General features: G+C 62.0%; 202 protein-coding genes, 1 tRNA gene and 7 pseudogenes (2 of these 210 only partly in view). 90 read left to right on the top strand and 120 right to left on the bottom strand.

Annotated elements, in window-relative coordinates:
* A protein-coding gene (locus C4Q26_RS07040) for a phosphatase PAP2 family protein (RefSeq protein ID WP_023378857.1) crosses the window boundary here: on the bottom strand, positions 1 to 585 show its 5' portion. The gene continues 144 nt to the left of window position 1, outside the view; only the first 585 of its 729 coding nucleotides appear in the window; the start codon lies at positions 583 to 585; its stop codon lies off the left edge, out of view.
* A 178-nt stretch (positions 586 to 763) separates the two neighbouring features.
* Here C4Q26_RS07040 and colR point away from each other — a divergent pair, with 178 nt between their 5' ends.
* From colR to C4Q26_RS07015, 5 genes are all read left to right on the top strand, one after another.
* Entirely contained in the window at positions 764 to 1,447 is a 684-nt protein-coding gene (gene colR, locus C4Q26_RS07035) for a two-component system response regulator ColR (RefSeq protein WP_003255215.1), read from the top strand.
* A complete protein-coding gene (locus C4Q26_RS07030; protein ID WP_023378858.1) occupies positions 1,437 to 2,747 on the top strand; it encodes a HAMP domain-containing sensor histidine kinase in 1,311 nt (436 codons plus the stop codon). The genes colR and C4Q26_RS07030 overlap by 11 nt, the downstream gene beginning before the upstream one ends.
* Positions 2,748 to 2,854: 107 nt before the next feature.
* Positions 2,855 to 3,535 (top strand): class I SAM-dependent methyltransferase, encoded by a 681-nt coding sequence (locus tag C4Q26_RS07025; protein ID WP_023378859.1) that lies wholly within the window; start codon positions 2,855 to 2,857, stop codon positions 3,533 to 3,535.
* Positions 3,536 to 3,541: 6 nt separating this feature from the next.
* Positions 3,542 to 4,243, top strand: coding sequence for a lipopolysaccharide kinase InaA family protein (locus tag C4Q26_RS07020; RefSeq protein ID WP_023378860.1), 702 nt, complete (start codon positions 3,542 to 3,544; stop codon positions 4,241 to 4,243).
* Positions 4,240 to 4,473 carry a hypothetical protein gene (locus C4Q26_RS07015; protein ID WP_023378861.1) on the top strand — a complete coding sequence of 78 codons (234 nt, stop codon included), beginning with the start codon at positions 4,240 to 4,242 and terminating at the stop codon, positions 4,471 to 4,473. Before C4Q26_RS07020 ends, C4Q26_RS07015 begins: the two co-directional genes overlap by 4 nt.
* Positions 4,474 to 4,553: 80 nt before the next feature.
* Here C4Q26_RS07015 and C4Q26_RS07010 read toward each other — a convergent pair whose 3' ends face one another.
* From C4Q26_RS07010 to C4Q26_RS06965, 10 genes are all read right to left on the bottom strand, one after another.
* Positions 4,554 to 5,741 carry a Bcr/CflA family efflux MFS transporter gene (locus C4Q26_RS07010; RefSeq protein WP_104882921.1) on the bottom strand — a complete coding sequence of 396 codons (1,188 nt, stop codon included), beginning with the start codon at positions 5,739 to 5,741 and terminating at the stop codon, positions 4,554 to 4,556.
* A gap of 232 nt (positions 5,742 to 5,973) precedes the next feature.
* The gene (locus C4Q26_RS07005) at positions 5,974 to 6,663 is read right to left on the bottom strand and encodes a diiron oxygenase (protein ID WP_104882920.1); all 690 of its coding nucleotides are present in this window, start codon (positions 6,661 to 6,663) and stop codon (positions 5,974 to 5,976) included.
* Between the two features lie 22 nt (positions 6,664 to 6,685).
* Positions 6,686 to 7,729 carry a SagB family peptide dehydrogenase gene (locus C4Q26_RS07000; protein ID WP_104882919.1) on the bottom strand — a complete coding sequence of 348 codons (1,044 nt, stop codon included), beginning with the start codon at positions 7,727 to 7,729 and terminating at the stop codon, positions 6,686 to 6,688.
* A 519-nt stretch (positions 7,730 to 8,248) separates the two neighbouring features.
* A complete protein-coding gene (locus tag C4Q26_RS06995) occupies positions 8,249 to 11,293 on the bottom strand; it encodes a multidrug efflux RND transporter permease subunit (RefSeq protein WP_104882918.1) in 3,045 nt (1,014 codons plus the stop codon).
* 13 nt (positions 11,294 to 11,306) lie between these two features.
* Entirely contained in the window at positions 11,307 to 12,455 is a 1,149-nt protein-coding gene (locus C4Q26_RS06990; RefSeq protein WP_104882917.1) for an efflux RND transporter periplasmic adaptor subunit, read from the bottom strand.
* Between the two features lie 187 nt (positions 12,456 to 12,642).
* On the bottom strand, positions 12,643 to 13,740 hold the full coding sequence (locus C4Q26_RS06985; RefSeq protein ID WP_023378867.1) for a DUF1513 domain-containing protein: 1,098 nt from the start codon (positions 13,738 to 13,740) through the stop codon (positions 12,643 to 12,645).
* A 2-nt stretch (positions 13,741 to 13,742) separates the two neighbouring features.
* Positions 13,743 to 14,807 carry an imelysin family protein gene (locus tag C4Q26_RS06980; RefSeq protein ID WP_023378868.1) on the bottom strand — a complete coding sequence of 355 codons (1,065 nt, stop codon included), beginning with the start codon at positions 14,805 to 14,807 and terminating at the stop codon, positions 13,743 to 13,745.
* Between the two features lie 16 nt (positions 14,808 to 14,823).
* Positions 14,824 to 16,251, bottom strand: coding sequence for a di-heme oxidoredictase family protein (locus C4Q26_RS06975; RefSeq protein WP_104882133.1), 1,428 nt, complete (start codon positions 16,249 to 16,251; stop codon positions 14,824 to 14,826).
* A 150-nt stretch (positions 16,252 to 16,401) separates the two neighbouring features.
* The gene (locus C4Q26_RS06970; protein ID WP_023378870.1) at positions 16,402 to 17,739 is read right to left on the bottom strand and encodes an imelysin family protein; all 1,338 of its coding nucleotides are present in this window, start codon (positions 17,737 to 17,739) and stop codon (positions 16,402 to 16,404) included.
* Between the two features lie 159 nt (positions 17,740 to 17,898).
* On the bottom strand, positions 17,899 to 19,950 hold the full coding sequence (locus tag C4Q26_RS06965) for a bifunctional diguanylate cyclase/phosphodiesterase (RefSeq protein ID WP_023378871.1): 2,052 nt from the start codon (positions 19,948 to 19,950) through the stop codon (positions 17,899 to 17,901).
* Positions 19,951 to 20,171: 221 nt separating this feature from the next.
* Here C4Q26_RS06965 and C4Q26_RS27840 point away from each other — a divergent pair, with 221 nt between their 5' ends.
* On the top strand, positions 20,172 to 20,384 hold the full coding sequence (locus C4Q26_RS27840) for a hypothetical protein (protein ID WP_158664653.1): 213 nt from the start codon (positions 20,172 to 20,174) through the stop codon (positions 20,382 to 20,384).
* 92 nt (positions 20,385 to 20,476) lie between these two features.
* On the opposite strand, the gene C4Q26_RS06960 is transcribed toward C4Q26_RS27840, so the two are convergent.
* Complete coding sequence (locus tag C4Q26_RS06960; protein WP_003255187.1) at positions 20,477 to 21,073, bottom strand: superoxide dismutase; 597 nt, start codon at positions 21,071 to 21,073, stop codon at positions 20,477 to 20,479.
* Between the two features lie 219 nt (positions 21,074 to 21,292).
* Complete coding sequence (locus C4Q26_RS06955) at positions 21,293 to 21,892, bottom strand: LysE/ArgO family amino acid transporter (RefSeq protein ID WP_023378872.1); 600 nt, start codon at positions 21,890 to 21,892, stop codon at positions 21,293 to 21,295.
* A gap of 127 nt (positions 21,893 to 22,019) precedes the next feature.
* On the opposite strand from C4Q26_RS06955, the gene C4Q26_RS06950 reads away from it, so the two are divergent.
* From C4Q26_RS06950 to C4Q26_RS06940, 3 genes are all read left to right on the top strand, one after another.
* Positions 22,020 to 22,910 (top strand): LysR family transcriptional regulator ArgP, encoded by an 891-nt coding sequence (locus C4Q26_RS06950; protein WP_023378873.1) that lies wholly within the window; start codon positions 22,020 to 22,022, stop codon positions 22,908 to 22,910.
* Between the two features lie 49 nt (positions 22,911 to 22,959).
* Positions 22,960 to 23,955, top strand: coding sequence for an NAD(P)-dependent oxidoreductase (locus C4Q26_RS06945; protein ID WP_023378874.1), 996 nt, complete (start codon positions 22,960 to 22,962; stop codon positions 23,953 to 23,955).
* An 87-nt stretch (positions 23,956 to 24,042) separates the two neighbouring features.
* Complete coding sequence (locus C4Q26_RS06940) at positions 24,043 to 24,867, top strand: ATPase (RefSeq protein WP_104882916.1); 825 nt, start codon at positions 24,043 to 24,045, stop codon at positions 24,865 to 24,867.
* 48 nt (positions 24,868 to 24,915) lie between these two features.
* Here the strand turns inward: C4Q26_RS06940 and C4Q26_RS06935 are convergent, their stop codons facing one another.
* Together C4Q26_RS06935 and C4Q26_RS06930 are read right to left on the bottom strand one after the other, a co-directional pair.
* On the bottom strand, positions 24,916 to 25,965 hold the full coding sequence (locus tag C4Q26_RS06935; RefSeq protein ID WP_027908094.1) for an alkene reductase: 1,050 nt from the start codon (positions 25,963 to 25,965) through the stop codon (positions 24,916 to 24,918).
* A 13-nt stretch (positions 25,966 to 25,978) separates the two neighbouring features.
* Positions 25,979 to 26,281, bottom strand: a complete 303-nt coding sequence (locus C4Q26_RS06930; RefSeq protein WP_023378877.1) for a helix-turn-helix transcriptional regulator — start codon at positions 26,279 to 26,281, stop codon at positions 25,979 to 25,981.
* Positions 26,282 to 26,431: 150 nt separating this feature from the next.
* On the opposite strand from C4Q26_RS06930, the gene C4Q26_RS06925 reads away from it, so the two are divergent.
* Positions 26,432 to 27,007, top strand: a complete 576-nt coding sequence (locus C4Q26_RS06925; protein WP_104882915.1) for an ACP phosphodiesterase — start codon at positions 26,432 to 26,434, stop codon at positions 27,005 to 27,007.
* A 23-nt stretch (positions 27,008 to 27,030) separates the two neighbouring features.
* Here C4Q26_RS06925 and C4Q26_RS06920 read toward each other — a convergent pair whose 3' ends face one another.
* Positions 27,031 to 27,819 carry a lysophospholipid acyltransferase family protein gene (locus C4Q26_RS06920; protein ID WP_023378879.1) on the bottom strand — a complete coding sequence of 263 codons (789 nt, stop codon included), beginning with the start codon at positions 27,817 to 27,819 and terminating at the stop codon, positions 27,031 to 27,033.
* Positions 27,819 to 28,574 (bottom strand): L-ornithine N(alpha)-acyltransferase, encoded by a 756-nt coding sequence (gene olsB / locus C4Q26_RS06915; RefSeq protein ID WP_023378880.1) that lies wholly within the window; start codon positions 28,572 to 28,574, stop codon positions 27,819 to 27,821. The genes C4Q26_RS06920 and olsB overlap by 1 nt, the downstream gene beginning before the upstream one ends.
* 135 nt (positions 28,575 to 28,709) lie before the next feature.
* Here olsB and C4Q26_RS06910 point away from each other — a divergent pair, with 135 nt between their 5' ends.
* The 6 genes from C4Q26_RS06910 (at position 28,710) to C4Q26_RS06885 (ending at position 33,526) form a co-directional block, all read left to right on the top strand.
* Entirely contained in the window at positions 28,710 to 29,597 is an 888-nt protein-coding gene (locus tag C4Q26_RS06910; RefSeq protein WP_023378881.1) for a hypothetical protein, read from the top strand.
* Between the two features lie 139 nt (positions 29,598 to 29,736).
* Positions 29,737 to 30,789 (top strand): serine hydrolase domain-containing protein, encoded by a 1,053-nt coding sequence (locus tag C4Q26_RS06905; protein ID WP_371919590.1) that lies wholly within the window; start codon positions 29,737 to 29,739, stop codon positions 30,787 to 30,789.
* Entirely contained in the window at positions 30,786 to 31,082 is a 297-nt protein-coding gene (locus C4Q26_RS06900; RefSeq protein WP_023378883.1) for a hypothetical protein, read from the top strand. Before C4Q26_RS06905 ends, C4Q26_RS06900 begins: the two co-directional genes overlap by 4 nt.
* A gap of 44 nt (positions 31,083 to 31,126) precedes the next feature.
* Positions 31,127 to 31,708, top strand: coding sequence for a YceI family protein (locus tag C4Q26_RS06895; RefSeq protein ID WP_023378884.1), 582 nt, complete (start codon positions 31,127 to 31,129; stop codon positions 31,706 to 31,708).
* A gap of 1 nt (position 31,709) precedes the next feature.
* Positions 31,710 to 32,867 carry a phosphatidylserine/phosphatidylglycerophosphate/cardiolipin synthase family protein gene (locus C4Q26_RS06890; RefSeq protein WP_023378885.1) on the top strand — a complete coding sequence of 386 codons (1,158 nt, stop codon included), beginning with the start codon at positions 31,710 to 31,712 and terminating at the stop codon, positions 32,865 to 32,867.
* Between the two features lie 80 nt (positions 32,868 to 32,947).
* Complete coding sequence (locus C4Q26_RS06885) at positions 32,948 to 33,526, top strand: DJ-1/PfpI family protein (protein ID WP_023378886.1); 579 nt, start codon at positions 32,948 to 32,950, stop codon at positions 33,524 to 33,526.
* A 78-nt stretch (positions 33,527 to 33,604) separates the two neighbouring features.
* On the opposite strand, the gene C4Q26_RS06880 is transcribed toward C4Q26_RS06885, so the two are convergent.
* Positions 33,605 to 34,003 (bottom strand): nuclear transport factor 2 family protein, encoded by a 399-nt coding sequence (locus C4Q26_RS06880; RefSeq protein ID WP_023378887.1) that lies wholly within the window; start codon positions 34,001 to 34,003, stop codon positions 33,605 to 33,607.
* A gap of 115 nt (positions 34,004 to 34,118) precedes the next feature.
* On the opposite strand from C4Q26_RS06880, the gene C4Q26_RS06875 reads away from it, so the two are divergent.
* Together C4Q26_RS06875 and C4Q26_RS06870 are read left to right on the top strand one after the other, a co-directional pair.
* Entirely contained in the window at positions 34,119 to 34,709 is a 591-nt protein-coding gene (locus C4Q26_RS06875) for a GNAT family N-acetyltransferase (protein WP_023378888.1), read from the top strand.
* Positions 34,706 to 35,578, top strand: coding sequence for a carbon-nitrogen hydrolase family protein (locus C4Q26_RS06870; RefSeq protein ID WP_104882126.1), 873 nt, complete (start codon positions 34,706 to 34,708; stop codon positions 35,576 to 35,578). Before C4Q26_RS06875 ends, C4Q26_RS06870 begins: the two co-directional genes overlap by 4 nt.
* A gap of 72 nt (positions 35,579 to 35,650) precedes the next feature.
* On the opposite strand, the gene C4Q26_RS06865 is transcribed toward C4Q26_RS06870, so the two are convergent.
* Positions 35,651 to 37,174 (bottom strand): fumarate hydratase, encoded by a 1,524-nt coding sequence (locus tag C4Q26_RS06865; RefSeq protein WP_023378890.1) that lies wholly within the window; start codon positions 37,172 to 37,174, stop codon positions 35,651 to 35,653.
* A gap of 249 nt (positions 37,175 to 37,423) precedes the next feature.
* Between C4Q26_RS06865 and C4Q26_RS06860 the strand changes: the two genes are divergently transcribed.
* Positions 37,424 to 38,344, top strand: coding sequence for an iron-sulfur-binding ferredoxin reductase (locus C4Q26_RS06860; protein WP_104882125.1), 921 nt, complete (start codon positions 37,424 to 37,426; stop codon positions 38,342 to 38,344).
* Between the two features lie 80 nt (positions 38,345 to 38,424).
* On the opposite strand, the gene pyk is transcribed toward C4Q26_RS06860, so the two are convergent.
* Complete coding sequence (pyk, locus tag C4Q26_RS06855) at positions 38,425 to 39,879, bottom strand: pyruvate kinase (protein WP_023378892.1); 1,455 nt, start codon at positions 39,877 to 39,879, stop codon at positions 38,425 to 38,427.
* 180 nt (positions 39,880 to 40,059) lie between these two features.
* On the opposite strand from pyk, the gene C4Q26_RS06850 reads away from it, so the two are divergent.
* The 3 genes from C4Q26_RS06850 to sbcB all read left to right on the top strand — a co-directional run bounded on the left by C4Q26_RS06850 (position 40,060) and on the right by sbcB (position 42,413).
* Positions 40,060 to 40,446, top strand: coding sequence for a hypothetical protein (locus C4Q26_RS06850; RefSeq protein ID WP_023378893.1), 387 nt, complete (start codon positions 40,060 to 40,062; stop codon positions 40,444 to 40,446).
* Positions 40,447 to 40,570: 124 nt separating this feature from the next.
* A complete protein-coding gene (locus C4Q26_RS06845) occupies positions 40,571 to 40,930 on the top strand; it encodes a PilZ domain-containing protein (protein WP_027908098.1) in 360 nt (119 codons plus the stop codon).
* A 46-nt stretch (positions 40,931 to 40,976) separates the two neighbouring features.
* On the top strand, positions 40,977 to 42,413 hold the full coding sequence (gene sbcB / locus C4Q26_RS06840) for an exodeoxyribonuclease I (RefSeq protein ID WP_104882914.1): 1,437 nt from the start codon (positions 40,977 to 40,979) through the stop codon (positions 42,411 to 42,413).
* Positions 42,414 to 42,483: 70 nt separating this feature from the next.
* On the opposite strand, the gene mvaT is transcribed toward sbcB, so the two are convergent.
* Positions 42,484 to 42,861, bottom strand: a complete 378-nt coding sequence (mvaT, locus tag C4Q26_RS06835; RefSeq protein WP_023378896.1) for a histone-like nucleoid-structuring protein MvaT — start codon at positions 42,859 to 42,861, stop codon at positions 42,484 to 42,486.
* Between the two features lie 278 nt (positions 42,862 to 43,139).
* Here mvaT and purU point away from each other — a divergent pair, with 278 nt between their 5' ends.
* Positions 43,140 to 43,991: a formyltetrahydrofolate deformylase gene (purU, locus tag C4Q26_RS06830; RefSeq protein WP_023378897.1), complete on the top strand. Its 852-nt coding sequence runs from the start codon at positions 43,140 to 43,142 to the stop codon at positions 43,989 to 43,991.
* A gap of 14 nt (positions 43,992 to 44,005) precedes the next feature.
* Positions 44,006 to 44,239, top strand: a complete 234-nt coding sequence (locus tag C4Q26_RS28285) for a hypothetical protein (protein ID WP_104882913.1) — start codon at positions 44,006 to 44,008, stop codon at positions 44,237 to 44,239.
* On the opposite strand, the gene C4Q26_RS06820 is transcribed toward C4Q26_RS28285, so the two are convergent.
* From C4Q26_RS06820 to C4Q26_RS28705, 5 genes and pseudogenes are all read right to left on the bottom strand, one after another.
* Positions 44,145 to 45,137 (bottom strand): lysylphosphatidylglycerol synthase transmembrane domain-containing protein, encoded by a 993-nt coding sequence (locus C4Q26_RS06820; protein ID WP_104882123.1) that lies wholly within the window; start codon positions 45,135 to 45,137, stop codon positions 44,145 to 44,147. The genes C4Q26_RS28285 and C4Q26_RS06820 overlap by 95 nt on opposite strands.
* Positions 45,134 to 45,898 (bottom strand): DUF2334 domain-containing protein, encoded by a 765-nt coding sequence (locus C4Q26_RS06815; RefSeq protein WP_104882912.1) that lies wholly within the window; start codon positions 45,896 to 45,898, stop codon positions 45,134 to 45,136. Before C4Q26_RS06815 ends, C4Q26_RS06820 begins: the two co-directional genes overlap by 4 nt.
* Positions 45,891 to 47,012 carry a glycosyltransferase family 1 protein gene (locus C4Q26_RS06810; RefSeq protein WP_104882911.1) on the bottom strand — a complete coding sequence of 374 codons (1,122 nt, stop codon included), beginning with the start codon at positions 47,010 to 47,012 and terminating at the stop codon, positions 45,891 to 45,893. Before C4Q26_RS06810 ends, C4Q26_RS06815 begins: the two co-directional genes overlap by 8 nt.
* Before the next feature lie 171 nt (positions 47,013 to 47,183).
* Positions 47,184 to 47,780, bottom strand: a pseudogene (locus C4Q26_RS28710) (methyl-accepting chemotaxis protein); the annotation flags it as partial.
* 309 nt (positions 47,781 to 48,089) lie between these two features.
* Positions 48,090 to 48,914 (bottom strand): annotated as a pseudogene (locus tag C4Q26_RS28705) (cache domain-containing protein); the annotation flags it as partial.
* Positions 48,915 to 49,226: 312 nt separating this feature from the next.
* On the opposite strand from C4Q26_RS28705, the gene C4Q26_RS06800 reads away from it, so the two are divergent.
* On the top strand, positions 49,227 to 50,702 hold the full coding sequence (locus C4Q26_RS06800) for a helicase HerA-like domain-containing protein (protein WP_104882910.1): 1,476 nt from the start codon (positions 49,227 to 49,229) through the stop codon (positions 50,700 to 50,702).
* A gap of 109 nt (positions 50,703 to 50,811) precedes the next feature.
* Here C4Q26_RS06800 and C4Q26_RS06795 read toward each other — a convergent pair whose 3' ends face one another.
* The gene (locus C4Q26_RS06795) at positions 50,812 to 52,284 is read right to left on the bottom strand and encodes an inorganic phosphate transporter (protein ID WP_023378904.1); all 1,473 of its coding nucleotides are present in this window, start codon (positions 52,282 to 52,284) and stop codon (positions 50,812 to 50,814) included.
* A gap of 313 nt (positions 52,285 to 52,597) precedes the next feature.
* Positions 52,598 to 52,798: a hypothetical protein gene (locus C4Q26_RS06790; RefSeq protein WP_023378905.1), complete on the bottom strand. Its 201-nt coding sequence runs from the start codon at positions 52,796 to 52,798 to the stop codon at positions 52,598 to 52,600.
* A 536-nt stretch (positions 52,799 to 53,334) separates the two neighbouring features.
* On the opposite strand from C4Q26_RS06790, the gene pcaR reads away from it, so the two are divergent.
* From pcaR to pcaC, 9 genes are all read left to right on the top strand, one after another.
* Entirely contained in the window at positions 53,335 to 54,210 is an 876-nt protein-coding gene (gene pcaR / locus C4Q26_RS06785; RefSeq protein WP_238346466.1) for a pca regulon transcriptional regulator PcaR, read from the top strand.
* A 294-nt stretch (positions 54,211 to 54,504) separates the two neighbouring features.
* Positions 54,505 to 55,848 carry an MFS transporter gene (locus tag C4Q26_RS06780; RefSeq protein WP_104882909.1) on the top strand — a complete coding sequence of 448 codons (1,344 nt, stop codon included), beginning with the start codon at positions 54,505 to 54,507 and terminating at the stop codon, positions 55,846 to 55,848.
* Between the two features lie 202 nt (positions 55,849 to 56,050).
* On the top strand, positions 56,051 to 56,911 hold the full coding sequence (locus tag C4Q26_RS06775; RefSeq protein WP_027908101.1) for a CoA transferase subunit A: 861 nt from the start codon (positions 56,051 to 56,053) through the stop codon (positions 56,909 to 56,911).
* Entirely contained in the window at positions 56,908 to 57,687 is a 780-nt protein-coding gene (locus C4Q26_RS06770) for a CoA-transferase subunit beta (RefSeq protein ID WP_023378910.1), read from the top strand. The genes C4Q26_RS06775 and C4Q26_RS06770 overlap by 4 nt, the downstream gene beginning before the upstream one ends.
* Complete coding sequence (gene pcaF / locus C4Q26_RS06765; protein ID WP_177325259.1) at positions 57,684 to 58,889, top strand: 3-oxoadipyl-CoA thiolase; 1,206 nt, start codon at positions 57,684 to 57,686, stop codon at positions 58,887 to 58,889. The genes C4Q26_RS06770 and pcaF overlap by 4 nt, the downstream gene beginning before the upstream one ends.
* A gap of 184 nt (positions 58,890 to 59,073) precedes the next feature.
* Positions 59,074 to 60,363 carry an MFS family transporter gene (locus C4Q26_RS06760; protein WP_023378912.1) on the top strand — a complete coding sequence of 430 codons (1,290 nt, stop codon included), beginning with the start codon at positions 59,074 to 59,076 and terminating at the stop codon, positions 60,361 to 60,363.
* A gap of 9 nt (positions 60,364 to 60,372) precedes the next feature.
* Positions 60,373 to 61,725: a 3-carboxy-cis,cis-muconate cycloisomerase gene (locus C4Q26_RS06755; RefSeq protein ID WP_104882908.1), complete on the top strand. Its 1,353-nt coding sequence runs from the start codon at positions 60,373 to 60,375 to the stop codon at positions 61,723 to 61,725.
* An 11-nt stretch (positions 61,726 to 61,736) separates the two neighbouring features.
* Positions 61,737 to 62,528, top strand: a complete 792-nt coding sequence (gene pcaD / locus C4Q26_RS06750) for a 3-oxoadipate enol-lactonase (protein WP_023378914.1) — start codon at positions 61,737 to 61,739, stop codon at positions 62,526 to 62,528.
* 10 nt (positions 62,529 to 62,538) lie between these two features.
* Positions 62,539 to 62,934 carry a 4-carboxymuconolactone decarboxylase gene (gene pcaC / locus C4Q26_RS06745; RefSeq protein ID WP_027908103.1) on the top strand — a complete coding sequence of 132 codons (396 nt, stop codon included), beginning with the start codon at positions 62,539 to 62,541 and terminating at the stop codon, positions 62,932 to 62,934.
* A gap of 78 nt (positions 62,935 to 63,012) precedes the next feature.
* Here pcaC and C4Q26_RS06740 read toward each other — a convergent pair whose 3' ends face one another.
* The 5 genes from C4Q26_RS06740 to ttgA form a co-directional block, all read right to left on the bottom strand.
* A complete protein-coding gene (locus C4Q26_RS06740; RefSeq protein WP_104882907.1) occupies positions 63,013 to 63,537 on the bottom strand; it encodes a DUF962 domain-containing protein in 525 nt (174 codons plus the stop codon).
* A gap of 221 nt (positions 63,538 to 63,758) precedes the next feature.
* Positions 63,759 to 65,012: an OprD family porin gene (locus C4Q26_RS06735; protein WP_023378917.1), complete on the bottom strand. Its 1,254-nt coding sequence runs from the start codon at positions 65,010 to 65,012 to the stop codon at positions 63,759 to 63,761.
* A 272-nt stretch (positions 65,013 to 65,284) separates the two neighbouring features.
* Positions 65,285 to 66,739: an AdeC/AdeK/OprM family multidrug efflux complex outer membrane factor gene (locus C4Q26_RS06730; protein WP_104882906.1), complete on the bottom strand. Its 1,455-nt coding sequence runs from the start codon at positions 66,737 to 66,739 to the stop codon at positions 65,285 to 65,287.
* Positions 66,736 to 69,888 (bottom strand): multidrug efflux RND transporter permease subunit TtgB, encoded by a 3,153-nt coding sequence (gene ttgB, locus C4Q26_RS06725; RefSeq protein WP_023378920.1) that lies wholly within the window; start codon positions 69,886 to 69,888, stop codon positions 66,736 to 66,738. The genes C4Q26_RS06730 and ttgB overlap by 4 nt, the downstream gene beginning before the upstream one ends.
* Positions 69,889 to 69,891: 3 nt before the next feature.
* Positions 69,892 to 71,046: a toluene efflux RND transporter periplasmic adaptor subunit TtgA gene (ttgA, locus tag C4Q26_RS06720; RefSeq protein WP_023378921.1), complete on the bottom strand. Its 1,155-nt coding sequence runs from the start codon at positions 71,044 to 71,046 to the stop codon at positions 69,892 to 69,894.
* A gap of 256 nt (positions 71,047 to 71,302) precedes the next feature.
* On the opposite strand from ttgA, the gene ttgR reads away from it, so the two are divergent.
* Positions 71,303 to 71,935 (top strand): efflux transport transcriptional regulator TtgR, encoded by a 633-nt coding sequence (gene ttgR, locus C4Q26_RS06715; RefSeq protein WP_023378922.1) that lies wholly within the window; start codon positions 71,303 to 71,305, stop codon positions 71,933 to 71,935.
* A 70-nt stretch (positions 71,936 to 72,005) separates the two neighbouring features.
* On the opposite strand, the gene C4Q26_RS06710 is transcribed toward ttgR, so the two are convergent.
* Positions 72,006 to 73,457 (bottom strand): MDR family MFS transporter, encoded by a 1,452-nt coding sequence (locus C4Q26_RS06710; RefSeq protein ID WP_104882905.1) that lies wholly within the window; start codon positions 73,455 to 73,457, stop codon positions 72,006 to 72,008.
* A 438-nt stretch (positions 73,458 to 73,895) separates the two neighbouring features.
* Between C4Q26_RS06710 and C4Q26_RS06705 the strand changes: the two genes are divergently transcribed.
* Complete coding sequence (locus tag C4Q26_RS06705; RefSeq protein ID WP_023378924.1) at positions 73,896 to 74,765, top strand: oxaloacetate decarboxylase; 870 nt, start codon at positions 73,896 to 73,898, stop codon at positions 74,763 to 74,765.
* Positions 74,766 to 74,784: 19 nt separating this feature from the next.
* On the opposite strand, the gene C4Q26_RS28085 is transcribed toward C4Q26_RS06705, so the two are convergent.
* Both C4Q26_RS28085 and C4Q26_RS06700 read right to left on the bottom strand, forming a co-directional pair.
* Entirely contained in the window at positions 74,785 to 74,958 is a 174-nt protein-coding gene (locus C4Q26_RS28085) for a hypothetical protein (protein ID WP_177429826.1), read from the bottom strand.
* 64 nt (positions 74,959 to 75,022) lie between these two features.
* Positions 75,023 to 75,931 carry a LysR family transcriptional regulator gene (locus C4Q26_RS06700; RefSeq protein WP_104882904.1) on the bottom strand — a complete coding sequence of 303 codons (909 nt, stop codon included), beginning with the start codon at positions 75,929 to 75,931 and terminating at the stop codon, positions 75,023 to 75,025.
* Between the two features lie 140 nt (positions 75,932 to 76,071).
* Here C4Q26_RS06700 and C4Q26_RS06695 point away from each other — a divergent pair, with 140 nt between their 5' ends.
* Entirely contained in the window at positions 76,072 to 76,686 is a 615-nt protein-coding gene (locus C4Q26_RS06695) for an NAD(P)-dependent oxidoreductase (protein ID WP_023378926.1), read from the top strand.
* Between the two features lie 45 nt (positions 76,687 to 76,731).
* On the opposite strand, the gene C4Q26_RS06690 is transcribed toward C4Q26_RS06695, so the two are convergent.
* The gene (locus C4Q26_RS06690; protein ID WP_023378927.1) at positions 76,732 to 77,607 is read right to left on the bottom strand and encodes a LysR substrate-binding domain-containing protein; all 876 of its coding nucleotides are present in this window, start codon (positions 77,605 to 77,607) and stop codon (positions 76,732 to 76,734) included.
* 114 nt (positions 77,608 to 77,721) lie between these two features.
* Between C4Q26_RS06690 and C4Q26_RS06685 the strand changes: the two genes are divergently transcribed.
* The gene (locus C4Q26_RS06685; protein ID WP_023378928.1) at positions 77,722 to 79,359 is read left to right on the top strand and encodes a 5-guanidino-2-oxopentanoate decarboxylase; all 1,638 of its coding nucleotides are present in this window, start codon (positions 77,722 to 77,724) and stop codon (positions 79,357 to 79,359) included.
* A 34-nt stretch (positions 79,360 to 79,393) separates the two neighbouring features.
* On the opposite strand, the gene C4Q26_RS06680 is transcribed toward C4Q26_RS06685, so the two are convergent.
* Positions 79,394 to 80,314: an AraC family transcriptional regulator gene (locus C4Q26_RS06680; RefSeq protein ID WP_023378929.1), complete on the bottom strand. Its 921-nt coding sequence runs from the start codon at positions 80,312 to 80,314 to the stop codon at positions 79,394 to 79,396.
* A gap of 202 nt (positions 80,315 to 80,516) precedes the next feature.
* Between C4Q26_RS06680 and C4Q26_RS06675 the strand changes: the two genes are divergently transcribed.
* Both C4Q26_RS06675 and C4Q26_RS06670 read left to right on the top strand, forming a co-directional pair.
* On the top strand, positions 80,517 to 80,810 hold the full coding sequence (locus C4Q26_RS06675; RefSeq protein ID WP_023378930.1) for an antibiotic biosynthesis monooxygenase family protein: 294 nt from the start codon (positions 80,517 to 80,519) through the stop codon (positions 80,808 to 80,810).
* A gap of 128 nt (positions 80,811 to 80,938) precedes the next feature.
* Positions 80,939 to 81,172, top strand: coding sequence for a hypothetical protein (locus tag C4Q26_RS06670; RefSeq protein WP_027908108.1), 234 nt, complete (start codon positions 80,939 to 80,941; stop codon positions 81,170 to 81,172).
* Here C4Q26_RS06670 and C4Q26_RS06665 read toward each other — a convergent pair whose 3' ends face one another.
* Positions 81,173 to 81,784: a flavin reductase family protein gene (locus C4Q26_RS06665; protein ID WP_023378932.1), complete on the bottom strand. Its 612-nt coding sequence runs from the start codon at positions 81,782 to 81,784 to the stop codon at positions 81,173 to 81,175.
* A 317-nt stretch (positions 81,785 to 82,101) separates the two neighbouring features.
* A pseudogene (locus C4Q26_RS28700) lies at positions 82,102 to 82,425 on the bottom strand (heme utilization protein); the annotation flags it as partial.
* A gap of 352 nt (positions 82,426 to 82,777) precedes the next feature.
* Here C4Q26_RS28700 and C4Q26_RS06655 point away from each other — a divergent pair.
* Positions 82,778 to 83,530, top strand: a complete 753-nt coding sequence (locus tag C4Q26_RS06655) for a hypothetical protein (protein WP_023378934.1) — start codon at positions 82,778 to 82,780, stop codon at positions 83,528 to 83,530.
* 95 nt (positions 83,531 to 83,625) lie between these two features.
* Here C4Q26_RS06655 and C4Q26_RS06650 read toward each other — a convergent pair whose 3' ends face one another.
* From C4Q26_RS06650 to bglX, 4 genes are all read right to left on the bottom strand, one after another.
* Positions 83,626 to 84,945: an MFS transporter gene (locus tag C4Q26_RS06650; RefSeq protein ID WP_023378935.1), complete on the bottom strand. Its 1,320-nt coding sequence runs from the start codon at positions 84,943 to 84,945 to the stop codon at positions 83,626 to 83,628.
* A gap of 266 nt (positions 84,946 to 85,211) precedes the next feature.
* Positions 85,212 to 86,540, bottom strand: a complete 1,329-nt coding sequence (locus C4Q26_RS06645) for a sigma-54 dependent transcriptional regulator (protein ID WP_023378936.1) — start codon at positions 86,538 to 86,540, stop codon at positions 85,212 to 85,214.
* Positions 86,534 to 88,291: an ATP-binding protein gene (locus C4Q26_RS06640; RefSeq protein WP_023378937.1), complete on the bottom strand. Its 1,758-nt coding sequence runs from the start codon at positions 88,289 to 88,291 to the stop codon at positions 86,534 to 86,536. Before C4Q26_RS06640 ends, C4Q26_RS06645 begins: the two co-directional genes overlap by 7 nt.
* 108 nt (positions 88,292 to 88,399) lie before the next feature.
* Positions 88,400 to 90,691, bottom strand: coding sequence for a beta-glucosidase BglX (bglX, locus tag C4Q26_RS06635; protein WP_023378938.1), 2,292 nt, complete (start codon positions 90,689 to 90,691; stop codon positions 88,400 to 88,402).
* Between the two features lie 189 nt (positions 90,692 to 90,880).
* Here bglX and C4Q26_RS06630 point away from each other — a divergent pair, with 189 nt between their 5' ends.
* Complete coding sequence (locus C4Q26_RS06630; protein WP_023378939.1) at positions 90,881 to 91,498, top strand: TPM domain-containing protein; 618 nt, start codon at positions 90,881 to 90,883, stop codon at positions 91,496 to 91,498.
* A gap of 83 nt (positions 91,499 to 91,581) precedes the next feature.
* Positions 91,582 to 92,802, top strand: coding sequence for an SAM-dependent methyltransferase (locus C4Q26_RS06625; protein ID WP_023378940.1), 1,221 nt, complete (start codon positions 91,582 to 91,584; stop codon positions 92,800 to 92,802).
* A gap of 4 nt (positions 92,803 to 92,806) precedes the next feature.
* Here the strand turns inward: C4Q26_RS06625 and C4Q26_RS06620 are convergent, their stop codons facing one another.
* The 7 genes from C4Q26_RS06620 to C4Q26_RS06590 form a co-directional block, all read right to left on the bottom strand.
* Positions 92,807 to 93,817: a DUF4917 family protein gene (locus C4Q26_RS06620; RefSeq protein WP_023378941.1), complete on the bottom strand. Its 1,011-nt coding sequence runs from the start codon at positions 93,815 to 93,817 to the stop codon at positions 92,807 to 92,809.
* A 159-nt stretch (positions 93,818 to 93,976) separates the two neighbouring features.
* Entirely contained in the window at positions 93,977 to 95,686 is a 1,710-nt protein-coding gene (locus tag C4Q26_RS06615) for a SulP family inorganic anion transporter (RefSeq protein WP_027908110.1), read from the bottom strand.
* 210 nt (positions 95,687 to 95,896) lie between these two features.
* A tRNA-Gly gene (locus tag C4Q26_RS06610) sits at positions 95,897 to 95,970 on the bottom strand.
* Positions 95,971 to 96,081: 111 nt separating this feature from the next.
* Positions 96,082 to 96,966: an alpha/beta fold hydrolase gene (locus tag C4Q26_RS06605; protein WP_023378943.1), complete on the bottom strand. Its 885-nt coding sequence runs from the start codon at positions 96,964 to 96,966 to the stop codon at positions 96,082 to 96,084.
* 402 nt (positions 96,967 to 97,368) lie between these two features.
* Entirely contained in the window at positions 97,369 to 98,061 is a 693-nt protein-coding gene (locus C4Q26_RS06600) for a pseudouridine synthase (protein ID WP_023378944.1), read from the bottom strand.
* Positions 98,062 to 98,093: 32 nt separating this feature from the next.
* Positions 98,094 to 98,315, bottom strand: coding sequence for a cysteine-rich CWC family protein (locus C4Q26_RS06595; RefSeq protein ID WP_023378945.1), 222 nt, complete (start codon positions 98,313 to 98,315; stop codon positions 98,094 to 98,096).
* Positions 98,308 to 99,798, bottom strand: a complete 1,491-nt coding sequence (locus C4Q26_RS06590) for a sensor domain-containing diguanylate cyclase (protein WP_023378946.1) — start codon at positions 99,796 to 99,798, stop codon at positions 98,308 to 98,310. Before C4Q26_RS06590 ends, C4Q26_RS06595 begins: the two co-directional genes overlap by 8 nt.
* A gap of 211 nt (positions 99,799 to 100,009) precedes the next feature.
* Here C4Q26_RS06590 and C4Q26_RS06585 point away from each other — a divergent pair, with 211 nt between their 5' ends.
* Positions 100,010 to 100,450: a hypothetical protein gene (locus C4Q26_RS06585; protein WP_023378947.1), complete on the top strand. Its 441-nt coding sequence runs from the start codon at positions 100,010 to 100,012 to the stop codon at positions 100,448 to 100,450.
* A 54-nt stretch (positions 100,451 to 100,504) separates the two neighbouring features.
* Here the strand turns inward: C4Q26_RS06585 and C4Q26_RS06580 are convergent, their stop codons facing one another.
* Positions 100,505 to 101,611: an enoyl-CoA hydratase/isomerase family protein gene (locus C4Q26_RS06580; RefSeq protein WP_023378948.1), complete on the bottom strand. Its 1,107-nt coding sequence runs from the start codon at positions 101,609 to 101,611 to the stop codon at positions 100,505 to 100,507.
* 126 nt (positions 101,612 to 101,737) lie between these two features.
* Between C4Q26_RS06580 and ung the strand changes: the two genes are divergently transcribed.
* On the top strand, positions 101,738 to 102,430 hold the full coding sequence (gene ung, locus C4Q26_RS06575) for a uracil-DNA glycosylase (RefSeq protein ID WP_023378949.1): 693 nt from the start codon (positions 101,738 to 101,740) through the stop codon (positions 102,428 to 102,430).
* Positions 102,431 to 102,509: 79 nt separating this feature from the next.
* Here the strand turns inward: ung and C4Q26_RS06570 are convergent, their stop codons facing one another.
* From C4Q26_RS06570 to C4Q26_RS06550, 5 genes are all read right to left on the bottom strand, one after another.
* Entirely contained in the window at positions 102,510 to 103,532 is a 1,023-nt protein-coding gene (locus tag C4Q26_RS06570; RefSeq protein WP_023378950.1) for an AbrB family transcriptional regulator, read from the bottom strand.
* Entirely contained in the window at positions 103,525 to 105,039 is a 1,515-nt protein-coding gene (locus C4Q26_RS06565) for a tripartite tricarboxylate transporter permease (protein ID WP_023378951.1), read from the bottom strand. The genes C4Q26_RS06570 and C4Q26_RS06565 overlap by 8 nt, the downstream gene beginning before the upstream one ends.
* A 3-nt stretch (positions 105,040 to 105,042) precedes the next feature.
* Positions 105,043 to 105,501 carry a tripartite tricarboxylate transporter TctB family protein gene (locus C4Q26_RS06560; protein ID WP_023378952.1) on the bottom strand — a complete coding sequence of 153 codons (459 nt, stop codon included), beginning with the start codon at positions 105,499 to 105,501 and terminating at the stop codon, positions 105,043 to 105,045.
* An 80-nt stretch (positions 105,502 to 105,581) separates the two neighbouring features.
* Positions 105,582 to 106,562 carry a tripartite tricarboxylate transporter substrate binding protein gene (locus tag C4Q26_RS06555; RefSeq protein WP_023378953.1) on the bottom strand — a complete coding sequence of 327 codons (981 nt, stop codon included), beginning with the start codon at positions 106,560 to 106,562 and terminating at the stop codon, positions 105,582 to 105,584.
* 31 nt (positions 106,563 to 106,593) lie between these two features.
* On the bottom strand, positions 106,594 to 107,883 hold the full coding sequence (locus tag C4Q26_RS06550) for an OprD family porin (RefSeq protein ID WP_023378954.1): 1,290 nt from the start codon (positions 107,881 to 107,883) through the stop codon (positions 106,594 to 106,596).
* A 200-nt stretch (positions 107,884 to 108,083) separates the two neighbouring features.
* Here C4Q26_RS06550 and C4Q26_RS06545 point away from each other — a divergent pair, with 200 nt between their 5' ends.
* Both C4Q26_RS06545 and C4Q26_RS06540 read left to right on the top strand, forming a co-directional pair.
* Entirely contained in the window at positions 108,084 to 108,755 is a 672-nt protein-coding gene (locus tag C4Q26_RS06545; RefSeq protein ID WP_104882902.1) for a response regulator, read from the top strand.
* Positions 108,748 to 110,127: a sensor histidine kinase gene (locus C4Q26_RS06540; RefSeq protein ID WP_023378958.1), complete on the top strand. Its 1,380-nt coding sequence runs from the start codon at positions 108,748 to 108,750 to the stop codon at positions 110,125 to 110,127. Before C4Q26_RS06545 ends, C4Q26_RS06540 begins: the two co-directional genes overlap by 8 nt.
* A 153-nt stretch (positions 110,128 to 110,280) precedes the next feature.
* Here C4Q26_RS06540 and C4Q26_RS06535 read toward each other — a convergent pair whose 3' ends face one another.
* Positions 110,281 to 111,087: an HDOD domain-containing protein gene (locus C4Q26_RS06535; RefSeq protein ID WP_023378959.1), complete on the bottom strand. Its 807-nt coding sequence runs from the start codon at positions 111,085 to 111,087 to the stop codon at positions 110,281 to 110,283.
* A gap of 55 nt (positions 111,088 to 111,142) precedes the next feature.
* Positions 111,143 to 112,084 (bottom strand): folate-binding protein YgfZ, encoded by a 942-nt coding sequence (locus C4Q26_RS06530; RefSeq protein ID WP_027908114.1) that lies wholly within the window; start codon positions 112,082 to 112,084, stop codon positions 111,143 to 111,145.
* Between the two features lie 133 nt (positions 112,085 to 112,217).
* Here C4Q26_RS06530 and C4Q26_RS06525 point away from each other — a divergent pair, with 133 nt between their 5' ends.
* Positions 112,218 to 112,472 (top strand): succinate dehydrogenase assembly factor 2, encoded by a 255-nt coding sequence (locus tag C4Q26_RS06525; protein ID WP_008094993.1) that lies wholly within the window; start codon positions 112,218 to 112,220, stop codon positions 112,470 to 112,472.
* A complete protein-coding gene (locus C4Q26_RS06520) occupies positions 112,456 to 112,914 on the top strand; it encodes a protein YgfX (RefSeq protein WP_023378962.1) in 459 nt (152 codons plus the stop codon). Before C4Q26_RS06525 ends, C4Q26_RS06520 begins: the two co-directional genes overlap by 17 nt.
* 83 nt (positions 112,915 to 112,997) lie before the next feature.
* Here C4Q26_RS06520 and nadB read toward each other — a convergent pair whose 3' ends face one another.
* On the bottom strand, positions 112,998 to 114,620 hold the full coding sequence (nadB, locus tag C4Q26_RS06515) for an L-aspartate oxidase (protein ID WP_104882901.1): 1,623 nt from the start codon (positions 114,618 to 114,620) through the stop codon (positions 112,998 to 113,000).
* A 435-nt stretch (positions 114,621 to 115,055) separates the two neighbouring features.
* Between nadB and rpoE the strand changes: the two genes are divergently transcribed.
* From rpoE to C4Q26_RS06450, 13 genes are all read left to right on the top strand, one after another.
* On the top strand, positions 115,056 to 115,637 hold the full coding sequence (gene rpoE / locus C4Q26_RS06510; RefSeq protein WP_003252049.1) for an RNA polymerase sigma factor RpoE: 582 nt from the start codon (positions 115,056 to 115,058) through the stop codon (positions 115,635 to 115,637).
* Positions 115,638 to 115,668: 31 nt separating this feature from the next.
* The gene (locus tag C4Q26_RS06505; protein ID WP_023378965.1) at positions 115,669 to 116,259 is read left to right on the top strand and encodes a sigma-E factor negative regulatory protein; all 591 of its coding nucleotides are present in this window, start codon (positions 115,669 to 115,671) and stop codon (positions 116,257 to 116,259) included.
* 12 nt (positions 116,260 to 116,271) lie between these two features.
* On the top strand, positions 116,272 to 117,222 hold the full coding sequence (locus tag C4Q26_RS06500) for a MucB/RseB C-terminal domain-containing protein (RefSeq protein WP_104882900.1): 951 nt from the start codon (positions 116,272 to 116,274) through the stop codon (positions 117,220 to 117,222).
* 211 nt (positions 117,223 to 117,433) lie between these two features.
* Positions 117,434 to 118,834 (top strand): DegQ family serine endoprotease, encoded by a 1,401-nt coding sequence (locus tag C4Q26_RS06495; RefSeq protein ID WP_371919414.1) that lies wholly within the window; start codon positions 117,434 to 117,436, stop codon positions 118,832 to 118,834.
* A 226-nt stretch (positions 118,835 to 119,060) separates the two neighbouring features.
* Positions 119,061 to 120,860 carry a translation elongation factor 4 gene (gene lepA, locus C4Q26_RS06490; RefSeq protein WP_027908115.1) on the top strand — a complete coding sequence of 600 codons (1,800 nt, stop codon included), beginning with the start codon at positions 119,061 to 119,063 and terminating at the stop codon, positions 120,858 to 120,860.
* Positions 120,861 to 120,865: 5 nt separating this feature from the next.
* The gene (gene lepB / locus C4Q26_RS06485) at positions 120,866 to 121,720 is read left to right on the top strand and encodes a signal peptidase I (protein ID WP_104882899.1); all 855 of its coding nucleotides are present in this window, start codon (positions 120,866 to 120,868) and stop codon (positions 121,718 to 121,720) included.
* A gap of 161 nt (positions 121,721 to 121,881) precedes the next feature.
* Positions 121,882 to 122,571 (top strand): ribonuclease III, encoded by a 690-nt coding sequence (gene rnc, locus C4Q26_RS06480; protein WP_023378974.1) that lies wholly within the window; start codon positions 121,882 to 121,884, stop codon positions 122,569 to 122,571.
* A complete protein-coding gene (gene era, locus C4Q26_RS06475) occupies positions 122,564 to 123,466 on the top strand; it encodes a GTPase Era (RefSeq protein WP_023378976.1) in 903 nt (300 codons plus the stop codon). Before rnc ends, era begins: the two co-directional genes overlap by 8 nt.
* Positions 123,467 to 123,590: 124 nt before the next feature.
* Positions 123,591 to 124,274 (top strand): DNA repair protein RecO, encoded by a 684-nt coding sequence (gene recO, locus C4Q26_RS06470; RefSeq protein ID WP_023378978.1) that lies wholly within the window; start codon positions 123,591 to 123,593, stop codon positions 124,272 to 124,274.
* A 61-nt stretch (positions 124,275 to 124,335) separates the two neighbouring features.
* The gene (gene pdxJ, locus C4Q26_RS06465; protein WP_189672858.1) at positions 124,336 to 125,058 is read left to right on the top strand and encodes a pyridoxine 5'-phosphate synthase; all 723 of its coding nucleotides are present in this window, start codon (positions 124,336 to 124,338) and stop codon (positions 125,056 to 125,058) included.
* 127 nt (positions 125,059 to 125,185) lie between these two features.
* A complete protein-coding gene (locus C4Q26_RS06460) occupies positions 125,186 to 126,472 on the top strand; it encodes an alpha-xenorhabdolysin family binary toxin subunit A (RefSeq protein ID WP_256583385.1) in 1,287 nt (428 codons plus the stop codon).
* Positions 126,473 to 126,484: 12 nt separating this feature from the next.
* Entirely contained in the window at positions 126,485 to 127,480 is a 996-nt protein-coding gene (locus tag C4Q26_RS06455; protein WP_104882898.1) for an alpha-xenorhabdolysin family binary toxin subunit B, read from the top strand.
* 65 nt (positions 127,481 to 127,545) lie between these two features.
* The gene (locus tag C4Q26_RS06450; RefSeq protein WP_104882897.1) at positions 127,546 to 128,691 is read left to right on the top strand and encodes an alpha-xenorhabdolysin family binary toxin subunit A; all 1,146 of its coding nucleotides are present in this window, start codon (positions 127,546 to 127,548) and stop codon (positions 128,689 to 128,691) included.
* 35 nt (positions 128,692 to 128,726) lie between these two features.
* On the opposite strand, the gene cmoB is transcribed toward C4Q26_RS06450, so the two are convergent.
* The 7 genes from cmoB to C4Q26_RS06415 all read right to left on the bottom strand — a co-directional run bounded on the left by cmoB (position 128,727) and on the right by C4Q26_RS06415 (position 139,709).
* Entirely contained in the window at positions 128,727 to 129,683 is a 957-nt protein-coding gene (gene cmoB / locus C4Q26_RS06445) for a tRNA 5-methoxyuridine(34)/uridine 5-oxyacetic acid(34) synthase CmoB (RefSeq protein ID WP_023378984.1), read from the bottom strand.
* Positions 129,680 to 130,423, bottom strand: a complete 744-nt coding sequence (gene cmoA, locus C4Q26_RS06440) for a carboxy-S-adenosyl-L-methionine synthase CmoA (protein ID WP_023378985.1) — start codon at positions 130,421 to 130,423, stop codon at positions 129,680 to 129,682. Before cmoA ends, cmoB begins: the two co-directional genes overlap by 4 nt.
* A gap of 88 nt (positions 130,424 to 130,511) precedes the next feature.
* The gene (locus tag C4Q26_RS06435; RefSeq protein WP_023378986.1) at positions 130,512 to 130,904 is read right to left on the bottom strand and encodes a protease inhibitor I42 family protein; all 393 of its coding nucleotides are present in this window, start codon (positions 130,902 to 130,904) and stop codon (positions 130,512 to 130,514) included.
* A 109-nt stretch (positions 130,905 to 131,013) separates the two neighbouring features.
* On the bottom strand, positions 131,014 to 133,434 hold the full coding sequence (gene lon / locus C4Q26_RS06430; RefSeq protein WP_023378987.1) for an endopeptidase La: 2,421 nt from the start codon (positions 133,432 to 133,434) through the stop codon (positions 131,014 to 131,016).
* Between the two features lie 202 nt (positions 133,435 to 133,636).
* The gene (locus C4Q26_RS06425; RefSeq protein WP_023378988.1) at positions 133,637 to 136,048 is read right to left on the bottom strand and encodes a glucose/quinate/shikimate family membrane-bound PQQ-dependent dehydrogenase; all 2,412 of its coding nucleotides are present in this window, start codon (positions 136,046 to 136,048) and stop codon (positions 133,637 to 133,639) included.
* 43 nt (positions 136,049 to 136,091) lie between these two features.
* Positions 136,092 to 137,426, bottom strand: a complete 1,335-nt coding sequence (locus tag C4Q26_RS06420) for a carbohydrate porin (RefSeq protein WP_104882896.1) — start codon at positions 137,424 to 137,426, stop codon at positions 136,092 to 136,094.
* A gap of 240 nt (positions 137,427 to 137,666) precedes the next feature.
* A complete protein-coding gene (locus C4Q26_RS06415; protein ID WP_104882895.1) occupies positions 137,667 to 139,709 on the bottom strand; it encodes a TonB-dependent receptor in 2,043 nt (680 codons plus the stop codon).
* Positions 139,710 to 139,864: 155 nt separating this feature from the next.
* On the opposite strand from C4Q26_RS06415, the gene C4Q26_RS06410 reads away from it, so the two are divergent.
* Together C4Q26_RS06410 and C4Q26_RS06405 are read left to right on the top strand one after the other, a co-directional pair.
* The gene (locus tag C4Q26_RS06410; RefSeq protein WP_023378991.1) at positions 139,865 to 140,086 is read left to right on the top strand and encodes a VF530 family DNA-binding protein; all 222 of its coding nucleotides are present in this window, start codon (positions 139,865 to 139,867) and stop codon (positions 140,084 to 140,086) included.
* Between the two features lies 1 nt (position 140,087).
* Entirely contained in the window at positions 140,088 to 140,729 is a 642-nt protein-coding gene (locus C4Q26_RS06405; protein WP_023378992.1) for a Pr6Pr family membrane protein, read from the top strand.
* Positions 140,730 to 140,798: 69 nt separating this feature from the next.
* Here the strand turns inward: C4Q26_RS06405 and C4Q26_RS06400 are convergent, their stop codons facing one another.
* The 3 genes from C4Q26_RS06400 to C4Q26_RS06390 form a co-directional block, all read right to left on the bottom strand.
* The gene (locus C4Q26_RS06400) at positions 140,799 to 141,557 is read right to left on the bottom strand and encodes a siderophore-interacting protein (RefSeq protein WP_023378993.1); all 759 of its coding nucleotides are present in this window, start codon (positions 141,555 to 141,557) and stop codon (positions 140,799 to 140,801) included.
* Positions 141,554 to 142,096: a PadR family transcriptional regulator gene (locus C4Q26_RS06395; protein ID WP_023378994.1), complete on the bottom strand. Its 543-nt coding sequence runs from the start codon at positions 142,094 to 142,096 to the stop codon at positions 141,554 to 141,556. The genes C4Q26_RS06400 and C4Q26_RS06395 overlap by 4 nt, the downstream gene beginning before the upstream one ends.
* Positions 142,097 to 142,215: 119 nt before the next feature.
* Positions 142,216 to 145,341 (bottom strand): transglycosylase domain-containing protein, encoded by a 3,126-nt coding sequence (locus C4Q26_RS06390; protein ID WP_104882894.1) that lies wholly within the window; start codon positions 145,339 to 145,341, stop codon positions 142,216 to 142,218.
* A 392-nt stretch (positions 145,342 to 145,733) separates the two neighbouring features.
* Between C4Q26_RS06390 and C4Q26_RS06385 the strand changes: the two genes are divergently transcribed.
* Positions 145,734 to 147,152: an amino acid permease gene (locus tag C4Q26_RS06385; protein ID WP_023378996.1), complete on the top strand. Its 1,419-nt coding sequence runs from the start codon at positions 145,734 to 145,736 to the stop codon at positions 147,150 to 147,152.
* Positions 147,153 to 147,204: 52 nt separating this feature from the next.
* Here C4Q26_RS06385 and C4Q26_RS06380 read toward each other — a convergent pair.
* From C4Q26_RS06380 to C4Q26_RS06350, 5 genes and pseudogenes are all read right to left on the bottom strand, one after another.
* Positions 147,205 to 147,539, bottom strand: a pseudogene (locus tag C4Q26_RS06380) (FMN-binding glutamate synthase family protein); the annotation flags it as partial.
* Positions 147,537 to 147,888: pseudogene (locus tag C4Q26_RS28695) on the bottom strand (RHS domain-containing protein); the annotation flags it as partial. The pseudogenes C4Q26_RS06380 and C4Q26_RS28695, both read right to left, overlap by 3 nt.
* Positions 147,889 to 148,244: 356 nt before the next feature.
* A complete protein-coding gene (locus C4Q26_RS06365) occupies positions 148,245 to 148,505 on the bottom strand; it encodes a hypothetical protein (RefSeq protein ID WP_023378997.1) in 261 nt (86 codons plus the stop codon).
* A gap of 344 nt (positions 148,506 to 148,849) precedes the next feature.
* Positions 148,850 to 149,461 (bottom strand): annotated as a pseudogene (locus tag C4Q26_RS06360) (RHS repeat-associated core domain-containing protein); the annotation flags it as partial.
* A gap of 1,117 nt (positions 149,462 to 150,578) precedes the next feature.
* Positions 150,579 to 154,865, bottom strand: a complete 4,287-nt coding sequence (locus tag C4Q26_RS06350; protein ID WP_104884030.1) for a DEAD/DEAH box helicase — start codon at positions 154,863 to 154,865, stop codon at positions 150,579 to 150,581.
* A 160-nt stretch (positions 154,866 to 155,025) separates the two neighbouring features.
* On the opposite strand from C4Q26_RS06350, the gene C4Q26_RS06345 reads away from it, so the two are divergent.
* Positions 155,026 to 155,439: an NUDIX domain-containing protein gene (locus C4Q26_RS06345; RefSeq protein WP_023379001.1), complete on the top strand. Its 414-nt coding sequence runs from the start codon at positions 155,026 to 155,028 to the stop codon at positions 155,437 to 155,439.
* On the opposite strand, the gene metR is transcribed toward C4Q26_RS06345, so the two are convergent.
* Positions 155,423 to 156,340 carry a transcriptional regulator MetR gene (gene metR, locus C4Q26_RS06340; protein WP_023379002.1) on the bottom strand — a complete coding sequence of 306 codons (918 nt, stop codon included), beginning with the start codon at positions 156,338 to 156,340 and terminating at the stop codon, positions 155,423 to 155,425. The genes C4Q26_RS06345 and metR overlap by 17 nt on opposite strands.
* 197 nt (positions 156,341 to 156,537) lie before the next feature.
* Here metR and C4Q26_RS06335 point away from each other — a divergent pair, with 197 nt between their 5' ends.
* Positions 156,538 to 157,533: an alpha/beta fold hydrolase gene (locus C4Q26_RS06335; RefSeq protein WP_023379003.1), complete on the top strand. Its 996-nt coding sequence runs from the start codon at positions 156,538 to 156,540 to the stop codon at positions 157,531 to 157,533.
* A 21-nt stretch (positions 157,534 to 157,554) separates the two neighbouring features.
* Here the strand turns inward: C4Q26_RS06335 and C4Q26_RS06330 are convergent, their stop codons facing one another.
* The 7 genes from C4Q26_RS06330 to C4Q26_RS06300 all read right to left on the bottom strand — a co-directional run bounded on the left by C4Q26_RS06330 (position 157,555) and on the right by C4Q26_RS06300 (position 164,417).
* Positions 157,555 to 157,890, bottom strand: a complete 336-nt coding sequence (locus tag C4Q26_RS06330) for a GlpM family protein (RefSeq protein WP_023379004.1) — start codon at positions 157,888 to 157,890, stop codon at positions 157,555 to 157,557.
* A gap of 25 nt (positions 157,891 to 157,915) precedes the next feature.
* A complete protein-coding gene (locus C4Q26_RS06325; RefSeq protein WP_238346503.1) occupies positions 157,916 to 159,193 on the bottom strand; it encodes a sigma-54 dependent transcriptional regulator in 1,278 nt (425 codons plus the stop codon).
* Between the two features lie 47 nt (positions 159,194 to 159,240).
* Positions 159,241 to 161,145 carry an ATP-binding protein gene (locus C4Q26_RS06320; protein WP_023379006.1) on the bottom strand — a complete coding sequence of 635 codons (1,905 nt, stop codon included), beginning with the start codon at positions 161,143 to 161,145 and terminating at the stop codon, positions 159,241 to 159,243.
* Between the two features lie 72 nt (positions 161,146 to 161,217).
* A complete protein-coding gene (locus C4Q26_RS06315) occupies positions 161,218 to 161,952 on the bottom strand; it encodes an amino acid ABC transporter ATP-binding protein (protein ID WP_023379007.1) in 735 nt (244 codons plus the stop codon).
* Complete coding sequence (locus tag C4Q26_RS06310; protein WP_023379008.1) at positions 161,949 to 162,620, bottom strand: amino acid ABC transporter permease; 672 nt, start codon at positions 162,618 to 162,620, stop codon at positions 161,949 to 161,951. Before C4Q26_RS06310 ends, C4Q26_RS06315 begins: the two co-directional genes overlap by 4 nt.
* The gene (locus tag C4Q26_RS06305) at positions 162,621 to 163,367 is read right to left on the bottom strand and encodes an amino acid ABC transporter permease (RefSeq protein WP_023379010.1); all 747 of its coding nucleotides are present in this window, start codon (positions 163,365 to 163,367) and stop codon (positions 162,621 to 162,623) included.
* Positions 163,368 to 163,499: 132 nt separating this feature from the next.
* A complete protein-coding gene (locus C4Q26_RS06300) occupies positions 163,500 to 164,417 on the bottom strand; it encodes a glutamate/aspartate ABC transporter substrate-binding protein (protein WP_023379012.1) in 918 nt (305 codons plus the stop codon).
* Between the two features lie 335 nt (positions 164,418 to 164,752).
* On the opposite strand from C4Q26_RS06300, the gene C4Q26_RS06295 reads away from it, so the two are divergent.
* Entirely contained in the window at positions 164,753 to 169,144 is a 4,392-nt protein-coding gene (locus C4Q26_RS06295) for an NEL-type E3 ubiquitin ligase domain-containing protein (protein WP_104882892.1), read from the top strand.
* 54 nt (positions 169,145 to 169,198) lie between these two features.
* Here the strand turns inward: C4Q26_RS06295 and glpD are convergent, their stop codons facing one another.
* From glpD to C4Q26_RS06275, 4 genes are all read right to left on the bottom strand, one after another.
* Positions 169,199 to 170,734 carry a glycerol-3-phosphate dehydrogenase gene (glpD, locus tag C4Q26_RS06290; protein ID WP_023379015.1) on the bottom strand — a complete coding sequence of 512 codons (1,536 nt, stop codon included), beginning with the start codon at positions 170,732 to 170,734 and terminating at the stop codon, positions 169,199 to 169,201.
* A gap of 172 nt (positions 170,735 to 170,906) precedes the next feature.
* Positions 170,907 to 171,662, bottom strand: a complete 756-nt coding sequence (gene glpR / locus C4Q26_RS06285; RefSeq protein WP_023379017.1) for a DNA-binding transcriptional repressor GlpR — start codon at positions 171,660 to 171,662, stop codon at positions 170,907 to 170,909.
* A 177-nt stretch (positions 171,663 to 171,839) separates the two neighbouring features.
* Entirely contained in the window at positions 171,840 to 173,339 is a 1,500-nt protein-coding gene (glpK, locus tag C4Q26_RS06280) for a glycerol kinase GlpK (protein WP_023379018.1), read from the bottom strand.
* Between the two features lie 64 nt (positions 173,340 to 173,403).
* Positions 173,404 to 174,255, bottom strand: coding sequence for an MIP/aquaporin family protein (locus C4Q26_RS06275; RefSeq protein WP_023379019.1), 852 nt, complete (start codon positions 174,253 to 174,255; stop codon positions 173,404 to 173,406).
* Positions 174,256 to 174,558: 303 nt separating this feature from the next.
* Between C4Q26_RS06275 and ybaK the strand changes: the two genes are divergently transcribed.
* Positions 174,559 to 175,029: a Cys-tRNA(Pro) deacylase gene (gene ybaK / locus C4Q26_RS06270; RefSeq protein WP_023379020.1), complete on the top strand. Its 471-nt coding sequence runs from the start codon at positions 174,559 to 174,561 to the stop codon at positions 175,027 to 175,029.
* A 96-nt stretch (positions 175,030 to 175,125) separates the two neighbouring features.
* Here ybaK and C4Q26_RS06265 read toward each other — a convergent pair whose 3' ends face one another.
* Together C4Q26_RS06265 and argF are read right to left on the bottom strand one after the other, a co-directional pair.
* Entirely contained in the window at positions 175,126 to 176,235 is a 1,110-nt protein-coding gene (locus C4Q26_RS06265) for an ABC transporter ATP-binding protein (RefSeq protein ID WP_104882106.1), read from the bottom strand.
* Positions 176,232 to 177,152, bottom strand: coding sequence for an ornithine carbamoyltransferase (argF, locus tag C4Q26_RS06260; protein WP_023379022.1), 921 nt, complete (start codon positions 177,150 to 177,152; stop codon positions 176,232 to 176,234). Before argF ends, C4Q26_RS06265 begins: the two co-directional genes overlap by 4 nt.
* A 362-nt stretch (positions 177,153 to 177,514) precedes the next feature.
* Between argF and C4Q26_RS06255 the strand changes: the two genes are divergently transcribed.
* Together C4Q26_RS06255 and grxD are read left to right on the top strand one after the other, a co-directional pair.
* Positions 177,515 to 179,623, top strand: a complete 2,109-nt coding sequence (locus C4Q26_RS06255; RefSeq protein WP_023379023.1) for a molybdopterin oxidoreductase family protein — start codon at positions 177,515 to 177,517, stop codon at positions 179,621 to 179,623.
* Between the two features lie 91 nt (positions 179,624 to 179,714).
* The gene (grxD, locus tag C4Q26_RS06250; RefSeq protein ID WP_010952251.1) at positions 179,715 to 180,050 is read left to right on the top strand and encodes a Grx4 family monothiol glutaredoxin; all 336 of its coding nucleotides are present in this window, start codon (positions 179,715 to 179,717) and stop codon (positions 180,048 to 180,050) included.
* A 57-nt stretch (positions 180,051 to 180,107) separates the two neighbouring features.
* On the opposite strand, the gene bfr is transcribed toward grxD, so the two are convergent.
* Together bfr and C4Q26_RS06240 are read right to left on the bottom strand one after the other, a co-directional pair.
* Complete coding sequence (bfr, locus tag C4Q26_RS06245) at positions 180,108 to 180,581, bottom strand: bacterioferritin (RefSeq protein WP_023379024.1); 474 nt, start codon at positions 180,579 to 180,581, stop codon at positions 180,108 to 180,110.
* 201 nt (positions 180,582 to 180,782) lie between these two features.
* The gene (locus C4Q26_RS06240) at positions 180,783 to 181,004 is read right to left on the bottom strand and encodes a bacterioferritin-associated ferredoxin (RefSeq protein ID WP_023379025.1); all 222 of its coding nucleotides are present in this window, start codon (positions 181,002 to 181,004) and stop codon (positions 180,783 to 180,785) included.
* A 214-nt stretch (positions 181,005 to 181,218) separates the two neighbouring features.
* Here C4Q26_RS06240 and C4Q26_RS06235 point away from each other — a divergent pair, with 214 nt between their 5' ends.
* Positions 181,219 to 181,821 carry a peroxiredoxin gene (locus tag C4Q26_RS06235; RefSeq protein WP_023379026.1) on the top strand — a complete coding sequence of 201 codons (603 nt, stop codon included), beginning with the start codon at positions 181,219 to 181,221 and terminating at the stop codon, positions 181,819 to 181,821.
* A gap of 126 nt (positions 181,822 to 181,947) precedes the next feature.
* Here the strand turns inward: C4Q26_RS06235 and rnt are convergent, their stop codons facing one another.
* Together rnt and pyrC are read right to left on the bottom strand one after the other, a co-directional pair.
* Complete coding sequence (rnt, locus tag C4Q26_RS06230) at positions 181,948 to 182,559, bottom strand: ribonuclease T (RefSeq protein WP_238346502.1); 612 nt, start codon at positions 182,557 to 182,559, stop codon at positions 181,948 to 181,950.
* A gap of 59 nt (positions 182,560 to 182,618) precedes the next feature.
* Complete coding sequence (gene pyrC / locus C4Q26_RS06225; RefSeq protein WP_027907472.1) at positions 182,619 to 183,665, bottom strand: dihydroorotase; 1,047 nt, start codon at positions 183,663 to 183,665, stop codon at positions 182,619 to 182,621.
* Between the two features lie 130 nt (positions 183,666 to 183,795).
* On the opposite strand from pyrC, the gene C4Q26_RS06220 reads away from it, so the two are divergent.
* Together C4Q26_RS06220 and C4Q26_RS06215 are read left to right on the top strand one after the other, a co-directional pair.
* Positions 183,796 to 184,761, top strand: coding sequence for an OmpA family protein (locus C4Q26_RS06220; RefSeq protein ID WP_027907473.1), 966 nt, complete (start codon positions 183,796 to 183,798; stop codon positions 184,759 to 184,761).
* Between the two features lie 132 nt (positions 184,762 to 184,893).
* Positions 184,894 to 186,111 (top strand): argininosuccinate synthase, encoded by a 1,218-nt coding sequence (locus C4Q26_RS06215; RefSeq protein WP_023379030.1) that lies wholly within the window; start codon positions 184,894 to 184,896, stop codon positions 186,109 to 186,111.
* 73 nt (positions 186,112 to 186,184) lie between these two features.
* On the opposite strand, the gene C4Q26_RS06210 is transcribed toward C4Q26_RS06215, so the two are convergent.
* Positions 186,185 to 186,643 (bottom strand): hypothetical protein, encoded by a 459-nt coding sequence (locus C4Q26_RS06210; protein WP_023379031.1) that lies wholly within the window; start codon positions 186,641 to 186,643, stop codon positions 186,185 to 186,187.
* 355 nt (positions 186,644 to 186,998) lie between these two features.
* Between C4Q26_RS06210 and C4Q26_RS06205 the strand changes: the two genes are divergently transcribed.
* Complete coding sequence (locus C4Q26_RS06205; protein ID WP_023379032.1) at positions 186,999 to 187,625, top strand: response regulator transcription factor; 627 nt, start codon at positions 186,999 to 187,001, stop codon at positions 187,623 to 187,625.
* 45 nt (positions 187,626 to 187,670) lie between these two features.
* On the opposite strand, the gene C4Q26_RS06200 is transcribed toward C4Q26_RS06205, so the two are convergent.
* The 8 genes and pseudogenes from C4Q26_RS06200 to metG form a co-directional block, all read right to left on the bottom strand.
* The gene (locus tag C4Q26_RS06200) at positions 187,671 to 187,850 is read right to left on the bottom strand and encodes a PA3496 family putative envelope integrity protein (RefSeq protein WP_023379033.1); all 180 of its coding nucleotides are present in this window, start codon (positions 187,848 to 187,850) and stop codon (positions 187,671 to 187,673) included.
* 105 nt (positions 187,851 to 187,955) lie between these two features.
* Positions 187,956 to 188,594, bottom strand: a complete 639-nt coding sequence (gene nth / locus C4Q26_RS06195; protein ID WP_023379034.1) for an endonuclease III — start codon at positions 188,592 to 188,594, stop codon at positions 187,956 to 187,958.
* Entirely contained in the window at positions 188,591 to 189,118 is a 528-nt protein-coding gene (locus C4Q26_RS06190; protein WP_023379035.1) for an Rnf-Nqr domain containing protein, read from the bottom strand. The genes nth and C4Q26_RS06190 overlap by 4 nt, the downstream gene beginning before the upstream one ends.
* The gene (locus tag C4Q26_RS06185) at positions 189,111 to 189,713 is read right to left on the bottom strand and encodes an RnfABCDGE type electron transport complex subunit G (protein ID WP_104882891.1); all 603 of its coding nucleotides are present in this window, start codon (positions 189,711 to 189,713) and stop codon (positions 189,111 to 189,113) included. The genes C4Q26_RS06190 and C4Q26_RS06185 overlap by 8 nt, the downstream gene beginning before the upstream one ends.
* Positions 189,710 to 190,678 carry an RnfABCDGE type electron transport complex subunit D gene (locus tag C4Q26_RS06180; RefSeq protein WP_104882890.1) on the bottom strand — a complete coding sequence of 323 codons (969 nt, stop codon included), beginning with the start codon at positions 190,676 to 190,678 and terminating at the stop codon, positions 189,710 to 189,712. Before C4Q26_RS06180 ends, C4Q26_RS06185 begins: the two co-directional genes overlap by 4 nt.
* Before the next feature lie 10 nt (positions 190,679 to 190,688).
* Positions 190,689 to 191,510, bottom strand: a pseudogene (rsxB, locus tag C4Q26_RS06175) (electron transport complex subunit RsxB); the annotation flags it as partial.
* A complete protein-coding gene (locus C4Q26_RS06170; protein WP_027907477.1) occupies positions 191,507 to 192,055 on the bottom strand; it encodes an Rnf-Nqr domain containing protein in 549 nt (182 codons plus the stop codon). The gene C4Q26_RS06170 and the pseudogene rsxB, both read right to left, overlap by 4 nt.
* Before the next feature lie 70 nt (positions 192,056 to 192,125).
* Complete coding sequence (metG, locus tag C4Q26_RS06165; RefSeq protein ID WP_027907478.1) at positions 192,126 to 194,165, bottom strand: methionine--tRNA ligase; 2,040 nt, start codon at positions 194,163 to 194,165, stop codon at positions 192,126 to 192,128.
* A gap of 155 nt (positions 194,166 to 194,320) precedes the next feature.
* Between metG and apbC the strand changes: the two genes are divergently transcribed.
* Positions 194,321 to 195,415, top strand: a complete 1,095-nt coding sequence (gene apbC, locus C4Q26_RS06160) for an iron-sulfur cluster carrier protein ApbC (protein ID WP_023379041.1) — start codon at positions 194,321 to 194,323, stop codon at positions 195,413 to 195,415.
* A gap of 189 nt (positions 195,416 to 195,604) precedes the next feature.
* Here the strand turns inward: apbC and C4Q26_RS06155 are convergent, their stop codons facing one another.
* Positions 195,605 to 195,814 (bottom strand): cold-shock protein, encoded by a 210-nt coding sequence (locus C4Q26_RS06155; RefSeq protein ID WP_003254922.1) that lies wholly within the window; start codon positions 195,812 to 195,814, stop codon positions 195,605 to 195,607.
* Between the two features lie 329 nt (positions 195,815 to 196,143).
* Between C4Q26_RS06155 and dcd the strand changes: the two genes are divergently transcribed.
* Positions 196,144 to 196,710, top strand: coding sequence for a dCTP deaminase (gene dcd, locus C4Q26_RS06150; protein WP_008096785.1), 567 nt, complete (start codon positions 196,144 to 196,146; stop codon positions 196,708 to 196,710).
* 97 nt (positions 196,711 to 196,807) lie between these two features.
* Entirely contained in the window at positions 196,808 to 197,035 is a 228-nt protein-coding gene (locus C4Q26_RS06145) for a hypothetical protein (RefSeq protein WP_023379042.1), read from the top strand.
* A gap of 21 nt (positions 197,036 to 197,056) precedes the next feature.
* Here the strand turns inward: C4Q26_RS06145 and C4Q26_RS06140 are convergent, their stop codons facing one another.
* From C4Q26_RS06140 to C4Q26_RS06115, 6 genes are all read right to left on the bottom strand, one after another.
* A complete protein-coding gene (locus C4Q26_RS06140; protein ID WP_104882103.1) occupies positions 197,057 to 198,172 on the bottom strand; it encodes a succinylglutamate desuccinylase/aspartoacylase family protein in 1,116 nt (371 codons plus the stop codon).
* Positions 198,173 to 198,279: 107 nt separating this feature from the next.
* Entirely contained in the window at positions 198,280 to 200,721 is a 2,442-nt protein-coding gene (locus tag C4Q26_RS06135; RefSeq protein ID WP_027907480.1) for a penicillin acylase family protein, read from the bottom strand.
* Between the two features lie 231 nt (positions 200,722 to 200,952).
* Entirely contained in the window at positions 200,953 to 201,153 is a 201-nt protein-coding gene (locus C4Q26_RS06130) for an SEC-C metal-binding domain-containing protein (RefSeq protein WP_023379046.1), read from the bottom strand.
* A gap of 7 nt (positions 201,154 to 201,160) precedes the next feature.
* Complete coding sequence (locus tag C4Q26_RS06125) at positions 201,161 to 201,637, bottom strand: LEA type 2 family protein (RefSeq protein WP_023379047.1); 477 nt, start codon at positions 201,635 to 201,637, stop codon at positions 201,161 to 201,163.
* A gap of 2 nt (positions 201,638 to 201,639) precedes the next feature.
* Complete coding sequence (locus C4Q26_RS06120) at positions 201,640 to 202,116, bottom strand: YchJ family protein (protein ID WP_027907481.1); 477 nt, start codon at positions 202,114 to 202,116, stop codon at positions 201,640 to 201,642.
* A 2-nt stretch (positions 202,117 to 202,118) separates the two neighbouring features.
* Positions 202,119 to 202,613 (bottom strand): DUF6231 family protein, encoded by a 495-nt coding sequence (locus C4Q26_RS06115; protein ID WP_027907482.1) that lies wholly within the window; start codon positions 202,611 to 202,613, stop codon positions 202,119 to 202,121.
* Between the two features lie 159 nt (positions 202,614 to 202,772).
* Here C4Q26_RS06115 and C4Q26_RS06110 point away from each other — a divergent pair, with 159 nt between their 5' ends.
* From C4Q26_RS06110 to C4Q26_RS06095, 4 genes are all read left to right on the top strand, one after another.
* Positions 202,773 to 203,465 carry an OmpA family protein gene (locus C4Q26_RS06110; RefSeq protein ID WP_023379059.1) on the top strand — a complete coding sequence of 231 codons (693 nt, stop codon included), beginning with the start codon at positions 202,773 to 202,775 and terminating at the stop codon, positions 203,463 to 203,465.
* An 88-nt stretch (positions 203,466 to 203,553) separates the two neighbouring features.
* Positions 203,554 to 204,273: an OmpA family protein gene (locus C4Q26_RS06105; RefSeq protein WP_041925440.1), complete on the top strand. Its 720-nt coding sequence runs from the start codon at positions 203,554 to 203,556 to the stop codon at positions 204,271 to 204,273.
* Between the two features lie 97 nt (positions 204,274 to 204,370).
* The gene (locus C4Q26_RS06100) at positions 204,371 to 204,646 is read left to right on the top strand and encodes a DUF1145 domain-containing protein (RefSeq protein ID WP_023379061.1); all 276 of its coding nucleotides are present in this window, start codon (positions 204,371 to 204,373) and stop codon (positions 204,644 to 204,646) included.
* Entirely contained in the window at positions 204,639 to 205,397 is a 759-nt protein-coding gene (locus C4Q26_RS06095; protein WP_104882889.1) for a hypothetical protein, read from the top strand. The genes C4Q26_RS06100 and C4Q26_RS06095 overlap by 8 nt, the downstream gene beginning before the upstream one ends.
* A 59-nt stretch (positions 205,398 to 205,456) precedes the next feature.
* Here C4Q26_RS06095 and C4Q26_RS06090 read toward each other — a convergent pair whose 3' ends face one another.
* Positions 205,457 to 205,921 carry a CopD family protein gene (locus C4Q26_RS06090; protein WP_023379063.1) on the bottom strand — a complete coding sequence of 155 codons (465 nt, stop codon included), beginning with the start codon at positions 205,919 to 205,921 and terminating at the stop codon, positions 205,457 to 205,459.
* Positions 205,922 to 206,019: 98 nt separating this feature from the next.
* On the opposite strand from C4Q26_RS06090, the gene dinG reads away from it, so the two are divergent.
* From dinG to pdxH, 5 genes are all read left to right on the top strand, one after another.
* A complete protein-coding gene (dinG, locus tag C4Q26_RS06085) occupies positions 206,020 to 208,164 on the top strand; it encodes an ATP-dependent DNA helicase DinG (RefSeq protein WP_023379064.1) in 2,145 nt (714 codons plus the stop codon).
* An 81-nt stretch (positions 208,165 to 208,245) separates the two neighbouring features.
* Positions 208,246 to 210,498, top strand: a complete 2,253-nt coding sequence (locus tag C4Q26_RS06080) for a beta-galactosidase (protein WP_104882101.1) — start codon at positions 208,246 to 208,248, stop codon at positions 210,496 to 210,498.
* A gap of 72 nt (positions 210,499 to 210,570) precedes the next feature.
* Positions 210,571 to 211,716, top strand: coding sequence for an EstA family serine hydrolase (locus C4Q26_RS06075; protein WP_023379067.1), 1,146 nt, complete (start codon positions 210,571 to 210,573; stop codon positions 211,714 to 211,716).
* Positions 211,717 to 211,815: 99 nt separating this feature from the next.
* Entirely contained in the window at positions 211,816 to 212,805 is a 990-nt protein-coding gene (locus C4Q26_RS06070) for an OmpA family protein (protein WP_023379069.1), read from the top strand.
* Between the two features lie 19 nt (positions 212,806 to 212,824).
* The gene (gene pdxH, locus C4Q26_RS06065; protein ID WP_023379070.1) at positions 212,825 to 213,472 is read left to right on the top strand and encodes a pyridoxamine 5'-phosphate oxidase; all 648 of its coding nucleotides are present in this window, start codon (positions 212,825 to 212,827) and stop codon (positions 213,470 to 213,472) included.
* A gap of 99 nt (positions 213,473 to 213,571) precedes the next feature.
* On the opposite strand, the gene C4Q26_RS06060 is transcribed toward pdxH, so the two are convergent.
* Positions 213,572 to 213,808: a hypothetical protein gene (locus C4Q26_RS06060; RefSeq protein ID WP_023379072.1), complete on the bottom strand. Its 237-nt coding sequence runs from the start codon at positions 213,806 to 213,808 to the stop codon at positions 213,572 to 213,574.
* Positions 213,809 to 213,956: 148 nt separating this feature from the next.
* Between C4Q26_RS06060 and C4Q26_RS06055 the strand changes: the two genes are divergently transcribed.
* Positions 213,957 to 214,421 (top strand): glycine zipper 2TM domain-containing protein, encoded by a 465-nt coding sequence (locus C4Q26_RS06055; RefSeq protein WP_023379073.1) that lies wholly within the window; start codon positions 213,957 to 213,959, stop codon positions 214,419 to 214,421.
* A 92-nt stretch (positions 214,422 to 214,513) separates the two neighbouring features.
* On the opposite strand, the gene C4Q26_RS06050 is transcribed toward C4Q26_RS06055, so the two are convergent.
* The 7 genes from C4Q26_RS06050 to C4Q26_RS06020 form a co-directional block, all read right to left on the bottom strand.
* On the bottom strand, positions 214,514 to 216,121 hold the full coding sequence (locus C4Q26_RS06050) for an NAD(P)/FAD-dependent oxidoreductase (protein WP_023379075.1): 1,608 nt from the start codon (positions 216,119 to 216,121) through the stop codon (positions 214,514 to 214,516).
* Positions 216,122 to 216,223: 102 nt separating this feature from the next.
* Positions 216,224 to 216,898, bottom strand: a complete 675-nt coding sequence (locus C4Q26_RS06045; protein WP_104882888.1) for a COG3650 family protein — start codon at positions 216,896 to 216,898, stop codon at positions 216,224 to 216,226.
* A gap of 189 nt (positions 216,899 to 217,087) precedes the next feature.
* Complete coding sequence (locus tag C4Q26_RS06040) at positions 217,088 to 217,789, bottom strand: ABC transporter ATP-binding protein (protein ID WP_023379078.1); 702 nt, start codon at positions 217,787 to 217,789, stop codon at positions 217,088 to 217,090.
* Complete coding sequence (gene livG, locus C4Q26_RS06035) at positions 217,790 to 218,557, bottom strand: high-affinity branched-chain amino acid ABC transporter ATP-binding protein LivG (protein WP_013973920.1); 768 nt, start codon at positions 218,555 to 218,557, stop codon at positions 217,790 to 217,792.
* Entirely contained in the window at positions 218,554 to 219,810 is a 1,257-nt protein-coding gene (locus C4Q26_RS06030; protein ID WP_023379079.1) for a high-affinity branched-chain amino acid ABC transporter permease LivM, read from the bottom strand. The genes livG and C4Q26_RS06030 overlap by 4 nt, the downstream gene beginning before the upstream one ends.
* Positions 219,807 to 220,730: a high-affinity branched-chain amino acid ABC transporter permease LivH gene (gene livH / locus C4Q26_RS06025; RefSeq protein ID WP_023379080.1), complete on the bottom strand. Its 924-nt coding sequence runs from the start codon at positions 220,728 to 220,730 to the stop codon at positions 219,807 to 219,809. The genes C4Q26_RS06030 and livH overlap by 4 nt, the downstream gene beginning before the upstream one ends.
* A 186-nt stretch (positions 220,731 to 220,916) precedes the next feature.
* Complete coding sequence (locus C4Q26_RS06020; RefSeq protein ID WP_023379081.1) at positions 220,917 to 222,032, bottom strand: branched-chain amino acid ABC transporter substrate-binding protein; 1,116 nt, start codon at positions 222,030 to 222,032, stop codon at positions 220,917 to 220,919.
* 360 nt (positions 222,033 to 222,392) lie between these two features.
* On the opposite strand from C4Q26_RS06020, the gene C4Q26_RS06010 reads away from it, so the two are divergent.
* The gene (locus tag C4Q26_RS06010; protein WP_023379083.1) at positions 222,393 to 222,698 is read left to right on the top strand and encodes a DUF2288 domain-containing protein; all 306 of its coding nucleotides are present in this window, start codon (positions 222,393 to 222,395) and stop codon (positions 222,696 to 222,698) included.
* A gap of 191 nt (positions 222,699 to 222,889) precedes the next feature.
* On the opposite strand, the gene C4Q26_RS06005 is transcribed toward C4Q26_RS06010, so the two are convergent.
* Positions 222,890 to 225,073 (bottom strand): hypothetical protein, encoded by a 2,184-nt coding sequence (locus tag C4Q26_RS06005; RefSeq protein ID WP_027907487.1) that lies wholly within the window; start codon positions 225,071 to 225,073, stop codon positions 222,890 to 222,892.
* A 199-nt stretch (positions 225,074 to 225,272) separates the two neighbouring features.
* Here C4Q26_RS06005 and C4Q26_RS06000 point away from each other — a divergent pair, with 199 nt between their 5' ends.
* Positions 225,273 to 226,160, top strand: a complete 888-nt coding sequence (locus tag C4Q26_RS06000; RefSeq protein ID WP_023379085.1) for an NAD(P)-dependent oxidoreductase — start codon at positions 225,273 to 225,275, stop codon at positions 226,158 to 226,160.
* Here C4Q26_RS06000 and C4Q26_RS05995 read toward each other — a convergent pair.
* Positions 226,060 to 227,138, bottom strand: the end of a protein-coding gene (locus C4Q26_RS05995; protein ID WP_104882887.1) for a bifunctional diguanylate cyclase/phosphodiesterase. Its footprint extends 1,186 nt past the window's final position; 1,079 of the gene's 2,265 nt are visible here — the last part of the coding sequence; its start codon lies off the right edge, out of view; it ends in the stop codon at positions 226,060 to 226,062. The genes C4Q26_RS06000 and C4Q26_RS05995 overlap by 101 nt on opposite strands.

The raw sequence follows: 227,138 nt of genomic DNA, 5'->3' as shown, positions 1-227,138 counted from the left end.
GCCAATCGACAGCACCGACCCGGCGACGAAGGCCACCGCCAAGGCCACCCGAGCCAGGCGAGGGCGACGGTCGCGCAGCATGAAGAACAGGCCGAACAGGCAGAAACCAGTCGCGGCGTGGCCACCGGGCCAGCACAGCCCAGGCTTGTCGGTGGCCGGTCGCGTTTCCAGCAGCTTGCTGTAGGTTTCCTTGCCGCCAAACTGGGTCAGGCTCCATGGGCACTGCACCTGGGTCACTTTTTTCAGTGGCGTGACGAACGCCGTGGAAAGGCCCAGCGCCAGCACCAGACAGCCCAACTCACGGCGCCAGCCGAAAAGCCGCTTCCAGAAGAAACTCAAGGCGAAGGTCACCAGCGCCAGTACACCTAGCAGGATCACACCCTGCTTGACCCTGTCATGCAGAATGTTTTCCAGCAGATAGCTATGGCGGCCGATGAACTGACCGGCCGCCGGGTCGAAGAACAGGTTGGCCACATCCATGTCGAGCGAGGTCAATTCGAGCAGGATCAGCGCCAGCGCGGTGGCCAACGGAATGCCCAGGTACAACCAGAAATTGATCGGACGGGGAGGGGTAGCTTGCTGCATGACAACTCCAGGCACACAAAAGAGCAGCCATTCTGGGCTGCCCGCTATCCTGTGTTCGTGAAGGAACGGTGAAAAATCCGTCAGCCGGGCCGATATTTTCCCAAAGCTGGCGCCAGGCCAGCGATGGCCTTAAGCTGCGCCTGCCGCGCACAGCGAAAGCGCCGCACAGGAGACCTCGATGCGCATTCTTTTGGTTGAAGACAACCGCGATATCCTCGCCAACCTCGCCGACTACCTCGGCATGAAAGGCTACACCGTCGACTGCGCCCAGGACGGCCTCTCCGGGCTGCATCTGGCTGCTACCGAACATTACGATCTGATCGTGCTCGACATCATGCTGCCAGGCATCGATGGCTACACCCTGTGCAAACGCCTGCGTGAAGATGCGCGGCGCGATACCCCGGTGATCATGCTCACCGCCCGCGACCAACTGGACGACCGCCTGCAGGGCTTCCGCTCCGGTGCCGACGACTACCTGCTCAAACCCTTCGCCTTGTCGGAACTGGCCGCGCGCATCGAGGCGGTGCTGCGCCGGGCCCAGGGCGGCGGGCGACGCACCCTGCAAGTCGCCGACTTGAGTTACGACCTCGACACCCTGGAAGTCACCCGCCAAGGGCGCCTGCTCAAGCTCAACCCAGTCGGTCTCAAGCTGTTGGCGGTGCTGATGCAGAAGAGCCCGCACGTGCTGCGCCGCGAAGTGCTGGAAGAAGCCTTGTGGGGCGACGACTGCCCGGACAGCGACAGCCTGCGCAGCCATGTCCACCAGTTGCGCCAGGTCATCGACAAGCCTTTCGAAAAGCCGTTGCTGCATACAGTCCATGGCGTCGGCTATCGCCTCGCCGAGGGCCGCGATGGAGTTTAAGCAAAGCCTTGCCCAACGCATCATCATCGCTTTTGCGCTGATGAGTGCGCTGGTGGCCGGCGCTTTCGCGTTCGGCATCGTCGCCACCGTGCACCTGGTGGAAGAGCGTTTGATCTCCTCGGTCCTCGGGGGCGACCTGCAACGGTTGCTGCGTATGGACAGTGTCAGCGACTGGAGCCACAGGCCGCGCCCCGACCAGCTGTTCTACTTCAGCGGTGGCCGAGACGATTTCGAACTGCCCAAGGACTTGCGTCACCTCGACGTGGGCTTCCACGAGGTGTTCCGAGACCAGCTGTCCTACCACGCGATGGTCGAGATCGTCGACGGACGGCGTTACGTGCTGCTGCAGGACCAGAGCGATTTCGAGGAACGCGAGCGAGTGCTGTTCGCCGTGGTCGTGGTTGGTTTCGTGCTCAGCTTGGTGCTGGCGGTGGTGCTTGGCTGGCTGGTCGCCCGGCGGGTGATGGCCCCGGTGATCCGCCTGGCGCGCCAGGTTCGTCACCGCGACCAGTTGCTGGGCCTTGCCCCCCCGTTGGCGCCAGATTACGCGGCGGATGAGGTCGGCCAGTTGGCCGTGGCCTTCGATGATACCTTGGGCCGGCTGCGTGACGCATTGACCCGAGAACGTCTGTTCACCAGCGACGTCAGCCATGAACTGCGCACCCCGCTGATGGTGCTGGCCACTTCCTGTGAATTGTTAATGGAAAACCCTGCGCTCGACAGCCGGTCGCGTAGCCAGGTAGAGCGTATTGCCCGCGCCACCGAAGAGATGCGTGAGCTGGTCAAGACCTTCCTCATGCTCGCCCGCGCCCAGCGCGACGAGGGCGCGGTGGCGTCGCAGGCGACTTTGCGTGAAGTGGCCGATGACCTGATTGGCGTCTGGCGGGACACCATCGAGCAGAAAGGCCTGACCTTGTACTTCGATGGCCGCGTCAGTGCCAGTTCCGTGTTGTACAACGCCACCTTCCTGCAATCGGTGATGGGCAACCTGCTGCGCAACGCTGCCCATTACACCGACAGCGGTTACATCCGCCTGAGCCTGGAACCCAATGGCTTCAGCGTGGAGGACAGCGGTGTGGGGATCCCGGAAGAGCAGCGCGAGGCCATGTTCCGACCCTTCGTACGCGGGGACGAGCGTCGCGGTGAGGGCCTCGGACTGGGCCTGTCGCTGGTTCAGCGCATCTGCGACGACCAGGGCTGGAGGGTTACCCTCACGGCGACCTCGCCCCACGGTTGCCGCTTCCAGGTGGACCTGAGCAAGACTGCGGAAAAAGCCAACAATCTGGCTATAGCCGAGTAATGTTTAGAAACAGCCCGCATGGCGGCTAACGTATTTTTCACATCCGCATAACCTGATTCCAACGCTTCCTTACCTAAGGTGGGCGCACTGGAGTCAGGAGATGCCCCATGCGCAGCCCCATCAAACTAGAATTTTCCGAGAAGTACGACCAGCAACATGCACAAGAGTACTTCTTGAAGCACCAGGATGGACTGGCTCGCCGCCTTTCTCACCAGCGTGACGAGCAACTGGCTCGCCGCGCCCTGGCCTTGGCTGGCGAGCCAGGGTTGGTGCTTGACCTACCCTGCGGCGCAGGCCGTTTCTGGCCGTTGCTGGCTGAGAAGCCCAACCGCGTAATCATCGGTGCCGACAACTCCGAGGCGATGATCGAGACAGCCTGTGCCTCGCAACCGCCAGAAGTGGTAGCCCGGGTACGACCTTTGCAGACCTCGGCTTTTGCAATCGATCTGCCGGATAATTCCGTGGACAGCATCTTTTGCATGCGGCTGTTCCACCATATCGGCGAGGCGGCCCACCGGAAAACAATTCTTTCGGAATTTCAAAGGGTTAGCCGTGACAGCGTAATCCTGTCATTGTGGGTGGACGGTAATTTCAAGGCGTGGCGGCGGAAAAAGCTCGAGCAGCGCCGTAGCGCCAAGGCGAACAAAGACAGTTACCAGAACCGTTTCGTGTTACCGGCGACCACGGTTGAGGATGAATTCGAAGCTGCCGGCTTCAGGATTCAGGAACGTTTGGACTTCCTGCCGTTCTATGCGATGTGGCGAGTCTATGTATTGCGCAAGGGGTAGTGGTTAATGGCAGTCGGCCAAAGTCAGGCATCGAAGTTCGATTTCTACTGGCACCAGCAGGGTGAATGGGTCGAGGAGCCCAACCAGCGGCGTGGCGGTGAAAGTGGAGTACAGCGGTTGAGCGATGCCAATGGGCAAGTGTTGTACGCCAAGCGTCAGGTCGGGCACATCTATCGAAGCCTGCTGCATCCGTTCGGCAGGCCGACCGTGCTACGCGAGCTCGACGCATTGAACAGCTTCGAGCAACTGGGGGTGCGCGTGCCCCGCATCGTCTTTTGCGGTGCCGAACGCGATGACGACCATCAATGGCGTGCTTTGCTGGTCAGCGAGGCGCTCGATGGGTTCGTCGATCTGGACACCTGGCATGCCGAAGGCGCGCGCGAGCGCTACCCGCAAGTCGTGCACCAGCGCATGATTCAGGACTTGGCCGATAATCTGGCGCGCATGCACCTGGGGCATTGGCAGCACGGTTGCCTGTATGGCAAGCACGTATTCGTCAAGGTGATTGGTGACGGCGAGCAAGCCCGTGTGGAAGTGGCGTTGCTGGACTTGGAAAAGTGCCGGCGGCGGATCAGTTGCCAGCGTGCGGCAGCCAATGACCTTCGCCAATTGCGCCGCCATTCGTCGTTCACCGACGCAGAATGGCAATCGCTGCTCTATGTTTACAAGATGGCGTTTGGCAGCGCTGTCAAAGGGTTAGAGCAATGAAACTAGAAATCGCTCGAGCTTTGTTCCTGGTAGCTGGCCTGGCGGTGACCACGGTAGCGGCGGCGGCCTGGGAAGAGCCGAAGCCCACGGTGTTCAGCAAGGCCGAGTTGAGCGAGCAGTGTGCACTGCCGCGGGAAGTCAAACAGCAATCCCAGGCCCAGACCCAACCGGATCAGGACCTGCTGCTATTGCTGTTCGGCTTGCGCCAGGGGTTGAGGCCATTTGGTTGAACCCTGCGTTAGCTAGAAAAGCCAGAGGCCTCGCGATTGCGGGGCCTCTGGTTTTTTTGTGTCTTTCCGTCCGGCAAAAGTCAGCAATGCTGCGTGCTATCGACCTTGAGGCACATAAGCAGCAGGCAACCGCTAAGCGCGCTGCTCAAGAATAGAATTCCTAAGCTCATTGGAAGTAGGTGTTCGGCTGACGCGACCAAAGTGCCTGCAAGTCCACCGCCGGCAAATAGCAATGTAGTACTGAGGGACGCGGCTGCCCCTGCCTGCTGCGGATAACGGGCCAACGCCTGCGAAGTCGAGGCGGGTCGTACCATCGTTGTTCCTGCCGTGCATAAGATCATCGGTATCATGAGACCTGCTACCGATAGCACTGCTGCCCACTGCCAAATCAATAAAGTGACCCCTGCGGTACCTATAAGCAGGAATCCCGTGCAAATTTGAGCCTGCACACTGACGCGATTGTTCAGGAAGGTCGCGGTTGCACCACCGACGACATACGCCAGCCCATAGGCGATGAATACAACGGAAAACTGATACGGCGTGAGGCCAAGTTGATCCATCAGTACCAATGGTGCAATGACGATGAAGGCAAAATGGCAGGCGAACGCGAAAGTGGCCTGCAGGGAATAGGCTATATAGAGCGTGTCACGCAGCATGGGAAGATAGCTTCGAATGCCCGCATTACTGCTGTATGACGCAGGTTCTTCATGCGATAGCACCCAGGTAAGAAACATGACAAAAGTAGCGATCAAAATAAATGCCGTAAAGCTGCCTTCCCAGCCAAATAATTGTTGGAGCGCAGCGCCCGCGATCGGTGAAATTGATATGAATAAACAACTTGCACTCGTTATTACGATGCGCATGGTGTTGCGCTGCTTTCCGCTATAGAGGTCCTGTATCAACGCCTGGCCCAGAACCAGACTTCCACAGCCGGCAGCCTGTAGCAACCGGAATGCCATAAAGGTCTCATAGTCAGATGAAAGTAGGCAGCCGGTAGCCCCGGCAATGGATACAGCCAATCCACCGAGTAGCAACCGATTACGACCAATTCGATCTGACAGGGGGCCAATCACCAATTGCGCCACCGCTACGCCAAAGGCGAAGAAACTTACGGAGTAAGCTATTTGCTTTGGTTGTACTTGAAAGGCTTCTGCAAGCGCTGGGAATGAAGGGAGAATGACGTCCAGAGGGAAAACGCCTAGTAGGCATAAAAGAATCAGTAACAATGGGCGAAGAATGGTGCTTTTTAAAGTTTTGGCCTGGTTCATGCTGGCAGTCCTGCTGCCCTGAATTGAATCGCATAGCGCTCATCTTTAATTAGCTTGGTGCGCTTAATCGCCTGAAGCGTTATTTTGGAAATTGCGGGTAATCGAAGCGTCCAGTTGGATGTTATGTCGTTGATAATGACTTTTGCAATGGATGGGTGCTTTTTGAAAATTGACTGTAAGAATGGCTCGTCGGGTTGGCAGAAAGCGCGGAGCGCTTTCAGTAAAGTAGGAATTAGATAATCCTTCTGAGAGATTGATAGCTGATGCCAGAGTTGTGCGAAACAGTCTGAGAAAAAATGGCATGGCGCCCTTCATCATGAAGGTGGTCAATCAGCATGTTTGCCACAGGCGTGACAAGTGAATCGCGAATCAAATTGTACAGTTCGTTGGTTATTATTGTTTCAGAAACAAAGGCGATGCAAAAGCGGGTAATCCCGTTGAGCGATTGGGGGCTATTTTGTAATAATTGGTCAAGGCTATTAATGCGCGCAGAATTTATTCGTTCAAGGCAAAAATGGTTCGCTACTGGGGCCGCAATTTCTTTAGAAAAAAGCGCGTGATACGCCTCGTCGGTATAAAGTTTTAACGCATTAAGTTGCTCGTCTTTATCAAAGAAATGTTTTAAGTCGCCAGAAATGATGCATTGCACGGTTTCATTGATGTGACCCATTTCAAGTCGTGTCGTGTAGTCCATGAAGTGGATGAGGTGGTAGGCGTGCAGTACTAGCAAATCTTTTTTTGAAAGCTGTTTGGCTGAATCATGAGCCAACGCTGGACTTAACGCCCTAGGAAACCACAGGTCGGGTTCGGACTGTGTAAAATCTTCTACGGAAAAATGGTAGGCATAAGGGCGCGAGCGTACAGCACTCGTGATGTGCCAGCTTTTAAATACAGTACTGCTACGGGTTGTAATTTTTTCCATGCGTGTGTCTCGCGCCAGTACTTTACGATATCAGAGCCCTTAAGGAACGAGGTGTCGCATTTCCGTTGCTATAGCCACATGCGACGAAAAAAAGGACGTGTTCACTTGGGTTGTCGAACATGAGTAGAGGCTCGATGCTCGTTTCGTTTAATGCGCCGGTGAGCCAAGTATTCATGCCTCTGTCGGTTGCGGCGAGTTGGAAGGTCTGTGCGGCATGACCAACTTCTATTAGTGCCATTCGATAGGCGCGCGAATGCTCGTATTTCCACCACAATTTGTCGAATCTGGAGCTCAAGAACAATCCAGCGGGTATGTCATTGGCGAAGTGCTGGCCCGATAATAAATCACCCAGGGCACAAGGCAGTGGGCTTCGCCAATGAAGCTCATGTCGCCGTGGGTCGTAGTAATAAATTCCGGCTTCCAGGCTGTCTACGTTGTTTACATATACATAGCCTTCAGTAGCGTTCAGCCCGCCTACTGAGGGGGTGGCGCGGCGTCTTGAGTATTCATTTTCTTCCTCTTTGACGTAATTAATGGTTCTGCTTCCAATAAAGCCTAAGGTATGGTGTAAAATTTCGGCAAGATCAGCTAAGGAGATCGGTATTCGCTGGAAGTCTCTAACGGTTGCTCGGTTTTTGAATGCCTTGTCAACTGCAAATGTACTTCTTGGTATAGGCAGTGAAATGCCGCTTTCGCTGGTGCGGGAATTATCAGGCTGTATATTCTTGTTTAGTACGGAGTTGCAGTGTTCAAGGTACTGCAGTGCCCACTCCTCCTCGCTTGAAGGGTGATTTTCTATAGGGATGTCTTTAGTGCCGTAATGGAATATTCTTGAGAGTACATCCCAGCCCCAGTCAGAATTGTCGTCGGCATCGTCCATGAAAACGTTGCAGCATTTCAGATCGGCGGTTAGATCGTCATTTAACTCTTTGTGATCTTTCTCGTAAATGAGATGGATTAACCGGTTTGCGTGGTCTCTGGATAACTGGTACTGTTTGTGGTTTTTGAAATCCCAGCAAATCAGGGAGTTATTCATGGCGATAAAGAAGCAATTTTTACTTATCATGCTCCCTCCTTTAACAACTGAAGGGCAGGCCGGCACTGCTCTTCAGTATTTATGGGTTAAGGCTTATTTGGTTTTTTTGACCAAGTGCGCCATGTTCGCCAATTTGGTGCATTCCATCTTAATGGTTTTCATATTGTTCTCTCCATTTTGGTGTCGCGTCATTGTGACGTTTTTGATAATAGCGGTAAGTTCAAGATGTACAAGTCGAAGAGGGTGGCGAAAATTCTGATGTGGTTGTAGGAATTTTTACCATGGCCACTTTAAAGAGCGGATTTGTTTCTCTGTAAGGCGTCTAGAATGCGGGTGCCCTAGCATCTCCATGCTGACTGTTATCATGCGAATTAGATGCAGGAATTGCTCTGTCTTTCACTGATAACCAGCAAGATCAGGCGTGAATGGATGATGTGAGAGCCTGGGAGCGGTAATTTTTAGATTGTGTTGCGGAGCAGCGCTTTTCTATTGGGGATTTTGTATCTGGCTTTTCGGCCTCTTCGCGGGCGAGCCTGCGAAGAGGCCGGATCAGGTTAATGCGGGCTCGTTGGCCTTCGCCTTGTGCGCCAACAAGGTGTAGATACAAGGCAACACAAACAAGGTAAACAGCGTGCCAATCGACATCCCGGTGGCAATCACCGTACCGATGTCAAAACGGCTTACCGCCCCGGCTCCGGTCGCCAGAATCAGCGGCACCATGCCGAACACCATCGCCGCCGTGGTCATCAGCACCGGCCGCAGTCGAATGGCCGCCGCTTCCTCGATGGCCTCACGCACGCTCAAGCCGCGTTCCTCACGCAACTGGTTGGCGAATTCGACGATCAGGATGCCGTGTTTGCTGATCAGCCCGATCAAGGTCACCAGCCCGACCTGGGTGTAGATGTTCATGCTCGAAATACCCAGGAATAGCGGCAGCAACGCCCCGCAGATCGATAACGGTACCGTTACCAGGATCACCAGCGGGTCGCGGAAACTCTCGAACTGTGCAGCCAACACCAGGAAGATGATTGCCAGCGCCAAGCCAAAGGTAACCCATAGTGCGCTGCCTTCCTGGACGAACTGCCTGGCCTGCCCGGCGTAGTCGAAGGCGAAACCGTCCGGTGCTTCTTCACGGGCGATATCCTGCATCGTCTTGAGCGCTTCCCCCATGCTGACCATCGGGACGCCCTGAATGATCGCCGAGTTCAACTGCTGGAACTGGTTGAGCTGGCGTGGGCGGGCGCGGTCGCTCAGGGTGATCAAGGTCGACAGCGGCAGCATCTGGCCCTGTTCGTTCTTTACGTAGTAACTGTTCAACCAGCCAAGGTTGTCGCGGTAGGGCCGCTCGACCTGGGCGATCACCTTGTAGCTGCGGCCTTCGAGGGTGAATCGATTGATTTCCGCCTCACCCAGCAGGGTCGCCAGGGTACCGCCGAGGGTCTCCATGGAAACACCCATTTGAGCCGCCTTCGCCCGGTCGATGTCGACCAGCACTTCAGGCTTGTCGAAGGCCAGGTCGATATCGAGGAAGGCGAATTTTCCCGAGGCCTGAGCGCGAGTCTTGACCCGTTCGGCAACCTCCAGCAGGGCAGGGTAGTCACCGGCTGTGTTGATCACGAACTGGAACGGCAAGCCTTCGCCGGTGCCGGGCAGCGACGGCAGGTTGAAGCCGAAGATCTGCAAGCCACCAATCTCTTCGAGCTTGGCTTGTACCAGCGGCAGCAACTCCATCTGGGTGCGCTCGCGTTCGTTCCAGGGTTTGAGCAGGAAGCCGCCGATGCCGGTCTGCACGCCGTTGAAGCCATTGATCTGGAATGACGAGTAATACTCGGGGAAGGTCTTGAAGATTGGCGTGAAACTATCGGTGTACGCATTGAGGTAGTCGAGGTTGGCCGGTTGCGGCGAGCTGCTCATCATGAATATCACCCCCTGGTCCTCGTTGGGGGCCAGTTCGCTCTGGGTGAATTTGAGCAGCACCGGAATCAGGCACAGGATGATCACCGCGAACACCAGTACCACGGGCCGACTGTCGAGGGTGGCATGCAACATTCGCTGGTAGCGGACTTTCAGACGCTCGAACAGGACGTCCAGCCGGTGGGCCAGGCCGCTGGGGTTTGCATCGGCGCGCAGCAGCAGCGCGCACATCATCGGTGACAGGGTCAGGGCGACGATGCCCGAGATGATCACCGCACCGGCCAGGGTCAGGGCGAACTCCTTGAACAGTGCCCCGGTCAGCCCGGTCAGAAAGCCGATGGGGGCATAGACGGCAGCCAGGGTGATGGTCATCGACACCACCGGCAGGGCGATCTCGCGTGCGCCTTCTATCGCCGCATTGAACGGTGACTTGCCTTCCTCGATGTGTCGGTGGATGTTTTCCACCACGACGATGGCATCGTCCACCACCAGCCCGATGGCCAGCACCATCGCCAGCAGGGTCAGCAGGTTGAGCGAGTAGCCCATCATCTGCATGAAGAACAGTACGCCGATCATCGACAGTGGGATGGTCACCACGGGGATCAGCACCGAGCGCAAGGCACCGAGGAACAGGAACACCACCACGATGACGATCAGCACTGCCTCGCCAAGGGTCTTGATCACTTCGTCGATCGAGGCCTGGATGAACAGCGTTGCGTCGTAGGCAATCGACACTTTCAACGCCGAAGGTAACTGGCTCTCCAGCTCGGGCATGATGCGACGCACTTCCTTGATCACGTCCAACGGGTTGGCAGCGGGGGTGGCCTTGATACCGATGTACACCGACGGGGTGCCGTCGAACGAGCTGACCGTATCGTAGTTTTCCGCACCCATCTCGACCCGCGCCACATCCCCCAGCAGCACCCGGCTGTCGCCGTTGGTCTTCACCGGCAGGGCGGCGAACGCCTCGGCCGACTTCAACTCGGTGCTGGCGTTGATGCTGGTGACCACGTATTCGCCCTTCACTTCGCCGGCAGCGGAGAGGAAGTTGTAGAGGCGCACGGCGTCGGTCACGTCAGTGGCCGACAGGCCGAAACCGGCAAGCTTCACAGGGTCGAGCCAGATTCGCATGGCAAACACCTGGTTACCGAGGATCTCCGCTTCGGCCATGCCTGGCAGGGTGGCGAGCTTGGGCTGGATGACCCGTGACAGGTAGTCGGTGATCTGCGGGTTGCTCATCTCCTTGCTGTAGAAGCTGATGTACATCAGCGCGGAAGCATCGGCGGCTTCCTTGCTCAGCACCGGGTCTTCGGCGTCTTGTGGCAGTTTGTTGCGCACTTCGTTGGCTTTGGCCAGCAACTCGGTGAACAAGCGGTCGCTGTCGGCACCAATGCGCGCGTAGATGGAGATGACCGAAAAATTCTGCCGGCTGACCGAGGTCATGTAATCGATGCCCTCAGCACTGGCGAGGCTCTGCTGCAGGGGCTGGGTGATGTAGCCCTGGATGGTTTCGGCGTTGGCCCCGGGGTAGGCGGTGGTCACCGTGATCAGGGCATTCTCCATTTGAGGATACTGGCGGATCTGCAGTTTGCTCCAGGCCTGGAAACCCAACAGCAGAATTAGCAGGCTGACCACGCAGGCCAGTACCGGGCGGCGGATGAACGGGTCGGTGAATGCCATGCCTGACTCCTGTTCAGTCCGCGGGCGGGGCGCTTTGGGCGGGACGCAGCGCGGTGTCCTGGCCGATGCGGATGGCCGCACCAGGCGTGAGCTTGAGCTGCCCGGCGGTGACCACCTGCTCCCCGGCCGCAAGGCCTTTGCTGACCACCACCACGCCGTCGCGACGCTCGCCGGTTTGCACGGTGCGTTGCTCGGCAGTCAGTTGCGGGTGGCCTTGTGCATCGTGCTCGATCTTGCCGTCCTTGTCCTTCTTCGGGGTGGCTACATACACCGAGTTGCCGTAGAGGGTGTAGGTGATGGCGCTTTCAGGCACCACTACCTGGAGTTGTGGGTTGAGCAACAACACCAGCAGGTTGGCGAACATGCCCGGTAGCAGCTTGCCGTCCGGGTTGGCCATGGTGGCGCGCACCAGCAGGTTGCGGGTGTCCTCATCGACTTTGGGGTTGATCGCGCTTAGGCTGGCGGGGAAGGTCTGGCCTGGGTACGCCGCCACCTGTACCAGCACCTGCTGGCCCAGGCTCAGTTGCGGTAAAGCTTGCTCGGGCACGTTGAAGTCGACGTAGAGGCTGCTCAGGTCTTGCAGGGTAGCGATCACCGTGCCGCTGGCCAGGTAGTCACCGACATCGACCTGGCGAATGCCGATGGTGCCACTGAAGGGGGCGTTGATGCTCTTTTTCGCCAGGGAGGCCTTGAGTTGGTCGACCACTGCCTGGTTGCGCCGGTACTGGGCCGTCAGGCGGTCGAACTCGCCCCGAGAGATGGCTGAGTCGCCCACCAGCTGGCTGCCGCGTCCGTAATCAACCTTGGCCAGGGCCAGGTCAGCCTGAGCCGTGCCCAGCAGAGCGGCTTCCTGGTCGCTGTCCAGTTGCAGCAGGAGTTGCCCTGCCTTGACCTGCTGGCCGGAGTCGAAGTGCAAGGCCTTGACCGTACCGGACTGCTCCAGGCTCAGCTCGACTCCCTGCCATGCCTTGAGGCTGCCCACAGCAGGCAGGCGTGTCTGCCACTGGCGCTCTTCCGCCAGGGTGGCAGCCACGGTGATCGGTGGCCTGGGCGCAGAGAACACCTGGATCTGTTGATAGATCGAGTACGCCTTGATGCCCCCCAAGGCCAGCACGATCAGCACAACGACGGCCAACATGATAAGCATGCGGCGGCGCAGCATAGGTCCACTTCCTTGGATAGGTGGTTGTTATTCGCTTTGACACGACAACGGGCGATCCTGCCCACGTGCGATGGGGGAAGTATTGACTGTTTTCGACGGGCGGGGAAGGGGAGTGTCGTGGCTGTGCCGCCCCCATCGCCACGGTGGGTCTTGGCGACCAACCGTGGCGATGGGGGCAGCACAGGTATCAAGCCAGGTGCAGATGGTTGTCCCAGAAGCCCGAAGGCAGGTTCATCGGCTGCCCGATCAGTTCCGCTTTGCGGCAATCATAGAACCTGCAACGGCCCTGTCCGGAGGTCACGACGAAACCGTCCTGCACCGCACCCACACCGGCGCAATCGGGCATCGGCGCATCGAGCTTGACCGCGCCGCTGTCCAGGTCCCAGATGAACAGCCGGTTGGCCCGAGGCGCGGTCAACGCCACCAGGCGCAGGTCGCTATGGATGGCCACGCTGGCGGTGTATTGGGCCATTGACTGGAGTTGGCGTTCCGGCACCGGGAAGGCCTTGAACGGCTCGCCCGGACGCTTGATCGCCAGCAGCTCGGCGGTCTCGGTGGCATCGCCCATGAACTGTTGGCAGGCGGCAATGGTACCGTCGCTGCCCACCGCCAGGTGGCGCACGCTGTTCATCTGTTGGGCGAGGGTTTCCTTGCTCAGCAGGGTGCCGTCACGCTGCATCAGCACCAGGCTGGGCTCCATGGCATCAAGGTTCATCTCGACCCGGCTCTCGGCTTCGGTGCGGATGCCGCCGTTGGCCACGACCAGGGTTTCGCCATCTGGCAGCCAGGCCACCTCATGCGGGCCGATGCCATGGGTCGGGATCTCGCCGGTATGCACCAGGCGCTCGCCCTCGAAGCGATAGATACCCAGCACGCCCCGACCTGGGTCGGTGGTGTCGTTTTCCGTCGCGTACAACCATTGGCCATCCTTGTGAATGACTGCATGGCCATAGAAGTGACGGTTCGGCTGTGAGGTGACGGTCTGCAACAGGCGCCCGTCGCGCAGGTCGACCAGGTAGCTTTCGGTACCAGGACGCCGGGCGACGAAAAGCGCTATCGGCAACTCGGGGTGGTTGATGATGGCATGGCAACGCTGGGCGACCTGGGTGCTGAACACCAGGGTGCCATCCAGGCGAAACCCGACGGCATAGTGCTTGCCGTCGCCATCGTCACGCGCCGAGAGCAGCAGGGGCTCGCTGCCTTTGTTGCGCAGCAGGCTCCAACCGCCCAGGGTAAGGGCGCTGAGCAATACGCTACCGAGTTTGAGTGCCTGGCGTCGCAGCATGATCAGTCACCGTCGTTGGCATTGAAGCCAAGCTGGATGTTCAACGCCTTGGCCAGCTCGCCTTCGTGCAGGCGGTGGACGACGTTGAGGCTGTCGTAGATCTGGTTGAGGGTCTGTTGGCCAGCTTCGTCGGCAAGCAGTTCACCCAGTGTCTTGTGATTGTCGGCCAGCAATTTGAGCGACGTCGCGTAGGCGTCGTCGATCTTTTCCACCAGCGCTTTCTGATCGCTGCCCAGCAGACCGCGCAGGCCCTGGTTGTCGACCCCGACCCAGACCGCTTGGGCAGCTTTCAGGCTGGCTTCCAGGCTCTTGAGCGAGGAGTGGCTACGCCAGGCTTCGGCTTGCAACGGCTGGGCGATACCCTTGCTCTGACGGCCCATCGGTGCGCCGAGCTTTTTCTTCAGAGTGTCCAGGGCGGTGACCTGGGCGCGCAGCAGGTCGGCGATGGCCTCGTGGGAGTCGGCATAGCGCTGGTTGGGGAACTTGGTCATCTGCGACAGCATGCCGTCGGTGCTGTTCCAGGTCTTGAGGATCTCCTCGGCCAACACCTTCTGGTGTTCGCCGATGGCCACCAGCAGTGGGCAGTAGCGGGCTTTCTGCTCGGCCGTGGCGATGTCCGGCTTGCTGTCGAACAGAATGTATTCGTAAGCCGACAGGCCACGGACCACGACGCTGGCCTTGCTCAGGGCTTCGGCGTCGACCGGCTTGTCGCCACTGAGCAATTGCTCGACCTGGCGACCGACCAGGTTCTTCTTGTCTGGCCAGAACTGCACTTGCCAGGCCCGGTTGCCCTCGGCCAGCGGGCCGACGAGCAGCGGCTGCAGTTCGGCCCATGCCTTCTGCGCATTGAGGAAGTCGGCGCGGGCGGCCTCCAGGGACTGCTTGCCTTCGCAATAGGCCAGGGCGCTGGCAGCCAGCTGGCGGTCGGCTTCGACCCAGCGGCTGTAGGTGGGCAGGATCACTTGCTTGGCGATCGCGGCGGAGGTGATTGCCTGCGGATCCTGCGGCGAGCAGGCGCCCAGGGCGAGTGCGGCGAGGCTGGTGAACAACAGTTTGGGTCGGAACATGCCGGGTCCTTACGCGTTAAAGTGAATTCAGGAAAGCCAACAGCGCAGCGCGCTGTTCGGCATTGAAGGTGAGCACTTGGTTGCGTGCCGCCTCGGCTTCGCCACCGTGCCAGAGCACGGCCTCGAGCAGGTTTCGGGCACGACCATCGTGCAGGAACTGGGTGTGGCCGCTGACCGTTTCGGTCAGGCCGATGCCCCAGAGCGGCGGCGTGCGCCAATCCTGGCCGTTAGCGGCGAACTCGGTGCGCTCGTCGGCAAGGCCGGGGCCCATGTCGTGTAACAGCAGGTCGCTGTAGGGGCGGATGACCTGGCCCGACAGTTCCGGCTCGGCAGCATTGGTGGCTGTGGTGAACTGAGGGGTGTGGCAGCCTTGGCAACCGGCTTGGAAGAACAGGTTCTTGCCGGCCAGTACCTGCGGCGCATCCACGTTGCGTCGGGCTGGCACGCCGAGGTTGCGGGTATAGAACGTGACCAGTCGCAGAATGTTGTCGCTGACTTCCTTTTCGCCATTGGCGCCGTCGCCATTGGGCGCAGACAAGCAGGCGGTTTGCGCCGAGGTACAGTCGTCCTTCGGTTGCAAGGTGCTGGTCAGGCCCATGTCGCCAGCAAAGGCGTGCACATTTTGCTGGTTGACGTTGGGCTGGCCGGCTTTCCAGCCGAAACGGCCAAGCACCGGTTTGCCCTGTGCGTCGTCCCAGACCCGGTTGGCGCGGCCACGGATGCCGTCGCGGTTGCGGTCATCGGGGTCTTCATTGGCCAGGATGTCGGCTTCGGGGATGGCTTCGAGCAGGCCGAGGCCGATCATGGGCGGCGCTACACGGGCGGAGAAGCGTGTATCGGGGTGCATCGGCCCATAACCAAGCTGGGTGATCTGCAAGGTCGGCTTGCGCAGTTCGACCTGGTGGCCGTCCTCGAAGGTCACGGTCTGGCGGTCGTAGCTCACGCGCACCTTGCCTTCTGGTGCCACGCCGGGGATGGCCATGTCCTGCAACTGGGTGCCATAGACTGGCTCGGGCACCACGCCCAGGCGTTCGATTTCCTTGGCCAGGTAGGGTTGGTCGGGAATCGACAGGCGCACGAGCATCGACACCGCATTGCTGTCATCCGGGCCGGGCGGGTGGCCGCGTCCGTCACGGACATGGCAGTTCTGGCAGGCATTGGTGTTGAACAGCGGGCCCAAACCATCACGTGCGGTGGTGGTGGAGGGAGCGATCACCCAGGGGTTGCGGAAGAAACTGTTGCCGACGCTGAAGTCCAGGCGCCGCTCGGGCGACAGGTTTGCCGACGGCATCGAAAAGGCGTTGCGGTCGCTACGCTGCACGGTCGCTTGACCCGCGGACAGCGCTTCGCCGGGCTCGGCCTGGGTAAAGCGCGGGGCGTCGTCACAGGCGGTGAGCGCGAAGGCCAGCAGCAGAGGGGAAAGTCGGGACAGCGACAAGGACATCGAGAATCCTGGGCGTGAGCGAAAAACCGGCGTGCAAGCTTAGCAAACCAGGGAAGTTTGAATAAGAGCAATTTGCAATTGCCAGATGAAATGGGTGTGAACGAAAAAGGCGACCCAAAGGCCGCCTCTTCCCACATTGCCACTGCTGAATCAGAACTCGTGATCAGCGGTATCCGGGTTCAGGTTGGCAATACCCAGCTTGCCAGCGGCCTGTTCGATCGCACCGGTCTGCTTGACCAGCGAGGCGATGGCGTCGCGCACGATCTGGTTGCCGGCAGCATTGTCGGCGGCGATCAGTTGGTCGTAGTGCTCGCCTTTGAGGGCGTGGTCGACGATGACCTGAATCTTCGCCTCGGTGGCCTCCAGATCGGCCTTGAGGGTGGCGTCGGCAGCCGGATCGACCTTGGCCACCAGTTCCGACAGGCTTGGGCCGGTCAGCTTGGTGCCGTCGGGACGGGTGTACTCGCCCAGGTAGACGTTGCGGATGCCCTTGGCGTCATAGAAGTGCGAGTAGTGGGTGTTGTCGCTGAAGCAGTCCTGCTCGTCTTCAGGGGAGTTGGCTTCCAGGGAAACCTTCATGCGCTCGCCCGCCAGTTCACCCAGCGACAGGCTGCCCATGCCGAACAGCATCTTGCGCAGACCGTCGTTGACAGGCTCGGCTTCCAGCTTGGCGCGGTAGTTGTCGGCGACGTTCGGCGCCCAGTTGCCGACCATCTCTTCGAGGTCTTTGACCAGCAGTTCGGTGACGGCCTTCAGGTAGGCGCGGCGACGCTCGTTATGGCCGCCAGTGGCGCCTTTGCCTTCCAGGTAGTCGGAGGCTGGACGGTTGCCAGCGCCTGGGCCGGTGCCGTTGAGGTCCTGGCCCCAGAGCAGGAATTCGATGGCGTGGTAGCCAGTGGCGACGTTGGCTTCGGAGCCGCCCAGCTCATTCAGGCTGGCCAGTTTCTCTGGGGTGATGTCCTTGACGTCGACCTTCTCTTCGCCCACCTGGATCTGGGTGTTGGCGATGATGTTGGCGCTGGCGGCCGGGTTGCCCAGGGCGTGTTCGTAGCTCTTGTCGACATAGTCGATCAGGCCTTCGTCCAGGGGCCAGGCGTTAACCTGGCCTTCCCAGTCGTCGATGATGGTGTTGCCGAAGCGGAAGGCTTCGCTCTGCAGGTACGGAACGCGCGCGGCGGCCCAGGCAGCCTTGGCGGCTTTGAGGGTTTCGTCGTTGGGCTTGGCCAGGAATGCCTCGACGGCGGTCTGCAGGGCCTTGGCGGTGCTCAACGAGTCGCTGTACACGGCGTAGACCATCTCGGTGTAATGCTTGACCACGGCCTTGCCGGCCGCTTCGTCGACAGCCCCCGGCGCTGCTGCAGCGGTGCTGGCGGCAGCAGGTGCCTGAGCTTGCGGAGCGGCAGCCTTGTCATCCTTGCCTTCACCGCAACCGGCGAGAGCGATGGCGATGGCCAGCAGACTGGCGGAGGCCAGAGGCATTCGAATCATTGTTGGTTTCCTGCGTCGTGGAGTTGGACCATGGGTTAGGCCGTGTGCCGTGGCACGCGAAAGCGTAACATCATGCGAAAGATTTGCATTTGCTGTAAAGAGGCCAGCATGCAATTCATGTAAATGCAGGTCACGGCCTGTAACCAGAGGGGAGCGGTGTTACAGCGCGGATACGTGGTTGCGCTGCGCCTGCTTGAGGAAACTCACCAGTTCACGCGCGGACAGCGGTTTGCTGTAGTGGTAGCCCTGGCCCTCATGGCAGCCCTGGGCAATGATGTAGCTTTCCTGCTCGGCGGTTTCCACGCCTTCGGCAATCACCTGCATGCCCAGGCTCTTGCCCAACTGGATGATGGCGCGAACGATGGTGGCATCGTCGTCATCGTCCAGCAGGTCCTGGACGAAGCTCTTGTCGATCTTGATCTTGTCCAGCGGTAGCGACTTCAGATAGCTGAGCGAGGAGTAGCCGGTGCCGAAATCGTCGATGGCGATCATCGCGCCGGAACGACGCAGGCTCAGCAGGTGCTGGGCAGCGGTGCTGATGTCTTCCATCAGGCCGGTCTCGGTGACTTCCAGCTCCAGGCTGCGCGGCGGCAGGCGGTAGGCCTGCAGCAGGTTGTTGACCACCCGTGGCAGTTCATTGTGGTGCAGTTGCACGGTGGACAGGTTCACCGCCATGCGCAGATCGCTGAAGCCCATGTCGTGCCATTCGCGTAATTGGCGACAGGCCTGGTCGAGCACCCATTCGCCGATGGCGATGATGTTGCCGTTCTGCTCGGCCAAGGGGATGAACTGGTCCGGTGGGACCATGCCCAGCTCGGGGTGATGCCAGCGCAGCAGCGCTTCCACACCCACCACCCGGTTGTCGCGGTAGCTGATCTGCGGCTGGTACACCAGGTACAGCTGGTTACGCGACAGGGCTTCGCGCAGGTCTTTTTCCAGTTCGCGGCGTCGGCGCATCTCGCTGTCGACGCTGGCGATGTAGAACTGGTAACGGTTGCGCGAGCGTGCCTTGGCCAGGGTCATGGTCTGTTCGGCTTTTTGCAGCAGTTTTTCGGTGCTGTCGCCATCCTCAGGGAACAGAGTGATGCCAATGGTGGCGCGCAGGCGGATTTCCTGATGGTCGAGGGCGAACGGCACTTCCAGGTCGTCGAGGATGCTCTGCGCCAGCTCGGCCGCCTCATAGGGCTGCTCGATATTGGCCTGGACCAGGGCGAACTGGTCGCCGCCCAAGCGCGCCAGGGCACCGAGACGGCCGCTATGGGCGCGCAGACGGTCGGCCAGGGCCAGCAGCAGTTGGTCGCCCGCCTGGTAGCTGAATTGCTCGTTGATGCCCTTGAAGTCATCCAGTCCCACGCACAGTACCGCTACGCGGTGCTGCAGGCGGCCGCCGTCGACGAGGATCTTGTCCAGCTGTTCCTGTAGTTGCTGGCGGTTGGGCAGGCCGGTGAGGAAGTCGTACTGGGCCATGCGCTGCAGGCTGTTCTCGGCTTCATGGCGCAGGTGGGTATTGCGCTCGATGGAGGCCAGCAGCTGGTTGGCAGTGTTGACCCAGATGCCCAGTTCGTTCTTTTCGTGGCCCTTGAGCAGCGGTATCTGGTGCTGGCTGGGGCGGTCGGGGTTGATCTGGGTCAGGTGGTCGATGATCTTCGACAATGGCTTGGTGAGCAGCCAGTGGTAGACCAGGTACAGTACCAGGCCCATGGCCAGGGCGCGCAGTACGCCGGAAATGAAGATGATCACCGCATTGATCAGGAAGTCTTCGCCATAGGCGGCGGTGTCGAGGGTGATGCTCAGGTCGCCGTAGTACTCGCTGTAGGGGCCGCGGCCAACCAGTTGGGTGGTGTAGGTGCGTTCCTGGCCGAGGATCAGGTCGGTCAGCCAGCGCATCGACATGTCGCGCAGTGGGCGGGATTTTTCGGCCAGCATGGTTTCGTTGGGGTGGCCGATCGAGGCCATGCGCACCGACTCGTCCTGGAACAACCCCTCCATGACCTGCATGCCCATTTCCCGGTCGAGGCTGTACACCGCCTGGGTCGATGGATCGCGGAACATGTCGAGGATCCGCTGGGCATCGCTGTTCACGGCCTGGCGGGTCTTGTAGGTGTCGTAGACGATCTGCGCGCAGCTGAGAACCACGCCGACCGCCAACGCCGACAGCAGCACGACCCTGAGCAACTTGACCGACAAGCTGTTCCGCAATTCCAGCTTCAATGGGGTTTCCTTAATCCATGCGCATGGCATCATTTTGCCATCAACGTTGGCAATACACTATCGGCCGGTTGCCACGGGCAGTTCGCGAGTCGCGGCGGCTCATTGCGGGTTCCGTCCTGAGCAGTGTATCGGTTGCGCTGCCATGCGACTTGAGTGCGCTGCATCAACATTCCAGACGTTTGATGTTAGCGCGCTATGCGAGGGGAGCAAGAGGGGGAGGCATGTATTCGGACATGAGGGAAAATGCGAGCGGTTATGAGATCGAGCGCCGCCCGCGCGATGCGTCGCGTAAGCGGCGCTCGATCCTGCACCGGCCCCATATCGGCGAACAAAAAAGCATCGCGAGCAAGGCTCGCTCCTACCTTGATTGGCGTGAAACAACCGTAGGAGCGAGCCTTGCTCGCGATGCACCGCGCGGGTGGTGCTCGATCTGACATGCCCCGCACCACTCACGGCATGCATCGAAGTCAACGCTGAGCCCAATAAAAAACCCGGCGCTGGGCCGGGTTTTTCGGACAAGCCTGAATCAGGCCTTGAAGGTCTTGCCTTCGAACTGCTCGGCAACGAAGGCCCAGTTGACCAGGTTCCAGAACGCCTCGACGTACTTCGGACGCAGGTTGCGGTAGTCGATGTAGTAGGCGTGCTCCCAGACGTCGCAGGTCAGCAGCGGGGTGTCGCCGCTGGTCAGCGGGCAGCCAGCGCCGATGGTGCTGGCCAGGGCCAGGGAGCCGTCGGCCTTCTTCACCAGCCAGCCCCAACCGGAACCGAAGGTGCCGACGGAAGTCTTGGTGAACTCTTCCTTGAACTTGTCGAAGGAACCGAAGGCGGCGTTGATGGCGTCAGCCAGGGCGCCGGTCGGTTGGCCACCGCCGTTTGGCGACAGGCAGTTCCAGTAGAAGGTGTGGTTCCAGACTTGAGCGGCGTTGTTGAAGATGCCGCCCGAAGAGCTCTTGACGATCTCTTCCAGGGTCTTGCCTTCAAATTCGGTGCCTGGGACCAGGTTGTTCAGGTTCACGACATAGGTGTTGTGGTGCTTGTCGTGGTGATACTCCAGGGTTTCCTTGGAGATGTGCGGCTGCAGGGCATCATGGGCGTACGGCAGCGGCGGCAATTCAAAAGCCATGGTGGATCTCCTGATTCAGGTCTAGTTCGCGGTTTGCGCAAGGCCGATCACGGGCGGCCCGGTAGGCGTCAGCGAGTATGTACTCTTTGCGACGCGAGGGCAGGATCATAGCACCAGCCCCCGCGCATAACCACGCGACAAAGATAGGGAATAGAGGTTCCAGAGCGGTTGCCAGCACCGGCCTCATCACTGGCACGCCAGGTCCTGCAGGCGCTGGGCTCAGTTGAAGATCAACTGCGCCGCCACCGCGAACATCATCACCGCTACCATCAGGTCTAGCAGGCGCCAGGTTGTTGGGCGTGCCAGCCAGGGGGCCAGCCAGGCCGCGCCCAGGGCCAGGGTCGAGAACCACACCAGTGAAGCACTGGCCGCACCGGCCACGTAGGCGCCTGGCACAGTTTGCTGGGCACCGAGCGAACCGATCAGCAGTACGGTGTCAAGGTACACGTGTGGGTTGAGCAGCGTTACCGCCAAGGCACTGAGCAACACCGCTCGGCGCGAGCGCATACCCTGGCCTTCCTGATGTTGCAGGCTCTGCTTCGAGCAGGCGCTGCGCAGCGCCTTGGCGCCATACCAGAGCAGGAACAGCGCGCCACCCCAGCGGGCAATCGCCAGCAGCGTCGGATTGTGCGCCAGCACCGTGGCCAGGCCGAACACACCGGCGGCGACCAGGATCGCATCGCACACGATGCACAGCGCCGCCACCGGCAGGTGATGCTCCCGGCGCAGGCTCTGGGCCAGGACGAACGCATTCTGCGCGCCGATGGCCATGATCAGGCCGAAGGCCACCAACATACCGTTCAAATAGCTTTGCCACATGGCGGGAACACTCCACTGACACCCACGAAGCCGTGGGTGCTGATGACTGAAAGAAGTTGCTGGCCATTGTGGGGAACAGCGCTGTATAAGAAAAACAAATAACGCTGATCCGTCATTAGGGAAATTGATGTTCGACTACAAATTGCTCTCTGCGCTCGCCGCCGTGATCGAGCAAGGCGGCTTCGAACGGGCGGCACAGGCGCTGGGGTTGTCGCAATCGGCGATATCGCAACGCATCAAGTTGCTTGAGGCGCGAGTCGGCCAACCGGTGCTGGTGCGGGCTGCACCACCGAGTCCGACCGAGGTCGGTCGGCAGTTGCTCAACCATGTGCAGCAGGTGCGTCTACTTGAGCGCGACTTGCAGCGCCAGGTACCGGCGCTGGACGAGGAGGGCTTGCCCGAGCGCTTGCGCATCGCGCTTAACGCCGACAGCCTGGCGACCTGGTGGGCGCGCGCGGTGGGGGCGTTCTGTGCCGAGCAACAAGTGCTGACCGACCTGGTGGTGGAAGACCAGGAGGTTGGCCTCAAACGCATGCGCGCCGGTGAAGTGGCGGCCTGCCTGTGCGGCAGCGAACGGCCGGTGGCCGGTGCGCGCAGCCTGGCGCTGGGGGCGATGCGCTACCGGGCGCTGGCCAGTCCGGCATTCATGGCGCGTTATTTCCCCAAGGGTTTCGATGCCAAGCGGCTGGCGCGCTCCCCGGCCATCGTCTACGGGCCGGACGATTTCCTCCAGCACCGCTACCTGGCATCACTCGGCATACAGGACGGCTTCCTGCACCACCTTTGCCCATCGTCTGAGGGTTTTCTGCGCATGACCGAAGCCGGCCTGGGCTGGGGACTGGTTCCCGAATTGCAGGCCCGCGAGCAACTGGCCAACGGTCAGTTGGTGGAAATCTGCGTAGATACTCCTATCGATGTCCCGTTGTACTGGCATCATTGGCGCAATGGCGGGCACCTGCTCGCGCAACTGACCGATCACTTGCGGCACAGCGCACGGCAATGGCTGGTGCCCTTGTAGTCGCGGCTGGCGTCAGTTGCATCTGAAATCTGGCAAGACGGGGTCTTACATGCGAATTCTGGTCACCGGCGCGAGTGGCTTCATCGGCGGACGCTTTGCGCGTTTCGCCCTGGAGCAAGGCCTGGACGTGCGGGTCAGCGGTCGGCGTGCCGAAGGTGTCGAGCATCTGGTCAAGCGCGGTGCGCAGTTCATCCCGGGCGACCTGGGCGATGCCGAGCTGGCGCGTCGTCTGTGCCAAGGGGTCGAGGCGGTGGTGCACTGCGCCGGAGCTGTGGGCAACTGGGGGCGTTACCAGGATTTCCACCAAGGCAATGTGGTGGTCACCGAGAACGTCGTAGAGGGCTGCCTGAAAGAGCATGTGCGGCGCCTGGTGCACTTGTCGTCGCCGTCGATCTACTTCAATGGCCGCTCGCGTCTGGACGTTCGTGAAGACCAGATACCCCGGCGTTTCCACGACCACTACGCGCAGACCAAGTACCTGGCCGAACAGAAGGTCTTCGGCGCCCAGGAGTTCGGCCTGGAAGTGTTGGCCCTGCGCCCACGGTTCGTCACGGGCGCAGGGGATGCCAGCATTTTCCCGCGCTTGATGAACATGCAGCGCAAGGGCCGGGTAGCCATCATTGGCAATGGCCTGAACAAGGTCGACTTCACCAGTGTGCACAACCTCAACGAGGCGCTGCTCAGTGCCCTGTTCGCCGAAGACCGTGCCCTTGGCCAGGCCTACAACATCAGTAACGGGCACCCGCTGCCGTTGTGGGACGTGGTCAACTATGTGATGCGCCAGATGCAGTTGCCGCAAGTCACCCGCTACCGCTCCTATGGGCTGGCCTACAGTCTCGCGGCCATCAACGAGGCGGCCTGCCTGCTCTGGCCCGGTCGACCGCAGCCAACGTTGTCACGCCTGGGGATGCAGGTGATGAGCCGCGATTTCACCCTGGATATCAGCCGCGCGCGGCACTACTTGGACTACCAGCCCAAGGTGAGCCTGTGGACGGCGCTGGATGAATTCTGTGCGTGGTGGAAGCACTTGCCGGCTGGCCAGTGAACCTGGCGTGCCGATGATGGTCATCAGTGCGCCGCGCGAGCGGTTTATAATCATGCCTCTTTGCTACTACTGCGGTTGAATGCACCCATGCGTAACGATTCCCACGACGACTTCGATGACGGGCCGACCCTGCGGGCCGGCACCCCTGATGATGACGAACTGCTGCCCGCGCACGTGGCGCGCAGCCGGCACAAGGCTGCTCGCCCGGCCAGCACCGGCCCGCTGTGGGCCTTGCTCGGGGCTTCGGTCATCGCGCTGGCAGGCCTCGGTTGGTGGAGCTTCCAGCAGATCACGCTGATGGAGCAGCAACTGGTAGCTACCCAGGAAAGCTTCGCCCGCATCAGCGAGGAAGCTGCTGGGCGACTGCAGGCGATCAGCGGCAAAGTGGCGGCCACGGAGTCCACTGCCAACACCGGGAGCGAGGCTTTGAAGCTGCAGATTCGTCAGTTGCAGGCCAGTCTGGCCGAGCAGGGCAAGCAGCAACAGGGTGTGGCCGGGCAGGCGGGAGACTTGGGCAAGCGTCTGGAGCAAGTGCTGGCTGACACCCGCGAACAGCAGAAGGCGGTCACCGAGCTGCAAAGCCAGCTGCAGGCGCAGTTGAAGGCAGTGAACGCTGAACTGGCGGCACTGAAGTCGGGGCAGGTGGACGGTGGCAAGCTCGATGGCCAGCTGAAGAACCTGAGCGAAGAAGTGGCAGCGCTGAAAAAGCAGGGCAACCCCAACGCCGCGATCGAGAGCCTGGAGCAAGATGTGCTGGTATTGAAGAGCCAGGCGGACAACCGACCGGCAGCGGCCTCTGGTGGGGCTTCGGTCCAGGAGTTCGATGCGTTTCGTGGGCAGACCACTCGTAGCATCAATACCCTGCAAAGTCAGATCCAGAACCTGCAACAGCAGATCAACGCGCGGCCCTGAGAACCGTTGCACCCCTGATCGCCGGGTTGCCGGCGACCAGGGCTGCGATTACATCCGCGGATAGTCGATGTAGCCGACCGGCCCCTTGGCGTAGAAGGTTTCAGGGTGCGCCTGGTTCAGCGGCGCATCCGCAGCCAGGCGTGCAGGCAAGTCAGGGTTGGCGATGAATGGCACACCAAAGGCCACTGCATCCGCCCTGCCACTGGCCAGTGCCGCGTTCGCGCTGGTCTTGTCGAAACGTTCGTTGACGATGTAAGGGCCTGCGAACGCTTCCTTGATCAGCGGGCCGATGCTGTCATCGGCTTCCTTCTCGCGCGAGCAGATGAACGCAATGCCGCGCTTGCCCAGTTCACGGGCGACATAGGTGAACGTTTCGGCACGATTGTCGTCGCCCATGTCATGGGAGTCGGCACGTGGCGCCAGGTGAACGCCGACGCGGCCAGGGCCCCATACTTCGATTGCCGCATCGGTCACTTCCAGCAGCAGACGCGCACGGTTTTCCAGCGAGCCACCATAACGGTCGGTGCGCTGGTTGGTGCTGCTCTGCAAGAACTGGTCAAGCAGGTAGCCGTTGGCGCCGTGAATCTCGACGCCGTCGAAACCGGCGGCCTTGGCATTTTCCGCACCTACCCGGTAAGCCTCGACGATGTCGGCAATCTCTTCGGTCTCCAGGGCACGCGGGGTAGGGTAGTCGGCAAGGGGCCGCACCAGGCTCACGTGGCCCTTGGGCTTGATCGCGCTCGGTGCTACCGGCAATTCACCATTGAGGTAGCTGGGGTGCGAGATACGGCCAACGTGCCACAACTGCAGGAACATGCGACCGCCTGCGGCGTGCACTGCCTTGGTCACGTTGTTCCAGCCGCGTACCTGGTCGTCGGACCAGATGCCGGGGGTGTCGGGGTAGCCGACGCCCATGGGCGTCACTGAAGTCGCCTCGCTCAGGATCAGCCCGGCGCTAGCACGCTGCACGTAGTACTCGGCCATCAGTGCATTGGGCACGCGGCCTTCGTCGGCGCGGCAGCGGGTGAGAGGGGCCATGATGATGCGGTTGGGCAATTGCAGGTCGCCGAGGGTGATCGGATCGAAAAGGGTGGTCATGTCGTGGTCCTTGTCAGAGCTCTTGGCTCATCTGCGCGAGGAACGCCTTGATGGTGTCCTCGTTACGTTTGAAAAAATGCCACTGGCCGATCTTCTGGCTGCTGATGAGGCCGGCGCGTTGCAAGGTGGCCAGGTGGGCGGAGACCGTCGACTGCGACAGGCCGCAGCGTTGGTCGATCTGCCCGGCACAGACGCCGTGCTCGGTGCTGTGGTACTGGTCAGGGAATTGCGCTGCCGGGTCCTTCAGCCAGGTGAGGATTTCTCGCCGGACCGGATGGGCCAAGGCTTTGATGATTTCGTCGAGATCGAGAGGCATGGTTAGGCTCGTGGTGTAGCGGTATATCGCGATGAAGCGAAATGTAGATCGTTAGTTCGCGATATACAAATATGAAGTCGTTCTGAGCTGAGCACGAATCGCTATATCGCGTTATAACGATATGCCCGGGGACGGTGCTAGACTGCGTCCATGAACTATCTCGCGCATCTGCACTTGGGGGGGCCGGCGCCACAGCAACTGCTGGGCAGTCTCTACGGCGACTTCGTCAAAGGCGCCTTGGAAGGGCGCTTCCCGCCAGCCCTTGAGGCTGCCATTCGGCTGCACCGTCACATTGACAGCTACACCGACCGCCATCCCCTAGTGTTGGCCGCGTTGGCGCGTTTTCCCCAGGAGCGGCGGCGTTATGCCGGGATCATCCTGGACGTGTTCTTCGACCATTGCCTGGCACGTCATTGGGGCGACTACGCCGATCAACCACTGGCGGCGTTCACGCAGGACTTCTATCGCGTGCTGCTGGCCGAGCTCGAGCTGCCAGGGCGACTGGCGCATATCGCGCCGTTCATGGCTGCGGATGACTGGCTTGGGGCCTATGGCGATTTCGCGACCCTGGAGCAGGTATTCAGGGGTATTGGCCGGCGGTTGTCGCGCCCTGAGGGAATGGCCGGTGTCATGGACGAGCTGGAGCGGTTGTACGAGCCATTGCTGGCGGATTTTCGTGCGTTCTATCCGCAGTTGCAGGCATTCGCCGCAGCGGGGCGTGTTTGAACCAGGGATCCCCCGCGAAAGCTTCAGGCCGCCCGAGGCTGCCGACGGGTTACCACCTCGTCCTCCCTGACCCCGAACAGCGTCAGGTGGATCGCCTGCTGCGCCTGAAATGCCAGGGCCGCTCGCTCTTTTTCCACGCTGCAGATAGGCGCCAGCAAGTGGATGTGCACCTCGCCTGGCGGCTGACCAAACAATCGCATCAAATGCGATACGAGGTCGTCCTCGCCAATGAACGGTGCAAAGGGGTCGGTTTCTCCTTCACGCAGGTACTGGATGGCCACCGGTTGCACCGGTATGCCGCGATCGATGGCGCCCGCCAGCAAGCGGCCGTGGAAGGTGCGCAGTTGCCGGCCATCGGTGGTAGTGCCTTCCGGGAAGATCAGCAGCGGCTGCGCCTGGCCCAACCGCTCGCTGATCTGCTCGCGCAGGCGCTGGGCGTCGCCACCGCCACGGCGAATGAACAGCGTGCCGGCCTTCTCTGCCAGCCAGCCGGCCAGCGGCCAATGGCGCACTTCGGCTTTGGACAGAAACGACAACGGCATCAGCATGCCCAGCAGTGGAATATCGGTCCAGGACACGTGGTTGCTGACCCACAGCATCGGTTTTGGCGGCAGCTCGCCGAATACCCGGATCTCGAAGGGCAAGGCGGCGACCAGCCGTTTCATGAACAGGCAAGTCCAGCGCTGGCGGCGTTCGGAGGACGCCTTCAACCCCAGGCGTTCGCCGAGGGCGATGACGCTGGCCATCAGCACGCCTAGCAGCAATACCAGCATCAGTCGTGTCAGGCGGGCCAGTACCCGCACTTTCGGCATCAGACTGCCGCCTTGAAGTGGCGGGCGTACCGCGGGCAGAGGTCGTCCCGCTTGAGCAGGATGAACACGTCGGCAACCTGGAAGTCTTCGTCCCAGCATGGCTCGCCGCAGATTTTCGCCCCCAGGCGCATGTAGGCCTTGAGCAGGGGCGGCAGCTGGGCAATGACGTTGTTCGGCAGCGGCAGGCTCGGCAGGGGGTTCTTCGGTTCGGCACGCAGGTGTTCGGTGCACAGGTAGCGTTCGCGCAGGCGCTGCATGATGGCGTGGGCCTGGACGCCGCCGTCCTGCATCGGAATGCTGGCGCAGCCCATCAGGTAGCTGTAGCGGCCTTCGTTGAGCACTTCGGCCAGTTCGCCCCAGAGCACGGCGATGGTGCCGCCATTGCGGTAGGCGGGGTCGACGCAGGTGCGCCCCAATTCCAGGAGCGGCCCTTGCAATTGCAGCAGACCGTGCAGGCTGAATTCTTCTTCGCTGTAGAAACGACCCAGGCTACTGGCAGCCTGGTGATCGAGCAGGCGTGTGGTGGCTACCAGTTCGCCGGTGCTCAGGTCGCGCACGCCGATATGACGGCAGTGCACGTCGTAGTCGTCCATGTCCAGACCCTGTTCGGCACCTTTGAGCTTGGCCTTGAATTCTGCGCTGAACACTTTGTAGCGCAAGGCCTGGGCTTCCTGCAGGGCCGTGGCGCCGACCAGGCGTTCGGCTTGCAGACGGCGTTCAGTGCTATTGTCGCCAGAGCGAGCGATCCGAGTCATACGAGTCTCCATAAGCCAGCCATGAAGGGTTGCGGCCGGTCGGCTTTGTTGTGCAAAGTCAGCCTAGGTAGGTGCGGTGTCACCCCCGTGAATCTTTAGTGATGCTTGCGTGACAACCCCTCGGAGGAGCCTGTGATGCCCTGGTTGCAACGACTCAACGACCCCTATCGCCAGCCGCTGGCGGGCACCCTGGGCGAGGTATACACCGCACAGCTGGAGCGCCTGGGTGCGGCTGCTCCGTTCGAGCTGGCCGTGCTCGGGGGGCGTGCCATGGCCACGCCGGGCCTGGCATTTCTGATCGGTTACCAGGCGGCGCTGCGCGTGCTCTGGCCCAGCGCGCCTGCCAGCCTTGGCGCCTTGTGCGCGACCGAACGGCGTAGCGTGCGGCCGGCGGACATGCATACACGGCTGGACGGGCTGCGCCTGAGTGGTAGCAAGGACTTCGTCACCGCCGGGCTCGATGCCGAGTGGCTGCTGGTGGCGGCGCGCAGCGAAGCGCCAGGTGAGGCGCCGAGGTTGCAACTGGCGGTGGTGTATCCAGGCGAGCCGGGCGTGACGCTGGAAGCGTTACCAACCTTGCCGCTGATGCCGGAGGTCGGCCATGGCCGATTGGTATTGCAGCAGGCTGCCTGCGAGTTGTTGGCGGGGGATGGCTGGGATGCCTACGTCAAGCCGTTCCGTTCGCTGGAAGACCTTTATGTGCTCGCGGCGCTGACGGCATGGCTGTATGGCGTCGGTCAGGAATGCGCTTGGCCGCAGGAATTGCGCTTGCGGCTACTGGGGGTGCTGGCGGGTTGCGCCGAGGGCAGTCGTCAATGTGCCGACAGCGTGGGTTGTCATCTGCTGCTGGGCGGACTGTTCGCCCAGTTCCAGGCATTGCGGGGGGATATCGACAAGGCCCTGAAAGCTGGGCCGGCGCATTGGGCGCAATTGTGGCAACGGGATCAGGGCGTCCTGGCGCTGGCAGCTGCGGCGCGGGATAAACGCCTGGCCAAAGCCTGGGAGACAGCAGGATTGTCATGAACGTCAGGCAGGCTTCGGAGATCTGACGAGCCTTGGGGCCGCTTTGCGGCCCTTTCGCGACGCAGGGCCGTAGCCCCCAGGACCGCACTGATCGTTGAATCCCATGACCCTTCTCAGGCAATTGCTGCTCGTGTCCGGTATGACGTTAGCCACAGCCTGGGCCGAGGAGTGGCCCGAGCCGGATTGGCGGCTCGAAAACACCCCTGTCGACTGGCACTCCGTCGACACTTACGCCTTCGCCGAACGCAGCCCCACCGAGCGCAGCGGCGTGCGCACCGATGCGCTGTTGATCATCCACGATGGGCGCATCATCCACGAGCGTTACGCAGCCCCCACCACGGCCAGCACGGCGCACCTGACCTGGTCGGTCAGCAAAAGCGTGCTGGCCACGCTGCTGGGGGTGGCCCACGGCGAAGGACGTTTTCAACTTCAGGACCCGGTGGCCCGCTTCTACCCGCCCATGCAGGCACACCCGGACGTGCGCCTGGCCGATCTGCTGCACTGGGCCAGCGGGCTGGACTGGCAGGAAGACTATGAATACGCGCCGTTGAAGTCTTCCGTGGTGGCCATGCTGTATACCCGTGGGCGTAACGACATGGCCGCCTATACCGCCTCGCGTGGCGCCAGCGAGCGGCCAGGCCAGCGCTTTTTCTACTCCAGCGGCGACAGCAATGTGCTGGCGGCAGCCCTGCACGGTATGGTCGAGCCGGAGACGTACGCCGACTATCCCTGGCAGGCGTTGTTCACTCCTCTGGGCATCGAAAGCGCAGTCTGGGAGCGTGATGGCGCAGGCACCTACGTCGGCTCTTCCTATCTGTACCTCAGCGCCCGGGACCTCGCGCGTATCGGCCTGCTGATGCTGCGCGAAGGCCGCTGGCGTGAGCGGCAACTGCTGCCTGCGCAGTGGGTCAGCTTCAACCGTACGCTGTTCGACGAGGCCCAGGCCGTACCCGGCGAAGCCAACCCAGGCGGCCATTGGTGGCTCAACCAGCCACTGCCCGGCCATGCCCCGCCGTGGCCGGATGTACCGCCACAGGCCTATGCCGCGCTTGGCCACTGGGGCCAGGCACTGTATGTGCTGCCGGCGCAGAAACTGGTGGTCGTCCGCTACGCCGATGACCGTGACGGCCGCTACAGCCACAACGAGTTGCTCAAGCGAGTGTTGGCGGCCGTGGTCAAGGAGGGGGGATGAAACCCGTGCTGTTGCTGGTGTTGGTGATACTGCTGGCCTGGGCGTGGCAGGAGCGTCAGGCGCTGGCGGATTTTCCCGCGATACTGTCAGCGTATTCTGCCAAGGAGTATTGCTCTTGCCGGTTCGTCATGGGCTTCGACCGGGCCTATTGCCGCGGTTACGTGAAGCAATACCTGCCGTTGAGCCTGCTACAAGAGGACCCCATGCAACGCCTGGTCACCGCCGAAGGCCTGGGCCAGCGCAACCAGGCGCTCTGGCAGGGCGAGCGCGAGGGCTGCCGCTTGCTGCCTTGAAAGCGGGCGGGTAAGGTTGGCGGTCAAGTTTCACGAGATCTGTCATGTTCAAGCTGCCCCGTCTTCTACCCGCATTGCTCCTGGCCATGTGCCTGCCCGCCCACGCCAACTGGCACCTCGATGGCGAGTCTTCGCGCCTCTCGTTCGTCACTGGCAAGAACGGCGACACGGCCGAGATCCATCGCTTTCTGGTCTTGCATGGCACAGTCGACCGCAAAGGTGCAGCGGCACTGCGTATCGAGATGGATTCGGTGAGCAGCGGTATTCCGTTGCGTGACGAGCGCATGCGTGAAGACTTGTTCGACGTCGACCAATTCGCCGAAGCGACGGTCAAAGCGCAGATCGACCTGCGGCCCATCAACGACCTGGCCAACGGAGCGCAAATTGAACTGCGCTTGCCGCTCACCGTTACCCTGCACGGTCGCTCCCACAGCTACAACGCCTTGCTGTTGGCCACTCGGCTGGATGAGCGGCGGTTTCAGGTAGTAACGCTCGAACCCCTGATTCTGCGCGCCGAGGACTATGGTCTGCTGCCTGGCCTGCAGCGTCTGCGCAAGTTCGCCAAGCTCAAGTCCATCAACCCTACGGTGCCGGTTAATGCGGTGCTGATCTTCAACGCCCGCTGACATGCCGGGGCCGGTATTCCCTTGGAGGGATGGCAATCAGTTCGAGCTGCTGATCGACGGCCCTGAGTTCTTTCCGCGCATGCTGCAGGCCATTGCGCGGGCCGAGTTCCAAGTCGATCTGGAGTTGTACCTGGTCGAAGCGGGCGCCTGTGCCGAGGCGGTGGTCGAGGCGCTGGAGCAGGCCGCCGGGCGCGGCGTGCGGGTACGCTGCCTGTTCGATGACTACGGCTCGCTCGCCTTTACGTCCGTTTTGCGCCAACGCTTGCTGGACGCCGGGGTGTACCTGCGCTGGTACAACCGCCTGCGCTGGCGTCGGGGGCTGCGAAACCTCTACCGCGATCACCGTAAGTTGCTGTTGGTGGACGAAAGCTGGGCAGCGGTCGGCGGTACGGGCGTCACCGACGAGTTCTGGACACCGGGCCACGAAACCAGCGAATGGCATGAGGTCATGGTGCAGATGAGCGGGGCTGTGGTGTCCGACTGGCAAATGCTTTTCGATCGCCAATGGCAGGCCAACAACCGGCGCACGGCCTGGCGTCCTGCCGAGGGCTTTGGCCTGCCGCGCCTGCCCAAGGTTCCGGTGCAAGGGCAAGGCATGGGCAGGGTGGCATACGCGGACGCCCGTCAGCATCAGGATATCCTGCACTCGCTGGTACGCGCGCTGAACAGCGGGCAGAAGCGCATATGGCTGGCGACGCCATACTTCCTGCCGACCTGGAGTGTGCGCCGGTCGTTGCGACGGGCGGCCGGCAAAGGGGTCGATGTCCGCCTTCTGCTGACCGGACCACGCACGGATCACCCCTCGGTGCGTTATGCCGGGCATCGGTATTACCCCCGTCTGCTGCGCGCCGGTGTACGGATCTATGAATACCAGCCTTGCTTCCTGCACCTGAAAATGGCGTTGGTGGATGACTGGGTCAGCATTGGCTCGTGCAACTTCGACCATTGGAACTTGCGCTTCAATCTCGAAGCCAACGTCGAAGCCCTGGATCCCTCGCTCACGGCCGCTGTGGCGGCAAGCTTCGAGCGTGATTTTGCCCTGAGCGAAGTCGTCGACCTCGACCATTGGAATGCCAGGCCACTCTGGCGGCGGGTGAAGCAGCGGGTGTGGGGTTGGCTCGATCGACTGGTGGTGAACTTCCTCGACCGCCGCGATTGAGACTGGCGGCGCATATCCAGAGGCGCATAACCCGTCTATCGTGCAGTGACTGTTCCCCTACAACGGAAGGAGTGGATGCGATGACGGCGAAGAAGATTCTCATGCTGGTGGGCGACTACGTCGAAGATTACGAAGCGATGGTGCCATTCCAGGCCCTGCGCATGGTCGGTCATACCGTGCATGCGGTGTGCCCGGAAAAGGTCGCCGGGCAGACCGTGCGCACGGCGATTCACGATTTCGAGGGCGAGCAGACCTACAGCGAAAAGCCTGGGCACAACTTTGCGCTGAACTACGACTTCGTGCAGGTCCGCGCTGAGCGCTATGACGCGCTGCTGATTCCAGGAGGGCGCGCACCGGAGTATCTGCGCCTGAATGAAAAGGTACTGGCGCTGGTCAAGGCATTCGATGATGCAGGTAAACCCATTGCAGCTGTGTGTCATGGCGCGCAGTTGCTGGCGGCGGCCGGGGTGCTCGAGGGGCGCGAGTGCAGTGCCTATCCGGCGTGCGCACCCGAGGTGCGACTGGCGGGTGGTAAATTCATCGATATTGCAGTGGACCAGGCGCATGTGGAAGGCAACCTGGTGACTGCGCCTGCCTGGCCGGCGCATCCGGCGTGGCTGGCGGCATTTCTGAAGGTACTGGGCACGCGTATCGCCTGACCGGGGCACGATCGCCAGCAAGCCGGCTCCTGCAGAATCGGTGGAGGAGCCGGCTTGCCGGTGATAGCGCGATTCGCTTCAGGCCACCTGCTCAACCCAGTCATTGAGGTTGTAGTAGTTGGTCACTCGGGCGATCTTGCCGCAATGAATATAGAAGAACGCCCCGGCCGGCAGCACATAGGTCTGTCCATTGGCCGGCGGCAAGCCCTCGTCATCGGCCAGATACGCCCCATGCACGGTGAACTCCGCTGCAGCCCGGCTGCCGTCGGCGTTCTGCATTACCACGATATCGGCCAGGCGCTCGCGGTAGCAACGGTTCATCTTGTCCATGAACGCGGCAAAGGCCGCCTTGCCCATCTGCCGCTCGCCCTGGTTGATGTCGTGGATCACATCTTCGCTGAGCAAGGCGAGAAAGGCCGGCATGTCGCCGGCATTGAAGGCGGCGTAGTAGGCGTTGACGAGTTCGGTAGCGGTCATGGCAATGTTCCTGTCGTGTACGGGAAAGGGATCGACGTTGGCCCGATGATAGGGTTTCCCCTCAAGCCCGGCTTAGCCGAGCACGTCATCCACATCGACAAAACGACCGCCAAGCATGGAAATCCGCCTGTTGCACGGCGCCGCCAGCGCGCCTTACATCGATGACCTCGCTCGCCTACGCCTTACAGTGTTCCGCGAGTTTCCCTACCTCTACGACGGCGACATGGAATACGAAGCCGATTACCTCGACACCTACGCGCGTTCCGGACGTAGCCTGGTCGTGCTGGCGCTCGATGACGGCAAGGTGGTCGGTGCCTCGACCGGCCTGCCGTTGGTCGATGTGGCCACGCAGTTCCAGCAGCCGTTCCTGGCCCAGGGGCGCGACCCTGCCAGCGTCTATTATTTTGGCGAGTCCGTGGTGCTTCCGGCTTATCGGGGGCGAGGCCTGGGTGTGCGATTCTTCATTGAACGTGAGTCCTACGCGCACAAACTGGCTGAGTTCGATCACTGTGCATTCTGTGCGGTCGAGCGCCCAGGCGCGCACCCGCGCAGGCCCGCCGACTACAAGCCCCTGCACGGCTTTTGGCGAAACCGCGGGTTCCTGCATGACCCCTCGCTGCGGACCACCTATGCCTGGCGCGACCTGGATGAGCAGGAGGAATCTGCCAAGCTGATGTCGTTCTGGGTCAAGGAACTGCCGATATGATTCGCCTGGCGGCTTGCCAGTACGCCATCGAGTTGCATGAAACCTGGGAAGCCTATGCCGGGCACTTACAGAGGCTGTGTGCGGCAGCGGTGGCCGAGGGCGCTCAATTGCTGCTGTTGCCGGAATACGCAGGGCTGGTACTGAGCGGGCAGTTACCGACGGAGCAGCGTGGCGACCTGAGAGCGTCCATCGCTGGCATCCAGCCCCTGGTGGAGCGTTGGCTGGCGTTGTGTGAAGGCATCGCTCGGCAATGGGGCGTTTACCTGCAGCCCGGCAGCTTGCCGGTGCTCGACAGTGATGGGCAGTACCGCAACCGCGCCTGGTTGTTCGGCCCGCAGGGGATGATGGGTTATCAGGACAAGCTGATGATGACCCGTTTCGAACGTGAGCAATGGAACATCGCAGCGGGGCAGGGGTTGCAGGTATTCGACACCCCTTGGGGGCGACTGGGCATTCTGATCTGTTATGACAATGAGTTTCCGATATTGGCCAGGCGTTTGGCGGAGCAAGGGGCCGACCTGATTCTGGCACCTAGCTGCACCGATACCGAAGCGGGTTTTCATCGGGTACGCATCGGCGCCCAGGCGCGAGCCCTGGAGAACCAGATCGCCGTTTTGCAAAGCCCTACGGTGGGCCTGGCGCCTTGGTCACCGGCCTTGGACGAAAACATTGGGCGGGCAGGGCTGTTCGTGCCACCCGATTTCGGGATGCCCAGCGATGGTGTGATTGCCCAGAGCGAGCAACTGAATCCGGCGAGCAGCCAGTGGTTGGTGTGCGAGGTGGACCTGGAGGCCGTGCGACGGGTGAGGCGAGAAGGGCAGGTGTTTACCCGTAGGGACTGGCCGGAGCAGTTCGAGAGGGTCGGCTAGGCTCGTACGGACCCATTGTCGGCAAGCCGGCACCTACAGGTTTTGTAGGGGCCGGCGCCGGTTACTACAGCCTTACTTCACTTCAACCGCCAGGCTTTCGGCGATTTTGCTCTGCCACAGGGCTGGGCCAGTGATGTGTACCGATTCGCCTTGGCTGTCCACGGCGACGGTCACTGGCATGTCCTTGACCTCGAACTCGTAGATCGCTTCCATGCCCAGCTCGGCGAAGGCCAGAACCTTCGACTTGCGAATCGCCTGGGCCACCAGGTAGGCGGCGCCGCCGACGGCCATCAGGTAGACGGCTTTGTTGTCCTTGATCGCTTCGATGGCAGCAGGGCCACGCTCGGATTTACCGATCATGCCCAACAGGCCGGTCTGCTCGAGGATCTGGCGGGTGAACTTGTCCATGCGGGTGGCGGTGGTCGGGCCGGCTGGGCCTACCACTTCGTCACCGACCGGGTCGACCGGGCCGACGTAGTAGATGAAGCGGCCTTTGAGGTCGACCGGCAGCTCTTCACCACGGTTGAGCATCTCGACCATGCGCTTGTGCGCAGCGTCGCGGCCGGTCAGCATCTTGCCGTTGAGCAGGATGGTCTCGCCCGGTTTCCAGCTGGCGACTTCTTCCGGCGTGATGTCGTCGAGGTTGACGCGACGGGCGCTCGGGCCGGCTTCCCAGACGATTTCCGGGTAGGCGTCCAGCGATGGCGCTTCCAGCTCGGCCGGGCCGGAGCCATCGAGCACGAAGTGCGCGTGACGGGTGGCGGCGCAGTTCGGGATCATGCACACCGGCAAGGAGGCGGCGTGGGTCGGGTAATCCATGATCTTGACGTCGAGCACGGTGGTCAGGCCGCCCAGGCCCTGGGCGCCGATGCCCAGTTGGTTGACCTTCTCGAACAGCTCCAGGCGGATCTCTTCGAGGCGGTTCTGTGGGCCGCGTGCTTTCAGTTCATGAATGTCGATGGACTCCATCAACACTTCCTTGGCCATGACCGCGGCTTTCTCGGCGGTGCCGCCGATGCCGATGCCGAGCATGCCAGGCGGGCACCAGCCTGCGCCCATGGTCGGGACGGTCTTCAGGACCCAGTCGACGATCGAGTCGGACGGGTTGAGCATGGCCATCTTCGACTTGTTCTCGGAGCCGCCGCCCTTGGCCGCGACATCGACTTCGACCTTGTCGCCAGGGACGATCGAGTAGTGGATGACAGCCGGGGTGTTGTCCTTGGTGTTCTTGCGGGCACCGGCCGGGTCGGCCAGGATCGAGGCGCGCAGGACGTTCTCAGGCAGGTTGTAGGCGCGACGCACACCTTCGTTGATCATGTCGTCGACGCTCATGGTGGCGCCGTCCCAGCGCACGTCCATGCCCACGCGGATGAACACGGTGACGATACCGGTGTCCTGGCAGATCGGGCGGTGGCCGGTGGCGCACATGCGCGAGTTGATCAGGATCTGGGCGATGGAGTCGCGCGCAGCAGGCGACTCTTCACGCAGGTAGGCCTCGTGCATCGCCTGGATGAAATCGACGGGGTGGTAGTACGAGATGAATTGCAGGGCGTCGGCGACGCTCTGAATCAGGTCGTCTTGCTTGATCACGGTCATGCAGCGCGCTCCTCTTAAAGACGGGAACATTCAAAAAGACGCTCGACGGTGCCGACCAGCGTGTCGAAGCGCCTTGCAAGGCGCCGGCTGGTCAGGCCGACGGAAAAAGGCGCGGCAGTATAGCGCGCCTGTGGCGATGAAACACCTGCGACTGGTCTGGACCATGGTCGGCAGCGCTTGGGCATCTTTTTTGCTGCCGTTGCGCCCTTGACTTACAGTGCAAGCGTGACTTTTGGAGAAACACCCACCATGCCCGAACTTTGCGTGGGCGAGCACCGCTGGGCGGTGCCGACCGGCAGTAACTTGCTCGATGCCCTCAACGAGGCAGGGTTCAACGTGCCTTTCAGTTGCCGGGCAGGCAGTTGCCATGCCTGCCTGGTGCATTGCCTGGATGGGCAGCCGGTGGATGCCTTGCCCGAGGCATTGGCACTGGAAAAGCACGCCCAGGGTTGGCGCCTGGCCTGTCAGTGCCGCGTGGTCGAGGATTTGCGCGTGGCGGTATTCGATCCGCTGCACGATGGCATTGCCGCGCAGGTCTGCGCGGTGGACTGGTTTGGCGAAGTGCTGCGTCTTCGTCTGCGGCCGGAGCGGACGTTGCGTTACCAGGCCGGGCAGCATGTGGTGCTGTGGAACGGCTCGCTGGCGCGGCCTTACTCCGTGGCAAGCCTGCCCGGCGAAGATGACTTTCTTGAGTTTCATATCGACTGCCAACGGCCAGGCGCCTTTTGCGACAAGGCGCGCGTGCTGCAGGTCGGTGACGTGCTGCGCGTGGGGGAGATTCGAGGCGGAGCGTTGCATTACGACCCAGACTGGCAAGCGCGACCGCTCTGGTTGCTGGCAGCGGGTACGGGGCTGGCGCCATTGTGGGGCATCTTGCGCGAGGCGTTACGGCAGGGGCACCAAGGGGAAATCAGGGTGGTGCATGTCACGCGCGATGACCTTGGGCACTACTTGGCGGGTCCGTTGCGGGAAATGGAGGGTGTTCAGGCCGAGCTGGTGCTGGCGGAGCATATGGAGGAGGCGCTGGCAGGGTTGCGGCCGTCATCGCGGCAGACCGTCGCGCTGGTGTGCGGGGCGCCGGGGAGCGTCGAGCGGTTCGCGCGGCGGTTGTTCATAGCCGGCGTGCCGAGGAATCAGGTGTTTGCCGACGTGTTCGTCGAGCATGCATGAGGCAGTTGCGACTGATCGCCAGTCAAGCCGGCTCCTGCAATCCTGTAGGAGCCAGCCTGCCGGCGATTGGGCCGGGGCTATCAGCCGACCAGCGGATCACCAACGTGCAGGATCTTCATGCCGTTGGTGCCACCGATGGTGTGGTAGCTGTCGCCCTTGGTCAGGATCACCCAGTCACCTTGCTCTACCAGGCCGCGCTTGAGCAGCTCGTCGACGGCCGCCTGGCTGACCTTGTCGGCTGGCAATGCCGCCGGGTCGAAGGCGATCGGGTAGACGCCGCGGAACATCGAGGCGCGAGCCTGGGTAGCGCGGTGTGGCGACAGGGCGAAGATCGGCACGTGCGAACGCAGACGCGACATGATCAGCGGGGTGTAGCCACTTTCGGTCAGCGCGATGATCGCCTTGACGCCTGGGAAGTGGTTGGCGGTGTACATGGCCGCCAGGGCGATGCTCTCGTCGCAGCGCTCGAACGTGGTGTGCAGGCGGTGGCTGGACTTCTGGCTGGTCGGGTGCTTCTCGGCGCCCAGGCAGATGCGGGCCATGGCCTGAACCGCTTCGATCGGGTAGGCACCGGCGGCGCTTTCGGCCGACAGCATCACCGCGTCGGTGTTGTCCAGCACGGCGTTGGCCACGTCCGACACTTCGGCACGGGTCGGCATCGGGTTCTGGATCATCGACTCCATCATCTGGGTCGCCACGATCACCGCCTTATTGTTGCGGCGGGCGTGCTGGATGATCTTCTTCTGGATGGCGATCAGCTCGGCGTCGCCGATTTCCACGCCCAGGTCGCCACGGGCAACCATCACCGCGTCGGAAGCGGCGATCAGGCCGTCGAGGGTTTCATCGTCGGCCACTGCCTCGGCGCGCTCGATCTTGGCCACCAGCCAGGCGCTGCCACCCGCTTCGTCCCGTAGCTTGCGGGCGTATTCCATATCTTTGGCGTCGCGTGGGAAGGACACGGCCAAGTAGTCCAGGTCCATTTCCGCGGCCAGCTTGATGTCTGCCTTGTCTTTTTCGGTCAGGGCTGGAGCGGTAAGGCCGCCACCTTTGCGATTGATGCCTTTGTGGTCCGACAGCGGGCCACCGACGATCACCACGCAGTGCAGGGCGTCGGCAGTGGCGGTTTCGACCCGCATCACCACGCGACCGTCGTCGAGCAGCAGTTCGTCACCGACGCCGCAGTCCTTGACCAGATCGGGGTAATCGATACCGACGATGTCCTGGTTGCCTTCGGTCAGCGGGTGGGCGGTGGAGAAAGTGAATTTGTCACCGACTTTCAGTTCGATGCGCTTGTTGCTGAATTTGGCGATGCGGATCTTCGGACCCTGCAGGTCGCCCAGCAGTGCGACATGGCGGCCGTTCTTGGCGGCGATGTCACGGATCAGGCGGGCGCGCGCCTTGTGCTCGTCCGGGGTGCCGTGGGAGAAGTTCAGGCGTGCCACGTCCAGGCCGGCGAGGATCAGCTGTTCGATCACTTCCGGCGAATTGCTGGCGGGGCCAAGGGTGGCGACGATTTTGGTACGGCGGATGGTCATGCACAGACTCCTATAGTGAAGCGCAGCGAAAGGCTACTCCTGAATCTCGCTGTAGTCATTGTTCCGTTGCACTACCTGCAACCAAGGCAGGGTGGCATTTGAACGGGCGGGGTATCCTTGCAAAAGGGTGTGAAGATTTGCGTGCAAAGGCCGATAATCTGGCATCAAAGGAGATTCCCCATGCGAGCCCTGATCGTTTTAGCCCTGGCGGCCAGCACCGTCGGTTGCACCCGCTGGTCCATGGACCATCATTTGAACAATGCCTACCGTGCCTATGACCGTGGCGATTGCCAGCGGGTCATGCTCGAACTGTCGCAGGTTGACCGAACCAGCCGTGCCCGGCCGTTCATCCATCCCGAAGTGTCCCTGCTGCGCGGCCAGTGCCTGGAGCGCCAGAAGCTGTTCGTCGATGCGGCGCAGACCTACGAGTACCTGATCCAGCAATATCCAGGCAACGAGTACGCCTATCGCGCTAAGGCACGCCTGCAAACGCTGGAGAAGACCGGTCATTATCGGGTGGGAGACACGGCAGTGGCGAACCCGGTCAACACCACTCCTTGGCGTTAACACCAACGTGTCAACTAATTCACGGGATTTGCCGCGAGTGTTGAGCTAACCTGTTAATTGGATGTAACAACCACTCGCCAGTCTCTTGCATTCCTGGCATCGGGTACGGACTGCAATAGCGATCATGTACAACCAACGCCATATCGAACGCCATCAGCTGCCTTGTGTGCTCAAGGTCTACAACCGCTTCACCGAGCAGCAGATCGGCTTTCTGGGTAATGCCTCGGAAGATGGCTTGATGTTGATCAGCCAGCTGCCGGTGCTGGTCGGCCCGGATTTCGAGTTGCAGCTGCGTCTGCCACTGGCCGGTGGCGGCTTGCAGTTCATCAACGTGACAGCCAGCTGCCTGTGGTGCCGTGAGGACCAGACCCCCGGCCACTACGATTCTGGTTTCATGCTCTTGCAAGCCCCCCGCGAGTACGACGATTTCGTCCGTTCATTGCGAGACTATTTCAGTTTTAACCCTGCCAACGCTTCCGCCTGAAGCTCGGTCCGCTAGAATCGGGACGACCTCGATACAGGACGACCCCGTGAGCTCCAGCATTTTCTGGCACGACTACGAAACCACCGGCATCAACCCACGCTGCGACCGACCGCTGCAGGTTGCCGGTGTGCGCACCGACCTCGATCTGAATGAGATCGAAGCGCCTATCAACCTCTATTGCCGCCCCTCCGACGACATCCTGCCGCACCCGGCCGCGTGCCTGGTAACCGGTATCACGCCCGAACAGTTGGCGACCCAGGGCCTGTGCGAAGCCGAATTCATGACCCGGGTTCACGAGCAGCTTGCGCGCCCGGGAACCTGTGGCGCGGGCTACAACACCTTGCGTTTCGATGACGAGGTCACGCGTTACAGCCTGTATCGCAACTTCTTCGACCCCTATGCCCGTGAGTGGCAGGGCGGTAATAGTCGTTGGGACCTGATCGACGTCGTGCGCACGGCTTACGCGCTACGCCCTGAGGGCATCGTCTGGCCCCAGCAGGAGGGCCGTACCAGCTTGCGCCTGGAGTTGCTCAGCCAGGCCAATGGCATTGTCCATGGGCATGCCCATGAAGCACTTTCCGACGTGCGGGCGACCATTGGGTTGGCCCGTCTGATTCGCCAGAAACAACCTAAGTTGTATGACTGGTTGTTCAACCTTCGCAGTAAGCACAAAGTGCTGGAACAGATTCGCTTGTTGCAGCCGCTGGTGCACATATCAGGACGTTTCTCGGCCGCGCGTCATTATCTGGGCGTGGTGTTGCCACTGGCCTGGCACCCGCGCAATCGCAATGCACTGATTGTGTGCGACCTGCATCAGGAAACCCTACCGTTATTAAGGGAAAGTGCCGAAGTCCTGCGAGCGCGCTTGTACACTCGGCATGAACATTTATCTGAGGGGCAACTACCGGTACCGCTGAAGTTGGTGCAAATCAACCGCTGCCCGGTAGTGGCTCCGCTATCGGTATTGCGCCCTGCAGATCAACAACGCCTTGGGCTGGACATGGCATTGTTGCAATCGCGCGGTGAGGCCTTGGCCACGCAACAGTCGGTTTGGCAAGACAAGCTTGAACACATCTATGGCATGGAAGATTTCACCCCCAGCGAAGACCCTGAACAGCAGTTGTATGACGGTTTCCTGGGAGAGCGTGACCGTCGTCTATGTGAACAAGTGCGTACCCTGGAACCAGCGCAATTAGGGCATGGCCACTGGATGTTCGATGACCCACGAATGCCTGAGTTGCTGTTCCGGTATCGTGCGCGAAACTTCCCCGAGACCTTGAACCCCCAGGAGCGTCAGCGCTGGTTCGCGTTCTGCCAGCAGCGTTTGAGCGACCCTTTGCACGGCGCCCCGAACACGCTGGCGGGCTTCGAGCAGGCCCGGCAGGGGGCTTGGGCCGATGCCGATGAAGCGGGGCGCAAGGTGCTGGACGCCTGGCAGGCCCATGCCGGGCAATTACAGGCACGGTTCGAATTGCACCCGTGAATGAGCCAACAAAAACGCCGGCATTAAGCCGGCGTTCGTGTTTGCAAAAGCGAGGAAACAGTGCGGACTATCAGTCCAGCAGAGTCGCCCAGCCTTCAACCACATCACCACCCCACTTGGCTTTCCATTCTTTCAGGGTCTTGTGGTTACCGCCTTTGGTTTCGATCACTTCACCGTTGTGCGGGTTTTTGTATTGCTTGACTTTGCGTGCACGCTTGGTGGTAGTGGTTTTAGCCACGGCGCGCGGGCCTTTGCTCAGTTTCGACTCTGGGTCGAGCAGGGCGATCACGTCGCGCAGCGACTTGGAGTATTCACCCATCAGTGCGCGCAGTTTGCCTTCGAACTCCAGTTCTTGTTTCAGCTTGTCATCCTGCGACAGGTTGGCCAGGCGGGCCTGAAGTTCCTTGATGGCTTCTTCGGTAGCGCGGTACTCGTTGATCAGGGACATGGAGTGTTCCTTAGTGCGTGTTCAGAAATGTGTGTGCCAATAATAGACAGGCGATACTCTCAAGTAAACATATAAATAAGCAATAAACTGTTAATTAGGTTGCGACAACATATTTCTTCGGTTAAGAAAAATTCACAAAACTCTCGATCCCGAGGTGGTAGTGCCAGGGACAGTGGCATAAGGCTGGCGCTGGCGGTGCGGGCGCACACGATCAATACTGCGTTTTTGCTGGTGTGCCGCTAGAATGAGCGCCTTTGCGAAGTTTTGGAGTCTTATTCATGCGCACCTATCGTCTGGTGATCGCCTGCCCCGACCGTGTAGGCATCGTGGCGAAAGTCAGTAATTTCCTGGCCTTGTACAACGGCTGGATCAACGAGGCCAGCCACCACTCCGACGAGCAAAGTGGCTGGTTCTTCATGCGCCATGAAATCCGTGCCGAGTCGCTGCCGTTCGGTATCGAAGCCTTCCGCGAGGCGTTCGCGCCCATCGCCGAAGAGTTCTCCATGACCTGGCGCATCACCGACTCTGCGCAGAAGAAGCGCGTGGTGTTGATGGCCAGCCGCGAATCCCATTGCCTGGCCGATCTGCTGCACCGCTGGCACACCGACGAGCTGGACTGTGAGATTCCTTGCGTGATTTCCAACCACAACGACCTGCGCAGCATGGTCGAGTGGCACGGGATCCCGTTCTTCCATGTGCCGGTGGACCCCAAGGACAAGGCCCCGGCCTTTGCCGAAGTGTCGCGCCTGGTTCAGGAGCATGCGGCCGACGTGGTGGTGCTGGCCCGCTACATGCAGATCCTGCCGCCGCAACTGTGCCAGGACTACGCTGAAAAAGTGATCAACATCCACCACAGCTTCCTGCCCTCGTTCGTTGGCGCCAAGCCTTACCACCAGGCTGCGCTGCGTGGCGTGAAGCTGATCGGCGCAACTTGCCACTACGTGACCGAAGAGCTCGATGCCGGCCCGATCATCGAACAGGACGTGGTCCGCGTGAGCCACGCCGACAGCATCGAAGATATGGTTCGCTTCGGCCGTGACGTCGAGAAGATGGTGTTGGCCCGTGGTCTGCGCTATCACTTGGAAGACCGTGTACTGGTCCACGGCAACAAAACGGTGGTCTTCGACTGATAGCGAGGTGGCCTGTGGCAGATCCGCGTGACAAGGCGGGTGCCTCGGCACATGCGACCCTCGGCGAGGGCTGCCTGGCCCGCTTCGATCCCGAAGCGCTGAGCGACGACGACGGCACCGAGTTTTCCGGTGCCGCCGAACTCTGGCAGCAGCTCAATGCGCCTGACCCCGCCAGCGCGCCAGCAACGGACGCGCCAGCAGGCACACGAACACCGGCCCTCCGGCAAGCAGATAGAAGTAGTAAGTGACTGCCCGCCAGATCAGCACTGCCGCCGCTGCGGTCGAGCTGCCGACCAAGGGGGTCAGCAAGCTCGCCGACGTCAGTTCTGCGGCGCCTGCACCACCTGGCAGCAAGCTGAACTGACCGGCGCTCAGCGAAAGCATCTGCACCAGAAAGCTCGGTATCCACGAAAGCTCCACACCCAATCCCCGCAGTACCAGGAACAACACGCTGTAGCGTAGGCTCCAGTGCGCGCAGGTGAGGGTGAATACCAGCGCCAGCGTGCGTTTGGGCAGGCGCCAGGTTTGCGCCAGGGCATGGATGAAGTGCAGCAGCTTGCGAGCCCAGCGTTGTCGACGTTGCCGGGCAACGCCAAGGCGCCTTAGCAGCCGCCCGATGAACCGCATCACCCGGCGTCGGTAGCGTAGTAAACCAACCACCAGCGCCAGCGCCACGCACAGCAGCGATGCGCTGCCCAGCAGCATGCTTTCCTGGCTTTGCCCGAGGCTGTGAAACGCGGCATAGCCGGCGATAGCCAGCAGGGCACAGAAGAAAAACACCAAGTCGTTCAGTTGGTCCATGGCAAACACCGCCCCGCTGCGCGCTGGGCCGATGCGATCATGGGCCAGCAGCGCCATCAAGGTCAGCGGTCCGCCGCTACCCCCCGGGGTGGTGCAGATTGCGAACTCGGTGGCCATCACCACGCCCAGGCTGCGTACCCGGCTAATCTTCTGCGCCTGCTGGCCGAGCAGCAGGCGCAGGCGAACGGCGTTGATGACCCAGCACAGCATGATCATCCCCAGCAGCGACATCATCAGTGTCGGTGCGAAGGCGCGTAGCCTGGGTAGCAGTTCGCTGCCGCCCAGCAGCGTCGGCACCAACACCGCCAAGAGCAAGGCCAGGACCAGCCAGCCCAGGCGGCTCATGCGATCACCTGGCGCTCCAGCCAGCTTGACTTGGTCAAGGGCTCGCGGCCTTCTGCCAGTAGGGTCTGGAGGGTGCGCAACCAGTACTGTCGTGAGTCGCGATGACGCATGTCCACCGGGTGCAGCCCCAGGCGCAGTGTCTCTGCCTCGCGCCAACGTCGGCATTGCCAGTCACAGAGCAGCCGAGACAGTCCCCGACGCCAGGCACTGCGGGCGCTCCATACCAAACCAGGGGCTGGGATGGCGGTGAACTCGGGCAGGCGGTACAGGTGCTGGGCTGTGCTGGTGTAGCGCAAGGGCAGATGGCGCAGCGCCTGTCGGGTGCCTTCGCTCATCAACCAGGCCGGTGCGACGAAACCTGCTACCGGCCAGCCTTGCCGCTCGAATAGCGCCAGGCCGCTTTCCAGGCGTTGCAGAGCTTGCTGGCGGTCCAGCCGGTAGAATTCGCCTTCATGGGTCAAGATACGGCGCATGAAGTATTCGCCAGGGCTGCGTGGTGGCGGCCCGTCATCGGCATGGTAGAAGCCATGCAAGGCAAGTTCGTCTCCCCGCGCCAAACGGTGTTCGAGCATGCGGCAGAAGGTGGGCGAGCGTGACAGCAGGTTGCGGTGATGGAAGTCCGGCACCACCAACCAGGTCATCGGCACATTGCCCAGTTGGTCGACGGCCTCGACGAACGGCTGGTAGTCGGGCCAGGTTTCGGGCGCGATGTCGTGCAGCACCAGCATCAGGCTGCGCGGCTTGCCGCTGTTTTCAACCATGGGCACGTACCTGCGGTGTGTGGCCGAGCACGGCCTGATAGTGCCCCAGCAAGCCGCTTACCACGCTGTCCCACGAGTAGTGTTGCTCTGCCTGGCAACGGGCTTGGACGCCTAGGTCGTGAATGCCTTCTTCGAACACCTCACGCACGGCGGTGGCCATGGCCCGGCCATCGTTGGGGCGGCACAGGCGCCCGCACCGGTCGTTGATGATCTCGCTGAACGCCCCGGCCCGCACCGCGACCACCGGGGTTGCGCTGGCCATCGCTTCGAGGATGACCAGGCCGAAGGTTTCCTGGTCGCCTGCGTGAACCAGCAGGTCGGCACTGGCCATCAGCCTGGCGACCTCATCGGGTGGGCAGAATCGATCGATCACGGTGACGTTGGCTGGCACATTGGCTGGCATGTTCGAGCCAACCAGCAACAGGTGATACGGTCGGCCCAGGCGCTCTATGCAGTCGAGCAGAACGGGCAGGTTCTTCTCCCGCGAACCGCGACCTGCGTAGATCAGCAGGCGGCTGGTGTCGGGAATCCTCAGTCTGGCTTTCAGATGCGGATCGCGGTGCCCAGGGTGGAAGGTCGACAGGTCGACGCCCAGAGGCTGCACATGAACTTGTTTAACCCCCAGGCGGCGCAGTTTGTCGGCCATGACTTGGCTGGGAGCCAGCACCCGGTCGAAGTTGCCATACAGCTTGCTGACATAGGCTTCGACATTGGGGGTGAACCAGTTGCCCATCCGATTGCTGACCAGCAAGGGGAGATCGGAATGATAGAAACCGATCACCGGCACGTTGAGCTTGCGCCGCGCTTCCAGGGCTGCCCAGGCGGTCAGGTAGGGGTCGCCCACCTCGATCAGGTCGGGCTTGAGGCGGCGAAGCACGTTGCACCAAGGGGCCAGGCGCACCGGGAAGCGGTAGCCGTTGCCAAACGGCAGGGGAGGAGCGGGCACCTGATAGATGCCGTTGTCGTGGCTGGCGCTGGCGCCGGGGATCAAGAGACTGTGGCGCACGCCTGCAATGGCGTCGAGTCGATGGTGTTTGGCATCAAGATAGGTACGTACGCCGCCGCTCGCCGGGGCGTAGAACATGGTGATGTCAGCAATGTGCACGATCAGCATCCCTCCGGGATCGTCTTCGGGTCTGTCATCCGGCTGCAACGGGCCGGCGATGACGCGCCTAAAGGTTGACCTTCCTGAAGAATAGTTTGTTCGATCGGGGTAGGGGGCTTGGCGGGATAGCTTTGAACGACAGGAGCAGGCAGGCGGACTGCCTGCTCCTGTGGCGTGCGGTCAGATGCGGAACGTGCCGACCAGATGCTTGAGGCGGCTCGCTTGCTGCTCCAGGTCAGAGCATGCACGCAGGGTGGCCTGGAGGTTTTCGACGCCTTCCTGGTTGAGCATGTTGATTTCGTTGATGTCCATGTTGATCGAATCGACCACGGCGGTCTGTTCCTCGGTGGCGGTGGCCACCGACTGGTTCATGCCGTCGATCTCGCCGATGCGCACGGTCACGCTGTCCAGACGCTCGCCGGCCTGGTTGGCGATCTCCATGCTGTCCTGGCTGTGGCGCTGGCTTTGGCCCATGGTCTCCACCGATTCGCGGGCACCGATCTGCAGTTCCTCGATCATGGTCTGGACCTGCTGCGCCGATTCCTGCGTGCGGTGGGCCAGGTTGCGCACTTCATCGGCTACCACGGCAAAGCCTCGGCCAGCCTCGCCGGCGCGGGCAGCCTCGATCGCGGCGTTGAGTGCCAGCAGGTTGGTCTGCTGGGAGATACTGGTGATGACTTCGAGAATCTGGCCGATGTTGACGGTCTTGCTGTTGAGGGTCTCGATGTGCGCGCTGGAGCTGACGATCAGGTCGGACAGGCGGTTCATCGCCTCGATGTTGCGCTCCACTACTTGCTGGCCTTCCTCGGCCAGCAGGCGAGCCGAGCTGGCGTGTTGCGAGGCTTGGGCCGCATTGCCAGCGATCTCCTGGGCGGCAGCACCCAGTTCGTTGATGGCGGCGGCGACGCTGTTGGTGCGGTTGGACTGTTCGTCGGAGTTGGCCATCGACGAGTTCGATGCGCTGATGACCCGAAGGGCTACTTCATTGACCTGCTCGGTGGCCGAGGACACTTCGCGGATCGAGCTGTGGATACGCTCGACGAAGCGGTTGAAGGCGGTACCCAGAATACCGAACTCGTCGTGGCTGTGGATTTTCAGCCGCTTGGTCAGGTCGCCTTCGCCTTCGGCGATGTCTTCCATCGCTCGGGTCATGGTGTGCAGCGGCTGCATGAGTGCGCGGATCAGCAGGCCGAGCAGACCGATGATGATCACCACGGCAACGACCGTGGCGATGACCGCCGAGGTGCGGAAAGTGCTCAGCATGGCGAAGGCTTTTTGCTTGTCCACCGACAGGCCGATGTACCAGTTGGCCGATGGCAGGCCTTTGATCGGCGTGAAGGTCAGCAAGCGCGCCTGACCGTCGGTATCGACTTCGGTCAGTTCACCGGACAGCTTGGGGGTCTTTTGCGGGAACAGGTCCGACAGCGACTTCATCACCAGCTCTTTGTCCGGGTGAACCAGGATCTTGCCTTGATCGTTGACCAGGAAGGCATAACCCATGCCGCCGAAGTTCAGCGAGTTGACGATCCGTACCAGGCCATCGAGGTCCAGGTCGCCGCCGACCACGCCGACGGAGCCGGAAACCTTGTTGATGATGCCGATGACCATCTTGTTGGTGGCCATGTCGATGTACGGTTCGGTAAGCGTCACGCCGGAGGCGTTCATGCCGTCCTTATACCAAGGGCGGGTACGTGGATCGTAGCCATCGGGCATCTTGGTGTCGGGGCGGACACTGAAACCACCATCGACCTTGCCCAGGTACACGGTCAGGAAGCTGGAGGTCAGGGCATTCTGGCCCATCAAGGTCTCAGCCTTGGCGGGTTCCTGGGCAATGTTCTGTGCCAGATTCTCCACCAGTTTTATGCGACCTTCGAACAGGTTGCGAATGTTGGTCGAAGTGGATTCGCCCATTTCAGCCAGATAATTCTCCAGATTTTCCCGGATCGCATTACGCTGGAGGTAATCGTTGTAGAGGGTGAACAAACTGAAGGCGAGTATCACGATCAGTGAGGCTGCCAATAGGATCTTATGGCTGAAACGAAGGCTTTTGTTCATGGCGTAATCGGTTCCGCTAAGGTTTTTATCGGGCGTTCGCACGAATACAGCAGTCAAACAGTGCAACATCCCGGAAAGTCCTTTTTCGGTTGTTCCTGCTTTGAAGGCGAATATCACATGGGTGTATCGGCCGATTCAGGGTGAAGCTTGAGTAGAGGAAGAGAGAACATGTCGGATTCTTCGCAATTAGTTGTCGGCGCAGGTTTGGATGGCCAGCCCGTCACCCAAGCCATGCGCCTGGCCAACCGTCATGGTTTGGTCGCCGGGGCCACGGGGACGGGTAAAACCGTCACACTTCAGCACCTTGCGGAAGCTTTCAGCGATGCGGGGGTGGCGGTATTCGCGGCCGATGTCAAAGGTGACCTGTGTGGCCTGGGGGCGATGGGGGCCCCGCAAGGCAAGGTAGCCGAGCGGATTGCCGGCATGCCCTGGTTGGGACACACGCCACAGGCTTATCCGACCAGCCTCTGGGATATCGCTGGCCAGTCCGGTCACCCGCTGCGTACCACCCTCAGCGAAATGGGGCCGCTGTTGCTGGGCAACTTGCTTGAACTGACCGACAGCCAACAGGCCGCGCTGTATGCCGCGTTCAAGGTGGCGGACCGCGAAGGCCTGTTGCTGCTGGATCTGAAGGACCTCAAGGCTCTGCTAGGGCATTTGAAGGACAACCCACAATTGCTCGGCGAAGACAGCGCTCTGATGACTGGCGCCTCGACCCAGGCACTGTTGCGTCGGCTGGCCACCTTGGAGCAGCAAGGCGCCGAGGCCCTGTTCGGCGAGCCAGCCTTGCAGCTCGAAGATCTGCTGCGCCCTGACCACGACGGGCGTGGGCGCATTCACCTGCTCGATGCCAGCCGCCTGGTGCATGAGGCGCCGAAGGTGTATGCGACCTTCCTGCTATGGCTGCTGGCTGAGCTGTTCGAGCAACTGCCGGAGCGTGGGGATGCCGACAAGCCTGTGCTGGCGCTGTTCTTCGATGAAGCCCACTTGTTGTTCAACGATACGCCCAAGGCTTTGCAGGACCGGCTGGAGCAGGTGGTGCGGCTGATCCGCTCAAAAGGAGTGGGGGTTTATTTCGTCACTCAGTCACCGGGCGATCTGCCGGATGCCGTGCTGGCTCAACTGGGATTGCGCATCCAGCATGGTCTGCGGGCATTCACCGCCAAGGAGCAGAAGTCGCTACGGGCGGTGGCTGATGGTTTTCGGCCGAATCCTGCGTTCGATACCTTGGCTGTGCTGACCGAGCTGGGTATCGGCGAGGCCTTGGTGGGAACGCTGGAGGAGAAGGGCACGCCAGCGATGGTCCAGCGCGTGCTGATCGCCCCGCCGCAGTCGCGGATCGGGCCGCTCACGGCAGCCGAGCGAAGTGCCTTGATCGCCGGCTCACCGTTGCTAGGACGCTATGACAAGCCGGTCGACCGCGAGTCGGCGTACGAGATGTTGAGTCAACGCAAAGGTGAGCCGGTGGAGCCTACGCCGGTGCCCAAGGTGGATGAAGACAGTTTTGCCGACAAGGCCGGGGAGTTCTTGCAGAGTGCGGCAGGGCAGGCAATCAAGTCGGCGGTGCGGCAAGCGGCCAACCAGTTGGGGCGCCAGCTGGTGCGGGGGTTGATGGGGTCGTTGTTGGGAGGCAGGAAGCGGTAGTGAACCTGCGCCGACCCTTGCGCGGGTAATCACGCTCTTACTAAGCAGGGGCGGAGAGCAGATATGAAAAGGGCGCCCGAAGGCGCCCCTTTCACATGTGCAGTATCACTTAGCCAATGGCTTTCGACGCCAGCCAGAACAGGCCGGCCGCGAGGCCCATCGAGGCCGGCAGGGTCAGGACCCAGGCCAGCAGGATGGTTTTCACGGTACCGCCTTGCAGGCCGCTCTTGTTGGCGACCATGGTACCGGCGACGCCGGATGACAGGACGTGGGTGGTCGACACCGGCAGGCTGAACACGTTGGCCATACCAATGGCGCAGGCTGCGGTGATCTGTGCCGACATGCCTTGGGCGTAGGTCATGCCCTGTTTGCCGATTTTCTCGCCAACGGTCAGTACCACGCGTTTCCAGCCGACCATGGTGCCCAGGCCCAATGCCAGCGCAACGGCAACGATCACCCAGAACGGAGCGTACTCGGTGGTGGCGGTGAGGTCCTTGCGCAGTTTTTCCAGGTCGGCCTTCTCACGGGCTTCCAGGCCTGGCAGCTTGCCGACCTTCTTGGCCGTGTCATCCAGGCAGAGCAGGTAGCGACGTACTTCCACGCGTTTTTCCGCGCTCAGGTCGCGGTAGTCGGTCACGCCTTGCAGCGAGGTCTGCAGTGCCGCGATGGTGGGTTCGGTCTGCTGGGGGTTGCAGCTGAACTGTTCCGGCAGGTCGCTGGCCTTGGCCTTGCCCAGCGCCAGGAATTCGCCCAGGGTCGCGGCGTTGCGCTGGTAGAACTGGCTCATGTGCAGGGTGGCGTCGCGGGTACGCTCGATCTGGTAGGTCGTGCTGTTCAGGTCGAGGACGAATTTGGCCGGGACGATACCGATCAGGACCAGCATGATCAGGCCAATGCCTTTCTGGCCGTCGTTGGAACCGTGCACGAAGCTCACGCCCATGGCCGAAATAACCAGCACCAGGCGGTTCCAGAAGGGGGGGTGTTTCTTGTCGTCGAGCTTGCGACGCTGCTCGGGCGTCTTGTGCATCTTCGACAGCGGGCGCCACCATTTCAGTCCGATCAGGACCAGGGCTGCCACGGCGAAGCCCGCCATGGGCGAGACCACCAGGGACATGGCGATGTCGATCGCCTTCTGCCAGTTGACGCCGTCACCCAGCGGAATGTCGTTGATCAAGGCATTGGCCAGGCCCACACCGAGGATCGAGCCGATCAGCGTGTGCGAGCTGGAGGCGGGGATGCCGAAATACCAGGTGCCGAGGTTCCAGGTGATGGCCGCAGCCAACAGCGAGAAAACCATGGCCAGGCCATGCCCGGTGTTCACATTGATCAGCAATTCGACTGGCAGCAGGTGCACGATGGCATAGGCCACCCCGACTCCGCCGAGCAAAACGCCGAGGAAGTTGAACACGCCGGAGAAGAATACGGCGAGGTGCGGCGGCATGGCTTTGGTATAGATGACGGTGGCTACCGCGTTGGCGGTGTCATGAAAGCCATTGATGAACTCGAATGCGAGCACGAATGTCAGCGCGAGCAGCAAGCTCACCAACACCCAGGCATCCAGTCCGCTGAATAAATCGATCATGAAGGTTGTCTGGCGGTCAAAGGGGGCGCGATTATGCCAGAAAACCTTGGCAATCGATGCACCTGCTGCTGACCGATGGCAGTCATTCTCGACCTGGGTTCGGACGCCGAAGCCGTATTTCAGGCAGATTAATGGCGCCTAAAAGTCGTGAAAACCCTGTAATTTCGGCAAATTATCAAAAAAAACAGTGCGGCCTCCCGGTTCAAACGGTCGTATGAAATTTGTGTAATTCCATTTCATCCCCGATCTCCCGGTAAAGATCGCCCGCGCCCTGGCCTTTCAGCCTGCGGCGCGGATGCCAGGGATCGGACGCTCAGGATTTCTCGCTGCGCAGTTCCTTTTCCATCTTTTCCAGTTCATGGCTGAAGGCTTGGTCTTGCACGGTGGCTCGTTTACGCCAGGGTTTGCGTTCCGGGTCCGGTTGGGCGGCGTAGGTTGTAACTTCCCCGCCGTAAACTTCCTTGTAACGTTCAGCCTGGCGCTCGAGTTCCGCGCGCAGTTCATCTTTCGTCACAGTAATACCTGAATGAGTTGGTTACCTATTTGTTGTTTGCCAGGTGCGTTGCGTCCACGCGGGTATCGCCTGTCGACGCTCTGGGTATTCGCCGAAAGCGCATGGAACAGCGGAAGGCGTGAATCAGCAGCCTGAGTGCTGGCGATTGGATAAGCATGACCCCGGTGAAGTCCATGACCGCGTCTCGATCCGGGCCAGCAGAATCGATTATAGCAACCGTTAATTCGTCGAACAGGGTTATTTACCCAATACTGACATCGCCTACGCAAGTTGTTGTCGCGTTCGCCACGAAGTGCTGGGGTTCGATGTTGGAACAACAGAAGCGGAAGTCGGTGTTGCAAGAGGATAATGAAAAACGGCCTCGCGCGAGGCGAGGCCGTTGCCTGGGGACTTCTACGGTGGGTACCTGACCAGTCTCTCCAAAGAAGCCACATGTGGCAGGAGAAAGGTATAAGCAAAAGTGTCAGCGGTCAATTGCGATTATCGGCCGTTCGTTCGATAATCGCACGAGCGAGCGATTTTTTTAGAGGTGTGCGATGAGCGATGAAACCCTGGTCAATGAGTCTGCCCACGCAGAGCCGGTGCGTGGTGCCGCTCCCTCGTTGGCACCACCGATCGTGGCTTCACCGGCCAAGCGGATCCAGGCGTTCACGGGCGACCCTGACTTCATGACCTCACTGGCGCGGGGACTTGCAGTGATCCAGGCGTTCCAGGAGCGCAAGCGCCACCTGACCATCGCCCAGATCAGCCACCGTACCGAGATTCCACGGGCTGCCGTTCGGCGTTGCCTGCATACCTTGATCAAGCTGGGGTATGCGACCACCGACGGGCGCACGTATTCATTGCTGCCCAAAGTGCTCACCCTTGGGCATGCCTACCTGTCTTCGACGCCGCTGGCCGTTTCGGCGCAGCCTTATCTGGACCGCATCAGTGACCAACTGCATGAGGCGGCCAACATGGCCACGCTCGAAGGTGACGACATTCTTTATATCGCGCGTTCGGCAACGGTCGAGCGGCTGATCTCGGTCGATCTGTCGGTAGGTGGGCGGTTGCCGGCCTATTGCACGTCGATGGGCCGCATCCTGCTGGCTGCGCTGGACGACGCCAGCCTCAGGGAGTACCTGGAACGGGCGGACCTCAAGGCGCGTACCAGTCGCACATTGCATGACCCCGATTCATTGTTCGCCTGCATCCAGCAAGTGCGTGCCCAGGGCTGGTGTGTGGTGGATCAGGAGCTGGAACAAGGGCTGCGATCGATTGCAGTACCCATCTATGACGCATCGGGTCAGGTGCTGGCTGCCTTGAATGTCAGCACCCACGTGGGCCGCGTCAGTCGCAGCGAGCTGGAGCAGCGGTTCCTGCCGATTCTGTTGGCCGCCAGCCAAGACCTGTGCCACCAGCTTTTTGGCTGAGGCGAGGCGTGGCAGCGTTTCCTGTTCGATAAACGCACAGTGTCGTTGCTGGTCAATTGCGCAGTCCCAAGGCGCTGATTAATGTCTCTCGCAACGGTCGGCTTTGCCGACCGAACAAAAACAACACGAGAGATACCTTGATCATGAACACTGTCGCTTCGCTGCTGCGGCCGCACCCGCACGCAGTGCCCTCGTATCCAGGCTGATTCCAGCCGCACTCCACCGACTTTCGAATACGTTGCTCGTGCCTCGCGTGCAGTGGTTTGTCCGTGCCCATCATTCTGGATAACAACAATGAATCAACCGCAATCTGTCGGGAACAGCCTCGACGTCCAGTCGTTCATCAATGAACAGCCTCTGTCCCGCTTTCAGTGGCGGGTGGTGATCCTCTGCTTCCTTATTGTCTTCCTTGACGGCCTGGATACAGCCGCCATGGGTTTCATCGCGCCGGCCTTGTCCCAGGAGTGGGGCATCGACCGCGCCAGCCTGGGCCCGGTGATGAGTGCGGCGCTTATCGGCATGGTGTTCGGGGCCCTCGGCTCGGGGCCTTTGGCTGACCGCTTCGGTCGTAAAGGTGTACTGGTGGGGGCCGTGCTGGTGTTCGGCGGCTTCAGCCTGGCTTCGGCCTACGCCACCAATGTCGATCAGTTGCTGGTGCTGCGCTTCCTGACCGGCCTGGGTCTGGGGGCAGGCATGCCCAACGCCACCACCTTGCTGTCCGAGTACACCCCCGAGCGCCTGAAGTCGCTGCTGGTGACCAGCATGTTCTGTGGCTTCAACCTGGGCATGGCGGGTGGTGGTTTCATTTCCGCCAAGATGATCCCGGCCTACGGCTGGCACAGTCTGCTGGTGGTGGGTGGTGTGCTGCCTCTGCTGCTGGCCTTGGTGCTGATGATCTGGCTGCCGGAGTCGGCGCGTTTTCTGGTGGTGCGTAACCGGGGCACCGACAAAGTGCGCAAGACCCTGGCACCGATCGCCCCTGCGGTGATCGCTCAGGCGGCCAGCTTCAGTGTGCCCGAACAAAAAGCGGTAGCTGCTCGCAACGTGTTTGCAGTGATCTTCTCCGGTACCTATGGCGTCGGCACTTTGCTGCTGTGGCTGACCTATTTCATGGGCCTGGTGATCGTGTACCTGCTGACCAGCTGGCTGCCCACACTGATGCGTGACAGCGGTGCCAGCATGGAACAGGCGGCCTTCATTGGTGCTTTGTTCCAGTTCGGCGGCGTGCTCAGTGCGGTCGGGGTGGGTTGGGCCATGGACCGCTTCAACCCGCACAAGGTCATTGGCATCTTCTACCTGCTGGCCGGCGTGTTTGCCTACGCAGTGGGGCAGAGCCTGGGCAACATTACCTTGCTGGCCACACTGGTGCTGATCGCAGGTATGTGCGTGAACGGTGCGCAGTCGGCGATGCCCTCGCTGGCGGCGCGCTTCTACCCGACCCAAGGCCGTGCCACCGGGGTTTCGTGGATGCTGGGCATCGGCCGTTTCGGCGCGATTCTGGGTGCCTGGAGCGGTGCGACCCTGCTGGGCCTGGGCTGGAGCTTCGAGCAGGTACTGACTGCCTTGCTGGTGCCCGCAGCGCTGGCGACGGTGGGTGTAGTCGTCAAAGGGTGGGTGAGCCACGCGGACGCGACCTGATCCTGGCCGGCAAGCGGGTGTCTGCGGGGCGTTGCAAGCCCCGCGTGAGCCCGGCTTGCTGGCGATGAGGTCTTGAGAGACAGAAGGTTAGCCTGGCAACAAATTGTTCGATAAACGCACAAATAGTCGATTATCGGATTGTAGCCACCCACCAGTCTCCTTAATCTGAGTTCAACGTAGCACCCTGACCAGGAGTCTCCCCATGGCTGCAATCCTCCCGCTTCACGAAGCTGTGAAGCAGTTCATTCAAGACGGCGATACCGTCGCGCTCGAAGGCTTCACCCACCTGATCCCGACCGCCGCTGGCCACGAGATCATCCGTCAGGGCAAGCGCGACCTTACCCTCGTGCGCATGACCCCGGACCTGATCTACGACCAGCTGATCGGCGCCGGCTGCGCCAAGAAGATCATCTTCTCGTGGGGCGGCAACCCAGGTGTCGGTTCGCTGCACCGTCTGCGTGACGCGGTCGAGAAGCAGTGGCCGCACGCGATCGAAATCGAAGAGCACAGCCACGCCGACCTCGCCAACGCTTACGTCGCTGGTGCTTCCGGCCTGCCATTCGCGGTGCTGCGTGCCTACGCCGGTTCCGACCTGCCGAAGGTCAACCCGCTGATCAAGAGCGTTACCTGCCCGTTCACCGGCGAAGTCCTCGCCGCGGTACCGTCGGTGCGTCCGGACGTCACCGTGATTCACGCGCAGAAGGCCGACCGTAAAGGTAACGTGTTGCTGTGGGGCATCCTCGGCGTCCAGAAAGAAGCCGCCCTGGCCGCCAAGCGTTGCATCGTCACCGTCGAAGAAATCGTCGATGACCTGCAGGCACCGATGAACGCCTGTGTCCTGCCGACTTGGGCGCTGAGCGCAGTCTGCCTGGTACCGGGTGGCGCACACCCGTCCTATGCCCATGGTTACTACGAGCGTGACAACCGCTTCTACCAGGATTGGGACCCGATTGCGCGCAACCGCGAGTCGTTCAGCGCCTGGATCGACACTTATATCCGTGGCACCGCTGACTTCAACGAATACAAGGCCAAGCTGGCCAGCTCCTCGGAGGCTGCACAATGAGCTACTCCACCTCTGAAATGATGACCGTCGCCGCTGCCCGTCGCCTGCGCAACGGCGCTGTCTGCTTCGTCGGCATTGGCCTGCCATCCAAGGCTGCCAACCTGGCTCGGCTGACCTCCTCGCCAGACGTGGTGCTGATCTACGAGTCTGGCCCGATCGGTGCCAAACCGAGCGTACTGCCGCTGTCGATCGGTGACGGCGAGCTGGCCGAAACCGCCGATACCGTGGTGCCGACCGGCGAGATCTTCCGCTACTGGCTGCAGGGTGGTCGTATCGACGTGGGCTTCCTCGGTGCCGCCCAGGTGGACCGCTTCGGCAACATCAACACCACCGTGGTGGGTGACTACCATGCACCCAAGACCCGTCTGCCGGGTGCGGGTGGCGCGCCGGAAATTGCAGGTTCCGCCAAGCAAGTACTGATCATCCTCAAGCAGTCGACCCGTGCCTTCGTCGACAAGCTGGACTTCATCACCTCGGTCGGTCACGGCGAGGGTGGCGATTCGCGCAAGCGCCTGGGCCTGCCAGGTGACGGCCCTGTCGGGATCATCACCGACCTGTGCATCATGGAGCCTGAAGCTGGCACCAACGAGTTCGTGGTCACCTCGATTCACCCTGGCGTCACCCGCGAGCAGATCGTTGCCGCCACCGGCTGGGCGATCCGTTTCGCCGACGATGTGCAGACCACCAGCGCACCGACCGAAGTCGAACTGACCGCTCTGCGCGACCTTGAAGCCCGTACCGCCGTGGCCCATGGCCAGGTGGCAGGAGAAGCCTGATGCGTGACGTATTCATCTGTGACGCCATCCGCACCCCGATCGGCCGCTTCGGCGGTGCCCTGGCCGGTGTGCGTGCCGACGACCTCGCCGCAGTGCCGCTCAAGGCGCTGATCGAGCGCAACCCGTCGGTACAGTGGGACCAGGTCGATGAGGTGTTCTTCGGCTGCGCCAATCAGGCTGGCGAAGACAACCGCAACGTGGCGCGCATGGCGCTGCTGCTCGCGGGCCTGCCCGAGAGCATTCCCGGCGTCACCCTCAACCGTCTATGTGCTTCGGGCATGGACGCTATCGGCACGGCCTTCCGCGCCATCGCCAGCGGCGAAATGGAGCTGGCCATTGCTGGCGGCGTCGAGTCGATGTCGCGTGCCCCGTTCGTCATGGGTAAGGCCGAGAGCGCTTACTCGCGCAACATGAAGCTCGAAGACACCACCATCGGCTGGCGTTTCATCAACCCGCTGATGAAGAGCCAGTACGGCGTGGACTCGATGCCCGAGACCGCCGACAACGTCGCCGACGACTACCAGGTATCGCGTGCCGACCAGGATGCGTTTGCCTTGCGTAGCCAGCAGAAGGCCGCAGCGGCCCAGGCTGCCGGCTTCTTCGCCGAGGAAATCGTCCCCGTCCGCATCACCCACAAGAAGGGTGAGACTCTGGTCGAGCAGGATGAACATCTGCGTCCGGAGACCACCTTGGAAGCGCTGACCAAGCTCAAACCGGTCAATGGCCCGGACAAGACCGTCACCGCTGGCAACGCGTCGGGTGTCAACGACGGCGCCGCAGCCCTGATCCTGGCGTCGGCCGAGGCAGTGAAGAAACATGGCCTGACCCCACGTGCTCGAGTGCTCGGCATGGCCAGCGCCGGTGTGGCGCCCCGTGTCATGGGCATTGGCCCGGTACCGGCAGTGCGCAAGCTCACCGAGCGTCTGGGTGTGGCGGTTGGCGACTTCGATGTCATCGAGCTCAATGAAGCGTTCGCCAGCCAAGGCCTGGCGGTGCTGCGCGAGCTGGGTGTGGCCGATGACGCGCCGCAGGTCAACCCCAATGGCGGCGCCATCGCCCTGGGCCACCCGCTGGGCATGAGTGGTGCGCGTCTGGTCCTGACTGCGCTTCACCAGTTGGAGAAGAGCGGTGGGCGTAAAGGCCTGGCGACCATGTGCGTGGGTGTAGGCCAAGGTCTCGCCCTGGCCATCGAACGGGTCTGACCCGTACCGGCGCTATTGCCGGCAAGTCGGCTCCTGCAGGGAACCACGCAATCCTTGTGGGTGCCGGCCTGCCGGCAATAGGGCCGGTAGCTACGACACAAGGCCAATTGCCAGCCTCCGTGCGGAACGAGTGTGTTACTAGGTATGTCTAGAATACCTATGACCCTCCAGGAGTAAACACACCATGACCTCAGCCTATTACACCGGCGAAGAGCGCAGTAAACGCATCTTTGCCATTGTCGGTGCCTCTTCGGGCAACCTGGTGGAGTGGTTCGACTTTTACGTCTACGCCTTCTGCGCGATCTACTTCGCGCCGGCTTTCTTTCCCTCCGATGACCCCACCGTGCAGCTGCTGAACACCGCTGGCGTGTTCGCTGCCGGCTTTTTGATGCGGCCCATCGGTGGCTGGATCTTCGGCCGCCTGGCCGATCGTCATGGCCGCAAGAACTCCCTGATGATTTCGGTGCTGATGATGTGCGCCGGTTCGTTGATGATCGCCTGCCTGCCCACATACGCCAGCATCGGCACCTGGGCGCCGGCGCTGCTGTTGCTCGCGCGCCTGATCCAGGGCCTGTCGGTGGGTGGCGAATACGGCACCACTGCCACCTACATGAGTGAAGTGGCGCTACGAGGCCAGCGTGGTTTCTTCGCCTCGTTCCAATACGTAACGCTGATTGGTGGCCAACTGCTGGCGGTGCTGGTAGTGGTCATCCTGCAGCAACTGCTGAGCGAGGATGAACTGCGTGCGTGGGGCTGGCGCATTCCGTTCGTGGTCGGTGCCATTGCCGCCCTGGTCTCGCTGATGTTGCGCCGTTCGCTGGAGGAAACCAGCAGCGCCGAAACCCGCAAGGACAAAGACGCCGGTACCATCGCTGGGTTGTTCCGCAACCACACCGCAGCGTTCATCACCGTGCTGGGCTACACCGCCGGTGGTTCGCTGATCTTCTATACCTTCACCACGTACATGCAGAAATACCTGGTCAACACGGCGGGGATGAACGCCAAGAGCGCAAGCTTCGTGATGACCGGCGCGTTGTTCCTGTTCATGATCCTACAGCCGTTCTTCGGCATGCTCTCCGACCGAATCGGTCGACGTAACTCGATGCTGCTGTTCGGCGCTTTGGGCACCCTGTTCACCGTCCCGCTGCTGATGGCGCTCAAGACCGTGACCAGCCCGTTCGTGGCCTTCGTGCTGGTGACGCTGGCCCTGTGCATCGTCAGTTTCTACACCTCGATCAGCGGCCTGGTGAAGGCCGAAATGTTCCCGCCGCAGGTGCGTGCGCTGGGTGTGGGCCTGGCCTATGCGGTGGCCAACGCCATGTTCGGCGGTTCCGCCGAATACGTTGCCCTGGGCTTGAAAACCATGGGCATGGAGAACACCTTCTACTGGTACGTGACGGCCATGATGGCAGTTGCCTTCCTGTTCAGCCTACGACTGCCGAAGCAGGCAGCGTACCTGCATCACGATCATTAAGGACGTTGCATGAGCAATCTGCTGTTCGACGCTTATTTCACCGCACCGGCCATGCGTGAGATTTTCTCCGACCGTGGCCGGCTGCAGGGCATGCTCGATTTCGAAGCCGCCTTGGCCCGTGCCGAAGCCAGCGCCGGGCTGGTACCGCACAGTGCGGTGGCCGCCATCGAGGCGGCCTGCCACGCCGAGCGCTACGATGCCCGCGCCTTGGCCGATGCCATCGCCACTGCCGGCAACTCGGCTATCCCCTTGGTGAAGGCGTTGGGCAAGGTCATCGCCAGTGGTGTGCCTGAAGCCGAGCGCTATGTGCACCTGGGCGCCACCAGCCAGGATGCCATGGACACGGGTTTGGTCCTGCAACTTCGCGATGCGCTCGACATGATCGAAGCGGACCTCGGCAAGCTTGCCGAGACCCTGGCGCACCAGGCTTTGCAGCACGCCGACACCCCGCTGGTGGGCCGCACCTGGCTGCAGCACGCCACGCCGGTGACCCTGGGCATGAAGCTGGCCGGCGTACTCGGTGCTCTGACCCGTCACCGCCAGCGCCTCAAGGAGCTGCGTCCGCGTCTGCTGGTGCTGCAGTTCGGTGGCGCGTCCGGCAGCCTCGCGGCCTTGGGCAATAAAGCGATGCCGGTCGCAGAGGCCCTGGTTGAACAACTCAAGTTGACCTTGCCCGAGCAACCCTGGCACACCCAGCGTGATCGCCTGGTGGAATTCGCCTCGGTGCTGGGCCTCATCGCTGGCAGCCTGGGCAAGTTCGGGCGGGATATCAGCCTGTTGATGCAGACCGAGGCGGGGGAAGTGTTCGAGCCTTCCGCGCCGGGCAAGGGCGGCTCTTCGACCATGCCGCACAAGCGTAATCCGGTGGGCGCGGCGGTACTGATCGGTGCTGCCACTCGTGTGCCGGGCCTGCTGGCGACCATGTTCGCGGCCATGCCTCAAGAGCACGAGCGCAGCCTTGGCCTGTGGCATGCCGAATGGGAGACCCTGCCAGACATCTGCTGCCTGGTCTCTGGCGCGCTGCGCCAGGCCCAGGTGATTGCCGAGGGGATGGAAGTCGATGGTGAACGCATGCGCCGCAACCTCGACCTGACCCAAGGCCTGGTGCTGGCCGAAGCCGTGAGTATCGTGCTTGCCCAACGCCTGGGCCGTGACCATGCCCACCACCTGCTGGAGCAATGCTGCCAGCGTGCCGTGGCCGAGCAGCGCCACCTGCGCGCCGTGCTCGGTGACGAGCCGCAGGTCAGCGCCGAGCTGTCCGCCGAAGAGCTGGACCGCCTGCTCGATCCTGCCCATTACCTTGGCCAAGCCCGCGTCTGGGTGGCGCGTGCCGTGGCCGAACATCAACGTTTCACTGCCTGAAGGAGACCGCTGTGGCGCAATTGCAACTGGCCGATGGCGTATTGAACTACCAACTCGACGGCCCGCAAGACGCACCGGTGCTGGTGCTGTCCAACTCGCTCGGCACCGACCTGGGCATGTGGGACAGTCAGATTCCGCTGTGGAGCGAGCACTTCCGGGTGCTGCGCTACGACACCCGTGGCCATGGCGGGTCGCTGGTTACCGAAGGCCCTTACAGCATCGAACAGCTGGGGCGTGACGTGCTGGCGCTGCTCGATGGTCTGGATATCGAGCACGCGCATTTCGTGGGCCTGTCGATGGGCGGCCTGATCGGCCAGTGGCTGGGTATCAATGCCGGTGCACGCCTGCACAGCCTGACGCTGTGCAATACCGCCGCCAAGATCGCCAATGACGAGGTGTGGAACACCCGCATCGACACCGTGCTCAAAGGTGGCCAGCAGGCCATGGCTGACCTGCGTGACGCCTCCATCGCCCGCTGGTTCACCCCAGGCTTCGCCCAGTCGCAGCCTGAGCAGGCCCAGCGTATCTGCCAGATGCTCGCAACGACTTCCGCGCAAGGTTACGCAGCCAACTGCGCCGCGGTCCGCGATGCCGATTTCCGTGAGCAACTGGGTCGTATCCAGGTGCCGACGCTGATCGTGGCGGGTACCGAAGATGTGGTGACCACCCCGGAGCATGGCCATTTCATGCAGGCTGGAATCATTGGTGCCACCTACGCCGAGTTCCCTGCGGCACACCTGTCCAACGTCGAAATCGGCGAAGCGTTCAGCCGCCGCGTGCTCGACTTCCTGCTGGCTCGCTGAGGGTAGCGCAATGGATGAGAAACAACGTTACGAGGCCGGCATGCAAGTGCGCCGGGCGGTGCTTGGCGACGCCCATGTCGACCGCAGCCTGGAAAAGCTCAATGACTTCAACAGCGAGTTCCAGAACATGATCACCCGGCATGCCTGGGGTGATATCTGGACTCGCCCCGGCCTGCCGCGCCATACCCGCAGCCTGATCACCATCGCCATGCTGATCGGCATGAACCGCAACGATGAGCTGAAATTGCACCTGCGCGCCGCGGCCAACAATGGTGTGACCCGCGACGAGATCAAGGAAGTACTGATGCAGAGTGCGATCTACTGCGGTATTCCGGCGGCCAACGCCACCTTCCACCTGGCGGAGTCGGTGTGGGATGAGCTGGGGGTCGAGTCGCGCCAGGCTTGAGTGTGCAGTCGCTGCCGCCTCTGGCACCGGCACGTCAGCCCCCGCAGGTTGGGGGCTGGCGTTACCGGCAATGTCCCATCAAACGGTCGCTTTCTTCTGCCGGATAGCCACCGGGCCGGCCTTGGCCTCCACCGCCTGCTTCAGCGTCGGACACAGTCCCAGCATGAATGCAGCTTCTGCCACCACGAACAAGGGCCCGATGATCAGCCCGCTGATGTCGTCGACGAATGCTGGCTTGCGGCCTTCGTAGTAATGGCCGACGAACTGAATGATCCAGCCCACCACGAAGGCACCGATTCCTGCTGTGAGCCACAGCGCGGTGCTTTGCATCGCCAGCACCTGGCCTACCCACAGGCACAGCCCCAGCAACAGCCCCATCACCAGGCCCAGGCGCAGGTCAAGGCGCAGGTAGAACCATACCGATGCCGCCGCCGCCAGCATGGCCGGGGACAGCCATGCGCCTGCAATGTCCCAGCCGGGGCGTGACAGCAGGATGGTCACGGCCACGACGATCATCGGGATTCCGATGAAATGAGTGGCGATGTTGCGTGGGTCGCGGTGGTAGCTGGCGTATTGGCTCAGGTGGTCGACGAGGTTTTTCATTGTTGTTCCTCCCTGGGGGGCCTGTTCTGCTCCCGATATAACTGAGGATAGCCCGCAACCGACAGCATCATCAGTTCAGCGAATGGCGGTAGCGTACGCCGGCGTATTCAGGTCGATCGCGGTGCGCAGGGCAGCGCAGGGGAGGTGGCGGGGGCCGTAGAAGCGCAAGTGAGGAAGGGTGCTGTAGTGGCCTCATCGCCGGGCGATGAGGCCAGGCCAGCTTACAACAGGTTCAGCGGATAGCTGACGATCAACCGATTCTCATCGAAGGCGTTGGTGCTGAAATCGCGGCGCATGGTGGAGTTGCGCCATTTGACCGACAAGTCCTTGAAGGTGCCGGACTGCACCACATAAGCCAGCTCGGTCTCCCGTGCCCATTCCTTGCCATCGTCGACGCTGCTGGTGTGAACGTTGTCGCCCTTGATGTAGCGGTTCATCAAGGTGAGACCCGGCACGCCGACAGTGGCGAAGCTGAAATCATGACGTACCTGCCACGAGCGTTCCTTGGCATTGTCGAAGCTGGAGTTGTAGCTGTCGTTGGCCAGGGTGCCGCCACTGGTGCCGTTGACCCGCATCCAGGCGTCGTCACCGCTGACCTTCTGCAAGCCGACGTAGAAGGTATGCCCCTTATAGCGGGCCGAGAGCATGGCCGACGCGGTGCGGTTGTCGAGTTCGCCTGCGCGCTCGGCGCCGTCTTCCTTGCCGATGAAGTAGCCGAGGTTGGCGCCCAGGGTCCAGTCACCCAGTGGCTGGCTGTGCACCAGGTTGATGTATTGCTGGCGGTAGATGTCCTTGAGCTGGGCATCCCACAAGCCAATCATCGTGCGCTTGTCGTTGAAGGTGTACTCACCCCCGCCGAAATTGAAGCGATCCGAGGTGAAGGCGGCGCGGCCGTTGAGCGACATGTCTTCCATGCTGGCGTCGTTGCGTGGGCTGTTGCCACGGAACTGGCCGGCATACAGGGTCAGGCCGTCGATTTCCTTGGAGGTGATCTGGCCGCCGCGGAAGGTTTGCGGCAGCGAACGGCCATCGTCCGAACGCAGGATCGGCAGCACCGGCATCCACTCGCCGACCTTCAGTTCGGTTTGCGAAAGCTTGGCTTTGAGCGCCACGCCCAGACGGCCGAAATCATCGGCAGGGCGACCATCGTCATGAACCGGGAGCAGGTGGGTGTTGGTGGTGCCTTTGCCGCCATCGAGCTTGACCGAGTACAGGCCTAATACATCGACGCCAAAGCCTACGGTGCCCTGGGTGAAACCGGAACGGGCGTCGAGGATGAAGCTTTGCGTCCACTCTTCGGCCTTCGCTTGTGGGTGGGCCGAGTCGACGAAATTGCGATTGATGTAGAAGTTACGCAGGTTAAGTGTGGCCTTGGCATCCTCCACGAAACCGCCTTCGGCGGCCAGAACAGGGAAGGCGCAGGACATGGCCAACAGGCCGGGCAGCAGCTGGCGTGCGGGGTACGAAGTGCTCATCTGTTGTCAATCTCTTGTTTTTATGGGGCGAACCGGCGCGCTGCAGGGACACGTGTGCAGGGGCGGGTCTTTTTTCTGATGAACGTGTGCAGCGTTTCGGGGCAGATGGTGCTGAATCGGGGGAGGGTGGGGCAATTGGTCGCAAACGGAAGCGGGCGATAATCGAACGGAATGTTCCAGCTGGTTAATTGTCCGCAGTCGATGGGGTCGATACGGCCAGGTCGCAACAAAAAGCCCACCGCGAAGGTGGGCTTGATGTTTTAGCTGTCGACTCAGCTTTTCGGTGTTTCCACCGAAGCTTGCTGGTTGGCTTGTCCGGTCTGCTCGTACCAGCCCCCACCCAGAGCCTTGTACAGGTTGACCTCGCTGGTCAGCTGCGAGAGGCGGTCGCTGATCAGGGCTTGCTGGGCGCTGAACAGGTTGCGCTGGGCATCGAGGAAGGTCAGGTTGCTGTCGATACCGATACGGTAGCGACGCTCGGCCAGGCGGTAGTAATCCTGGTTCGCCTGCACCAGGTCACGCTGTGCCTGCAACTGCTCTTCGAAGGTCTTGCGCGCCGCCAGGCCATCGGAGACTTCCTGGAAGGCGGTCTGGATGGTCTTTTCGTACTTGGCGACGTTGATGTCCTTCTGGATCTTGGAGTAGTCCAGGCTGGCCTTCAGGCTGCCGGCGTTGAAGATCGGCAGGTTGATCTGCGGCTGGAACAGCCAGGTGCCTTGGCCGCCCGAGAACAGGTGACCCATGTCCGGGCTTAGGCTGCCTGCGTTGGCGGTCAGGCTGATACTCGGGAAGAACGCGGCCCGAGCCGCGCCGATGTTGGCGTTGGCGGCCTTGAGCAGGTGCTCGGCTTCCTGGATGTCCGGACGGCGCTGGAGGATGTCCGATGGCAGGCCGGCCGGTACCTCGGCCAGCTGGTCGGCATTGAGCTCCAGCGGCTTAGGCAGGTCGGCCGGAATGCCGGTGCCGATCAGCACCGCCAGGCTGTTGACGTCCTGGGCGACCAGGCGCTGGTACTGCGAGTACTTGACCCGGGCGCCTTCCACGGCGGTGCGTGCCTGGCTGACATCGAGCGCGGAAGCCACACCGACTTCGTTGCTGCGGCGAGTCAGGTTGTAGCTTTCCTCGTAGGTCTTGAGGGTCTCTTCGGTGAGCTTGAGCAGCGCCTGGTCGGCCTGCCAGGTGTAGTAGGCATTGGCCACGCTGGCCACCAGGGCGATCTGCGTGGAGCGACGTGCCTGCTCGCTGGACAGGTAGGTTTCCAGGGCCTGCTCGGTCAGGCTGCGGACTCGACCGAACAGGTCCAGTTCGTAGGCGCTGACACCCAGCGTAGCCGAGTACTGGCTGTTGATCCCGGCTTCACCGGTGGTCGACATGTTCGCCGGCACCCGCTGGCGGCTGCCGCTGCCAGTGGCCGAAACCGCTGGGAACAGGTCGGCCCGCTGGATGCGGTATTGCGCGCGGTAGGCGTCGATGTTCAGCGCCGCCACGCGCAGGTCGCGGTTGTTCTCCAGGGAGGTCTGGATCAATCGCTGCAGTGCCGGGTCGTGGAAGAACTGGCGCCAGCCCTGCTCGGCGGCGGCTACCTCGGCCGATTGGGTAGGCGAGTACGCAGGGCCTTGCGGCCACTGCGCTGCCACCGGAGATTCCGGGGTCTGGTAGTCAGGGATCAGCGAGCAGCCGCCGAGAATGAAAGCGGTTACCGCCAGGGTCAATAAAGACTTGGTCATTGCCCAGCCTCATAACGTGGAGTTTCAGGGGTGGCGTCTTGTTTCGGTTCTTTGCTGCCGAACAGCGACGACACTGCGACGAAGAATAGCGGTACCCAGAAGATGGCCAGTACGGTCGCACTGATCATGCCGCCGATCACGCCCGTGCCGATGGCGTGCTGGCTGCCGGCGCCCGCGCCGCTGGCGATGGTCAACGGTACCACGCCGAGGATGAACGCCAGCGAGGTCATGATGATCGGACGCAGACGCATACGGCACGCCTCGATCGCCGCGTCGTACAGGCTGCGGCCCTGCTCGTGCAGTTCCTTGGCGAACTCGACGATCAGGATCGCGTTCTTCGCCGCCAGGCCGATGGTGGTCAACAGGCCCACGAGGAAGTACACGTCGTTCGACAAGCCGCGCAGACTGGTGGCGATCAGCGCACCGATGATACCCAGCGGTACGACCAACACGACGGCGATCGGGATCGACCAGCTTTCGTACAGCGCTGCCAGGCACAGGAACACGAACAGAACCGAGAGGGCGAACAGTGCTGGCATCTGCGAGCCGGAGAGTTTTTCCTCGTAGGACATGCCGGTCCACGAGTAACCGATACCGGACGGCAGTTCGCCAACGATGCGCTCGACCTCGGCCATGGCTTCACCGGTACTGTAGCCCGGCGCCGGGGCACCGAGGATCTCGACCGCTTCCACGCCGTTGTAGCGCGACAGCTTCGGCGAACCGTAGCTCCATTCGCCTTTGGCGAAGGACGAGAACGGCACCATCTCGCCTGCAGCGTTGCGCACGTACCACTTCTGCAGGTCTTCCGGGCTCATCCGCGAGCTTGGCTCGCCCTGGATGTAGACCTTCTTGACCCGGCCACGGTCGATGAAGTCGTTGACGTAGCTGGCACCCAGGGCGATCGACAGGGTGCTGTTGATGTCGGCGATGGTCACGCCCAGCGCGCTGGCACGTTCGTCATCGACTGTCAGCAGGTACTGCGGCTCGTCGTTCAGGCCGTTCGGGCGTACCGCGCTGAGGATCTTGCTTTGCGCGGCCTTGGCCAGGAACTGGTTGCGCGCCTCCATCAGCTTGGTATGGCCGACGCCGGCGCGGTCCTGCAGGAACACGTCGAAGCCGGTGGCGTTACCCAGTTCGAGCACCGCGGGCGGTGCGAAGGCGAACACCATGGCATCGCGGAAGCTGAAGAAGTGCTGCTGGGCGCGTTGTGCCAGGGCAAACACGCTGTTCTCCTTCGAGCGCTCGTCCCACGGCTTGAGCATGATGAATGCCATGCCCGAACTCTGGCCACGACCGGCGAAGTTGAAGCCGTTCACGGTAAAGACCGAGGCAACGGTTTCGGACTCGTCCTTGAGCAGGTATTCACGCATCTGGTCGATCACAACCTGGGTGCGCTCGGCGCTGGAACCTGCTGGCGTCTGCACCTGGGCGAACAGTACACCCTGGTCTTCCTCAGGCAGGAATGCCGTTGGAATGCGGGCGAACAGCCAGATCATGCCGACCACGATCAGGGCGTAGGCGAGCAAAAACGGCAGTTTGTTGCGCAGGATGGCACCGACGCTGCGCTCGTAGCCTTGTACGCTGCGGTCGAAGTTGCGGTTGAACCAGCCGAAGAAGCCGCGCTTGGCCACATGGTGTTCGCCTTTCTTCAGCGGCTTGAGCATGGTGGCGCACAGGGCCGGGGTGAAGATCAGGGCTACCAGCACCGACAGGCCCATGGCCGAGACGATGGTGATGGAGAACTGGCGGTAGATCACACCGGTGGAGCCGCCGAAGAAGGCCATCGGTAGCAGTACAGCCGACAGCACCAGGGCGATACCCACCAGGGCGCCCTGGATCTGTTGCATGGAACGCTTGGTCGCTTCCTTGGGCGGCAGGCCCTCCTCGGACATTACCCGCTCGACGTTTTCCACTACGACGATGGCATCATCCACCAACAGGCCGATGGCCAGTACCATGGCGAACATGGTCAGGGTGTTGATGCTGAAGCCTGCGGCGGCCAGGATACCGAAGGTACCCAGCAACACCACCGGCACGGTCATGGTGGTGATGACGGTGGCGCGGAAGTTCTGCAGGAACAGGTACATCACCAGGAACACCAGGACCACCGCTTCGATCAGGGTATGGATAACCCCGCTGATCGACTCGGTCACCACTGGGGTGGTGTCATACGGGAACACAGCCTTCACGCCCGGCGGGAAGAACGGCTCCAGGTCGCTGATGGTCTTGCGCAGGGCCTTGGCAGTGTCCAGGGCGTTGGCGCCGGTGGCCAGCTTGACCGCCAGACCCGACGCCGGCTTGCCGTTGAACTGGGCGCTGACGGCGTAGTTTTCGCCGCCGAGGCCAACGGTCGCCACATCGCCCAGGCGGACCTGGGAACCGTCGCTGTTGACCTTGAGCAGAATCTTCTCGAACTGTTCGGCGGTCTGCAGGCGGGTCTTGCCGATGATGGTGGCGTTGAGCTGGTTGCCAGGCAGGGCAGGCAGGCCACCGAGCTGGCCGGAGGATACCTGGATGTTCTGCGCGCTGACGGCGGTCTTCACATCGACCGGAGTCAGCTGGAACTTGTTGAGCTTGGCCGGATCGAGCCAGATACGCATGGCGTACTGGGCACCGAACACCTGGAAGTCACCTACACCGGCAGTCCGAGAGATCGGGTCCTGCATGTTGGAGACGATGTAGTTGGCCAGGTCGTCCTTGGTCATGCTGCCGTCTTCGGACACCAGACCGATCACCAACAGGAAGTTTTTCACTGCCTTGGTAACGCGGATGCCCTGTTGCTGCACTTCTTGCGGCAGCAGCGGGGTGGCCAGGTTCAGCTTGTTCTGTACCTGGACCTGCGCGGTGTCGGGGTTGGTGCCCTGCTCGAAGGTAGCGGTAATGGTCATGCTGCCGTCGGAGTTACTTTCCGACGACACATAACGCAGGTTGTCGATACCGTTGAGCTGCTGCTCGATGACCTGCACCACGGTGTCCTGCACGGTCTGCGCCGAAGCGCCCGGGTAGGTCACGGCGATGGCGATGGCCGGCGGCGCGATGCTGGGATACTGGTTGATCGGCAGCTTCAGGATCGACAAGGCGCCGACCAGCATGATCACCAAGGCGATCACCCAGGCGAAGATCGGGCGATCGATAAAGAACTTCGACATGGTTTACTCCGCTTTGGCGTCTGCTTTGGCCGTGCTGGCCTGGGCTTGGCCGGCCGGCTTCTTGACGTTGGTGGCTTCGCTGACCTTGACCTCGACACCCGGACGCACATACTGCAGCCCTTCGGTGATCAGGCGGTCGCCAGGGTTCAAACCTTCCTCGATCAGCCAGTCGCTACCCAGGGTCCGGCTGGCCTTGAGCTGGCGCAGCTCGACTTTGTTTTCCTGATTGACCACCAGTGCGGTCGGCGCACCCTTGAGGTCGCGGGTCACACCTTGCTGCGGGGCCAGGATGGCGTTGCTGTTGACCCCGGCCTGCAAGCGGGCATGTACGAACATGCCTGGCAGCAAGGTGTGTTCAGGGTTGGGGAAAATGGCGCGCAGGGTGACCGAACCGGTGGTCTCGTCGACCGCGACTTCGGAGAACTCCAGGCGACCTTCCTGCTTGAACAGGCTGCCGTCCTCCAGCACCAGTTGCACCTTGGCGGCATTGTTGCCGGCCTTCTGCAGCTGGCCGCTCTCCAGGTCACGGCGCAGCTTGAGCAGCTCGGCAGTGGACTGGGTGACATCGACGTAGATCGGGTCGAGTTGCTGGATCGTCGCCATGGCATTGCTCTGGCCATTGCTCACCAGGGCGCCTTCGGTCACCGAGGAGCGACCGATACGGCCGCTGATCGGCGCCAGTACCTTGGTGTAGCGCAGGTCGATCTGGGCGCTCTTGAGGGAAGCCTCGGCCTGCAATCGTTTGGCATTGGCATCGTCGTATTCCTGCTTGGAGACAGCCTGTTCGTCGATCAGCTGCTTGTAGCGCTCGGCCAGCGAGCGGGTCGCCTGCAGGTTGGCCTGGGCATTGGCCAGGTTGGCTTCGTAGACGGCCGGGTCGATCTGGTAGAGCTGCTGGCCTTCCTTGACGTCGCTGCCTTCCTTGAACAGGCGTTTGAGAATGATGCCATTGACCTGCGGACGCACTTCGGCGACCCGATAGGCACTGGTACGCCCCGGCAGTTCCGAGGTGAGGGTGAAGGCTTGTGGCTGGATGGTTACGACGCCGACCAGAGGAGCCTGCGCTGCGGGCGCTGCTTCTTCTTTCTTACAGCCACTGAGCAGGGTTGCCAGGGCGACGGCGGAAACCAGAGCGGTAACGGCTGGCTTGAATTGCATGAGGATCCTCGGGTCGCTAGAGCAGGGAGACGCTCAAGAGTAATGGAAGAGTCTTGTCAGAAAAAAATCTATCCGGTGGATAAATAGCTTACTAACGAATATACTTACATTCACGGTTGTTTGTAAATACCGCTGGGTGGTACTCGGCTACTGCCACAGCCCTTGATTAGCCTGTACGGAAGGTGCCCTGCAGAGGCAGCTCCGGTGGTTTCCCCGTCCGCGACACGCGTTCGGGCCCAAATGAGGTTGTACTGCCATGGTCCGTCGAACCAAAGAAGAAGCCCAGGAAACCCGCGCCCAGATTATCGAAGCCGCGGAAAAGGCCTTCTACAAGCGCGGAGTTGCGCGAACCACCCTGGCCGACATCGCTGAACTGGCGGGCGTAACCCGGGGGGCGATCTACTGGCATTTCAATAATAAGGCCGAGCTGGTTCAGGCGCTGCTGGACAGCCTGCACGAAACCCATGACCACTTGGCGCGTGCCAGTGAAAGCGAGGACGAAGTAGACCCGCTCGGCTGCATGCGCAAGCTGCTGCTGCAAGTGTTCAACCAGCTGGTGCTCGACGCCAGAACCCGGCGTATCAATGAAATCCTGCATCACAAGTGCGAGTTCACCGATGACATGTGTGAAATTCGCCAGCAGCGCCAGGGCGCGGTGCTGGACTGCCACGAGGGCATTACCTTGGCACTGGCCAATGCAGTGCGCCGGGGCCAGTTGCCTGCCGAACTGGATGCAGAACGCGCTGCCATCGCACTGTTCGCCTATGTCGATGGCTTGATCGGGCGCTGGCTTTTGCTGCCGGACAGTTTCGACCTGCTGCGCGATGCCGAACAATGGGTCGACACCGGGCTGGATATGCTGCGCTTGAGCCCGGCGCTGCGCAAATGACACTTTGTTAAGGATTGTGATGAAGTGTTTCCCCCATGTATTAAGGGGGGATTAACTGGGCGAGCCTGGCTTACCGTCCACGCAACTGCCGATCAGGCAACGCAATCGCCGCCAGCAACCCTAACACCGCGGCCAGCGCACTTCCCATCAATAGCTGGCGGAACGTCTCAAGCAATCGCGCCTGGGTCTGCGCGTCTGCCTCCCCGGCCTGCAGGCTCCCCAGCAGTGGGTTGCCCAATAATTCGAAGCCGCCCTGGTGCAGCAAGGCCAGCAGGAAGCTGGACATGCACGCCACGCCCATGGCTCCGCCGAGCGAGCGGAACAGGTTGGTGGTGCTGGTGGCTACACCGATATCCTTGATGTTCACCGCGCTCTGCGTGCCCACCAGCGAGGTTGGGAACTGCAACCCGCAAGCGATCCCGGTCAGCAGCATGAAGAGGCCACTGAGCAGGCTGGATTGTGGCGGAGTGATGGCCATGGCGAAGATCGCTACCGGCATCAGCAGCGCACCGGCCAGGATCTGTGGTTTGTAGCGGCCGGTGAAGCTGGTCAAGCGCCCGCCGGTGAAGGCGCCCACGGGCAGCCCCATGGCGAGTGGCAACAGGTGCAGTGCGGCGCTGTCGGCGCCGGCACCGGTGATGCCCTGGAAACGCAGCGGCATGAGCATGGTCAGCGAGATCGACTGGAAACTGGCGAAGAAAATCACGCACCAACACAGCACCGCGACGCGATTACCGAACAGGTCCATGGGCAGCAGTGGTTCGCGGCAGCGCCGCTCGTGCGCCACGAACAGGGCCAAGCCGAGGGCGGCGCTGGTCAAAAGGGCCAGTACCGGAGCGGCTGTCCAGCCCTCGCCCTGGCCGACCAGTGTGATGCCCAGCAACAGGCTGCCCAGGCCAAGAATCAACAGCACCGCGCCCAGATAATCGACCCGCGCCTCGCGACGCCTGACCGGCATGTCGCGCAGGGCGCGGTGGATCGCCCATAGCGCGAAAAGGCCCAACGGCAGGTTGATCCAGAACACCCAGCGCCAGGACAGGTATTCGGTGAGCCAGCCGCCGACCACGGGCCCGGCCACGCTGGCCAGGGCGTACATGCTGCTGAAATACCCCTGGTAGCGACCTCGCTCCCGAGGGGGCACGAAGTCGCCGATGATGGCCTGGCTCACCGATACCATGCCGCCGGCGCCGATCCCTTGCAGCACCCGGGCGAGCACCAGTTGCTGCATGTCCTGGGCCAGGGCACAGGCGACCGAGGCCAGGGTGAACAGGCCGATGCCGGTCAGAATCATGCGGCGGCGCCCATACAGGTCGCCGAGCTTGCCGTAGATCGGTACGGCCACGGTCATGGCCACCATGTAGCCGGAGATGACCCACGCCAACAGGCCGACGTCGTTGAACTGTGCCGAGATGGCAGGCAGTGAGATGGCAACGATGGTCTGGTCGAGGGCGCCGAGGAAGATGGCCAGCATCAACGCGGTGAGTACGTTGCGCAAAACGGCGGGGGGCAGGGCGGCGGTCACGGGGCTTACCTTGTCTTGGCTTTGGGCAGTGGCTCTATCTCGGTGACAGGGCGCCGTCGTCAGCGAAAGCGGCGTGTTTCCTGTGAGAGCGGAGTTGCCCGCGATGGGCGGGTGCGAATTCCCGGATTGTAACCCGAGTTAGGTAGCTCCCTATGTACTATCTGCATCCCCTATGCAAGATCGGCATTGGCGCATTCATCCAGAGCTGCATGGCTGCGTGCTATCTTGGCTGAGCCGCAGAGGCTGAAATCCGGGGCTTGCCCCAGCTTGGTGCGAACTGCAAATGCCGGATTTTCTCGTCGCTGTATCCCATACCTTTTATTCCTCTGCCTGCATGTCGAGCATGACCGCCCAGATGGCGACGGTTGGAACAGGTCAGGTAGACCCGATTCAGGGGTCGGTAGCAACCGTTCAATTTCACGTTATTGCGGAGTGATCATGCCCAAGGCTTCCCATAAAGATCTGCGTATTGCCTTCCGCGAGCTGCTCGCTTCAGGTTCCTGCTATCACACCGCGTCCGTGTTCGACCCGATGTCGGCGCGCATTGCCGCTGACCTGGGCTTCGAAGTGGGCATTCTCGGTGGCTCGGTGGCCTCGCTCCAGGTGCTGGCCGCCCCGGACTTCGCCCTGATCACCCTGAGCGAATTCGCCGAGCAAGCTACCCGTATTGGCCGTGTGGCCCAGTTACCGGTGCTTGCCGATGCCGACCATGGCTACGGCAACGCGCTCAATGTCATGCGTACGGTCATCGAACTGGAGCGCGCCGGTGTCGCCGGCCTGACCATCGAAGACACCTTGCTGCCGGCCCAGTTCAGCCGCAAGTCCACCGACCTGATCTCGGTCGAGGAAGGTGTCGGCAAGATCCGTGCGGCCCTTGAGGCCCGAGTCGATTCGTCGATGGCGATCATTGCCCGTACCAACGCAGGGGTGCTGAGCACCGAAGAAATCATCGTGCGCACCCAGAGCTACCAGAAGGCCGGTGCCGACGGCATTTGCATGGTGGGCGTGAAGGACTTCGAGCAGCTCGAGCAGATTGGCGAGCACCTGAACGTGCCGATGATGCTGGTGACCTACGGCAACCCGAACCTGCGCGACGACGAGCGCCTGGCCCGCCTGGGCGTGCGTGTGGTGGTCGATGGCCATGCCGCCTACTTTGCCGCGATCAAGGCCACCTACGACTGCCTGCGCCTGCAACGGGGCCAACAGAACAAGTCGGAGAACCTCAGTGCGACCGAGCTCTCGCACACTTACACCCAGCCCGAGGACTACATCCGCTGGGCCAAGGAGTACATGAGCGTCGAGGAGTGACCGGCGCGTGGCGCCGAGGTCAACGCACGGCGCTCAAGGTTGCACTCTGAGGCACGCAGTGCTCATGCTGGCAACTGGCTGCTGAGTGGGGTTGGCTGCGAAGCAGCTCTACCCGCCAGCAAGCCGAGCCGTAAACACCCGCTACGGCCAGCAGCATTACCACAAGGGCGATTCTTCTGGTTTTGATGCCCATGATGCTCACCTCCAGTCCCGGCAACAGGTGATACACCTGAGCATAGGTCAGTCGGGACGGCTTGTCAGGGCCAGCCCTGGTCCCATTCTGGTTCCGCCTGAAAACGTTGAGACAGAAAATCCAGCATGCTGCGCAAGGTTGCCGGCATGTGCTTGCGCGAGGTGTACACCGCGTTCAGGCTCAGCGCTTGCGGTTGTGCCTCTGGTAGCACGCGAACCAACTCTCCACTGCGCAGCGCCGCGGCAGCCAGGTAGCTTGGCAACATTGCGATACCCGCGTTGGCCAGCGTCGCCGTCTGCAGGGTCATGGCCTCGTTGGCGGTGATATTGCCTGCGACGGGGACCGCGATCTGTTGGCCCTGCACATCGAATTGCCACAGGTCGTGCCCGAAGTAGGCGTGGGTCATGCAGTTGTGCCGGCTCAAATCCTCGACCCGCTGTGGCGTTCCGTGCTGGCGCAAGTAGGCTGGTGAAGCGCACACCACCGAACGGCACACGGTCAAGCGTCGGGCGATCAGGTTCGGGTCAAGGTCGTTACTGGTACGAATCGCCAGGTCGATGCGTTCATCGACCAGATTCACAGTGCGGTCCAGTACCTGCAGGTCAACCTTCACCCCTGGGTAGCGCTGCACGTAATCGGCGATCGCGGCCACCAGTTGTGCCTGTGCGAACGACGTGCTGACGCTGATGCGCAGCTCACCACGCGGCGCATCATCCGGCTGGCGCACGGCTGTTTCCAGCTCGCCGGCCAACTCCAGCAATTGGCGACAGCGGGGCAGGGTTTGCTGGCCGGCGGCGGTCAGGCTCAGCTTGCGTGTGGTGCGTTGCATGAGGCGCGCGCCGACCCAGTCCTCCAGCGCTGCCAGATACCGCGAAACCACCGGTCGCGATAATTGCAGCTGATCCGCCGCCGCCGATTGGCTTCCCAGGTCGACGACGGTGACGAAGACGCGCATGGCGTTCAGACGGTCCATGATTTGCTCGATTTCAGAAACAAACTATGTCCCAGCATCGCATTTTTCGTAATGGAGCGGGCAACTAAGCTGATGAGCATGTTGTCGCCGCTGCCTTGGCGATCGAAGTGGTAAACACCTTAACGAAGGGAGTGTTGTTCATGAGCAAGATCGCAATCATCGGTGCCACCGGCCGGGCTGGCGGCCAGTTGCTGGAGGAAGCCCTGCGCCGTGGTCATAGCGTCGTCGCGATTGCCCGCGACCCCTCGCGCTTGCAAGGGCGTGCAGGTGTCACGGTCAAGGCGTTGGATGCCAAGGACAGCGCAGCCTTGCAGGCGGCCGTTGCGGACGTGGACGCAGTGCTGAGTGCTGCGCACTTCTCGACCCTCGAACCGCAGGCGGTTATCGAGCCGGTCAAGCGCGCTGGGGTAAAGCGACTGCTGGTGGTAGGCGGCGCCGGCAGTCTGCTGCTACCGTCCGGCCAGCGGGTGATCGACAGTCCTGACTTCCCCGAGGCGTACAAGGCCGAGGCCAGTGCAGGGGTTCGTTTCCTGGATGCGTTGCGCCAGGAACAAGCGCTGGACTGGACCTTCCTGTCGCCTTCGGCGGAATTCGTCGAAGGAGAGCGCACGGGCCATTACACGCTTGGCAAGGATCATCTGTTGATCGGCAAAGACGGCAAGAGCTGGATCACTTTCGCTGATTTCGCCATCGCCCTGATCGATGAATTGGAAAAACCAGCGCATTCGCGGCAGCGGTTCACCGTTGGCTATTGAGTCGGCTTCGAGTTCCGACAAGCCGGCCTCTACAGGGGGGCTGGTTCACTGATGGGCGCGTTGCTCCAGCCAGTCCAGCAATTCGATCAAGCCCGCTGGCAGGCTCTTGGCCTGGCTGACCAGATAGTAGCCTTTGCCGGTCGTGACCTTGACCCCGAATGGCATGCACAGGCGTCCGCTGCGCAGGTCGTCGCCAATCAGCGCCCAATCGCCAATGGCCACGCCGGTGCCCTGGGAGGCCATGGCCATCGCCATGTCCAGCGTCTCGAAATGTTGTTTCGGGCCTTGTGGGTCGAAGGTTGCCCCGGCAGCCTGCAGCCATAGCCGCCAGTCATGCTCGTCGCGCGAAGGGTGCAGCAGCATGTGACGCGCCAGGTCTTCGATCTGGCGCAGCGGCACGGGCCCTTCCAGTAGCGATGGCGCGCAGACCGGGGTCAGTTGCTCGTCGAACAGCTTGCGCACCCGCAGCCCATGGTTCGGCAGACTGCCGTAGACCACGGCGGCGTCAAAGCCTTCGCGACGGAAATCCACCCCGTGTTGCACGGTCGTGGTCAACTCCACCGGTATGTCGGGGCGCAAGGCCTGCCATTCCATCAGGCGCGGCAGTAGCCAGCGCATCACGCAGGTCGGTGCCTTGAGCTGCAACGTGGCATTGCGCCCGCTCACTTCGCGCACGCCTTGCTCGATCAGGGCGAATACCTGCTGCACCCGTGGCAGCCAGTCCTGGCCTTCACGGGTCAGGCTCAGCCCCCGGGCCTGGCGCTGGAACAGGGTATAGCCCAGATGTTCCTCAAGCCCGGCAATCTGCCGGCTTACGGCACCTTGGGTGATGTGCAACTGTTGCGCCGCACGGGTGAAGTTGCAGTGCTGCGCTGTCACCAGGAACGTGTGCAGGGCGGACAGGGGCGGAAGGCGTTTCATCGCGGCGAGCCATGATTAAAGGACATGGCTAGTATGTGTTTTTTTGCCTTGTGGCGATAGCCATGGCTTGGGTCCAATGGGCACAGATACCCAACAAGATCCAAGGTGAATTCCATGGCAACCTGCGGCGAAGTACTGGTCAAACTCCTTGAAGGCTATGGTGTGGACCATGTCTTCGGCATACCCGGCGTCCACACCGTGGAGCTTTACCGGGGCTTGGCGGGCTCCACCATCCGGCATGTCACCCCGCGGCACGAGCAAGGTGCTGGGTTCATGGCTGATGGCTATGCCCGTACTCGCGGCAAGCCAGGGGTGTGTTTCATCATCACCGGCCCGGGCATGACCAACATCACCACCGCGATGGGCCAGGCCTACGCCGACTCGATCCCGATGCTGGTGATTTCCAGCGTGCAATCGCGCGATCAACTGGGCGGCGGGCGCGGCAAGTTGCATGAGTTGCCGAACCAGGCAGCATTGGTGGGGGGCGTGGCGGCCTTCTCGCACACGCTGATGAGCGCCGATGACCTGCCGCACGTGCTGGCCCGAGCGTTTGCCGTGTTCGACAGCGGGCGTCCGCGTCCCGTGCATATCGAGATTCCCCTGGACGTTCTGGTCGAGCCGGCCGATCACTTGCTGCCCGCACGCGTGGTACGCAGTCATCGGGCCGGCGCCGCTGCGCAAGCCGTGGCGGCGATGGCCGAACGCCTGGCCAATGCACGCCGGCCGCTGATTCTGGCCGGTGGTGGCGCCTTGGCTGCGGGTGCGGTTCTGGTGCGTCTGGCCGAGCATCTGCAGGCTCCGGTGGCGCTGACCATCAATGCCAAGGGCCTGTTGCCGTCCGACCATCCGCTGCAAATGGGTTCGACCCAGTCGCTTGTGGCGACGCGCGCCCTGGTGGCAGAGGCCGACGTGGTGCTGGCCATTGGTACTGAGCTGGCCGAAACCGACTACGACGTGACGTTCAAGGGTGGTTTCGAAATCCCTGGCTGCCTGCTGCGCATCGATATCGACCCCGACCAGACCGTGCGCAATTATCTGCCGGCGCTGGCGCTGGTGGCCGATGCAGAGCTGGCGGCCCATGATCTGCTCAACGCCTTGCAAGCACAACCGCAGCCGGCGCGTGCCGAGGACTGGGGTGTGGCGCGGGTAGCGCGCCTGCGCCAAACGCTGTCGGCCGGCTGGGACCAACCGACTTTGAGCCAGACCCGGCTGCTGCGTAGCATCCTGGACCGGCTGCCCAACGCCATTCTGGTTGGGGATTCGACCCAGCCGGTGTACACCGGCAACCTGACCCTGGACATGGACCAGCCACGTCGCTGGTTCAACGCCTCGACCGGCTATGGCACCCTCGGTTACGCCCTGCCGGCCGCCATGGGCGCATGGCTGGGTAGCGCCGAAGCGGTGGCTGAGCGCGCACCGGCGGTGTGCCTGATCGGCGATGGTGGGCTGCAGTTCACCTTGCCGGAACTGGCCAGCGCGGTGGAGGCCCAGGTCCCGCTGATTGTCCTGCTGTGGAACAATCAGGGCTACGAGGAAATCAAGAAGTACATGGTCAACCGTGCCATCGAACCGGTCGGCGTGGACATCCACACCCCGGATTTCCTGGGTGTGGCTCGGGCATTGGGCGCTGCGGCGGAGCATGTGGCCGATGTCGCCCAACTGCAGGAGGCATTGGGGCATGCCGTGGAGCGCCAGGGGCCGACGTTGATCCAGGTGGATCAGAACCAGTGGCAGTCGGCGGTTCGCGGCTGAGTTTTATACAGCCACGGCGCCTGTGGAGCGGCAATCAACCGGCACTGGCACGCAGCCGGGCCACATCGCGGATCGGTGGCGCGCCATACAGGCGGCTGTATTCCCGGCTGAACTGGGATGGGCTTTCATAGCCCACCCGGTACCCCGCCACCGCCGCCTCCAGGCCATCGTTGAGCATCAGCCTTCGCGCCTCCTGCAGGCGCAGTTGCTTCTGATACTGCAAGGGGCTCATGGAGGTCACGGCCTTGAACCGGTGGTGCAGGGTCGAAGTGCTGAGGTTGACCTCTCGGGCCAGATCCTCGATGCGCAGCGGCAACTGGAAGTTCTGGTTGAGCCAGGTGATCGCCTGGCAGACCCGATGGGTCTGGCTGTTCGCCAGCGCAATCTCGTACAGCCGATAGCCCTGTGGCCCTCGCAGCAGGCGGTAGAGAATCTCGCGGCGGATCAAGGGGGCCAGCATGGCAATGTCTCGCGGTGTGTCCAGCAGTCGGACCAGCCGCAGCAAGGCATCGAGCAACTGCGCATCGGTCCTTTCCACATACAGGCCGCGGCCCGAAGGCAGGTTGGGCACCAGCATCGGTCCGCTTTCGGCAATCAGCTGGCTGATCTCGGCCGGGTCAAGGTCAAGGCGCAACCCCAGGCTAGGGTTCTCCGGGCTCGCATCGAGCTTGACGCCACTGATCGGCAAGGTCACCGACACCACCATGTAATGCAGAGGGTCGTAGGCATACTGCTCGTCACCCAGAAACAGGCTCTTGCTGCCCTGCGCCAGAATGCACAACGCTGGTTGTGCCAACGTGGGCACGGAGCGGATGTTTTCCCGATAACTGACCAGGTACAGGTCATCGATGGCCGAGGCCGGCCCATATGGGTCGCCGGCGTGGCGGCGGATCAGATCGGCCAGTTCCTGACGTTGCAGTTCCAAGGTCGGGTCGATGGACGTGGCGGTGGTCATGGTGGCTTTCCTCTGCTGACCGACGCAGCATAGGTTTGGGCAATGACGGGCGCTAGTCGAAACCTGCACATCGATTGCCTGATCCTGCCGCGCTGCAGGATCAGGCAATCGATGTGCAGTAATGGCCTAACGTGACGCGTGTGCGACGCCCTAACCTTGGCAGCCTCGCTTTTTTGTCTGTCCGCTTCAAGGAGATCGTGCAATGACCCTACGACAACCGGTCACCCATTTGGCTTTCATCCGTGCAAGCAGTGGTCGTTCGGCAGAGCTGGGCGCCCGTCTGCGTGATCTGCTCGAGCCTTCGCTGCGCGCACCTGGCTGCTTGAGCTTCACCGTGCAGCGTTCGCAGGCCGATGGCGACCTGTGGCTGCTCAGCGGCAGTTGGCGGGACCAACAAGCGATGACTGGGTATTTTGCCTCGCCTACCTTGGAATTGTTCGGCGAACTGGTGCAGGCCCAGGTGGTCAGCAGCCTGGATTTGCATACGTTCGATTGATCGTGCGCGGGCTGATCGTCGGTAAACCACCTTGTGCAGGGTGTGTGCAGCCGGCGGAGGGCGACAGGGCTCAAGTGGGCAAGCTTGAGGTAAGATGCCGGCCTTCGATCAACGACGCGGATTGCAACATGGCACGTAGAGAGTTCCCGCATTTCGAAGCGGTTTCGGCAATGGTCCCGGTGCAAGGCGGTGGCTACAACGCCGCCATCGCCATCAAGGCCCTGGGCATGGGCGGTGCCCCACGTTTTCATAAGGTGCTGGACGGCGAGGTGTTCAAGAGCGCCGTGGCGGCCGATGAGGCCGCCTGCGCCGAGCTGGCGCGCCTGCAGGGTGTCAGCGAAGAAGGCGAACTGATCTGGTGATCAGCCGTTTGCCTGGGGCCTGACCATCTTGAACAGGTTGCCCAGCTCGAAGTAGTCCGCCGGGCCACCGCCACGCAGGATCGGTTCGGCGGCAGCGGTATCGTAGATGCCATCCTTGAGCAAATGCTCGGCGATATGCACCGCCACCACTTCGCCAAGAATCAACCAGCTGGGCACCCGTTCCTGGTCAGCTCGTTTGAGCTGGACGATCTGGCTGACCTTGCACTCGAAAGCCACGGGGCTTTCGCCTACCCGGGGCACGTTGACGATGCGCGATGGCGCTGCTGTGAGGTTGCTCAATTCGAACTCGTTCACTTGCGCGGGCACCGCGGCGCAGCTCTGGTTCATGGCTTCGGCCAGGGGGCGGGTGGCGAGGTTCCAGACGAATTCCCCGGTCTGCTCGATGTTGTTCAGGCTGTCTTTGCGCCCGACACTGCAGAAACCGATGATTGGCGGAATGTAGTTGAAGGCGTTGAAGAAACTATAGGGCGCCAGGTTCAGCTGACCTTCGCTGTCTTGCGAGGAAATCCAGCCGATGGGGCGGGGGCCGACGATGGCGTTGAACGGGTCGTGGGGCAGGCCGTGGCCTTTGCTAGGTTCGTAGTAATACATCTGTAGTGGGCTTGCTGGCCCTACCTCTGGGGGGACGAGAGTCCTAGTGTGCCAATCCTTTGCTCCCCTGAAAATGATCAAGCCCGGCCGAAGCCGGGCTGGTTGGCTCACATCAGGTATCAGCTGATGCGGTTAGCGTTGGTGCGGTCGTAACCGTCTTCGGCGAAGCGTTGGCCGTTGGTGCGGTCGAAGCCGTCTTCGGCGAAGCGTTGGCCGTTGGTGCGGTCGAAGCCGTCTTCGGCGAAGCGTTGGCCGTTGGTGCGGTCGAAGCCGTCTTCGGCGAAGCGTTGGCCGTTGGTGCGGTCGAAGCCGTCTTCGGCGAAGCGTTGGCCGTTGGTGCGGTCGAAGCCGTCTTCGGCGAAGCGTTGGCCGTTGGTGCGGTCGAAGCCATCTTCGGCGAAGCGTTGGCCATTGGTGCGGTCGAAGCCATCTTCGGCGAAGCGTTGGCCGTTGGTGCGGTCAAAGCCGTCTTCGGCGAAGCGTTGCGCGTTGGTGCGGTCGTAACCGTCTTCGGCATAAGTAGCCGACTGGCTCTGTACTGCGGCGAAGGTGTGGCTGTTGGTGCGGTCGTAGCCATCTTCGGCGAAGGCGCCTGCTGCGAAAACGCTGAGGGCCAGGGTCAGGATGATTTTGTTTTTCATGATCGTTGCTCCGTGGGTTTTGAGAGGTTGTTTGTTTCTATGGGTTTAATGCTACTCCGATTAATTTGATTAAAAAGCGCAAAAAATAGCGTATAAAAATCGAATTAATAGATGTATTGGTGCGCCTAAGTGACCGCCCCAATGCAAAGTCTCAGCATTCAGATATGGGGAATTCCTCGGGCGTCTGAGGCTTTTCGCGCTATGGAAAGCATGGGGGAGTGAAATTAATGGGGGGTTAAGACAGAAAAAATTCCGCTCCATCGCCTGGCCAACGCTTTTTTCATACGTCGCCAACCGATTTTTCAGGCTTTGCTCATCACCATCGCCGCACCCCAATCTGGAGCGGTAAACAATGAATAAACTTCCGCAAATCACCTTGGCCTTCTGGGTCATGAAGATCTGCGCCACCACCCTTGGCGAGACCGCTGGCGACCTGCTGTCGATGACTCTGAACATCGGCTACGCGCTCAGCTCGGTGTTGCTGATCTGCGTGTTCCTGCTGACCCTGTCGGGCCAGTTGTTCTCGCGCCGCTACCACCCGATGCTGTACTGGTTGGTGATCCTCTCCACCAGCACCGCTGGCACCACCCTGTCCGACTTCATGGACCGTACTCTGGGTCTGGGGTATGCCGCCGGCTCAGCGTTGTTGATCGGCATTCTGCTGTTGACCTTCCTGGCCTGGCGTTTGAGCGGAAACCCGCTGGACGTTACCCGCATCAGGAATCGTGCTGGCGAGCTGTTCTATTGGGTGGCGATCCTGTTTTCCAACACCTTGGGCACCGCGTTGGGTGATTACCTGGCCGATGATTCGGGGTTGGGCTTTGCAGGGGGGGCTCTGTTGATTGGCACTACCATCGGCCTGGTGGTGCTGGCGCGCTACTGGACGCGTATCCCGGGCGTGGTGCTGTTCTGGGTCGCTTTCGTCCTGACTCGACCATTCGGCGCGACCCTTGGCGACTTCCTGACCAAACCTTACGAGAAGGGTGGGCTGGACTTTGGCACCATTGGCTCTTCGGCTGTGCTGGGCGGTTTGCTGCTGGTGCTGGTGCTGATGGCGACCTATTACCAGCGTCGTGAGCCGCGTCAGGTGTTGGAGATGTCCTGAACGGTCTGTTATCCCGCAATTGCAGTGTCGATCGCAATGAAGAAGGGGCGCTCCGTGCAACGGAGCGCCCCTTTCTCAACGGCGCAAACTCAGGATCAGTCAGTGGTGATGCGCGAGTGCTTGCGGGTGTCCTTCATGGTTGCGTACACCAGCAGTGAGCATGCGATGCAGCCGGTGACATACCAGTAGAAGCCGGTTTCCATGCCCACGCTCTTGAACCACAGGGCGACATATTCGGCGGTACCGCCGAATACCGATACGGTCAGGGCGTAGGGCAGGCCGACACCCAGGGCACGGATTTCGGTTGGGAACAGCTCTGCCTTGACCACCGCGTTGATCGAGGTGTAGCCGCTGACGATGATCAGCGCGGCCATGATCAGGAAGAACGCGCCCCACCAAGTCTGGATGGTGTGCAAGGTGCTGAGGATCGGCACGGTGAACAGGGTGCCGAGGACACCGAAGGCGATCAGGATCGGACGACGGCCGATCTTGTCGGACAGGCCCCCGATCACCGGTTGCAGGCACATGAACAGGAACAGGGTGGCCGCCGAGATGGTGGTCGAATCACTGATGCTCATGCCCACGGTGTTGACCAGGTACTTCTGCATGTAGGTGGTATAGGTGTAGAAGGCCAGGGTGCCGCCCATGGTCAGGCCGACCACGGTCATCAGTTCCTTGGGGTGGCGCATCAGGGTGCGCATCAGGCTTTCCTTGGACTTTTCCTTCTTGCTGAAAGAGGCGGTTTCTTCCATGCCACGGCGCAGCCACAGCGCGACCACCGCGCACAGCGCCCCGATCACGAACGGTACGCGCCAGCCCCAGGCATACAGCTGCTCGGTCGTCAGGGTCTGTTGCAGGACGATCAGCACCGCCAGGGCAATCAGCTGGCCGGAAATCAGCGTCACGTATTGGAAGCTGGAGAAGAAGCCACGGCGGTCCTTGCTGGCCATCTCGCTGAGGTAGGTGGCCGAGGTGCCGTATTCACCACCGACCGACAGGCCTTGCATGAGGCGGGCGATCACCAGCAGGATCGGTGCAGCGACGCCGATGGTTTCGTAGCCGGGGGTCAGGGCGATGACCAGGGAGCCGGCGCACATCAGCAGCACCGAGGCCATCAGCGCGGCCTTGCGGCCTTTGCGGTCTGCATACAGCCCCATCAGCCAGCCGCCGATCGGGCGCATGAGGAAGCCCACGGCGAAGATCGCAGCGGTATTGAGCAATTGAGCGGTGGAGTCGCCAGCAGGGAAGAAGGCTTTGGCGAAGTACAGCGAGAATGCAGCGTAGACGTACCAGTCGTACCATTCGACCATGTTGCCGATGGATCCACTGAAGATCGACTTCAGGCGGCTGGCGGTGGTTTTTTCCGCGGCGGGCGCAATGGCCGCCCCGGCGGGCAGGGAGGTGGCGTTATCCATCAGGGATACCTTCTCGTTGTTTTTGTGGAGCGCGCCAAAGCGCAGCTTGAGAAGGGTTTTGCAGAAGGTGTGCCAAATGAGTGCGGGACGATCCATTCGAGGGCGCCGCATGCCTGTCATCTACCGGCCAGCCCTTGCGCAGACTGGCCTTGCCGCAATCCCAGCAGGCGCTGGCGTGCCGGCGATGGGCTGCAAAGCTGAGCAGTCCGGACATGCCGATAAGCGGATTTCCGCCTATCTCTAGCGCTGGTTAGGCAAGTTTCCGCCTATTGCAGAAAGTCCTCGCGCACCAACCCATGCCGCTGCATCTTCTCGTTCAGCGTTCGCCGTGGCAGTTGCAAGGCCTCCATCACCGCCTTGATTTCGCCCTTGTGCTGGCGCAACGCTGCGCGCAGGCACTGTGCCTCGAAAGCCTCCATCTGCTCGACCAGCGACTGTCCGGCAGGACTCACTTCGATGTTCGCTGAACCCAACCCCAGGGCATGGCGTTCTGCTGCGTTGGCCAGTTCGCGCACGTTGCCCGGCCAGTCATGGGACAGTAACTGCGCCAACTGAGGCCCCGACAACGGCGGCACGGTCCGTCCCAATTTTTCAGCGGCCGCACGGGCGAAATGCTCGAACAGCAGCGGTAGGTCTTCACGCCGTTCACGCAACGGCGCCAGACGCAGTTCAGCCACATTCAGGCGGTAGGCGAGGTCTTCGCGAAAACGGCCGGCGCGGGCTTCTTCGAGCAGGTCGGGCTTGGTCGCGGCGACGATGCGCAGGTCGACATCGATGCTCTTGTTCGCTCCCAGGCGTTCCAGCTTCTGCTCTTGGATCACCCGCAGCAGTTTGGCTTGCTGGGCCAACGGCATGCTTTCGATTTCGTCGAGGAATACCGTGCCGCCGTTGGCGTATTCCAGTTTGCCGATGCGTTTGCCTTGGGCCCCGGTGAAGGCGCCACTCTCATGGCCGAACAGCTCCGCTTCGAACAGCGACTCGGGAATCGCCGCGCAGTTGAGCGCGACGAATGGTTTGTCCGCTCGCGGACCGAAGTCATGCAGGCAGCGCGCCACGCGCTCCTTGCCGCTGCCGGTTTCGCCGCGAATCAACACATTGACCGGGAGACTCGCCAAGTCGAGCACTTGCCGACGTAACTGCTGCAGTCCCTGGGACATGCCCAGCAACGTGGACTCAAGGCGCAACTTCAGGTCAGCCTGTAGGTGCAGGTGGCGGTTTTCCAGAACCAGCTGACGTTTTTCCAGGGCCCGGCGCAGGCTGCCCAGCAGGTGTTGCGGGGTGAAGGGTTTTTCCAGGAAGTCGTAGGCACCGTTGCGCATGGCCTCCACGGCCATGGGCACATCTCCATGGCCAGTCAGCAGGATTACCGGCAGGTCGGGGTCTTGCGCGTGCAGATTGCCAAGCAACTGCAGGCCATCCATGCCAGGCATGCGCACATCGCTGATGATCACGCCGGGAAAGTGCGCTGGCAGCTGGGCCAGGCAGTCTTCGGCGCGGGCAAACAGCTGCACGGTGAAGCCGGACAGGCTGAGCCATTGCTCTACCGCCGTGCGAATGCTGGCTTCATCATCGACGACGATCACTGAATTCAACATACAGGTTCCAGGTCGCGGGGCAGGGTGAGGCTGAGACGGGCACCGCCAGGCAGGTTCTGGGCCTGCAACTGGCCACCGGCCTCATGCACGATACCGTAGGAAATCGCCAGGCCAAGGCCCAGCCCTTCACCGACCGGTTTGGTGGTGAAGAAGGGATCGAAGACTTTGCCAAGGTCAGCCTCTGCGATGCCGCCTCCAGAGTCCAGAACGCTCAGGCGCCACTGCTCGTCATCGGCTTCGATGCGGATCTCCAGGCGTTTGTAGCGCTTGTCGGCCATGGCGTCCAGGGCGTTGTGCAACAGGTTGATCAGCACCTGCTCCAGGCGGATGGCATCGCCCCGTACCCAGGCCGGGCGCGCCAGGTACAAGGCGACTTCGACCCCTTCGTTGCGGATGCGGGTGTCGAGCAGGTGCAGCGCCTGGTCGACCACATTGGCCAGGTCCAGGCGCTCGCGCAGCCCGACCGGGCTGTTGCGGGCAAAGGTCTTGAGGTGGCTGGTCAACGCCGCCATGCGAGTGAGCATCTGTTCCAGCGGCTCCAGCGCCTTGCGGGCATCGTCGTAGCGGCCATGGTCGAGCAGCAGGCGCAGGGTTTCCAGTTGCATGCGCTGGGTGGTCAGCGGCTGGTTGATCTCGTGGGCCAGGGCCGCCGACATCTGTCCCAGGGCGGCGAGCTTGGCCGACTGCACCAAGCCTTCCTGGGCCGTGCGCAGTTCACGGGTGCGCTCCTCGACCAGGCGCTTTAGCTCTTCGCGGCTGCGCTGGCGCAGGCGTGCCAGGCGCAAGCGCTGGCTGACGAATAAGGCGGCGAACACCAGGCTTAGCCACACCGCCGCGGCGCCCAACGCTGCATTACGGCCGTCGGCGGCGACCTGCGGTTTGCGCAGCAGGTGCAAGGTCCAGTCCTCGCTCTGCAGCGGCAGGCTTTCCCACAGGTAGTCGGCCGGACCGTCCGGGCCTTGTACACGGGTCAGGTGGCTATTGCTGGCGAAACGGGTGAGAACATGGTGCTGCAAGGGCACCAGGGGCTGCTTGTCGTACTGGCGGGTTTCGGCGAGCTCCGCACGGTCGGCGGCACTGAGCGGTTGCAGCTCGCGGTAGCGCCAGCCGTCCTGGTTGGCGATGAACGTGATGCCACGGGCGTCGCTGACCAGCAGCACGTCGCTGCCCTGGCGCCATTCGCGTTCCAGCTCGGGGAATTCGAGCTTGACCACCATGGCGCCGAGGAAGCGCCCGTGTTCGTCGGTCACCGCGCTGGCAAGAAAGTACCCGGGTACGCCGCTGGTCACCCCAACGGCGTAGAAGCGGCCGCTGCCTTCGCTGCGGGTCTGTTTGAAGTAGGGCCGAAAGGCGTAGTTGGAGCCGACATAGGTGGTTGGCAGGCGCCAGTTGCTGGCTGCGATGGCCAGGCCGGTTCGGTCCAGCAATTCCAGTGTCGAAGAGTTGGCTGCGCCGTTTATTCGCTCAAGCTTGCGGCTCAGGGCGTTTTGCTTCGCCTCGTCGACCGGGCCGCGCAAGGCCTCGACGAACTCCGGGTCCAGCGCCAGTACCGCGGGCAGGGCGCGATAGCGCTCGATCAGGGTGTGCAGGGCATTGGCGTAGAGCCCCAACTGTTGGCTGGCGCGGCGGGCATCGTCCTCCATTGCCTGGCGCTTGGCCTGGTGCATGGCCCAGCCTGCGCTGAGCGAGGTGCCCACCAGAATCAGCAGGATGATCAGCCCCAGACGCAGGGCGCGAAAGGAAAATGGCATGGGGCGGTCCGGTGAACGATGGTTGAGGCCTTCTCGCCGGCAAGCCGGCTCCTACAGGGATTATCATGTCCTTGTAGGAGCCGGTTTACCGGCGATAGGGCAAGCTGCTTACAGCAATTCGAAACGCTTCTGTTGCACCGCCTCGGAATCGAGCCCGACCTGGACGTTGAATTCCCCTGGCTCGGCGACCCGCTGCAGTTGGCCATTGTAGAACTTCAAGTCGTCTTCACTGATGCGGAAGGTGAGCGTTCGCGACTCACCAGCCTTGAGCATCAGTTTCTGGAAGTTCTTCAGCTCCTTGACCGGTCGGCTCATGGACGCCGAAACATCCTGCAGGTACAGCTGCACGACCGTTTCGCCGTCGCGCTTGCCGGTGTTCTTCACGGTCACCTTGGCTTCCAGCGTGTCGCCGCGCTTGAGGTCTTTCTTCGACAGGGTAAAGCCGGACAGCTCGAAGCTGCTGTAGCTCAGACCGTAGCCGAAGGGGTACAGCGGGCCATTGGGTTCCTCGAAGTACTGCGAGGTGTAGTTGCCCGGTTTGCCCGGCGTGAACGGCCGGCCAATGCGGGTGTGGTTGTAGTGCATCGGAATCTGCCCGACCGAACGCGGGAAGGTAATGGCCAGCTTGCCCGACGGGTTGTAGTCGCCGAACAGCACATCAGCGATGGCGTTGCCGCCTTCGGTTCCGGCGAACCAGGTTTCCAGAATGGCGTCGGCCTGTTCGCGTTCCCACCCAATCGACAGCGGACGACCGTTCATCAGCACCAGCACCAGCGGTTTGCCGGTGGCCTTGAGCGCCTTGATCAGCTCACGCTGGCTGGCGGGGATTTCAAGGGTGGTGCGGCTCGACGATTCGTGGGACATCCCGCGGGATTCGCCGACCACCGCAACCACCACATCGGACTGCTGGGCGGCCTTGACGGCCTCATCGATCAGCACGGCGGCAGGGCGTGGGTCGTCGACGATCTCTGGCGCATCGAAGTTGAGGAAGTTCAGGTAGTCGAAGATCGCCTTGTCGCCGGTGACGTTGGAACCTTTGGCATAGACCAGTTTGGCCTTGCCTTCCACGGCGCGGCGCAAGCCCTCGCGTACGGTCACCGAGTGCACCGGTTTGCCGTCGGCGGCCCAGCTGCCCATCATGTCGATCGGGGCGTCGGCCAACGGCCCGACCAGGGCGATGGTGCCGGACTTTTTCAGCGGCAGGGTCTGGTGGCGGTTTTCCAGCAATACCAGGCTGCGGCGTGCGACATCCCGGGCCGCCTCGCGATGCAGACGCGCATCGGCGTAGGGTTCCTTGGGATCGTTCTCTGCCTTGCCGATCCGCACGTACGGGTCCTTGAACAGGCCCATGTCGTACTTCGCCCCGAGCACTTCGCGAACCGCCTGGTCCAGTTCGGCCTGGGTCACTTCACCCGTCTTGAGCAGCCCGGGCAGCTCCTGGCCATACAGCGTGTCGTTCATGCTCATGTCGATGCCGGCCTTGATCGCCAGTTTCGCCGCCTCGCGGCCATCGCGGGCCACGCCATGGCGGATCAACTCCTGAATGGCACCGTGGTCGCTGATGGTCACGCCCTTGAAGCCCCACTCCTTGCGCAACAGGTCATTCATCAACCAGGTGTTGGAAGTGGCTGGCACGCCGTTGATCGAGTTCAGCGCCACCATCACCCCGCCCGCGCCAGCATCCAGTGCCGCACGGTAGGGGGGCAGGTAGTCGTTGTACATCTTCGGCAGGCTCATATCGACCGTGTTGTAGTCGCGTCCGCCTTCCACTGCACCGTACAGGGCGAAGTGCTTGACGATGGCCATGATGCTGTCGGGGTTGGCCGGGCTGTTGCCCTGGAAGGACTGGACCATTACCTGGCCGATCCGCGAGGTCAGGTAGGTGTCTTCACCAAAGCCCTCGCTGGTGCGTCCCCAGCGTGGGTCGCGGGCGATATCGACCATTGGGGCGAAGGTCATGTCCAGGGCGTCCGCCGAGGCTTCGATGGCCGAAGTGCGGCCGACCTTGGCTATGGCGTCCATGTCCCAGGTCGCGGCCATGCCCAGGCCGATCGGGAAGATGGTGCGGTTGCCATGAATGACGTCGTAGGCGAAGAACATCGGGATCTTCAGGCGGCTGCGCATGGCCGCGTCCTGCATCGGGCGGTTCTCGGCGCCGGTACGGGAGTTGAAGGTACCGCCGATACGGCCGGCGGCGATCTCCTCGCGGATCTTGTCGCGGGGCATTTCCGGGCCGATGCTGATCAGGCGCAGCTGGCCGATCTTTTCGGCTTCGGTCATCTGGCTGATCAGATGGTTGATGAACGCCTGCTTGTCCTCGAGGGGGGGAGCGGTGGGGGCGGCGAGGGCCGCCTGACTGGCAAGGCCCAAGGCCAGGCCCAGCAAAGACAGTTTCATCATCAATTCCATTGTCGAGGCCTCTGCCGTATCCAGGGGGCGATACGCGCGCGGCCGAAGTTTTCAGGCGGCTATTGTTGTACAGTTTGCAAGGATCACGTCCAGCGGCGAATTATGCCTGAATATGCAAGCCGCGGATGAGCACCTGTGTGCCGGGACGACAACTATAAGAACGATCGAGAGCGCCAAGGCATGACCCTCCTCAACGAATATGACCGGCGCCGAATCGCCGAGGCCATCGCCCGTGCCGAAAAGCGCACCGATGCCGAACTGGTCACCGTGCTGGCGCGCCGCGCCGATGACTACGCTTATCTACCGCTATTCTGGGCCGCCGTGCTGGCATTGGCCGTGCCCGGCCTGCTGCAATGGTTGTCTGGCTGGCCGGGCATGCGCGGGCTCCTGGTCGCCAATGTGCTGCTCTTCGTCGGCTTGTGCCTGCTCTTGCGCAGCCCACGCCTGGCGGGATGGTTGATTCCACAGGCGCTGCGCCGCTGGCGGGCGTCGCGCCTGGCTCGCCAGCAGTTTCGCGAGCAGAACCTGCAACGCACGGCGGGCGGCACTGGTGTGCTGATTTTCGTCAGCGAGGCCGAGCAGCATGTCGAAATACTGGTCGATCGAGGCGTCAGCCAGCACCTGGACGCTGCTGCCAGAGCTGCCATCGTCGCCCGCTTTGCCGAACACGTGCGCCAGGGGCATACCTTGCAAGGCTTCGTCGAGTGCATCGAGGCTTGTGGCGAATTGCTGAGCGAACACCTGCCATCGACCCACGCCCGCAACGAGCTGCCCAACCGCTTGGTGGTCCTCGACTGATCGGCTCCCACTGGGTTGTCGTGGCACGGTAGAATGCGCGCATTGCGCCGCGCGCTTCCCGCTATTCGAGGCACCCGTTTTCCATGTCTGCTCGTACTTTCGCTTCACCCGCGCCGGATGCGCGTGCCCAGTTCCTTGAGCTGCTGGGCGCTGCCATGCACGGCAATACCCTGGTCAAGCTGGTGCTGGCCCGCCATGTGGGGGCCGACCAGACCTTGCAGCGGATCATGGCCAAGCCAGTGCAAGTCAAAGGGCAGCCCAACCTGTCGCTGGTGTACCGCCACCAGACCCGCGATATCACCCGCAACCTGTCATTGGACCAGGCCCTGACGCTGGTCGCCGAGCTGCTGCCGGAGAGTTTTCGCAATGCCCATCTGTTCGACGCTGACGGCGAAGTGCAGCTGACCTTCAGCAAGAAGGGCAAGCCAATGTTGCAGCGCCATGGCGCCCAAGCCCTCCGCGAAACGTCAGTGAGCACGGGGCACGACCGCGAGAAGAAGCGTTACCTGGAGCTGTCCCGGCCGTTTCTGCGTGATCTGGGGGTAACTGATGCACAGGGTGCGCTGATCCCTTCCATGTCGCGCAAATGGAAGCAGATCAACAAGTTCATCGAAGTTTTCGACCATGCGCTGGCCAATGCCCCGGTGCCGGCCGAGCAAGTGCTGCGGGTGGCCGACTTCGGTTCGGGGAAGGGCTACCTGACCTTCGCCATGCATGATTACCTGCGCAACACGCTTGGCCGTGAAGCCCAGGTGACGGGCGTCGAGTTGCGTCAGGACATGGTCGACCTGTGCAATGCAGCGGCTTCGCGCCTGGAGCATCCTGGCCTTGAGTTCCAGTGTGGTGATGTTCGCAGTGTGGTGCCAGAGGCCATCGAAGTAATGATTGCCCTGCATGCTTGCGACATCGCCACTGACTACGCCATCCACACCGGTATTCGCTGCAACGCCGCGATCATCATGTGCTCGCCATGCTGCCACAAGCAGATCCGTCCACAGTTGCACAGTCCAGGGCTGCTACAGCCGATGCTGCAATACGGCCTGCACCTGGGGCAGCAGGCCGAGATGCTGACCGACAGCCTGCGCGCGCTGTACCTGGAAGCCTGCGGCTATGAAACCAAGGTGTTCGAATTCATTTCGCTGGAGCACACCAACAAGAACAAGATGATTCTGGCGGTCAAGCGTCGACAGCCGGTGGACAATGGCGCATTGCTGGAGAAAATCTCGCAGCTCAAGGCGTTCTATGGGGTGCAGGAGCATTGCCTGGAGACGTTGCTCGCCGCCGACGGCCTGATCGCTCGCTGACCCCTCAACTGCGCCCGCTCGGTACCTCGATGGCCAACTCCGCCAGCCCCAACGGGTGGCTGCTCGCATCGAAGAAGTGCACTCCCGTTCCAGGCAAGTCACCGAACCTGTCCATGAAGTGTTGCTTCTGGTTGATTACCGAAGCGTCACTCAATGGTCGGATGGCGATCGCCAGGTAGGCCGGTCGGGCATGGCGAATGGCTTCGAGCAAATGCCCGTCTGTGCTGTCCAGGTGTTGTCCGAACAGGCACAGGCCCTGGCTTTCCTGCGCCAGCTGCGTCAGGCACCAGCCGAGGTAGTCGGAGTTGCGGATGGCGCGCAGTTTTTCGTCGCTGCGTTCTTCATTGACGAACAGTGGCACCTCCCCCGGAATGTTCACGGCGAAGCCATCGAGCAGTTCAGCGCATTCGGCACTGCGCTGGCGGGTGGAGCCGTCAGGCAGCTTGAGCAGGTGCATCCCGCCGTGCAGGTGCATGACCCGGGTGCCTTCGCAGCGGGTGCGGCGCAGGTCGAAGAAGCCTTGTTCGTCGAACAGCGTGGCGAACCCCTGTGGGGCGTGCTGCAGGGCCCACGGCAGAATCAGGTCGTAGTTGCTGGTATAGACGCTGCGGTACTGTCGCAAGGCCTGGTTGATGGTTGTCAATGTGCTCGCCGGCATCAGCGACCAGGGCAGGTGCACGGTGCGCACGGCGTGGATCAGTGCTTCCTTGATCGAGTAATAGCGGTTCAGGGGGGCAGTGGAGTTGATCGCCAACGCAGCATTGGCACGTACGGTATGGTTGAGGGTGCTGAGTACCGTCTCGAACATCTCCGTGCCCAGGGACTTGAACAGGGCTTGATCGCTGACAGCAAGGCCTTTCTTGCGTCCGGCACGCTGGGCTTGTTCGAACAGCGAAAAGTAGCCGAACGGTTTCCACAGTGCACGGCTGGCACCATTGCCCAGCAGCAGGGCGTCGCAGCGGTGGCGTTGGTGGAGGTCGGGCCAGGTGGCGAGGTGGGCGTCGAGTGCAGGCATGCGAAGGTCCATTCGGTGGAGCGGGGCGGGGCGACTTTAGCATGTCGGGCACGGCGAGGGTGGCTGGCTACCCAAAGGGCACACGCCACACAGCTTGCTCGCCCTCTGGACGCCGCCCCAGCCATGAAGTAGCGACCCCCGCCTGTGGCCTGCTGGCAATCACTCGGGAGCAGGGTTCCGTTGCGGGTTCCGGCTCCTGTTGCGCCATAACCGATACGCCCTTATCCCCGCGCGAACCGAGCCGAACAGCAGCTTGTCTTCCATTTCCCGCGCCATACCGGAGCGCACCAGCATGCGCAGGAACGTGCCACGGGCACGGGCGATGGCGAAGTGGATGCCCTGGGCCGAGAGGGTATCGCGCACTTCGCGCAGGGCGGCGATGCCGCTGACATCGATACGGGTCACCGCTTCGGCGTCGAACAGTACGGCCTTGGGCTCGGCCTGGCTTTGCACCGCTTCGAGCAGGCGCATCTTGAAGTAGTCGGCGTTGAAGAACAGGATCGCGTCATCGAAACGGTACACCACCAGGCCCGGCACGGTGCGGGCTTCCTTGTGGAGGCGGATGTCGACCTGGCCTTCTGTTCCTGGCAGCCAGCCCAGCACGGCGTCGGTGGGTTGGTAGATGCTGTACAGCAAGCGCAGGATCGCAAGGGTCACTGCGAAGACGATGCCTGGCAGTACGCCCAGGCTCAGTACGCCGACGGTGGTCAACAAACACAACCAGAACTCGAAGCGGCTCAGGCGTTTGATATGCTCAAGGGACTTGATGTCGATCAGCCCCCAGCCGGCCATCAGCAGCACGGCTCCGAGCGCGGCCTGTGGAATCCAGGCCATGGGGGCGGTGAAAAACAGCAGTATCAGCGCAATCACCAGGGCGGCGATGATGCCCACCAGCTGGCTCTTGCCACCGACCATGTCATTGACCGCCGTACGCGAGTCCGCGCCGCTGATGGCAAAGCCTTGGGAAATACCAGCGGCCAGGTTGCTCACGCCAAGGGCCACGAACTCATGGTTGGCGTTGATCGCGTAGCCGTGGCGTGCGGCGAAACTGCGTGCGGTGAGCATGGCGCTGCAGAAGCTGACGGTGGCGATACCCAGGGCGTCGCGCAGCAAGCTTTTGGTTTCCGCCAGGTTGCTCTGTGGCCAGGCCAACTGGGGAATGCCGGCCGGCACCGGACCGAGGATGGCCACCCCGAAGCGGTCCAGACCGAACAGGCCGACCACCAAGGTGAACAGTGCAACGGTGACCAGTGCCGCCGGTAGGCGCGGGTGGCGTCTTGGCAGCCACACCAACAGGCCCAAGGCGGCGAGGCCAATGATCAGCGTCAGCCAATGGATCTCGCCCAAGCGCTGGGCAAAGTTGATCAGGCTGAGAATGAAACCGTCACCTTCGATCTTGAAGCCAACCACCTTCGACATTTGCCCAGCGATCAGGCTCAGGCCGATGCCGTTGAGGTAGCCGATCAGAATGGGCCGGGAGAAGAAGCTGGCGATGAATCCGGCCCGGGCAAGCCCTGCGCCGATCAGCATGACCCCCACCAGCACCGTAACGATCACCGAAAGTTCGGCGATGCGTTGCGGATCACCCATCGCCAACGGCGCCACGGCGCCTGCGATCATTGCGCAGGTGGCAGCATCGGGGCCGACCATCAGTTGGCGCGAGCTGCCGACCAGGGCATAGACCATCATTGGGAGTACGCAGGCATACAGGCCGTATTGGGGGGGCAGGCCGACGATTTGCGCGTAGGCAATGGCGATGGGAATCTGGATCGCCGCCACGGACAGGCCTGCCTGCAGGTCGGCGTGGAACCAGTCACGGCGGTAATGCAGCAGGTTGGCCAGGCCCGGCAACCAGCGGGAAAGAAACATACGCGGTCCTTTCGAAATGTTTCACGAGTCCATGGAACATATGCCTGGCAAACTGCTTTGCCGGCAAGTGAATAGTGCGGCGGGAATTCAAGCCGAATGGGTGGCACATGGCCATAGGGCCAGATCAAGGAAAAGGCAGAAACGAAAAAAGGAGCCGAGGCTCCTTCTGACAGCGATGACGTTGCTGGAACGTCATGCGGGAATGCGATGTGGAGCGGGTAGAGGGAATCGAACCCTCGTCGGAAGCTTGGGAAGCTACTGTTCTACCATTAAACTATACCCGCGTAGACGGTCGACTTTTTACCAGAACCCTCCTTCCTTGAGAAGCCCAAGTTATAAAAAAGCTGTCGGCGACCCATAGCCTGCGGGTGAACGGCTACGGGACGCCGATGCGCTCAGATGGCCAGTGCATGTTGCCCCGGGACGAAGTTGAAGCGTTGACGGGTTTCACGCACGGTTGGCTTGAGGAAGCCCAGCACGACATCACGGGTTTCCTCGCAGGCGGCCTTGTGCTCCATGTCGAGGAAGTGGCCAGCATCGCGGATCACGCTGAAGTGGCTCTTGCCAACGTGCTGGCTGAAGTGCCGGGCATCCTCGGCGGTGGTGTACTCGTCGCGATCACCGTTGATGAACAGCACCGGAATGTCGATGTTGACCGCAGCTTTCAGTGCACGCTCCAGGTCGTGTTGCAGCACTTGATTGATGTGGAAGTGCATCTGTGCGTACTCGTGGCTGTCCAGGCTGCTGACATGCCGGTAGTTGAAGCGCTTGAACAGCGACGGCAGGTGCTTGCCAATGGTGTCGTTGACCAGGTTGCCCACCTGGTAGCGGTCGCAGGCAGCCAGGTACTGGCATCCGCGCTCCAGGTAGTCGCGCATCGCTTCGTTGATGATTGGCGAGAACGAGCTGACCACCGCTTTCTTCACCAGTCGCGGCTGGTGCGCCAGCGCCAGCAGGGTACAGGCGCCACCCCAGGAGAACGACATTACGTGGTCGGCACGGAAGTGCTCGATCAGCTCAAGAAGAATGTGCGCTTCGGTCTCCTTGGTGATCAGGCGCTCCTGGCGGTTGTGGGGCTTGGACTTGCCTGCATAGGGCTGGTCGTACAGCACCACGTTGAATTGCGGGTGCAGGTTGCGCACCGTCTGGGCGAACGAGGCCGTAGTGGCCAGCGACCCGTTGATCAGGATGATCGTTTTTTCGGCCGCTTCCGCGCGATAGAACTCCGTGTAAACCCGATACTGACCTTGAATATCAAGTACAGCAATTTCTGGCCTCATGTCTTCGACTCCTGGCGCAAAAAGGGTATTCGCGTCACCTAGGGTGCACGTTCTTTATGACAGGTAGGCATACGCCTGAAGAGAAACCGGGGGCCCTGTGTCGATCCTTGGCACGTGTGTCGACGGTATTGTTTTTCGCGGGCGATTCGCCGTGCCCCAAGGCATCGAGGCCCTGGGTGGCCGGCAAAAGGCGTCTTGGACTGCGTGTGTGACTAGCAAGTCACATGCAGACTGACGATTTGGATTCAAGCAGCAGGTGCGGGATCCCGCAAGTGCCGTTCAGGGAAAAATGTGACGTTGGCCGCTGGACGGTCGTGTGTCGATCATCTGCCGCCTGCCGGGGGGCCTTGGTCGGCACGCCTGCTCCCGCCTTCGCCGCTTTTCGTGGCCCTGGAAGGTGAGCTAGACCGAGGCGATTTCCTCGGCTGTCAGCGCCCTGAACGCCCCTGGCTCAAGGGCTGGGTCCAGTTGAATCGGGCCCATGCTTTCCCGGTGCAGCCCCACGACCTTGTTGTCGAAGTGCCCGAACATGCGCTTGACCTGGTGGTAACGTCCTTCGACGATTGCCAGCCGGGCCTGCCGCGGGCCGAGGATGTCCAGTTGGGCAGGCAGGGTGGTGAGGTTTTCGAAGGCGAAGTAGAAGCCTTCCCGGAACCTGGCGACATAGTGGTCGCCGATCTCGTCCTCGGTCTCGACCAGGTAGCGTTTGGGCAGTTTGGTCCTGGGCTGGGTGAGTCGTCTCGACCATTGGCCGTCATTGGTCAGGATCATCAGGCCGGTGGTGTTGTAGTCCAGGCGTCCGGCGATGTGCAGGCCGTCTCGCTGCTCGGCGGGTAGCAGGTCCAGCACCGTGCGGTGCCGAGGGTCCTGTGTGGCGCTGACGCAACCGGTGGGCTTGTGCAGCATCAGGTAGCGAGCCGGGTAGCCTGCCTGAAGCAACTTGTCGTCCACTTCGATGCGGCTGAAGTCGTTCACTTCCAGCAGTGGGTCATGCGCCACCTCGCCATTCACTCTCACACGTCGTTGTGCCAGCAGTCGTCGCACCTGCTGACGGTTGTAGTCGGGGAGATTGGCGAGGAAACGGTCAAGTCGCATGAGGCACGGCAGGGATAACAGCGGGGGGCAGTCTAGCGCGTTGGCGAGTCGGGCGCTGCTTCGAGTTGTGCCAGAACACCGGCACAGCGTGGACACAGGCAGGCCTTGTCGCGCAGCTCGGCGGGCAGGGCCTGGAGCACGGCGGGGTCGATGGCCACGCCAAAGCACCAGCAAGCCTGGGTGGCGCTGCGTGGATCGGCCAAGGTGCACTGGTTGGGGGCGCCACAGGCGGGGCAGTGCTGCTTGTCATTCATGGTCGGATCCGGGGATTTCAGTGCAGACGCGGTTGCGACCGGCCTGCTTGGCACGGTAAAGCGCTCGGTCGGCGCGGGTCAGCAGGGTATGGACGGTGTCGCCCGGCTGAAGGTTGCCCAGGCCGATACTGGTGGTCAGGCGTAGCGGTTGGTCTTCGTAGGTGAACGTCAATTGTTCGGTGCGTCGGCGGATCTTCTCGGCCACTTCGATAGCTTGGCGACCGTTGGCCTCGCGCAGCAACACGATGAACTCCTCACCGCCCCAGCGGCAGATTATATCCGACTGGCGCAGGCTGCCTTGCAGCACCTGGGCGAACTGGCGCAACACTTCGTCGCCTGCCAGGTGGCCGTGGGTGTCGTTGAGCGCCTTGAAGTGGTCCAGGTCGATCAGCAGCGCCACCAGTGGCGCCCGGTCACGCTGGGCTTCCAGCAATGCCTGGGCGGCCAGCAGGTCGAAACTGCGTCGATTGGGCAGGCCGGTAAGGCTGTCGAGCGTGGCCAACGCGGTCGTGCTGGCCTGGTGCCGCTGGAGCATTGCATTGAGCAACGACAGCACCACCAGGGTGATCATCGCGCAGATCGCCAAATTCAGGTAAAGAGCATGGCGGACGCGGTCCAGCGTGCCGGTCTCGCGCTTGTCCACCAGGAGGTACCAGTCCAGCTCAGGCAGTTTGCGCACGTTGAGGAAGTGACTGTGTCCAGCGCCATCCTGATATTCGTGGCTGCCTTCGTCAGGCACCGCGGCTTGCGCCAGCAGCGCGGCGAAGTCGCCGCTGTCGCCGAGCATCTGTCCGACGCGCAAGCCATGAGGACCGCCATCGGAGCCGGTCAGCAGGATCTTGCCTTGGGCATCGGTGAAGAACACCGAGCGCTGATAGCGCCGTTGGTAGTTGTCGATCAGCTTGACCACCGACGCCACGCTGAGCCCCACACCTGCCGCGCCGATGAAGCGTTGCTGGTAGTCCAGCACGCGATAGTTGATGAACACCGTCAGGCTGTCCTGGTTGGCCATGTCCAGGTCGACGTTGATCTCGTAAGGGGCCTTGAGCTCGCGCAGGCGGAAATACCATTCATCGCGCCAGGTGCCGGGCTGGACTTGCTTGAGTACGCCTTTGGCCTGGTAGTAAGTGAGGCTGCGGTCGGAGACGAAGAACGAGGTGCAGGTGTCCTGCTTGCCCATGACTTCGCCCAGGTAACGGGTGATGCGCCGGGTGTCCTGTTCGCCGGCCAGCACCCAGTCGCGCAGGAAGGTGTCCTGGGCCATCATCGAGGCGATCAGGACAGGGCGAATGAGGTCTTTCTGGATTTCCGAGTAGACCGTGTCGGACGTCAGCGGCAGTTCGGTATGGACGATTCCGTCATGGATGGCGCTACGCGAGGAGTAGTAGCTGAGCAGCGAGGTGGCCAGGAAGCCGCAGGCCAGCAGCACCAGCAGGGTGAGGATCAGCGAGCGCTGTGAAAACAGGGCGGAGCGTGGAGGCATGATCGTCCCGTGATGTGTGCCGAGCTGCCCATTCTAGTGAGATGCCCGAGAAATGACTGCATCTTTTTTGGGGGTACTCGGACCTGTTTCAATTTGTTGCGAAAATGGCACTGCACCCCGACTGGACGGTCTTATTGGTTGTCGACGATCGCTTCTCGTCGACGCTCGCCAGCGCCGCTGTTCGGGCACCCCTGCGGTCCAGGAGGCCGCCATGTCCTATCGAATTCTGCTGATCGCCCTGCTGGGCCTGATGACGTCCGCCTGCGTGCCCTACTACGAGAGTGGGGGCTATTACCGCTCGGATTACTACTCCTCCGATCGCTACGTGTCGCCGGGGTACTACCGTTATGACCGCTACTATGTAACGCCACAACCGCGCTACTACTATCAGCCAGCGCCACGCTATTACCGGCCAGCGCCTGCACCGTACTACAGGCCTCATCCCCGTCCGGGTGTGAACCAGTGGCATGGTAACCCTCGCTTCGACTATGGCCATCGCCAGCGCTATGACGATGGGCGTGACCGCGATCGTCACGACTACCGCAATGACAGCAAGCGTTACCAGAACGAGCGGTGGCATTCGAACGGACACGGTGACCGTGACCGGCGGCCGGACCGTGGCCGCGGAGGGGACCGCAACTGGCAACGGTGATTCAGCTCCATCGCTTGCTGCAGGGGCTGCACTGCAGCCCCGAACACCAGGGTGCTAGGCCAGGTCGGCCAATGGATGCCGGCCTTCCCACACTTTGGCGAAATGTGCCTCGACCACCGCCAAGGGCACCTGTGCGATGTCTGGCCAGTGCCAGTGTGGCTGGTTGTCCTTGTCCAGCAGACGGGCACGTACGCCTTCGCTGAACTCTGGGTGCCGGCAGCAGTTGAGGCTCATGGTGTATTCCATCTGGAATACCTGGGCCAAGGAAAGATGCCGCGCGCGCCGAATTTGTTCCCACACCAGATGCGCGGTCAGCGGGCAGCCTTCGTGCAGGCGTTGGCCTGCTTCGGCCAGCAGCGGGTCCGAATGCTGTTTCAGACCCTCAAGCGCACGCCAGGCACTCGCGGGGTCGGCCACGTCGAGCAACTCGTCGATCATTCGTCGGCGCGGCAACCACTGCGCCTCGGGTAACTCGGCACAGGCTCGATGCTGTTCGGCCTTGAGCAGACTGTTCAGTTGCAGTTCGGTTTGTTCCTGCCAATTCAGTTGCAGCAGCTCCTCGATCAAGGCCTCTTGCTGGTGTTCGCCCAAGAAGCGGTCGGCCAACCCCAGGTCAATCGCGTCGCGGGCGTTGATCGGTGCGCCGGTCAGACCCAGGAACAGCCCCAACCTGCCCGGCAGACGGGCGAGGAACCAGCTGGCGCCGACATCCGGATAAAGCCCGATGCTGATTTCCGGCATCGCCAGGCGGCTGCTGGGTGTCACGATACGTACCCCGGCGCCCTGCAGCAGCCCCATGCCGCCGCCGAGCACATGGCCGTGGCCCCAGCACAGCAGGGGTTTGGGGTAGGTGTGCAGCATGTAGTCGAGGCTGTACTCGGCGGCGAAGAAGGTCGCTGCCAGTGGTGGGACGCTGCCTGGGTGTTCGCGGCAGGCTTGGGCCAGCGCCCGCACGTCGCCTCCTGCGCAGAACGCCTTGGGCCCGCTGCCGCGCAGCAATACGCAGACTACGCCAGGGTCGTGGGCCCAGGCATGCAGGTGTTCAGCCAACACCTCGATCATCGGTAGATTGAGGGCATTGAGCGCCTTGGGGGCATCCAGCGTGGCAATGCCGATACGGGCGCCGTCGGCGCCGGTGAGTACCTCGCAATGAATGGACATGTGCTACCTCGTACAGGTCATCGCACAAGTATGGCTTGCCTTGCCGATCATGCCGGTCGCCGGTCGGACTGATTGACAAGGGGGGGCGGCTTACCTAGTGTCGCGCCATTGTTTACGGATGGCCCCATGACTGACGACGATCGCATCAAACTCGAACCCAGCTGGAAAGCCGCATTGCGTGGCGAATTCGACCAGCCCTACATGCACCAGCTGCGCGAGTTCCTGCGCCAGGAGTACGCGGCCGGCAAGGAAATCTACCCACCGGGGCCGCTGATCTTCAATGCGCTCAACTCCACCCCGCTGGAGCAGGTCAAAGTGGTCATTCTCGGCCAGGATCCTTACCACGGCCCAGGCCAGGCCCATGGTCTGTGTTTCTCGGTGCAGCCGGGCGTGCCGACACCACCGTCACTGGTCAACATCTACAAGGAACTGCAACGCGACCTGAACATCGCCATCCCTGATCACGGCTATCTGCAAAGCTGGGCCGAGCAGGGCGTGCTGCTGCTCAACACCACCATGACCGTGGAGCGTGCGAACGCGGCTTCGCATGCCAAGAAAGGCTGGGAGTTCTTCACCGACCGCATCATTCAGGTGGTGAGCGAGCAGTGCCCCAATGTGGTGTTCCTGCTGTGGGGCGCGCATGCCCAGAGCAAGCAGAAGCTGATCGACGGTACCAAGCATCTGGTGCTCAAGTCGGTGCATCCGTCGCCGTTGTCGGCCTATCGCGGTTTCTTTGGGTGTGGGCATTTCAGTCGGGCCAACAGCTTCCTCGAGCAGCGGGGGTTGGTGCCGATCAACTGGGCATTGCCGCCACTTTGAACAGGGTCATCGCCGGCTGCTACAGAGGCGACGCGCTCCGCACAGGAGCCGGCTTGCCGGCGATGAGGCCCGGGCGCGCTCAAGTCTTCCACAATCTGAACAACGGCTCTGCCAGGAACAGCACCATCAGCAGGCGCATCACCTGCAAGGCCGTCACCAGTGGCACCGACAGCTGCAAGGTCTCGGCCGTCAAGCTCATCTCGGCAATCCCACCGGGCATCATCCCCAGCGTCAATGACCGCAAATCCAGCCCGGTCATCACGCTCAAGGCCCACGCAGCACTTCCGGCAATAAGCATGCACAGCGCCGTGGCAATCAATGTGCGTCCGAGAAACGACGGTGCCCGGCGGAAGAACGCACGGTTGAAGTGGCAAGCCAGGCCGCTGCCGATCAGCCATTGGCCGATCTGACTGGCGCCGTTGGGCAGGGCGATTTGCAGATTGCCCGCCAGGCTGACTGTTGCCGCGACCAACAATGGCCCGAACAACCAGGGGTTAGGTTGACGTAAGCGCTGCCAGGCCAGGCCTGCCAAGATGCTCAGCGGCACGATCAGGGCCAGCCAACTCCAGCTCACGCTGCCGGTATGATTGAGCGGTATGCCATCCCCCAGCAGGAACTTGAACAGCGCCGGCACCACCAGCACCACGGCCAGCACCCGCAGGCTCTGCGCCGCAGCGACCTGGCTGAGCACGGCTCCGTTGCGTGCGCCGAGGTTGACCATTTCCCCGGAGCCGCCCGGCATACTGGCGAAGAACGCCGTCGCCCGGTCCTCGCCGGTGCGGCGCAGCATCCAGACCCCAATCACGCTGGACAGCGTGGTGAGCAGTGCGCCGAAGAAGATCAAGGCAAAATGGCTGCTGACCTGCTCGACCACCGCCGGCGTGAAGTGCAGGCCGATGCCGATGCCGATGATGCATTGCCCGCCCTTGCGGCCATTAGGGATTTCCGCGAGCTGCCAGGGCGTCAGGCAGCGCACCAGGATGATCGCCAGCAACGAGCCGACCATCCATGGCAAAGGCCAGCCGATCGTGCTGGCGAGAAAGCCACCAGCCAGCCCGACCAGCCCGGTTGCCCAGAACAGAGGGAACTGCCGATCAGGCATCGGCCATGGCCCGACGCTGCAGGCTGCGTTTACGCCAGATGCGCACCAGCGGCAGGGCCAACATGCACACCACCAGTACCCACACACCCATGCTGATGGGGCTCGACCAGAGGATGCCCAGTTCACCGTTGGAGATCGACAGCGCGCGGCGCAGGTTTTGCTCCATCAGGCCGCCGAGGATGAACCCGAGCAGGATCGGCGAAAGCGGGAAGTCCAGCTTGCGCAGGATGTAGCCCATGATGCCGATGCCGACCATCAGGAACAGGTCGAAGGTGGTGGCGTGCACGGCGTATACGCCGATCGCGGTGATGATCGCGATCACCGGCACCAGTGCCCAGTTCGGTACTGCGAGGATGCGGGTGAAGAGGCGGATCATCGGGATGTTCAGGATCACCAGCATGATGTTGGCGACGAACAGCGAGGCGATCAGACCCCAGACGATGTCCGGTTGTTGCTCGAACAGCAGCGGGCCCGGTGTGATGTTGTACAGGGTCAGTGCGCCGATCATCACCGCCGTGGTTCCCGAGCCCGGTACGCCGAGGGTCAGCATGGGCACCAGCGCGCCACAGCACGAAGCGCCGATGGCGGTTTCCGGGGCTGCCAGGCCTCGGGCATCGCCCTTGCCGAACTTGCCCGAGCTACCCGCGATGCGTTTTTCGGTCATGTAGGCCACCGCGCTGGCCAGGGTTGCCCCCGCACCTGGCAGCACGCCCATGATGAAGCCAAGCAGTCCGCAGCGGATGTTGACCACGAACACCGAGGCGGCTTCCTTGAAGTTGAACAGCATGCGCCCGGTGGCCTTGACCGCGGCGTGGCCGTGGTGGGTCTTCTCCAGCAGCAGGAGAATCTCGCTGATCGAGAACAGCCCCAGCACCAGGACCACGAACTGAATGCCATCGGCCAGGTGCACGCTGTCGCCGGTGAAGCGGTATACACCGCTGTTGGCGTCGATGCCCACTGCCGACAGGAACAAGCCGATAAGTGCCGCGATGAAGGTCTTCAGCGGTTTGTCACCGGCCATGCCGCCGAGGGCGACGATGGCGAACACCATCAGCACGAAATACTCGGCCGGCCCGAAGGCGATTGCCCATTTCGCCAGCAACGGCGCGAACAGCACCATGCCGCAGGTGGCGATCAAGGCGCCGATGAACGAACTCCACGCCGACAGCGACAGGGCCACGCCAGCCAAGCCCTGGCGGGCCATCGGGTAGCCGTCGAGGGTGGTCATGACGGTGGAGGCTTCGCCCGGAATATTCAGCAGGATCGAACTGATCCGGCCGCCGTACTCGCAGCCCAGGTAGACCGCGGCCAGTAGAATCAGGGCCGACTCCGGCGGCAGGCCGAGGGCGAAGGCGATGGGAATCAGCAGGGCCACGCCGTTGATCGGACCCAGGCCCGGCAACAGGCCGACCACCGTGCCGATCAGGGTACCGGTGAGGGCGGTCACCAGGTTGTAAGGGCTCAGGGCCACGCCGAAGCCCTGGCCCAGGTAGCTCAAGGTATCCATGTGTCAGTTCTCCAGTACGTCGAGCAGGCCGAGGGGCAAGGGCACATCCATCACACGGTCGAACAGCCAGTAGAGGAACAGGCTCATGCCCACCACCACGATGGCGCTGTGCAGCCAGCGGCCGCCGTACAGGCGGGCCATGGGGATGCCGACCAGGATGGCGCTGAGGATGAAGCCCAAGGCCTCGAAGGTGCTGGCGAAGACCAGCAACAGGCCAATGCACAAGCCGATCTTGGTGAGGGTTTCGCGGTCCAGTTCGGGTTCGTCGTCCTTGCGCACGATGGGCGTTGGGCGGATAGCCAGGTACAGCAGGCCGACGCTCATCAGGCCGAGCATCAGCAAGGGGTAGGCGCGCGGGCCCACCGGTTCATAGGAAAATGCAGCCTGGTAAGGCCAGGCCATCACGGCCAGGGCGGCGCACACCGCCAGCAGGACCAAGGCGAAGAGGCGTTGCAGGATCATCAGGGAGTCCTCGTAGAACGCGGCCGCTGTGGGAGTGGATCAGGTCCGCTCCCACAGGTGGGTGAAACAGCGTTGATGAGTTACTGAATCAGGCCGAATTCCCTGGCCAGCGACTTGTAGTCAGCCACCTGCTTCTTCACGTAAACGTCCAGCTCTTCACCGGTCATGGCGAACGGGAACAGCTCGCGCTGGTCACGCAGCTTGGCGAAATCCTCGGACGCCAGCATCTTGTCGAACGAGGCTTTCCACCAGGCGTAGTCTTCGTCGCTGACCTTCGGGCCGAGGTAGAAGCCGCGCACCACTGGCCAGACGATGTCGTAGCCCTGTTCCTTGGCGGTAGGGATGTTCTTCATCTCGGGCTCGTCCAGGCGGTTTTCGGCGAATACCGCGAGGATGCGCATGTCACCGCTCTGGATATGCGGCATGGAGTCGGAAATGTCGGTGGAACCGACCTGGATATGCCCGCCCAGCAGCGCGGTGGCAATTTCGCCACCCCCTTCCAGGGCCACGTAACGCAGATCGCGGGGGTTGATGCCGGCCGCCTTGGCGATCAACGCGGTCTGCATCCAGTCCTGGCTACCCACGGTACCGCCAGAGCCGATCACCACCTTGCTTGGATCTTTCTTCAGGGCCGCGACCAGGTCATCGAGGGTCTTGTAGGGCGAATCGCTCTTCACCGCGATGGCGCCATAGCTGGTGCCGACCGCCGCCAGCCACTTCACGGCGTTCTCGTCGAAGCGGCCGAACTTGCCCTGGGCCAGGTTCAGCAGCGAGCCGCTGGACCAGGCCACCAAGGTGCCGGCGTCGGCCGGGCGCTGGGCGACCACGGCGTTGTAGGCCACTGCGCCGACGCCACCTGGCATGTAGGTCACGCGCATGGGCTTGCTGAGGATTTTCTCCTCGACCAGCGCACTCTGCACCAGCTTGCAGGTCAGGTCGAAACCACCGCCGGGCGAGGCCGGGGCGATGCATTCAGGGCGTTTGGGTTCGGCGGCCAGGGCGTTGCCGGCCAACAGCAGGCAGCCGGTTGCCAGGACGAGGTGGCGCATTGAAAAGGTCATCGTCGATCTCCGTGAGCGTTGTTGTTATGGATTACCACAGGGCTACGCTGTAGCTCACCAGCAGCCGCACTTCGTCGGCATCGCGCGCGAAGTTGGAGCGGAAGGTGGCGTTGCGCAGGCGCACGGCGACGTTCTTCAACGGGCCGCTTTGTACCACGTACTTGAATTCGGTGTTGCGCTCCCACTCCTTGCCCTCGCTGCCATCGGCGCGGCTGACGTTGTCGCCATTGATGTAGCGGGTCATGAAGGTCAGGCCGGGAATGCCGAGCGCGGCGAAGTTGTAGTCGTAGCGCACCTGCCAGGAGCGCTCGTCGGCACCGGCGAAGTCGTTGATCTGGACGAAGTTGACCAGGTACGGGTCAGCGCCGTCGACGTAAGGAAAGGCGCTGTCGCCGGACAGATGCTGGTAAGCCGCGCTGACCTTGTGCCCGCCCAGGGCATAGCTGAGCATGCCGTTGACGGTGGTGTTGTCGATGTTGCCGGCCTTGGCTGCGCCTTGGTCGTCACTCACCGCCAGGCGCAGGTCGGCGCCCAAGGTGCCTGGGCCCCATGGCTGAGTGGCGACCATCCCAAGGAAGTGCTGACGGTAGATGTCGTCCAGCTGGGCGTAGTGGTAGCTGCCGGTGATGCGGTCGGTGAACTGGTAGTCGAGTCCGGCGAGGTCGAAGTTGTCGGCGGAGAAGGTACCGCCGAAGCGACCGTTCTTGTTGTTGAGGGCGAGGTCTTCCCAGTTGGTGTCGTTACGGTCCTTGGCCTTTTCCAGGCGCCCGCCGGTGAAGGTCAGGTGGTTGATCTCTTTGGAAGTCAGCAGCCCGCCTTCGAAGGTCTGCGGCAGGATCCGCCCGTCATTGGGCTGCAGGGTAGGCAGTTCGGGAATCAGGGTACCGACCTTCAGTTCGGTCTTGGAGACCTTGATCTTGCCGGTGAGGCCGAGCTTGGAGTACTCATCGGCGGCCTTGCCATCGTCGTGGGTGGGCAGCAGGCCGGTGTCGGTGCGATCAGGGCTGGAGTCGAGCTTGACGCCGAGCATGCCCAAGGCATCCAGGCCGAAGCCTACGGTGCCTTCGGTGTAGCCGGACTCGAAATTGAGCATGAAACCCTGGGCCCATTCGTCGCGCTTGGATTGTTGCGCGCTGGTGCCATCGCGAAAATCGCGATTGAAGTACATGTTGCGGGTTTCGAAGGTGGCCGTGCTGTCTTCGAAGAAAGCGGCCTGGCTCATCGGTGCGACACCGGCAAGGGCAAGAGCGCTGGCGATGGCGCTTGGACGTGCGGACAGGTAACGGGTAGGCGCGAACGCCTGCGGCTGCGATGACAGCATCGAGGATGACTCCGTTTATTGTTCTTATCGGCTGCACCTTGCTGGTGCTTTTTTCGGCGCGTGGGGCGACCGTGGTGCGATGCTAGGCAACGAACCTTTCGCTAACCTTTCAGCGTGAAAGGTTTGTGAATGGGGGCTACACAGGTCGTGCGACGGCGTTACACTCCGCGCCACCGTCAAACCCGAGCAGGGAGAATCCGATGCGTGTGCTGCTGGTCGAAGACCACCTGCAACTGGCCGAAAGCGTGGCTCAAGCGCTGAAAAGCCAAGGCCTGACCGTGGACGTTCTGCATGATGGCGTAGCCGCCGACCTGGCCCTGGCCAGCGAGGAATACGCCGTTGCGGTGCTGGATGTCGGCCTGCCGCGCATGGATGGCTTCGAGGTGCTGGCGCGCTTGCGAAGCCGAGGCAAGACCTTGCCCGTGCTGATGCTTACCGCCCGCAGCGATGTCAAGGACCGGGTCCACGGATTGAACCTGGGCGCCGACGATTACCTGGCCAAGCCGTTCGAACTGACCGAACTGGAGGCGCGGGTCAAGGCGTTGCTGCGCCGCAGTGTGCTCGGCGGTGAGCGTCAGCAGAGTTGCGGGCCTTTGGTCTACGACCTGGACACTCGGCGCTTCACCTTGGGTGAGGACAACCTGACCCTGACCTCGCGAGAGCAGGGCGTGCTGGAAGCGCTGATCGCCCGCCCGGGTCGCGTGATGAGCAAGGAGCAGTTGGCGGCCCAGGTCTTCGGCCTGGACGAGGAGGCCAGCCCAGACGCCATCGAGATCTACGTCCACCGCTTGCGCAAGAAGCTCGATGGCCATCCGGTGGCGATCGTGACCTTCCGTGGCCTTGGTTACCTGCTCGAGCACCGCGATGCGTGACAATGGCAGCCTGCGTGGCCGGCTGTTGGGCAACCTGGCCTTGCTGCTGGTGGTGCTGATGCTGGCCAGCGGCCTGAGCGCCTACTGGAACGGCCGTGAAGCTGCCGACACCGCCTACGACCGCACCCTGCTGGCTTCGGCGCGGACCATTGCCGCAGGTCTGTCACAGCGTGATGGTTCGTTGAGTGCCGACGTGCCTTACGTTGCCTTGGATACCTTCGCCTACGACAGCGCCGGGCGCATCTACTACCAGGTATTGGATATCCAGCAGCGGCTGATCTCGGGGTACGAGAACCTGCCGCCGCCACCACCGGGTACGCCGCGAACCGACGACTATCCGGCATTGGCCCGCTTCTACGATGCGACCTACCTGGGCCAGGACGTGCGTGTGGTCAGCCTGCTAAAGGCGGTCAGCGAGCCGAACATGAACGGTATGGCCGAGATCCGCGTGGCCGAGACCGAAGAAGCGCGGGTCCGTATGGCCCGCGGGTTGATGGCCGACACTTTGCTGCGCCTGGGCATGCTGGCCTTGGGGGCCCTGGTGATGGTCTGGTTCGCCGTGAGTGCCGCCCTGCGCCCGCTGGAGCGCTTGCGCACAGCGGTCGAAGAGCGTCAGCCGGATGACCTGCGCGCGTTGCCGGTGGTGCAGGTGCAGCGAGAGCTGGGCCCTCTGGTGCGGGCGTTGAACCACTTCACCGAACGCTTGCGCGGGCAGTTCGAACGCCAGGCGCAGTTCATCGCCGACGCGGCCCATGAACTGCGGACCCCGTTGGCCGCGCTCAAGGCTCGTGTCGAACTGGGCTTGCGCTCGTCGCAGCCAGAGGTGTGGCGCCAGACCCTGGAAAGCGCAGCCCAAGGCACCGATCGCCTGACCCATCTGGCCAACCAGCTGCTATCGCTGGCCAGGGTGGAAAATGGCGCCAGGGCGATCGCCGAAGGGGGCGCACAGCGTCTGGACCTGAGTCAGCTGGCCCGAGAGCTGGGCATGGCCATGGCGCCGCTGGCGCACAACCGTGGAGTGGCGTTGGCGCTGGAAGCCGAGGCGCCGGTATGGCTCAAGGGCGAGCCGACCCTGCTCAACGAGCTGCTGAGTAATCTGGTGGACAACGCCCTGGCCCATACCCCGGCGGGCGGTAATGTCATTTTGCGGGTATTGGCGCCAGCGGTCCTTGAGGTCGAGGATGACGGACCGGGAATTCCCGAGGCTGAACGCGAACGGGTGTTCGAGCGGTTCTATCGGCGTAGTGCCCAGGGCAGTGGCTTGGGGCTGGCGATTGTCGGAGAGATTTGCCGCGCCCATCTGGCGCAGATCAGCCTGCATGATGGGGCGAACGGTGGGCTGAAGGTGCGGGTGAGTTTTATCGCGGATTGAGGCGGGTATTGGGCAGGCTTGTTCGCGGACAAACCACGGTTTGGACTGCCCCCACGAAGTTGAACAAAAATCCAATCCGTTGGGGCAGTTCAGCTCACCCAGCGCATCCGTGGGCACAGGGCGCCCGCGAAAAGCCCAGGCGGCACCGCCACCTCAGCGCAACATGCTTCGGGCTTCGAGCAACTCACCGATCTCAAGCTCTGTCCCATGGGGCAGATTCAGGTGCCGGTAAGCCGGCAGTGCGGTCAGTGGCAGGTTGCGACCACGGTGGCTCAGGGCGCGGGCTATCTGCACGATGTCGATGTAGTCGATCTTGTCGGTCTCGCGTTCCAGGTTCTGAACCTGGCTTGGCAGATTGACCAGTTGCTCGGGAAACTCCCACGAAGTCAGAATCTTGTCGCCCAGAGCCGGCTGGATCTCCTCGATCACATAGTGCAGGCACACCGGGTCGGACAACAGTTCGTTGTGCTCCTCGGCGTAGATCAATACCGGCAGGGCACCGATCTGGTGAACCAGCCCGCCCAAGGTGGCCTGGTCAGCCTTCAATTGTGTGTAACGGCGGCACAGTTCATAGCTGATGCCTGCCACTTCCAGGCTGTTGGCCCAGATATCCCGTAATTTCTGCTCTACGGCAGGCGAGCGGGCATGGAAGATCTGTTCGATCACCAGGCCGATGGCCAGGTTGCAGCTGTAGTTGATGCCCAGGCGGGTGATGGCGGTATGCAGGTCGGTGACTTCGACCGCTGCACGCAGCAGCGGGCTGTTGACCACTTTGATCAAGCGCGCCGAAAGCGCGGCATCGCGGCCGATCACCTTGCTCAGGGCGGCAACACTGATCTCGCTGTCCTCGGCCGCTTCGCGGATGCTCAAGGCAACCTCGGGCAAGGTCGGCAGGACCAGGTCATCATTGTCGATGGCATCGAGCAGTTGTGCTTGAACCATCTCGGCCAGCTTGTTCATGGGCTTTTCTACCGCAGTGGTGGTGCGGCCCCGCCGACAGGGCGGGGCGGGCTGGTCAGCGTTGGATTTCCCGGTCGCGGTCCAGTGTGTAAGGCAGGTCGAGCAGGGTAAGGCGAGGGCCTTCCGGGCTACCCAGGTGCAGGTTGTCGTCCTCGACCGCCTCGGCGCTCAGCACGGCGAGCAGTTCGCAGCCCGGGCCGTCGCTGGCGGCGATAACGACTTCACCGACCGACGAGCCATGGGTGGGCGAGAAGATTTCGGTGCCGGGTGCGGGAACCGCCTGCTCGTCGAGCGCCAGCCGGTACTGGCGACGTTTGAGCTTGCCCAGGTACTGCATGCGGGCAACGATTTCCTGGCCGGTATAGCAGCCTTTCTTGAAGCTCACGCCATCCACGGCCTGCAGGTTGATCATCTGCGGTATGAACAATTCACGGGTCGGGCCCGTCACCTGGCCGATACCGGCGCGGATCTGACCCAGCAGCCAGTCGTTGAGGCTGCCTTCGGGCAGACTGGCAGCCAGGACCTCGCGCACGGCGTCAGCTTGTTCACCAGGCACCCAGAGTTCGATGCGATCTGCGCTGACGCAGAGGGCGATCAGGCCCTGGTGACGGACTGTGGCGCCGATCGAGGTTGGCGCTGTCAAGCCCAGCGCTGCCAGCGCTGCGTTGCCGCCTTGCAGGCCGAAGCGCGCCCATGCGGCGCTTTCGTCGGTCAGCGTCGCCTTGGAGAACACAGCGTACTTTTTCAGGTCGGCCATCTGCGCTTCGAGAAGTTCGCTGGCCATGGCCAGCAGGTAACCGTTGCCTTCGGGAAGGATACGGAAGCTCGACTGCATGCGCCCCTTGACCATGCAGCGGGCACCCAGACTGGCGTACTCGAGGCTCAGGTAGTTGATGTTGCAGGTCAGTTGACCCTGCAGGAACTTGCCGGCATCGGAGCCGCGGACGGCGAGGATGCCTTCGTGGGACAGGGGACTGAAGAAAGCGGAATCGGCCATGGGTCATCGAGGTGGCTAAAGACTGGCGGCCATCATAGAACGCCGGTAACAAAATAGGTAGGTGACTAGACCAACGCCCGGTGCCGCATCGTTGCGGGCGCTGTATACTGGCCGGCCATTCGAGGAGGGCCCCATGGTCGAACAAACTGAACTCAACCGGCTTTTCTGGCACAGTCGCCGCGGCATGCTGGAACTGGACGTACTGCTGGTGCCATTCACCCAGGAGGTCTATCCGACCCTGAGCGAAGCCGATCGCGAGCTCTATGTTCGCCTGCTCAGCTGCGAAGACCAGGACATGTTCGGCTGGTTCATGGAGCGTACCGAGTCCGAGGATCCTGAGCTGCAGCGCATGGTCCGCATCATTCTGGATCGTGTCCAGCCCAAGTGAGTCCTTCGAGTGCCGTTGGCAGGGCTCGCCGCTGCTGCTGACGGCCTACCTGTTCTGTCAGGTGTTGGCGTGGTTCGTCTTATGGGTCATCGCGCTGCCCTGGTGGTTTTCCGTCCTGGCCGTTGTCGCCTGCCTTGCTCATGCTGGCTGGGTAATTCCCCGACGTATCCTGTTGACCCATGATCACGCCGTTGTCGGCGTGCGCCGTGATGCACTTGGCTGGCGAGTGTTCAGCCGTGCGCGCGGTTGGCAGCCGGTGCGGCTGTGCCGCGATAGCGTGGCATTGCCTGGCGTGGTGGTGTTGAGATTCGTACGCGAAGGCGGCTGGCTGGGCGAAGGCCAATGCGTGCTATGGGATGCCGTGGGTGCTGATCAGCATCGGCGTCTGCGGGTTCGGCTGAAGTTCAGCCGTCGCCGGTGGGGTGAGGTGTCGGCGCGGTAGGCAGATGACGCGTCGTCGCTACCGCCTGCGAGCCGGCTCCTGCAAGGATGGCGCTGGGTGTGCAGGAGCCGGCTTGCCGGCGATCAGGATGAGGCCGAGTCACAGGCCGGGCTCAGGATCGTATCCTTCGCCTCAGCCAGCATTCCCGGATAATCCAGGGTGTAATGCAGCCCACGACTCTCCTTGCGCTGCATCGCTGAGCGAATCATCAGCTCCGCGACCTGGGCCAGGTTGCGCAATTCGATCAGGTCGCGGCTGACCTTGTAGTTGCTGTAGAACTCGTCGATTTCGTCCAGCAGCATGCGCACCCGGTGCTGGGCGCGCTGCAGACGCTTGCTGGTTCGTACGATGCCGACGTAGTCCCACATGAAACGCCGTAGCTCGTCCCAGTTGTGCGCAATGATGACGTCCTCGTCCGAGTCGGTGACCTGGCTGGCATCCCAGCAGGGCAGGGCCTTGGGCATTGCCACTTCATCGAGGTGCGCCTGGATGTCGGCAGCGGCCGAACGGCCGTACACGAAGCATTCGAGCAGTGAGTTGCTGGCCATGCGGTTGGCGCCGTGCAGGCCGGTGAAGCTGGTCTCGCCGATGGCGTAAAGACCCGGCACATCGGTGTGGCCGCGGTCGTCGACCATCACTCCGCCGCACGTGTAGTGCGCCGCCGGCACCACCGGAATCGGCTGGCGCGTGATGTCGATGCCGAAGGTCAGGCAGCGTTCGTAGACGGTGGGGAAATGGCTCTTGATGAAGTCGGCAGGCTTGTGGGTGATGTCCAGGTACACGCAGTCCACGCCCAGGCGCTTCATTTCATGGTCGATAGCGCGGGCCACGATGTCCCGTGGAGCCAGTTCTTCGCGGGGGTCGAAGCGTGGCATGAAGCGCTCGCCATTGGGCAGGCGCAACAGCGCACCCTCACCGCGCAGGGCTTCGGTAATCAGGAAGCTCTTGGCCTGCGGGTGGTACAGGCACGTGGGGTGGAACTGGTTGAACTCCAGGTTCGCTACCCGGCAGCCGGCGCGCCAGGCCATGGCAATGCCATCGCCGCACGCCCCGTCGGGATTGCTGGTGTAGAGGTAGACCTTCGCCGCTCCGCCGGTGGCCAGCACCGTGAAACGCGCACCGAAGGTGTCGACTTCGCCGGTATTGCGGTTCAGCACGTAGGCGCCCAGACAACGATCTCCCGGCAGCCCGAGGCGGCGTTCGGTGATCAGGTCGACTGCCACGCGCTGTTCCAGCAACTCGATGTTCGGGCGCTGACGGGCCTGGCCCAGCAGCGTCGTGAAAATGGCCGCACCGGTGGCGTCCGCGGCGTGGATGATACGCCGATGGCTGTGGCCGCCTTCGCGGGTCAGGTGAAACTCGAAGCCACCGTCGTCGACACTGTAGTGTTCGTCGCGGGTGAACGGCACGCCCTGTTCGATCAGCCATTGGATGGCTTCGCGGCTGTGTTCGACGGTGAAGCGCACGGCTTCTTCATTGCACAGGCCACCGCCGGCATTGAGGGTATCCTCGACATGGGACTGCACGGTATCGGTATCGTCAAGCACCGCCGCGACGCCCCCCTGGGCCCAGAAGGTCGAGCCGTTGGCCAGGTCGCCCTTGCTCAGTACCGCGATGCGCAGGTGGCCAGGGAGGTTGAGCGCCAAGCTGAGACCGGCGGCACCGCTGCCGATCACCAGGACATCATGTTGGAATTGTTGGCTCATGTCGGGACACTAGTAATCTTTGGAAGGGGCGCGGCACAATAGTCAGGCACAGATGGCATTGTGAAACTATCGTGAAACGCAGCCGGGCTGCCTTTATAGCAGCCCCCGGTGGCCAATTTCCATGCCACTTGTGCGGTGCGTTCAGCTTTTGTGGGAACTTTCCGACACGGCAGGAAATCCTATGAAGGCTGCCCGCACGCCATAATATGTCGCGGCGACGCAGGGCGGTGGCTCTATCCGGGCTGACCTCTGCGTATTCGAAACCCGATTATCGTCGCAGCCGGCCGTGACCGCGCTGCGTCTTTCGTGCGAGCCGACCAAGGGCCGCAGGAAACTTGCTTGGAGGGGAGAACTTTTGCGTAAAGCCCGAGTCTATGGTTGCAAGCCTGAACGAAGGTTGTTGCAACGCTCCTTCGAGTTCACTGAGGAGTGTTCATGCTAACCCAGGAAGAGGATCAGCAGCTTGTCGAGCGCGTGCAGCGTGGAGACAGGCGAGCGTTCGATCTGTTGGTGCTGAAGTATCAGCACAAGATTCTCGGGTTGATCGTGCGGTTTGTCCATGACACCCACGAAGCCCAGGATGTGGCGCAGGAGGCCTTTATCAAGGCTTACCGAGCGCTTGGTAATTTTCGCGGTGACAGTGCGTTTTATACCTGGCTGTACCGCATCGCCATCAACACGGCGAAGAACTACCTGGTGTCCCGTGGAAGACGGCCGCCAGACAGTGATGTGAGCTCCGAGGATGCGGAGTTTTACGACGGCGATCATGGCCTCAAGGATCTCGAGTCTCCAGAGCGCTCGTTGTTGCGGGATGAAATCGAAGGCACTGTCCATCGTACCATCCAGCAACTGCCCGAAGACCTGCGTACGGCACTGACCCTGCGCGAGTTCGACGGGTTGAGTTACGAGGACATTGCCAGCGTCATGCAGTGTCCGGTGGGTACCGTGCGCTCTCGGATCTTCCGCGCTCGGGAGGCCATAGACAAAGCCCTGCAGCCGTTGTTGCAGGAAACCTGAGACAGCGGCGACAGCCAAGAGAGGAACCGCCATGAGTCGTGAAGCTTTGCAGGAATCGCTGTCCGCGGTAATGGACAACGAAGCGGACGAACTGGAACTGCGTCGGGTATTGAATGCCGTTGACGATGCTGAAACCCGTGCCACCTGGTCGCGTTACCAGGTCGCTCGCGCAGCCATGCACAAAGAACTGCTGCTGCCCAAGCTTGATATCGCCTCGGCGGTGTCCGCCGCACTGGCTGACGAGGCCGTGCCGGCCAAGGTCAAGCAAGGCCCTTGGCGCAGCATCGGTCGCCTGGCGGTTGCCGCTTCGGTGACCTTGGCGGTGCTGGCTGGGGTGCGCCTGTACAACCAGGACGAGATCACCGGTGCCGAGCTTGCGGCCCAACAACCTGCGCAGCAGGGGCTGGCCATGCCACAAAGCCAGGGTCCGGCCGTTTTGGCAGGCTATAGTGAAAGCAGTGAGCAACCGACCGGGCCGATGGCCAACGGTGTGCTGCAGAACCAGGCCGGCTGGGATCAGCGTCTGCCAGGTTACCTGCGCCAGCATGCCCAGGAATCTGCGCTCAAGGGCACTGAGACCGCTTTGCCCTACGCACGGGCCGCCAGCCTGGAAAACCGCTAAGTAAGGAGGATCATGCGCGCGCTACCTCTCCTGTCGCTGCTGATAAGCAGCTGCGTGACGGTGCCAGCATTGGCGGCCAACTCTTCGCCTCAGGCGAGCGAGTGGTTGAGCAAGCTGGCCCAGGCCGAGCAGAAACAGAGTTACCAGGGCTCCTTCGTCTACGAACGTAACGGCAGCTTTTCTTCCCACGACATCTGGCATCGGGTCCAGGACGGCAAGGTCAGCGAGCGGCTGCTGCAGCTCGATGGCGCCGCCCAGGAAGTCGTGCGCGTGGATGGCAAGGTGCAGTGCGTCAGTGGTTCCCTGGTCAGTGGCGTCGGTACGCCGCCCGACTCAACACCGCGTGTGCTTGATCCTTTGAAGCTGATGAGCTGGTACAACCTGGGCTTGGCGGGCACGTCGCGGGTCGCCGGGCGCGATGCCGTGATCGTGACCCTCACGCCACGCGACCAGCATCGTTACGCCTTCGAGCTTCATCTCGATCGCCAGACCGGCCTTCCGCTTCGTTCGTTGATGATCAACGACAAGGGGCAACTGCTCGAGCGTTTCCAGATGACACGTCTTGAAACCCACCTGCCGAGCGACGACGACCTGCGTCCCAGTGCTGCCTGCAAGCCGGTCGAGCGGGTCGCCAGTACCGATGGCGAAGCCGTTGCCGGGTGGCGTTCGGACTGGCTGCCGGCGGGCTTCGAATTGATCAACAGCTCGGTCCGTCGCGACCCTGAGCGCAACAGTGCGGTCAGCAGCCTGATGTATGACGACGGCTTGGCGCGTTTCTCCGTATTCCTCGAACCGGTGACCGACGATGCCGGCCCTGACACCCGTGCCCAGCTCGGGCCTACCGTGGCGGTATCACGCCGTCTGAATACGCCCAAAGGCAAGGTCATGGTCACGGTGGTTGGCGAAATTCCGCTGGGTACCGCCGAGCGTATCGCACTGTCGATGCGCCCCCAGGACAGCTAGGCGTGCCAGTGACGACGGGCCTTGCGCAGGCTCCGGGAGTCCGCGGCTGAAATGAAATTAAAGCATTGTCATTTGCAATCCATCGGTAAATTTTCTATAGGTCAGGCTTCTTGGAGCCTGGCCTTTGCTGCTTCTGCAGATGGTCTAACTAACTTACGCTCGTTGTGACGGGAGCCGTATGTCAATACCACGCTTGAAATCCTACCTAACGATGTTCGCCGCCGTGCTCATGCTCGGTCAGGTGCTCACCGCCCAGGCCGAGGAAGCCCTGCCGGACTTCACGACCCTGGTCGAGCAGGCCTCGCCGGCCGTGGTCAACATCAGTACCAAGCAGAAACTGCCGGACCGCCGCGTGGCTGCCGGGCAGATGCCCGATCTCGAAGGCCTGCCGCCGATGTTCCGCGAGTTCTTCGAGCGCAACATGCCGCAACAACCGCGCGCGCCCCGTGGCGACCGCCAGCGAGAGGCCATGTCGCTGGGCTCGGGCTTCATCATCTCCAGCGATGGCTACGTGCTCACCAACAATCACGTGGTCGCCGATGCGGACGAGATCATCGTCCGCCTGTCGGACCGCAGCGAGCTGCAGGCCAAGTTGATCGGCACCGACCCGCGTACCGACGTGGCGCTGCTGAAGGTCGAAGGCAAGAACCTGCCGACCGTGAAGCTGGGCGATTCGGAAAAACTGAAAGTCGGTGAGTGGGTCCTGGCCATCGGCTCGCCGTTCGGCTTCGATCACTCGGTGACCAAAGGTATCGTCAGCGCCAAGGGGCGTACCCTGCCTAACGACACCTACGTGCCGTTCATCCAGACCGACGTGGCCATCAACCCGGGCAACTCGGGTGGCCCGCTGTTCAACATGAAAGGTGAAGTCGTGGGTATCAACTCGCAGATCTTTACCCGATCCGGCGGCTTCATGGGCTTGTCCTTCGCCATCCCGATCGACGTCGCGCTGGATGTTTCCAACCAGCTGAAGAAAGACGGCAAGGTCAGCCGCGGCTGGCTGGGTGTGGTGATCCAAGAGGTCAACAAGGACCTGGCTGAATCCTTCGGCCTCGACAAGCCCGCCGGCGCCCTGGTGGCCCAGGTACTGGAAGGCGGTCCTGCAGCCAAGGGTGGCCTGCAGGTGGGCGATGTGATCCTGAGCATGAACGGTCAGCCGATCATCATGTCGGCCGATCTGCCGCACCTGGTGGGTGGCCTGAAAGACGGCGAGAAGGCCAAGCTGGAGATCATTCGCAATGGCAAGCGCCAGAACCTGGACATCACCATCGGCGCGATGCCCGATGACGATGCCGATATCGAAGCCAGTGCCCAGGGCGGCGCAGAGCGCAGCAGCAACCGCCTGGGTGTCTCCGTGGCGGACCTGACCGACGAGCAGAAGAAAACCCTGGAGCTCAAGGGCGGCGTGGTCATCAAGGAAATCCAGGATGGCCCGGCTGCCTTGATCGGTCTGCGTCCAGGTGACGTCATCAGCCACCTGAACAACCAGGCGATCAGCTCGGCCAAGCAATTCACTGAAATTGCCAAGGACCTGCCGAAGAATCGTTCGGTCTCCATGCGCGTGCTGCGTCAGGGGCGCGCGAGCTTCATTACCTTCAAGCTGGCTGAATAAGCCGGGTTCGACGTGGAAAGGGCAGCTCAGGCTGCCCTTTTTCATGAGATTTCATCCTCGTCTGTGCCGGCCGGCGACAGGGCCGGGGTAGGCCACCCAGGCTATTTGCATTTTTGCGCAACAATGTCAGCCGATCAGGAATCTCCCATATCCCTGCGGCTTGAGGTACAATTCCCGGCTATTTTTCGGCGGGCGTCCGGCTCGCAGCCTTTTCGAGTGTTGACCCGTGAGTGATTTGAGTCATATCCGCAATTTCTCCATCATCGCCCACATCGACCATGGCAAGTCGACGCTGGCAGACCGTTTCATCCAGATGTGCGGTGGCCTGTCGGCACGCGAAATGGAAGCCCAGGTCCTCGATTCGATGGACCTCGAGCGCGAACGCGGGATCACCATCAAGGCCCACAGCGTCACGCTCAACTACAAGGCGCAGGACGGTAAGGTCTACCAGCTCAATTTCATCGACACCCCCGGTCACGTCGACTTCACCTATGAAGTCTCCCGTTCGCTGGCCGCGTGCGAAGGTGCGCTGCTGGTGGTGGATGCCGGCCAGGGCGTCGAGGCCCAGTCCGTGGCCAACTGCTACACCGCCATCGAGCAGGGCCTCGAGGTCATGCCGGTGCTGAACAAGATGGACCTGCCCCAGGCCGACCCTGACCGCGTCAAGGACGAGATCGAGAAGATCATCGGCATCGACGCCACCGACGCCGTGGCTTGCAGTGCCAAGAGCGGCATGGGCGTCGACGAGGTGCTCGAACGCCTGGTCCAGACCATTCCCGCGCCGGAGGGCGATATCGACGCGCCGCTGCAGGCGCTGATCATCGACTCCTGGTTCGACAACTACCTGGGCGTGGTTTCCCTGGTGCGTGTGCGCCATGGCCGTGTCAAGAAAGGCGACAAGATCCTGGTCAAGTCCACCGGCAAGGTGCACCTGGTCGACAGCGTGGGCGTATTCACCCCAAAACACACCCAGACCGCTGATCTCAAGGCCGGTGAAGTGGGCTTCATCATCGCCAGCATCAAGGACATTCACGGGGCACCGGTCGGTGACACCCTGACCCTGTCCACGACCCCCGAGGTCGAAGTGCTGCCAGGCTTCAAGAAGATCCAGCCACAGGTTTACGCCGGTCTGTTCCCGGTCAGTTCCGATGACTTCGAAGACTTCCGCGACGCGCTGCAAAAGCTCACGCTCAACGACTCTTCGCTGCAGTACATGCCAGAAAGCTCCGACGCACTGGGCTTCGGCTTCCGTTGCGGCTTCCTCGGCATGCTGCACATGGAGATCATCCAGGAGCGCCTGGAGCGTGAATACGACCTGGACCTGATCACCACGGCGCCAAGCGTAATCTACGAGCTCGAACTCAAGACCGGTGAGACCATCACCGTCGACAACCCGTCGAAGCTGCCAGACGTCTCGGCCGTGGCTGATTTCCGCGAGCCGATCGTCACCGCGACCATCCTGGTTCCGCAAGAGCACTTGGGTAACGTCATTACCCTGTGCATCGAAAAACGCGGTGTCCAGCGCGACATGCAGTTCCTCGGCAGTCAAGTCCAGGTGCGTTACGACTTGCCGATGAACGAAGTGGTGCTGGACTTCTTCGACCGCCTGAAGTCGACCAGCCGTGGCTACGCGTCGCTGGACTATCATTTCGACCGCTACCAGTCGGCCAACCTGGTCAAACTGGACGTGCTGATCAACGGTGACAAGGTCGATGCCCTGGCACTGATCGTGCACCGTGACAATGCGGCCTACAAAGGCCGTGCGTTGACCGAGAAAATGAAGGAGCTGATTCCTCGGCAGATGTTCGACGTGGCGATCCAGGCAGCCATTGGTGGCCAGATCATCGCGCGTACTACCGTCAAGGCACTCAGAAAGAACGTACTGGCCAAGTGCTACGGTGGTGACGTCAGCCGTAAGAAAAAGCTGCTGGAGAAGCAGAAGGCTGGTAAGAAACGCATGAAACAGGTCGGTAACGTGGAGATTCCACAGGAAGCCTTCCTCGCCGTGCTCAGGTTGGATAGCTAGGTCCTATGTCGCTAAATTTCCCGCTGTTGCTAGTGATTGCCGTTGTCGTCTGCGGCCTCTTGGGCTTGATCGACCTGCTGTTCCTGGCCCCGCGCCGGCGGGCAGCGGTCGCCAACTACCAGGGCAGTGTCAGCCAGCCTGAAATGGCCGTGGTCGAACGACTGAACAAGGAGCCGTTGCTGGTCGAGTACGGCAAGTCGTTTTTCCCGGTGCTGTTCATCGTGCTGGTGCTGCGCTCGTTCCTGGTCGAGCCGTTCCAGATTCCTTCGGGGTCGATGAAACCCACGCTGGAAGTGGGTGATTTCATCCTGGTGAACAAGTTCTCCTACGGCATCCGCCTGCCGGTGATCGACAAGAAAGTGATCGAGGTAGGTGACCCGCAGCGTGGTGATGTCATGGTGTTCCGCTATCCAAGCGACCCGAACGTCAACTACATCAAGCGAGTGGTTGGCCTGCCGGGCGATCAGATCCGCTACACCAACGACAAGCGGCTGTTCGTCAACGGCCAGCTGGTTGCCGAACAGTTGGTCGGCACCGAGCCAGGCACCTTGGGCAGTGCGCAACTGTACAAGGAGAAGCTGGGCGAGGCCGAACACCTGATCCGCAAGGAGATGAGCCGTTATCGCATGCCGCCGGACCAGCAATGGACCGTACCGGCTGGCCATTACTTCATGATGGGCGACAACCGCGACAATTCTAATGACAGCCGTTACTGGGACGATCCGAACATTCCGAAGGAACTGCACGGCATGGTTCCGGACCGGAACATCGTCGGCAAGGCCTTCGCGGTCTGGATGAGCTGGCCGGAGCCCAAGCTGAGCCACTTGCCCAACCTTTCGCGGGTCGGCTTGATCCATTGATACCCATCGGCGCTGTCCAGCAGACAGCGCCGAATGCATTTCTGACATAGGCTGTGTTCTCAGGGATGGAGAGATTCGCCGTTCATGGCGACGGACCACAGCCAAACAGTCTTTCAGGATGTTGATTTGAACAACGCGTTTAACAACGAGCGGGTGGCTGCATGAGTGCTTCCCTTACCCGTCTGGAGCGAAAGCTCGGATACACCTTCAAGAACCAGGAGCAGATGCTGCTGGCCCTGACCCATCGCAGCTATGCCGGGCGCAACAACGAGCGCCTGGAGTTCCTCGGCGACGCCATTCTCAACTTCGTGGTGGGCGAGGCGCTGTTCGAGCGCTTCCCCCAGGCCCGCGAAGGCCAGCTGTCGCGCCTGCGAGCCCGCCTGGTCAAGGGTGAGACCCTGGCCCGCCTGGCCCGAGGCTTCGACCTGGGTGAATACTTGCGCCTAGGGTCGGGTGAGCTCAAAAGTGGCGGTTTCCGCCGTGAGTCGATTCTGGCCGATGCCCTGGAAGCGCTGATTGGCGCGATCTACCTGGATGCGGACATGCAGACCGCCCGTGAGCGCATTCTCGACTGGCTCACCGACGAGTTCGATGGCTTGACCCTGGTCGATACCAACAAGGACCCCAAGACCCGCCTGCAGGAATTCCTGCAGTCGCGTGCCTGCGAGCTGCCGCGTTACGAAGTGGTGGACATCCAGGGCGAACCGCACTGCCGCACGTTCTTCGTCGAATGCGAAGTGGTGCTGCTGAATAACAAGAGCCGCGGCCAGGGCGTGAGTCGGCGTATCGCCGAACAGGTCGCCGCCGCCTCTGCATTGATCGCCCTGGGCGTGGAGAATGGCAATGACTGATAACAACCCGACCCGTTGCGGCTATGTCGCCATCGTTGGCCGCCCAAACGTGGGCAAGTCGACCCTGCTCAACCACATCCTCGGCCAGAAGCTGGCGATCACCTCGCGCAAGCCGCAGACCACCCGCCACAACATGCTCGGTATCAAGACCGAGGGTGACGTACAGGCGATCTACGTCGACACGCCTGGCATGCACAAGGCCAACGACAAGGCCTTGAACCGCTACATGAACCGCAACGCGTCGGCAGCCCTGAAAGACGTCGATGTGGTCATTTTCGTGGTTGACCGTACCCGTTGGACCGACGAGGACCAGCTGGTGCTCGAGCGCGTGCAGTACGTCACCGGCCCGGTCATCCTGGCGGTCAACAAAACCGACCGGATGGACGAGAAGGCCGAACTGATTCCGCACCTGCAATGGCTGCAGCAGCAGCTGCCGAATGCCGAGATCGTGCCCATCTCCGCTCAGCAGGGGCACAACCTGGAGTCGCTGGAAGCACTGATCGCCAAGCATCTTCCAGAAAACGAACACTTCTTCCCGGAAGACCAGATCACCGACCGCAGCAGCCGCTTCCTGGCCGCCGAACTGGTCCGCGAGAAGATCATGCGCCAGCTGGGCGCGGAGCTTCCGTACCAGATCACCGTCGAGATCGAAGAGTTCAAGCAGCAAGGGCATGTGCTGCACATTCACGCGCTGATCCTGGTCGAGCGTGATGGGCAGAAGAAGATCATCATTGGTGACAAGGGCGAGCGCATCAAACGCATCGGTTCCGATGCCCGCAAGGACATGGAAGTGCTGTTCGATGCCAAGGTGATGCTCAACCTCTGGGTCAAGGTCAAGGGCGGATGGTCGGACGACGAGCGTGCTCTGCGCTCGTTGGGTTACGGCGACCTGTAATCCCTTCAGGCGGCCAGCACCTCTCTGTGGGAGCGGGTTCACCCGCGAAAGCGTCAGTGAATCCACTGCAGCGTTCGCGGGCGAACCCGTTCCCACAGGCACATCTGGCCTTTAGAGAGTTCTGATGGAACAACCTGCCGCCCAGCCGGCCTACGTGCTGCACAGCCGCGCTTACAAGGAAACCAGCGCACTGGTCGACTTCTTCACGCCGCAAGGGCGTGTACGTGCCGTGCTGCGCCGTGCACGCGGCAAGGGTGGCAGCCTGGTGCGCCCATTCGTGCCGTTGGAAGTGGAATTGCGCGGACGCGGCGAGCTGAAGAACGTTGGGCGCCTTGATACAGTCGGAATTGCCGCCTGGTTGCATGGCGATGCGCTGTTCAGTGGCCTGTATCTGAACGAGCTGCTGATGCGCCTTTTGCCTGCCGAAGCCCCTCAGCCCGAGTTGTTCGAGCATTACGCCTTGACCTTGCAGGCACTGGCGGCCGGGCGTCCGCTCGAGCCCTTGCTGCGTTCGTTCGAATGGCGGCTGCTCGAAGACCTCGGTTATGCCTTCGCACTGGACCACGATGTCAACGACCAACCCATCGTTGCGCAAGGTTTCTACCGCCTCCAGGTCGAGGCTGGCCTGGAACGGGTTTATCTGGTGCAGCCTGGGTTGTTCAACGGCAACGAGCTGCTGGCCCTGGCTCAAGCCGACTGGGACGCACCGGGTGCGCTGCTGGCGGCCAAGCGCCTGATGCGCCAAGCGCTGGCGGTGCACCTGGGGTCAAAGCCATTGGTTAGCCGGGAACTGTTTCGCAAGCGCTGAGCACGTCGTATGCTGTGGGGCTACATCTTCAGGAGAGCCTTTCGTGACTCACAGCAACCGCATGCTTCTCGGCGTCAATATCGACCATGTGGCGACCCTGCGCCAGGCCCGGGGCACGCGCTATCCCGACCCGGTCAAGGCCGCGCTGGACGCCGAAGAGGCGGGCGCCGACGGCATCACCGTTCATCTGCGCGAAGACCGCCGGCATATCCAGGAGCGTGATGTCGTGCTGCTCAAGGATGTGCTGCAGACCCGCATGAACTTCGAGATGGGCGTCACGGAAGAGATGATGGCCTTCGCCGAGAAGATTCGCCCGGCGCATATCTGCCTGGTACCGGAAACCCGTCAGGAGCTGACCACCGAAGGTGGCCTGGATGTGGCCGGCCAAGAGGCGCGGATCAAGGCAGCAGTCGAGCGCCTGTCGCGCACCGGTGCCGAAGTGTCGCTGTTCATCGATGCCGACGAGCGGCAGATCGAAGCCTCGCGTCGCGTTGGTGCACCGGCCATCGAGTTGCACACCGGTCGTTATGCCGATGCCGAAACACCGACCGAAGTGGCAGACGAGCTCAAGCGCATCGTCGATGGCGTCGCCTTCGGCGTTGGCCAAGGGCTGATCGTCAACGCTGGCCATGGCTTGCACTACCACAACGTCGAGGCGGTGGCGGCAATCAAAGGCATCAACGAACTCAATATCGGCCACGCCTTGGTCGCGCATGCGTTGTTCGTCGGCTTCAAGGCCGCTGTAGCAGAGATGAAGGCGCTGATCGTGGCGGCTTCGCGCTGATTCTTCCTTCTCATCGCCGGTAGTCCGAACCTCTAGAGACAGGTTGACCGGCGATGGCACCCCGCGATTGAAACGGGTCCGGCCCTTCGGGCCAGCGGCCCACCGCTGCCTTCCTTCATGCAGCGGCATGATCACCGTCCCCTCGTTAGCCACCAGCCCCTGTCGGATCAGGAAAGCCTGCCCGCTGCTGTGGTGCATGACGTTTGCCGTACTTTGCCCTGACCGAGCCAATGTAGGGCTCGTATACAGGGGCGAAATCATGAATGAACAATGGGCTGACTATGAGCTGCTTCAACAGAAAGCTGCTAAATACCCGCAAGCTGTAGTGAACGGCTTGGCCTCGCTCGATGGTGAGGGCCAAGGCGGCCTGACGCTCAGTCGCGAACACATCCTCACGCTCAATCGCTATGCCAATTTTGTCTTCGCGTTGCCCTCCAGCCGCGACAACCTGGAGCGTTGGTTGGGCTACAAGCAAATCGAAGAGCCCGAACTTACGCCCGAGTCCATGGACGAGCTGTTCGAGAGCCTGCGCACTCATGCCCGTACATGGGCGCCGCTGTCGGACAGGAGCAAGAAACTGGCAGCCGGGCTTTCTTCCACCGCTGCTTCGATCAACGCGGCCGGTGAAGGCATCCTCGAAGAATCCCGGCGTGCGGTGGGCGAGGTCAAGCACTGGGAGAAGCTCCTGCTAAGCACTCCGGTGAAACTGGACGGCCCAGGCAGGCAGTCAGTTTCGCTACTCGTCGTTTACATGGGCATTCTCAAGGAGGATGTGCAGTGGTATGCGCAGCAGGTGGAAAGCGTAAGGCTCGAAACCGAGAGCTTCCGGGACATCGCGCGTTTCGAGCTGATTCCCGCGGTTAAGCAAAAAGGCCATGCAGTCGAGCGAAAGCAGGGTGACAACCAGGTAGAGAACCTGCGCGAGCAGCTGAAGGTGCTCGACCAGGACATCACTGCACTCAGCACTGAGTACGATCAATACGTGAAGCTGGCGTTGGGTGGCCTGGCCGTTGGCCCCATCGGAGCGGCAATCACCGGGGGAATATACGGCAGCAAAGCAGAGAAAGTGCGCAAAGAGCGCAAGAAGCAGCAGGAGGAGCGCCGTAAAGTCAGCGATCAGTTGCGTCTGCGGGTGAATCTTGAGGGCCGCATGGAAGAGTTGGCGACGTTTGTCGGCGAACTCGACACCCGACTGCAAGACGTGGTCACCGCTGCTTCCCACCTGCAAACGGCGTGGGACACCGTAGGTTCCTATATCGATGCGTCGATCGAAAAGCTCGAAAGCATTTCCGACAACAAGCAGTTGATCAGGTTCTCTTTGTATTTCCGCCAGTTCCTCGCGCAATGGAAACATATCCAGGAAAAATCCCTGCAATTAACCCAAATCTTCGACGATGCAGCCTCGGCCCAATAAGGTGAAACGACCATGAACGACAACGTCCACGTCCTGCCCATGACTGCCGATGCGCCCGAGCTCGGCAAAGTGCTCGCGGCAACACGAAGCTACACCGAGGTGTGGCAGAAGGGTCAATTGAAGTTTTCGACACCGCTCCAGGAAAACCTGGAGCGACACATGAGGCTGTTCACCCATTGCATCGATCAAACGGTGCGTAAGGCCCAAAGGCTGACTGCCGAGCTGGATAACGAAGCGTTGAGCGATATGCTCGCCAGCCTCGGTAGTGGTCACGACAGTGACGTTCTCGCCATAGCCGCAGAAGAGCGGGATACGGTGAAATCGCGACTGGCTGATCAAATATCCCATTTGGGCAGAGAGATCCAGGCGCTCGCTACGTTGCCTTTGCTGGTCGGTACAGCCGATCAGGAGCGATTGAACAAGCAGCAGCAAAACCTGGCCAGGACCCACGCCCAGTTGGTGGAAGAGCATGATCGGGAGCAGCAGAACAAGGAAACGGTCGAGAAGGCCATTGCCACCTTGGAAGCCAATGGACTGCAGACGCGATTCGGTGGTGTGGTCCCTTCACTCGACGATCTCGGCAAACTGGCCGTTCCGGGTGGTGAAACGGTCGTCACCGTCGAGGCTGTCTCCAAAGCCGTCGAACAGCTTCAAACCCTGCTGGGCGATGTCGTCGAAGGTATGCGCTACACCCAACTGCAGCAGGAGCGCCGCAACATCGGTGAGCGCGTGCGCAAGCTAGCCGTTCAGGTCAGAGAACTCGTACAGCGCCAGGCAACGGTGACGCAGAGGCTTGCTGCACTGGAAATGCTGCCGATGCTGCAGGAGCAACGCACGGATTGGGCATCTGGCATGACGGTCGTCAGGCAGGCTCTGGGCAATTTCCACACCCATTTGGAGCGCGCTCCGATCGGTGACGGCGAGCAATTGCGAGTACTCAATGGGCTCTTCAAGCAATTGCTGACCTACCAGCGCCAGCTGTTGGAGCAACACCGTCGCGCGCTTTGAGGGCGCCCATCATGTCGCGCTCTGCGGAGCGCGATTTCTTTGCTATCGACGTCAATTGAAGACTCATGAATCCACGTACGTTGCCTTTCGAAGAGCAGCAGATGAAAGCGATCGTCCTGCCGGGTGAACTGATCCAGGCCATGGATAATCGAGATGGGCAGGGTTCTGCGGGTTTGATCCTTACGGCCGAATCGCGGTCGACGATCAGAAACTACAGCGAACGCATGCGCGTATTGCCGTCCACGCTGGCGCAGACCATCGCGTGGCTGGGGTACGACAGAATCACCGAGCCAGAATTGGCTCCCGAACGGATGTTGGGCCTGTTCAAACACTTGGCGTTGCATGCCCGTACATGGTCGATCCTCGACAAGCAGTGCCTGGCTGTCACCACCGCCCTTGCAGAGCATGCCAGGCAGGTCGAAGCGCTCGGTGCCCAGGTGCTGGACCTTGCTGCACGCACACGGGCAATGGGCATCGATCGCGCATCCTGGGCCACGTTGCTTTCAGCGCCGGAAATGGACCTTGGCCCTCGGGACCTGCAATTGCTCCGGTCAATGGCTGACCAGTTGATGTGGCTGCACGGGCAAATCGACGATTTTGATCAACAAGTCGATGGGGTTCGCCTGGGACTCGAGAATTTTCGCGACCAGGCGCGCTTCACACTCAGGCCAGCGGTGTTCGAAAAGTGCCGTGCGGCCAAACGATTCTCGCTGGCGCCGGACGCTGAAGACCTCGAGTGGGAGTTGAGTCGCTTGGACGGTGAGATTCTAGACGTCCGTCATGATTACAGATCCTTCTCCAAGCAGTCGACATTGGGCTGGCTAGGTGGACCGTTCGGAGCCATTATCAGCAACTCGATCTATGGTGCAAAGGCCAGAAAGGCCCGCGCCCAGCTGCATGAGCTGGAGCTGCGGCACCGTCAGCTCAGCCAACGGCTGGCGGAGATCCAGCGGGTGAGCGGTCGCGTCAATGAGCTCAATGCATGCATGGGCGAATTGGAGATCGACTTATGGGACGTGGTGCTGGCGTCGGGGCATCTGCACACGACCTGGCAGACCATCGAGGCCTACCTGGAAAGTTCCGTGGTCCGGCTCGGCAGGATGAACACCCGTCAGGAACTGGTGGTGTTCATCCTGCACTTCCGCCAGTTCCTGGCACAGTGGAGCGGAATCGGCAGGCATGCGGGGCAGATGAGGAATATCTTCGCGTAGGCCAAAAAAACCGCGACGACCACGGGGGTTGCGTTTTACTTGCGGGCCACCAAGGTTGCCCGACGCGGGGCTGGCAGGCCTTCGATGGTCAGGCTGTGGTCGTGGGGATCGAGAAAATCGCTCAGCGACTGATAACGCATCCACTCGGTGCTGCGCTGCTCTTCGATGGTGGTCACGCTGACATCGACACAGCGTACGTCACTGAAGCCCGCCCGGCGCAGCCAGCGCGCGAGCGCAGGCACCGAGGGCAGGAACCAGACATTGCGCATTTGCGCGTAGCGGTCCTCAGGCACCAGCACCTGTTGTTCATCGCCTTCCACGACCAACGTTTCCAGCACCAGCTCGCCCCCTTTGACCAGGCAATCCTTGAGAGCCAGCAAGTGCTCGATCGGCGAGCGGCGGTGGTAGAACACGCCCATGGAGAACACCGTATCGAAGCCTTCCAGGTTGGCTGGCAGGTCTTCGAGGGCGAAGGGTAGGTGCCAGGCCGGCAGTGCTGGAAGGAATCGCTGCACCGCCTGGAATTGGCAGAAGAACAGCCAGTTGGGGTCGACGCCGATCACCATGTCGGCGCCAGCGCCGAGCATGCGCCACTGGTAGTAACCATTGCCACAACCCACGTCGAGCACGCGCTTGCCCTTGAGGTCCAGGTGCGGGCTGACACGCGACCATTTCCAGTCCGAGCGCCATTCGGTATCCACATGAACGCCGAACAGGTTGAACGGCCCCTTGCGCCAGGGCGACAAGCCCATCAGCGCCTGGCGCACCTGGGCGCGGGTCGCGTCGTCGCAGGCGCAGTCCAGACGCAGGCCGTCGACCAGGTCGATTTCGCTAGGCTGCAGGACGGGCAAGGCATCGAGGGCGCCGCGCCAGCGGTCGAGGTCGCCGTGGCCTTTTTCCAGCTTGGCATCCAGCTGTGCTTGCAGTCCCTGGGACCAGGTAGCGAGGGGCGTACCCGCCAAGCGGCGGACCAGAGGGGAAAGATCGATCATGGCAGGGCTATCAGTGAGGCGAAGTTGAGGCATTGGAACCAAGGCACGACCTTGGAGAAGCCAGCGGCGTGCAGACGTTCCTGGTGGGCCTGGAGGGTATCGGGCTTCATCACGTTTTCGATGGCACTGCGTTTCTGGGCGATCTCCAGTTCGCTGTAGCCATTGGCACGTTTGAAGTCCAGGTGCAGCTCATTGAGCAGGGTTTGCTCCTCGTCATCGGCGAACCGCAGTTTCTCCGACAGGATCAGCGCGCCGCCCGGCAGCAGGGCCTGGCGGATACGGCCGAGCAACACCAGGCGTTGGTCAGGGGCGATGAACTGCAGGGTGAAATTCATCGCCACCACCGAGGCCGGCTCGAAGGGCAGGGCCAGGATATCGGCTTCCAGCACCTGTACCGGCAGCAGTTCCTGGAACATCGAGTCCTGAGCGGTAAGGTATTGGCGGCAGCGCTCGACCATGGCCGCCGAGTTGTCCACGGCGATGACTCGGCAGCCATCGCTGCGCACGTGACGGCGCAGGGACTGGGTCACAGCGCCTAGCGATGCGCCCAGATCGTACAGCGCGGTATTGGGCTGGGCGAAGCGCGCGGCCAGCACGCCGAGGTTCTCGACGATGGTCGGGTAGCCGGGCACCGAACGCTTGATCATGTCCGGGAATACCCGCACCACGTCTTCGTTGAAGACGAAGTCGGGCACCTGCTCCAGAGGCTGGGCGAATAGGCGGTCGGGTTCTTTGCTCACGGTGGATCCAGGCGCTGGCGATAGACAGGGCCGGCATTCTAGCCAAACCGCGGCGAGGATGCATGGTTGGCTGACCAGCGCTGTGCGATCACTTTACCCGAATGGCGCAATCGAAGGTCTGGACAGGCCTTACTTCGGGAGCCCAGGGTTGTTGGTAGACCAGGACCAGGTGGCCTTCGCCAGCTGACTTGGCCTGGAAGCGCCAGGTCGACAGGCCGGAACTGCCGACGATGCCAGCGTCCTCAGGGTCGCTGTAAACCTCGGGGCCGAGGCTGCGCAGGATGTCCGACGCTGGGTTCTGCACCAGCCAGCGGTAGCCGGTGGTGGGGTTGCTGGGCAGGGTGAGGGTGAGCGATTGACCGACCTGAAGGCGCTTGGGGCATTCGCTTTCAGCGTCCAGTTCGACGGTTTGTCTGGGCTGCTGGGCGCAGGCGGTGAGCAGGGCAAGGCTCAGGGGAACGAGTAGACGAGGGACGGTCATGGTGGCTCCGGAGGCTGGCGTTGGCCTGAGGATAACCGATGATCGCGCGGTTTTGTGCCACTTGTGCCGGCCTCTTCGCGGGCTTGACCCGCGAAGGGCGCACTATCGGTCAGAACAACACTTTGGCGACATCGGCGAAGCGTTTGGCGAAATGCACGGTCAGCCCTTCACGCAGGTAGTCCGGCAGCTCCTCGAAGTCTCCACGGTTGGGCTCCGGCAGAATCAGCTCGAAGATCTTCTGCCGCCGCGCCGCGATCACCTTCTCGCGCACCCCGCCGATAGGCAGGACCTGGCCAGTGAGGGTCAACTCGCCAGTCATGGCCACGCCTTTCTTCGGTGCCTGGTCGCGAGCCAGCGACAACAAGGCGCTGGCCATGGTGATACCCGCACTTGGACCGTCCTTGGGCGTGGCCCCTTCCGGCACGTGCAGGTGGATGAACGCTTCGTTGAAGAACGCTGGATCACCACCAAACTGCTTGAGGTTCGAGCTGACGTAGCTGTAGGCAATTTCGGCGGACTCTTTCATCACATCGCCCAGCTTGCCGGTCAGCTTGAAGCCGCGGTTCAGGGTGTGGATGCGGGTGGCCTCGATCGGCAAGGTCGCACCGCCCATGCTGGTCCAGGCAAGCCCGGTTATCACGCCCTTGCCGGCCAAAACCTGTTCGCTGCGAAACACCGGCATGCCCAGGGCAGGCTCAAGGTCTTTGTTGCCGATCTTCAGCTTGGCGTCAGGGTCATCCAGCAACTTGACCACCGACTTGCGCACCAACTTGCCCAGTTGCTTCTCCAACTGCCGTACACCGGCCTCACGGGCGTAGCCTTCGATCACGGTGCGCAGGGCGCTGTCGCTGATGCTCAGGCTGGCCTTGGCGACGCCGGCTTTTTCCAGTTGCTTGGGCCACAAGTGGCGCTTGGCGATGGCCAGTTTTTCCTCGGTGATGTAGCCAGACAGGCGGATCACTTCCATCCGGTCGAGCAGCGGGCCGGGGATCGAGTCCAGCGTGTTGGCGGTGCACACGAACAGCACCTTGGACAAGTCCAGGCGCAGGTCCAGGTAGTGATCGAGGAAGTCGACATTCTGCTCCGGGTCGAGGGTCTCAAGCAGTGCCGAGGCCGGGTCACCCTGGTAGCTTTGACCCATCTTGTCGATTTCGTCGAGCATGATCACCGGGTTCATCACCTCGACCTCTTTCAACGCCTGCACCAGTTTGCCTGGCTGGGCGCCGATGTAGGTGCGGCGGTGACCCTTGATCTCGGCCTCATCGCGCATGCCGCCGACGCTGAAGCGGTAGAACGGCCGCCCCAAGGATTCGGCGATGGACTTGCCGATGCTGGTCTTGCCCACGCCAGGCGGGCCTACCAGCAGCACGATGGAGCCGCTGATCTCGCCTTTCCAGGCACCGACGGCGAGGAATTCGAGGATGCGTTCCTTGATGTCATCGAGGCCGGCATGGTGCTGGTCCAAGACCTTGCGGGCGTGCTTGAGGTCGAGCTTGTCCTTGCCGTACACGCCCCAGGGCAGGGCGGTGGCCCATTCCAGGTAATTGCGGGTGACGGCGTACTCGGGCGAGCCGGTCTCCAGAATCGCCAGCTTGCCCATTTCTTCGTCGATGCGTTTTTTCGCCTGCTCCGGCAGGGTCTTGCCTTCCAGGCGCTGTTCGAACTGCTCCAGGTCGGCGCTGCGATCGTCCTTGGTCAGGCCCAGCTCCTGCTGGATGACCTTGAGTTGCTCCTTGAGGAAGAACTCACGCTGGTGCTCGCCGATCTGCCGGTTGACCTCGGCGGAGATCTCGTTTTGCAGGCGTGCGACCTCGACTTCCTTGCGCAGCATGGGCAGGACTTTTTCCATGCGTTTGAGCATGGGCACGCAGTCCAGCACTTCTTGCAGCTGATTGCCGGTGGCGGAGGTGAGCGCTGCGGCGAAATCGGTCAGCGGCGACGGGTCGTTGGGGCTGAAGCGGTTGAGGTAGTTCTTCAGCTCCTCGCTGTACAGCGGATTGAGCGGTAGCAGTTCCTTGATCGCATTGATCAGGGCCATGCCGTAGGCCTTCACCTCATCGGTAGGCTCGGTCGGTTGGCGCGGATAATCGACCTCGACCAGATACGGTGGGCGGTGGTGCTTGAGCCAGGTGCGAATGCGCACCCGGGTCAGGCCCTGGGCGACGAACTGCAGCTTGCCGTTCTCGCGGCTGGCGTGGTGCACCTTGACCAGCGTGCCGTACTGCGGCAGGGCGGAGGTATCGAAGTGGCGATGGTCTTCGGGTGGCGTGTCCATGAAGAACAGTGCCAGGGAGTGGTGCGGTGTCTTGGCCACCAGGTCGAGCGTTTCTGCCCAAGGCTCTTCATTGACGATGACCGGCAGGACTTGGGCCGGGAAGAACGGGCGGTTGTGAATCGGGATCACATAGACCTTGTCCGGTAACTGCTGGCCGGGCAAGGCGAGGGCGTGGCCAGTGTTGGCCTGGGACTGAAGGTGTTCGACTTCGCTGTGTTCGTCGGGTTGTTCCGGGAAATCCTGCTGGTCGCTCATGGGGCACCTGCGTAAATGACTATGGTGCTTAGATGGGGCGGGGGGGAATGGGTTTCAATGGTGTAGGAGCGCCCTTGTGTCGCGCAAGGCTCGTTTAGCAGCCCCAGTTCCCCGGCCGGTAGCGTGACCTCGGGGTTGCTGGGCAGCCCTTTCGCGACACAAGGCCGCTCCCACAGGCGTGGACCTGGGGGAGCGGTGGTGCTTACTCCGAGAGTTTGTAAGCGATGATGTAATCGCCCATCTTGGTGCCCAGCGAGCCATGGCCGCCAGCCGTGACCAGCACATACTGCTTGCCGTCCTTGCCGGTGTAGGTCATGGGGGTGGCCTGGCCACCTGCTGGCAGGCGGGACTTCCACAGTTCCTTGCCGTTGTGGGTGTCGTAGGCGCGCAGGTACTGGTCCAGCGTGCCGCTGAGGAAGCCGACGCCGCCAGCGGTGACGATCGACCCGCCCATGCTCGGCACGCCTACCGGCAGGCCGATCGGAATCGGCGTGCTGTCACGGGTGGTGCCGTTCTTGTGCTTCCACACGACCTTGTTGGTGAACAGGTCGATGGCGGCTACATAACCCCAGGCAGGCGCCTGGCACGGAACGCCCAGTGGCGACATGAACGGGTGCATGATCACGGCATACGGAGCGCCGGTGTTCGGCTGCACGCCGCTGGTCTCGCTTTCGCGCTTGCTACCAGCGGCAACTTGCTCGCGTGGCACCATCTTTGAGACGAAGGCCATGTAGTTCGGCGAAGTGAACAGCAGCTGGCGCACCGGGTCGACGGAAACGCTGCCCCAGTTGAACACACCGACGTTACCCGGATAGACCAGCGAACCCTGCTCGGACGGTGGGGTGTACTGGCCCTCGTAGCGCAGCTCACGGAACTGGATACGGCACAGCATCTGGTCGAACGGGGTGGCGCCCCACATGGCCTGTTCGGTCAGCTCGGGGCCGAGGAGGTTGAGGTCCGAACGCGCCTGGGTCGGTGCCGTGTGGTCGCCCTTGACTGCGCCTTGCGGCACCGGGATCTCGCGGATCGGCACGATCGGGGTGCCGTCGCGGCGGTCCAGGACGTACAGGCTGCCCTGCTTGGTCGGCACGATAACCGCAGGCTTCACGCCTTCCTTGGTTTTAAGGTGAACCAGGGTCGGCTGGCTGCCCACGTCCATGTCCCACAGGTCGTGGTGGGTGAACTGGTAGTTCCAGCGAGCCTTGCCGGTGGCCAGGTCCAGGGCGACGATACCGGCGCTGTACTTCTCGGCGCCTGGGGTACGGTTGGCGCCCCATTGGTCAGGCGTCTGGTTGCCCAGCGGCAGGTAGATCATGCCCAGGTCTTCATCGACGCTGGCGATCGACCACATGTTGGCCGAGTTGCGGCTGTAGGTCTTGCCAGGAGCCAATGGCTTGGTGTCGTCCGGGTTGTTGCTGTCCCAGTTCCACACCAGGTGGCCGTCGTGCACGTCGTAGGCGCGAATCACACCGGAAGGCTCGTTGGTCGACTCGTTGTCGGTCACGTGGCCGCCGATGATCACCAGGTCACGGGTGATGGCTGCAGGCGACGTGGAGTAGTAGCCGCCAGCGGTGAACGGACCGATGCCGGTGGTCAGGTCGATCACGCCCTGGTTGGCGAAGCCTTCGCAGACTTTGCCGTTGTCGGCGTTGATGGCGATCAGACGGGCGTCGGCGGTCGGCAGGTAGAGGCGGCGTGGGCACGCCTGGGCAACAGCCTGGCCGGCATCCGAGATTTTCGGCGCAGGGCTGCCGTCGCGGCTGACGTAGCGGTTTTCGTCATAGTACGAAACGCCACGGCAGGTCATGTGGGCAAAGCCCTTGAAGGTGCCTACCGGGCTTTTCACCTGAGGGTCGAAACGCCAGATTTCCGCGCCAGTGTCCGGGTCCAAGGCCAGGACCTTGCTGTGAGCGGTGCAGGCATAGAGCATGCCATTAACCTTCAGCGGCGTGTTCTGGTTGGTCAGCTCAACAGGGTCGTTTTCCGTCGGCAGGTCGCCGGTACGGATACGCCAGGCCTCCTCCAGGCGATAGACGTTCTGCGGGGTGATCTGGCGCAGGGGCGAGTAGCGGTCGCCATGCTCGGTGCGGCCATAGGCCTGCCATTCACCGTCAGGCATGTCCGGTGCGGCGCTGGCCATTTCGCTGCTCTCGCGGCCCAATTCGCCGAACACTTCGCCAGGGTGGGTAAACTGGCTGGCCAGGGCGCAGGCACCAGAGGCCACGACCGCGACGCTGAGCAGGGCGGTATTGGCTTTCGAAGCTGGGCCGGTCAAGGGGCGGCGGGCCCACGGCAGCAGCAGAAGCACGCCAATGGCGAACCAGATGGCCAGGCGTGGTACCAGTTGCCACCAGTCCAGGCCGACTTCCAGCAGGGCCCACACCGTGCTGCCGAGCAGCACCAGGCCGTATAGCCCCAGGGCGATGCGCCGTTTGGCCAGCAGCAGGATGCCGGACAAGGCGAAGCCGATACCGGCGATCAGGTAATAGAGCGATCCCCCCAGCTGGCTCAGCTTGATGCCGCCTGCCAGCAGGGCCAGGCCCATCAGCAATAGCAGCACGCCCAGAAGGCGCGGCAGCCAGCGGGTTCCGTTCTTGGCACCGTCAGTGCTCATCGTAGGTTCTCCGTTAGGTCAAAAAGTGATGCAAATGCGTCGATCAGAAACTGCTTTGGATCTTCAGGCCGCCAATCAGGGCGTCCTCGACCTGCGACACCCCGCCCGGATGGCGGATGTACTGCAGGTTCGGGCGCACCGTGAGCCAATCGGCCAGGTGGATGCCGTAGTAGAGTTCGGCGCTGTACTCGGTGTCCTGTACAGGCAGGAAATTCGGGTTGTCATAGTCATCGAGGCCGGCGGCCTGGTTGGCCAGGCGGGCGTTCTTGCGGTAGCCGGGATTGACGTGCACGCGGGCGAGGGCGAAACCGATGTCGTCCTTGGCGCGGGCGTCGAATGGGCCCTTGTAAACCAGTCCTGCCTGAACATAGTTGTCGATGGCATTGGTCTTCTTGTCGTGCATGGTGGCGTTGGCGAACAGGCTCAGGCCACGTGACTGGTCGGACGCCAGCGATGTCACCTGCTGTTGAGCGCCAAGCCAGAAGCCATGCTTGCTCGAACGGCTGCGGTAGGCGGCGCCGCTCAGGGCTGCCGGCTGGCCGTTGCTGTCCTTGAGAACGTCCTGAGCCTTGGCATTACTGTAGTAGTACCCGGCGCGATATTCCCCTTTAAAGCCATTGAGTCTTGGGGTCCACACCAGTTCCACCGGCATCACCGCACCTTGGGTGCCGCTGCCGCTGAGCTTGAAGCCGTTGCCGGATTCGAGGTTGGAAGGGTTCTGCTCAAACACCCCGACCTGCGCGTACAACTCGCTGTTGAGGTTATAGCGCACACGCAGCGCCCACTGGCTGACTGGCCAGTTGTACCAGATGCCGCCCACCCAGTTGCCCACCTGCGAGCCGCAGAACGCCAGGTTCTGGAAGTCGCACGGGAAGCTGTTGAAGTCTTCGCCTTCGCCGAAGCGGCCGAATTTCACATCCAGAGCACCGTCGAAGTATTTCTGCTTGATCCACAGTTGGGTCAGCCGCCAGGTTTCGCCTCGACCCCAGACTTCCTGGGCAGAAGTGAAGCCGCCGACCCGTGGGTCGTTGATACGGTCGTTGCTGATGTTGTCGCCGTGGCGTTCGGTGAGGGTCAGTTGCAACTCGGTGTCTTGCCAGCCGAGGATTTTTTCCAGGTCCATATGGCTGGCGAAGGTGAACTGGTCGCTGTAGCGTGCGGTGCGGTCGTGGTCGTAACCACCGTGCAGGTTGCTGCCCATCTCGCCGGTGTAGCCGAGGGTGAAGTCGTAGCCTTTTTCCAGCAGTTCACTGCGGGTGCCCCCCCAGTCACCGAGCATCCAGGGAGAGTCGCTGGCGAACATGTCGTTGGCGCAGGCGTTGCTCGCGAGTGCAGTGAGGGCAAGGCCGATGTAACAGTTTTTGGGCAGTTGGAGCATGAGATAGCGCTATCTTTTGATTATTGAAAAAACGGCAAGCGCACCAAAGGGCGGGCCCTTCGATGAGGATGGAGACAGGGTTCGGTAGATGAAGCGATTCAGCTTGCGGTGTGGAGGATATAGAGGAAGTTGTAAGAAAAAAAGACAAATTGTCGCAGTTGATTGTTGTCGAGTTTGCAACAGTCCGGCCCTGCCGGAGCGGGCTTGCCGGCGATAGGGGCGCAAAGCGCCCCCGCGACCTCAGAACGAAGTGCGTAATCCGACTTCCACGCTGCGCCCAGGGGCCGGTGCGATATCGCGCAGGATCGAACTGGCGTAGCGCACCGTCTGGTCCGTCAGGTTCTCGCCCCGGACGAATGCCAGCCACTGACTCTGCCCGATATCGAACCGGTAGCCGACGCTCGCGCCCAAGGTGGTGTAGCCATCGGTGCGGGTTTCATTGGCTGGCTTGCGATGTTGCGCTGCCGCATGTTGTACATCCACCCTTGCTTGCCAGCGGTCCAGTTCCCACACCAGGCCGCTGTTCAGTCGCAGTGGTGCGATGCGGGGCAGGGGTTCGCCACTGTCGAGGTTCTTGGCTCGGGTGTAGTCGCCGGACAATTCCAGGGCCAAATTGCCGTAGCGGTTCTCGGCCAGTTGCCAACGATCCTGGGCTTCGATGCCGTAGAACCGCGCTCGTACCCCTTGGTACTGGTACTCGGGCAAGCCTTCGTCGTGGTCATGGTCATGATCATCGTCGCCATGGTCGTGATCATGGCCTTCACGCAGATTGCCCGTGCCGATCAGGCCGATGTAGTTGCGGAAGTGGCTGTAGAACACCCCCACGCTGCCCTTGTGGGTACCATTGTCGAAGCGCAAGGCCAGGTCGGCGGAAATGGCTTTTTCCTTGTTCAGATTGGCGTCGCCGACTTCGAAGGCGCCGGTGGCCACATGGGCGCCATTGGCGTACAGCTCGTAGAAGGTCGGAGCGCGTTCGGTGTAGCCAAGGTTCGCGGCCAGCGACCAGTAGGGGTCGAGCTGGTACACCGCACCCGACGATAGGCTCCAGGCATTGAACGTGCTGGCGCTGTCGGCGTTGGCGAAGTTGTCGTTGCCTTTGGCATCCGGCTCGACTCGTGTGTGCTCGAGGCGTGCGCCGAGGCTCAGGTTCAGACGCTCGCTGGCCTGCCATTGTTCGAGCAGGAACAGTGCCAGGCTGTCAGTATCGGTATGTGGGACGAAGGCTTCCTCGCCCAGTGCGGAGAATTCATTGCGGTTGACTTGCGCGCCGATCACGCCTTCGACCGGACCGATAGGCTGGTGGCGGGCCTCGACCCGCGCTTCGTAGCCTTTGTTCTTGAAGGTGGTGTGCACCTCGCCTTCTTCAATCTCGCTGTGTTCGTAGTCGGTGTAGCCGGCATCGACCTTGATCGAGCTGAAGGGGCCTTCCAGATCACGGACTTCGGTTTCGAAACCGTAGTGATCCTGTTTCATATCCAGGCGCACGCCGGACTCGGCCACCGAACCGTAATTGCTGTCGTAACGGCTGTAGGACATGCCGGTGTAACCGTGGTCCCAATGGTAGGCGCCTCCGAGGGCGCCGCCGTCCTGGCGCCCATCGCTGTTTTCCAGGCGGTGGCGGCTGCCGGGGTCGTCGCTGTCACGGACTTTGGAGCTACGTGCATAACCGGGTATGCGCAAGTCGTTGAACTGTCGGCTGCTGGCATCCAGATGCAAGGCGAAGGTCCCGTCGCCGGCCTCGAGCTTGCCGGCGCTGCTGCGAGTGGTATCGGCGCCGCCGTAGCGCAGTTCACCCGCGCCATGAATGCCTTCGATGGGGGTAGCGGGGATGCGGTTGTCGAAGGTGTTGACCACGCCGCCGATGGCATTGCCGCCGTACAGCAAGGCAGCGGGGCCGCGGACGATTTCGATGCGGTCGACGTTCACCGGATCCAGCGGTACGGCGTGGTCGTAGGACAGCGACGAGGCATCCAGGGCGCCTACGCCATTACGCAGGATGCGGATGCGGTCACCATCGAGGCCGCGAATGACTGGGCGGCTGGCACCAGGGCCGAACCAGGTGGAGGCGACCCCAGGTTGTTTGTTGAGCGTTTCACCGAGGCTGCCGTGCTGCTGTTGCAGCAGTTCGTCACCTTCAAGGATGGTGCTAGGGGCTGCCATCTGTGGGTTGCCCAGTGGGTTGGCGGTGATGACCTGGGGTTCGAGTTCAACGGCATGGCTGCTGGTTGAAACCAGCCAGAGCGTGGCGGCGAGGGGGGTTAGGCGTAAAGGTGAGCACAGCATGGGGATGTGACGGTCCTTGGCAGATAACGTTACTGTTATAATATAACGTTTCTATTTGATCATGCAGTGGCCTGTTCTGGCTAGCGTTATGTGCGGGCTGCTCTGGCCACTACACTCGTGTAAGGTGCGCATCTTTCCCACGCTGGAGCACTGGCATGAGCACGGCCCAACACAACGCGCTGCACGGCAAGACCTTGGAGCAGATCCTCACCGAGCTGGTGGCGCACTACCAATGGCAGGGGCTGGCCGAGCGCGTGGATGTGCGCTGTTTCAAAAGCAACCCGAGCATCAAGTCGAGCCTGACCTTCCTGCGCAAGACGCCCTGGGCGCGAGAAAAGGTCGAACAGTTGTACGTGAAATTGCAGCGCCAGGCCTGACATGCCGTGTCGTCCCTGGTTGACCTTGGCGGCGGTGCTGGGCTGGGTGGGCCTGTCGGTTCAGGTACATCTGGTACTGCTGGCGCGCTGGCAGGAGCAGGCCAGCCTGATCGGCGGCCTGGTCAATGTATTCGGCTATTTCACGGTGCTGACCAACACCTTGGTGGCGACGGTGCTCAGCTATGCAGCCTTTGGCCGTGATTCAGGTGCCAAGCGTTTCTTTCTGTCACCCTCGATAAGTTCCGCGGTGGCGGCCAGTATCGTGCTGGTGGCGATCGCCTACAGCCTGCTACTGCGCCATCTGTGGCAGCCCGAGGGTTGGCAATGGTTGGCGGACGAGTTGCTGCACGACGTCATGCCGCTGCTGTTCGTCCTGTATTGGTGGTGCGAGGTGCCCAAGGGGCGCTTGCGGCTTCGGCATCTGGCGGCCTGGGCACTGTACCCGGCAGCCTACTTCGCCTATGCCTTGTGGCGGGGCAATGAAATCGGCGTCTACCCCTATCCATTCATTGACGTGGCCAGCTTGGGTTACAGGCAGGTCATGTTGAATGCGTTGGGAGTGTTGGCAGGATTCTGGGGCATTGGCCTGGTGCTGCTCGGCCTGGACCGATGGCGGGGGCGGCGAGTGCCTGCGTCGGTGTAGGGCATCATCGCCAGCAAGCTGGCTCCGGCAGGTACCGCGTGGCACCCGCAGGAGCTGGCTCGATACTCATCACTCGTCGTCGGCAGTTCCATCGGCACGCCAGTAGGCGGCGGCCTTCAATGCACTTTCCTTGACGCCTTTTTCCAGCAACAACGCCTTGACCTGGCGGGTCAGCGATTTCTCCAATGCGACCCAGCTGTACAAGTCGCCCTCAGGCAAGCCCAGTGCTTCGATTCGGGCGAGCAGATCTTCATTTCGGTGCACCCAGATTATTTCCAGCTGGGCCTTGCTCTCCAGGGGCTGGCGCTCCTGATCGTCTTCGATCTGGACGACCGCCAGCACTTTGCGACCCGCTGGCAGTTCTTCCAATCGGCGGCCTATGGCGGGAATGGCAGTTTCATCGCCGATCAGCAGGTAGCTGTCGAAGATGTCTGGTACCACCATCGAGGCACGTGGGCCGGCGATGTCCAGTGTCTGTCCTGGGGCTGCCTGTGCGGCCCAGGTCGAGGCAGGACCATCGCCATGCAGGACGAAGTCGATGTCCAGTTCGTTGTTGACCAGGTCGATGCGTCGTGGCGTGTACTCGCGCATGGTAGGCCTGACGCCCCCGTCCCGCCCGAGATTGCGAGCGTCGATGGCCTGCTGCTGTTCGGCGGTTTCGGCGAACAGCAACTTGATATGGTCATCGCTGCCGAGGCTGGTGAAACCTTGCAACTCCTGGCCGCCGAGGGTGATTCGGCGCATGCGTGGGGTCAGGTCGGCCACCCGCAGCACGTGCAGGCGGCGCTGGCGAATCTGGTGGTTGACGCGGTGAATGGTGTCACTCATGGATGGTTCTCCGTAACGGGGTCGGCTGGCCCCGAGGCGATGGCCTTGGCCGTGTCGTTGAGCAGGTTGCGCACGCGTTCGATCTCTTCGGCAGTCCAGCGGCCACTGTGCATGTGCAGGGCATGACGCAGGTTGCCGACGGCTTCGTGAATCTCGGGTGGACGGTCATGCCCGCGCAGGGCGCGCTTGCTGACTTCGATGCGCATGCGCACGCCGTCCAGGGCAATGGCCTGCTCGCTCAGGGCGTTGCGGCCCGCTTCGGTGATGACGTACAGGCGTTTGCTGCCTTCGACCTGGCCGCTGATCAGCTCGGCTTCTTCAAGGAAGTTGAGGGTGGGGTAGATCACGCCTGGGCTAGGGGTGTAGTTGCCGTCGAACAGGCTTTCGATCTGGCGGATGAGGTCATAGCCGTGGCCAGGCTGCTCGGCCAGCATCGACAGCATCAGCAGTTTGAGATCACCGGGCGCGAACACCCGAGGGCCGCGTTCGCCCCGGCCGGGGCGGCGCTCGAAAGGGTCATGGGCAGCAGGGTCGCGCATGGAAGGTGGCTCCGTCTGTTTAGATATATCGCAAGATATTACTCAAGATATATCTAAAGACAAGACGAAAAATGCGGATGATTATCATCTAAAGCTTCGATCAATCCGCTACAACACCCTCAGTTTTGGCCCTGCATCGCCACTTGTGGCGGTTTGCACTCGTTCGGGTTACCTGGCTCCAGGTAGGGCATGAGAATTGGTGCCATGCCCTTGAGCACCTGTACCGGCAAGGCCGAGGTGAATTTGAATGCTTCCGCCGAACGCCCCGGCACGAAGGCGGTGAGCGTGCCGAAGTGGTTATCGCCAAGGAAGAACACGAAGGTCGCGGTTCTGTTCAACGAACGGGAACCGATCAGCCGACCACCCGCGCCGAAGCTCTCGATCCGGTTGTCGCCGGTGCCGGTCTTGCCCCCCATCACCAGCGGGGTGCCGTCATGCAGTTTGAAACTGCCGGAGATACGCCGCGCGGTACCGGCGTCCACTACCTGGGACATGGCCCCTTTGAGTGCGCGCGCAACCTCGACTGGCAAGATCCGCTGCCCCCGGTCCGGGTCGCTGATCAGCTTGGTTTCATAGGGCGTGTTGGCGGCGAAGTGCAGGGTATCGATACGCAAGGTCGGCAGCCGCACGCCATCGTTCTGGATGATGCCGACCAGCTCCGAGAGCGCCGCAGGACGGTCGCCGGAGCTGCCGATGGCGGTGGCCAGCGACGGGACGAGGTGATCGAACGGGTAACCCACGCGTTTCCAGCGTTGATGAATGTCGAGGAAAGCCTCGATTTCGACCATGGTGCGAATGCGGCTGTCGCGGGCGCCCTGATGACGGCTCTTGAACAGCCAGCCATACACTTCCTGGCGCTCGAAACGGCTGGCATTGGCCATTTCGGTGGGCGTTGCGCTGGGGTTCTTCAGCAGGTAACCCAGCAGCCACAGGTCCAGTGGGTGGACCTTGGCAATAAAGCCTTGGTCGGGCAGATCGTACTTGCCGGGGCCGTAGGCCTCGTACATCTCCACCAGGCGACTGTCGGTGAGCTTGGCGAGGGCTTTCTTGTCTTCCTTGCTGTGAGCGCGGACGAAGGCATTGAAGGTTTCCTGGCCGGCTTCAGGGAACAGGTAGCGATGCACCGCGGCCAGGCGCTGAGGGGTGATACGCATGCTGTCGAGGAATGTGTCCAGGCGTTGTTGCGAGGTCTTGCGCTGGTATTTCTTCCAGAAACGCATCAGGTAGTTGGTGCCTTCCTTGTCGGCGAAGCGGGCCAGGTATTCCTGGCGCCGTGGGTCGGCGTCATCCTTGAGCAGCGCCACGCGGTTGAACGGCTGCTGATAGGTCACGTACCGCACCAGGTCGCGCATCAGGCGGATGAACGGCAGGTTGATTGATTCGCGCAGCGCTTCCTTGAGGGTGGGGTTGCGGCTGTTGTCTTCCTTGCGGAAGTTGTTGAACACATGCATGCCGCCGCCGGTGAAGAACGCTTCGCCGGTGTTGGCCGAATACTTGCGCTCAAGCGCTGCGTCGAGCATGGCATCGAGGCTCTGGTTCTTGGCGTTGAGCATCAGCCATTCCAGCGACCACTGGGTGATGCGGTCGAGCTCCGCGACCTCGACTTTCTTCAGCTCGGCGGCAGGTTTGCCGGCGTATTTGTCGTGCAGTTCGGCGATGATTTCCAGATAGGTAGTGAGCACACGAAGCTTGGCTGTGGAGCCCAGTTCCAGCTTGCTGCCCTCGTTGATATCGAACGGCTGGTCGGTGCTGTCGGTCTGCACCCGAACCCGCGATCCGTCGGCTGTGCGTTCGAACAGCGTGAAGCTGTAGCGCACTTGGTCGGTGGTCTTGGAGGTCAGCAGGCGCTCGCCGATCAGGCCGATCTGCGCGGCGAATTCAGGGTCGGAGAGATTCTTCAGGTACTGGCTGGCTTGCATCTGCAGGTCGGCCTGCAGCGTGCTGGTGGCCGACAGGTCGAGGCGGTCCAGATCATACAGCGGCCGGTTGAGCATGGCTGCGAGGCGGTTGCGTGCCAGGCTGATACCCTTGTTGGTGATGATCGGCACGATGGTCGGTTGCGCCACCCAGTCGCGGTACACAGCCTTGCTGGCCAGTGCGGCATCGGCGGTCTTTTTGTCGACCACGCCGTTGGCCGCCAGCAGGCGAATGTGGGAGTCGGTCAGTTCGGCCAGTTCGACCCGACCCTTGGACAGGTAATGGGACGGACGGCGCTGGGCGATCATCAACGACAGCACCTGGCGCAGGGCCAGGCCGCGCGCGGCCATGCTGTCCGGGTCACTTGCCGTAGCGCTCAGGGCCTGATTCACCTGGTCGAAATCGGCGCCGTACCAAACCCGCAGGCCCTCCGCCATGCCGTGGACCTCGCCATGGCCAGGGACCGCCGACAGCGGCACGCTGTTGAGGTAGTCGCGCACGATGCGCTGGCGGGCCTCGGTGGTGTCCGGGCCGCCTTGGTAGGCCCGCACGCTGGCGGAAATCATCTGGCGGATTTTCTCGGCGCCGGAGACGGTCAGGCCATCGGGGGAGTGCCTGTATTTTTCCAACTGGGTCGCCAGGGTACTGCCACCGGCCGACTGCCCTGGCAGGGCCAGGTACTTGGCCACCTGGCTGTAGGCCGCCTTGGCGAAGCGTGGCCAGTCCACTGCTGGGTTGTTGCGAGGGTCCTTGGCATCGAGCAGGTCGCGGTTCTCGATGAACAGCAGGCTGTTGACGATGACCGGAGGGATCGAACTGAAGTCCGGGTACAGGTGTTGCGGGTAGTTGTACTGGTACAGCGTGTCGCCGCGACAGTCGGTGATCGACAGGCCCGCCTGGATCTTCTCGATATAGGGCGCGAACAAGCCATGATCGACATAGTTCATCAGCGCCGGCGAGAACCGTACTTGCTCGCTGATCAGGTAGTCGCGCTTGAGCAGGCGTGGCAGGAACTCGCCCAGCGCGCTATAGCCCAGGCGTTTGTCGAACGGGCCTTCACCGGGATAGACGATGGCGTCACTGGGCCCCGGTTGCAGCGAGTAGGTAAGTGTGGCGGCCAGCTTGCTGAACTCCCGGGACTGCAAGTTCGAGGTGCGGAACTCGTCATAGGCGGCGAAGCCGATGGCCACGAGCGCCACCAGCAGGATCAGCAGGATCAACCGCCACAACAGCCGACGCTGACGTGGGGGCTTGGGCTGTGGCGTCTCGGCCAGAGGTGTCTCGGGTGCTTCCGTTCTGGTTGGTTCCGATTGCCACAGTGCGCCCATAGTCTTCAATCCGGCCAGGTTTTTTCGTATTGCTTGCCTGAAGCTTAGACGTTGGCCGAGTCAGGTGAAAAATTTGTAGGAAGAACATAAAGCTGACGTGGGAATGCGGCTTTGGTGGCGCATTCGTTCAAGGCCGATATTGCTATGGTAGCCGTGCGAGAGGGCCCACTGGCACCTGCCAGCGACGGAAGTTTTCCCCAAATCTTCCGTTTTTATAGTGAAAAGCCCTACGACAGCCTTCCTATACTGCTCGGCCCCTTCGCCTTGCCGACCGCTCTATTCCGGCATGCGGGCCCTCCCACAAGGCTAGCCCGACAAGCAACGCCACGCCTATCGGCATGGCTGAGGCTGCACGAAGGTCAAATCCAATAACAAAATGAGGTTGTATTGCTATGCCAGTCGGCAACCACCCTGCCCACGGCGAGACCGTCCAAGGCGGCCCGCTCAAGCGTGAACTGGGCGAACGGCACATTCGTCTGATGGCGCTGGGCGCCTGTATCGGTGTCGGTCTTTTCCTCGGTTCGGCCAAAGCCATCGAAATGGCCGGCCCTGCCATCATGCTTTCCTACATCATTGGCGGCCTGGCGATTCTGGTGATCATGCGCGCGCTGGGCGAGATGGCCGTGCACAATCCCGTCGCCGGTTCCTTCAGTCGCTACGCCCAGGATTACCTCGGCCCATTGGCGGGCTTTCTTACCGGTTGGAACTACTGGTTCCTGTGGCTGGTGACTTGCGTTGCGGAAATCACCGCCGTGGCCATCTACATGGGCATCTGGTTCCCGGACGTGCCTCGCTGGATCTGGGCCTTGGCCGCCTTGGGCAGCATGGGCGCCATCAACCTGATCGCGGTCAAGGCATTCGGTGAGTTCGAATTCTGGTTTGCCCTGATCAAGATCGTCACGATCATCGCCATGGTGCTCGGTGGCATCGGCATCATTGCCTTCGGCTTCGGCAACGACGGTGTGGCCGTGGGTATCTCCAACCTGTGGAGCAACGGCGGCTTCATGCCCAATGGCGTGACCGGTGTGCTGATGTCGCTGCAGATGGTGATGTTCGCCTATCTGGGCGTGGAAATGATCGGCCTGACCGCCGGTGAAGCGCGCAACCCGCAAAAGACCATTCCACAGGCCATCGGCTCGGTGTTTTGGCGCATCCTGCTGTTCTATGTCGGCGCGCTGTTCGTCATCCTGTCGATTTACCCCTGGAGCGAGATCGGTAGCCAGGGCAGCCCGTTCGTGATGACCTTCGAGCGCCTGGGCATCAAGACCGCCGCTGGCATCATCAACTTTGTGGTCATCACCGCAGCGCTGTCGTCGTGCAATGGTGGCATCTTCAGCACCGGGCGCATGCTCTACAGCCTGGCGCAGAATGGCCAGGCCCCAGCGGCTTTTGCCAAGACCTCCAGCAACGGCGTGCCGCGCAATGCCTTGCTGTTGTCGATCGGTGCGCTGCTGCTGGGTGTGCTGGCCAACTACCTGGTGCCTGAGAAGGTGTTCGTCTGGGTGACCTCGATTGCCACCTTCGGTGCGATCTGGACTTGGGTGATGATCCTGCTGGCCCAGATCAAGTTCCGCGCCGGGCTGTCCACGGCTGAGCAGAAGGGCCTGAAGTACCGCATGTGGCTGTGGCCGCTGAGCTCTTACCTGGCGCTGGCGTTCCTGGTGCTGGTGGTGGGGCTGATGGCGTACTTCGAGGATACCCGGGTGGCGTTGTACGTCGGTCCGGCGTTCCTGGTGCTGCTGACGGTGCTGTACTACACGCTGCGCTTGGCACCGAAAGAGGAGCAGGGCGCGGTCGGCACGGCGTCTTGATCTGAGATTCTCGGGGCCGCTTCCATTGGGGGCGGTCTCGATTCGCAAGCGCTCAAGCCACCGTTTCACCCTGCGGCTCGAAGCTGTCTGCCCGTGCCATTTGCCACATACTCGAGTAGAACTGGCCATCCACCTCACCGGTAAGCCGCTCCCCCGGCTTGAGGAATACTGCATCTGCGAGAACAGCTTGATCTCGGTGGCCGACACGCGCCGCACCAGGTGCTTGGCTTCCAGTTGGGCCGGATGCTCCAACCCCGCCGCCGCCAGCATTTCGGCCAGGGCGCGCAGTGTGTTGTGATGGAAGTTCAGCACCTGCTGGGCCTTGTCCGGCACCACCAGGGCGCGTTGGCGCAATGAATCCTGGGTTGCCACGCCGGTCGGGCATTCTTCCCGCACCGCCCCCCACGCCTTGTACTGCCCCGCCCACGCAACGTTGCCGTGCTGATCGGTCAGCTCCATCGGCGTGCCCAGGTGATCGCAGTGGTACCAGGCAATTGCATGGAACGCCTGCGGCGGCATCGTCATTTGCCACAACGGATCCTGATCGAAGTCGTACTCGCGCTGACGCCAATCCGGCTGCCTGTGCAGCACGATCGGGCGCTTGCGCAGGGCCTGTGCCACCGGCACGAAGCTGCCCGGTTCATACAGGTAATGCACAGTACGCCCGGTATTGCCATCGTCCCGCTTCCGGCCGGTCCCAGTAGTGCGCTACCGAATACTTATGCAGCCGGCCGCCAAAAGTCGCGGTGCGAACAGTACGGAAAAGTGCTTCCCAGATATGTCAGACGCAGTTCGACACGACTCGTAGGATGCGGACTACATCAGGCGGGATGAGTAAACGTGGCCTTTAAAGGTGCGAGATTCGTGGGCAGCCTGGCTGGGGAAGATCGCTGGGCTTGCCCGCGTGTGGGGATACTTAGGGAGACACTGCATAAATAGCCAGCCGCCCCGGCGAGTCTGCTTTTTCTTGCCGGTGTATTCGAGTTCGGAGAAGGTCTTTTGCATGCGCGTAACAAAGCTCACGGAGGAGGCTGGTTGAGGGGGCTCAGTGTGCCAAGGGTAGGGGCGGCTGGCTATTTATGCAGTGTCTCCCTAAGGGATATCTTCAGTTTTTATGCTATTTAACCAGTGATTTAAATCTTCTTCGGTGTATAGATACTCCCTGTCTACACCATGAAGATCTAAAGCGCCCAGCAATTCTAAATACTTAAGTACAACCTTGTCCGCTATCCTTAAATCGTCATCCTCGTAGATGGCGAAAGCCCATCTCGCCACTTCGCTGCGTGATTCGACCCCATCAATCACAAGTTTTATTTTATTTATCATATCGCTGCGAGTTGGTTCAATATTCAAGTCTACCTCCTGCCGATATACTTACCGCTTGCTTCAAATATGTGGTGATTTTTTTCGTGCGTTATCGGCTTCGGCGCAACGCTTCGTATATTGTTGTAGTGATCTACCGTTTCATACCAGGTTCTTCGTTCATCGGTGTTAGGATCCCATTCTCGTACCAATCTAGCACCTTTCATTTCGCCTGGAGTCCTAGGCGACTTCAACTCTCCATAAAAACGATAACGCCCATTCTCTAACTCTTTTGCTCCAGCACTGCCGTATTTCTCATACTGAGTGTAGTATCGATTCAGTCTTTGTTGATTGATCACGCTAGTGGAAGTTTCAGTCAGTTTGCAAACGCATCCAGACAAACCCAGCGGATCAATCCATTGTGTAGAGCTTGGAACATAAACATATAAATTCAGTCCACCGCTCAACCCTATTGGATCTTGGCTTGTAAAGCGAGAGCCCTTTGAGTCATAGTACCGATAACGGTTGTAATGCAGCCCGGTCTCATGATCGTGGTACTGCCCCTGGAAGCGAATCGGGTTACTCAGGCCATGCTGCTTGGCCCACTCCGAACGCTCCTCCCGCACCTCTCCCCACGCCTTGTACTGCCCTGCCCAGGCAACGTTACCGTGCGGATCGGTCAGCTCCATCGGCGTGCCGAGGTGATCACAGTGGTACCAGGCAATCGCATCGAACGCCTGCGGTGGCATCGTCGTTTGCCACAACGGATCCTGATCGAAGTCGTATTCCCGCTGACGCCAATCCGGCTGCCTGTGCAGCACGATCGGGCGCTTGCGCAGGGCCTGGGCCACCGGCACGAAACTGCCCGGTTCATACAGATAATGCACGGTACGCCCGGTATCGCCATCGTCCCTTGGCGGTGAGCTTTCCCAGGCCAGGGTGTCGCCGTCCCAGCCGAACAGGGTGAAGCCACAGCCGAGATCACGTTGGCGCTTGGCCTGGCCCAGCGTGTCGAGGAAGCGCGGAACACGGGCGGCCAGGCGCTCAAGGGTATCGATCAGGGGCTGCAACAGTTTCGGCAAGGCTTCGTCGAACTGTCGCGCAACGCCGTTGTAGGCGCTCTTGAGCAGGCCTTCTCCAGCATTGGCGAGGGCCGCGGCGGCCAGGGTCCAGGCGTCGACTTCGAACTGGGAGTCGTACAGCGCCACCTGGGCCAGCTGTTGGCGGGCCTGGGCACGGTTGGCCTCGGCGTCGAGGTTGCCGCTAGCGGCGTCCTTGAGCAGCCCGGCCAGCCCACCGAACAGTTGGCTGGCGGTCTGGCCGGCGGCTTCGAGCATGGCAGGCAATTGCTCAAGGGCGCCGTCGACGTAGTGCTCCAGCTCACCGCGAAGGTTGGCGTGCAGGTGGCCTTCGAGGATTTCCAGGAACACCGCGCCCAAGTTGGCCCGGGGGTTGCGCCGCAGCTTCTGTCGGGTCAGGTGCAGCACCGGCCGCAGCACCATGCGCGCCCGTGCCAGGCCGAGCGGAACCGGCACCACGCCAATCAGGTTGATGCCCAGGCTGACCCATTGCAGCGGATCGTTGCTGGGATTTCGTACCAGCTCGGCGATATCGAGCAGCGCATCCACCAGGGCGAAGGCGTTGGCCACAACCGGCACCGAAGCTTCGAGGTGATAACGCACCGATTGCAGGTCGAGCAGACCGCAGCTGATGTCCTGAAGCCACTGGTCGACGGCGGCGGCAGCGGCACCGAGGTCTTCGCGCAGCAGGGTTTCCAGCGGGGCGATGGCGATCTGGACCTCGCGCTCGGACAGCGCGGACCCGGGGGAACCTTAGGGCATTTGGCAGGCCTTCCTGGTCGGGAAATCCGAGAAGGCCAAAGGGTATGAGTGGGGTTACCTGACTAGGTGCCAGGCAAATTCGACCCGTACTGTAGGAAAGATCGACTTGCACCCATCAGTGCGTGTGTATCAATCTCGGCGGTCGCGCGCGTCTGCCACTGACGTGACTGGCCAAAAACAAACGTAGGAGCGAGCCTTGCTCGCGATGCGCCGCGCGGGCGGCGCTCGATCTCCTAGGCGCAGAAACCTCATCCTGGTGCCCGTAGCCCCCCCTGAATCCCAGTCAACCCCCACCCATGTCACGCAACAGCTTCTGCTTCCAAACCGCCTGCTCCCCTGCTACCCCCTCCACCAGGTAGCTATAACGCCCAGCCACCCGCGCCGCCACCGGCACGCCATCGCGATAAAGTAGACGGTTACCCGCGACCGCGGGCACTTTCACCCCAGGAAGCAACGTCCCGATCAGGTTCAGCGGGTCGCTGGCGCTGATGACGATCAGCGACCCATCCAGTGCTCTGCGCCTTACCTGGCGCAGCAAACCGATCGCTTCCGGCAAGGCGAATTGCTCACCCGCCAGCCCGGCAATGAAGCGTCCCCCCCGAATCTCCCCTCGCGCCTCCAGCCGGCGATAGCAACGCAGCAGTTCACGCCAGGGCGGCAGCACATCGCTTTCCCGCTCCAGCAGCCGCCAGCAGATCACCCCATAGCGGCGCAGCAGCGCGCGGGCGACGTGTTCTGTACGCTGGCCTTCGTCCACCGGGCCACTGCCTCTGCGCAGCAACGCCCAACGTCCGGCATGGGCCATGCTGCTGGATAGCGGTGAGTGGCCGCGGCGGCTGTTGCGCGATGCGCGTTTCGCCGCCGGAGTGATAAGGCTGCGCAACCCGGTGAAGCTGTCGGCGCTTACCAGTCCGGCTCCCACCAGCTCCTGCAAGGCAGCTTCCAGCTCGCTGGGCAGCAGATGGGCCTCCACGACCAGTTCGTCGAAGAACAGTGCACCCTGCGCGCGCAGCGCCTCCAAGACCCGTTGCGCCCGCCCGCCCAGTGCTTGCGCTGCAGGCTCGGGGGCCAAGCTGCGCCACAGGTTCATGTGCTCGCGTGGCAGCAGGACCAATGGCGTACTGGACAAGGTGTTGCTCGCCGTTGTCGTGGCCAGTCGGCTCCAGGCGAACTGCCCGCTGCGACAGGCATCGTCGAGCCAGTGCGGGCTGTAATCCTTGATCCGTGCAGGTAGCAGCTCTGCTTCCCATGCCCCGGCAGCGCTGGGGAAACCTTGCAGTTGGGCCAGCACATGGGCCACGGCCTGCGGGCCGCGCAGGCGTTCATCCGCTGCCAGGTGCTGCCAGTCGAACAGAAAACGCATGAAGTCCTGCAAACTGACCGGCTCGATCTCCCGACGCAGGCGTTTGACCGTGTAACGATGGATGCGCGCAAGCAGGTGCCGCTCACACCACTGCGGTTCGTCCACCCCAGGAGTGAAGTGGCCGCGCAATACGTAGCCCTCTCTTTCCAGGCGGGCCAGCGCCTGCTCGACGTCAACAGGGCGCTGGCCCAGCGGCGCGGCGATCTGGGCCACGGTCTGCGGCCCGTAGCCACTCAGGCGGGCACGTAGCAGCTCGCTCAATGCGTTGTCCGGGTCGATGCCCTGGTCGAAGCCCGGCAGCACGTCCAGCGCCGGCTCCAGGGGGGATGCCGGATAGAGCGCCCGCAACAGGCTCAGGCGCTCACGCGCCAGCCAGAGTTTCGCTGCGGTCAGGCGCATGGCTCGTCCGGCCTTGGCGAGCTGGCGCAGCAGCAAATCCCAGCTGGGGTTGGCCTGGACCTCTTCATGGCCGATGGCGCCCAGGCTCATCAAGGCTTCATGCATCTCGTCGGCATTGCCCGGTCGTGGCCATGCCTCGTCCTGTACGCTGACGATCGCATCGGCGTCCAGCGCGCCGAGGTCATCGCGGCTGTTCACCGCGTTCCAGCGCCGGTTGAGCACCGCCTGGGTGCGCCGCTCTTCCAGCGGGGCATCGTCGAGGAAGGCATACGGCCTGGCATTGAGAATCGCCGAGGCCAGCGGCGAGGGGGTCGGTAGGTCACGGCTGAGCAAGCGTACCTCGCCGCTTTCGATGCGTCGCAGCAAGGCCAACCAACCTTCGCTGTCCATGGCCTCATGCAGGCAATCGTCGAGGGTTTGCTCTACCAGCGGGTGATCGGGTATCTGCCGCTCGCCGACGATGTTCTCCAGGCAAGCGATCTGGTCGGGAAACACCGAGGCAATCAGGTCTTCACTTTTCATCCGCTGGATCTGAGGGGCTACCTTGCGGCCGCCGACAAAGCGCGGCAGGGCCAGGGCCACCGATGCTGTCCAGCGCCAGCGCACGCCGAACAAAGGGGCATCGAGCAAAGCCTGGACCAGCATGTGTTCGGCGCTGCGGCTGGACAGGTAACGCCATACGTCGTCGAGCTCGAAGCTGTGGCTGGTGGACAGCGACAGCACGATAGCGTCTTCGCTGGCCGCTGCCTGCAACTCGAAATTGAAGGTGCGGCAGAAACGCTTGCGCAGGGCCAGGCCCCAGGCGCGGTTGATCCGGCTCCCGTACGGCGCGTGGATGATCAATTGGGTGCCGCCCGACTCGTCGAAGAAACGCTCCATCACCAGGGTCTGCTGCGAAGGCAGGGCGCCCAGCACCTGACGGGTACGGCCCAGGTAGTCGAGTAGCTGGCTGGCGCAGGCTTCGTCCAGTTCGAAGGTGGACTGCAGCCATTGCAGCACTGGCGGGAAATCGCCACCACTCATTGCCAGGCGTTCGTCGACCCGGGCTTGCAGGCGGGCAACCGCGGCAGACAACTCATCGCTGCGGCCCGGCGCCTCGCCGAGCCAGAATGGAATGGTCGGTGGCAGGCCATGGGCGTCTTCGACACGTACTCGCCCAGGTTCGACCCGCAGAATGCGGTAAGAGGCATTGCCTAACTGGAAGATGTCGCCAGCGATGCTCTCGACGGCGAAGTCTTCGTTGACGCTACCGATGTTCAGCGCCTGAGGTTCGAGCAGCACCGCATAGTCGGCGGTTTCGGGGATGGTGCCGCCACTGGTCAGCGCGGTGAGCTGGCTGCCCCGGCGCCCGCGCACCGTGCCACTGACCGCGTCGCGGTGCAGATAGGCGCTGCGCACGCCCTGTCGGCCGTTGTAGCCATCGGCGAGCATGCGCAACAGTGCTTGGTAATGGCCCTCGTCGAGTTCGGCGTAGGGCGTGGCTTTGCGCAGCATGTCGAACAGCGCGGACTCCGCCCAGGGCTGGTTGCTCACTTCCGCGACGATCTGCTGGGCGAGTACGTCCAGGGGCGCTTTGGGGACTCGCAGTTCATCCAGGTCTCCCCGGCGCACGCCGTCGAGCAGGGCCACGCACTCGATCAGCTCGTCCCGTGACGTGGGAAACAGCCGCCCCTTGGGCACGCCATCGACCTGGTGCCCGGATCGGCCGACGCGCTGCAGGAAGGCGGCGATCGAGCCGGGTGAGGCGATCTGGCACACCAGATCGACGTCGCCGATGTCGATGCCCAGCTCCAGCGAGGCGGTGGCCACCAGCACTTGCAGATCGCCGGCCTTGAGCCGTTGTTCGGCGGCCAGGCGATACTCCTTGGCCAGGCTACCGTGGTGCGCGGCCACCGCATCGTTGCCCAGGCGCTCGCCGAGGTGACGGGTCAGGCGCTCGGCCAGGCGCCGTGTGTTGACGAAGATCAGCGTGGTGCGGTGTTCGCGGGCCAGTTTGGCGAGACGATCGTAGACCAGGCCCCAGGCATCGGTGGACATCACCGCCTCCAGGGGAACCGGTGGTACCTCCAGTGCCAGGTCACGCTGGCGTACGTGGCCGACATCGACGATCGCACAGGGGCGCCCATGCCCGACCAGAAACTGCGCCACCCGCTCGACCGGTCGCTGGGTCGCCGACAAGCCGATCCGCCGCAGCGGTCGCCCGGCCAGCGCCTCCAGTCGCTCCAACGTCAATGCCAGGTGGCTGCCGCGCTTGTTGTCGGCCAAGGCGTGGATTTCATCGACGATCACCGTGTGCACACTGGCCAGGCCTGCGCGGCCCGAGGCCGAGCCCATCAGAATGTACAGCGACTCGGGTGTGGTCACCAGAATGTGCGGCGCCAGCTTGCGCATGGCGGTGCGTTCTTTCTGCGGGGTATCGCCGGTGCGCACGGCGGTGGTGATACGCGGTGCCTTCAGGCCTTGCTCTTCCAGGACTTTGGCGATGCCTTCGAGCGGTGCCTGCAGGTTCAGCTGGATGTCATTGGACAGGGCCTTGAGTGGCGAGACGTAGACGATCTGGGTGTGAGCGGGCAGCGCGCCATCTCGGTCAAGGCCGTCGCGAAAAAGCTCGTCGAGTACGGCCAGGAAGGCACTCAAGGTCTTGCCCGAGCCGGTCGGTGCGGCGAGCAACATCGACCGTCCGGCATGAATCAGCGGCCAGGCTTGAGCCTGGGCATCGGTGACCGTGGCGAAACGGCGGCGGAACCAGGTGCCGACGGCGGGATGGAACAGCTTGAGCACCGGGTGCTGGTGGGCTGGCAGGTTCATGTGTTGGTTATGGAGGGTTAGCGTCGGGTTGGCAAGGGGCCGTTCGTCGTTGATCTTCTGTAGACTGTAGCGCCCCAATCGTCGGCAAGTTGGCTCCTGCGGGTTTGGCAGGGGCTGGCGATCAGGCCCTCCTATGCATTTATTTTCAGCGAGCCCTTCAATGTCCAACACCATCCGCATCGCCGCCGCCCTGCTGATCGACCCGCAAGGCCGTACCCTGTTGGTACGCAAACGGGGAACCCAGGCCTTCATGCAGCCTGGCGGCAAGATCGACGCGGGCGAGTCGCCGGCCCAAGCCCTGGTGCGCGAGCTGCATGAAGAGCTGGGCCTGCGCGTCGATCCCGACGCCGCTGTGCACCTGGGCCGCTTCAGCGCTCCGGCTGCCAACGAGCCTGGATTCGAAGTGCAGGCCGAACTGTTCCGCGTCGACTGCGCCGAGGCTGTGGCCCCGGCGGCGGAAATCGAAGAAGTGATTTGGCTCTCGGCAGAGGAGGCCACGGCGCTTGACCTGGCTCCGCTGACCCGCGACCTGATCCTGCCGCTGTGGCGCGACGGCCTCAACGCACCGCGCTGACCCCATCGAGGGTGGCGAACGAAGTGTCCTTGGCGGTCAGCAGGAAATCGCGCATGTACGGCGCATCGAGCATGTCGGTGCGCACCGCTGCGTAGAGCGTGGCGAACAGGCCTTTCTCGCCCAGGCGCTTGCCCTTCACATAGCCCCGCGAACTGTATTCGTGCAGCGCCCAGTGGGGCATGCCGCACACCCCACGGCCGCTGGCCACCAACTGCATCATCATGACCGTCAGCTCGGACGTGCGAACAGCCGCCGGCTCGATGTCGGCCGGTTCGAGGAAGCGGGTGAAGATGTCCAGGCGGTCGCGCTCGACCGGGTAGGTGATCAGCGTCTGGTCGATCAAGTCCTGGGGCACGATGTACGGCTTGCTGGCCAGCGGATGCTGGTTGGCCACGGCGAGCATGGCCTCGTAGGTAAACAGCGGTACGTAGGTGATACCGGCCAGGTCCACCGGGTCGGATGTCACCACCAGGTCCAGGTCGCCACGGGCCAGTGCCGGCAAAGGGGCAAAGGCAAAGCCCGAGGCCAGGTCCAGCTCCACCTCCGGCCAAGCGTCGCGGAACTGGTCGATGGTCGGCATCAGCCACTGGAAGCAGCTGTGGCATTCGATGGCCATGTGCAGGCGCCCAGCGGTACCGCCGGCCAGGCGGGCGATATCGCGTTCGGCGCCGCGCAGCAAGGGTAGGGTGGCGTCGGCCAGTTGCAGCAGGCGCAGACCGGCGCTGGTGAAGCGAATGGGTTTGGTCTTGCGCACGAACAGCGGCATGCCCAGGCGCTCCTCCAGTTCCTTGAACTGGTGCGACAGCGCCGATTGGGTCAGGTGGAGGCGTTCGGCGGCCTCCACCAGGCTATCGGCCTCGCGCAGGGCATGAAGGGTTTTCAGGTGGCGGATCTCCAGCACGGCTGACTCCGAGGGTGAAACTGGGTTGAGAAGGGATTCAGTTGAGTTTCCCTCATGTTGCCCCTGGCTGTCGACTGGCCTTTGGTACTGACCGCTCAGCAGGGTTCATCAAACTGTCACCGAACTGTGGCAGCGCGCCCGAACAGATTTCATCAGACTCACGCTCTACTGGGGATATGCATTCTGGTGTTTCTTTCATGCGGGCCTTCTTGTTCTTTTTGTGCTTCGTTTTCAGCGTACCGACTACCTTTGCCACCGGGCGCTGCGATGCCCAGGTACCGGTGCAACGGGCTGAGATCGGTGAGTTGAGCCTGGTGTACCAGAGCGTCGGCGCGCCCAGGGACCCGGCTTTGCTGCTGGTGATGGGCCTAGGTGGGCAGTTGATTCATTGGCCCGACGATGTGGTGCAAGCGTTGTGTCGCCAAGGGTTTCGGGTCATTCGCTACGACAACCGCGATGTTGGCCTGTCGCGCTGGAACCAGTTGCCACCCTCGGCCAACCTGACGGTCGAGTTGCTGCGTTACAAGTTTGGCTTGCCGGTGGCCGCGCCTTACACCCTGACCGACATGGCGCGTGATGGCTTGCGGCTGATGGATACACTGGGGATAGGGGATTTCCATGTGCTGGGGGTGAGCATGGGCGGCATGATCGCCCAGCACATGGCGGCCATGGCGCCAGAGCGGGTTCGTAGCCTGACACTGGTGATGTCCAGCTCCGGTGCCGCAGGCTTGCCGGCACCGAACCCTGCCTTGGTCCAGCTGCTGGCCCGTCGCAGTGCGCCGAACCGGCAAGTGGCCATCGAGCAGCAGGCGGACTTGCTGGCTGCGCTGGGCAGCCCCGAAGTCCAGGATGATCGGGCGGTGTTGTTGCAGCAGGCCGCGGCCGCCTATGACCGGGCGTTCAATCCTGAAGGGGCGAAGCGCCAGATCATGGCGATTCTCGCTGAGCCAAGTCGGGTCGAGTTGCTCAACCAACTGCGGGTGCCAACGCTGGTGGTGCATGGCACCGCCGACCCGCTGTTGCCGGTGATGCATGGTGTGCATCTGGCAGCGCACATTCAGGGCAGCCAGTTACGGCTGATACCGGGGTTGGCGCATCGGTTCCAGGAGCCGTTCAAGGCGCCGTTGCTGGGGGCGGTTCTACCCTACCTGCAGTCGCAACGCGAAGGTGTCACGCACATTGCCGGGCTTTGAACCGCAGGCACGCGGGTTCCCTCAGTGCATCCGCACCCAAACCGTCACCAGCACCGTTGCCGCCATCAACCAGGCCACAGTCGCCAGCGCCAGCGATGCTTCAAGGCGCATCCGGTCTACCAGTACGTACAAGGCCGCCAGGTAGACGAAGTAGGGAATGATCGACCACATTCCGAACAGGATCGTGGTCTTCAGGTCCTCGACACCACGCCCTTTGCCCACGATGTAGTGGGCGATCAGGGCGAAGGTGGGAAACAACGGCACCAGCCCGGCGATGTAGTAGTTGCGGGTCTTTGAAAGAATGGCCAGCAGAACGACGACCCCAGCGCCCAGGGCCGCTTTGAATACCAAGTCCACGTCGTATATCCAGATCAGGTTGAATTCAGCCGAGGCCGTACTTTTTCACTTTGTCGAACAGTGTCGTCTTGGCCATGCCCAGTTCCTGGCTGGCCTGGCTGAGGTTGCCGCCAGTGCGCTGAAGGGCATCGCTGAGCAGGTTGCGCTCGAATGCCTCGACGGCCTCGGAGAACCCCAGGCCCTGGGCGGCGCCACCACTGCTGCTTTTCTTGAACGCTGGCAGGCCCAGCGCATAGCGCTCGGCAACGTTGCGTAGCTCACGCACGTTGCCTGGCCAGTCATGGGCCATCAGGCGCGAGAGGGTCTGGCTGTCGAGCGTGGGGACGTCGCGGTCGAAGCGTAATGCAGACTGCTGCAGGAAGTGTTCGAACAACTGCAGGATGTCTTCGCGACGCTCACGCAGTGGCGGCAGTTCCAGGGTGACCACGTTCAAGCGGTAATACAGGTCGCTGCGGAATTGGCCGCTCTGACCCAGCGCGTCGAGGTCGGACTTGGTCGCGGCGATCACCCGGCAGTCTACCGGGATGCTCTGGTTCGAGCCCAGGCGTTCCAGTGTGCGTTCCTGCAGGACACGCAGCAGTTTTATCTGCAGGTTGATCGGCATGCTTTCGACTTCGTCAAGGAACAGCGTGCCGCCATTGGCATGCTCGATCTTGCCGATGCGGCGCTTGCCGGCGCCGGTGAAGGCATTGGCTTCGTGGCCGAAAATCTCGCTTTCGAAGAGGTTTTCCGGAAGGCCGCCGCAGTTCAAGGCAACGAATGGTTGGCCGTGGCGGCGGCTGAAATCGTGCAGGCAACGGGCGACCAGCTCCTTGCCGGTACCGGTCTCGCCTTCGATCAGCACGTTGGCCGAAGTGTCGGCGACATTGGCGATCAGCTCGCGCAGGTGCTCCATGGCCGGTGAACGGCCGATGATGCGTCCCTCCAGGCTACTTTGACTCGCCAACTGGCGGCGCAGGGCCACTACCTCGCGCGACAGGCCGCGTTGCTCCAGGGCCCGGCGTACCACATCGACCAATCGTTCTGGCGAGAAGGGCTTTTCCATGAAGTCGTAGGCACCGTTGCGCATTGCGCCCACCGCCATGTCGATGTCGCCGTGGCCAGTGATCAGCACCACGGGCAGGCTGCGGTCGCGGGCCTTGAGCCGGTTCAGCAATTCCAGGCCGTCGATGCCCGGCAGGCGGATATCGCTGACGACGATGCCAGCGAAGTCATCGCCAATACGTTCCAGTGCTTGTTCGGCACTGCCGACGCCTTCGCAGGCGATATCTTCCAGGGCCAGTGCCTGTTGGCAGCCGAGCAGCACATGCGGGTCGTCTTCGACGATCAGGACAGTGAGAGGTGCTTGGTTCATGGGTGCTCTGCCGATTCGCTAGGGGGCGTGGCCAGGGGCAGGGCCAGCACGAAGGCAGTCCCGCCGCTGGCGGGGTGCTCGACGCTCAGGGTGCCCTTGGCGGCGGCGGCAAGGCTCGCCGACAGGGTCAACCCCAGGCCCAGGCCATGTTCGCCCGGTTTTGTGGTGAAGAAAGGTTCGAACAGGTGCTTGCGTGTTTCGGGGTCAATGCCATGGCCATTATCGCGTACTCGCAGCCGGTACTTGTCGTCCTGCAGTTCGCCTTCCAACCAGAGTTCCGGATGCGGTTGGCTGGCCATGGCATCAAGGGCGTTGCCGATCAGGTTGACCAGAATCTGCTCGAGACGGGTCTGGTCGATGGCCAACTGCTGGTCATCGAACTGGCTGTGCAGTCGCAGCTGGCAGCCGGCGATGCGGTTGCCCAGCACCTGCAGGCAGGCTTCCACGGCCTTGGCCAGCGAAGCCTGGCCGCGGTCGTCGCCACGGCGGGCGAACGAGCGCAGGCTGGCGGTGATGCGGCCCATGCGGTCGATCAGGTCGTTCATGGTACGCAAATTGGTGCTGGCGGTCTCCAGCGCACCGCGTTCGAGGAAGCGCACGGTATTGCCTGACAACGTGCGCAGTGCCGCCAGCGGCTGATTCAGTTCGTGGGCGATGCTGGTCGACATTTGCCCGATGGCCGCCAGCTTGCCGGCCTGGACCAGTTCGTCCTGGGCATGGCGAAGCGTCTGTTCCGCGTGGCGACGTTCGCGGATCTGTCCTTTGAGCCGCTCGTTGCTGGCCCGCAGGTCGGCGGTACGGTCGGCGATGCGCCGCTCAAGCTGGCTGTTGGCCTCTTCCAGGGCTTCACGGGCAGCCAGACGGGTGGCGATCACCTTGCGCCGCTCGTTCCAGGCGATCCCCAGAATCGCCAGCAGGGCGAAAGCCACCGCCACCAGGACGCCTTGCACCATGGACTCACGGCGCAGGTCCTGCAGCGGGGTCAGCAGGGTGAAGTGCCAGGGCGTGTCGACCAGTCGGCGGGTCTGGGCCAGGTAGGCCACTTCGTGGACTTTGCCGTGGGCGGTTTCGCTGTTGGCCGGGAAGGTCAGTTTCTCCACGCCATCGGCCAGTGTTTCGCGGGCCAGGGGTTGCAGCTCGTTAAGCGGCCACCAGTAGTACTGCAGGCTGCGCGCCAGGCGCTCCTTGATTTGTGGCGTCAGCGGACGAACCGACTTCAGCCGCCGGGCCGGATCGCTGGACAGGATGATGATGCCGTTCTCATCGCTGACGAAGGCTTCGAGTCGCGCGCGCTGCCAGCGCTCTTCGAGGGTATCCAGGCGCACCTTGATGACGGCCACGCCTATGATCTTGCCGTGCTCTTCCAGGCCATGGGCCAGGTAGTAGCCGGCTTCCCCAGTCGTGCTGCCGATGCCGTAGAAGCGCCCCGGTTCACCGCGCACGGCATCCTGGAAATACGCCCGGAACGACAGGTCTTCGCCGAGGAACGAATCGGCATCGCGCCAGTTGCTGGTAGCCTGCACCCGGCCATTGGTGTCGAGCACGAAGATCGCCCGGCTGCGGCTGCGTCGGTTCAGGCCTTCAAGGTATTCGTTGACGGTCTGACGGTATTCGCCATCCGGGTCGGTGAGCAGCTTCGAGACGCTGTCTTCCAGTTCGAGCAGGCTCGGTAGGTAGGTGTACTTGCTGATTTCGCTCTCTACTGTGCGCGCATGCAGTTCCAGCTGACGCTCGCCATTTTCGCTGAGGCTACGGATGCCGTTGCTCTCGCTGATCAGATAGCCAGCCAGGCCCAGGCCGATCATCAGCAGGATGACCAGGGGTGGCAGCAGCAGTTGGCGGATCAGGCGGGATTTCACGGCAGGCTTGGCAGGGAGAAGAAGCGAAGGATCGCATTTCATCACAGTGGCCTTGTCACGACCAGCACCCGCTGCCCGGAGGCAGCGGTGCAGGCCGGCTTGTTTGGCGCAGGATCAGTGTTGCAGGATCTTGCTGAGGAAGTGCTGAGTCCGTTCGTGGCGGGCGCCTGGGTCGCCGAAGAAGTCTTCCTTCTGGCAGTCCTCGATGATGCTGCCCTTGTCCATGAAGATCACCCGGTTGGCTACCTTGCGAGCGAAGCCCATTTCGTGGGTGACGCACATCATGGTCATGCCTTCGTGAGCCAGTTCGACCATGACGTCGAGCACTTCGTTGACCATTTCAGGGTCCAGTGCCGAGGTCGGTTCGTCGAACAGCATGACGATCGGGTCCATCGACAGCGCACGGGCGATCGCCACACGCTGCTGCTGGCCACCGGACAACTGGCCAGGGTGCTTCTTGGCGTGTGCGCCCAGACCTACTCGGTCGAGCAGCGCCAGGCCTTTCTTGGTGGCTTCGGCTTCGCTGCGGCCAAGCACCTTGCGCTGGGCGATGGTCAGGTTCTCGGTGATGGTCAGATGCGGGAACAGCTCGAAGTGCTGGAACACCATGCCCACCCGCGAGCGCAGTTTCGGCAGGTTGGTTTTCGGGTCGGCGATGGAGGTGCCGTCGACCACGATGTCTCCTTTCTGGAACGGCTCAAGGGCGTTGACGCACTTGATCAGGGTGGATTTGCCCGAGCCCGACGGGCCGCAGACCACCACCACTTCACCTTTCTTGACCTCGGTGCTGCAGTCGGTCAGCACCTGGAAGTCCCCGTACCACTTGTTGACGTTCTTGATGGAAATCATACGGTGATCCTTTTTTGCAGGCGCTTGACCAGCCACGAAGCGGAGAAGCTGATGAGGAAGTACACGACACCGGCGAAGATCAGGAACTCATGGGAGCGCCCGATGATGTCGCCGTTGGAGCGTGCCGAGTTGAGGAAGTCGACCAGACCCACGGTGTACACAAGCGAGGTGTCCTGGAACAGGATGATGCTCTGTTGCAGCAGCAGCGGGGTCATCTTGCGAAACGCCTGGGGCAGGATGATCAGGCGCATGGTCTGGCCATAGGTCATGCCCAATGCTTGCGCGGCGCCCATCTGGCCCTTGGAGATCGACTGCACGCCGGCCCGCACGATCTCGCAGAAATAGGCGGCCTCGAACATCATGAACGCGACCACGCAGGAGGTGAAGGCACCCACCGGGGTGTCCTCGCCGGTGATCCAGCGCAGCACGAACGGTACCGCCAGGTAGAACCAGGTGATCACCAGCAGCAGCGGGATCGAGCGGAAGTAGTTGACGTAGGCGCCAGCCAGGTTCGAGAGCAGCTTGTTCGACGACAGGCGCATCAAGGCCAGGATGGTACCGAGCACGATACCGCCGACCACGCCCATGACCATCAGCTTGAGGGTCATCAGCATGCCTTCCCAGAGGGCAGGCAGGGCCGGGATGATTTCGCTGAAATCCATGTCCATTTACTTGCCTCCCACGGAAATCAGGCCAGGCACCGCGACTTTCTTCTCGACCATGCGCATCAGCAGCATCAAGCCCATGTTCAAGGTGAAGTAGATCAGGGTGGCCAGGGTGAACGCCTCGAACAGGTTGGCGGAAAACTCGGCGGTCTGCTTGGTCTGCGCCAGCAGCTCCATCAGGCCGATCAGCGATGCCACCGACGAGTTCTTGAATACGTTGAGGAACTCGGAGGTGAGCGGCGGAATGATGATCCGGTAAGCCTGGGGCAGCAGCACGTTGTTGTAGATCTGCGGCAGGCTGAAGCCCATGGCGCGAGCGGCGGCCTCCTGGCCACGCGGCAGCGCCTGGATGCCGGTACGTACCTGCTCGCAGACACGCGCGGCGGTGAACAGGCCCAGGCAGATGACCACGCTGATCAGCGCCGAAGTGGTCGGGTTGAGGTCTTGCTTGAACCATTCCTGCAGGCCTTCAGGCAGCAGGTCCGGTACCAGGAAGTACCAGATGAACAGCTGCACCAGCAGCGGCACGTTGCGGAACAGCTCCACATAGGCGGTGGCGATGCCGGATACCAGGCGGTTCGGCACGGTACGCATGACGCCGAGCACCGAGCCCAGCAGCAATGCGATGATCCAGGCGGAGATGGCGATGGCGATGGTCCAGCCCAGGCCGGTGATGTACCAGTCCAGATAGGTTTCGCTGCCCACGCCGGTGGACTTGAAGAATACGCCCCAGTCCCAGTTGTAATTCATCGGGATTTCCCCTCAGACGGTTGTTTCACGGGCACCTTCGAGCATCCAAGGGCGTTGAACGCCCTCGGATGAAAGGGTAGACACTTAACGGTGGCCCGCACGGCAAAAGTGCGGCGGGCCACTAACCGGGGATCAGGACTTCTTCTCGTCCGCCGCCTTGTCGGTCGGCTCGGCGATCAGTTTCTTCAGCTCGTCGCTCATCGGGAACTGCAGGTTCAGGCCTTTTGGCGGGATCGGCTGCTGGAACCACTTGTCGTAGCTCTTGTTGACTTCGCCCGACTTGAAGTAAGCCACGATGGCATCGTCGACCGCTTTCTTGAACGCGGCGTCATCCTTGCGCACCATGCAGCCGTAGATTTCGAACGACTGTGGCGTGCCGGTGATGACCCAGTCGGTCGGCTTGCGAGCCTTGGCCATTTCACCGGCCAGCAGAGCGTCGTCCATCATGAAGGCCACGGCGCGGCCGCTTTCGAGCATGTTGAAGGCTTCACCGTGGTCCTTGGCGGAAATCACGTTCATCTTCATCTGCTTGTCGGCGTTCATCGCCTTGAGGAGGCGTTCGGAGGTAGTACCGGCGGTGGTCACCACGTTCTTGCCGGCCAGGTCAGGGAAGTCCTTGTATGCCGGTTGACCGTCCTTGACCTTGGTCAGAAGGCGAGTGCCGACTTCGAAGATGCCCACCGAGAAGCCAACTTGCTGCTGGCGCTCGACGTTGTTGGTGGTGGAGCCGCACTCCAGGTCGACGGTGCCGTTCTGCACCAGCGGGATACGGGTTTGGGAAGTGACGAGGTTGTAGCGGACCTTGATGTCGGTGCCCAGCTGTTTTTTCAGGGCCTCGACGACAGCCAGTTGGATGTCGTGGGAGTAACCCACGGGTTCCGGCTTGCCAGCCAGGTAGGAAAACGGAATCGACGAGTCGCGGTGACCCAGGGTGATGGTGCCCGAGTCCTTGATCTTCTTCAGGGTGCCGGTCAGCTCCTCGGCCATGACAGGCGAAGCGATGACTGCAGCCGCGATGGCGGCGCCCAGCAATTGACGAACGATACGCATCAAATTTTCCTCGACGTGTTTGTTTTTTTTATGGAGCCGTTGGCGGACTCTTCGTTCAACGAATACATCATCAAGTTGGTGTGCATTCGGCTACCAAGTGTAGAGCATGACTCGTGCCAAGCTGTTGTTCTTGTGTACAAGCCCCGAAAATTCAAGCCATTGCACGTTTCGGGGCCTGTTGCAGGAACGCCAATGTACGGACTTCCGAACGCGCGGCGAATTATTGTTCGGTAATCCGAACGTGTGTTTAGCCTCAGGTGACTAGAACTAACTAATTAACACCTTGGGTATGACGGACGGGGGTTTCTTGTTTCCTTTTAACCGAGGAAGCAGACATGACCCCCTTGATAGAAGATGAAGGAGCGTCCCACTCCATCGATACCCTGATTGCCGCGCAGTTGCCGGCCTGGGCGAAGAATGCCTCCGTCGAGGCGCTGCGATCCCTGCGAGCGGCCTTGATCAGTGAGCAGCATAGCGCCGAACAGGTCAGGCTGTTGTTGGGCCGTGTTCCTGACCTGGCGGATTTCTGCGCGCCCCTGCTGGAGAAGGCCATTCTCAGGAAGCATGGCGTGCGGGTTAACGCCAGAACCGCGAAACTGTCCACGGTCGTACGCAAGACGGTGGCTTTCGTATTTCCCCACGTTCCGGTGGAAAGGGTCGTAAGGATGGGCTCGCTGCCTTTACTGGCTGCGGCGCTGCATAATTTTGCCGAGGACGAATTGCAGCACCGGTCTCGCATTCGACGAAGGCTGGAAACTCACACTGGCGCTGCGTTGCCTATTTCGTTCGTGCAGTTCGCCAGGCTGTGCCGTGAGCTGGATCTGGGCGGTCGCTATCAAGCTGCCCTGCGTGAGCTGCTGTTGCCCGCGGATGCTGAAGGTGATGCTTCGGGGCAAGCTCGACAGGCGGTTGAGCGTGTGCTGGAAGAGGCCCAGCGGACAGCCATGGAAGCAGCCGTGCGGCTTGCCACCCTCCAGGGGCAGCTCGACGAGCGCAGCTATCTGCAGATGCTCAGGGTGTTTTCGCCCAAGGCAATCGTACCGGCCGATACCCGCGTGCTCGTGATGCGTCAGCTGCTGTTGCTAGGCAAACGGGTACGAGGTGTGGTCGTCGTCGAAGCGCGGGATAGCGACGGCGGCGCCCTGAGAAACCTCATCGTCTGGGTACCGGGCGATCCTGTCAGGGCTGTGCAGTCATGCCGAAACTGGGAAGCGGTATACCAGCTCTTTGGACTGCGCTTGCGCGAGTCGAGCTATGCGCAGTTTTTCATGCGATTCATCACGGAACGCGATCGCATGGTGTTCTCGGCGAGCCTACGCCGTCTGCATGCCGATACCGCAAAAGGTGTCGCGCTGCAGTTGGATGGCCGGAACCTGCCAATCGACCAGCCCATCTTTGCCTATCTACGCGCCCAGCGCATCGAAAAGATTCTCGACGATGCCAGAGTCCTCGCGGTTCCCACCGGCGATGAAGACGCCGCGACGCGAAGCGCTCGGCTGGCCGCCTACGAGAGTACCGGCCTGACCCTTCTGGGTCTGGCTGGCCTGTTCGTACCGGTGCTGGGAGAGGTCATGCTGGGCGTTGCGGCTGTACAGATGGCCGATGAAGTGTACGAAGGCTACCAGGACTGGAAGTTGGGTGACCGTGAAGCGGCCATGGGGCATCTGTTCGCAGTGGCGGAAAACCTGGTGGTCGGCGCAGCGATTGGTGTTGGCGTCTCGGCAGCGGCTCAGGTGGTCAAACGCGTGGCTTTCGTCGATGAATTGGTGCCGGTCTGGTCGGGTGCCAAGCGCCTGAAACTCTGCTCGGGCGACATGCAGCCCTACCGGGTCGAGGCAAAGCAAGCGCACCTCGCCGGTCAGCCACCGGAGCCGTTGCCCTGGCCAGAGCACGCCTTTGAACTTGCGCATGCCGAGGATAAACAGGGCCTGGTGATCAAGCATCCGACGCGTGCCAGCGCCTATCGGCCGCAGATCGAACGCAATGGCAGTTGGGGCTGGCGCCATTCCCTGGAGCAGCCTCAGGAATGGGCCGGTGAAGTGTACCTGTTGCGAAGGTTGGCCGCTAACTTCATCGACTTGAGCGACGAACAAGCAAGGGCGCTGATCGACTGCACCGGCTTCGATGAGGCGCAGCTGCGCCGCTTGCATGTGGAAAACGCGCCTGCACCTGCGCGGCTTCAGGATGCGCTGGAACGCCACCGGTTGCACACCTTGTATCCGAAGGTGGCGGACGAAGTGTTCGAGTTACTGATTGCCCAGGCCCAGGACGCAGAGGAGGTGGAGGACCGGGTATTGCGTCGAGACTTTCCCGGGTTGTCGGTGCGAGGCGCGAAGGAAATTCGCCGGCAAGCCGATGGACAGGATCTGGAGCAGCTTGCATCGACCGGGCGTGTGCCTTTGGCCGTGGCGGAAAGGGTACGCTGGTTCATCCGCGACAGCCGCCTTGATCGAGCCTGTGCCGGGCTCCGACAACCCCAGGCCCTCAACGCCGACAGCGAAAAACTGGCGCTTGGCTTGGTCCATGAACTGGCGCCATGGCCTGCGTCGCTCCGTGTCGAGTTGCGGGCATTCTTTTCCGAAGGACCACTGCTGAGCCACGTGGGTGCCGATACGGCAGAGGACGTCATCAGCATCATCAGCGACGAAAACGGTTACAGCGTGCAGGATCGGTCCCTCCATCCGCACGTTGCCGGATCAAGCACCGACAGCTTCATGCACGCATTGTTGCTGAGCATGGATGAAAGCCAGAAAAGCGTGTTGGGCGATGCCTCGCTCAACGAACAGCAACTGGTCGACATTCTGGCAGGCTGCGCCCGGGAGCGCCGCGACCTGGCTGCCAAGCTCATCGGGCTGGCGGATATCAGTGCCGGAGTCAGGCCGCCCGTTCGCTTCGCCGACGGTCGCCTCGGCTACCCGCTCAGCGGTCGCGGTGAGAGTCGCGGCCAGGCCAGCAGGCGCGGTATTAGGCAGATATTTCCGACCATCGACGACGTGGAGTTGCAGCAATACCTGCTGGGTCTGATTTCCGATGGCGTCGACCCCTGGACCCACTATCAGTCGTTGCACGGCCAGTGGACGGCTCTGCGCCAGGCGCTGATCAATTGGCGAGCCGAGTATGGTTCGATGCTCGACTTGTTGCGACGCAGCAGGGTGGCCAACACGATTCGGCGCTGCTGGCGTCGTAAACTGGGGCGGCGAGGCGATGGTACTTATGCATTGGAAGTCCGGGGCGAGCGGTTGAGCGAGTTGCCTGAATTGCCCCTTGGGATCATGTTCGAGCATGTTTCACGCCTGGCGCTGCGAAACATGGAGCTGACGGAAGTCGGCGCTGACTTCCTCGGTCACTTCCCCAATCTCAGGGAGCTCGACCTGCGCCACAATCGCTTGCTCGCGGTTCCGGCAGGTATCGAGCGGTTGACCGAGCTCCGCCTGTTGCGCCTGGACCATAATCATATCGTCCTGACGCCGGCAGACAGTCAGCGCCTGAACGCCTTGCTCAACCTGGAGCGGTTGGAAATCGGTTTCAATCCGCTGGGCAGCGTGCCTGAGGTCCGGCGGTTGCTGAATGTTCGCCAAGTAGGGCTGCGTGCTGCCCAGATAGCCGATGTGCCGGCGCAGATTCAGCAACTGCCTTGGCAGGGGATTGTCGACCTGCGGGAGAACCAGATCCGCCAGGTGCGTCAGGAGGTGCATGGAATGCGCATGCGTGTGCAGCAAATGGCGCTGCACGACAACCCGCTTGATGCCCCCAGCGAACGTTACCTGAATGAGTTGCGCACCCCTGCCTCTCCAGAACAAGTCGTCGCGCACAATCCTTATTACCGGCACCATCTGGTTCGTCAGGCCGAGTTGTCCGAATGGTTGGTTGGTTCGGCCGGTGCGCAACGAACCGAGCGCGAGGTGCTGTGGAGCAACCTTCGCAACGAGCCGGGGGCGGATGATTTCTTCAACTTCCTGGGCGATTTCTCGCGTTCGCCGGACTACCTCAAGCACCCCGCGTATTATCGGGCGCGGGCTTGGAACATTATCGAGGCCTGCGAGCAGGACAGCGAGCTGCGGGAAGTGTTGTTTGAGCAGGCCGGTGGCGTGGCGACCTGCGAAGATCGCTTGCTGTGGCTGTTCAGTGAAATGGAAGTACGCGTCCTGGTGCATCGGCAGACGGCGGGACTGTCGCAGATTCAGAGTGAGTCGGCCCTGATCAAACTGGGGCGTTCACTGTTCAGGCTGCAGGAAGTCAACAGAATTGCCGCCCGTAAGCTCGAGCGACTGCGCCTTACGTACGCAAACGAACCGGACGTCCTGGAACGCATCGACGATATCGAAACCTATCTTGCGTACCGAACTCGCTTGGCAGGCCCGCTCCAGCTACCGGGACAGCCTGTCCGTATGCACTATGAGTCCGAATCATTAGTGACCGCCGAGGACATCAACGTCGCCAGGGCTGAAGTGCTTTCGCTGGAAAACAACGAGACGCTGTCGCGCGCCTTGGCCGATCAGTCGTTTTGGCAAGAATTCCTGCGCGCCACCTATTACCGCAGTTTCAGGGAGCAGGTGGATGCCAGGCGGGCGGCGCTAGAGCTATTGGAGACGCAGGTGGAAAGCGGTGCGATCGACGAGCAAACTTACCTGGAACGCTGCGAAGAGCTCAAGGTCGACCTGCAAGTGCAAGAGCGGGTGCTGGTCCAACGCCTGACAGAGCAGGCCATTGCACGTTGGCCAGTTTGATGTGCCTGTGAAGCCCCCTTGCAGCGCTCGGCGCTGACAAGGGGGCGCTGGGGTTCATGCCGCTTGGGTAGCGTCTGGACGTTCAGTCTTGCGTAGGTAGTCGGCGAGCGCGTGTTGCTCGGCCTGCGTGGTGAACAGGCCAAGTTTGGTTCGACGCCACAGAATGTCCTCGGCGTCCACAGCCCATTCCTGGCTGCGCAGGTAATCGACTTCTCGACCGAACAACCCGCCGCCGATCGCCTGGCCCAGGTCATCCGGCCCTGTTACCCCTTCCAGCAATTGCCAGGTGCGGCTGCCATAGGTCACTGCCCAGCGTTTGGCGATATCCACTGGCAACCAGCCATGGCGGGCGAGTAGGGCATCGACCAGTGCTTGCACGCTGGTCATCTGCTCGCCACCAGGCAACGGCCCGCTGGCGGTCCAGCTGCCGCGCATCTGGCTGAAGAATGGCTTGAGTTCGGCCATGGCCGACTCGGCCAGCTTGCGGTAAGTGGTCAGCTTGCCGCCGAACACCGACAGCAGTGGCGCCTGGCCTTCGGCGCAGGACAATGCCAGGGTGTAGTCGCGGGTGACCGCCGACGGATTGTCCGATTCATCGTTGCACAGCGGGCGCACGCCCGAGTAGGTATGCAGGATGTCGGCGCGGCTAAGCTGATGATTGAAGTGCTGGTTGACCACATTGAGCAGGTAGTCGGTTTCCTGCTCGGTAATGGCAACCTTGGCCGGGTCGCCGCTGTACTCGCGGTCGGTGGTGCCGATCAGGGTAAAGCGGTCGAGATAAGGGATGCAGAACACGATGCGCTGATCTTCGTTCTGCAGGATGTAGGCATGTTCACCTTCGTACAGCCGCGGCACGATCAGATGGCTGCCCTGGATCAGGCGGATGCCGTACGGGGCATCCAGCTTGAGGTCATTCTTGATGAAACTGGCTACCCACGGCCCGGCGGCGTTGACCAGGGCGCGAGCGCGGAGGGTCTGCTGGCTGCCGTCGGCGTGTTGCAGCTCGACTTCCCACACGCCGTCGATACGCTCGGCGCGCAGGCAGCGGGTGCGGGTGCGGATGTGTGCGCCGTTCTCGCGCGCAGCCATGGCGTTGAGCACCACCAGGCGAGCGTCGTCAACGGCGCAATCGGCGTATTCGAAACCACGGGTGATGGAGGGTTTGAGCGGGTAGCCAGGTCCGAAGCGCAGGCTGCGCGAGGCGCCCAGGCGCTTGCGTTTGCCCAGGTGGTCATACAGGAACAGGCCGGCGCGGATCATCCAGGCCGGGCGCAGGTGCGGACGGTGGGGCAGCACGAAGCGCATTGGTTTGACGATGTGTGGGGCCTTGGCCAGCAGGACCTCGCGTTCGGCCAGTGCCTCACGCACCAGTCGGAACTCGTAGTGTTCCAGGTAGCGCAGGCCGCCGTGAATCAGCTTGCTGCTAGCCGAGGAGGTGTGTTGGGCCAAGTCGTCCTTCTCGCAAAGGAACACCTTGAGGCCGCGCCCGGCGGCGTCGGCAGCAATGCCTACGCCATTGATGCCGCCGCCGATCACGGCGAGGTCATAGCAGTCGGCGAGTGCGGGCTGGGACGGAACGGGTTGGGACACGGGCAAGGCCTCCTGAAGCTGCTCACATCGAATATGAACATTAATGTTCGTTTCCGAAAATACTAGCGCAACACAAAGCCGGTAGCCAGTCAGTCTTTATAGAAAAAACTGATCAGATGACAGTAAGTGAACAATTTCGAAAATGCAGGGCCGCTGGGCGACCCTGCACGGCTCAGACCACGTCTAGGCGAATCTTGTATTGGTTGAGCAGTTGGGTCAGCGCGGGGGAGGGCGCCTGGTCGGTCACCAGGCAATCGACCAGGCTTATCGAGCCCAGGCGAACCATGGCATTGCGCCCGAACTTGCTGGAGTCGGCGGCGAGGATGACTTGGCGGGCGTTGGCGATTATCGCCTGCGAGACGCGCACTTCCTGGTAGTCGAAGTCCAGCAGGCTGCCGTCTTCATCGATGCCGCTGATACCGACCAGAGCAAAGTCGACCTTGAACTGGTTGATGAAATCGACGCTGGCCTGGCCCACCACACCGCCATCGCGACGCACCGTACCGCCGGCGACCAGCACCTCGAAATCGTCCTTGGCAGCCAGGATTGCCGCCACATGCAGGTTGTTGGTGATCACCTTCAGGTGATTGTGGTTCAGCAGTGCCCGGGCGATGGATTCGGTCGTGGTGCCGATGTTGATGAACAAGGACGCATGGTCGGGAATCTGCCGCGCCACAGCTTCGGCGATGCGTTGCTTCTCGTCGCGCATCTGGTCGGCGCGCATGGCGTAGGCGGTGTTCTCGACGCTCGAATCGTAGGCCGCTCCACCGTGATAGCGGCGCAGCAGGTTGAGCTCGGCGAGCTGGTTGATGTCGCGACGGATGGTTTGCGGGGTCACGACGTACAACTGCGCCATTTCCTCGATGCTGACATAGCCACGTTCGCGTACCAGCTCGAGAATTTGTTGTTGGCGAGGGGGCAGATTCATGGGCGGTCCTTATGGGCTGCCGGACAAATTCTGCAATGATGCCGTAGGAAGGGGATGACGGCCAGTGGCTGCACGTTACGGCTCATCGACGGTAAGCCGACGTCTACAGGCGTGCGTGCGTTTTCTGTAGGCGTCGGCTTGCCGGCGATGGCTGCCCTGCAGCGTTCTCTGCTGCGATCAGGCGTCGTGGTCTTCCCAGTCACGGGTGCGCTCGACCGCTTTTTTCCACCCTGCGTACAGCGTCTCTTTCTGCGTCTCGTCAAGCTGAGGGCTGAACTCGCGCTCGATGATGGCCTTGTCGCGCAACTCGTCCAGGCCACTCCAGAAACCACATGCCAGCCCTGCTAGGTAGGCAGCGCCGAGCGCGGTGGTTTCGCGCATTTTCGGACGTTCGACGCAGGTGCCGAGGATGTCTGCCTGGAACTGCATCAGGAAGTTGTTGGCCACTGCACCGCCGTCCACGCGCAGTTCGGAAAGGCGCTGGCCGCAATCCTGCTGCATGGCGTCGAGCACATCGCGGGTCTGGTACGCGATCGACTCGAGTGCGGCACGAATGATGTGGTCGACTTTCACGCCACGGGTCAGACCGAACAGCGCGCCGCGGGCGTAAGGGTCCCAGTACGGGGCGCCCAGGCCTGTGAATGCGGGTACCAGGTAAACGCCGTTGCTGTCCTTGACCTTGCTGGCGAAGTACTCGGTATCCAGCGCATCGTTGACGATCTTCAACTCGTCACGCAGCCACTGCACGGTGGAGCCGCCATTGAACACGGCGCCCTCCAGCGCGTAGGCCACTTCACCTTTCGGCCCACAGGCGATGGTGGTCAGCAGGCCATGGGACGACTTGACGGCCTGGCTGCCAGTGTTCATCAGCAGGAAGCAACCGGTGCCATAGGTATTCTTCGCTTGGCCCGGCTCCACGCACATCTGGCCGAACAGCGCCGATTGCTGGTCACCGGCGATACCGGCGATGGCGATACCGCTCTTGGTCTGGCCGTAGACCTCCGAAGAAGGACGTACCTCAGGCAGCATTTGGCGCGGGATGCCTAGAATATCCAGCAGTTTGTCGTCCCACTGCAGCGTGTGGATGTTGAACATCAGGGTGCGCGAGGCGTTGGTGTAGTCGGTGACGTGCACCTTGCCACCGGAGAATTTCCAGATCAGCCAGGTGTCGACGGTACCGAACAACAGTTCGCCACGCTCGGCCCGTTCGCGGACGCCTTCGACATTGTCCAGAATCCACTTCAGTTTAGTGCCGGAGAAGTACGGGTCGGTCACCAGGCCTGTGGTGTCGCGAATGTACGTTTCATGGCCATCACGCTTGAGCTGGGCACAGATTTCAGTGCTGCGGCGGCACTGCCAGACGATGGCGTTGTAAACCGGGCGACCGGTTTCCTTGTCCCAGACCACCGTGGTTTCACGCTGGTTGGTGATGCCCAGTGCGGCGACCTGGGCATGGCTGATTCCAGCCTGCGCCAGTGCCTCGACCATGGTCGCGCTCTGGGTGGCGAAGATTTCCATGGGGTCGTGCTCGACCCACCCGGCTTGCGGGTAGTGTTGGGCGAACTCTCGCTGTGAGGTGCCGACCACGTTGGCGTCGCGGTCGAAAATGATAGCCCGCGAACTGGTAGTGCCCTGGTCCAGGGCGATGATGTAGTTCTTATCCTGGGTGTCTGTCATGGTCGTAGGCCTTGCAAATGGGTTAGGTCAGGGCTCGGGCGGGCGAAATCGCGCGGCGCCGGTATCAGTTGACTTGAGTATCGCCCTGGGGATTGTCGTTTGTCTCCGAGGTCACGGTTTGCGCCGCTGGCAGGTTGCGGGCGATCAGGCCACGGTACAGCGCAGCGCCCAGGCAAGCACCGAAGATCGGGGCGAATACCGGAACCAGGAAATAAGGGATGTCACGTCCGCCAGTGAAGGCGATTTCGCCCCAGCCGGCCAGGAAGGTCATCAGCTTGGGCCCGAAATCACGGGCTGGGTTCATCGCGAAACCAGTCAGTGGGCCCATGGCACTGCCGATCACGGCAATCAGCAGGCCGATCAGCAGTGGGGCCATGGCGCCACGGGGCAGGCCGTTGTTGTCGTCGGTCAGGGCCATGATCACGGCCATCAGGATGGCGGTGATCACTACTTCGACCAGAAAGGCCTGGCCGATGGACAGCGAAGGATGCGGGTAGGTCGAGAACACCGACGCCAGTTCAAGACTGGCCTGGCTGCCACGCAACATTGCGTGAGCCTGTTCGAAATCGAAGAACAGGTTGCTGTAGAGGGTATACACCAGCGCCGCACCACAGAACGCGCCGCACACCTGGGCGAGCATGTAGAACGGCAACTTGCGTTTGTCGAAGGCGGCGAACAGGGTGAGGGCGATGCTCACGGCCGGGTTCAGGTGCGCACCGGAAATACCGGCGGTGAGGTAGATCGCCATGCTCACGCCGACGCCCCAGATGATGCTGATTTCCCAGAGCCCGAAGCTGGCGCCCGCGACTTTCAGGGCTGCAACGCAGCCAGTGCCGAAGAAGATGAGTAGCGCCGTTCCGAGGAATTCGGCCAGGCATTGGCTGGACAGTGTGGGTTCGCGAAGAGCAGTCGTCATGTATGACCTCGTTTTTTTTGTTGTGAGGCGCTTGGCGCTCGACAGCAAAGCCCGGCGTCTATCCCCATTGACGACGGGCGGGTACAGGAAAATGCACCTTATAAGTGCACCATTTATTCACAAACGAAAAAATATAGACAAGAAACGCTGATGTCAAAGGTCGAAAGTGAACTGTCAGTCACGAATTGGCCGACTATTACAGGCGTGACTCCGCATGCTAGAGAGGCGCGTCCGCTCTGCGCTGGCTGGCTTGTGGGATTTATCCTAAAGTAGCCGCCGACCTGTCCCAGACCGGAGTGCTGCATGACCCCCGCCCTCGACTTGCTTAAAAAAGTGCGTGCCGAACATCGTGTGCACAGTTATGAACATGACCCCAAATCAGCCTCTTACGGGCTTGAAGCCGCCGAGAAGCTGGGGCTCGACCCGCAGCAGGTGTTCAAGACCCTATTGGCCAGCAGTGAGAAGGGGGAATTGCTGGTGGCCGTGGTGCCGGTGGTCGGTACCCTGGACTTGAAGGCCCTGGCCCAAGCGGCGGGGGTGAAGAAGTGCGAGATGGCCGACCCGGCGGTGGCCCAGCGCGCTACCGGCTACCTGGTCGGCGGTATCAGCCCTCTCGGGCAGAAGAAGCGGTTGCGCACATTCATCGACGAATCCGCGCAGCAGTTCCCAAGCATTCATGTCAGCGCCGGGCGGCGGGGGCTCGAGGTGGAGTTGGCGGCGGCAGTGTTGGCCGAGCATACCCAGGGCAAGTTCGCTGGGATTGGTCGAGGCTGAAGCTGGGCTGGTTCCCTGGCGGGCGGCGTGGTCCGCTCGGGCGTGCCGGAGGATCGCAGGTGATGGGCCGCAAGGCGGCCCTTCCAGGCTGTGAAATCAGGTTGCGGAACTGTACCGGCGAACCCCGTTTTCCTGACGCAGCAGCTGCGCCGCCACGCTACCAGGTACCGCGAAGAGCACCAGGTGGTCTGCCTTCACGGCAATGCCGACATCCTGACCGACCTGATGATCGATATGGCTGGGGAAGATCGCCTCGAGCTGGCTGCCCGTGGGCAGTTGCAGACGGTACAGGGTCGAAGCGCCCAGGAAACTCTTGCCGACGATATTGGCGCGCAGCTCGCTGTCCGGGTCCGGCACGATATCGTCAGGACGCAGCAGCACGTCTACCGAGCTGCCTACGGCCATGGTGTAGGCCCGATTGCCACGCAGCTCGCCCAATTCGGTGTTGACCGACTCATGGCTACTCATCTGGCCACGGATGAAATAGCCCTGGCCAATGAAGCTGGCCACGAACGGGGTCTGCGGTTCGTGGTAAAGGTTGTACGGTGTATCCCACTGCTCCAGGCGGCCTTCCTTGAACACGCCTACGTGGTCACTGACGGCAAAGGCTTCTTCCTGGTCGTGGGTGACCAGAATGGCGCTGGTACCACGGCTCTTGAGAATGTCACGGACCTCGTGGCTCAACCGGCGACGCAATTCCACGTCGAGGTTGGAGAAAGGTTCGTCGAGCAGCAATAGCTGAGGCTCGGGTGCCAGGGCGCGCGCCAAGGCTACACGCTGTTGCTGGCCACCGGACAGCTCATGGGGGTAACGACCGCCCAGGCCGCCCAGCTTGACCAGATCGAGCATCTCCTCGATCACGTCGCCCTGGCGCGGGTGCTTGGCAATGCCGAAAGCGATGTTCTGCGCCACGGTCAGGTGTGGGAACAGGGCGTAGTCCTGGAACACCATGCCAATGCGGCGTTTCTCGGGTGCCAGGGTGAACCCAGCACGGGATATGACCTCGCCAGCCAACTGGATCTCGCCTTCATGGACCGGCTCGAAGCCGGCGATGGCGCGCAAGGTGGTGGTCTTGCCGCAACCGGATGAACCCAGCAGGCAACCGATGTCGCCTGCGTTCAGGTGCAGGTTGAGGTTCTGAACGATGCGCTGCTCGCCATAGCCGCAGGCGAGGTCGCGCAGGTTGAGCAGTAGGGGTTGACTCATGCGTGGTGGTAAGCCGGTTCTACAAGGAATTCGAGAAGCGCCTTCTGTGCATGCAGCCGGTTTTCAGCTTCGTCCCAGGCGACCGAACGAGGGTCGTCGAGCAGGTCCTGGCTGATTTCCTCGCCACGGTGGGCAGGCAGGCAGTGCATGAAGAGGACATCGGGTGCCGCCAGGTCGAGCAGTTCGCGGGTGACCTGGTAAGGCGCGAAATGCGCCAGGCGCCGTGCAGTTTCCTCCTCCTGCCCCATGGAAGTCCAGACATCGGTGGTCACCAGGTGCGCGCCACGCACCGCTTCCTTCGGATCGCGGACGATCTGTATGCGGTCGCCGCCCAGGTCGAGGAAACGCTGCTCGGGCTCGTAGCCTTCCGGGCAGGCGATACGCAGTTGGAAATCGAACTGCACTGCAGCCTCGATGTAGGAGTTGCACATGTTGAAACCATCGCCGACCCAGGCCACGGTCTTACCCTGGATCGCGCCACGGTGCTCAAGGAAAGTTTGCATGTCGGCCAGCAGCTGGCACGGGTGCGATTCATCTGACAGACCGTTGATCACCGGAACACGGGAGTTGGCGGCGAACTCGGTGAGGGTGCTGTGGGCATGGGTACGGATCATCACCGCATCGAGCATGCGCGACATGACGATGGCGCTGTCGGCGATCGGTTCGCCACGGCCCAGCTGGGTATCACGCGGCGACAGGAAGATGGCCTGGCCGCCAAGCTGGATCATGCCGGCTTCGAACGACAGGCGGGTACGGGTCGAGGACTTCTCGAAGATCATCCCCAGCACGCGGTTTTTCAGCGGTTCGAACAGCACGCCTCGGTTACGCAGGTCCTTCAGCTCGATGCCTCGACGGATCACGCCGAGCAATTCGTCAGCTGTGAAATCCATCAGGGAGAGAAAGTGCCTAGCGCTCATGATTGACTACCTTATCTGCAACGGTATGCAGGTCGACCGTATGGTTTTTTTGACAACGGGAGTGACCTGCGGCGTAAGCCGCACGGGGCGGACGAAATAGGGAAAGGCGCAATACTATAATTAAATGTCGCCTGAAACCAAGAGGGAGAACAGCAGCTCTGTTGCAAAGGGTGTCGTAACCCGCTGAGCCTGTGCTGTTTTTTATTTGCTACACAGGTTGTACACGGCTTGCTGGCAATTTGGCAAATGGATGTCGCGAATCGTGCGCTTGATGTCGGGGGATTCATGGGACGAAGCGCGCTGGCCGCCGGCTCGGGCTGGGCGCATAGTCGTGCCTGGACAACTACAAGGCAGAGGCGGCCATGACCAAGACCCTGCATCACCGTGCCTGTCACCTGTGCGAGGCCATTTGCGGCCTGAGCATCGAAATTAGCCATGAGGCCGACGGGCGGGCGCGAATCAGTTCGATCAAGGGCGACGCCCAAGACCCATTCAGCCGGGGTCATATCTGCCCCAAGGCGGTGGCGCTGCAGGACATCCAGGACGACCCCGACCGGTTGCGCGTGCCTCATCGGCGCATCGGCGACCGTTGGCAGCCGATCAGTTGGCAGGAGGCCTTCGCCCTTGCCGCGGACAAGCTCTGGTCGGTGCAGCAGGCCCATGGTCGTAACGCCGTGGCGGTCTACCAAGGCAACCCCAGCGTGCACAACTATGGGTTGATGACCCACAGCAACTACTTCCTGGGCTTGCTCAAGACCCGCAACCGCTATTCCGCCACCTCGGTGGACCAGCTTCCACAGCACCTCACCAGCCACTTGATGTACGGCCACGGCTTGCTCCTGCCGATCCCGGACATCGACCACACAGACTTCATGCTGATCCTGGGTGGCAACCCGTTGGCATCGAACGGCAGCATCATGACCGTGCCGGATGTGGAAAAACGTCTGAAGACGCTGCGCGCCAGGGGGGGAAGGCTGGTGGTGGTCGACCCTCGGCGTAGCGAGACGGCCGCCATGGCGGATCGTCATCTGTTCGTGCGCCCCGGTGGCGACGCCGCGTTGTTGTGCGGCTTGCTCAACACTTTGTTCGATGAAGGGTTGGCCCGGGGCTCGCATCTGCCGGTCAATGGTTTGGAACAGGTCATTGAAGCGATATCACCCTTCACCGCCGAGAAGATGAGCGCCGTCTGTGGCATCCCTGCCACTGACATCCGCCAACTGGCGCGTGATTTCGCCGCTGCGGACACGGCCGTGTGCTATGGCCGCATGGGCGTATCGACCCAGGCCTTCGGCAGTCTCTGCCATTGGCTGGTGCAATTGATCAACCTGGTCACCGGCAACCTCGACCGTGTCGGAGGGGCGTTGTGTACCGAGCCTGCGGTCGATCTGGTGGCCAGCACCTCGGGCGGTCACTTCAATGCATGGCAGAGTCGCGTATCGGGCCTGCCTGAGTATGGCGGAGAGTTGCCGGTGGCGGCGTTGGCCGAGGAAATGCTCACGCCTGGGGAGGGACAGATCCGGGCGTTGATAACCGTAGCTGGCAACCCGGTGCTGTCCACGCCCAATGGCCGACAGCTGGATTCGGCGCTGGACAGGCTCGAGTTCATGCTTAGCATCGACCTTTACATCAACGAGACCACCCGCCATGCCGATCTGATCCTGCCATCGACCTCGGCGCTGGAAAATGATCACTACGACACCACCTTCAACCTACTGGCAGTGCGCAACGTCACCCGCTTCAACCGGGCGATCCTGCCCAAGCCAGAGGGGGCGCTGCATGACTGGGAGATTTTTGTCGGCCTGGCTCGCGCCTTCGCCGAACGCGCAGGCCTGGAGCTCAAGCCGACCCTTGCCCCGGCGCAGATGATCGACATGGCGCTGCGCAAAGGGCGCTATGGCGAGGCGTCGTCCTGGGGGCTTTCTTTGGACGCGCTTTTGGAGTACCCCCATGGCCTGGACCTGGGGCCGCTGCGGGCCAACCTTGGGACGCGCCTGCGCACCGAGAGCCAGGCCGTCGAGGCGGCGCCCCAGGTGTTGCTGGACGATTTGCACCGGCTTGCCTTGCAAGCGCCGCCACCGGCGGGGGAGCTGCTGCTGATCGGGCGGCGCCATGTCCGCAGCAACAACTCGTGGATGCACAATTACCAGCGCCTGGTCAAAGGCAAGCCACGCCATCATTTGCTGATGCACCCAGAGGACCTGCAGCAGCGGCAGTTGGAGAGTGGGCAGCGTGTGCGTATCCGATCGCGCACCGGCACGCTCGAAGTCGAAGTACTGGCCTGCGAGGACATGATGCCAGGCGTCGTCAGCCTGCCCCATGGCTATGGCCATGGCCGCCAGGGCGTGCAACTGCAGATCGCCCATGGACAACCCGGGGTCAGCGCCAACGACCTGACCGACGAGCATTTGCGCGATCAGGTTTCGGGTAACGCAGCTCTCAATGGCGTGCCGGTACAAGTGGAGGCCGCTTGAGCAATGGTAAGGCCGAGCACGTCGCTCGGCTTTCCGTTACAATGCGTCACCGTGCCGACGACCGTGTCGGAAAGTTCAGCCGAGGTGCTACATGGATATCATCGAAACGATCAAAGAGCAGATTGCCAACAACACCATTCTGCTTTACATGAAAGGCTCGCCGAATGCCCCGCAGTGTGGCTTCTCCGCGCGTGCCTCGCAGGCTGTGATGGGTTGCGGCGAGAAGTTCGCCTACGTCGACATCCTGCAGAACCCGGAAATCCGCGCCAACCTGCCTAAATACGCCAACTGGCCAACCTTCCCGCAACTGTGGGTGGCCGGCGAGCTGGTCGGCGGTAGCGACATCATGCTGGAAATGTTCGAAAAGGGTGAGCTGCAGACCCTGATCAAGGACGCGGCTGCCAAGGCCAAGGCTTCCGAAGCCTGATTGCTCCCAGGCATAAAAAAACCCGCTTGATGCGGGTTTTTTTATGGGGGTAGAAATTTATTCTTCGCCCATCTGCGATTGCAGGTAGTTCTCGATGCCGATCTTGTCGATCAGGCCCAGCTGAGTTTCCAGCCAGTCGATGTGTTCTTCCTCGGCTTCGAGGATGTCTTCAAGCAGATCGCGCGAACCGAAGTCGCCGGCCGTTTCGCAATGAGCGATGGCTGCCTTCAGGTCGATAAGACCTTTCTGCTCGATCTTCAGGTCGCACTCGAGCATTTCCTTGGTGTGTTCGCCGATCAGCAGCTTGCCGAGGTCCTGGACGTTGGGGATGCCTTCGAGGAAGAGAATCCGCTTGATCAGCTTGTCTGCATGCTTCATCTCGTCGATGGATTCTTTGTACTCGTGCTTGCCGAGCTTGTTCAGACCCCAATCTTCGTACATGCGCGCGTGCAGGAAGTACTGGTTGATTGCGACCAGCTCGTTTCCGAGGATCTTGTTGAGATGCTGGATGACGCTTACGTCGCCTTTCATGTCGGGTTCCTGCCCTTTAGAAGTGTGCCAATACTGCGAAGTTTGAGCCTGATGCCGGGGGCTGTCAAACCTAAGTTATTGAATAATAAATAAAAATTAATAGGAATAAGAATGTTTGTGAACCGCGTTAGAGCGCTAACTTATTGAATTGCGGGCATAAAAAAACCGGACGCAAGGTCCGGTTCTTCGAATTCGGGCAAATCAGGCAGCGGTAAATTCAACGGGGTAGGGCAGGGCGGCGTGTTGGCTTGCCTGGATTTCGGTCAGGGTCTCACGGACGACCTGTTTGGCGAGGCAAGCGCATTTGCCACATTGGCTGGCGACGTTGGTCGCGGTTCGCACTTCCTTGTAGCTGCAGCATCCTTCATAGATCGCATCGCGGATCTGTCCGTCGGTAACGCCGACACAAAGACACACATACATAGAGGCTGACCATCGCTGGTTGGGTCGATGGGAGGGAGCTTAATGTTAATGAGAATGCTTGTCAAAGGACTTTCGGAAAGGTGCGCGCTTGAGCGACCGGCGGTTGGATTCGGACTGTCACCGCAAGCCGTGTATGATGGACGGCCTTTGTTGGATGTCGGGCAAGCCAGCCTTGCACCGGCAAACGATTCTTCACCCTCATCAGGAGATAGCAATGAGCGTACTCGTTGGTAAAAAAGCCCCCGACTTCACCGTCCCCGCCGTACTGGGCAACGGCGAGATCGTCGACAGCTTCAACCTGGCTTCGGCCATCAAGGGCAAGTACGGCCTGGTGTTCTTCTACCCGCTGGACTTCACCTTCGTCTGCCCGTCCGAGCTGATCGCCCTGGACAACCGCATTCCTGACTTCCAGGCACGTAACGTTGAAGTGATCGGCGTGTCGATCGACTCGCACTTCACCCACAACGCCTGGCGTAACACCCCGGTGAACAGCGGCGGTATCGGTCAAGTCAAGTACACCCTGGCCGCTGACATCACCCACGAAATCTGCAAAGCCTACGACGTCGAGTCCGAAGGCGGCGTGGCCTTCCGTGGCGCCTTCCTGATCGACACCAACGGTGTGGTTCGTTCGCAGATCGTCAACGACCTGCCACTGGGCCGCAACATGGACGAACTGCTGCGTCTGGTCGACGCTCTGCAATTCCACGAAGAGCACGGCGAAGTCTGCCCTGCCAACTGGAAAAAAGGCGACCAGGGCATGACCGCTTCGCCGGAAGGCGTTGCTGCCTACCTGAGCGAGAACGCTGGCAAGCTGTAATTGCCGCGTGCATGAAAAAACCGGCCTAAGTGGCCGGTTTTTTTTGCTGCACTTTTCGGGAGTGCCGTGCGCTCGCGACACAAGGTCGCTCCCACACTGGGTGTGGAAACGACCCTGGCATTCGACTCAATCGTTGAAATCCCGCCAGCCGCCCATTTCCTTCCAGCGGTTGACGATGCCGCAGAACAGCTCGGCCGTCTTCTCGGTGTCGTAACGCGCCGAGTGCGCTTCACGGCCGTCGAAGTCGATGTCAGCGCTCTGGCAGGCACGTGCCAGCACGGTCTGACCATAGGCCAGGCCCGCCAGGGTGGCCGTGTCGAAGCTGGAGAACGGGTGGAATGGATTGCGCTTGATGTCGTTGCGCGCCACGGCAGCGTTGAGGAAGCCCAGGTCGAAGCTGCTGTTGTGCCCGACCAGGATCGCCCGTTTGCAGCCGTTAGCCTTGAGCGCCTTGCGCACGCCTCGGAAAATGTCCGTCAGCGCGCTGTCCTCGCTGACCGCCATGCGCAGCGGGTGGTCCAGCTTGATGCCAGTGAACTCCAGGGCCGCCGGCTCGATGTTGGCGCCTTCAAAGGGCTCCACGCGGTGAAAATAGGTGTGCTCGGGGAAGAGGAAGCCTTTCTCGTCCATGCCGATGGTGACAGCGGCGATTTCCAGCAACGCGTCGGTGGCGCTGTTGAAGCCACCGGTCTCGACATCCACCACCACGGGCAGGTAGCCACGGAAGCGTTCGGCCATCGGATGACGTGGGCCGCCGCTGACCTGACCGTCCTGGTCGTCTTCGTAGAGGTCTTCGCTCACGCGTTGTCCTCCAGCAGGCGCCAGCGCAGCTTTTCACCGGCGCGCAGCGGAACCACGGTCTGCTCGCCAAAAGGCAGGCTGTCCGGGGCGGTCCATTCCTCACGGACCAGGGTAATGGTGTCGGTATTCGCTGGCAGCCCATAGAAGGCCGGGCCATGCAGGCTGGCGAAGCCTTCCAGCTTGTCGAGCGCGTTACGCTGCTCGAAAGCCTCGGCGTACATCTCGATGGCCGCATAGGCGGTGTAGCAACCGGCGCAGCCGCAGGCAGCTTCCTTGGCATGCTTGGCATGAGGTGCCGAGTCGGTGCCGAGGAAGAACTTCGGATTGCCGCTGGTGGCGGCGTCCAGCAAGGCGACCTGGTGGGTGTTGCGCTTGAGGATCGGCAGGCAGTAGAAGTGCGGGCGAATACCGCCGACCAGCATGTGGTTACGGTTGTACAGCAGGTGCTGCGCGGTGATGGTGGCGCCGACGTTGGCCGGAGCCTCGGTGACGAACTGCGCGGCATCGCTGGTGGTGATGTGTTCGAACACCACCTTCAGGGTCGGGAAACGTTCGACGACGCGGCGCATGTGCTCGTCGATGAAGCGCTTCTCGCGGTCGAATACATCGATCTCGCTACGGGTCACCTCACCGTGTACCAGCAGAGGCATGCCAACTTCTGCCAGCGCCTCGATGGCGGGGAAGATGTTGTCGATGCTGGTCACGCCGGAATCGGAGTTGGTGGTCGCGCCAGCGGGGTATAGCTTGGCGGCGTAAACGAAGCCGCTGGCCTTGGCCGCGCGGATGTCCTCGGGGCTGGTGCGGTCGGTGAGGTACAGCACCATCAGTGGCTCGAAGCGGCTGCCGGCCGGACGTGCGGCCAGGATGCGCTCACGGTAGGCGCCCGCCTCGACGGCGTTGCGTACCGGCGGAACCAGGTTGGGCATGATGATAGCGCGGGCGAAAGTGCGCGCCACGTCGCCAACGGTATGGGGCAGGACGGCACCATCGCGCAGATGGATGTGCCAGTCGTCGGGGCGCAGGAGGGTCAGGCGATCGGACATTGGGGATTCCAGGCGGGTCGAACTCAAGCCCCAATGCTACCGGAAAACCCAGGGACGAGCACGGCTATCAAGTTTTCCGGTCGGCGCCCGATAGCCTCAAGGTAAGCCGTCAGAAATAGTGGAGCCGCCCGTGCGCCAGCGTTACCTAGCCCTGTTGACCCTGTTCGCCAGCCTGCCGGCTGGTGCGCTGACCTTCCAGACCCGCATGGAGAACATCGCCTGGAAAGTCGAGGGTGATCAGTTCGAATGCCGTCTTGTCCAGCCGATCGACGGTTTTGGCAGCGGTGAGTTCGTGCGCCGGGCTGGCGAGCAACCGGTCTTCAGGTTGCGTTCGGACACCAATGCCCTGGGCGCAGGTTCCGCGACGCTGCTGGCAGCGGCGGCGCCATGGCAGCCTGGACGGGCCGACATCAACCTGGGGGCGGTCCGTATGGCGCGCACCGGCGTGCTGTTCAGTTCTTCCCAGGGCCAAGCCAGCCGCTTGATCAACGGTCTGCTCGACGGACGTAGCACGGTGGTGCGCGCATACACGGGCGAGGGCGGGCGAGCCATGGAGGTGCGTGTGCTGCCGGTGAGCTTTGCCAAAGCCTACGGCGACTACCAGGCGTGTGCGGGCAAGCTGTTGGCAATGAACTTCGATCAGGTCCGCCAGACCCAGGTGGGTTTCCCAGGGGGTGGCATCGAGCTGGATGCCTCGGCCAAGGCACGTCTGGATGTGATTCTCGAGTATCTGAAGGCCGATCCGACGGTCAACCATATCGAGCTCAACGGCCACTCCGACAACAGCGGCAACCGCCTGACCAATCGTGACAGCTCGCGCCGCCGGGCGCTGGCCGTGGCCGACTACCTCAAGGCCAACGGTATACCGGAGGAGCAGATCGTCGTGCGCTTCCACGGCGAACGCTACCCGCTGGTGAAAAACAACACCCCTGCCAACCGTGCGCGCAACCGCCGGGTCAATATCGAACTGGACCGCGTCGCGGCAGTCGAGAAGCCTGTGGAGGCGCCCGTCGAGCAGCCGGCCGCGCAACCTGCCGCGGCACCGGCCGCCACAGCACCGGCCCCGGCCGCCCGGGCACCCGCGGCAAAATCCTGATTCCCCGCGACAGGGAGTCGCGCTATCGACAGTTCCTGTCGCTTTGTCATCACAAGCTGTCGCCCCACTGTAAATTTGGCCACAACACCGTTAGAATCGGTGGCTTTCCGTACAACCCCGTGGAGTGATGGCATGGCGGACGTAAAAAAGGTCGTACTGGCGTATTCCGGCGGCCTTGATACTTCGGTGATTCTCAAGTGGCTGCAGGACACCTACAACTGCGAAGTGGTGACCTTCACCGCTGACCTCGGTCAGGGCGAAGAGGTCGAGCCGGCTCGTGCCAAGGCCCAGGCAATGGGCGTTAAAGAGATCTACATCGACGATCTGCGCGAAGAGTTCGTGCGTGATTTCGTCTTCCCGATGTTCCGCGCCAACACCGTCTATGAAGGCGAGTACCTGCTGGGTACTTCCATCGCCCGTCCGCTGATCGCCAAGCGTTTGATCGAAATCGCCAACGAAACTGGCGCCGATGCCATTTCCCATGGCGCGACCGGCAAGGGTAACGACCAGGTTCGTTTCGAGCTGGGTGCTTACGCACTCAAGCCGGGCGTCAAGGTCATCGCCCCGTGGCGCGAATGGGACCTGCTGTCCCGCGAAAAACTGATGGACTACGCCGAGAAGCACGGTATTCCGATCGAGCGTCACGGCAAGAAGAAATCGCCGTACTCGATGGATGCCAACCTGCTGCACATCTCCTATGAAGGCGGCGTACTGGAAGATACCTGGACCGAGCACGAAGAAGACATGTGGCGTTGGAGCGTCTCTCCGGAGAAAGCCCCCGACACCCCGACCTACATCGAGCTGACCTACCGCAACGGTGACATCGTCGCCATCGACGGCGTCGAGAAGTCCCCGGCCACCGTCCTGGCAGACCTGAACCGCATCGGCGGCGCCAACGGTATCGGCCGTCTGGACATCGTCGAGAACCGTTACGTCGGCATGAAGTCCCGTGGCTGCTACGAGACCCCGGGCGGCACCATCATGCTCAAGGCTCACCGCGCCATCGAGTCGATCACCCTGGACCGCGAAGTTGCCCACCTCAAAGACGAGCTGATGCCGAAGTATGCCAGCCTGATCTACACCGGCTACTGGTGGAGCCCGGAGCGTCTGATGCTGCAGCAGATGATCGACGCTTCCCAGGTCAACGTGAACGGCGTCGTACGCCTGAAACTGTACAAGGGCAACGTCATCGTTGTCGGCCGCAAGTCGGATGACTCGCTGTTCGATGCCAACATCGCGACCTTCGAGGAAGATGGCGGCGCCTACAACCAGGCCGATGCTGCGGGCTTCATCAAGCTCAATGCGCTGCGCATGCGCATTGCTGCCAACAAAGGCCGTTCGATGCTTTAACTGCTGCCTTGAGCTGCACCAAAACCTCGGCTTCGGCCGGGGTTTTTTTTTGCGTTAATCGCGCCGCAGCACTTCAAGGCGCAAGTGCCGCCGTGTGCTTAGGAAGTGGTCCTAGAGTCAGGTTGATGGACTGATGTTTTTCCAGGTCCAGAAACAACCAGCTGCGCTCGGTGTCGTTGGGATACTCCAGCGCTTCGAGCACTTGCTGGCGTAGCGTCGACTGCGCATGGGGTCCATGGAACATCACTGTTACTGGAGTGGGCGTGAAAACCTGGCTCGGGCTCAGTGGGCTCATCGCATGAGTGGCTGTTTCGCCAAGGGCGGTGTCGGGCACGTAGAAGGACTTGTAGTTGAAGTTCAACGTGAGAAAGAACAACGCGGTGAGGAAGAACGGAAAGGCGACGAGGAACCAGGTGTACAGGGTTTGACTGTCCTCGCTGAGGAAGGGCAGGGTGGCCAGCGCGGAGGCTTCGATGATGCCCGCGAAGACAGCGATTATGGTCAGCGGCGCGACAGGTTGAGCGTTGGGCATGAGGGTGGTCTCCTGCTGTTTTCTTCTCAATACCGCACTAAGTCAATCAACTAAAGAGTGGGGCTTTCCACGCTTGAAGCCACCTGCCGTTCAACCTGACGACGATAAGTTTCGCTTGCATCCGCGCAGCGAAGTTTCACTCAAGTCGTGCGGATAGTTTCAACTGTTCAATTCCGAAGCAGCGCAGGTAATTTGTGATACGAAGAAGTTGAGTGAAAGTACAACCAACTTGTAGGAAATTTCTCCAATTGCTGTAAGTTCCATCTATTCGCGTATTCGAGCGGAAAATCGTAACGCAAGAGTTGTTCTGCTCGGTTATCTTGGCGCGTCAACGAAAATAATGAATGGATTTCGCATGAATAAAGTGCTTATCGTGGATGACCATCCGGTCATACGTTTGGCCGTACGCATGCTGATGGAGCGGCACGGCTACGATGTGGTCGCCGAAACCGATAACGGCGTGGCCGCCTTGCAACTGACGCGAGAACACCTACCGGACATCGTGGTGCTGGATATCGGTATCCCGAAACTCGATGGGCTCGAGGTGATCGCCCGCATGGCCTCGGCCAGTCCGGGAAGCCGAGTTCTGGTGCTGACCTCACAGGCACCAGGCCACTTCTCGATGCGTTGCATGCAGGCGGGGGCTTCGGGGTACGTGTGCAAACAGCAGGAGCTCACCGAGTTGCTCAGTGCGATCAAGGCCGTGCTGTCGGGTTACAGTTATTTCCCGAACCAAGCGTTGCACCCGTCGCGAGGAAGGGGAGGCGGCGCGACCGAGAGCGAAATGGTCGAGCGTTTATCCGCCCGGGAAATGATGGTGCTGCAGCAACTGACACGCGGCAAGTCAAACAAGGAGATTGCCGAAAGCATGTTCCTCAGCAACAAGACGGTCAGTACCTACAAGACTCGATTGTTGCTCAAGCTCAATGCCCGGTCGTTGGTTGACCTGATCGAGCTTGCCCAACGGCATGGCTTGACCTGAGTGCCATGAAGCGGAAGGCCTCCACCAGGGAGGCCTTCCGGGGGACTACAGGTCGTAGTCGAAATCGGCCAACTGCTTTTGCAGGCGTCGCTCTTCCAGCAGGTTGTCAATGGTGCGGCGTTTGCTCAGGTTGGTCTTCGCGGTTTCTACCTGAGGTTCCGCTTCGTCGTCGGCGGTAGCAAATTCATCTTCGATGGACAGGTCGTCGTCTTTATCGGTGCTCATTGAGTCGCTCCAAGCCAAAGGGCCATTGGCGGTCCTTATAACGAGAAAGCTGAGCCCGGTAAAAAAGATTTTTTCAATCGTCAGCCCCCGTTTTTTGCTATCGACTCAATCGTCCGAAGTCTTGTGCTTGTACTCGCAAAGGTCTTCGATCCGACAGCTTCCGCAACGCGGCTTGCGCGCCTGACACACATAGCGCCCATGCAGAATGAGCCAGTGGTGGGCATCGAGCAGGTAATCCTTGGGCACGAACTTGATCAGTTTCTTTTCCACTTCCAGCACTGTCTTGCCGGGCGCGATGCCGGTGCGGTTGCTGACCCGGAAAATATGCGTATCGACCGCCATGGTGGGTTGCCGGAAGGCGGTATTGAGGACCACGTTGGCTGTCTTGCGGCCCACACCCGGCAGGGCTTCCAGGGCCTCGCGCGTTTCCGGGACCTGGCTGCCGTGGCGCTCGATCAACAGGCGGCAGGCTTCGATGACGTTCTTGGCCTTGCTGTTGTAGAGCCCGATGGTCTTGATGTATTCGCTCAGCCCCTCAACGCCCAGGGCATAGATGGCTTCTGGCGTGTTGGCCACGGGAAATAGCCGCGCCGTGGCCTTGTTGACGCCAACGTCGGTGGCTTGAGCCGAGAGGGTCACGGCTACCAGCAGTTCGAACGGTGTGGTGTAGGCCAGCTCGGTCTTCGGGTCCGGATTGTCTTCGTGCAGCCTGCGGAAGATTTCCAGGCGTTTTGCGGCATTCATGGGGCGACGCTTTCCTTCGGCGTTAAGGGCAGGGTTGGGCGAAGGCGATTGTACAAGGCCAACAGCATGCCGAGTATCAGCAGGGCGCCTGGGGCAAGGCTGGCCAGATGCAGGTTCAGGCCTTCACTCAGCCATTGGCGGGTGGCGCCCAAGAGTGTGCAGATCATAACCATACCGCTCAGTTGCCATACCCACTGTCGCCAACGCCCCTCCATTGGCAACAAGTTGTCCCACGCGATGCACGCAAGGCACAACAGCACCGGGTAGAAGCCCAGCGACTGGGCAATCGGCAAGGCCCAGGCACGCAGGCCAAGCTGCAGGCAACTGGTAAGGGCAGCGATCAGTAGCAGGCTTGCCAGCTGGTACGCCGCTGCGCTGAGCCGGCAGCGCAGAGGCGCCAGCAATGCCTGGTGAGCGAGCGTCAAGCCCAGCATACACAGCGCGATGCAGGCGCCTTGGGTCAACGTGCGGGTAGCCCCGAGCACGGGGAGCAGGCTGGCAGCCAGCCAGAAATAGTTATTCATGAACAGCGTCCTCGAGCAGCGTTTGCCGATGCTTGTCGAAGTAACTTAAGGCGTCCTGCAACGCTGCGATCACTGCCCGCGAGGTGACCGTGGCGCCCGCCAACTGGTCGAAATCTCCGTGGTCGCGCTTGAGCGCCCAGCGGTCCTTCAACTGCCGGTTGGCAAACTGTGCCAGCCAATCCACTTGCGGGTCGATGATTCGCGCGCCCAGTCCAGGGCTTTCCTGTTGTTCGAGTACCTGGCTGCCAATCAAGCGCCCGTCGGGGGCGATGGCGATGCTCAGCTGGATGACGCCGGAATAGCCTTGGGTCTCGCTGAGCAAGATGATAGCCGTCAACCTCGTGCCGAGCGTCGCCCGGTAGGCCGCGATGATACGGCTGTGCGGCTGCTCGGCTTCGGGTACCTGCAACGCGGCGGCCAGCGGACGGTTGTCATAGCTGCCTGCGGGCAGGATGGCGAGCAGTTGACGTTCCTTCAATGCTTGCTCGGCTTGGGTGATCGCGGGTTGGGTCCAGTGGTGCCAGGCCAGTGTGGCTGACACGGCCAGTCCCCCAATGGCGATCAGCCAGGCTGTCGAGGCGATGAGGCGGTTCACGGCGAGGCCTGCGTGCGTCGCAAGGCAAGACGCTCAAGGCAGGGGACGGCAAGGTTCATCAGCAGGATGGCAAAGGCGGTGCCATCAGGGTAACTGCCCCACGTGCGGATAAGGTAGATCAACAGGCCCGCACCGAACCCGAACAGCAACTTGGCCAAGTCGCTCTTGGGGCCGGAGACAGGTTCGGTGGCAATGAAGAAAGCCGCCAGCATGGTCGACCCGGAGAACAGGTGAAGCAAGGGTGAGCCATGGGAGTCCGAGCCCGAGCCGTTCCAGCCCAGTAAGCTGAACAGCGCAAGCCCCGCGAGCAACCCCGTCGGCGTCTGCCAGCCGAACACCTTGCGCTGCATGAGCACGAGGCCTGTGAGCAGGAACGTCAGGTTGACCCACTCGATGCCGCGCCCGCCAAGGGTGCCGAAACCTGGATGTTGGGCGAACAGTTCGTCGATGGTCAGGCTGCGGTTGTGGCGCAGGCCGTCGAGGATGGTCGGTTGTGCCCAGGCATCGATGGGCTCGTTGGCCAACACCTGTTGCAGGCTGTCCAGAAGGCCGGGCGACTGCCCCGGCCAATGGTTCATGTGCAGCGGGAAGCACAGCAGTACCAAGGCGTAGCCGACCATGGCCGGGTTGAACAGATTGCGGCCCACACCCCCAAAGGCTTGCTTGCCAATACCAATGGCGGCGCTGGCGGCGATCACCGGAATCCACCAGGGCGCGTGGGTCGGCAGGGCGGCAGTCAGCAGCACTGCGGTCACCAGTGCACTGCCATCGGCCAGCGTTTCGGCGACGGGCTGGCCGCGCAATGCCAGCAGCGATGCTTCACAGGCCAGGGCTGCGCCGCAGCACAACAGCAAGCTCAACAATAGGCCCCAGCCGTGCAGCCAGAACAGTGCCAACAGGCCAGGCACGCAGGCCAGCAGCACCAGCCCCATGGCGTTGCGCATTCGCGGCTCAGGCGCTGCCATTTTCAGGGCCTGCCTGAAGCGCATCGAGGTGTTGCTGGGCCTGGTCAGCGGCAGCTTGCAACGTTTGCAGTTGAGCGAGCTGGTCGTCGCTGGGCGTTGCGCCAAGCGCGGTTCGGGCCTTGCTCAGCTGCGCCCGGCTCATGGCTGCGGCAATCTTGGCCTGTTTGAGTGCCGCATCATTGTTGGAGGCTTGCTGGGCTTGTACCCGTTCCATGGCCGCCTTGATCGGGTCGGACGCCCTTAGTGTGCTGTCAGGTGCGCTCGCGGCTTTGGCTGTATGGCGTGCCGCACGCTGGGCTTCGCGGCGGGCTTCATCGCGCAGCAGGCGGATCGCGCGCTGTTCATGGCGATGACGCGCCTGATCGCGACGCCGCTGGCGGTCCTGCAATTGCCTGGGGGTATGGGCCAAGCCACCGACTACCGGTACGACATCGGGCGGTACGGGGAGCATGTCGATGCAGTCGACCGGGCAAGGGGCCAGGCACAGGTCGCAGCCGGTGCACTCGGCGGCGATCACGGTGTGCATCAGCTTGGCCGCCCCGACTATGGCATCGACTGGACAGGCCTGGATGCACTTGGTGCAGCCGATGCACTCCGCTTCGCGTATGAACGCCACCTGCGGTGGCGCGCTGCCACGCTGTGGGTCAGGCGCGATCACCGGGAGGTCCAGCAAGGAGGCCAGGGCCTGGATGGTTTCGCTGCCGCCTGGCGGACATTTATTGATCGCTTCGCCCGCGGCAAGACCTTCGGCATAGGGCCGACAGCCTGGGTGGCCGCATTTACCGCATTGGGTTTGCGGTAGCAGGGCGTCGATGCGTTGTATCAGACTCATTGTGTGAATAATCCGTTCAGGCCGGAGAACGCCATCGCCATGATCCCGGCGCCGAGCAAGTCGATGGGCAAGCCCCGCAGGCTGACCGGGATGTCGGCCTGTTCGGTGCGCTGGCGCAGGTCGTTGAACAGCGCCAGTGCCAGCCAGAAGCCAAGGCCAGTCAGTAGCGCACTGGTGGTGACCACCAGTGCGCCCTGGCCTTCGGCCGTCGCTTGTACCGACAAGCCTAGCAGTGGAGCCCCGGCTGGCATGAGCGCCGTTAGCGCGGTAACAGGCCAGTCTGGCCGTAACTTTGCCAGTACCCATTGCACCGCCCAACTCACCAGCGCGAGCCATGGAAGTAGCAGCAACAGTTGCAGATCCTGCAGTTGCCAGGGCACCAGCAGTACGCGCACCAGCAATTGCCCGCCAGTCACTCCCAGTAAGATCGCCAATGCGCACGCCATGCCAAGCACATGCACGTGCAGCCGCGAAGCGGGCTGGCGTTGAAGGGTCAGGAAGCTGATCAGTGCAGCGCTGACCAGAACCAGCATGTAGTCGTTCATGGGATGACGATAGCCGGGAAATGTCGGCCGTGGATGCAAATGCCCCGGCGGTTGAGCCGGGGCTGGGGCGTTACTTGATGCGTTGGCCTGGCTTGGCACCACTGTCGGGGCTGAGCAGGTAGATTTCTTCACCACCAGGGCCTGCCGCCATGACCATGCCTTCGGAAACGCCGAAGCGCATTTTGCGCGGCTTGAGGTTGGCAACCATCATGGTCAGGCGGCCTTCCAGCTTCGATGGGTCAGGGTAGGCCGACTTGATGCCCGAGAACACGTTGCGTTGTTCGTCACCGATGTCCAGTGTCAGGCGCAGCAGCTTGTCTGCGCCTTCAACCGATTCGGCCTTGACGATCAGCGCCACGCGCAGGTCGACGGCGGCGAAGGTGTCGAACTCGATTTCGGCCGACAGTGGGTCCTTGGCCAGTTCGCCGTTGCCAGCAGGGGCCTTGGCTTCGGCGGCCAGCAGGTCTTCCTTGCTGGCGGCGACCATGGCTTCGACCTTGGCAGGTTCGATGCGGCTCATCAGCGCCTTGAATGGGTTGAGCTTGTGATTTTCCAGGCGCAACAGGTGGTCATTCCAGGACAGCGGGGCGACGTTGAGGAACGCCTCGGCATCGGCGGCCAGTACCGGCAGTACCGGTTTGAGGAAGATCACCAACTGACGGAACAGGTTGATGCCCTGGGCGCAGATAGCCTGGACTTCATCCTGCTTGCCTTCCTGCTTGGCCAGCGACCACGGCGCCTTGTCGGCGATCCAGGCGTTGGCGCGGTCGGCCAGTGCCATGATTTCGCGCATGGCCCGACCAAAGTCGCGACCTTCGTAGGCTTCGGCGATCGATGGCGCCGCCGCCAGGAACGCTTCGGTCAGCTCGGGTGCGGCGTCGCCGGCAACCATCACGCCGTCATTGCCCTTGTGAATGAAGCCTGCGCAACGGCTGGCGATGTTGACCACCTTGCCGACCAGGTCGGAGTTGACCTTCTGCACGAAGTCTTCGAGGTTCAGGTCCAGGTCGTCGACGCCACGTCCCAGCTTGGAGGCATAGTAGTAGCGCAGGTATTCGGGCTGCAGGTGGTCCAGATAGGTGCGCGCCTTGATGAAGGTGCCGCGCGACTTGGACATTTTCGCGCCGTTGACGGTCAGGTAGCCGTGCACGTTGATGCCGGTTGGCTTGCGGAACCCCGAACCTTCGAGCATCGCTGGCCAGAACAGGGCGTGGAAGTTGACGATGTCCTTGCCGATGAAGTGGTACAGCTCGGCCTTGGAGTCTTCTTTCCAGAATGCGTCGAAGTCAAGCTCCGGACGGCGTGCGCAGAGGTTCTTGAAGCTGGCCATGTAGCCGATCGGCGCGTCCAGCCAGACATAGAAGTACTTGCCCGGCTCGCCTGGGATCTCGAAGCCGAAGTACGGCGCATCACGAGAGATGTCCCACTCCTGCAGGCCGGCGTCCAGCCATTCGGCGAGCTTGTTGGCCACTGCGTCCTGCAAGGTGCCGCTGCGGGTCCACTGCTGCAGCATGGCCTGGAAGTCGGGGAGCTTGAAGAAGAAGTGCTGCGAGTCGCGCAAGACCGGGGTCGCCCCCGAGATGGCCGACTTGGGGTTCTTCAACTCGGTCGGCGCGTAGGTGGCACCGCACTTCTCGCAGTTGTCACCGTACTGATCTTCGGCCGCGCACTTGGGGCAGGTGCCCTTGATGAAGCGGTCAGCCAGGAACATGCCCTTCTCTGGGTCGAAGTACTGGGTGACCGAACGGGTGGCAATGTGTCCGGCATCACGCAGGCGCGTGTAGATCATGCTGGACAGCTCGCGGTTTTCTTCGCAGTGGGTGGAGTGGAAGTTATCGAAGTCCACCAGGAAATCGGCGAAGTCGCTGCTGTGTTCGGCCTGGACGTTGGCGATCAGTTGCTCAGGCGTGATGCCTTCCTTCTCGGCGCGCAACATGATGGCCGAGCCGTGGGCGTCGTCGGCGCAGACATAGATGCACTGGTTGCCACGCAGTTTCTGGAAGCGAACCCACATGTCCGTCTGGATGTACTCGAGCATATGGCCAAGGTGGATGGATCCATTGGCATAGGGCAGGGCGCTGGTGACGAGAATCTGGCGTGGCTCGGACATGTTGGCTCGGCTACTTATCTGGCTCGGGTAAAAACAAGGGTGATCGGCAACTATAAAGGGCTGGGAAATATATTTCACCCTAAGGACGCATCTACTGACGATTGACGGGTTAGGATAAGCGCCTGTTTCACTTTCGTTTGCCAATGGGAGCCTCCATGAGTGCCGTCACCCGTGCCGCCGTCGAAGGCGTGCTTCGCCAGTACACCGACCCGTATCTGAACCTGGACCCCGTGAGCGCCGGCTGCGTGCGGGCCATCGACATCCAGGGCGGCCAGGTCAGCGTGCAGTTGCAGTTGGGGTATGCCGCTGGCCTGTTCAAGAATGGCTGGGCCCAGGTGCTGCAGACAGCGATTGAGAACCTCGACGGCGTCACCTCGGCCCAAGTGTCGATCGACTGCGTGGTGGCTGCGCACAAAGCCCAGGCCCAGGTGCCGGCCATGGCCAATGTCAAGAACATCATCGCCGTGGCGTCCGGCAAGGGCGGGGTAGGCAAGTCGACCACCGCGGCCAACCTGGCCCTGGCACTGGCCCGTGAAGGCGCCCGAGTGGGCATTCTGGATGCCGACATCTATGGCCCGAGCCAAGGTGTGATGTTCGGTATCGCCGAAGGTACGCGCCCGCAGATCCGCGAGCAGAAGTGGTTCGTACCGATCAAGGCCCATGGTGTGGAAGTCATGTCCATGGCGTTCCTGACCGACGACAACACACCGATGGTCTGGCGTGGCCCGATGGTCTCCGGCGCGCTGTTGCAACTGGTGACCCAGACCGCCTGGGACGACCTTGACTACCTGGTGATCGACATGCCGCCCGGCACGGGCGACATCCAGCTGACCCTGGCTCAGAAGGTGCCGGTGGCCGGTTCAGTGATCGTCACCACACCTCAGGACCTGGCGTTGCTGGACGCCAGGAAAGGCGTGGAAATGTTCCGCAAGGTGAACATCCCGGTATTGGGTGTGGTGGAAAACATGGCCGTGCACATTTGCTCGAACTGCGGCCACGCCGAGCACCTGTTCGGTGAGGGCGGCGGTGAGAAACTGGCTGCGCAGTACGGTGTCGACCTGCTGGCCTCGTTGCCGTTGTCGATGCTGATTCGCGAACAGGCAGACAACGGCAAGCCGACGGCCATCGCCGAGCCGGAAAGCCAGATCGCCATGGTTTATCAAGAGCTGGCTCGCCAGGTGGGCGCGCGGATCGTGCTGCAGGAAGCGGCTGCACCGGCGATGCCGAGCATCACCATCAGCGAAGACTGAGGTTCGCTCAGGAGGCTGCGCGGCAGGCGCCGGTTTGCCGGCGATCACCGACGCGGCCACCACCAAGCAGCGCGCCAGCGCCTGCAAGCACCGCGACGATTTTCCGATCACTGCAGTAGCAGTGTGATCCAGGCATAAAAAAACCCGCCAGATGGCGGGTTTTTTTGAAAGCGAGGAAGCGAGATCGATTTAGGCGATCTGAACTTCTTCAGCCTGCATGCCTTTCTGGCCGCGGGTAGCGACGAAAGTAACAGCCTGGCCTTCTTTCAGGGTTTTGAAGCCGTCAGCTTGGATGGCTTTGAAGTGCACGAACAGGTCGTCGCCCGACTGAGGGGTGATGAAGCCGTAGCCCTTCTCATCGTTGAACCACTTAACAACACCGGATTGACGGTTGGACATGTTTCTGTCTCCTTGGACAAAGTTGATTACGGTCAGGAAAAACCCTGGCCGGGACTGAGCGCAAAGAGAGCAGAAAATTCAGCGATGGGTCGATAGGAATCGTGCATCAAACTAGAGATTCTCGGTGTCACGTGCAGCACAGTGGCGTCACCTTAACCCACTTTCCACGACCTGCCAATCACCAAGATGGCCTTTGTCGAAATTCAGATCGACGGCCACCGTAGGCCCCGTCTGGCGCGGGGTGCGGCATGGAACTTTAACCTGAGCGCGTGGACCGGTAAGATGCGCATCTCGATTTTTACCTCGCAACCCTTCAGGACACCCCCGCCATGAGCATCAAATCGGACAAGTGGATTCGCCGCATGGCGCAGGAACACGGCATGATCGAACCGTTCGTCGAGCGCCAGGTGCGCGGCGAGCAGGACAGCCGGGTGATTTCCTTCGGCGTCTCCAGCTACGGCTACGACGTGCGCTGTGCCGACGAATTCAAGGTGTTCACCAACATCAACTCGGCCACGGTCGACCCGAAGAACTTCGATGCCGGTAGCTTCGTCGACGTCAAGAGCGATGTCTGCATCATCCCGCCAAACTCCTTTGCCCTGGCGCGCACGGTCGAGTATTTCCGTATTCCACGCAACGTACTGACCATCTGCCTGGGTAAAAGCACCTATGCCCGTTGCGGCATCATCGTCAACGTCACCCCGCTCGAGCCTGAGTGGGAAGGGCACGTGACCCTGGAATTCTCCAACACCACTACCCTGCCGGCGAAAATCTATGCCAACGAGGGTGTGGCGCAGATGCTGTTCCTCGAGTCCGACGAAGAATGTGAAGTGTCCTACAAGGACCGCGGCGGCAAATACCAAGGTCAGCGCGGCGTCACCCTGCCGCGTACCTGAGTCGACGAGCGCGGGGAATTCCTTGCGCCTTTGGCACTCCAACGAGGTAACCGTGCCGATGCGCGTGAGGCGCATCGGCTCTGCTCAGGAGCTGTCAATGAAACTCCATCCCGCGATCAGTGCGAAGCTGGCTGTGCTTGAGCCTAATCAGATCGGCCTGCTGGCGTGGTCATTGCTGGCGCACCCGCTGCCGATGCAGGCGGGCGGTGTGCCGCATCAGCCCGACCCTGATACTCCGCAGCCGCCCGACCCTGGTGAAGGCCAACCCATGGAGCCCGGCGAGCCAACCTTGCCCGACGAGCCACCGCCTTCCCCCGTGGCCTGACACCCGGCTGCCTGAGCGTGCTCAGTTGGCCAGCAGGTAGCCGCTGCGCACCACCTGTTCCCCCGCGACATGGGCGATAACCATGCCGGCGGTTGCCATACGCCGCACACTGCGGGCGTACAGCAGCCCCGGCTGACTGTTGCGGATCGGCGTGACCCGGTCATTGAGCGGGTCGATGACTTCTGCGATCAATTGGCCCGCTTGCACATGCTCTCCCGGTTTGGCGTGGTACACCAGTAGCCCGCCCAGCGGGGTGTGTACCGGTTCAACGGCCGCCAGGGGAGTGGCCGGGCGGGGCAAGGCCGGCAGCGGCGCGCAGGCACCTTCGACAACCCCTTTGTAGGTCAGGTAGTCGAGAATGGCCTGGCAATCCTTGCTGGCCAGTTCATGGCTGACGTCGGCTTGCCCGCGCAATTCGACGGTGACCGAGCAATTGCCCAGTGGAATCGGATAGCGCTTGCCGAAGCGTTGTTGCAATTGCCACCAGACCAGGCTGAAGCATTCATCGAATGACTGGCCCCCGGAGTCGGTTGCCAGCAGGCTGGCCTGCGCTCCCAGGTAACGGGCCAGAGGCTCGACCTGCGGCCAGGCTTCCGGGGTGGTGTACAGATGTTCGACCGCTTCGAAGTCGCAATGCAGGTCCAGCACCAGATCGGCATCGCAGGCCAGGCGCTGCAGGGTCAGTCGCAATGACTGCAGGGGCGTTTGCGCCGGATGTGCGTCCAAACCCCGGCGCAGGTATTCGCGGATCAGCGCGACATTGTGCGCAGGATCCTGGCTCAGGTGTTGTTCGACCTGGTCGCCGATGCTGTCCGACAGGTCGACGAACTTGCGGTTGAAATTCTCGCCACTTTGCAGCTCGAAGCGCCCCAGCGGGGCGTCCAGCAGCACCTGTTCCAGGCCGACCGGGTTGGCCACCGGCACCAGAATGATCTCGCTGCGCAGGCGGCCTTGCTGTTCCAGTTCGGCCAGCCGACGCTTGAGGTGCCAGGCCACCAACATGCCCGGCAGCTCGTCGGCATGCAGCGAGGCCTGGATATACACCTTGGTGCTACCGCGGGGGCCGAAGTGGAAACTGTGCAACTGGCGAGTGATCCCCGGCACCGGGGAAAGCAGGTCATGGGTCGAGTGGTGCATGGTGGTCCTGGCTACGTGGCGAAAACGGTCTGCGACACGGGTCGGCACAAAAATAGAAGCATAAACTGCGCGGTTGCGCCTGTCCTGGACGCCACCGCGTGATCCATCTACTTGCCAGGGACCAGCGTCAGACGTTGGTTGCCGTACACCCGGGCGAAGTTCTGCGGTTGCATTGGCAGGCTGGTGAATCGACCTTTGAACCAAGCGTCCAGGCCGTCACTGTAATGCCTGCTGGCCGGGTTGCCGGATTGCCCATTGCTGGTCAGCACCTGCAGCGGTTCGGCCTGGCCAAAGTCGACGATCAGGCGGGCAGACGCCGGAAGCCGGGTATCGAAGTCGTTACCCCAGGCGTAAGGCGTCAGCGCCAAGGTGCTGAAGTCGCCTCCGGCGGCCAGCGGCGGGCGGCTGAGAGCATCGCCCAGGCCATGGTAGGCCGTGCCTGGCCAGCGATACTGGTGCAGTTTGCCCCACTGCCAGGCGCGACGGTCCGCACCCAGTTGCGCTATACCGGCATCCACCGCCGCCGCCAGGCTGCGCGCGAGAATGGCCGGTTTGTCTTCTTTTTGCGGGGTGTTGCGATCGTCCCAGAACGGGCTGTCTTCGCGTCCCAAGAGGTGATCGGCCTGGGCCGAGTAAGACAACCGCGCATTGCCGACGAAGGCGTGCCAGACGGCGCTGGATTCCGGGCCGAGGTCGTCGAGGAAGGTCTGCCGGGCAGCTTCCTGAAGGAACAGTTCATACAGCGCCGCATCGGCCGATACCGGGCTCAGGCGGCCATCGAATGCCTTGAGCCGCGCCAGGGCATCGCGGGCTTTCTCGCGCTGACCAGCGGGCAGGGCGTCGATGGCCTGCTTGAGTGGTTGGGCCATGCCTGGCGCGTCGAACATCTGCTTGAGCTTGTCGGCCAGCAGCGTGACCTGGTCGTTTTGCAGCGCCATCAGGCTGCGGCTGTCATGGCGACCATTGCCGGCCAGCTGAGCGAGGCGTTCGGCGCGCTCTGGGTAATACCAGGTGTTGGACAGTTGCATGCCATAACCGCGTGGCTGACTGCGCTGGTTGGCGTGGCCAAGCCAGCCGGCGGGTGGGTCCTGGTCGTAGGGGTGCAGCATCGGATCGGCGAAGCCGTCCCAGTCGTAGCGTCCGTCCCAGCCGGGCGATGGCAGCAGGCCCTGACCTTCGCGGCGGTTCGGGTATCGACCGCTGACCTGCCAGCCGATGTGCTCCGCTTCGGCGAAGACGAAGTTCAGAGCGACGGCTGTGACCTCGCGGGTGTTGTCGAAGGCGCGTTCCACCGAAGGCGCGCGGGTCAGGTCGAACAGCGCGTCGAGACTGCGGTCGCCCTTGAGCTGTGGCAGATTCAATGCCAAGCCCAGCGTGGCGTTGCCAGGTTGGGCGAGCAGGGTACCGTGGCGGGTGTCATACATGATTTCGCGCAGCGGGCGTTGGCCACGGACGAAGAAGGTTTCGCTGCGCGCGCGGGCAGCTTGCCACTTGCCATCGGCCAGGTAGTTCAGTTGGTTGCCCTGGCGGCGCAGCTGCTCTATGTACAGGTCCTGGTTGTCGGCCATGACCGCGCTGCTGCTCCAGGCCAGTTTGCCGTTGTAGCCTGCCAGCACGATGGGCAGGCCGGGCAGCGACAGGCCGGCGACTTGATACTTGCCAGTGTGGATCTGCACTGGGGTCAATGCCCAGGCTGCGCGGCTATCGCTGGCCAGCAGGCTCTTGCCACTGCGGCTGCGTTGCGGCCCCAGGGCCAGGTTGGCCGAGCCTGGGCTGCCGAGCAAGTCAAGGTCGGCAAGCTTTTGACTGGCCGCGGTCAGGGGCGCCAGGCCCGGTAGCTGACTGGAAATGTTCAGGCCTTTGAGCTTGTCGAGTTCGGCCTCGGCCAATGGTTCGTCCGCAGCGCCAGGCAACAGCCAGTGCAGCTTGTCGTTGCCGACCTTCTGCGCCAGGGTCAGGGCGCTCAGTTCTTCCTGCAGGTTCACGGACTGGCTGAAGGCGTACAGGCTGAAGATCAGGGCTGAGTCTTCGGGTTTCCAGTACTCCGGCCGGTAGCCGCTGTTGGCCAGGTTGGCAGGAAGTTTGTCGCGGTAGCGGAAAAGATAGGCATTGACCCCGCGTGCATAGACTTCGAAGAAGCGTTTCAGACGTGGTGAGGCGTCTGCATACAGTTGGGCCGAGCTTTGCTTGAGGTTGGCGGCCCGCATCAGGCGGTCGATGTCCAGCGCATCGCTGCCGGCCAGTTCGGCAAGGCGGCCTTGGGCGAGCAGGCGCATGGCCAGCATCTGTTCGATGCGATCGCCAGCGTGAAGGTAGCCCAGGCTGAACAGTGCGTCGTGGAAGTTGCTGCTTTCGATCAGTGGCGCGCCCATGGCGTTGCGTCGAACCGTGACATTCTGTGCCAAGCCTTTGAGCGGCTGGACGCCAGTGGTCGGTGGGACACTGTCTTGGTAGCCGCCCATCTGGCAACCGGCGAGTCCGAGCATGCCGAGCAGCGTGGCAGCCATCGTGAGCCGCGGGCGGAAGGGTGGAAAGGCGGGGGCGGCCATGACAAGGCTCCTGCTAGGTATGGCGGGGGGTTGGAAGGCGCTTAAGGTAGCATGCCGGTAGATTTTTCAGCGGGTTCGAGATCGAAAGGTGCCGGCGCGACGCATCGCGAGCAAGGCGCGCTCCTACAATCCCTTCGCACCTCGTTCACGGTCGAATGACTGTAGTGCGCGCCTCGCTCGCGATGCCGCCGTTCTAGGCGGCGCTAGAAAACCCAAGACCTGCTCGGTACTTCACGCACCGTGGCACTTCTTGAACTTCTTCTGGCTACCGCATGGGCATGGGTCGTTGCGACCGACGTCCTTGAGCGCATTGCGCACCGGCTCCTGGTGGCCATGGTTGCAGTGCGGACCGTGTACATGGCCGTGATCGTGGTCATGATGATCGTGACCGTGGTTGCAGTCCGGGCCATGAACATGGGGTTGTTGAGTCATTGCAGGGTTACTCCGGTTTGAGATCGCCGGGCATTATCTCACCACTGCGCGACAAGTGCAGGCTTCGGAAGATGAGCAGCCCGGTATTGAGCTCGCCCTGCAGGGTGTAATGCAGCGGCTCACCACTCTTGAGCAGCTTGGACAAGGGTTTGAGGTGTTCCCACAGGTTGGTGCGAGCCGTGATCTTGAAGGTCCGCCGGGCATGGCCGCCGACGCTGCGCCACAAACTGGCCTCATCTTCTACCAGCAGCAAGTTGTTGAGCCGCACCGAGTAATCGAGGTTGCGGATGAACAGGCGGCTGTCATTCGGGTTGTCGATGCGCACATGCAGCACGAACTCCTGTTGAAGCAACCTGGCCTTCACGGTCTCGACCTTGACCAGATGCACTTGAGGATCGCGCCAATCGCTGCGCCACCAGCCGGCACAGCCCGCCAGCAACATCAGCAACGCACTGAGTACGGACAGGCGGGCCAGGGCGAGCATGTTCAGCTACCCACGTAACTAGCGCAGCATTTCTTGAATTTCTGCCCGCTGGCGCAGGGGCAGGGGTCGTTGCGTCCGGCCTTGAGCCCGACGGTCGGGTCGATGAAGTACCACCGTCCGTCATGCTGTACGAACGCCGAACGCTCGCGATGCTGGTGGTCACCCTCCTGGTCGTGCCAGCGCGCCGTGAAGGTGACGAAGCCGTGCTCGGGCTGGCCACCCAATACCTCGGCACTTTCCACCTCCAGACCCAGCCAGGTGCTCTGAGCGCTCCAGGCAGCCATGGCCGTGCGGTCCAGGCCCGCCTGCTGGGCAGGCAGGGTGGTGGCCACCAGGTAGTCGATCAGGCCCAGCACATAGGCGCTGTAGCGCGAACGCATCAGCGTCTGTGCATCCGGCGCCGGGGTGCCGGCATGGTAATGCCCGCAGCAGGCATCGAGCAGGTTGCCGCTGCCGCAAGGGCAAACCGAGACACTCATCATCACCACCAGTACTTGCCAAAGTTTTCAGGGTTGGCCCAGAACTTGGCGTTGAGCCAGTCGGGGACCTGCTTGTAGTCATGTAGATCATAGGTGAACAGGCTCAATACCTGTTCATCGCGGCGGAATTTCTCGCTTGCCGACAGCGCCAAGGCAAAGAAGTCGGTGTCTTGCCAGCCACATACCGACAGGTCGGCCAGCACTGCCACTCGACTGGCATTGAGGTTGCGAATACCGCCCAGCAACTCCAGACCGACACGCTTGGGCAGGTGCTCCAGGCAGTCCACCAGCACAGCCAGGTCGAAACGTTGGGCCGCAAGTTCGGCAGGTAGCGGGCCGGCGGCAGCGGTTTCTATCCGTACCTGGGGATGCGCCTGGGCAAAGGCCTCCAAGGCCGGGAAACGCGTGCCGACCAGCAGCAGACGTTGCGGGGTGAAGCGCTCTAGCAGGGCCGCCAGGGCTTGTTGCGGGGTGCGTTGGGAAAAACCGTCGGTCATTGCCAATCCTCATTCTGGTCGTCCAAGACTAGCGGGCTGTCGGCTGTGGGCAAAGAGGCATGTGGCCGCGTCGTGGCTTATCGCTGGCAGGGATGGATTGCGCGGTCTTTACTCCCAAGGATCGGCCATATGCCGATTCCCCCTAGGAGACGCAACAAAATGAGCATAGTACGCACAGCGATACCCCTGGTACTGCTCACCAGTGTGTTGACTGGTTGTGCAGGTTTGCAGAAAACCGACTGGCCGAAGTGTGCTGCCGTCGGGGGCGTGGGCGGCGCCGCTTTGGGCGCCATAGAAAGCTCCAGCTGGGCTGGCTGGGGCGCGTTGGTGGGCGGTACCATGGCGGCCGGCTATTGCTGGGTTCATGGCGATGGTGACGAAGATGGCGATGGTGTGCCGGATAGCCGCGACAAATGTCCAGGCACGCCGCGCGGCGTGCAGGTCGATGCCAATGGTTGCCCACCTGAACCGGCTCCGGTGGTGCAGGAGGCTGTGGTCCAGAAAGAAGAAGTCATCGTCATTCGCGATGTACGCTTCGAGTTCGACTCCGCTCGCCTGACGACAGCGGACAAAGAGCGACTCAATACCATCGCCGCGCGGCTGAAGCAGGAAGCGCCGAGCGCTCGGCTGAGTGTCACTGGCCACACCGACAGCGTAGGCTCGGACAGCTACAACCAGAAATTGTCCGAGCGTCGTGCTCACTCGGTGACGGATTACCTGGTCGAGCAAGGCGTACCGCGCAGCAGCTTCGTCTCTGTGGTTGGTGCCGGCGAGACCCAGCCGGTGGCCGATAATGCCACGGCCGATGGCCGCGCCATGAACCGTCGCACTGAGATCAAGATCCAGCGTTGACAGCCAGCGCCCGCGTCTTGAGAAGTGGCGCGGGCGCGTCTTTACTCCTGTGTAGCCGGTTGCGGCCAATGACACAGGAGCATTCACCATGAGTGTTATGTCGAAGGCGGCACTGCCGCTGTTGCTGGCATCGAGCCTGCTCGCAGGCTGCGCTACGCACAGTGATGGCAGTGCGCCGCTCAATCAAAGGACTTGGCCTGTCTGCAGCCTGCTGGGTGGCTTGGCAGGCGGTGGTCTGGGGGCGATCGAGAGCTCTGGCTGGGCCGCGGGAGGTGGAGCCCTGGGCGCAATCGCCGGAGGCCTGATCTGCTATGCCCAGGATGGCGACGAGGATGAAGACGGCGTGTTCGATCGCCGCGACCGCTGCCCCGATACCCCGGCGAACACGCCCGTCAACCACATGGGTTGCCCATTACCGCAGTATCCAGCGTCCGCTCCGGCCAGCGAAGCTGCGCCCACGCCCGAGGTGATCACCCTGGATGATCAGGGGCAGGTCATGTTCGCTTTCGACTCCGCCGAGCTCACCAGCGCCGCCCAACAGCGCCTGCAAAGCCTGGTGCCCCGGCTCAACGAACCGGCGGTGAACCGCATCAAGGTGGTTGGCCATACCGACAGCGTGGGTGCGGACAGCTACAACCAGGCATTGTCCGAGCGCCGCGCCAGCAGCGTGGCCGAATACCTGATTGGCCAGGGTGTTGCACCCGCCAAAGTCACCAGCCAGGGCAGTGGAGAAAGTGAACCGGTGACTGAGAACGACACCGAGGAGGGACGCGCGCTCAACAGACGGGTGGAACTGCACCTCAATTGATGCCGCTGGCGCAAACCTTGGCATTGACGCTACTGTTAGCTGCGCAGCCCGCTCGAACGGGATGCGACGGCATAACAATAAATAAGTAGGGGCGGGTATGAAATTCATCCTGGGCCTTGGCAAGGCCCTGACGGTCCTTTTCTGGTGGGTGGTGTTGTTCAATCTGTTGAAGCCGCAACCGCTGCCACTCAATTTGCTGATCAACGCAGTCGGCATCACGTTGCTGACCCTGCATTTCCTTGAAATGCTGTTCTTCAATGGCAGCCTGCGCGGGCGTAGCCATCGCTGGTTCGACCGTCTGCAGATTCTGCTGACGGGTATCTTCCATGTCATGTCCATTCCGCGTCCGCAGGAGGCACCGCGCCATGCATAAATTGATGTTGCTGGCCGCATTGGTCGCTCCCCTGGCCCAGGCCGAAAGCCTGCAAGTCGCTGCCAACTCCATGTTGCGTCTGCCGAACAAGTCGGCAACCGTGCACCTGGAGCGCGTGCAACTGGCCAACTCGGCCACCTTGATGCTGCCCGCGTCGCTGAAAGCATTGAACATCGATCAATTGGAACTGGGGCGCGATGCCCGGATCGCCATCGCCCCATCGGAAAGCCCACTGCTGATTCAGGCGCGCGCCGCTCGATTGGAGGAAGGCAGCGAATTCAGCGCTACAGGGGCGGCCGGCACCTATGAACGGGCCGCCCGCGCCGGTCGCAACCTGGATTTGAGACTCGATGCGATCACGGCTGAACGTCTGGCCATCGACGCCCGAGGCGGTGCTGGTGCGCCGGGGTACGTCGGCTTGGATGGCGCCAATGGTCAGGCTGGTGGCTGCACCTGGGGGCAGGCCACCCGGGGGGGCAATGGCGATGACGGCGGCAATGGCCATGACGGCGCGCCGGGAGGGCGAATCCGCCTGAGCGTCCCGCAGAGCTTCCCGCAGGAGCGCATCGTGGTCCGCCTCGATGGCGGCGCACCCGGTAAACCCGGGGCTGCCGGCAAGGCCGGCAAAGGCGGGGCGAGCAAGGGCTGCCTGGTCTACCGCACCGATGCCGGGGCCAATGGTCGTCCAGGGCAGCCAGGGCAACCTGGCCTGGCAGGGGCCACTGGTGAGCTGATTCTGCAGCCGCTGTGATCTAGGCTCTCAGGACGTTTCATGCAGGCCCTAACGGCATGGCCGTGGCCGCTCTGCGTCTACAGCACCAGACGCGAGCTGGCCACCGCCACCACCGCCAGGCCCAGCAGCAGGTTGATCCCCACCATCCGGCGAATCCGCGCCAGTACCGCAGCGCCTGTCGACCAATCCTCGTCCTGCACGGCAGTCCTGAGCTCTGGCAGCAGCAGCGCCTGGATACGCATGAACAAGGCGAACATGGCAATGCCACCGCCGATCATCACATGCACGTAGCGCGGTGCGGTTTCGAAACCGTTGAAGCGCATGTGCAACATGCCGATACCACTTATCGCCAAAATGGCTACGGCCAGCCAGACCCATCCGAAGAAACGTCGGAAAACTTCCACCCACAAGCGCAGGCGGGCAGGCCCTTCAAGGGTCGCAACCGTGGCCGGGCGGAGCACCAGCCAGGCGAAGAACATGCCACCGACCCAGACCAGGGCCGCTAGAACGTGCAGTGTGTAGGGCAAGGCAAAGGCTAGCATCCGGATCTCCATGCGGCACAAAGGGCAATAGCGGGGTATGATAGCCGCCCCATGCGAAACACTGAAAATATATCCAGCCCTCCGGGCGCTTGCAGACCATGATCAGCAACGAACTCAAAGCCACCATCCAGGGCGCCTACTCGCGTTTTCTCGAAGCCAAGAGCCTGAAGCCGCGCTATGGCCAGCGTCTGATGATTGCCGAAGTGGCCAAAGTGCTCGGCGATATCGCCTGCGACGACGAAGGCCGTCGGGCGGGCGAGCCTGCCGTGGTGGCGGTGGAGGCCGGTACCGGTACTGGCAAGACGGTGGCCTACAGCCTGGCGGCGATTCCGGCAGCCAAGGCGGCCGGCAAACGCCTGGTGATCGCCACCGCAACGGTTGCACTGCAGGAGCAGATCGTGTTCAAGGACCTGCCCGACCTGATGCGCAGCAGCGGCCTGAACTTCAGCTTCGCCCTGGCCAAGGGGCGAGGCCGCTACCTGTGCCTGTCCAAGCTCGATGTACTGCTGCAGGAGGGCCATGCGCAATCGGCCACTGCCCAGTTGTTCGAGGAGGAGGGTTTTCATATCGAGGTCGACGAGCGTAGCCAGAAGCTGTTCAACAGCATGATCGAAAAGCTCGCCGGCAACCGCTGGGACGGCGATCGCGACAGTTGGCCCGAGGCACTGGAGGACCAGGACTGGGCCCGCCTGACCACCGATCACAGCCAGTGCACCGGTCGTCATTGTCCGAACTTCCAGCAGTGCGTGTTCTACAAGGCGCGGGAAGGCATGGGCAAGGTCGATGTCATCGTCACCAACCACGACATGGTCCTGGCTGACCTGGCTTTGGGCGGCGGTGCGGTGTTGCCCGACCCTCGCGACACCGTCTACGTCTTCGATGAAGGCCACCATCTTCCGGACAAGGCCATCGGCCACTTCGCCCATTATTCGCGGTTGCGCTCGACCGCCGACTGGCTGGAGCAGACGGCCAAGAACCTGACCAAGCTGCTGGCTCAACACCCGCTGCCGGGCGATCTGGGTAAGCTGATCGAGCAGGTGCCAGAGCTGGCGCGGGAAATCCGCACGCAACAGCAGTTCATGTTCACCCTGTGCGAGCAGGTCGCCGACTTCCGTCCCAGCGAGGACACGGAGGGCCGCGAACGCCCACGTTATCGGTTCGAAGGTGGCGTGGTTCCCGAGGCGATCCGCGAAGCGGGAATCGAGCTGAAAAAAGGGTTCGCCCGCCTCAACGACCTGTTCACACGCCTGGCCGACTTGCTCAAGGAAGGTATGGACGGCGAGGTCAACATCGGTATCGCCAGCCATCAGGCCGAAGAGTGGTACCCCTTGTTCGGCAGCCTGGTGACCCGCGCCCAAGGCAACTGGGAGCTGTGGACCGCCTTTACCGCCGAAGACCCTGAAGACAGCCCGCCGATGGCCCGCTGGCTGACCTTGGCCGAAAGTGGTGCGCTATTCGACATCGAGGTCAATGCCAGCCCCATCCTGGCCGCCGAGATGCTGCGCCGCAGCCTTTGGAACGTGGCCCACGGCGCCCTGGTGACCTCCGCAACCCTCACGGCCCTTGGCAAGTTCGACCGCTTCCGCATGCGCTCGGGGTTGCCCCGCGATGCCGTGACCTGCGTCGTGCCCAGCCCGTTCGTGCACGGTGATGCCGGCTTGCTGCGGGTGCCGGACCTGGGCGCCGACCCGCGTGACGCCACGGCACACACGGCGGCGATCATCCGCGAACTGCCGGGCATCGTCGAGGATGCCCGCGGCGCCCTGGTGTTGTTCTCCTCGCGCAAGCAGATGCAAGACGTATTCGATGGCCTGGACCGTGACTGGCGCAAGCTGGTGCTGATCCAGGGCAACTTGTCCAAGCAGGAAACCCTCAACAAACACAAGGCGCGGGTCGACGATGGCCAGCACAGCGTGCTCTTCGGCCTCGCCAGTTTCGCCGAGGGCGTCGACCTGCCCGGTGCCTACTGCGAGCATGTGGTTATCGCCAAGATCCCCTTCGCGGTGCCCGACGATCCGGTCGAGGCGGCATTGGCCGAGTGGATCGAAGCCCGTGGCGGTAATCCGTTCATGGAAATCGCCGTGCCCGATGCTTCATTGCGCCTCATCCAGGCCTGCGGTCGCTTGTTGCGTACAGAGCAGGATCGCGGCGTCATCACCTTGCTTGACCGGCGTCTGGTCACCCAGCGCTACGGCAAGGCTATTCTCAATGCGCTGCCGCCATTCCGGCGGGAGATTTCGTAACGGCCGGAGCACGATGCACCGGCTCGTTGTCCATTACCCGGACGTGGGCTCATGAGGGCCCTGAAGGAGAGCCCCAGCCCTATGATCCGCCACACCCTGCCCGCCATTCTCACCCTGTTGTTCAGCACGCCGCTGCTGGCCGGACAACAGACGCTTTTCAGCTTCGTGCGCCCGGCCTCGGTGGTCAACGTGGTGACCGACGATGCCAGCATGCCCCAGTACAACGCGGAGCAAACGGCCGAAGGCGAAGTCTTGCGGCGGGTGGTGTTCAACCCGGTGGCGCGCCCGACGCTGCGCCTGAGCCCACAAAGCGGTGTCTGGGACTGGTCCGCCGGTCGGTTCCTGACCCTGCGCCTGCAAAGCGCAATGGACTGGGCGCTGACCGTGGATGTCACCGTACAGGGCGCTGATGGCCGCACGTTGACCAGCCGTATCGACCTGCCTGCCGGGCCGGCGCAGACCGTCATGATGCCGCTGAAGGCGAGCTCGCCCCTGAACCAGGGCATGCGTGCTGGCCCGCCAATGCCTTGGACCCATGAAGGGCAGCGTCTGCTGCTGGCCAGCAGTGCCGGGGAAGTCGACCTCAAGCAGGTGGTGTCGGTCAGCCTGAGCATTCCCGGCCCCAAGGTTGCGCAGAACTTGCTGATCGAGAAAGTCGGCCTGCAGGATGACGACAAGGCGTACCAGGCCGCTTATCGCGAGCTGATCGATGCGTATGGCCAATCCACCCGGGCTCGCTGGCCGGAGAAAATCGTCGATGACGAACAGCTCAAGGTGGCCGATCAGCGGGAGCGGCAGCAGCTCAAAGGGTGGCTGGCCGAGCGCCAGAAGCAGCCATTGGACAACTACGGCGGTTTGCTGGCCGGTCCGGCCTTCGAAGCCAAGGGGTTCTTCCGCACCGAGAAACGAGCCGGACGCTGGTACCTGGTGACTCCCGATGGCCACCCGTTCTTCTCGCTGGGCGTCAATACGGTGGCTGCCGATGGCGGGCGCACCTATGTCGCGGGGCGCGAAACCATGTTCAAGGCATTACCGGCCGAGGGCGAGCCCCTGGCGGCTTTTTATGGCGAAGGGAACAATGACGATGGCAATGCCTCGTCGCAAGGTCGCGGCTTCAAGAAGGGGCGCTGGTTCGACTTCTATGCCGCCAACCTGCAGCGCACCTACGGCCAGCCGTGCGGTGCCGGTGCAGCCGACCAGCCCCCGGTGGGCTGCCCGCAGCCAGTGCTGGATGCCGCGCGCTGGCAGGCCCATACGCTGGACCGGTTGCAGGCCTGGGGTTTCAACACGCTGGGCAACTGGAGCGACCCTGCGCTGGCCCAGGTCAAGCGCATGCCTTACACCCTGCCGCTGTCGATCATCGGCGACTACGCCAGCATCAGTACCGGCATGGACTGGTGGGGGCGCATGCCCGACCCCTTCGACCCGCGCTTTGCCATGGCCACCGAGCGCGCCGTGGCCATTGCCGCCCGAGACCATCGTGACGACCCTTGGCTGATTGGCTATTTCGCCGATAACGAGCTCGCCTGGGCTGCCCCGGGAGACGATCCCAAAGCCCGTTACGGTCTGGCCTACGGTACCCTGCGGCTGACCACCGACGTGCCGGCCAAGCGTGCTTTCCTCAAGCAATTGCGGGACAAGTACCGCAACCAGGAAGGGCTGTCAAAGGCCTGGGGCATTGACTTGCAAGCCTGGGAGCTGATGGAAGACCCAGGTTTCGAGGCGCCATTGCCCAGCCCTGAGTACCCTGAAATCGAGCGCGATTACCAGCACTTCCAGCAGGTATTCGCCGATACCTACTTCAAGACCATTTCCGATGCCTTGAAATGGCACGCGCCCAATCACCTGCTGCTGGGCGGGCGCTATGCCGTGAGCACGCCAGAGGCAGTCAAGGCATGCGTCGAGTTCTGCGATGTGCTGAGCTTCAACTTCTATACCCTCAAGCCTGAAGATGGCTATGACTTCGCCCGCCTGGCCGAATTGGACAAGCCTGTGCTCGTATCTGAGTTCCAGTTCGGCTCCCGCGACCGCGGCCCCTTCTGGCCGGGGCCGGTGGAAGTGGCGCGTGAAGAGGACCGTGGACCGGCCTATGGCACCTTCCTCAAGGCGGCGATGGCACAACCGATGATCGTCGGTGCGCATTGGTTCCAGTACCTCGACCAGCCGGCCAGTGGTCGACTGCTCGATGGCGAGAACGGGCATCTGGGGCTGGTCGCGATCACCGACGTGCCTTATTCGTCGTTCGTCGAGTCGGTGCGCCAGAGCAATTGGCAGATTCTTGGGCAGTTTCGCAGCGGGCTGGAGAAGCCTGTATCGGCGACCACCGGGCCATAGCCAGTTTGCAAAACCTCCAACTACTGAAACAATGCACGCCTTTGACAGCAAGGTCGTACGGAGAACAGGCGGGTGCAGATCCAGGGTCACTATGAGCTGAAGTTCGAGGCAGTGCGGGAAGCATTCGCCGCGTTGTTCGATGATCCCCAGGAGCGCGGCGCTGCGCTGTGCATCCAGGTGGGCGGGGAAACCGTGGTCGACCTGTGGGCGGGCAGCGCCGACAAGGACGGCCAGCAGGCCTGGCATAGCGACACCATTGCCAACCTGTTCTCCTGCACCAAGACCTTCACCGCGGTCACCGCATTGCAGTTGGTGGGGGAGGGCAAGCTTGCCCTGGATGCTCCGGTTTGCCGTTATTGGCCTGAATTCGCCCAGGCGGGCAAGGAATCCGTCACCCTGCGTCAGTTGCTCAGCCACCGTGCTGGTTTGCCGGCCATCCGCGAGCTGCTGCCTGCCGAGGCCCTGTACGACTGGCAAACCATGGTGGATGCCCTGGCAGCAGAGGCACCCTGGTGGACACCGGGCACCGAGCATGGTTACGCCGCCATTACCTTTGGTTGGCTGATCGGCGAGCTCATTCGTCGGGCCGACGGCCGTGGTCCAGGCGAGTCGATCGTTGCCCGCACCGCCCGGCCGCTGGGGCTTGATTTCCATGTCGGCCTGGCCGACGAAGAGTTTCATCGCGTGGCGCATATTGCCCGTGGCAAAGGCAACGCCGGTGACGCCGCCGCCCAACGCTTGCTGCAGGTCACCCTGCGTGAACCAGAAGCGCTGAGCACCCGCGCATTCACCAACCCGCCTGCGATCCTCACCAGCACCAACAAGCCCGAATGGCGGCGCATGCAGCAGCCTGCGGCCAATGGCCATGGCAATGCACGGAGCCTGGCGGGTTTCTATGCCGGCCTGCTGGACGGCAGCCTGCTCGAATCCGAACTGCTCGATGAGCTGACCCGCGAACACAGTTTCGGCCAGGATCGCACCCTGTTGACCCAGACGCGGTTCGGCCTTGGCTGCATGCTCGACCAGCCCGACGTTGCCAATGCCACCTTCGGGCTCGGGGCGCGTGCTTTTGGGCACCCGGGAGCCGGCGGTTCCGTCGGATTTGCCGACCCGGAACATGACGTTGCGTTCGGTTTCGTGGTCAATACCCTGGGTCCATACGTGCTGATGGACCCCCGTGCGCAGAAGTTGGTCAGGGTGCTCGGCAGTTGCCTTTGATCGGGTTGTGCGGGTATTGCACGGTCCCTTTGACTATCCTGAATGCCAACGCCTGAAACGCGTGAGCAAAATTTCTTTTAATTTCATGGTGTATCGCTGATGTCTTCACATAAAACCTTAGCACTCGCCCTGTGCCTGACCGCTGTCACGGGCTGTGCCAGCCATTCCCAGGACGCCTCGAAGGACAGTGGCCATAGCTGGTGGCCCTTCGGTTCGGACAAGGTGGCCGAGCAGGAAGTGAAGGCAGCCGTCACCGATAAAGTGGCCAAGGCCGACGCCAAGTCCGAAAGTGCCAGCCGCTGGTGGTGGCCATTCGGTGGTGACGACAAGCAAGCCAAGGCGTCCGCCGTACCGAAGATCGATCAGAAGGCTACCCAGGCCTGGCTGGACGAGTACGAGCCGAAGGTGCGTGAAGCGATCAAGGGCAGCAAGCTGGAACTGGAGCGCCGTGAGGATGTGCTGGCTGTGACCATTCCGGTGGATGGTTCCTACAACCCTGACCGACCTAACATGTTGCTGCCAATCACCTTGGGCCCTATCACCCGGGTGGCCAAGACGGTCGAGGGCGATACCAAGTCGGCCGTGCTGGTACTGGGTCATGCCGACAACAGTGGTGCAGCCGCTGCCAACCAGAAGCTCAGCCTGGAGCGCGCTGCCTCGGTGTCGGCGATCTTCCGCCTCAGCGGCCTGCAGCGTGACCGCCTGACCCTCAAGGGCATGGGGTCGGTCATGCCGCGCGCCGCCAACGACAGTGCCGAAGGCCGCGCCCTCAACCGCCGTGTGGAAATGCTGCTGACGCCACAGAACACCATGGTTGCGCTGTTGGCCAAGTACCAGCAAGCCGCCCCGGCACAGAGCCCGGCGTCCCTGGTCGCTGTGCAGGACGCCAAGCCAGCCGCTGCCAAGGCCACTGACACCAAACCTGCTGCCAAGACCGCGGCGAAAAAGCCGGCGGCCAAGGCCAAGGCACCTGCAAAGGCACCCGCCAAGGCTACTGCCAAGAAGAAAGCCGCGCCGGCCAAGCCCGTCGCCAAGAAAACCACGGTCGACAAGAAAGTCGCCGCCAACAGCCCTGCGAAGACCAACTGATCGTCAAGGAAACGCAGCCATGACCCAATCCCTGGCCGATATGCGTCGCGACTACACCCGTGATGGCCTGGCCGAAGCCCAGGCACCGGCTGAGCCGTTCGCCCTGTTCCACCAGTGGTTTGCCGACGCGGTGAAGACCGAGCAGCCGCCAGTGGAGGCCAATGCCCTGACTCTGGCCACCGTCGATGGCGAGGGGCGGCCTCATTGCCGCGTTTTGCTGCTCAAGGGCCTCGATGAGCGCGGTTTCACCTTCTTCACCAACTACGACAGCGCCAAGGGCCAGCAACTGCTGGCCAATCCCTTCGCCGCCATGACGTTCTTCTGGCCGGCGCTGGAGCGTCAGGTGCGCATCGAAGGTCGGGTCGAGAAGGTCACGGCCAAGGAGTCGGACGACTACTTCCAAGTGCGTCCGCTGGGCAGCCGCCTGGGAGCGTGGGCTTCCCCGCAGAGTCGGGTGATTGCCGGGCGTGAAGAGTTGGAGGGCCTGGTCAAGGCGACCGAGGCACGGTTCTCCGACACCCAGCCACATTGCCCGGAGCACTGGGGGGGGTATCGCCTGTTGCCGGAGCGCATTGAATTCTGGCAGGGCCGTGCGAGCCGGTTGCACGATCGCCTGAACTACCGTCTGGTCGATGGCCAGTGGCTGCGCGAGCGCCTGGCTCCCTGATAGCGTAGGGGCCGCTGCGCGGCCCTTTCGCGTCACGAGGCTGCTCCTGCATGTACCCTGCAGATCGTGTGGGGGCTGGCTTGCCGGCGACGATGCCAGTCAGTTCCCTCGATATTCTTGCGCCTCGCGCGCCAACCAGGCCGCCAACGCCTTGCCCTTGAGCTTCTGCGCCTGGGCCCGTTCGAGGCTCCGCAGCATGAATTCACGCTTTTTGGGGTCCGTTCCCGCCAGTGCCAACGCCAGGTCCCGGTCCATCCAGCGGTGCATGCGTACATACAGCCAGCCGTGGAAGTACAGCCCCGCGAGCGTGGTTACAACGACGATGAAGTAATCCATGGCTATCCTTGGTCTGACTTCAAAAGCCTGCAAAACAGCCGGTTGTGGCTGTACCAGAGCTGAATAAAAGCAATTTTGTTACCTATGTATCGTGACAGCCGTCAAGGCACAGCGTCTAATGGACACCTGACTTATGGAGACTGTACCCATGCGTAAATCTGTTTTGCTGGTGGCGACCTTCACCACCATGTCGCTGTTGCTCGGTGGCTGTGCCTCGAGCCTGACAGGCGACAGCTATTCCCGTGATGAAGCCCGTCGCGTGCAGACCGTGCGCATGGGTACCATCGAATCCCTGCGTCCGGTGAAAATCGAAGGCACCAAGACCCCGATCGGCGGCGGCGCTGGCGCCATCGTCGGTGGTGTCGCCGGTAGTGCCGTTGGTGGTGGCCGTGGCAGCATCGTCGCTGCCGTCATCGGTGCGGTCGCTGGTGGTTTGGCAGGTTCGGCCGCTGAAGAAGGCCTCACCCGTACCCAAGGTGTGGAAATCACCGTACGCGAGGACGACGGCAGCATGCGTGCTTATGTCCAGGCCGTGCAACAGAACGAAATCTTCCGCGTCGGTGATCGCGTGCGCATCATGACCGTCGACGGTACCAGCCGCGTCACCCACTGATCGTAGACGCGACACGAAAAACCCCGAACGGGCATGGCCGGTTCGGGGTTTTTTGTTGGGCGGCGCTAGCGCTATCGCCGGCAAGCCGGCTCTTACAGGCCGAGCATGTCCCGGGCCACTGCCTCGGCGATGCGAATGCCATCGACACCCGCCGACAGGATGCCCCCCGCGTAGCCGGCACCTTCGCCTGCCGGGAACAGCCCCTTTAGGTTCAGGCTCTGGTAATCCGCGCCACGCGTGATGCGCAATGGCGACGAGGTGCGGGTCTCGATACCGGTCAGCACTGCATCGTGCAGGTTGTACCCCTTGATCTGGCGGTCGAACGCGGGAAGGGCTTCGCGGATGGCCTCGATGGCGAAGTCTGGCAGGCTAGGGGCCAGATCGCCGAGGGTGACACCCGGCTTGTAGGATGGCTCGACGCTGCCCAGCGCAGTGGAAGGACGCCCTGCAACGAAGTCGCCCACCAGCTGTGCCGGGGCCTGGTAATTGCTGCCGCCCATCACGTAGGCATGGGCTTCCAGGCGTTCTTGCAACTCGATACCCGCCAGCGGGCCGCCCGGATAGTCGCGCTCCGGGTCAATGCCGACGACAATGCCGGAGTTGGCGTTGCGCTCGTTACGCGAGTACTGGCTCATGCCGTTGGTGACCACACGTCCCGGTTCGCTGGTCGCGGCAACCACGGTGCCGCCCGGGCACATGCAGAAGCTGTAGACCGAGCGACCGTTCTTGGCGTGGTGCACCAGCTTGTAGTCGGCTGCGCCCAGTTTCGGGTGGCCGGCGTACTTGCCCAGCCGCGCTTTGTCGATCAGCGTCTGCGGGTGCTCGATGCGGAAACCAATGGAGAATGGCTTGGCCTCCATGTACACGCCCTTGGCGTGCAGCATCCGGAAGGTGTCGCGGGCACTGTGTCCCAGTGCCAGCACCACATGCCGTGAGTGCAGCTGTTCGCCGTTTTCCAGCACCACACCTGTCAGTTGGCCATCCTCGATCAGCAGGTCGGTGACTTTCTGCTGGAAACGCACCTCGGCACCCAGGGCGATCATGTCCTGGCGCATCTGCTCGACCATGCCGGTCAGGCGGAAGGTACCGATGTGTGGCTTGTTGATGTAGAGGATCTCTTCCGGTGCGCCAGCCTTGACGAACTCTTCCAGCACCTTGCGGCCGTGGTGGTTCGGGTCCTTGATCTGGCTGTACAGCTTGCCGTCGGAGAAGGTGCCGGCGCCGCCTTCGCCGAACTGCACATTGGACTCTGGGTTGAGCACGCTTTTGCGCCACAGGCCCCAGGTGTCCTTGGTACGCTGACGTACTTCCTTGCCGCGTTCGAGGATGATCGGCTTGAAGCCCATCTGCGCCAGCAGCAGGCCGGCAAAGATACCGCACGGGCCGAAACCGACCACGATGGGGCGCTCCTGGAGGCCGGTCGGGGCCTGGCCGACGAACTTGTAGGTAACGTCGGGGGCTACGCCGATGTTGTGGTCGTCGGCGAACTTGCTGAGCAGTTCGGCTTCGTTGCTGGTTTCCAGGTCGATGGTGTAGATGAACAGCATTTCGCTGTTCTTCTTGCGCGCATCGTAGCTGCGTTTGAACAGGGTGAAACCGAGCAGTTGCTCGTCCTCGATGCCCAGGCGCTGGACGATGGCCTCGCGCAGGGCTTCGTCGGGGTGGTCCAGGGGCAGCTTAAGTTCGGTGATTCGTAGCATGGCAGGGTCCAGTATCCCGGCCATGGCGGCCGGCGGCTTTACACAAACCGCCAAGTATAAGCTGTTAGCCGCCCTGACTGGCAGGATAAAAGTGCCCGGCGATCAGTTGTCCCGTGCACCGCCATAGTAGCCGCAGCCTTTGAGGGTCTGGCCGTCGATGTGCAATTCGGCGCGCAAGTGCTGCACGGCGCCGGTGGCCGTATCGACGCAGCGCTGTGGGGCAACCCACAACTCGACGTGCTTGCCGTTGGCTTCGCTGGTCAGGGTCAGGCCGCCGCCGGGCACTTCCTCTTCAAGGAAAGGCAGTGGCAGTGGGTCCTGGCCGACACGGTTGAGCACCATGCCCTTGCCGCTGGCTTTGATGTCCCAGCCCGGCTCGTGGCCGCTGGCACGCAGGGTCAGTTGCTTGAAGTTGGGGTCTTCGCAGGCGCGGGTGGAACCTTCCAGGCGGTACAGTCGGCGTACTTCGAGTTGGCCGTCGTTGTTCGCCTGCTTGCTGCCGGTCAGGCGGCCACGCACATCGGCGAAGAGTTTGTCGTTGGCATCGTCGGCCAGGTTGGCGGCTTCCTGCAGGATACCGGTACCGCCGACGTCGCTGATCACGAAGCGACGGCTCTCACCGCAAGGCTTGAAGAACAACTGGCCGCCACCGGCGCTCAGCTCGCCCTGCATGCGCGTGGTACCGATGTTCGGGTCGCTTGGTTGATGGGCCATGAGCTGGCAGCCGGCGAACAAAGGCAGCAGGCTGGCAAGCAGCAGGGCGGGGGTTATGCGCATGGGGCTGGCTCCGGGAATCTTGCATCAGGAGCTGGCCACGGTACTCAGGCCAAGGGATGTGCACAAGGGGGCTGTGCGATCGCGCTAGCGCTTTAGCAGCCGGCTTGCCGGCGCAAGGCACGCCATGGCGGACTCATCCTATTAGACAGAAAAAAGGGCCCGAAGGCCCTTTCCCGAAGCGGACGTCGATCAGCCTCCAAGGTACGCGTCACGTACCTTAGGGTCGGTCAACAGCGCTTCGCCGGTCCCTTGCATCACGACCCGACCGTTTTCCAGGACGTAGGCTCGGTCAGCAATCTTCAGCGCCTGGTTGGCGTTCTGCTCCACCAGGAACACCGTCACACCGTCACGGCGCAACTGCTCGATGATGTCGAAGATCTGTTGGATGATGATTGGTGCCAGGCCCAGCGACGGTTCGTCGAGCAGCAGCAACTTGGGCTTGCTCATCAGTGCGCGGCCGATGGCCAGCATCTGCTGCTCACCGCCGGACATGGTGCCGCCACGCTGGATGTAGCGCTCCTTAAGGCGAGGGAACAATTGCAAGACCTTGTCCAATTGCTCCTGATAATCGCCCTTGTTGGTGAAGAAACCGCCCATGGCCAGGTTTTCCTCGACGGTCAGGCGGGCGAACACGCGGCGGCCTTCAGGGACCACGGCGATGCTCTTGCGCATGATGTGCGAGGAGGGCTGCCCGACCAGCTCTTCACCCAGGTACTTGATGCTGCCGCTGTGGGCCTGGGGCGAACCGCACAGGGTCATCAGCAACGTCGACTTGCCGGCGCCGTTGGCACCGATCAGGGTGACGATCTCGCCTTGGTTGATTTCCACGTTGACGCTGTGCAGCGCCTGGATCTTGCCGTAGAAGGTGGAAACGTTTTCGAACTTCAGCATTTACGCTTCCCCCAGGTAGGCTTTGATCACGTCAGGGTTATCGCGGATCTCCTCCGGCGTACCGTGCGCCAGGGGCGTGCCCTGGTTGATCACCACGATATGGTCGGAGATGCTCATCACCAGCTTCATGTCATGCTCGATCAGCAACACGGTGACGTTGTGCGATTCCCGCAGGTAGGCGATCAACGCCTTCAGGTCCTCGGTTTCCTTTGGGTTCAGACCGGCCGCGGGTTCGTCGAGCATGATGATCCGGGGTTGGGTCATCATGCAGCGGGCGATTTCCAGGCGACGCTGCTGGCCGTAGGCGAGGGTTCCGGCGGTACGGTTGGCGAATTCGGTCAGGTTGACCTTTTCCAGCCAGTACTGAGCGCGCTCCATGGCCTCTTTTTCGCTGCGGCGGAAGCTCGGGGTCTTGAACAGGCCGGCGAAGAAGTTGGTGTTGAGGTGGCGGTGCTGGGCGATCAGCAGGTTTTCCAGGGCGGTCATTTCCTTGAACAGACGCACGTTCTGGAAGGTTCGCACCACGCCCTTGCGGGCGATCTGGTGGCCGGCCAGGCCCTGGATCGGCTGTCCATCGAGCAGGATGGTGCCGCCACTTGGCTTATAGAAACCGGTCAGGCAGTTGAACACGGTGGTCTTGCCGGCGCCGTTCGGGCCGATCAGCGCCACCACCTGTTTTTCCTTGACGGTCAGGCCCACGCCGTTGACCGCCAACAAGCCGCCGAAGCGCATGCTCAGGCCGCTGACTTGCAGAATTTCGCGGCTCATCGACGCAGCTCCATATGTGGACGTTGCATAGGCAGCAAGCCTTGCGGACGCCAGATCATCATCAACACCATCAGCGCACCGAACATCAGCATCCGGTATTCGCTGAACTCTCGCATCAGCTCGGGCAGCAGGATCATCACGATGGCCGCGAGGATCACGCCCAGTTGCGAGCCCATGCCGCCGAGCACGACGATGGCGAGGATGATCGCCGATTCGATGAAGGTGAACGACTCAGGCGTCACCAGGCCTTGGCGCGCGGCGAAGAAACTGCCGGCGAAACCTGCGAAGCAGGCGCCCAAGGTAAAGGCCGAGAGCTTGATCACGGTCGGGTTCAGACCCAGGGCACGGCAGGCGATCTCGTCTTCACGCAGCGCTTCCCAGGCACGACCGATCGGCATGCGCAGCAAGCGGTTGATGACGAACAGCGCCAGCAGGGCCAGCAGCAGGGCCACCAGGTACAGGAAGATGACCTTGTTGATCGAGTTGTATTCCAGCCCGAAGAACTCGTGGAAGGTCTGCATTCCTTCGGCGGCACGACGTTCGAAGGTCAGGCCGAAGAACTCCGGCTTGGGGATGTTGCTGATGCCATTCGGGCCGCCGGTCCAGTCGGTGAGGTTACGCAGGAACAGACGGATGATCTCGCCGAAGCCCAGGGTCACGATCGCCAGGTAGTCGCCGCGCAGGCGCAGCACCGGGAAGCCGAGCAGGAAGCCGAAGGTGGCGGCCATCAGGCCGGCGATCGGCAGGCACACCCAGAAGCTCCAGCCCAGGTAGTGCGAGAGCATGGCATAGCTGTATGCGCCAACCGCATAGAAGCCCACGTAGCCCAGGTCGAGCAGGCCTGCCAGACCGACCACGATGTTCAGGCCCAGGCCCAGCAACACGTAGATCAGGATCAGCGTGGCAATGTCGACCGCGCCGCGCGAGCCGAAGAACGGCCACACCAAGGCGGCGACGATCAGGCCCATGATCACGTAGCGCTGGGTCTTGGGCAGGGTCAGGTAGTTGCTGACCGCTGGCGGGATCAAGGCGCGATCCGAGCGACGGCCCATCACAGCATTCCACTGCTTGTCGAACAGCACGCGCAGGAACATCAGCACCGAACACACAGCGATGATGCCGATGGTGAACGAGCCTTGGCTGTGCACCACCAGGCTGATGCCGTCGATGCTCAGTTTCAGGCCAAGCACCGGGAAGGCCACGGCCCATACCAGCAAGGCGCTGAAGAACGCCTGTTTGAGATTTCTGTTCATACTTTTTCAACCTCCGGACGGCCCAGGATGCCGGTCGGCCGGAACAGCAGGACAAGAACCAAAAGGCCGAATGCAACCACGTCCTTGTACTGGTCGCCGAAGATGTCGGCGCCGAACGCTTCGGCCACGCCCAGCACCAGCCCGCCGAGCATGGCGCCCGGAATGCTGCCGATGCCACCCAGTACCGCCGCGGTGAAGGCCTTCAAGCCCACCAGGAAGCCGGCGTTGGGGTTGATAACCCCGTACTGCATGCTCAGCAGCACGGCCGCCACCGCCGCCAGTGCGGCGCCGATGACGAAGGTCAGGGCAATGATGTTGTTGGTGTTGATGCCCAGCAGGTTGGCCATCTTGATGTCCTCGGCGCAGGCGCGGCAGGCGCGGCCCAGGCGGGAGCGGGAGATGAACAGGGTCAGGCAGGTCATGGCCACCAGGGTGACCACGAACACCAGGATCTGCATGTAGGACACCAGGACTTCTTCCGCACCGCCTGGCCCGAAGGAGAAGCTTCCTGGGATCAGGTTAGGGATGGATTTGTCCTTGGAGTCCTGCGAGAGCAAGACAGTGTTCTGCAGGAAAATCGACATGCCGATGGCAGAAATCAGCGGGATCAGACGGTTGCTGTTCCGCAGCGGGCGGTAGGCGACCCGTTCGATGCTGTAGCCATAGGCACTGGTGACGAAGATCGTCGCGACGAAGGCGACGGTCATCAGGATCGGCAGGGAGTGGATACCCATCATGGCCAGACCCGCAAGCGCGATGAAGGCCACGTATGAACCGATCATGTACACCTCGCCGTGGGCGAAGTTGATCATGCCAATGATGCCGTACACCATCGTGTAACCGATGGCGATCAAGGCATAGGTGCTGCCGATGGTCAATCCATTAACCAGTTGTTGGAAGAAATGGTAGATCTCAGGCATTACAGCGCTCCTAAAAACCTGATTTGCATTTCGCCGGCCGGGTGACAGCCAGGAAACCGCGGGTGACGGTTTTAAGATTTTCAGGTGAACCCGCTGCCGGATCGCGGCAATCAGGCCCATGAACCTCGTAAAACAAAGCCCACTGCTCGCACAGTGGGCTTCTACGGTCAGCTATTAGTCACGCAGTTACTGAGGGGAGACTTCGGTCTTCGGCTTGCCGAAGTGCCATTCGTAGACCACGAATTTGAAGTCTTTCAGGTCGCCTTTCTCGTCGAACGACAGGTCGCCGGTCGGGGTCTTGAAGGTGCCGTTGTGGATGGCAGCAGCCACCTTGTCGGTGTCTTCGGACTTGGCCGCCTTGATGCCTTCGGCGATCAGCTCGACGGCCGAGTAGGCCGGGAACACGAACGGGCCGCTTGGGTCTTTGCCGTCGGCCTTGATAGCGTCGACGATGGCCTTGTTCGCCGGGTCGGCATCGAACGATTTCGGCAGGGTGACCAGCAGGCCTTCGGAGGCGTTCTGGGCGATCTGCGAGATCGAGTCATTACCCACGCCTTCTGGACCCATGAACTTGGCTTTCAGGCCTTTTTCCTGGGCTTGACGCAGGATCAGGCCGAGCTCTGGGTGGTAGCCGCCGTAGTAGACGAAGTCGACGTTGTTCTGCTTGAGCTTCTGGATGATCGAGGAGAAGTCCTTGTCACCGGCGTTCAGGCCTTCGAAGACGGCAACCTTCGTGCCTTTCTTCTCCAGCGTCTGCTTGACCGCGGTGGCGATGCCTTCACCGTACTGCTGCTTGTCGTGGAGTACCGCAACCACTTTTGGCTTGACGTGGTCGGCGATGTAGTTGCCGGCAGCCGGGCCCTGGGCACTGTCCAGACCGATGGTGCGGAAGATCAGCTTGTAGCCACGGGCGGTGATTTCCGGCGAAGTGGCGGCCGGGGTGATCATGATCACGCCTTCGTCTTCGTAGATGTCGGACGCAGGCTGGGTGGAGCTGGAGCACAGGTGGCCGATGACGAACTTGACGCCGTCGTTGACCACTTTGTTGGCGACCGCAACGGCCTGTTTAGGGTCGCACGCGTCGTCGTATTCCTTGGCTTCGAGCATCTTGCCATCCACGCCACCCTTGGCGTTGATGTCTTTGATGGCTTGTTTGGCGCCGATGAACTGCATATCGCCGTACTGAGTGACCGGACCGGTCTTGGGGCCAGCGATACCGATCTTGATGGTATCGGCGGCAAACGAATGGCTGGCAACCCCGGCCAGAACCATTGCGGCGAACAGCTTGGAAATCTTGATCATAGTGCTCCACTCATTCTGTTGTAATTCTTATAGTCCTGGCGGCCAGGGCTACAGACCGGGCGGGATTTGCGGTATGGCCACGCCATACTGCATGCCCACCTTCCCCCGGAACATGTCCCGGAACTGTACCGGTACAGTGTAGAGCGCCGTTCGAGCGCTTGAAAAGCGGGCGAATTGCGCCTGTCTCAGGGGTTGTCGCTTGATCGACAGAAAGATATAGAAAAGCGCCATCACTTTGCCTTTATCCCTGGCCCCACCCCACAACTTCGGGGCCAATCGACCAAATTACGTATTTGAAACCGGGTTTTTCTGCAAAAATAGCGGCCTTTTTTATTGGCCGATTGATGCGTGTACAAACCCATGACTGATCAAACAAGCACCCTCTATGCCAAATTGCTCGGCGAGACCGCGACCATCGAGTGGAAAGCCTTGGAGCGTTTTTGGGCCAAGGGTGACCTGATTTGGGTCGACCCCTCCCTGGACCTGATCGCCGTTGCCGAAGCGATGGCCGAGAATCGCAGCGAGATCTTCGCCAAGTGGCGTAGTGATGGCACTGTGGGGCCAGTCACCGCAGAGCAGGCGATGGACCTGCAAAGCCGCGATCCAGAGATCTGGGCGGTAGTGGTTTCGCCGTTCATCGTCATCCAGGTCAAGCAGGCTGAGTAGCTATGCGCTTTTTTGGTGCGTGAAAATGCGCAGCCGTGTCACAACGGTGCGCATTGACGCTCACGTAAGGTGGAAGTTGGTAACAGTGTCGTGTTGATTCGGCGGGGCGGTAACAGTTTACGGGATGCGTAATGTCCCACCGCCGACCAGCCGGCTCCTACCGGGTGCTGTAGGAGCCAGCACGACCGATGTCAGTAATCGACCCGGCCGGTGTGGCTGTTGAGCGAGATCACCCGGGTCTTGCCGATGCGGTGGCGGAAGATCTCGCGCAGGTACTTCACCGCCTTCTTCACGCATTCGCGCGACAGCCTAATGTCATTGATCGACACGAACCGGCTCTTGTCGTTGATCAATTCCCGGTATTTCTTCTCGTACATCGGCTTGATCGCATACCAGTTGGTATCGAGGATCTTCGCCGGGTTCTCGAACTCGTTCAGTAGGTCGTCGATGCGGTCTTCATCGAAGTGCTCGCTGGTGATGAACTCCAGGATGGCGTTGTCCAGGGTGTCGTCGAAACGGTACGGCGTGCGGGCGAAGCAGCGTTTGATGAACGCCACGATCAGGGTCAGGAAGTCATCCGACAGGCACGGGCTCTTGGCGATCAGTGTGGTCAGCGACAGGTTGGCCGAGGCGCCGATGACCAGCGCATAACGCTTGAGCGTGGTGTTGGGGAACAGGCTGTTGAGGTGGGTCTTGAGCCGATTCAGGTCCATGTACGACAGCTTGTAGTCCTTGGGCAGCGACACGATCGACACCACCGACGAGCAGTTCTTGAAGAAGTGCAGGTCGTGCAGGGCCGCGGCGTCGTAGCCCGAAGCCTGGTATTGCTCCAAGGCTGCCCGGTAGCGACGCGACTCGATCGGCAACAGGCTGATGCCTTCGATTGCCTGGGTCTGCTTGTTGAAGTGCGGCAGGTCGATCGAGCGGAAGAACAGGTCGTCGATGTCCAGGCGCGGCGTTTCGCGCTCGAAGACCTTGAACTTGTCCGAACCCTGGACCGGAATTTCCGGCACCACCGATTCTGCGTAGGCAATGGCCACTGGGCCGGCCAGGCTCATGAACAGGTCGTTGGCGTCCAGGCGGATGGTTTCGCCGATGTCGATGCCGGCGCGACGGAAGTAGTTCTGGTCGTAGTCGGTAGTGACCGCCTGGGCCGTGAGGATGTTGAAGATTTGCTGGGAGATGTACTGGTTGGCGTGCTTCTCCATGGCGTTGACGTCGATGTTGTGGATCGTGCCGTCGTCGCTTTCTTCGGCGTAGCGCATGATGTCGTTCGAGATCAGCATCATTGCGTTCCAGGGGCGAATGCGGCCCATGACGCTGGCTTCGCTGCTGTCCTCGTTGTCGAAGTTGTACGAGAAGTCCCATTCTTCGGACAGGTATTTGCACAGCAGCCGGCCGGCGTTGATGTGCAGCGCTTCGGACATTTCGCTGCGGTGGTCCGAAATGTTTGGCAGCACGCAGATGCCGCTGGTGAAGATCGGCTCGAAGACGAACGAGTGTCCGCTCTTGCCGTCGTTCTCGTCCGCCTGCTTGGTGTCGAAGGTCTTGTTCATGTACGAATACTGCTGGGCCAGGCCGAACTCCGAGGCCATGCCTGAGCCGGTACCGCCGCCAGCGCTGAAGATGTAGAAGTACAGGCGCGACTGGTTGGCCTTGATGCCGCAGGAGTCGATCAGGTACGAGTGGATCAGTTTCCAGTCGGCGCTGGAAAAGCGCTGGGTGTCCTTGTTGAGGATGATCTTGGCCAGGTACTGGCCGAGGATTGGGGCATTACCGGCCCCCCCTGCGTGGACCTCGGACAGGTCCATGATCTTCATCTTGCTGTAGTCGCGCAGGAACTCGCCACGCTCGCCCTTGCGCGAGAAACGAATGCGCCCGGCGATGTCTTTGTCCAGGTCGCCCAGCATCACCAGCGGTTCGACCAGAAACACGGGTTTCGCGCCTTTGTTTTGCACCAGGCGCAGGTTCTGACGAATCCAGCGCGCCGGGCTGTAGCCCGATTCGCCCTTGTTACGGTCCTCGTTGTTGAATTCGTTGAGGAAGAAGGTGCGGGCGTTGTACACCAGTTCGGCAACATCAAGAGCAATGTTCGAGCCGCAGCGGCCCAGGCCGATCAGGCAGACCGAGGGAAACTGCTGTTCCAGGCGCAGCTGGCTTTCGTCTTCGATGTGCAGGTTCTGGGGGAACACCAGGTCGCGCAGGCCGTCGAGGTTGTCGAGGATGCGCTGAATATCCTGCTCGGTGAAGTACAGGTACTGCTGTGCTGGCGCGCTGCGCACTGGCAGAGCTTCTCGAGCACCGCTGGCGGTCAGCGAAGTGGAGTGTGTCGTCGACTCGGGGACCGCATTGGCAGAAGTGTTCGTAGAAGTCATAGTGCGCCATTTACCTGAGGTGGTGGGCCCCTGGGTGGGCATGTCATCTAGCCATCACCAGGGTTTCGGCGACTGTAGCAGTGCGCCTTTTTCGGATGCGATAGGGGTTTGCCTTACAGCTTCTAAGGATTTTTTCTATCGCTCCGGCACTGCATCGTCCGATTGTCATGCTTCTTTAATCTTCTGCCAGGAGTCGTTCATGAGTACTGCACTGCCTTCGCTGGGATTCGCCGGAATTGGCCTGATGGGACTGCCAATGTGCCGGCGCCTGCTGGCTGCGGGTTACCCCCTGACCGTGTGGAATCGCAGCCCGGAGAAGTGTGCCGAGCTGGTTGCCGCCGGGGCGAAGCTGGCACATAGCCCAGCAGAACTGAGCCGTGGCAGCGACATGGTGCTGCTTTGCCTGGCCGATACGGCAGTGGTGCGTGAAGTGGTGTTCGGCGAGCAAGGCGTCGTTCACGGAGGGCGCAGCGGGCAATTGCTGATCGACTTCTCCAGTCTTGAACCGACGGCCACTCGCGAAATGGCTGCTGAAGTGGCCGCCCTGTGTGGCATGGCCTGGCTGGATGCGCCGGTATCGGGGGGGACGCCTGGCGCGGAAGCGGGGACCCTGGCGATCATGGTCGGCGGGGAGCCGAGTGATCTTGAGCGCGCTCGACCCATTCTGCTGACCCTGGGCCAGCGAGTCACGCACATGGGGGCAGTGGGAGCGGGGCAGGTGACCAAGGCCTGCAATCAGATGATCGTGGCGTGCAATGCCTTGGTGATTGCCGAAGTGGTGGCATTGGCGGAGCGGTCAGGGGTTGACGCGACCTTGATCGCCGAAGCGCTGGCAGGGGGCTTCGCCGACTCCAAGCCCCTGCAGATCCTGGCGCCGCAAATGGCCGAAAGCCGCTTCGAACCGATCAAGTGGCATGTGCGCACGCTGCTCAAGGACCTCGATGGCGCCGTCAAGTTTTCCCGCGAGCAGGGCTCGGCAACACCCGTTACCGCCCTCGCCGCGCAACTGATGCGCTTGCACGGTAGCCAAGGGAATCTGCAAAAAGATCCGGCGACCCTGGTAGAACTGTATCGTAACAAGGAGTGAGGCGGCTTTCCTGGCGGTCGAGCCGCTCCAGGATCGGCCGCAGGTCCGCCAGCGGCACTGGTCGGCTCAGCAGGTACCCTTGCAGGTAGTCGCAGCCGTGGGTGGCGAGGAATTCGTGTTGTTCGATGGTCTCGACACCCTCGCAGACCACCTGCAGGTGGAGGGTGTGGGCCATGACGATGATCGCCTGGACGATTTCCCGGTCCTTCTGGTTGCCGGGCACGTCCTGGAGAAAACTGCGGTCGATCTTCAGCACATCCAGCGGCAAGCGCTTGAGGTAAGCCAGCGACGAATAGCCGGTGCCGAAGTCATCGATCGACAGGGCAACGCCCTGGGCGCGGATACGCTTGAAAAGCCCTGCAGTGCGCTGGACATCACCCATCAGGGCATTTTCGGTCACCTCGAGTTCCAGTTGGCGCGGCGCAAGCCCAGCTTCCAGCAAGGCCATTTCTACCTCATTGGCCAGCTCTTCGCGGCCTAGGGTCACGGCCGAACAGTTCACCGTAACCTTCAGGCTGGTGTAGCCGTGGCGGTTGAGCTGGGCCAGGTCCTTGCAGGCGTGGTGCAGCACCCACAGGTCAAGGTCGACGATCAGCCCGTTGGCTTCGGCGATGCCGATGAAACGATCGGGGCTTAGCAGGCCGTGTTGCGGGTGTTGCCAGCGTACCAGCGCTTCGAGTTTGGCCACCTGGCCCGTGCGCAGGTCGAAGATGGGCTGGTAATGCACGCACAGTCCGCACTCCTCGAGCAGGGCGATGCGCAGTTCCTCTTCCAGTTGCAGTTCAAGGGTCGCCCGGTTCTTCAGTCCGCTGTTGAAGAAGTGCAGGCTATTGCGTCCGCAGCCCTTGGATTGATAAAGGGCCAGGTCGGCATGCTTGAGCAGTTCTTCAGCGGTTTGGCCATCTTCCGGGAATATGCTGATGCCAATACTGGTGGTCATCACCATGCGCCGGCCGCCCAGGTCGATGGGGTCTTTCA

Origin of the sequence: Pseudomonas sp. SWI44 (assembly GCF_002947915.1) — a bacterium.
GTDB classification, from domain to species: domain Bacteria; phylum Pseudomonadota; class Gammaproteobacteria; order Pseudomonadales; family Pseudomonadaceae; genus Aquipseudomonas; species Aquipseudomonas taiwanensis.
The sequence above is the reverse complement of the archived record's forward strand: the minus strand, read 5'-3'. Positions and strand labels throughout refer to the sequence as shown.

Coding starts and splice junctions, on each gene's coding strand:
- C4Q26_RS06630 (WP_023378939.1), top strand. CDS start 90,881: ATGACCCTCCTCAACGAATATGACCGGCGCCGAATCGCCGAGGCCATC.
- C4Q26_RS06535 (WP_023378959.1), bottom strand. CDS start 111,087: ATGAACAAGCTGGCCGAGATGGTTCAAGCACAACTGCTCGATGCCATC.
- livH (WP_023379080.1), bottom strand. CDS start 220,730: ATGCCTGAGATCTACCATTTCTTCCAACAACTGGTTAATGGATTGACC.
- purU (WP_023378897.1), top strand. CDS start 43,140: ATGCGCACCTATCGTCTGGTGATCGCCTGCCCCGACCGTGTAGGCATC.
- C4Q26_RS06655 (WP_023378934.1), top strand. CDS start 82,778: ATGAATAAACTTCCGCAAATCACCTTGGCCTTCTGGGTCATGAAGATC.
- nadB (WP_104882901.1), bottom strand. CDS start 114,620: ATGAGCCAACAATTCCAACATGATGTCCTGGTGATCGGCAGCGGTGCC.
- C4Q26_RS06180 (WP_104882890.1), bottom strand. CDS start 190,678: ATGGCAGCGCCTGAGCCGCGAATGCGCAACGCCATGGGGCTGGTGCTG.
- C4Q26_RS06970 (WP_023378870.1), bottom strand. CDS start 17,739: ATGATTCGAATGCCTCTGGCCTCCGCCAGTCTGCTGGCCATCGCCATC.
- C4Q26_RS06680 (WP_023378929.1), bottom strand. CDS start 80,314: ATGACCACCGCCACGTCCATCGACCCGACCTTGGAACTGCAACGTCAG.
- apbC (WP_023379041.1), top strand. CDS start 194,321: ATGAGTGCCGTCACCCGTGCCGCCGTCGAAGGCGTGCTTCGCCAGTAC.
- nth (WP_023379034.1), bottom strand. CDS start 188,594: ATGAATGCCGCAAAACGCCTGGAAATCTTCCGCAGGCTGCACGAAGAC.
- C4Q26_RS06675 (WP_023378930.1), top strand. CDS start 80,517: ATGACCCTACGACAACCGGTCACCCATTTGGCTTTCATCCGTGCAAGC.
- C4Q26_RS06275 (WP_023379019.1), bottom strand. CDS start 174,255: ATGACGACTGCTCTTCGCGAACCCACACTGTCCAGCCAATGCCTGGCC.
- C4Q26_RS06590 (WP_023378946.1), bottom strand. CDS start 99,798: ATGCCTCCACGCTCCGCCCTGTTTTCACAGCGCTCGCTGATCCTCACC.
- C4Q26_RS06090 (WP_023379063.1), bottom strand. CDS start 205,921: ATGCTAGCCTTTGCCTTGCCCTACACACTGCACGTTCTAGCGGCCCTG.
- colR (WP_003255215.1), top strand. CDS start 764: ATGCGCATTCTTTTGGTTGAAGACAACCGCGATATCCTCGCCAACCTC.
- C4Q26_RS06435 (WP_023378986.1), bottom strand. CDS start 130,904: ATGACCGTCCCTCGTCTACTCGTTCCCCTGAGCCTTGCCCTGCTCACC.
- lon (WP_023378987.1), bottom strand. CDS start 133,434: ATGAGCGACCAGCAGGATTTCCCGGAACAACCCGACGAACACAGCGAA.
- C4Q26_RS06890 (WP_023378885.1), top strand. CDS start 31,710: ATGCCGGGGCCGGTATTCCCTTGGAGGGATGGCAATCAGTTCGAGCTG.
- C4Q26_RS06305 (WP_023379010.1), bottom strand. CDS start 163,367: ATGAATTACAACTGGGACTGGGGCGTATTCTTCAAGTCCACCGGCGTG.
- C4Q26_RS06000 (WP_023379085.1), top strand. CDS start 225,273: ATGAGTACTGCACTGCCTTCGCTGGGATTCGCCGGAATTGGCCTGATG.
- C4Q26_RS06620 (WP_023378941.1), bottom strand. CDS start 93,817: ATGCCTGCACTCGACGCCCACCTCGCCACCTGGCCCGACCTCCACCAA.
- pdxJ (WP_189672858.1), top strand. CDS start 124,336: ATGCTTCTCGGCGTCAATATCGACCATGTGGCGACCCTGCGCCAGGCC.
- rnc (WP_023378974.1), top strand. CDS start 121,882: ATGAGTGCTTCCCTTACCCGTCTGGAGCGAAAGCTCGGATACACCTTC.
- C4Q26_RS06125 (WP_023379047.1), bottom strand. CDS start 201,637: ATGCTCGCCCTGGCCCGCCTGTCCGTACTCAGTGCGTTGCTGATGTTG.
- C4Q26_RS06975 (WP_104882133.1), bottom strand. CDS start 16,251: ATGTCCTTGTCGCTGTCCCGACTTTCCCCTCTGCTGCTGGCCTTCGCG.
- cmoB (WP_023378984.1), bottom strand. CDS start 129,683: ATGATCGATCTTTCCCCTCTGGTCCGCCGCTTGGCGGGTACGCCCCTC.
- C4Q26_RS06955 (WP_023378872.1), bottom strand. CDS start 21,892: ATGTGGCAAAGCTATTTGAACGGTATGTTGGTGGCCTTCGGCCTGATC.
- C4Q26_RS06525 (WP_008094993.1), top strand. CDS start 112,218: ATGGTCGAACAAACTGAACTCAACCGGCTTTTCTGGCACAGTCGCCGC.
- C4Q26_RS06295 (WP_104882892.1), top strand. CDS start 164,753: ATGACCCCCTTGATAGAAGATGAAGGAGCGTCCCACTCCATCGATACC.
- mvaT (WP_023378896.1), bottom strand. CDS start 42,861: ATGTCCCTGATCAACGAGTACCGCGCTACCGAAGAAGCCATCAAGGAA.
- C4Q26_RS06050 (WP_023379075.1), bottom strand. CDS start 216,121: ATGCTACGAATCACCGAACTTAAGCTGCCCCTGGACCACCCCGACGAA.
- C4Q26_RS06960 (WP_003255187.1), bottom strand. CDS start 21,073: ATGGCTTTTGAATTGCCGCCGCTGCCGTACGCCCATGATGCCCTGCAG.
- C4Q26_RS06920 (WP_023378879.1), bottom strand. CDS start 27,819: ATGCCGAAAGTGCGGGTACTGGCCCGCCTGACACGACTGATGCTGGTA.
- C4Q26_RS06235 (WP_023379026.1), top strand. CDS start 181,219: ATGAGCGTACTCGTTGGTAAAAAAGCCCCCGACTTCACCGTCCCCGCC.
- C4Q26_RS06460 (WP_256583385.1), top strand. CDS start 125,186: ATGATCACCGTCCCCTCGTTAGCCACCAGCCCCTGTCGGATCAGGAAA.
- C4Q26_RS06775 (WP_027908101.1), top strand. CDS start 56,051: ATGGCTGCAATCCTCCCGCTTCACGAAGCTGTGAAGCAGTTCATTCAA.
- C4Q26_RS06990 (WP_104882917.1), bottom strand. CDS start 12,455: ATGCTGCGCCGCCGCATGCTTATCATGTTGGCCGTCGTTGTGCTGATC.
- bglX (WP_023378938.1), bottom strand. CDS start 90,691: ATGATGAAACTGTCTTTGCTGGGCCTGGCCTTGGGCCTTGCCAGTCAG.
- ttgR (WP_023378922.1), top strand. CDS start 71,303: ATGGTCCGTCGAACCAAAGAAGAAGCCCAGGAAACCCGCGCCCAGATT.
- recO (WP_023378978.1), top strand. CDS start 123,591: ATGGAACAACCTGCCGCCCAGCCGGCCTACGTGCTGCACAGCCGCGCT.
- C4Q26_RS06640 (WP_023378937.1), bottom strand. CDS start 88,291: ATGCCATTTTCCTTTCGCGCCCTGCGTCTGGGGCTGATCATCCTGCTG.
- C4Q26_RS06980 (WP_023378868.1), bottom strand. CDS start 14,807: ATGTTCCGACCCAAACTGTTGTTCACCAGCCTCGCCGCACTCGCCCTG.
- C4Q26_RS06940 (WP_104882916.1), top strand. CDS start 24,043: ATGCGTAACGATTCCCACGACGACTTCGATGACGGGCCGACCCTGCGG.
- C4Q26_RS06550 (WP_023378954.1), bottom strand. CDS start 107,883: ATGCTGTCATCGCAGCCGCAGGCGTTCGCGCCTACCCGTTACCTGTCC.
- C4Q26_RS06540 (WP_023378958.1), top strand. CDS start 108,748: ATGCGTGACAATGGCAGCCTGCGTGGCCGGCTGTTGGGCAACCTGGCC.
- C4Q26_RS06055 (WP_023379073.1), top strand. CDS start 213,957: ATGCGTAAATCTGTTTTGCTGGTGGCGACCTTCACCACCATGTCGCTG.
- ung (WP_023378949.1), top strand. CDS start 101,738: ATGACTGACGACGATCGCATCAAACTCGAACCCAGCTGGAAAGCCGCA.
- C4Q26_RS06320 (WP_023379006.1), bottom strand. CDS start 161,145: ATGAAATGCGATCCTTCGCTTCTTCTCCCTGCCAAGCCTGCCGTGAAA.
- era (WP_023378976.1), top strand. CDS start 122,564: ATGACTGATAACAACCCGACCCGTTGCGGCTATGTCGCCATCGTTGGC.
- grxD (WP_010952251.1), top strand. CDS start 179,715: ATGGATATCATCGAAACGATCAAAGAGCAGATTGCCAACAACACCATT.
- C4Q26_RS06690 (WP_023378927.1), bottom strand. CDS start 77,607: ATGAAACGCCTTCCGCCCCTGTCCGCCCTGCACACGTTCCTGGTGACA.
- pdxH (WP_023379070.1), top strand. CDS start 212,825: ATGACCCAATCCCTGGCCGATATGCGTCGCGACTACACCCGTGATGGC.
- C4Q26_RS06600 (WP_023378944.1), bottom strand. CDS start 98,061: ATGCGACTTGACCGTTTCCTCGCCAATCTCCCCGACTACAACCGTCAG.
- C4Q26_RS06200 (WP_023379033.1), bottom strand. CDS start 187,850: ATGAGCACCGATAAAGACGACGACCTGTCCATCGAAGATGAATTTGCT.
- C4Q26_RS06555 (WP_023378953.1), bottom strand. CDS start 106,562: ATGACCTTTTCAATGCGCCACCTCGTCCTGGCAACCGGCTGCCTGCTG.
- C4Q26_RS06860 (WP_104882125.1), top strand. CDS start 37,424: ATGCCCGAACTTTGCGTGGGCGAGCACCGCTGGGCGGTGCCGACCGGC.
- livG (WP_013973920.1), bottom strand. CDS start 218,557: ATGAGCCGCGAAATTCTGCAAGTCAGCGGCCTGAGCATGCGCTTCGGC.
- glpK (WP_023379018.1), bottom strand. CDS start 173,339: ATGACAGACACCCAGGATAAGAACTACATCATCGCCCTGGACCAGGGC.
- C4Q26_RS06780 (WP_104882909.1), top strand. CDS start 54,505: ATGAATCAACCGCAATCTGTCGGGAACAGCCTCGACGTCCAGTCGTTC.
- C4Q26_RS06145 (WP_023379042.1), top strand. CDS start 196,808: ATGAAACTCCATCCCGCGATCAGTGCGAAGCTGGCTGTGCTTGAGCCT.
- ttgB (WP_023378920.1), bottom strand. CDS start 69,888: ATGTCGAAGTTCTTTATCGATCGCCCGATCTTCGCCTGGGTGATCGCC.
- C4Q26_RS06850 (WP_023378893.1), top strand. CDS start 40,060: ATGCGAGCCCTGATCGTTTTAGCCCTGGCGGCCAGCACCGTCGGTTGC.
- C4Q26_RS06950 (WP_023378873.1), top strand. CDS start 22,020: ATGTTCGACTACAAATTGCTCTCTGCGCTCGCCGCCGTGATCGAGCAA.
- C4Q26_RS06865 (WP_023378890.1), bottom strand. CDS start 37,174: ATGACCGTGATCAAGCAAGACGACCTGATTCAGAGCGTCGCCGACGCC.
- pyk (WP_023378892.1), bottom strand. CDS start 39,879: ATGACCATCCGCCGTACCAAAATCGTCGCCACCCTTGGCCCCGCCAGC.
- C4Q26_RS06410 (WP_023378991.1), top strand. CDS start 139,865: ATGAGCACGGCCCAACACAACGCGCTGCACGGCAAGACCTTGGAGCAG.
- C4Q26_RS06845 (WP_027908098.1), top strand. CDS start 40,571: ATGTACAACCAACGCCATATCGAACGCCATCAGCTGCCTTGTGTGCTC.
- C4Q26_RS06425 (WP_023378988.1), bottom strand. CDS start 136,048: ATGAGCACTGACGGTGCCAAGAACGGAACCCGCTGGCTGCCGCGCCTT.
- C4Q26_RS06995 (WP_104882918.1), bottom strand. CDS start 11,293: ATGGCATTCACCGACCCGTTCATCCGCCGCCCGGTACTGGCCTGCGTG.
- C4Q26_RS06405 (WP_023378992.1), top strand. CDS start 140,088: ATGCCGTGTCGTCCCTGGTTGACCTTGGCGGCGGTGCTGGGCTGGGTG.
- C4Q26_RS06945 (WP_023378874.1), top strand. CDS start 22,960: ATGCGAATTCTGGTCACCGGCGCGAGTGGCTTCATCGGCGGACGCTTT.
- C4Q26_RS06105 (WP_041925440.1), top strand. CDS start 203,554: ATGAGTGTTATGTCGAAGGCGGCACTGCCGCTGTTGCTGGCATCGAGC.
- argF (WP_023379022.1), bottom strand. CDS start 177,152: ATGAGCGCTAGGCACTTTCTCTCCCTGATGGATTTCACAGCTGACGAA.
- C4Q26_RS06615 (WP_027908110.1), bottom strand. CDS start 95,686: ATGTTTCTTTCCCGCTGGTTGCCGGGCCTGGCCAACCTGCTGCATTAC.
- C4Q26_RS07030 (WP_023378858.1), top strand. CDS start 1,437: ATGGAGTTTAAGCAAAGCCTTGCCCAACGCATCATCATCGCTTTTGCG.
- C4Q26_RS06130 (WP_023379046.1), bottom strand. CDS start 201,153: ATGACTCAACAACCCCATGTTCATGGCCCGGACTGCAACCACGGTCAC.
- C4Q26_RS06645 (WP_023378936.1), bottom strand. CDS start 86,540: ATGTTGAATTCAGTGATCGTCGTCGATGATGAAGCCAGCATTCGCACG.
- rnt (WP_238346502.1), bottom strand. CDS start 182,559: ATGGCCGAACGCTTCCGTGGCTACCTGCCCGTGGTGGTGGATGTCGAG.
- C4Q26_RS06265 (WP_104882106.1), bottom strand. CDS start 176,235: ATGAGTCAACCCCTACTGCTCAACCTGCGCGACCTCGCCTGCGGCTAT.
- C4Q26_RS06060 (WP_023379072.1), bottom strand. CDS start 213,808: ATGGATTACTTCATCGTCGTTGTAACCACGCTCGCGGGGCTGTACTTC.
- C4Q26_RS06030 (WP_023379079.1), bottom strand. CDS start 219,810: ATGAACAGAAATCTCAAACAGGCGTTCTTCAGCGCCTTGCTGGTATGG.
- C4Q26_RS06870 (WP_104882126.1), top strand. CDS start 34,706: ATGATTCGCCTGGCGGCTTGCCAGTACGCCATCGAGTTGCATGAAACC.
- C4Q26_RS06495 (WP_371919414.1), top strand. CDS start 117,434: ATGTTCGCCGCCGTGCTCATGCTCGGTCAGGTGCTCACCGCCCAGGCC.
- C4Q26_RS06240 (WP_023379025.1), bottom strand. CDS start 181,004: ATGTATGTGTGTCTTTGTGTCGGCGTTACCGACGGACAGATCCGCGAT.
- C4Q26_RS06605 (WP_023378943.1), bottom strand. CDS start 96,966: ATGAGGCCAGAAATTGCTGTACTTGATATTCAAGGTCAGTATCGGGTT.
- C4Q26_RS06115 (WP_027907482.1), bottom strand. CDS start 202,613: ATGACCGACGGTTTTTCCCAACGCACCCCGCAACAAGCCCTGGCGGCC.
- C4Q26_RS06095 (WP_104882889.1), top strand. CDS start 204,639: ATGCATAAATTGATGTTGCTGGCCGCATTGGTCGCTCCCCTGGCCCAG.
- C4Q26_RS06420 (WP_104882896.1), bottom strand. CDS start 137,426: ATGCTCCAACTGCCCAAAAACTGTTACATCGGCCTTGCCCTCACTGCA.
- C4Q26_RS06450 (WP_104882897.1), top strand. CDS start 127,546: ATGAATCCACGTACGTTGCCTTTCGAAGAGCAGCAGATGAAAGCGATC.
- C4Q26_RS06570 (WP_023378950.1), bottom strand. CDS start 103,532: ATGCCTGATCGGCAGTTCCCTCTGTTCTGGGCAACCGGGCTGGTCGGG.
- C4Q26_RS06740 (WP_104882907.1), bottom strand. CDS start 63,537: ATGAAAAACCTCGTCGACCACCTGAGCCAATACGCCAGCTACCACCGC.
- C4Q26_RS06110 (WP_023379059.1), top strand. CDS start 202,773: ATGAGCATAGTACGCACAGCGATACCCCTGGTACTGCTCACCAGTGTG.
- C4Q26_RS06040 (WP_023379078.1), bottom strand. CDS start 217,789: ATGCTGAAGTTCGAAAACGTTTCCACCTTCTACGGCAAGATCCAGGCG.
- C4Q26_RS06455 (WP_104882898.1), top strand. CDS start 126,485: ATGAACGACAACGTCCACGTCCTGCCCATGACTGCCGATGCGCCCGAG.
- C4Q26_RS06210 (WP_023379031.1), bottom strand. CDS start 186,643: ATGCCCAACGCTCAACCTGTCGCGCCGCTGACCATAATCGCTGTCTTC.
- metG (WP_027907478.1), bottom strand. CDS start 194,165: ATGTCCGAGCCACGCCAGATTCTCGTCACCAGCGCCCTGCCCTATGCC.
- C4Q26_RS06760 (WP_023378912.1), top strand. CDS start 59,074: ATGACCTCAGCCTATTACACCGGCGAAGAGCGCAGTAAACGCATCTTT.
- C4Q26_RS06010 (WP_023379083.1), top strand. CDS start 222,393: ATGACTGATCAAACAAGCACCCTCTATGCCAAATTGCTCGGCGAGACC.
- C4Q26_RS06815 (WP_104882912.1), bottom strand. CDS start 45,898: ATGGTTGAAAACAGCGGCAAGCCGCGCAGCCTGATGCTGGTGCTGCAC.
- ybaK (WP_023379020.1), top strand. CDS start 174,559: ATGACCCCCGCCCTCGACTTGCTTAAAAAAGTGCGTGCCGAACATCGT.
- C4Q26_RS06730 (WP_104882906.1), bottom strand. CDS start 66,739: ATGACCAAGTCTTTATTGACCCTGGCGGTAACCGCTTTCATTCTCGGC.
- C4Q26_RS07015 (WP_023378861.1), top strand. CDS start 4,240: ATGAAACTAGAAATCGCTCGAGCTTTGTTCCTGGTAGCTGGCCTGGCG.
- C4Q26_RS06020 (WP_023379081.1), bottom strand. CDS start 222,032: ATGATCAAGATTTCCAAGCTGTTCGCCGCAATGGTTCTGGCCGGGGTT.
- C4Q26_RS28085 (WP_177429826.1), bottom strand. CDS start 74,958: ATGGGCATCAAAACCAGAAGAATCGCCCTTGTGGTAATGCTGCTGGCC.
- C4Q26_RS06875 (WP_023378888.1), top strand. CDS start 34,119: ATGGAAATCCGCCTGTTGCACGGCGCCGCCAGCGCGCCTTACATCGAT.
- C4Q26_RS06385 (WP_023378996.1), top strand. CDS start 145,734: ATGCCAGTCGGCAACCACCCTGCCCACGGCGAGACCGTCCAAGGCGGC.
- pyrC (WP_027907472.1), bottom strand. CDS start 183,665: ATGTCCGATCGCCTGACCCTCCTGCGCCCCGACGACTGGCACATCCAT.
- C4Q26_RS06670 (WP_027908108.1), top strand. CDS start 80,939: ATGGCACGTAGAGAGTTCCCGCATTTCGAAGCGGTTTCGGCAATGGTC.
- C4Q26_RS06395 (WP_023378994.1), bottom strand. CDS start 142,096: ATGCGCGACCCTGCTGCCCATGACCCTTTCGAGCGCCGCCCCGGCCGG.
- C4Q26_RS06935 (WP_027908094.1), bottom strand. CDS start 25,965: ATGACCACCCTTTTCGATCCGATCACCCTCGGCGACCTGCAATTGCCC.
- C4Q26_RS06505 (WP_023378965.1), top strand. CDS start 115,669: ATGAGTCGTGAAGCTTTGCAGGAATCGCTGTCCGCGGTAATGGACAAC.
- C4Q26_RS06335 (WP_023379003.1), top strand. CDS start 156,538: ATGCGGGCCTTCTTGTTCTTTTTGTGCTTCGTTTTCAGCGTACCGACT.
- C4Q26_RS06400 (WP_023378993.1), bottom strand. CDS start 141,557: ATGAGTGACACCATTCACCGCGTCAACCACCAGATTCGCCAGCGCCGC.
- C4Q26_RS06070 (WP_023379069.1), top strand. CDS start 211,816: ATGTCTTCACATAAAACCTTAGCACTCGCCCTGTGCCTGACCGCTGTC.
- C4Q26_RS06800 (WP_104882910.1), top strand. CDS start 49,227: ATGTCGGATTCTTCGCAATTAGTTGTCGGCGCAGGTTTGGATGGCCAG.
- rpoE (WP_003252049.1), top strand. CDS start 115,056: ATGCTAACCCAGGAAGAGGATCAGCAGCTTGTCGAGCGCGTGCAGCGT.
- pcaR (WP_238346466.1), top strand. CDS start 53,335: ATGAGCGATGAAACCCTGGTCAATGAGTCTGCCCACGCAGAGCCGGTG.
- C4Q26_RS06390 (WP_104882894.1), bottom strand. CDS start 145,341: ATGGGCGCACTGTGGCAATCGGAACCAACCAGAACGGAAGCACCCGAG.
- C4Q26_RS06880 (WP_023378887.1), bottom strand. CDS start 34,003: ATGACCGCTACCGAACTCGTCAACGCCTACTACGCCGCCTTCAATGCC.
- C4Q26_RS06045 (WP_104882888.1), bottom strand. CDS start 216,898: ATGCGCATAACCCCCGCCCTGCTGCTTGCCAGCCTGCTGCCTTTGTTC.
- C4Q26_RS07025 (WP_023378859.1), top strand. CDS start 2,855: ATGCGCAGCCCCATCAAACTAGAATTTTCCGAGAAGTACGACCAGCAA.
- C4Q26_RS06925 (WP_104882915.1), top strand. CDS start 26,432: ATGAACTATCTCGCGCATCTGCACTTGGGGGGGCCGGCGCCACAGCAA.
- olsB (WP_023378880.1), bottom strand. CDS start 28,574: ATGACTCGGATCGCTCGCTCTGGCGACAATAGCACTGAACGCCGTCTG.
- C4Q26_RS06315 (WP_023379007.1), bottom strand. CDS start 161,952: ATGATTTCCATCAAGAACGTCAACAAGTGGTACGGGGACTTCCAGGTG.
- C4Q26_RS07000 (WP_104882919.1), bottom strand. CDS start 7,729: ATGATAAGTAAAAATTGCTTCTTTATCGCCATGAATAACTCCCTGATT.
- C4Q26_RS06530 (WP_027908114.1), bottom strand. CDS start 112,084: ATGGCCGATTCCGCTTTCTTCAGTCCCCTGTCCCACGAAGGCATCCTC.
- C4Q26_RS06735 (WP_023378917.1), bottom strand. CDS start 65,012: ATGAGCACTTCGTACCCCGCACGCCAGCTGCTGCCCGGCCTGTTGGCC.
- C4Q26_RS06255 (WP_023379023.1), top strand. CDS start 177,515: ATGACCAAGACCCTGCATCACCGTGCCTGTCACCTGTGCGAGGCCATT.
- C4Q26_RS06155 (WP_003254922.1), bottom strand. CDS start 195,814: ATGTCCAACCGTCAATCCGGTGTTGTTAAGTGGTTCAACGATGAGAAG.
- C4Q26_RS06190 (WP_023379035.1), bottom strand. CDS start 189,118: ATGAATAACTATTTCTGGCTGGCTGCCAGCCTGCTCCCCGTGCTCGGG.
- C4Q26_RS07020 (WP_023378860.1), top strand. CDS start 3,542: ATGGCAGTCGGCCAAAGTCAGGCATCGAAGTTCGATTTCTACTGGCAC.
- C4Q26_RS06910 (WP_023378881.1), top strand. CDS start 28,710: ATGCCCTGGTTGCAACGACTCAACGACCCCTATCGCCAGCCGCTGGCG.
- C4Q26_RS07005 (WP_104882920.1), bottom strand. CDS start 6,663: ATGGAAAAAATTACAACCCGTAGCAGTACTGTATTTAAAAGCTGGCAC.
- C4Q26_RS06560 (WP_023378952.1), bottom strand. CDS start 105,501: ATGATCCTGCAACGCCTCTTCGCCTTGGTCCTGCTGGCGGTGTGCGCC.
- C4Q26_RS06700 (WP_104882904.1), bottom strand. CDS start 75,931: ATGGACCGTCTGAACGCCATGCGCGTCTTCGTCACCGTCGTCGACCTG.
- C4Q26_RS06665 (WP_023378932.1), bottom strand. CDS start 81,784: ATGTATTACTACGAACCTAGCAAAGGCCACGGCCTGCCCCACGACCCG.
- C4Q26_RS06415 (WP_104882895.1), bottom strand. CDS start 139,709: ATGCTGTGCTCACCTTTACGCCTAACCCCCCTCGCCGCCACGCTCTGG.
- C4Q26_RS06770 (WP_023378910.1), top strand. CDS start 56,908: ATGAGCTACTCCACCTCTGAAATGATGACCGTCGCCGCTGCCCGTCGC.
- C4Q26_RS06685 (WP_023378928.1), top strand. CDS start 77,722: ATGGCAACCTGCGGCGAAGTACTGGTCAAACTCCTTGAAGGCTATGGT.
- C4Q26_RS06350 (WP_104884030.1), bottom strand. CDS start 154,865: ATGAACCTGCCAGCCCACCAGCACCCGGTGCTCAAGCTGTTCCATCCC.
- bfr (WP_023379024.1), bottom strand. CDS start 180,581: ATGAAAGGCGACGTAAGCGTCATCCAGCATCTCAACAAGATCCTCGGA.
- C4Q26_RS06120 (WP_027907481.1), bottom strand. CDS start 202,116: ATGAGTGTCTCGGTTTGCCCTTGCGGCAGCGGCAACCTGCTCGATGCC.
- C4Q26_RS06215 (WP_023379030.1), top strand. CDS start 184,894: ATGGCGGACGTAAAAAAGGTCGTACTGGCGTATTCCGGCGGCCTTGAT.
- dcd (WP_008096785.1), top strand. CDS start 196,144: ATGAGCATCAAATCGGACAAGTGGATTCGCCGCATGGCGCAGGAACAC.
- C4Q26_RS06985 (WP_023378867.1), bottom strand. CDS start 13,740: ATGCTGCGACGCCAGGCACTCAAACTCGGTAGCGTATTGCTCAGCGCC.
- C4Q26_RS06650 (WP_023378935.1), bottom strand. CDS start 84,945: ATGGATAACGCCACCTCCCTGCCCGCCGGGGCGGCCATTGCGCCCGCC.
- glpR (WP_023379017.1), bottom strand. CDS start 171,662: ATGAATCTGCCCCCTCGCCAACAACAAATTCTCGAGCTGGTACGCGAA.
- C4Q26_RS06310 (WP_023379008.1), bottom strand. CDS start 162,620: ATGGACATGGATTTCAGCGAAATCATCCCGGCCCTGCCTGCCCTCTGG.
- C4Q26_RS06695 (WP_023378926.1), top strand. CDS start 76,072: ATGAGCAAGATCGCAATCATCGGTGCCACCGGCCGGGCTGGCGGCCAG.
- ttgA (WP_023378921.1), bottom strand. CDS start 71,046: ATGCAATTCAAGCCAGCCGTTACCGCTCTGGTTTCCGCCGTCGCCCTG.
- C4Q26_RS06585 (WP_023378947.1), top strand. CDS start 100,010: ATGTCCTATCGAATTCTGCTGATCGCCCTGCTGGGCCTGATGACGTCC.
- C4Q26_RS06100 (WP_023379061.1), top strand. CDS start 204,371: ATGAAATTCATCCTGGGCCTTGGCAAGGCCCTGACGGTCCTTTTCTGG.
- C4Q26_RS06500 (WP_104882900.1), top strand. CDS start 116,272: ATGCGCGCGCTACCTCTCCTGTCGCTGCTGATAAGCAGCTGCGTGACG.
- C4Q26_RS06080 (WP_104882101.1), top strand. CDS start 208,246: ATGATCCGCCACACCCTGCCCGCCATTCTCACCCTGTTGTTCAGCACG.
- C4Q26_RS06885 (WP_023378886.1), top strand. CDS start 32,948: ATGACGGCGAAGAAGATTCTCATGCTGGTGGGCGACTACGTCGAAGAT.
- C4Q26_RS06895 (WP_023378884.1), top strand. CDS start 31,127: ATGTTCAAGCTGCCCCGTCTTCTACCCGCATTGCTCCTGGCCATGTGC.
- C4Q26_RS06795 (WP_023378904.1), bottom strand. CDS start 52,284: ATGATCGATTTATTCAGCGGACTGGATGCCTGGGTGTTGGTGAGCTTG.
- C4Q26_RS27840 (WP_158664653.1), top strand. CDS start 20,172: ATGTATTCGGACATGAGGGAAAATGCGAGCGGTTATGAGATCGAGCGC.
- C4Q26_RS06580 (WP_023378948.1), bottom strand. CDS start 101,611: ATGTCCATTCATTGCGAGGTACTCACCGGCGCCGACGGCGCCCGTATC.
- C4Q26_RS06625 (WP_023378940.1), top strand. CDS start 91,582: ATGTCTGCTCGTACTTTCGCTTCACCCGCGCCGGATGCGCGTGCCCAG.
- C4Q26_RS06820 (WP_104882123.1), bottom strand. CDS start 45,137: ATGAGCCGCCTGGGCTGGCTGGTCCTGGCCTTGCTCTTGGCGGTGTTG.
- C4Q26_RS06300 (WP_023379012.1), bottom strand. CDS start 164,417: ATGCGTATCGTTCGTCAATTGCTGGGCGCCGCCATCGCGGCTGCAGTC.
- C4Q26_RS06545 (WP_104882902.1), top strand. CDS start 108,084: ATGCGTGTGCTGCTGGTCGAAGACCACCTGCAACTGGCCGAAAGCGTG.
- lepB (WP_104882899.1), top strand. CDS start 120,866: ATGTCGCTAAATTTCCCGCTGTTGCTAGTGATTGCCGTTGTCGTCTGC.
- C4Q26_RS06755 (WP_104882908.1), top strand. CDS start 60,373: ATGAGCAATCTGCTGTTCGACGCTTATTTCACCGCACCGGCCATGCGT.
- C4Q26_RS06135 (WP_027907480.1), bottom strand. CDS start 200,721: ATGGCCGCCCCCGCCTTTCCACCCTTCCGCCCGCGGCTCACGATGGCT.
- C4Q26_RS06810 (WP_104882911.1), bottom strand. CDS start 47,012: ATGCTGATCGTGCACATTGCTGACATCACCATGTTCTACGCCCCGGCG.
- pcaC (WP_027908103.1), top strand. CDS start 62,539: ATGGATGAGAAACAACGTTACGAGGCCGGCATGCAAGTGCGCCGGGCG.
- C4Q26_RS07010 (WP_104882921.1), bottom strand. CDS start 5,741: ATGAACCAGGCCAAAACTTTAAAAAGCACCATTCTTCGCCCATTGTTA.
- C4Q26_RS06345 (WP_023379001.1), top strand. CDS start 155,026: ATGTCCAACACCATCCGCATCGCCGCCGCCCTGCTGATCGACCCGCAA.
- C4Q26_RS06170 (WP_027907477.1), bottom strand. CDS start 192,055: ATGAACGACTACATGCTGGTTCTGGTCAGCGCTGCACTGATCAGCTTC.
- C4Q26_RS06565 (WP_023378951.1), bottom strand. CDS start 105,039: ATGGATACCTTGAGCTACCTGGGCCAGGGCTTCGGCGTGGCCCTGAGC.
- C4Q26_RS06205 (WP_023379032.1), top strand. CDS start 186,999: ATGAATAAAGTGCTTATCGTGGATGACCATCCGGTCATACGTTTGGCC.
- C4Q26_RS06900 (WP_023378883.1), top strand. CDS start 30,786: ATGAAACCCGTGCTGTTGCTGGTGTTGGTGATACTGCTGGCCTGGGCG.
- C4Q26_RS06595 (WP_023378945.1), bottom strand. CDS start 98,315: ATGAATGACAAGCAGCACTGCCCCGCCTGTGGCGCCCCCAACCAGTGC.
- C4Q26_RS06705 (WP_023378924.1), top strand. CDS start 73,896: ATGCCCAAGGCTTCCCATAAAGATCTGCGTATTGCCTTCCGCGAGCTG.
- dinG (WP_023379064.1), top strand. CDS start 206,020: ATGATCAGCAACGAACTCAAAGCCACCATCCAGGGCGCCTACTCGCGT.
- C4Q26_RS06930 (WP_023378877.1), bottom strand. CDS start 26,281: ATGCCTCTCGATCTCGACGAAATCATCAAAGCCTTGGCCCATCCGGTC.
- C4Q26_RS06005 (WP_027907487.1), bottom strand. CDS start 225,073: ATGACTTCTACGAACACTTCTGCCAATGCGGTCCCCGAGTCGACGACA.
- C4Q26_RS06140 (WP_104882103.1), bottom strand. CDS start 198,172: ATGCACCACTCGACCCATGACCTGCTTTCCCCGGTGCCGGGGATCACT.
- C4Q26_RS06905 (WP_371919590.1), top strand. CDS start 29,737: ATGACGTTAGCCACAGCCTGGGCCGAGGAGTGGCCCGAGCCGGATTGG.